We start from the raw sequence: 162,535 nt of genomic DNA, 5'->3' as shown, positions 1-162,535 counted from the left end.
CCATGACAGCGCAAGGCTTGTCATGAGCAACTGGAAAACCGCAACCGGCATCATGTAAAGAGGGCCGCTGCGTCATCTTTATGGCCGATGTACCTTGCGGATTCAACCCGTCGATGCAACACTCCCGCTGCTCACGCAGCTTCGATTGTGTTGCATCGACGGGTTGAATCCGCAGCGATGAAGAGACATTCAAGCTTGTCACTCAAATGAGTGCTCGCTGCCAGCTTTCGGTGAAGGTCGCTGTGTTGCTGCCGCACGCCTGCTCCAGCGACACCTGGCGCGGAATTGTCGGAAGTATCAGCGCGGACGCTGCGAATCCGATTGCCCCGACGCTGCCGAATGTCGTCCATGTTTCGAGCGATGTTCCGTTCAAGATGAGCCAACTACCAGTGTAGTAACCAGCGGTGCCACCCAGTGCCCCTGCGGCACTCAGCATCCCGAAGAACGTTCCCTGGCTTCCGTCGATAGCCAACGATGCTGTCATGGTTTCCAGTGCCGGGAGCATGATTGTTTCGATGACCGTATATCCGGCGATAAATAAAAGGAACCAGCCTAGCGTATCGCGCCCGTGAAGCAATGAAGGGCGGCGTCGCCTGAGGCGATGCTTTCCGAGTGATTGGTCATACTCGGCCCCTCGTCTGGCGGGCAGCGCTTAATCAGTTTGAATGTCCGCTTCGCGGAGAGCCGAGCGTCCCCGGTGGGTCGACTGCGTATGGCAGCAGGTCGGTTCCACTCGTTCAAACCGTGACCCAGGACCAGGCAGGCACGCGGTCACGGCGATCAATTGTTGTGATGGGACACGCTGGATGTCCTGCTCGGGCTGTCGGTAGCGCCGCGACGGTCGGCTGCGCCCTGTCGGCATAAATCCATCAACTACGCGGGCTATGGCAGCTGTGATCGATCGCGCACACAGACTGGATAAAGTCGTTCCCCTTGTTCTGTCGGGCCCGCCCGCGTGTCGCGCAGATCGCTGCAAGCTTTGGCACGGCCTATGCATCGATGGACGCACGTGTTGCAACGCCCATTCGACACGAAACCTCACATTGATCAGGAGCACGCCATGAACACACTCGCGATCACCGACCTTCCCGTCGCCGTCGAACTCGATCATCACGACATGGCCGCCGTGCATGGTGGCATGATGAAACTGCCGGGCCAGCACAATACCGGCAACTTGCTGATGTCGCCCGATGGCGAGCCCGTTTCCGTCTATGTTGACGGCCTGCTGATCAACTCCGTGACGAGCGGCTATGCACCGCGCTAGTTGGGACGCAGCTTCACACGCGCGACGGGTAGTATTGTCAAGTTGCTCGTCCGCCCCGACCCATCGCACCCGGCGCGCGTCGACCATCTGGCCGGGCGCGAGCGGTTGTCCGCGGGTTCCCTGCCGAGTACGCGCTTAGCCAGATCCCGCACAGCACCCTGCATGGCGATGCCGGTAGTGGTATTCACGAATGTGAGTCCCAGCGTGGAGTCGACAGTCGTGCCTTTTCGTTCAATGGGTTCCCAGCCATGAACTAGCCGCCGGCCTGCCGACCCCGGTGGTCGAGTAGAACCTCCAGGAACCCCGACCGACCCGGAACCCTGTCCAGGACACGCGTGCGTGAACGCCTGAGCTCGCAGAGAATCAGCGACCCGCTGACCCAAGGAGATGTCCATGATCACCGCCATCGTCCTCTATGACCTGCCGCCGGACGTAGGCCTCGAGAAGTGCCGCGCCCACTTCATGAAGATCGCCCCGGATTTCCTCAAGATTCCGGGCTTTCTGCGCAAACAGTTCATCTGTTCCGCCGACGGCAAGGTCGCAGGCGGCGTCTATATGTGGGAAAGCCAGGAGGCGGCCGAGCGCTTCTATTCCGGGGAATGGCTCGCCGGAATCCGCGCTCGCTACGGCACGGAGCCGAAAATCAGCTATTTCGAGACCGTCGCGCTGACCGACAAGGCGAGCGGCCAGGCGGGCGGGCTCGGCTGATCGGCAGCGGGAACGAGCCGCGCGGAGAGCAACCGGACTTCCGTTTGTTTTGGCACTGCGCCTTCCAGTGCGGCCAACAGGTGCGCCCCGCACGTCGCGAGCGGTGTAACAACGCCTGCGACACACGCCGAGCGCAGATGTCACAAACCGGCCAGCAGGCGTCGTTCGCCAACTGCGGCGCCGGGCGATCGACTGTCCGGTGGACATCAAAAAGCCGCTGGTCAGGTTGCGAAATCGCACTTCCGAAGAACAGGCGATCCGTCACCTACCCATTGCGCCTTGTACCCTCCAGGAACCCTTCGCTGCAGCCCAGTAGTTCATTTGCTAGACTTGACCCAAAAGCAGATCTGTTTCGGCTCGGTTTGACCCTGATGGCTGCGGCTGAGTTGCGAATCAACGCGGCTTGAATTGACGGCATCAACTTCCGCACATTCGACACCAATTTGACCTGAGAGAGAAGGCCGTCACGGCCACCGTTCTGCTCGCCTGGAAGACGACTCCGACCTGATCGCCAAAACTACGAAGTCGCGCCTGCGGATGAAGCGGCACTTCCACATTCCGTTAAGCAACGAAGACTCAGTGTAAGCAGTTCACGAATTCGTTAGCCACGAATTCGCGGTGAAGCGGTGGTTGACCGACTCGATTACGTTGACGTTTTTTCTGTTCATGGACCTGGCGCCTGAACGTTATCCGGAGGCACTCCATGCAGGAAGAAGGAATACGTGAAGCCCTGAATGCGCACTGGCAGGCGTCGGCGGCCGGCGATCTCGACACAGAACACGATATTTACGATGACGATGCCATCTGTGACTATCCCCAATCAGGTGAGCGAATCGTCGGGCGAATTAATTTGCAGACACTGCGGAGTCATCATCCAGGTAAGCCATCAGGTTTCGATGTCAGGCGAATTCAAGGGGAAGGTAATCTCTGGATAACGGAATACACCATCACCTATCAGGGGCGGGTGGCTTACACGGTAAGCATTATGGAGTTCCGCAACGGCAAGGTCGTTCACGAGACCCAGTATTTTTCGGATCCCTTTGAAGCACCAGGTTGGCGGAGTCGATGGGTTCAGAAGATCGCGTGACGTCGCGTTGCGGCGAGATAAGCATGTCGGTCATGCTGTGGCACACCGGTTGAATCCGCCGTCGACTCCGGACCCACAGGAACAAGTCGAGTCGCTTCTTACTGAGCAATCAACCGGGCGATGTGCCCGTCCCTGTGTGGGCGTTTCAGCCAAGTAGAAATCGTGCCCCGGTTGCGCTGCGCGATGACGGGACGCTCATAAACGGCTCAGCAACTCCGCCTTCCTGGCGGCGAACTCCTCGTCGCTGAGCATCCCCTTCGCGTGCAGTTGGGCGAGCTTCTCTATGGTGGCGAACACGTCCGCCTCGCGGGCGACCGACTGAGTGCGGACGGGCTCCTCCTGCACCGGCGACGACGCCGGCTGCGGAACCCCGCCGACCGAGACAACCGGCAGGCTGGCGACAGCAACCAAGCCGTGCTGGCTCGCCAATGTGAGGGACGCACCGCGGGACTGCTGCTGTGAGAAGCCGCTGATCTGGTGATCGAGCGTATCGTAAATCGTCACCTTGCCGTTCACTTCGATCGCCAGGCGCCGGGGCTGTGCGAAGTAGGCATAGCGGACGTCATTCTGCGCACCGGTGCCATCGCAGCAGCGAATTTCGAAGTATTCGCGAGCCACTAGATCGCGCCTGCGGACAGGGAGAAAGAGCTTCGCATCGCCTTCCAACGTCGACTCGCGGAGCGCGAGATTCTGGCGCAATATAAGGGTGCGGCAACCGTCGACGAAGACGGAGGCAGGCGTGGCAAACTCCACTAGGGTCGAGCTGTTTTGTCGATTATTCCTTGGTCTCTTTGTGGGCTTTTTTTGCATAACAGCCGCCCTTTTCGTGCGTTACATGTCGGCAAACCAGCTGCCGCAAGTAACCGTCGTGCAGTTGAAAAGCGCATCACAAGCCTTGTCGGGAAGCGCCCCGGCAGTCCCATTCTCATCCGCTTCCCAATACCGACCGACAAAGCCTTCGCTAGATACTGAGGAAAAGACACTCATTGCGTCGTCGGCCTCCACTATCGTCACGTTCATCGTGGCTGCGGTGACTAACTTCCTGAGCTGGCGGAAGGACAAGGCGAAGGCGACCAAAGAAATGCGGGACGCGTCCCGCTAGTTCCTCGAACTGGAGAGGTTGCGACTCGACCCGCGCGCGGTCAGCCGTGCGACCTGGTACGCATGCCGCCCACGCCGACCTTGCCACGCCCGACACGGCCGGTTTTGCTATGCGCCGAACTGCCAGGGCGCAGCTTCTTCCTGGAGACGGCCGTGAACGTCACATGATCTGCAGGGTAGTAAGTCGCCCTGTGCACCGCTGCGTGATAGGCCGGATGGACCGGGTTGAGGGCGAGCTTGACAGTTTTCACGCCGTAAAATTTTCCACTGCCCTTGTTGACGTCCCCCAGCGGAACCGACAGCGATTTGCCACACGGCGCAGGGGCGTTCCCGGACCCGATCTGGTCGAACCAGGCGTCCGCGCGCACGACCGCATACTTGACGCCGTTGACGGTGACATATGTCGCCTTCTCGCCGAGCTCGTAGTTGGGATCCTTGACTTCGATTGCCATCGATGGACACCTCCTCGGACGATACCGACACTCATAGTTTAGTGCCAGCGCCGCGATCGACGCCGTTCACCAATGTCGGTTCATCAAGGCGAGCCACGGGGTATGGCGTGGCGCCCACCGACGGCCGCACAAAACATCGCCGTTGAGCGTCTCACTTGTGCGGAGCAGGCCTGTGCGGTCACCGACGCGAGTTGAACAGCCGTATAAGGTCCTCGCGTAGCTCGGAGATGTCCAGTACATGCTGTGCGCGCGTCACGGCCACGTAAAGCAGGCGCATCTCGTCCTCGTCCAGCATCAGGCGCCCGTCAACAGTCTTGAAGCGAAAATCGTTGGCTACTTTCACCGGTTTCCATTGCAGCCCCTTGGCCGCTGCCTATCCTTCTTTAGAAGGCCGAGGTGGCGGCATTGAATCGCGGATAACGTAGGAAGAATCTGCGCCCGATGCAGGCTCCCACGCGCCGCATCCTGCGGCGCCTGTTGCGGTGACGGCTTGCCACTGGCCGGCATCGTCGTGAGTCAAGTGGAGGTCCCCAATGAAATTCATCGTGCAGTGGAAAGGGCTACCGACGGCACAGCAATCGGCGATCGAACGTTTCATGAAGACGGGTGGCGCGCTGCCGCCCGATGGGATCACGATGCTCGGCCGTTGGCACGCGATCGGCGAGTTGAGCGGGTGTGCGATCATCGAGGCAGACAGCACGGCCCCCATGGCGGCGTGGGTGCTGCAGTTTGGCGATATCTTTACGTTCACCATTTCGCCCGCTGTCACCGACGAGGAACTCGGGGCGGCGTTGGCGGCGTTTCAGGCGGGAAAGTAAGGCTGGCGGAACAGGGGCGTTCAGAATACCGATGCGCTTCTGTTTTAATGTTCCAGGCCCGCCGCCGCGAGGCATGATGGCTTTTCGGTGGAGACGAATATTCGACACGCCCTTGCGTGTGCGACATACCATGTCAGTCCGATCCGAAAGCACCTCGAAATACTCACAAACTCCTTATACCTCGATGATTCAGCTTTGCCGACTCCGGCATGGATTTGTACCGAATCACCCTAGCCACCCGCTACCGCAGTCGACAGGCCGAGGCGAGCCAGAACACGCGCATAATCCTCAGGCGTGTCCATATCGATCGTGAACCGATCGTGCGCGGCTTCATGAACAAACACCTCATCGGGATGCCCGGCAATCAGTTTCCGGCACCCAGGATTGACGTGTCCGCTGATAACCTCGGTCGCATAGCTTGCGGAAAAAGCCACCGGATTGCCGCGTTGCCCGTTGAAAAACGGAATCAGGATCGATCCGCGCGGCATCGCGGCGAACGCGTCGATCAATTCGCGGTAGTCTGCTGCATCGAGCAGCACCTGATCCGCGAGGCACACCATCACCACATTGCAGGGCGCACCGAGTGCGGCCACGCCGGCCGCGACCGACGTCATCTGCCCTTCTTCGTAGCGAGGATTGCTCTGGAACGTGACTCGCAAGCCATCCAGCGCCTCCATCACGGCACGTCCCTTAAAGCCCGTCACGACCACAATCTCCTCCGGGCCCGCCTCGGCAATCGCGCTCACCGTACACCTGACAGCCGGCTGCCCGTCGATCGGCAACAGCAACTTATGCTGACCCTGCATCCGGGACGACAGACCGGCAGCTAGCACGACTGCCGAGAATGTCGGCGCATGCCGTGGCTCGATCACTTTCCACGCGTCGCTCATGTCTTCTCCTTGTGCTCCGTGCCGCGCGCTATCGCGAGATATTTTTCGGGTTCGCGTTCGAATTCGATCTTGCAGCCGTCGCAGCAGAAGTAGATGCGCTGCCCGCCACGGTCGATCACATGTTTAGCCGAGGCGATATCGATCGACATTCCGCACACCGGGTTGAGATAGCGTGCCGGCGATAATTCGACCGACGCCATCGATTCGCACGGCGGCAAGACCGGCACCACTTCGGCTCCCGTGAGAAGCGACGCGGGCCCATCGGCCGCCGCCAGCTCGAGTTCGCGTCGCAGTGTCACCAGCCCCGCGACGGCGCCCAACGCAATCTCCTGCGGCGTGTGTGCGTGGATAGCGGGGCCTGCGGGCGCATGCAATGCCGCAAGGCGCGCGGGCGCAATCCCGCGCGCCAGCATCACCTCGCGCAACGCGTCCGCCTTGCGCCGGCTGGCGACCAGCAACACGGCCGCCGCGCCGCTGCGCAACGCCGCTTCTAGCGCGTCCTCGTCGCTGTCGCCCTGGGTCGCCACCAGAATCAGTTGCGGCGCAACCGTGTCGAAAGCCTCGGCGTCGAAGCCCTGGATCACCCGCTGTAAGCCAAGCGCGGCCAACGGGGCAGTCACGCTGGCCGCCGCGCAAACGCGCAACCCGACTCGCTGCGCCAGCACGCAGGCTTCCAGCGCGGTGGGCGTCGAACCCAGCACGAGCACCGATGGCGCGGGCACCGTCGGCTGGATGAAGAGCTCCATCGCGCCGTTACTCGCACATGGCATCGCGTGCGCCTCGACGTCGGCCTCCGGCTTCGTCTGTTCGTTGCTGATGCGAACGCGCTTCGGCAGACCCGAGCGAATCGCCTGCTGCGCGGCCTGGATCACGATCGTTCGCGAGCAGCCGCCGCCGATCCAGCCGTGCAACGCGCCATCCCGGTCGACGAGCGCCTGCGCGCCCACCCATGCGGACGTGGGCGGCGCCGCGCGAATCACGGTCACGACCGCAAACGGCTCGGCTTGCTCAATCAGCCGCTGCTCGAGTTGCAAAAGGGTATCGTCGTTCATTGCAGGGCGGACAACACTTGAGGCAGCACGCGCTCGAGACTCGCCAGATCGCGTGCGCCGGCCAGCAGATCGATATACGGCATCGCAGCCTGCATGCCGACGCTTGCCGGCGTGAAATCGGCGCGGGTCGCGAGCGGATTCAGCCAGACGAGACATCGGCAGCGGCCCCGGATCTTCGCGAGCGCCTGCTGCAGGCGCCCGGGTTCGCCGGCGTCGTAGCCGTCGCTGACGACCACGACGGCCGTGCGCGAATGAAGCAGCCGCGTCGCATGCTGCTGATTGAATTCGTCGAGACTGTCACCGATACGGGTGCCACCTGCCCACCCCGCCGACAGCAGTTGCAGGCGCTCCTGTGAGCGCCACGGATCGGGATCGCGCAACGCCTGTTCGACGCCCACCAGTCGCGTATGAAAGATGAAGCAATGCACGTCGGAAACCCGCGCGCTCAACACACGCGCGAGCCGCAGATAGAAAAAGCTATACAGGCTCATCGAGCGGCTCACGTCCAGCAGCAGCACGATGCGCGGACGCAGCCGGCGCTTCTGCCGCCATGCCAGATCGAGCGGCTGGCCGCCGCTCGACACGCTGCGCCGGATCGTCCACGCCATGTCGATGACACGGCCGGCGTTCGCACGGCGTTCACGGCGTACCTGAATACCCCGCAGGCGCCGGGCGAAACGGCGGATCGCCTCGTCGATCGAAGCGAGGTCGTCGGGCTGGTTGAGGTGACGGAAGTCCGCATGGGCGAGCGAGGCTTCGCGGGATGCCCCGTGTTCGGCGGCATGACCATTCGCCAACGCCGGTTCGCCATCGCCTGCGACCAGCGACAGCGGCATGCCCTCGCTGGCGTCACGTTGTCCACCCGCGTTGTTCCGCTCGATACGGCCCGCGCCGCCGGCACGCGTTTCGACCAGTTTGCGGCGATTCGGCCTCAGGAACCAGGCGTCGAACAGCGCGTCGAAGCGCCGCCATTCTTCCGCGCGCGAACACAACAATGCACGCAGGCTCCAGCGCAACAGCTCGCTGTCCAGTTGGCCCATGCGCTGCGCGACCTCCATCGAGGCGGCCACGTCGGCGCTGGTCACGCGAAAATCGTTCGCACGCAGCCATTCGGCAAAGCCGGTATAGCGGGCGGTCAAGATCGCTTCGAGGCTCGGTGGAGACGCGCGATCAGCGGCGCAACGAATACCGGTCAACATGCGGCCACCAGTTTTTCGACGACGGGCCGGGTCAAACCAGCCTGATCTTCACGCGTCTTGACGAGCGCCGATAGCGAATCCATGATCTGCTCGACGCCGTCCGTATCGATCGCGCTCACGCCCAGACGCAGTAGCGCAGCGACCCAGTCAAGCGTCTCGGCCAGACCGGGCTTCTTCTGCAGGTCCATCTGCCGCACCGACTGCACGAATTCGACAATCTGCCATGCCAGTTTCTCCGGCACGTCGGGCACCTGGGTGCGCACGATCAGCAACTCCTTCTCGAAGCCCGGATAGTCGACGTACTGATACAGACACCGGCGGCGCAACGCATCGGAAATCTCGCGGGTGCCGTTGGAGGTCAGAATCACAAAAGGCCGCTCGATGGCGCGTATCACGCCCAGTTCCGGAATCGACAGCTGAAAGTCGGAGAGCAGTTCCAGCAGATAGGCTTCGAACGCCTCGTCGGTACGGTCGATTTCGTCGATCAGCAAAACCGGCGCCGGCGTGGTCGTGATCGCTTCGAGCAATGGCCGCTTGAGCAGATAGCGCTCGGAGAAAATATCCTGTTCCTTGTCGGGAATAGACCGCTCGTCCTGCTCCAGCAATTTGATCGCCAGCAGCTGGTGCTGATAATTCCATTCATACAGCGCGGAATGCGCATCGAGACCTTCGTAGCATTGCAGCCGGATCAGACGCGTATCCAGCAGCCGCGCAAGCGCCTTGGCGACTTCCGTCTTGCCGACTCCAGCCTCGCCTTCCAGCAGCAGCGGGCGCCGCATCTCCATCGTCAGCAGCAACGTGGCAGCGAAGTTGCGTTCGGCGATGAAACCATGACGCTCCAGCTGCTGCTGCAGGCTAACGACGTCGTTCATGCGATCGGTCGCCATGGATGCCTCGACGCTCAGGCCGTCTTGCGGGAAAAAATGCCCCGCAGCCAGTCGCGCAACACGGCCCACGCCAACGCCAGACCATTCAGTTCGGAATGCGGCGCGGCGCTCGCAGGCGCTGTCGCGGAACCGGACGACGGCGCAGCCGTCTGCTGCGCCTGCAGGCGCGCCGCGAAGTTAGCCACAAACTGCTTGAGCATCTGGTCCGCGACCGGCCCCATCAACCGTCCGCCGAGCGCAGCCGCCTTGCCGCTCATCGTCGCCTCGCTCCTGCCGGTCAGCTCGCATGTCTCGCCGGTTGCCTGCACTGCGGCGACAAGATCCATCGATGCCGCCGAGCTACCCGTCAGATCCGTGCCCTTGCCGACCAGATGCAGGCTGCGCGCCGCGGCATCGAGATTCACCACCTCGATATCGCCCTTGAACGACATCGTCGCCGGCCCGAGCCGCACGGTAATCGTCCCCTTGTAATGCGTCGCGTCGATGCGTTCGGTGATCTTCGCACCCGGCATGCATCCGGCCACCGTCTCGATGTCCTGCAGAAGCTGCCACGCACTATCCGCCGTGGCAGCGAGGGGAAACACCTTTTCAAGTACGACTTTCATCGAATCACCCCTGGCGTATGCGGCTTGATGAGCCCGAGCTGTGTTCAACGACACACCGCTATGGCCTCGTCAATCCAAGCGCGCGGCATTGCTGCCACACGCGATACGCGTTATGCGGCATGTTCATGTGCGTCACGCCCAGATGCGCGAACGCATCGACCATAGCCGACGTGAAACATGGAATCGAGCCGACGTGCGGCGATTCCGCCACGCCCTTCGCGCCGATCGGATGATGCGGCGACGGCGTCACTGTGAAATCGGTCTCCCAATGAGGTGTTTCCGCCGAGGTCGGCACGAAGTAATCGAGCAGCGTCGCGCCCAGCAGATTGCCGGCTTCGTCGTAGGGCATTTCCTGCCCCATCGCCACAGCGAAGCCTTCCGTCAGGCCGCCGTGGATCTGCCCTTCGATGATCATCGGATTGATCCGCGTGCCGCAATCGTCAAGCGCATAAAAGCGGCGCACGCGCGTTTCGCCGGTATAGCGATTCACTTCGAGCACGCAGACGTAGGCGCCGAACGGGAAGGTGAAGTTGGGCGGATCGTAGTAGTCGACCGCTTCCAGCCCCATCTCCATGCCTTCGGGCACGTTGTTGTACGCGGCCCAGGCAACTTCCTTGATGGTTTTGAACTGCTCGGGGGAGCCCTTCAGCACGAAACGGTCGAGATCGAACTCAACGTCGTTGGGGCTGGCCTCGAGCAGATGAGCGGCGATCTGCCGGGCCTTCTCGCGAATCTTGCGCGACGCGCGCGCGACCGCCGCGCCCGCCACCGGCGTGGAACGCGAGCCATAGGTGCCGAGTCCGTACGGCGCCGTGGACGTGTCGCCCTCTTCGACCGTTATCTTCGAAGCAGGAATACCCGCCTCCGAAGCGATGATCTGCGCGTACGTGGTCTGGTGCCCCTGCCCCTGTGTGATCGTGCCCATCCGGGCGACCGCCGAACCGTCCGGATGCACGCGGATCTCGCACGAATCGAACATGCCGATGCCCAGGATGTCGCACATCTTCGACGGCCCTGCGCCGACAATTTCCGTGAAATTCACCACGCCAATGCCCATCAGCCACTCGGCGTCCGGGTCCGCTCGCCGCGCGGCCTGTTCGGCGCGCAGCGCCGGATAATCGACCGCGGCAAGCACCTTCTTCAAGGCGGGCTCGTAATCGCCCGAATCGTATTCGAGGCCTAGCGGGGTCGTGTACGGAAACTGATCCTTGCGGATGAAATTGCGCAGGCGGATTTCGGCCTTGTCGATGTCGAGCTTTTGCGCCAGCACGTCGACCATCCGCTCGATCAGATAAACCGCTTCCGTCACCCTGAACGAGCAACGATACGCGACTCCGCCGGGAAACTTGTTGGTGTACACGCCGTCGACCGATACGAACGCATTCGGTATCGCATAGGAGCCGGTGCAGACGTGGAACATGCCCGCGGGCCATCGGGTCGGATCGGCGCACGCATCGAACGCGCCGTGATCGGCGGTCACGTGCACGCGTAGCGCCTTGATGCGGCCATCGCGATCCGCCGCCAGTTCGCCCGTCATGTGATAGTCGCGTGCAAAGGCCGTGGAGCTCAGATTCTCCGCACGCGATTCGATCCACTTGACGGGTCGCCCCAGTACGATCGAAGCAACAATCGCCGTGACATAGCCGGGATAGACACCGACCTTGTTGCCGAAGCCGCCACCGATGTCCGGCGAAATGATGCGGATTTTCGACTCAGGAATCGCCGACAGCAAACCAACCACCGTACGCACGACATGCGGCGCCTGCGACGTGATATAGACCGTCAGATCGCCACGCGCCTTGTCGAACGACGCGACGCAGCCGCAGGTCTCGAGCGGACACGGATGCACACGCGGATACAGAATGTCCTGCACGACCGTGACGTCGGCGTTGTCGAAGACGCGATCGGTCTTGTCCTTGTCGCCGATGTTCCACGTAAAGATGTGATTGGGATGTTTGCGCGCACCGTGCGCGCCTGCCTGTTTGTCGCGAATGTCTTCGCGGATCACGGGCGCATCCGGTGCCAGCGCCGCGATCGGATCGATCACCGCCGGTAGCTCCTCGTACTCGACTTCCACGAGTTCCGCGGCGTCGGCGGCCACATAGCGGTCGTCGGCGACGACGAACGCGACCTCCTGATTCTGGAAGCAGACCTTTTCATCGGCGAGCACCGCCTGCACGTCGCCGGCGAGCGTCGGCATCCAGTGCAGCTTGAGCGGTTTCAGATCATCGGCGGTCAGCACCGCGTGCACGCCAGGATGCGCAAGCGCGCGCGATTTGTCGATCTTCTTCACGCGGGCGTGCGCATAGGGGCTGCGCACCATCACGCCGAACAGCATGCCCGGCATCTTGATGTCGTCAACGTAGGTGCCCTTGCCCTGGATGAAGCGCGGGTCTTCGCGGCGTTTGCGCGAGCACCCCATGCCCTCCAGCGCGGCGAGACGATCGAGACTGGTGTCGAGATTTCCCATCACGTTTCTCCGGTCGTCAGTGCGCATCCGCTGCCATCAGCGGATGCGACGTTTCCACGGCTTCACCGCGCAGCTTGCGCGCCGCGTATTGCACCGCCTTCACGATGTTCTGGTAACCGGTACATCGACACAGATTGCCCGCCATCCAGTAGCGGATTTCCTCCTCGTCCGGATCCGGATTTTCCTGCAGCAGACGCCAGGCACGCATCAGCATGCCGGGCGTACAGAAGCCGCATTGCAAGCCATGCTCCTGCATGAAACCCTCCTGCAGCGCATGCAGTTCACCTCCTTGCGCGAGCCCTTCGACGGTCATGACTTCCACGCCTTCGGCCTGTACCGTCAACATCGTGCAGGACTTGACCGACATGCCGTCGAAATCGACCGTGCACGCGCCGCAGTGGGACGTCTCGCAGCCGATATGAGGCCCGGTGTGCAGGCACTTTTCGCGCAGCGTATGAATCAGCAGCTCGCGCGGCTCGACCACCACATCCGTTTCCTTGCCGTTCAGCATGAACGACACCATGATCTTCTTGCTCATGTCGTGTTCTCCGGGAATCCGCCTTCAGTGTGCTGCCCGCGAATACGCGGTCATCAACGCCCGTCGTGTCATTTCGCCCGCCATCGCCGTCTTGTATTCCACGTCACCGCGCAGATCGGCCACCGGATCGCATACCGTCATCGCAAGACGCGCGGCTTCGGTAATCGCCGCCTCATCGAACGGCTTGCCGCGTAGCGATTGCTCGGCGTCGGTTGCGCGCACAGCGGTTTGCGCGACGTTCGTCAACGCAATGCGGACGTCGCCGACGGTCCCGCCGCTCATGCGCAACGTCACGGCCGCAGCAGCCGTCGCGAAGTCGCCGGTTTTGCGCTTCAGTTTCGCGTAGCAGGCGCCGGTGCCCGCTTCCGGCATCGGAATGCGAATCTCGGTCATGATCTCGCCGGGTTCGAGGCGCGTCATATAGGTGTCGAGAAAGAAGCCGTCAGCCGGCACAACGCGTTCGCCGTGATCGCTCAACAGGACAAACGTGGCGTCGAGCGCGATCATCAGCGCGGGATGATCGTTACCCGGATCGCCATGCGAGATGTCGCCACCTAAAGTGCCGCGGTAGCGCACCTGCGGATCCGAAATCTGCTGGGCGCCCTCGACAATCAGCGGACACCGGATTTGCAGCAACACCGACCGGATCAGTTCGTTCTCGGTTGTCATGGCTCCGATGCGGATCTCGTTGCCGACCTCACGGATGCCCTTGAGCTCCGTCAGCTTGCCCAGATCGATCAGATGGTCCGGTGCGGCAAAACGCAGCTTCATCATCGGCAACAGACTGTGGCCGCCGGCCAGGAGCTTCGCCGTATCGCCATGTTGATTGAGCAATGCGATGGCTTCGGGCAAGGTGCGGGGAACGTGATATTCGAATGGACGGGGGATCACATGGGCCTCCTTCATTGTCATCCGACCGCGAGCGGGAACGTCATCGGTTTGTGGTTCAGCATTTCACAATGCAACGCAGCAATTCAATGCGATTTCCCGAACGGTGGCGCACGAGCGCAAACTAGCGGAAAACGGACATGAAAGTGGTACGGCGTCGAATAACCTGTTGATGGAGAACCCGCCGGCTGTCGCTGGAATGAGGACATTTCACGACGCAGCGCAGCATTCTCAGGTTTGTTCCCGAACGGCGGGTTTGCGCGCGTGAACCGCCCGAAAGCTTGCGCGAAATCTGGAAACGACATACAACGGAGACAAATCGCCTGAGAGCGTGGACCGCCCATCAGAGCAGGAGACCCGGCATGAAACCGCTTGAGCACGCCACGCCGTTGGCGGCGGCACCCCTTCGTCATGAGACGTTCCAGCACAAGCTGGAGCAGTTCAATCCGGGGATGGTCTGGCTCGACGCACAAGGTCGTGTGACCGCGTTCAACGACGTCGCCCTGCAGATACTCGGGCCAGCTGGCGAACAGTCGCTTGGCGTCACGCAGGACAAACTGTTCGGCATCGACGTCGTGCAGTTACACCCGGAAAAGAGCCGCGACAAGCTGCGCTTTCTGCTGCAATCGCGGGATGTCGATGGCTGCCCGGTCAAGTCGCCGCCACCGGTTGCGATGATGATTAACATTCCCGACCGGATCCTGATGATCAAGGTCTCCAAAATGTCCGGGACCAACGGTGTTTGCGGAACCTGCATGATCTTCTACGATGTGACTGACCTCACCACCGAGCCCTCCGGAAAACAATCGGGCGGGCATGTCGCGCAACCGCGCCGCCTCTTCAAGATTCCGGTTTACCGGAAGAACCGCGTGATCCTGATCGACCTCAAGGACATCGTGCGCTTCCAGGGCGACGGTCACTACACGACGATCGTCACGAAGGACGACCGCTACCTGTCCAATCTTTCACTAGCCGACCTCGAATTGCGGCTCGATAACAGTACCTATCTGCGGGTGCATCGCAGCCATATCGTGAGCCTTCCTTACGCGGTCGAACTGATCAAGTCGGACGAGAGCGTCAATCTTGTGATGGACGACGCGGAGCAGACCCAGGTGCCGGTCAGCCGGTCGAGAACCGCGCAGCTGAAGGAATTGCTTGGGGTGGTTTAAGGTCACCGGAGCCCGTGTTCAGGTGACTGTCCCCGGCTCCGGCCCTGGGGATGGAACGCGCTAGTTACCTTATATTCATCAGTCATCGTATAACCAGATCTCGCAAACCGGGACTCACGTTTCGCCATCTACGCCTCCAAACCCACGGCGGATATCGCACTTCTCCCCACCTGTTTTCGCCAGCGTAATTCAGGCGGTGTGACGCGAACCGCCCGCCATACGGCCTTCCCGCGACCTACGGGTAACTACCCGGTGTACATCCTGCATCTCAAATAGATAGACTCTCGCAGTCATAGGACAACATACAAAGCCGAAAGGCCAACTTTCTTTCAGCTTTCGTCCACCAGCGTTGAGATCGCTGAATGGCCGGGGATCACGCCATCTCAGCGCCACGCGTTCCACGCCCGGCGGCCGACAGCATGATCCAGAAAACGACGGCGGAAACATTCTAAAGCCGGGATACGGGCCCAAACCGTATCGCAGCATTCGCAGTCGATTGATGGTTTATTTTCAAAGGAAATGTCGCGATGAAAAACAATTTTGCCCTTTCCCGTGTCTCGATGATTGTTGCAGCGTCGGTGCTCGCGTTGAGCACCGGAGCAGCACAGGCGCGCGTCTTCCGCGTGGCCGATGTGCATAGCGACACCTATCCGACCAACATGGCCGTGAAGTTCATGGGCGAACAGATCGCCAAGGCAACGGACGGCAAGGACTCGGTGAAGGTCTTCGGCAACAGCTCGCTCGGTTCGGAAAACGACACGATCGATCAGGTTCGCATCGGCGCGCTCGACATGACCCGCGCCAACGGTGCGGCGTTCAACGAGATCGTTCCCGAGTCGATGATTCCCTCGCTGCCGTTCCTGTTCCGCGACGTCGATCATTTCCGCAAGGTGATGTACGGCCCGGAAGGACAGAAGATCCTCGACGCCTTCAAGGCGAAGGGCATGATCGCGCTGACCTTCTATGAAAGCGGCGCCCGTTCGATCTACACCAAGAAAGCCATCCACTCGCCTGCCGACATGAAGGGCCTCAAGGTGCGCGTTCAGCCGTCCGATCTGATGGTCGACGAAATCCGCGCGATGGGCGGAACGCCGACGCCGATGCCGTTCGCTGAGGTTTATACGGGGTTGAAGACGGGTCTGGTCGATGCGGCCGAAAACAACCTCCCGTCGTACGACGAGACCAAGCACTTCGAAGTCGCGCCGGTATATTCCGAAACCCAGCATGCGATGACGCCGGAAGTGCTGGTGTTCTCCAAGAAGGTGTGGGACACGCTGACGCCGCAGGAGCAGGACATCATCAAGAAGGCTGCGGCTGACTCGGTGCCCTACTACCAGAAGCTGTGGACGGCGCGCGAAAACGACGCTGCCAAAACGGTCACCAAGGGCGGCGCGACGATCGTTGCGTCGACGCAGATCGATCGCGCTGCTTTCGTCAAGGCGATGCAACCGGTCTGGACCAAGTATGAGAGAACGCCGCAGATGAAGCAGATCGTCGACGAAATCCAGGCGGTCAAATAAGTGTTGCGAAGCTGGTGATGGCGGAAAGCCTGCATGGAAATCTGCAGGCTTTCCGCCCTGGGCATTTTCCCCGCGAACCGGCATCGGCAGGCGGGGACGCTTGAGTGAGCAGGATAAGTCCGCTGTATGGAAGGATGGGATAGATGACCTTCATGAAACGCCCGAATGATTTTCTTTTCCGTGTGCTGGTTGTCGTGGCGTCGATCAGCCTCGCCGCCTTGACCGTGCTGGTTTTTTACAGCGTGGTGATGCGCTATGTCTTTAACGACGCACCCGATTACGTCGAGCCGATTGCGCTTTTGCTGGTGATCGTTATCGCGATGTTTGGAGCCGCCCTCAAGGTCCGCGAGAGTGGGCATATCGGGCTTGATTCGCTGGTCAAGAAATTGTCGCCTAAAGGTCAGGTAGCGGCCGAGGCGTTCCAGCATCTTTGCCTGATTGCCTTGTCCGTTGCGATTTTCTTCGGCTGCCTGCAAATGGCGGAGACGACGATGGAAGACCGGATTCCGATCCTGGGCCTGCCGGAAGCGATCCGTTACTTCATTCCGGTCGCTGCCAGCGCCTGCATCATTCTTTTTTCGATCGAACACCTCGTCAAGCTGTTCGCACCGAAGCACAAATAGAGCAATCATGGAACTTGCCATCCTCTTTGTTAGTTTCGTCGTATTCCTCGTCTTCGGGGTTCCTGTTTCGTTCGCGCTGGGACTGTCGTGTGTCCTGACCTATCTGTATGAAGGCCTGCCGGCGGCGACGGCCATGCAGTCGATGATCTCGGGAATGAACGCGTTTTCTTTCCTCGCGATCCCGTTCTTCATCTTCTCCGGCGAGTTGATGCTGCACGGCGGTATCGCCGACCGCATCCTGCGTTTCGCCCAGGCCGCGGTGGGTCACTTCCGCGGTGGGCTGGGGATGGCCAACGTCGTTGCGTGTACGTTGTTCGGTGGTGTGTCCGGTTCGCCCACTGCCGATACTTCGGCAATGGGCGGCGTCGTCATTCCCCTGATGAAGCGGGAAGGTTATAGCGCGGCGTATGCGGTCAACGTCACCACCCATTCGTCGCTGGCCGGTGCGCTGATGCCGACGTCCACGAACATGATCATCTATGCGTTCGCCGCACAGGGGCTCACGGGGACGTTGAACGGACAACATCTGAGCGGCGTCTCGATTGGCGATCTGCTGTTTTCCGGCCTGCTGCCGGTGCTGTGGGTGATGGGTTTTGTGCTGATCGCCGCCTACTGGCAAGCGGTTCGCTTCGGTTTCCCGCGCCGCCCTGACGGCTCGACCGAACTGCAGAAGTTCCCCGGCTGGTTCGCGGTAGGCAGAACGTTCCTCGGCGCAGTGCCCGGCCTGATGGTGATCGCGATCATCCTCTTCTGCGTGGCGAAAGGCATTGCGACGGCGACGGAGGCAGCGGCAATCGCGGTTGCCTATTCGCTGGTGCTGACCCTTCTCGTGTATCGCACGATGACGATGAAGAAGCTCTTCGTGGCGCTTTCCCGGGCGACCAAGACCACGGGGGTGGTGCTGCTCCTGATCGCTGTTTCGAATATGCTTCGGTACCAGATGGCTTATCTGGAGATTCCCGATGCAATCGAGCATCTGCTTGAAAATGCGACGGCCTACCCATGGTTGATGCTGCTTTACATCAACATCATCCAGGTCTTCCTCGGCACCTTCGTCGATATGGCCGCCCACATCCTGATCACCACGCCACTGTTCCTGCCGATGGCAATGCACAGCGGCGTGGGCCCGGTGCAGTTCGGCATCATGATTCTGCTCAACTGCGCATTGGGCCTGGTTCACCCGCCGATCGGTTCCGTTCAGTTCATCGGTTGCGCGATCGGTAATGTTTCAATCGGCGAAACGACGAAAATCGCCTGGCCTTATTACCTGGCCATCTTCAGCGCGATCAACATCGTCACCTACATGCCGTTCTTTTCGACGTGGTTGCCGAGCCTGATCAACGGGCATCCAGTTTATTGACCTTTGACGTCGGCCTTAAAGCAGACAGCCCCGCGCATGCGGGGCTGTTTCGTTTGGCGCGGAGGCTGGACCAGTTCCTCAACCCGACGCATTAAGCCTGCGCCACAGCGTGGTCTTGCTGATGCCGAGCGATTCACAGACCGCGTCGCGATCGCCGTTGCACGCTTCGAGTGCCGCGCGGATCTCATCGGCCTCGACACGTCGGCTGCGCTGTCGCAACGTTAACGCCGCGACGGAGCGCTCGTTGTCGTCGAATACTTCCGGCGCGATCGAGCGTAGTACGTCAGGCGTCAATGCACTCCCGGCACCCCCGGCACCGTCAGCGCCCTCGCGCTCCGCGTGCCCTCCCACATCGGCCAGTTCGACCGCAATGCGCTCGATGACGTTCTGCAATTCCCGCACGTTGCCCGGCCACGCGTGACGACGTAGTGGCTCGCTCACATCAAGTAGCAGTTGCGCCGCCTGCCCCGCATCATGAATGCGCGCGGCAAGACGCGGCTCGCGGCGCGCCGCCTGATACAGCAATCCGGCCGCAAGCGGCAGGATGTCCGGTTGCCGCTCACGCAGCGGCGGCAGCGCGATATTGAGGATGTTGAGCCGGTAGTACAGGTCAGCGCGAAACTCACCGGTCTCCACCGCCGCTGTCAACGCCCGATGCGTCGCCGCGATAACCCGTACGTCGATGCGGATCGGTTCGGTCGAGCCAAGCCGCACCACTTCACGCTCCTGCAGCACGCGCAAAAGCCGGCTTTGCAGCGGGAGCGGCATCTCGCCGATTTCATCGAGGAACAACGTGCCGCGATGCGCTGCCTCGATGAGTCCGGCTTTACCGCCGCGCCGCGCACCCGTGAATGCGCCTTCTTCGTAGCCGAACAGTTCGCTCTCCAGCAACGCTTCGGGAAACGCGCCGCAATTGATCGCGACGAACGGAAAGTCTCGCCGGGCGCCCAGTTGATGAACGCCCTGCGCGACCATCTCCTTGCCCGTGCCGCTCTCGCCGCGTATCAGCACGGTGGCGTCCGATGTCGCATAGCGACGCGCGAGTTGCCGCACCCGCTCGATCGCCGGGCATGCGCCTACCAGATCGTCGATCCGGTATCGGGCGGCAAACTGCTGCGTGCGCAGCCGCGAGCGCAGCGTACGATCCAGCCGCTCGACCGCACGGGACTCCTGGAACGTCAGAACGGATCCGGTGCCGTCGCTCGAACCGATCAACGGCCCGCGATGTACGACATAACCGACGCCCCGGACGGTTTCGAGCGTTTCGCCGTCGCCATCCGGAATCGCGCGCGCGATATCGGGTGCAAGTTCGGCCAGCGGTCGCCCCACTGCGCGCGACGCATCAATACCCAGCACCTGGGCAAGACGCTGATTGATCGCCTCCACCCGGCCTCGCGCATCGAGCGCAACGACACCATCGCGCAGATGTTGCAGCACGTTGTCGAGTCGCTGGCGGCGCAGCATTTCATTCGAAGTGGCCTTCGCGACTTCGAGCGCCGTATCGAACGCCACCCGCACCGACGCGCGCGAATACAGAAACACGGTGCTCATGCCCGCGCGTGTCGCGAGATCAGTGACAAGGCCCGGTCCCACGACCGTGCCGACGCCGCGGTCGCGCAGATCAAGCACGCAGGTTTCGGCGTCCTGCGCTGACTGATATGACGCGAACACCACGTCGATTCCGTAAGCGGCAACGAAGTGGCGCACTTCCGCAGGCGTTTCGCCGTGCGTGACGAGTGCCACCTGCGAGGCATCGCGACGCGCCCGTGCGAGCGCATGCATCACGTCGAAACCAGTCGGGCTGACGAGCACGACCGGCACCTGGATCCGCGCCTTGAGATAGGTGCCGTTAGACCCGGCCGCGACGACGATATCCGGGCGATCGACGCCAGCCGCGTCGATCTCATGGACGGCGTCCTCGTAGCCCCGCGAGATGAGTCGCAGGTCGGCGCGGTCGTCGTACTCGCCCGCGATGTCGCGGAACAGGTCGCGCAGGCGGCTGATGCCGATTGCCCAGATCTGCGGGCGGCGGAGGGATTCGGAAGGACGATTCGTGGGGGGCATTCAGCTGGGCTCAGGACGTAGACATCGAAGGCGAAGTTATTATGAACCCATGGTTTCAATCATGAAATAGCGAATTTCACTTATGAAACAAACCCGTCTGGTCGCGCACTCGTGTTTCTTAATGAAATCATGGAGTTAAGTGGGTGCCATGCGCCTGGCCCAGTCTTTGCACTAGTGAGGACCTCTTATCCGGAGGAAACGTGACTTCAGCACAACGATACCCCGCGAGCGCAGGCGCGCGATTCCGCGCGGCAGTCGCCGAAACCCAGCCACTGCAGGTAGTCGGCGCGATCACCGCCTACGCCGCCAAAATGGCTGAAGCGGTCGGTTTCAAGGCGGTTTATCTGTCGGGCGGCGGCGTCGCCGCCAATTCGCTCGGCATTCCCGATCTTGGCATCAGCACAATGGATGACGTCCTGACCGACGCCCGCCGCATCACCGACGCGACGAATCTGCCGCTTCTCGTCGATATCGACACGGGCTGGGGCGGCGCATTCAACATCGCGCGCACGGTACGCTCGTTCATCAAGGCTGGCGTTGCGGCCGTGCACCTTGAAGACCAGGTGGGTCAGAAGCGGTGTGGACACCGCCCCGGCAAGGAAGTCGTGCCGACCGAAGAAATGGTCGACCGCGTGAAAGCGGCCGTCGACGCCCGCACCGACGATCAATTCGTGATCATGGCGCGCACCGACGCCGCGGCCGCAGAAGGCATCGATGCCGCGATCGAGCGCGCAGTCGCTTATGTCGAAGCCGGTGCGGACATGATCTTCCCCGAAGCGATGAAGTCGCTGGACGACTACCGCCGCTTCAGGGCAGCGGTGAAGGTGCCGATTCTCGCGAACCTGACCGAATTCGGTTCAACGCCGTTCTTCACCACGACCGAACTGCGCGACGCCAACGTCGATATCGCGCTCTACTGCTGCGGCGCATATCGCGCGATGAATGCAGCCGCGCTCAATTTCTATCAAACGGTGATGCGCGACGGCACGCAGAAAGCGGCGGTGGGAACGATGCAATCGCGCGCCGATCTCTATGACTATCTCGGCTACCACGCGTACGAAGACAAACTCGACGCGCTGTTCGCCGCACAGAAATAATCAGGACCTGGAGGAAGACACCATGAGCGAAGCAGACAACAGCACGCCGAACGCGGGCGCATTCAAACCCAAGAAGTCCGTCGCACTGTCGGGCGTGACGGCCGGCAACACGGCGTTGTGCACGGTCGGCAAGACCGGCAACGACCTGCACTATCGCGGCTACGACATTCTCGACATCGCGACGACCTGCGAGTTCGAAGAGATCGCCTACCTGCTCGTGCACGAAAAACTGCCGACACAGGCTGAACTCACGGCTTACAAGACGAAGCTGAAAGCGCTGCGCGGTCTGCCCGCCAACCTGAAGGCCGCGCTGGAATGGATTCCCGCGTCCGCGCATCCGATGGACGTGATGCGCACGGGCGTGTCGGTGCTGAGCACCGTGCTGCCCGAGAAAGACGACCACAACCTGCCCGGCGCGCGCGATATCGCCGACCGCCTGATGGCGTCGTTAGGCTCGATGCTGCTGTACTGGTACCACTACTCGCACAACGGCAAACGCATCGAGGTCGAAACCGACGACGATTCGATTGGCGGCCACTTCCTGCATCTGCTGCACGGCGTCGAGCCGTCGAAGTCGTGGGTCGACGCGATGCATATATCGCTGAACCTATATGCGGAGCACGAATTCAACGCATCGACGTTTACCGGCCGCGTGATCGCAGGCACAGGCTCGGACATCTACTCGGCGATCACCGGCGCCATCGGTGCGTTGCGCGGCCCGAAGCACGGCGGCGCCAACGAAGCCGCGTTCGAGATCCAGTCGCGTTACCACACGCCCGATGAAGCCGAAGCCGATATCCGCCGCCGCGTCGAGAACAAGGAAGTTGTGATCGGCTTCGGTCACCCGGTCTACACGATTTCCGATCCGCGCAATAAGGTGATCAAGGAAGTCGCGAAGAGCCTCTCGAAAGACGCGTCGAATACGAAGATGTTCGATATCGCCGAGCGGCTTGAATCAGTCATGTGGGACGCGAAGAAGATGTTCCCGAATCTCGACTGGTTCAGCGCGGTGTCGTATCACATGATGGGCGTGCCGACGGCCATGTTCACGCCGCTCTTCGTGATCTCGCGCACTTCCGGCTGGGCGGCGCACATCATCGAGCAGCGCATCGACAACAAGATCATCCGCCCGAGCGCAAACTACACCGGGCCGGACGACCTGCCGTTCGTGCCGCTGGCGAAGCGCGTCTAAACGCCGATGTTAAAGTTCTCGTTGATATCATTGCCGCTTCAAACACAGAAACGGCACTGAGCGCGCCCTCGAAATGGCGCACAACGGCTTGATCGACGGGCCCCGGCGTGAACCTCTCGATGCACTCTCCCGCCCCGGCCCGCAGCAAGCGGATAGGGCCAGCGCGGGACGAACACCGGGCCAGCGCCGGGCCGGAAAACGCAAGGTTCGCGCCGATCCAGAAGCACTGATCCGGAAATGGGGGCAACTGACCGTGACGCCCGGCCATGCCCCCTCACCATTACTGTCTTTGTCCCCAAAGTCATGAATACTGCAAACCGAAAACCGCTGCCCGGCACCCAGCTGGATTTCTTTGACACGCGTGCCGCGGTCGAGGCGATCCAGCCGGGCGCTTACGACAAGCTCCCGTACACGTCGCGCGTGCTGGCCGAGAACCTCGTGCGCCGTTGCGACCCGGCCTTTCTGACCGCTTCGCTTGTGCAGATCATCGAACGCAGGCGTGAGCTGGACTTTCCCTGGTTCCCGGCGCGCGTGGTGTGTCATGACATTCTTGGCCAGACCGCTCTCGTCGACCTCGCCGGCCTGCGCGACGCGATCGCCGCCCAGGGCGGCGATCCGGCCATGGTCAACCCGGTCGTGCCGACGCAACTGGTCGTGGACCACTCACTGGCCGTCGAGTGCGGCGGCTTCGATCCCGACGCGTTCGCGAAGAACCGCGCGATCGAAGACCGGCGCAACGAAGACCGCTTCGATTTCATCAACTGGACAAAAAAGGCGTTCAGCAACGTCGACGTCATTCCGCCGGGCAACGGCATCCTGCACCAGATCAACCTCGAACGCATGAGCCCGGTGGTGCAGGTGAAAGACGGCGTCGCTTTCCCGGACACCCTGGTCGGCACCGACTCACACACCCCAATGGTGGACGCGCTGGGCGTGCTTGCGATCGGTGTGGGAGGACTCGAGGCCGAAAGCGTGATGCTCGGCCGGGCCTCTTATATGCGCCTGCCTGACATCGTCGGCGTCGAGCTCACGGGCAAACCGGGCCCGGGCATTACCGCCACGGATGTGGTGCTGTCCCTGACCGAGTTCCTGCGTAAGGAAAAAGTCGTCGGCGCCTACCTCGAGTTCTACGGGGAAGGGACGGCCAGACTGACCCTCGGCGATCGCGCCACCATCGCGAACATGGCGCCGGAATTCGGCGCCACCGCCGCGATGTTCTATATCGACGGGCAGACCATCAAGTACCTCACGCTCACCGGCCGTGACAACGAACTGGTCAAGCTGGTGGAACGCTACGCGAAGGAAACCGGCCTCTGGGCGGACAGCCTGAAACACGCCGAATATGAGCGCGTCCTCAGGTTCGACCTGTCCACCGTGGTGCGCACGCTGGCGGGTCCGTCCAACCCGCACCGCCGTCTGCCGGTGTCCGAACTGGCCGCGCGCGGCATCAGCGGCAAGGTCGAGAACGAACCCGGCCTGATGCCGGACGGCGCCGTGATCATCGCTGCCATCACCAGTTGCACCAACACCAACAATCCGCGCAACATGATTGCCGCCGGGCTCCTCGCCCGCAACGCCAACCAGCGTGGCCTTACCCGCAAGCCGTGGGCAAAGACCTCACTGGCGCCGGGCTCAAGGGCCGTGACGCTGTATCTGGAAGAAGCCGGTCTCCTGGCGGACCTGGAGCAGCTGGGTTTTGGCGTCGTGGCCTATGCCTGCACGTCCTGCAACGGCATGTCCGGTGCGCTGGATCCCGTGATCCAGAAAGAAATCGTGGACCGCGATCTCTATGCAACCGCTGTGCTGTCCGGTAACCGGAACTTCGACGGCCGTATCCACCCGTACGCGAGGCAGGCGTTCCTCGCGTCGCCGCCGCTGGTGGTCGCTTACGCGATTGCCGGCACGATCCGTTTCGACATCGAGAAGGACGTGCTGGGTACGGACGCCGATGGCAAGCCGATCACCCTGAAGGATATCTGGCCTTCCGATGAAGAGATCGACGCGGTTGTCGCCGCCAGCGTGAAGCCAGAGCAGTTCCGCAAGGTGTACGAGCCGATGTTCGCGGTGGCTGCCGACACCGGCGAAAAAGCCGACCCGCTGTACGACTGGCGCGCGCAGAGCACCTACATCCGCCGTCCGCCTTACTGGGAAGGCGCGCTGGCTGGCGAGCGCACACTCAAGGGCATGCGCCCCCTCGCTGTGCTGGGTGACAACATCACGACCGACCACCTGTCGCCCTCCAACGCGATCCTCGCAGATAGCGCTGCCGGCGAGTACCTCACGAAGATGGGCCTGCCGGAAGAGGACTTCAATTCCTACGCGACCCATCGCGGTGATCACCTGACCGCCCAGCGCGCGACCTTCGCCAATCCCACCCTGAAGAACGAGATGGTGCTGGAAAACGGCAACGTGAAGGCGGGCTCGCTCGCCCGCATCGAGCCGGAGGGCAAGGTGACGCGCATGTGGGAAGTCATCGAAACCTACATGGCGCGCAAGCAGCCGCTGATCGTGATCGCCGGCGCCGACTACGGCCAGGGTTCGTCGCGCGACTGGGCCGCCAAGGGTGTGCGTCTCGCCGGTGCGGAGGCGATCGTTGCTGAAGGCTTCGAGCGCATTCACCGCACCAACCTCGTCGGCATGGGGGTGTTGCCGCTGGAGTTCAAGCCGGGCGTGAACCGCTTGACGCTTGGTATCGACGGCACCGAGACCTTCGATGTGACCGGCGAGCGCAAGCCTCGGGCAGACCTCACGCTCGTCATCCATCGCAGGAGCGGCGAACGCGTGGAAGTGCCCGTGACCTGCCGCCTCGACACCGCTGAAGAAGTGTCGATCTACGAGGCGGGCGGCGTGCTGCAGCGATTTGCGCAGGACTTTCTCGAGTCGTCGAAGGCTGCCTGAACAGGCGATGCGGGAACGCGTTAGTACAGTCAAGTACATTGTGTTCGGGCGGTATGGCGACGTATCGACGTACCGCCCCAGTCTCACCAGGACAGGATTTTCATGACCCACGTACCCCAGATCAGGATTCCCGCTACCTACATGCGTGGCGGGACGAGCAAAGGCGTGTTCTTCCGCCTGCAGGATTTGCCCGAAGCCGCGCAGGCGCCGGGAGCCGCGCGCGACGCGCTGCTGATGCGTGTCATTGGCAGCCCGGACCCTTACGGCAAACAGATCGACGGCATGGGCGGCGCGACCTCGAGCACCAGCAAGACGGTCATCATCGCGAAGAGCAGCAAACCCGATCACGACGTCGACTATCTGTTCGGGCAGGTGTCCATCGACAAGGCGTTCGTCGACTGGAGCGGCAACTGCGGCAATCTTTCCGCCGCCGTCGGGCCCTTTGCCATCAGTGCCGGACTGGTCGACGCGAGCCGTATTCCGCAAGACGGCGTCGCTATCGTGCGCATCTGGCAGGCCAATATCGGCAAGACCATCATCGCGCGTGTGCCCATCACCCATGGCGCCGTGCAGGAAACCGGCGACTTCGAACTCGACGGCGTGACGTTCCCCGCCGCGGAAGTGCAGCTCGAATTCATGGATCCGGCGGCGGAAGAGGAAGGCGCCGGCGGCGCGATGTTCCCCACCGGCAATCTGGTCGACGATCTCGAGGTTCCCGGTGTCGGCACGTTGAAGGCCACGATGATCACTGCCGGCATCCCGACAATCTTCGTGGACGCGAAGGCAATCGGCTACACAGGCACCGAGCTGCAGGACGCCATCAACAGCGATGCGAACGCGCTGGCGATGTTCGAGACCATACGGGCGCACGGTGCGGTGCGCATGGGACTCATCACGCACATTGACGAGATCTCGACCCGGCAGCACACACCGAAAGTCGCCTTTGTCGCGAGTCCAGCCGATTATGTTGCCTCCAGCGGCAAGCGGGTTGCCGCCGGCGACGTCGACCTGCTCGTGCGTGCCATGTCGATGGGTAAGCTGCATCACGCGATGATGGGCACGGCCGCCGTGGCCATTGGCGCTGCCGCAGCGATACCAGGCACACTCGTGAATCTGGCCGCCGGCGGCGGTGTACGCGAAGCAGTGCGCTTCGGTCATCCGTCGGGCACCCTGCGGGTCGGGGCGCAAGCGGGTCAGGTGAACGGCGCCTGGACCGTAACGAAAGCCATCATGAGCCGCAGCGCCCGTGTGCTGATGGAAGGATGGGTACGTGTGCCCGGCGATACGGTTTCTACCAGCCGAATTTGAGTTCGGCGCCTACATAGTCGGCGTTTCGGGCACCCAGCTCGCGCAACGACTGTCCAACCTGGAAATGCACGGCTTCCAGCGCCGCGGCGAGATTCGCGGTGACTGCCCAGTCGGCGCGAAGCTGCGTATAGAAGCCGGTCCAGGCGCTGCCGCGTCCCGCGGTGCCCGGCACGACCGCGGATCCTTGCTGGTAAACGGCGTCTGCGGTGGTCTCGCGCCATTGCAGACCGACGCCGGCCAGCAGCGTCAGCTTGCTGTTCGGCTTGACGATGAGCGTCGGCTTGACGTGGACCAGGTTCGTGTAGCCGGTATAGCCGGCCAGCGCGAAGTAGTAGCCATTCGGGAATAACGGATTGAACGTGCCGATGCGGCCATCTCCCGGATGGCTGTCCCCCGACGCGGCATCCACCTGGATGCCGACCCGCGGCGTCCATGGCACTGTCGCCAGCGTGTAACCGGCGAGCGACCCCACTGCCCACGCGCCGATCGTCTTGCTGCCGACATGTCCGGACTGATACATCGCTTCGACGTCCCAGTCGAGATGGTTGACGTTGCCGGAATAGCGGGCATCGAATACGTCGCGGTGTTCGTCGCCGGTCGCGTCGAGAAAGCGCGCGTTGCTGCGGTTGTAGCGGGAGTAATACGCGGACAGATCGCCCGGGCCGACGCCTTTGCGCTCCACGCGCACGCCGCTGAAAGTCAGATCGCGATTGGAAACATCATCGAAATCCGTGTTGTCGCGATACTGCACCGGCTGCGTCGCATAAGCGATCCATCGCCACGGACCGGTTTCATAGTCGGCCCAGATCGCGTCAAACGCCTGACGCACGTTCGGGCCGTCACGAACCGAGATGAAGCGCTGCAAGTCGAACGCCATTTCCTGCCGCCCGACGCGGAACTTGACGGTGCCGGGACCTAGCGGCTCGGTGATGGCGACGAACGCCTGCCGCAGATCCAGCGGGTTCTTGTCGACTGGCGTGACCAGGTCTTTGCCGTACGGGCGCGCGTCCTCGAATTGCGTGAAGATCTGCACGTGGGGGCCAAGGCGGACATCTGCGTGGACTTCCAGCCGTTGCAACAGATACGTGTCGTCGTGCGCCGTACCGAGTCCGAACAGCGGCGCGTCGTTCACTTCCAGCCGCTCGCGCAACACCATGCCCAGCGAGATATACGCGTCGGGATTGCCGAACAGCGGAATGTACTTCAGCGAATCGAAAGGCTGTTTCGGCACACACGGATTGGCCAGCGCCGACCAGTTTTCCTGCCAGCGGTTGAACATGACCACGGGCCGCGCACACGACGCACTCGCGGCGGCCGACGTCGCGGCACTGCCCGTCGTGGACGTATCGTCAGCGCCGCCGAGCGCGGTATCGGCCGCCGAGACCGGCAGCGCGACCGCCAGCCCCGTGCCGATCAGCAGGGTACGGGCGGCGCGCAGCGCAGAACAACGCCGCACGCGCACGCAAGCCTTCAGCAGCGTCACAGCGCGCTCTTTACCGGCCATCGTGCACTTCAGCAATGTACCCGCCTGGGAATTCGAGCATGGCTGTCTTGCCTGATCCGCTGCTGTACAGCGGATAGAGCACCTTCGCGCCGGCGGCCTGCGCGCGCTCGAGCGTCTGCGCGACATCGTCGACCCCGTAGCCAGTCGTCTCACGCCCGAACGGGAACGGCAGCTTGCCATCGGTGACGAATACCACCATGCGCCCGAAGCCCGAGTTGATCCGGATCTCGCGGATCGTCTCGCCCGGCCGGCCGATCACGCCGGCGTCCGCGCGCGAGTTGTCCGACACCACCTTGCCGTGCGAGAAGTGCAGCCAGCGGCGAACGAAGTTGTTCGCTTCGTCACGCGAGACGTACACGCGGTTATCCGGCACGCTGTGCAACGGTGCATAGCTGGGCGCCTTCGTGTGCCAGTAAAGTTGCATCGTCAGGCCGCCCGGCCATTGAATGACCGCGTCCTTGCCGATCGGATCATCGAATGTGTCGACAAGTACATCGGCGCCCGCCGCGCGTGCCGCCTTCACCGCCTGATCGATATTGGTGACCAGGTAGCCGGTTCGCTCATTACCGAATGGATACGGAACCGGCGTTTCGAAGCCGAACACGGAGAGCATGCCGACCGGCGTCTGCACATACTGCGACGCGGTCTTGCTCGGCGTGGGCGTCACCGTAAAAACCGCGCGCGGGGAGGCCTTGCCGCCGAACGTCGCGAGAAAGCTGTTGACGAACGCGTCGAGATCGGCCGAAGCGACATACACGTGCGCGGTGTCGTACTGCGCGCCTACTGATACGTCGGGATGCTTCGCGGCGAGCGCGGTTTTGCCGTCCGGCACCTCCGGCGGTCCAGCGTCGGCGAATGCGGATGAAACAGGCGTCAATCCAATCAGTATCGCAGCGGAAAGAAGCGCGAGTTGACGGAACCGATGAAGCGACTTGAACATTTTTTTACCCAGTAGCGTTAGCAATATTTGAAAAGGCGCCTCTGATCGAGGGGCGAAAGACACGCACCGGCGATATCAACCGCCATCCTTCGTCGCGCCTGGCACCATCGGCTTTTGCGCTGCAGCGCCCGTCACCTGCTCCGCGACCTGAACCGTCTGCGTCTGCGCGAAAAGCTGCGCCTTGACAACCGGAATGGCGTGCTCGCCCAGCACCATGCCCAGCAGACCCGCCAACGCAATCAGCGGAGGCGCCGGCGACTGCACCTTGAGTAGCCAGTAGAGAAGTCCGACAGCGAAGCCGACTCCCAGCGAAATGATGTAGCCCATACTGATCGTCCTTTCTATAACGACACGTCAATTCGGCCAGTCCGATCCCAGCACCAGCCCGCAGAAATTCAACCGCCGGTAATCCGGATCCCACCGGTCCAGCACGTCGGCGTTCACCGACGCGAACGTCGTCTCCGGACGATGCTCCATGCCACGCGCGTAGACTTCGATGATCTTCTTCTTGAAGCCGGATTCGCGAGGCCAGGCCTGCACGATTTCATCGCGCTCCTGCGCGGTAAATTCGTTGTAGCGAGCGCCCCGAACATCCATCTGCACGCCGGCACTGAGCAGCGCGACAACTGGAGACATGTGTTCAGGAATGCCCGGCGTCGTGTGCAACGCGATCGCCTCCCATACTTCCTGGATCGCACCGTCAGCGACTACGTGCTGCCGCAGAAAATCACGCGCGGCGTTGGCGCCGTCCACCTCGAACCGGTACGCCGAACGCTGGTACTTCACGTTCAGTCCGACGTTGTGAAACATCGCGCCGACATAAAGCAGCTCGGCGTCGAACCTCAGGTGCTCGCGGTATCCGGTCAGCGCACCGAACAGAAATGCTCTCAGCGCATGATGAAACATCAACTCGGACTCCGTGCCGCGGATCAGATCGGTTGCCGCCTGGGCCATCACACCGTCGGGAATGTCCACTCCCGCAATGCTTTTCGTCATGTCGACTCCTCCAGTTCAGCGCGGCGGACACGCCTTGCGCCATGCCTCAGGCAGCACCGTCCGATCGGGCATCTATCAGAACGCGAAACAGCTACATCCCAATGCACCCCAGAATCCGTTCGAATCGCTGACAGGCACGTTCTTGCGCCATGCCCAGCCGTGCGCATGGGCATGCACGCCGCACAGATTCACGCAGCCCTCCACGCATGCGACCGCGGTCGGTTTGTAACGGCTATAACCACCAAATTCGGCGACTGGTGACCACGACGGGCTGACCGGCAGATCAGGCGGGGCAAGCGGCGCGAATTCGTCGTCGGCGTAGACGACCTTGCCGCCCACCACCGTCATCGCCGAAGTCAGGAACTTGATGCGGCTCTCGTCGACCGTAAAGTAGTCTTCGCTCAGTACCGCGAAATCCGCGAACTGGCCGGGAACGAGCGCCCCTTTGCGTTCTTCCTCATTCGAGAACCATGCGCTGCCCACTGTGTAGCGGCGCAACGCTTCCATCCGGTCCAGCCTGTTCACGCTCGAATACATCGTGGTGCCGCCGACCGTCTTGCCCGACACCATCCAGTACAGTGAAATGAACGGATTGAAACTGGCGACGCGCGTGGCGTCCGTTCCCGCGCCGACGGGCAGTCCCGCATCCAGCATGCGACGGACAGGCGGTGTGTGCTGCACGGCCTCTTCGCCATATTGCTGAATGAAGTACTCGCCCTGATAGGCCATCCGATGCTGGATCGCGATGCCGCCGCCGAGTGCACGCACCCGGTCGATATTCTTCTGCGTGATGGTCTCGCAGTGGTCGAAGAACCAGCGCAGTCCGTTGAACGGGATCTGGGCGTTCACGCGTTCGAATACATTCAGGAAGCGCTCGATCGATTCGTTGTACGTGGCGTGAAGACGGAACGGCCAGCGGTTCGCTACCAGCAGTTTGACCACGGCTTCCAGTTCATCTTCGAGCGTGTCCGGCAAATCCGGGCGCGGCTCAAGAAAGTCTTCGAAATCCGCAGCCGAGAACACCAGCATTTCACCGGCGCCGTTGACGCGCAGGAAATCGTCGCCTTCGCCTGGCTTCGTCATCTTTACCCACTTCGCGAAATCTTCGATTTCCTTTTTCGCGTTCTGCGTGAACAGGTTGTACGCGATACGCACGGTCAGTTCGTTGTGCTTCGCCATGTCCATGATGACCGCATAGTCATCCGGATAGGCCTGATAGCCGCCACCTGCGTCAATCGCGCTCGTCACGCCGAGCCGGTTCAGCTCGCGCATGAAATGCCGCGTGGAATTGCGCTGATCGTCCGGCGCGAGCTTCGGACCTTTCGCCAGCGTCGCGTACAACAGCCCGGCGTTCGGCCGCGCGATGAGCATGCCCGTAGGGTTGCCGCGCCTGTCGCGCTGGATCTCACCGCCCGGGGGATTCGGCGTGTCTTTCGTGTAACCGACCGCCCGCAGCGCCGCTGCGTTCAATAGCGCGCTGTCGTACAGGTGCAGAATGAACACCGGCGTGTCCGGGGCAATCGCATTGATCTCTTCGAGCGTGGGTCCGCGGCGCTCGGCGAACTGGAATTCGTTCCAGCCGCCCACCACGCGGACCCATTGCGGCGCCGGCGTGCGGGCCACCTGCTTCTTCAGCATGTCGAGTGCGTCCGACAGCGAGGGCACGCCGTCCCAGCGCAACTCCATGTTGAAGTTCAACCCGCCTCGAATGATGTGCAGGTGGGAATCGTTGAGACCGGGAATGACGGTGCGGCCTTTGAGGTCGACGTGGCGCGTGTTGTCGTTCGCGTGACGCATCACGGCATCGCGAGACCCCGAAGCGATAATGCGGCCGTTCGCGACGGCGAGCGCATCGGCAAAAGAGCGCTTGTCGTCCTGGGTGGCGATCTTGCCATTGAAGAAAACAACTTCAGCCGGCGTCGGCGCGGAAGTATTGGAAGTCATGGCGATCCTCATAGGGAGCGCTCCGCTTTTCACGCGCGGAGCTATTCATGGGAAGCGGGCGCTCGTCGCGACTGTTTACTTCTTTGCAGGCACCGGTGCCAGAACTTCGTGTGTCCCCGCCGCGCGCTGGGGAGCCTTGTGCACCATGGTGTAGGCATAGTCCACGCCCATCCCGTACGCCCCGGAATGCTCTTTGGCAATCGCCATGACTTCGTTGTAAGTCTCTTTGTGCGCCCAATCGCGCTGCCATTCGAGCAGCACCTGTTGCCAGGTCATCGGAACCACGCCGGCCTGAATCATTCGCTGCATTGCATAGTCATGCGCGTCCTTCGAAGTGCCACCCGACGCGTCGGCGACCATATAGATTTCGTAGTCACCTTCGGCCATGGCGCATAGCGCGAACGTGTTGTTGCAAACCTCGGTCCACAGACCTGACACCACCACCTTTTTTCGGCCGTTTGCAGCAAGCGAGTCACGAACCTTCTGGTCGTCCCACGAATTCATGGACGAGCGTTCGAGCACCTTGTGCTCCGGAAATACGTCCAGCAATTCGGGGTACGTATAGCCCGAAAAACTTTCGGATTCCACTGTCGTAATAGTGGTAGGAATGTTAAACACTCGCGCTGCCTTCGCGAGGCCTACCACGTTGTTCTTGAGCACCTGACGGTCGATGGACTGGACCCCAAAAGCCATTTGCGGCTGTTGGTCGATGAAGATGATCTGCGAGTTTGCAGGCGTAAGGACTTCAAGTTTCGGATTTGCCATGGCTTTGTACTTCCTAAAGGTTTGGTGAACATGGGAGAACAGGCCGCACTCGCTTGAAGTGCGAGAAAAACTGAAGCCCAGTCTATCCACGGCCCCTCGCCGAGTCCTTGGCAAAGTCCTTAATAATTCTTAAAAAAACATGTTCGAGAAAGACGGCGACGACTCATCCAAAGTCAAAGAGACCTGCCGTGAAAGAAGCACTTGAAGTAGCAGCGCATCGCGCGGCACTTTTGAAAACACCGACCCGTCTGTCTGAAGATGCGACCCGCGACATTGCCGCCGCGTTGACGATCGGCCGCCCACAGCGCATGACCGAATCAGTCCATTCAGGGAACTGGCCGGCGTGCTGTCCGAATTAATAACGTTTCAGGGTGGTTTCAGGAAATCCCGTGACGTCGGCGATACGCTGACCAGCACCGTCATGCACCTGCAGGACGCTGAATCATCTGAAAAGGAAACAGAACGTCCTTTCGCCTCTGCTCAACGGCCGGTGCGTGAATGACTAGCAAATCCAGGTTGCTGGCGGTGAGCGGCGTGGTCATCGTGGCCGCGCTGAGGATCCACGCGGCGTCGCTGGCGAAGTCAACCCGCCGCATCTCGCGTAAGGATTTTCTGACCCGAAGTTCAGCATTGACCTGACTTTATTTCTTCATGTCCTGACAGCACCGCGAAAACTGGCCGCATAGGATGAAGACACAGCAATCGTCCTGTTCCGCGTGTCGTCATGGTCCCCTATCTGTCTGAACGAGAAAATGCGGTCGAGCATATCAACGCGATGTGTTTGCGCCTGTTCGATCTGTGGTGCGAAAGCAGAAGCGTCATGCCGCTCGCGTATCTGTTGCGAGGCTGGCCGCTGATGAACAGCGATCCCGAGGCCATCCGGCGCCTCGGCAACGCGTTACGCGATCTCAGACGACACCATCTCCACCATTTGAACGGCGCGTCATTTCATCAACTCTGCGAGTTGTCGGATTGCGTCGAGGATCTGCTTGCGCTGTCTTCCATGGCAACCTGGGCGACCGGCAGCGGGCGACGGGCAGCGTGTAGCACAGACGAGGGCACCGAACCCGCGTAACGCAACTGGCGCATGGAACAGACGTTGGCAGCAGGAGGCTGGAATGGGTACGACCGATATGCTCAATCTCGTGCGGGACTTCAATCTCGCGTATCTCTTGCTCGTCCAGAATCTGTTGCGTGAAGACAGGATAGCGGGCGCGACACGCTTCTGCGTGTCGCCTCAAATAGCCGAAATCCTGATTGCGTTATCGGACGCGCAGATTGCGAGGCTGGCCGCCACGCCGCATGTGCTCTGCCATTTTCACTTTCACGTTCAGCCCGTGCTGGCCGCCCTGTCGGATGTGCGACGCCCTGCCGAAGCAACCTCAGCGACTGGGCCGTCCGTCAGCGAAGCGCGTTGTCCCTTGTAAGCGAATCATCCGGCGACGGGGAGAACACCGTGCATATCACCGAAATCAATGACGACGAATGGCTGCTGCTGGCGCCTGTCCTGTCAGATGCCGTCATCGCTCATGGGCGGCGCGGCCGCCCACGCGCGCAGGTTCGCCTCGTAGCGAATGCCGTGCTGTGGATACTGACGACCGGCGAGCCCTGGTCCAGGTTGCCGGGGATCTATCCGTCGGTGCCGACGTGCAGGTCGCGCTTCGAAGCGTGGCGTTCGACCGGCGCCCTCGCGGAAATGCACAGGCTTCTTTCGACCACCGGACGCACGTTCGTTTGCGGCCCCGACGGTTTGCTGGAACACCGCAATGTCCCGCCACAACGCATTGGCGGCCGACCTCGGGACGAAGGCCTGCGCCAGGTGTTCTGGAAAAGCCAGGCGTCGTGGCAGGCGCCGCATGACACGCCGCAGCGACCCCATACGCCGGATACGTTCATTGAAATTGTCCGGCAGCTTCCGGATTCTTCGCGTGCCGTGCCTGACCGTCTCGAATCCCGCGCCCCGATGAACGCCCCACAATCCGTTCATCCGCCTGCCTCACCGTGCAGGGGCCTCGCGTGGGAAGGCAAACGCGAATCCGATCCGCGCGGCTACATCATCTACATTTCCGCCGACCGGGTGGCGAGCGCCCGGTTCCGCGGATGGGCCGAGATCGTGCGGGACGCACAGCGGGTCGCACGCTCGGGTCTTATCGGCCCCAGCTTCACGAGCCGCGAGGCTGCACAGCAGCACGCGCTGGAATGGGCGCGGCGATGGATCGACAAGGAAAGCACTGTCGACAGAAGCGACTTCGATGCTGCAAACAGCGACCTGTGGGAACGAAACGTCCGGTCCGGATGAGCGACGCATCGCGGGCATCTCCGGACAGATTCCGCCCGCGACTGCACGCAAACGGTCCAGGCAATCGGTCCAGCACAACGTCAGCTCATCCAGTACTCGTCTGGAATGCTGCGGTCCGCTTCGGAGAGATAGGGGTTGTCGAGCTGAAAGGTCTTCCGGGACGCGGGCTTCGTGCGTACCAGCCCGTCCTGAATGTAGGGATGGGTGTTGAACAGTCTCATGTAGGATCCGTCGCGATACGCTGCGACGAGCCCCCCCTCGATCGTACCTGCCAGTGCTTCGTGGCCCGTCGCGACATAGAAAATGAAATCGGATCGATACTTCAGCAGCAGCCGGTTCTCGACCACGAGGTCGGGCTCCCGGTGTCGGCGCCCCTCGAGTTCGGCAAACGCTTCGACAACGCCTCGCGGAAAATAGTCGACCCGACCACTCTGGGTCATCTCGAACATCGTCTCGTAAGTCGAAGTCTGAACATTCAGACCTGCTGCTTTCAGGATATCGGTATCGATCCACCCGAGCCCCTGACCACCCGTGAACGCCTGCAGATCGGAAAAGCGCTCAATCCTGTCGAAATCCGTTTGCCGGTCCTTTCGTATGACGAACACGCGGTAGCCAATCAGCCCGCGATGTATCGGAATCCGGACCACGTTCAAGCCGCGCTCGGCTCGCGCCTCCATGCTCGTCCAGTGCAGATTGATCGTATTGTTGCCGCGCGCCAGTTCGGCCAGCGCGCGGCCTCGCTCCATGACAATCTCGGCCTGCTGCACCGAATAGGAGGCATTCGCCGCTTTCATCGCCAGATCGAGGACAGCGAGCGCATACGCAGCATGCACATCGCCGCCAACGCGAATGCGCGGGTAGACGATATCGAAGTGTCCTGCCGGGGCGGCGTGCGCGCAGAGCGTGACGCCTGCCGCACCCAGCGCAGCCAGCACAAAGCGCCTGCGATGCATAGACGGATGACTTCTCGACACGGGAACGATGCGCCCGGATCGGCGCACGTCCGCACAGGCTTCCACCTGGTCAGTCTTTCATCGTGCCACGCGCTACGCATGCTGGCAAACCGTACTATCCCGCTGGCACAGCGGGCGCTACGTTGCCCGTCGGCAGGTCAATGCACTGCACCAAACATTGCGTTGACGCCGTCTTCAGGCGTCAGTCCTACGTTGAAATAGCCTTCGAGCCTCACCGCGGTCGCGTGATCGAGTATGAAAGGAGGCCTGATGAAGCCGATCGCGAACGCGTGGTCGTACCACGCACTCATCCACGCACGCAATTCTGTCTCGTGCTTCGAGACTCTCCCAGCGTTGTCCGCGGTCATCATGATCTCCCCTGGACGGAATCGTCATGTCACGCAACGAGCGGTTCGAAGCTCATCCTGCACACGTTGCCCGCTGGCGGAAACACGTGCCAGGTACCATCGTCGTGCCGGAAGAAAAACAGCACGAGCGGACCGGCGGGTCGTCTGATTTCGACGCATACGCGGCAGGTCAGACCGTCCCGCGAACCATGCAGCGAGAGCACGCGGACTGGCAGCGCGCCTGCCGTCGCCCGCAGTTTTTCGCGCAGCCCGCGTAGTGAGCTTTTCGTCGTAACCACGTCTGCCCCCTCGTACTCCTCGTTCCCATAGGGCCATCGTGGGGTAACGCCGGGGATTTTTCAGTCGGCAGCGGCGGATTGTGGATTCGGGAAACGCTGGTTCACGCTTAAGGATTTCCCTAAAGGCCTCGTCATTCGGCCACCAGACCGTGCCTGATCGCATATCGGATCAGTTCCGCATTGTTACTGAGGCCGAGTTTCTGCATGAGACGCATCTTATGGGTGCTGATCGTCTTGGCGCTGAGCGAACATGAATCGGCAATGTCGTTGATGCTCTTGCCGGCCGCCAGCATCCGCAATACCTGGAATTCGCGGTCGGACAGAACCTCGTGCGGCGGCGCGTCGCCGGAATGGGTCTCGAAGACCATCGCATCGACCAGCTTCGGATCGATGAAGCGCCCTCCGCCGGCCAGCTTGCGGATCGCGGCGAGCAGAACGTCCGGATCGCTGTCCTTCGTCACATAGCCCATCGCGCCGGCTCGCAGCGCGCGCGAGACGACCTGCGCCTCGTTGTGGATGCTCAGCACCAGCACGGGCAGGCGGGGCTGCTCGGCACGCACGCGGCGGATCAGATCGACCCCGCTGATCCCGGGCATCGTCATGTCCAGCAGCATGAGATCGAACTGTCCTGTGCGCAGCCGGTCGAGCACTTCCGAGCCCTGCGCCGCCTCGGCCGCGACGACGATGTCGGTTGTCGTCGCGATGATCTGTTTCAGGCCGCCGCGCACAATCGCGTGATCGTCAGCTATCAGGATGTTGATCATTTTTTTCGGCCCCGCCTGCAAGCGGAATGTGAATGGAAATGGCGGTGCCCATGCCAGGCGCACTGTCGATCGTCATCGCCCCACCGATCAGGCGGGCGCGTTCCTGCATGCCGAGCAGGCCATACGAATAGCCTGTGTGCGCCATCGCCGGATCAAAACCGCGGCCGTCGTCGCTCACGTGAAGGTCGATCGTCGCCGCGGTGCTGGTCAGCGTCACGTCGACCCGCGTCGCATCGGCATGACGCCCAACATTGGTCAGCGAGGCCTGAACGATGCGGAATACAGCTGTGGCATAGGCATCTGGCAGAACCGGCTCGCCTCCATTGATGTGCAACTGGCACGGAATGCTGTTGCGCCGGCCAAAGTCCTCGACCAGCCACTCCAGCGCCGAAACGACCCCAAAGTTCAGCGCCGCCGGCCGGAGATGGTTCGCGACATTGCGGACCATCCAGATCGTTTTCTCGACGAGTTCGCGCATGTCGTCCGTCTTCCGTTTCGCGTCGGGGTCGCCGCCAAGGCGCATCTTCAGCAGCGAAACGTCCATCTTCAAGGCCGTCAGCAACTGGCCGAGCTCGTCGTGAATTTCCATCGCGATGCGCTTGCGCTCCTCTTCGCGAATCGCCTCCATGTACGCAGACAATTCGCGCAACTGCTCGCGGGATTCGAACAGCTCCTGCTCGATACGCTTGCGCGCCGTGATGTCGTTCAGGCCGACGTAGATCGCGGGGGCGTCGCCGTAAGTCGCCACGCGCGCGGTGGCCATGGCCCAGAACGGCGTGCCGTCCGCCCGCCGCATGTGGACTTCGCTGTTGTTGAAGCTCCCCTCCCTGCACAGATGAGACACTAACCGGTCGCGGTCATTGGCATCCACATAGAAATCGACGATGTTGGTCAGCGTAGCCTCGCGCGCATCGAGCCCGAACAGTTCGCGCAGCGGTCCGTTCGCATACAGGATAATGCCTTCGGGCATCGACGTGATGCATAGCGGGATGGGGCTCGTCTCGACGATGGTGCGAAAGCGCGCTTCGCTCGACTGCAGTTTCGCTTCGGCCCGGCGTCGCTCGTCGACCTGTGCGGAGAGCCTCGCGTTCGACTCCGCAAGCTGCTTCGTGCGCTGATCGACCCGCTGTTCGAGTTCGTCACGCGCGCGCGACAATGCAGCCTCGGCCTGCTGGCGTTCCGCGACTTCGCTCAGCAGCTGGCGGTTCTGCGCGACGAGCTGCCGGTGCATTCCGCGCAGCGCCAGATGGGTCTCGATCCGGGCCATCATTTCGTTGACCCGCACCGGCTTGGTCACGTAATCGACGCCGCCGGCCGAAAAACCCTCGATCATGTCTTCGCTGCCCGTCAACGAGGTCATGAAAATCACCGCGATATCACGCGTGCGCTGATCCGCCTTGAGCCGCCTGCATGTCTCGAAGCCATCGATTCCGGGCATCTTCACGTCGAGCAGGATGAGATCGGGCTGGGAGAACAGCGCGCGTTCGAGCGCCTCCGCGCCATCGAGCGCAACGAGTACCCGAAAGCCGCGGTCCATCAGGCTATCGACGACCACACCGAAATTCGCCGGCGTGTCGTCGGCGATGAGGATGGTCGGCCGTTCACCGGTATTTGCGATCGGGTCGCTCATGGTCCTGGCTCGCAACTCAAATATCGTTCAACCAGCTGGAGGATCGCTTTCGACTGGTAGTCGCGGGCGAGCGCGCAGAGCTGCGCCATGAACGGACGATAGCGCGAATCACGCGCCGCCATGCGCTCGGCCCACACGATGATTTCGTGCATGTCGCCAAGGCGGGCGAGGCGATGGAGTTCGTCCATCTGCTGCTGCGGAACAGCCAGTGAGGCCAGGGCGGACATGTCAGCGCGCATGGACGGCGGCGGCGACGCATAGACCCACTGCAGTCCGAGCAGCGTGGCGATCTGCGTCAGCATTGCCTCGAAGTCGACCGGCTTGGAGAAGAATGCGTTCACGCCAGCGGCAACGCTCATCGCCTTGTCGGTTCCTGAAGGGCTGGCGGACATCGCAATGATCGGAACGTGCGCAAAGTCCGGCAGTTGACGCAGGTTGCGCGTCAGATCGAGCCCGTTCATTTCGGGCATCACAATGTCGGTGAGAATCAGATCCGGTCGCTCGCGCTGCGCCTTCTCAAGCCCTTCGCGGCCGTTTTCTGCTTCGACGGTGTCGAAGCCGAGACGGCCCAGCAGATCCACCGCGAGCGCGCGGTTTACCTCGACGTCGTCGACGATCAACACCTTTCTGCGCGCTCCCTCGTAGCCCGTCGCCGCATGCGGCAGCGGCGCAGAGGCTATCGCTGTGTGCGGCACCGGCCAAACGCTCGCTGCCGCCAGTTCGAACCAGAACGCGCTGCCCTGCCCGATATGACTTTCGACGTCGATCTCGCCCCCCATCGCGCGCACGAACTCGCGGCTGATGGCAAGCCCGAGGCCGGCGCCACCGGCACGCCGCTCGGGCAGGCCCAGCTGTTCGAACGGCTCGAAGATCGTCTCCAGCTGATCGGGACCGATACCAATGCCCGTGTCGCGCACTTCGAAGCGGACCCGGTTCGACGGAGACTTCGAGATACGCAGGCTGACGCAGCCGAAATCGGTGAACTTCACGGCGTTTGCAAGCAGGTTGAGCAACACCTGCCGCAACCGCCGCTCATCGGCACGCACGCCGGTGGGCGCGTCCTGCGTGATTTCGCAGGTGAAGTCGAGGTGCTTCTGCTCCGCCTTGACACCGATAATTTCCCGAATCACATCGACGAGCCCCGCGAGCGGCACATCGCAGATCTCGACACGCAGCTTGCCCGCCTCGATCCTCGCGAAATCGAGCGTGTCTTCGATCAAGGTCAGCAGATGTTCGCCACTGCGGCGGATGACCGCTACACGTTCGCGTTGCAGCTCGTTCAGCGTAGCGTCGCGACCCAGGATCTGCGCATAGCCAAGAATGCCGTTCAGCGGCGTGCGTAGTTCATGACTCATGTTCGCGAGGAATTCGCTCTTGGCCCGGTTTGCGGCTTCGGCCAGATCGCGCGCTTCGCGCTCGGCCGCTGCGTCCCGTTCGTCGAGATAGGCACAATGCAGCCGCGCGCCCATCGCATTGAATGCGGTCACCACACAGTCGAGTTCGTCCGGCTCACGCGGCTGGCGTCGCTGGAGCCTGAACGGCCGGGGCGCCTCACGGAAATCGTAGCGTCCAACCATGCGCGCGATGGCGGCCACATGACGCATCACGAGGCGCGACAGGATGTGGATGGTAAAAAGCGAGACGAGAAAGGTGTTGACGGCCTGAGTCACCAGAATGACCACGGCGGTTCGCATCGACTCGTGGTAAAGATCGGCGAGCGTCGCCTCGACGTAGAGCGTGCCAATCTCCCGGTCCTTGCCCTGCACACGGTACACGAGCGGAAACTCGCGGGCGATGACCGGACCTGCGAAGCGCTGACCGGCGCTCAGGTAGGCGGATTCACCGGCCTTCCCCCTCTCGCGGATTTCCGCGAAACGTATGTCGGCAAGACGCAGGATGCCGTTCAGTTCCAGTTGTAGTTGCGCGTTATCGAGCCGCCAGAGCGCTTCTGCGAGACTGTCGCGATTGCTGCGGTCAACGTCCGCGAGGCGATTTTCAATCTGCTCCACGCCCAGGTGGTAGTGGCGGTAAAGCTGTGACCCGGTCAGCAGCAGCGTGACCGCGCAGCTGAAGAGCAGCACCGTCGCGAGAAGCCGCAACACGACGCTACTCCGAAAGCGGCTGAACGAACTCCACCATGCGTCGAACATGTTGTTTGCCATACATCCCCGCGAGTGCTCCGGCTCTTGTTTCGTCTATTCTGCACTCGTTGCCGAAGCGGGGGGCATGCACGCCGCCCGCCGCACTGGCAGAGTGGCCGTTTGGCGATTATCACTCCGGCCAGTCAGCGCCCTTCAGGTTCCTCGCGGCGACAGCAGTGCTCGCGCCGGACGCGTGTGCCCCATTGATCTGAGGAATTTTCTCACCCGCGCCGACGGGGTCCCGGGATCGTGAGCGAGGCGGCTATTCGTACGCGGCCTTATGCAAACGTATCCCGGGATAGAGCAGAATCTCATCGATGCACAAAGTCAGTTCGCAGAATATCGGCCAGGTGCTGCCGCCCAGCGCGCCGGGATGCGCCCTGCTCAGTTCGCGCAACCCGTCCGCCAGCCGCCGCACGGACGCGGGTCCGCCATTCGGCAACGGCCAGCAGTGCAACAGGTAACCGAGCGGTATGACGCTTCTGCTTTCGCACCACGTGTCGAACAGGCGCCGACACGCGCTGTTGATCTGTTCGACCGTATCTTCGTACTGTGCTGGATGAGCGGTCATAACGGGCCCGCCGAAAAAGATGATCCGATAGCCCATCCTAGGCAGGCCGACAGCGCCACACAGTAAGGAAGCCCGGAAAATGCGCCGCCGGTCTGCTGAATTTGCCGTCAGGAAATTCTGAATGCCGATGTTTGCCCGTGGGAGAGCGGGAAACCAGGCAAAAGGATCGTCCTAGCCTGAACCGGCTTCCCGATGCGACAGTACACAGCAAGCACTTCAGCAAAAGCACATCCGGCAAGGAGCGCAGCGTGTCCGACTCGTACCCGCATCACCCCATCACCTACCGCCCCTTCGAAACCCGCGACGTCGCAGCGGCGTACCGTCTGTCGACGGAAGTCCGCTGGCCACATCGCGCGGAAGACTGGGACTTCGTATCGAACATCGGGGAGGGCTTTGTCGCCGAGGACGCGAGCGGCGTGCTGGGCACGGCCCTTTGCTGGAAGTACGGCAGTGAGACCGCGTCGCTGGGGATGGTGATCGTCTCCCCGGCGCAGCAGAGCCGCGGGATCGGCCGCAAGCTGATGGAGTTATTGCTCGAAGCGCTCGGCCGGCGCGTGACGCTGCTGCACGCGACGCCTGCCGGCCAGCCGCTCTATGAGAAGCTCGGCTTCGAGAAAATCGGCACGCTGCATCAGCATCAAAGTGCAGCGTTTCAGGCACCCGCAATTGACCTTCCGCCGAACGAAACGCTGCGTCCGGTCACGCCAGACGACACGCCGCGTCTGGCGGAACTGGCCTCGCGTGCGGGTGGCCTCGACCGCAGCGCAGTGTTGCCCGCGTTGCTCGAGATCGCCGAAGGCGTCGCACTCGAACGCGACGGCGCGCTGGTCGGCTTTGCGCTGTTTCGCCCCTTCGGACGCGGCCATGCCATCGGCCCCGTGGTCGCGCTCGACACGCCCGAAAGCGCAGCAGCCCGTGCCAAAGCGCTGATCAGCTACTGGCTCGCGAAAAATACCGGCGCGTTCACTCGCATCGACATGCCAGACGGTGGCGGCCTCTCATCGTGGCTCGAGGAAATCGGCCTGCCGCGCGTCGACACGGTGGTCAAAATGGTCCGCAACGGCGTGCTCACCGCCGATCCACAAACACGCGAGTTCGGCATCATCAACCAGGCTCTCGGCTAGGCGGCACCATGAGTTTCCTCTACAAGGCAGACCCCGCCCGCGGCGAACAATGGGCGCGACTCTTCGCGCAGAAGGCGCCGGACATTCCGTTTCGCCTCTGGCCCGATGTCGGCGACGCGGCATCGGTCCGCTATCTCGCCGCGTGGCAGCCGCCAGAAAACCCCCATGCCGCGCTGCCGAATCTCGAAGTCGTGTTCTCGGTGGGCGCGGGCATCGACCAGTTCGATCTGTCCGGCGTGCCCGCTCACGTGCCGGTGGTGCGGATGATCGAGCCGGGTATTGTCGAGGGGATGGTCGAGTATGTGACGCAGGCTGTCCTCACGATCCACCGCGATCTGTTCGACTACGCCGCGCAGCAGAGCGCGTGCGTCTGGCGCGAACTGCCCGTGCGGCCGGCCGCGACGCGGCGCATCGGTGTACTCGGGCTCGGTGTGCTGGGCACCGCCGTGCTCGAACGGCTGCGCCTGTTCGGTTTCGCGTGTGCCGGCTGGAGCCGCTCGCCGCATACGCTCGACGGGATCGAATGTTACGCGGGCGCCGATACGCTCGACGCGTTTCTGGCGCGCACCGATATCCTCATCTGCCTGTTGCCGCTCACGCCTGCGACGCGCGGCCTGCTCAACAAGGCGACTTTCGATGCGCTACCGGCAGGCGCCTCGCTGATCAATGTGGGACGCGGGCCGCATCTGAATCAGGACGATCTGCTCGATGCACTTGCAGGCGGCCGCCTGCGCAACGCGATACTCGACGTCACCGATCCCGAACCGCTGCCGGCCGCGCATCCGCTCTGGACGCATCCGCGTGTGCGCATCACGCCGCACATCGCGAGTGCGACGCGCCCCGACACGGCGGTCGATGTCGTGCTCGACAACATTCGCCGCTATCGCGCAGGTCTGCCGATGATCGGACAGATCGATCGCAGGCAAGGTTATTGACGGCGCACGCATCGCCCGGCCGCCCGCAATTTTCCGCATGTTAAGATCAAACGCCACCCTCGATAAGCCGGACCGAACCCGCGACGATGAGCACCGACTGCAAGCTTGACCGCATTGATCTGCGGATATTGTCCCAGCTGCAAAAGAAAGGCCGTATCACCAACGTCGAGCTCGCCGACGCGGTCGGCCTATCGCCCAGCCCGTGCCTGATTCGCGTGAAGCGGCTGGAGAAAGCAGGCTACATCCTCGGATACGGCGCCCAGATCCAGCTCGAAAAGCTGGGTGATGTGCAGGTGGTGTTTACTGAAGTCACGCTCGCCGACCATCGGCGCGAGGACTTCATCAAGTTCGTCGCAGCGGTCAAGGACGTCGACGAGATTGTCGAGTGCCACCTCGCGAGTGGCGGCTACGACTATCTGCTGAAGTTCGTCACGCGGGGCGTCAGCCACTATCAGAGCATCGTCGAAGGCCTGCTCGATCGCAACATCGGCATCGAGAAATACTTCAGCTACGTGATCATCAAGTCGCCGTTCGTGAAAGCGCACTACCCGCTCGAGTCGCTGTTCTCGCAGAACCATCAGTGAGCAGTCGCGGCGCACGCAGTTAGCGCCCCGCCGTTACTGCTGCGCGTCGCCTGCCGTGAGGTCGGGCCACCGCGCGAATTCCTCCGCGAGAAAGTCCACGCAGACCCGCACTTTCGCCGACGACGCAACCCGCGCCGGATAAACCGCCCACACGTTCGCGGGCTGTGTGGCGTCGGGCAGCACCTGGACCAGCGCGCCGCTTTCCAGGAGCGGCCGCACGTCCCACAACGAACGCAAGACGATGCCTCGCCCCGCCAGCGCCCATTGGACCGCCACTTCGCCATGATTGGTCGAGAGCGGACCGCGAACCTTGATCGACACGGTCTCGCCGCGCACCGTCAAACGCCACACACCGAAAGGATGATCGCGCTCCTTGATCACGAGGCACGCGTGCGCCGGGAGGTCGGCAAGCTGGCGCGGCGTGCCGTGCTGCGCAAGGTAAGCAGGCGACGCGCAGAGCACCCGATGATTCTCCGCGAGCCGCCGGGCAATGAGTTGCGACGCGATGTCGTCGCCGATGCGGATGTCGAGATCGAAGCCCTCACCCGCCACATCGACGATCCGGTCGAACAGGTCGAGCCGCACGCCGAGTTGCGGATAGCGCGCGCTGAACCGCGCGAGCGCAGGCGCCACCACGTGCCGGCCGAAACCGAAACTGCTCGAAATGCGCAGCGTGCCGCGCGGCACGCGCCGCGTCGTTGAGACGTCCTCGACGAGCTGATCCATATCGTCAAGGATTTTTTCAGCCCACATGTACACACGCTCGCCGGCTTCGGTGACCGCCACGCGGCGCGTCGAGCGATGAAAGAGGCGCGTGCCCAGATCGGCTTCGAGCAGGTTGACGCGCTTGCTCACATACGCCGCGGACACCTCCAGCGCCTCCGCGGCCGCGCTGAAGCTCAATTTGCGCGCGACGGTGCAGAATACTCTCAGATCATCAAGGTTGGGCGTTTTGTTCACGATCCGTGCAGATTGACTTAACTGAAACGCCCATTCTAAATCGAAGCAGCACGAATAAACTGTGCACCTGTTCCCGTTGAACGACCCCGACAGGAGGCCTCGCATGACCCGCAAAACGTATCGCATCGCCGTGATTCCCGGCGACGGCATTGGCAAGGAGGTAATGCCCGAAGGGCTGCGCGCGCTCGACGCCGTCAGCAAACGCTTCGACATTCCGCTCGAATACCGGCATATCGAGTGGGCGAGCTGCGATTACCATGCCGCCCACGGCCAGATGATGCCGGACGACTGGAAGGCGCAACTGCAGGATTGCGATGCGATCCTGTTCGGCGCGGTCGGCTGGCCGCAGACCGTGCCCGACCATATTTCGCTCTGGGGCTCGCTCTTGAAATTCCGCCGCGAGTTCGACCAGTACATCAATCTGCGCCCGGCCCGGCTGTTCGAGGGCGTGCCGTCGCCGCTCGCGAACCGCAAGGCCGGCGACATCGATTTCATGATCGTGCGCGAAAACACCGAGGGCGAATACTCGTCGGTGGGCGGCACGATGTTCGAAGGCACCGACCGCGAATTCGTGATGCAGCAATCGATCTTCACGCGCAAGGGTTCCGAGCGGGTGCTGAAGTTCGCATTCGATCTCGCGCGGCGCCGCGAGAAGAAGGTCACCGTCGCGACGAAGAGCAACGGCATCTCGATCAGCATGCCCTGGTGGGACGCGCGCGCGGCCGAAGTCGCCGCGCAGTATCCGGATATCACGTGGGACAAACAGCATATCGACATCCTGTGCGCGCGTTTCGTACTCAATCCGGACCGCTTCGATGTGGTGGTCGCGACGAACCTGTTCGGCGACATTCTTTCGGATCTCGGCCCCGCGTGCACGGGCACGATCGGCATTGCGCCGTCGGGCAACCTGAATCCCGAGGGTGCGTTTCCGTCGCTGTTCGAGCCGGTGCACGGTTCGGCGCCCGATATCGCGGGCAAAGGCATCGCCAATCCGATCGCGATGGTCTGGTCGGCGGCGATGATGCTCGACTTTCTCGGCAAGGGCCAAGGCAAGGAGCGCGAAGCGCACGACGCGATGCTCGCGGCAATCGAAGCGGTATTGAAGGAAGGCCCGCATACGGGCGATCTGGGCGGCAAGGCGAACACGGCGGACGTCGGCAAGGCCATCGCCGGGCGTCTCGCGTAACCGGCCTATCTTTCTTCAAACGGGCACCATGAAAGTTCAACAGATCAAACAAGGCATCGCATTGCAGGGACTCGAAGACTGGGGCACGGCCGGTCTTCCGGGCACACCGGAGATCAAGGTATCAGGCGTGCAAAAGGTGATACGGGGCAGCGAATCAATTGACACGGGCGTGTTCGAATGCACGCCCGGCACGTATCGTCGCTCGGTCAAACAGGCAGAAGTCATGCACTTCCTGAGCGGGCGCGGACGCTTCACACCCGATGGCGAAGACGCCGTCCACTTCACAGGCGGCGACACGCTGTTCTTCGAGGCTCACACGGAAGGCTTGTGGGAAGTCGAAGAAACAATGCGCAAGGTCTACGTGATCTTTTAGGCCAACTTTCGAAAGAGCAATCAGGTCACACTCGAATTGACTGCCGGCGAGAACGTCAGACATAACACCATGTCATGACCACTCAAACAATTCCGGCGTTGCTCCGCCTGAATTGACTCACTATATTTTGTATCAACCCCGCGCTGTTTTGCTTCGGCGGCAAGCTGAAGGTGCAACAGCATGACCTGGAAGATGTCTTCCGTTCAACCGTGTCGAGGAAAGCCGTGATCAAAATGCCGAGGTTGGGTTCGATTGCCATAACGCTCGCGGCGAGCTTCGCCAGCGTGGCGCCGGCTCTCGCAGCAGGAAAAATCACTTTCGTCTCGCAAGGCGGCACGTATCAGGAAGCGCAGACCAAGGCAATCCTCGATCCCGCCGCAAAGGAACTCGGCATCGCCGTCAATCAGGACAGCATTCCTGATGCATGGCCGCAGATCAAGGCGCAAGGGGCAACGGGCAAACCGATCTGGGACGTCGTGGATACGCCTACGTCGAACTGTCTGCGCGGCGGCCGCGAAGGTCTGCTCGAAAAGCTCGACTTCACGAAGATTCCGAATGCAGCATCGATGCCGGAAAAATATCGCACGCCTTATTCGGTTGCCTATGAGTTCTATTCGACTGTGATTGGCTACAACAAGAAGACGTTGAAGAAAGTACCGCAAAGCTGGGCCGACTTCTGGAACGTGAAGGCGTTCCCCGGCACCCGCGCGCTGCGCAACGATCCGCAGACTGTGCTCGAAGCCGCGCTGCTCGCCGACGGCGTGGCGCGCGACAAGCTCTATCCGCTCGACGTCGATCGCGCGTTCAAGAAGCTACAGCAGATCAAGCCGGACATTACCGTGTGGTGGACGTCGGGCGGCCAGTCGGCGCAGTTGCTGCACGACGGCGAAGTGGACATGACGATGATCTGGAACGGCCGCGCGAGCGCCGTACGCAAGGACGATCCCGATGTCGACTTCACGTTCAACGACGGCATTCTGCAAAACACGCAGCTTTGTGTGCTGAAGAATGCGCCGAATCTTCCCGACGCGATCAAGTTCGTCAACGCAGCGGTGTCGCCTGAGTTGCAGGCCAATCTGCCGCTTTATATCGACTACGGTCCGGGCAATCCCGCCGCGTTCAAGACCGGCAAGATCACGCCGAAGCGTGCGAGCGAATTGCCGAGCTCGCCGGAAAATGCCGCGAAACAGGCGCTGATGTCCGAAGACTGGTGGGCATCCGACGCCGGCATTCAGGCCAAAGCACGCTGGCTGAAGTTCATGCAGTGACCATGCAGTAACGTCGCGCGTCTCTCGCAGCGCCCGCACGAACTCCGTTCTTCGCGGGCGCTTTCGTTTCGCACGCGAGGACTCGATGCATTCATGGCGTTCAAACGCACGTGTAAACGAAACGCCTTCGCCTACGCCTTCGCTTATCCAACGTGATCGACTATCTGATTCTCGGCGGCGGATCAGCCGGCTGCGTGCTCGCAGCGCGTCTGTCCGAAGATGCCGGCAAGACGGTGTGCCTCGTCGAGGCGGGCCGCGACATTTCGCAACGCACGATGCCTGCGGCGATTCGCAGCCGCTATCCGGGCCGCGCGTACCTCGACACGACGAACATCTGGCAGCAACTCAAGGCGCGCATGAGCGCGCCTGCAGCGACGCGTCGCTATGAACAGGCGCGGCTTCTCGGCGGCGGCTCGGCGATCAACGCGCTGATGGCCAATCGCGGCGCGCCCGCCGATTACGACGAGTGGGAACAACTCGGCGCGCATGGCTGGAACTGGCAAGCGTGTCTGCCGTACTTTCGCAAGCTCGAAACGGATTGCGATTTCGACGGCGAATTGCACGGCAAAAGCGGGCCGCTGCGCATTCAGCGCACCGCGTGGGCGCATATTTCGCCGTTCGTGCGCGCGGTGCTCGATACGCTCGACAAGCGCGGCCATGCGCGACACGTGGATCAAAATGGTCCGTGGGAAGACGGTACGTTCGTCGGCGCGATTGGCGTGAGCGCGGCCGGCGAACGCATTCCCACTTCCGTCTGCTATCTCGACGATAACGTGCGCGCCCGGGCCAATCTGACGATCCGCACTGACTGCATGGTCGAACGCATTCTGTTCGAAGGCAAGCGCGCGGTTGGCGCACGCATGATCGATCGCGACGGCCAGCACGTTGAACTGCGCGCTGAACATGTGATCGCGTGCGCGGGCGCGATTCATAGCCCCGCGTTGCTGCTAAGAAGCGGCATCGGCCCCGCCGACGATCTCACCGCGCTCGGCATCGAAGTCCGCGCGCGTCGTGAAGGCGTGGGCCGCAATCTGATGGAACATCCGTCGATTGCCGTGTCTGCGTTTCTGCCGCGCAGCGCACGCGCGCTGTTTCCCGACGAGCATCACGAACAGGCCATCGTGCGCTTTTCTTCGGGCTTGCCCGGCACCGCCAGCGGCGATATGCACGGCGCGATCCTGTCGCGTTCCGGCTGGCATTCGGTCGGATATCGGCTCGGAACGATCTTCTTCTGGATCAACAAGTCGTACTCGCGCGGACGGCTGAAACTGAAGTCGACCAGCGCATTCGATGAACCCGACGTCGATTTTGACATGCTGTCCGACGCGCGCGATCTGGAGCGCCTGAAGCTCGCGCTGCGCTTCGGCGCCGACACGCTCGCGGATGCGTCGATGGCCTCGTATCGCGACGCAGTCTTTTCATCGAGCTATTCGCCGCGCGTCGCCGCCATCGCCGTGCCCGGCGCACGGAACGCGTTGCAGCGCGGCGCGTTGAGTGCATTGCTCGACATCGCCGGTCCGTTGCGCGGCTGGCTGATCCGGCGCGTCGTCACAGAAGGCGTGTCGTTGCAGCAACTGCTAGGCGACGATCACGCGCTGACGCAATTCGTCACGCGCTCGGTGGGCGGCACGTGGCATCCGTCGGGCACCTGCAAGATGGGCGCGGCCGACGATCCGCTCGCCGTGACCGATGCGCGCGGCGCGGTCTACGGGGTCGAACGGTTGCACGTCTGCGACGCGTCGCTGATGCCGTCCATTCCGTGCGCGAACACCAATATACCGACGATCATGCTCGCGGAGCGGATCGCCGATCTGTTGCGCGCCGAAGCGCGTCAGTCGCCGTAGCCGACGATGCCCTTCACTTCGAGAAACGCTTCGAGCCCCCATTCGCCATATTCGCGGCCATTGCCCGACTGCTTGTAGCCGCCAAACGGCGCGCCCGCGTCCCACGACGGATAGTTCACGTATACACTGCCCGCGCGCAACTGGAACGCGACACGTCGTGCCCGCGCGGCATCGGCAGATTGCACGTAGGCGGCGAGGCCGAACGGCGTGTCGTTGGCGATGGCGATGGCGTCTGCTTCGTCGCGATACGGCATGATCGCGAGCACCGGTCCGAAGATTTCTTCGCGGGCGATACTCATCGAAGGCTTCACGTTCGCGAATACAGTCGGCTGCACGTAATAGCCGCGCGTCAAACCTTCGGGCCGACCGGTGCCGCCCGCCACGACTTGCGCGCCTTCGTCGATGCCGACCGCGATCAGCCGCTGCACACGCTCGAACTGGATTTCGCTGACGACAGGGCCCATCGTCGTGCGCGCATCGTCGGCGGAACCGACACGCTGCGCCTGCGCCGCGCGCCGCGCGATTTCGACCGCTTCGTCATGACGCGACGCGGGCACGAGCATACGCGTCGGCGCATTGCACGACTGGCCGCTATTGCCGAAACACGAATTGACGCCCGCCGTGACGGCGGTCTCGAAGTCCACGTCGTCGAGCAGAATGTTCGCCGACTTGCCGCCCAGTTCCTGATGCACGCGCTTCACGGTCGGCGCGGCGAGCGTCGCGATCTCGATGCCCGCGCGCGTCGAACCGGTGAACGACACCATGTCCACATCGGGATGACGGCACAGCGCCGCGCCGACGGTCGGCCCGTCGCCGTTCACGAGATTGAACACGCCTCGCGGCACGCCCGCGGCGTCGAGAATCTCGGCGAACAGCACGGCGTTGAGCGGCGACACTTCGCTCGGCTTGAGCACCATCGTGCAACCCGCTGCGATGGCGGGCGCGACCTTGCACACGATCTGGTTGATCGGCCAGTTCCACGGCGTGATGAGCGCGACGACGCCGACCGCTTCGTGATTGATCAGCGTCGTGCCTTTCTTGCGCTGCCACGCGAACGTCTCGCAGGTGCGCAGCAGTTCTTCCAGATGCCGCTTGCCGAGCCCGGCCTGCCACGCGTGCGACAGCGCTTTCGGCGCGCCGATCTCGCGTGAGATCGTCGCGGCCATCTCGTCGTAGCGTTCGAGATACACAGCGAGAATGCGGCGAATCAATGCGAGACGTTCGGCGGGCGTGGTCTGCGAGAACGTGACGAACGCGCGCTTTGCAGCCGCGACCGCGCGGTTGACGTCCTGCTCGTTGCCGAGCGCGATTTCCGCGAAGGCTTCTTCCGTGCACGGATCGATCACGGGCAGACGCGCGTCGCCGGACGGCTCGACCCACGCGCCGTCGATATAAAACTTCAATGCATGGTTCATGCGGTTTTCCGTTCGAATGGAATCAGGCGCGCGCCATCGACGAACGCCGGCTCACGACGACGATCATCACCAGACACAGCGTGAGCGCCGTCAGCATCGTGCTGATGGCGGCGATGGTCGGATCGATTTCGTCGCGCAACGTGACGAACATGCGCCGTGTCAGCGTCTGATTCGATCCGCCCGAAATGAAGAGCGCGACAACCGTTTCATCCAGCGCCTGAATGAACACGAACACCGCGCCCGAGATGACGCTCGCCTTGATCTGCGGCAGCGTCACGGTCAGGAAACTGCGGAAGCGGTTCATGCCGAGACTGCGCGCGACCATCTCCTGCGAGCGATCGAACGTGCGCAGATCCGCGCCGACCGAAATCAGCACGTAGGGCAAACCGAGCATCGTATCCGCGACGATCAGCCCGCCGAGCGTGTTCACATAACCCGCCTGCGAATACACGAAGAACACGCCCACCGCGACGATGATGATCGGCACCATCAACGGCAGCATCAGCAAGGTCCGCAGATAACGCATGATCCAGTGCGTGCCGTGCTGCAACGCGTAAGCGGCGGCGATGCCGAGCGGCGTCGCGATGATTGCGGCGCTGACCGACGCGATCAGCGTCGTGCGGGCGGCGTCGATCCACGCGGGGTTATCGAAGAACGCGTGATACCAGCGCAGCGAATACGCGGGCGGCGGGAACGTCATGAAACGCGTATCGGAGAACGACAGCGGCACGACAATCAGAATCGGCAGCATCAGAAAGACGAGGATCAGCACGACCCCCGCGCCAAGAACGATTCTTCCAAATGAGATCCTGTTCATTTCGCGCCCAGCGTCTTTTCAAGTGGAATCACGCGGCTCGCGGCGTAGAAGATCGCGAACACGCAGATCAGCAGCACGACGCTCACTGCACTCGCCGCGCCCCAGCTGTTATAGATCTCAACGTTGCGGCTCACGACCATCGACACCATGATCGACTTGCCGCCGCCCATCAACTCGGGCGTGATGTAAAAGCCGAGGCACAGAATGAAGACGAGCGTGACGCCCGCGACGACGCCGCTCATCGACAGTGGCAAAAACACGCGCCAGAACACATGCAGCGGCGAGCCGCCAAGACTCGCGCCCGCTTGCGACAGGTTCGACGGAATCTTCTGCATCGCCGAATAGAGCGGCAGTACCATGAACGGCAGCAGGATATGCACCATCGCGATGATCGTGCCGAACTGGTTATAGGCGAGCTGTACGGGATGATCGATCAGCCCGCTCGCCATCAGCGCCTTGTTGACGAGCCCCGTGCGTTGCAGCAACACGAGCCACGCGTAAGTTCGCACGAGCACGCTCGTCCAGAACGGCAGAATCACCATGCCGAGAATCAGCGCGCTCAGCTTCGGCGGCAGCGACGTCGCGAAATACGCAACCGGATAGCCGAGCAGCAGCGTGATCGCCGTCACGACGAAGCTCAGTTTGAACGTCAGCAGAAACGTGTCGAGATACGTGCCGGTGAACATGCGCTGGTAGTTCGCGAGCGTGAAGCCGCCGTCGTGCCAGATCGACTGCCACGACAGCCACGCAAGGGGCACCACCAGCAACACGACGATCACGAACAGCGCCGGCGCGAGCAACAGCAGCATCGCGCGATCTTCGCGCTGCTGATGACGCACCGACGGATCGATTGTGGAAGCCGGCATCAACGCGTGTCCTTCGAGAATCCGTTTGGCTGTCGTCATCATGCACCTACGGCGTCGAGAAACTGATACCACGCAGCGACGAGCCGAACGCCCGGCGCGCGCAACGAATGAAACGGCACCGGCCGCAAGCCCTGCTGCGCGAGCAGCGCAAGCTCAGGCGTCTCGCCGAGCGCAAGCGCGGCGGCATGCTGGCCGAGCAGGCTCGCCATCGCGATACCTGCACCGTTATACCCTAGACAAAAGGTCGTCGTGTCGTCACTGCGCCCGACATGCGGCAACGCATTGAAAGTCATGCCGACATAACCCGACCAGCGATACTCGACACGCACGCTCGCCAGATCGGGAAAGAGCGCGACCATTGCGCGTTGCAACGCATCGAAGCCGGTGTCCTCGCCTTCCTTGCCGAACGCATCGCGGCCGCCAAATAACATGCGTCCGTCGACCTTGCGAAACCACTTCATCATGCGGCGCGTTTCCGTATAGCTGCGCCGCTGCGGCATCAGTTTCGCATCGAGTTCCGGCGACAGCCGCCCGGTCGCGATCATCGCGCTGCGAAACGGCACGAGTTCGCGCTGATACGGCGCGGTCGCGGAAGTCAGCCCGGAATACGCATTCGTCGCGACGATCACCTGCTTCGCGCGCACCGTGCCGCCAGGCGTGCGCAGCGTGACGCCCGGGCCGGTCCGCGCGCGCGTCATCTCGACGATCGGCGTCGATTCGTAGATCGGCACATGCCGCGCCGTGAGTCCGCGTGCAAGGCCGCGCACATATTCGAGCGGCAAGATCGTGCCCGCGTCCGCGCTCAACACGCCGCCGACAAATCCTGTCGATCCCGTCTCGTGCGTCACTTCTTCACGCGATTGCACCGTCATCGACGTGTCGCCGAGCGCCGTGCGCACCCAGTCGGCTTCAGCGCGAATCGCGGCGAACGCGTGCCCGGTATGCGCGCAGCGCAGGCTGCCCGTATGCTCGAACTGCGCGCGCTCCAGCTTGAATTCGTCGATGAGCGATTCGACCACGCGCACGCCATCATGCGCGAGACGATGCATGCGCCGCGCGGTGTCGAGACCATGCATGCGTTCGATCGTCGGAAACGACAGCCTGAACTTCGACGACACCACGCCGCCGTTGCGGCCGCTTGCGCCCCAACCCACCGGGTTCGCGTCGAACACCGCGCAATCGACGCCGCGCTTTTGCAACGCATACGCCGCCGCCAGCCCTGAATAACCCGCGCCGATCACCGCCACGTCGACGATCAGATCGCGATTGAGCGGCGTGCCCGTGCTGACGGGCGCGTGTGTCACGGGCGCTCTGGCGGCCATCGCCCGCCAGAGCGAATCGGGTTGCGGGCGCAACGGTGTGGTCGGGGCGAGCATGATCAGGCCGCGCGTGCTTCGGCTTCGACGGCGTCCGCAAGCGCGGCGAGCGTCGCGAATTTGAACGTCGGCGCGGTTACCGCTTCGGGCACCGGCGTCGCGCCGAAACCCTTCAGACCCTGGCGGCGCTCGATCCAGCACGTTGCATAACCGAGCTTCGTCGCGATGCCGATGTCGTGATACTGGCTTTGCGCCGTATGCAGAATCTCACCGAACTTGAAGCCGAACGCCGCCTGACGACCACGGTTGTAGGCGAAGAATTGCGGATCGGGTTTCGCGACGCCGGTTTCATCGCAACAGACGGTATCGTCGAACGGATCGCCGAGCGTATGCGCATACGCCGACAACGCAACGCGGTCCGCATTCGTCATCGCCACCAGCCGATAGTGCTTGCGCAGGCGCTTGAGCGCCGCCACCGAGTCTTCGAACGCGGGCCATTCGAGCACGTCGCGCTGAAATGCAGCGGCCGATTGCGCGTCGTCGGGCAAACCCAGTTCTTTTGCGAGCGACAGATATACGTTCGCCATTTCATGGCTCGAACGGCCCGGCCAGGCCGCGCGGCCGCGCATGTACGGTTCGAAAATCTGTTCGTCGGTCAGGTCTTTCGCCGCCGCGCCGCCCAGGCGTCGCACCGACGCGAGCACGCCCTTTTCGAAGTTGATCAGCGTGCCGACGACATCGAACGTCAGGACCTTGAAATCGGTGAGCTTCATTGCTTCATCCTTTGCAGTTGCGTGAAATCCGAAAGCGGAATTGCCCGTACGCGGGCGGCGAGTGAAATCAGGCGGGCACAACGATGGTGTCGAGCGGATCGAGCGCGACCGTCATCTGCGCGCCCGGTTCGGGGATGCGCTTGCGCGCTTCGTAATTGCCAGGTTGTCTCAAGCTGATGGCCGTCCCGTCGGCAAGCGTCGCGAACACGCGCAGGCTTTCGCCCTGGTACAGCACTTCAGTGACGCGGCACGACAGGCGATTCGCGTTCGCGTGCGCATCGTTGCCGTCGATCACGAGCTTTTCGGTCTGCACGGCGAGCAGCAACCTGTCGCCGCGCGGCAGCGGATGCGCAGTGCGCAGCACGGTTTCGCCGAGCCTGACGGCATCGTCTCCCGCGCGGCTCACACCGAGCAGCGTCGCTTCGCCGATAAAGCTCGCGACAAACGCATCGCACGGCCGGTCATACAGACGCTCCGGCGTATCGATCTGCACGAGCTTGCCGTTCTTCAGCACCGCGACGCGGTCGCTCATCGTGAGCGCCTCGCGTTGATCGTGCGTGACATAGACAATCGTCGCGCCCAGCTTGCGATGCAGGCGGCGCAGTTCGATCTGCATGGTTTCGCGCAGCTGCTTGTCGAGCGCGGAGAGCGGCTCGTCCATCAAAATGAGTTGCGGCTCGAACACCATTGCGCGCGCAAGCGCGACACGCTGGCGCTGACCACCCGAAAGCTGGCTGATGCCGCGCCCTTCGTAGCCGCTCAATTCGACCATCGCAAGTGCATCGGCGACTTTTTTCGCCCAGCCCGCTTTCGGCTCGCGCCGCGCGCGCAGCGCAAAGGCGACGTTCTCGCCAACCGTCATATGCGGAAAGAGCGCGTAGTTCTGAAACACGATGCCGATGTTGCGCTTGTGCGGCGGCGCAAATGTAATGTCGCGTTCGCCGACCCAGACCGTGCCCGAACTCGGCTGAACGAAGCCGCCGAGAATGCCGAGCAGCGTCGTCTTGCCTGAACCCGACGGTCCCAGCAACGACACGAATTCGCCCGGCGCGATATCGAGTGAGACGTCGTCCAGCGCGACCACCGGACCGTAGCGCTTCACTGCCGACCGGATGGAAACCCCCGTTTTCGCTCGTGCATCCATGACGTCTGTCTCGCTAGAAAGCCTGCATTGAAGAAAATATAAGTCGCGATGTTTTTGGCGGCAATTCCCAAATTGTTGGATCGGGCATAACATCAGGTCATGCCAAACCTTCGCAAGAAACTGCCCAGCGCCAACGCGCTGTTCGTGTTCGAGGCAGCCGCGCGCTGCGGCAACTTCACGCGCGCCGCACAGGAACTGTATGTCAGCCAGCCCGCTGTGAGCCGCATGCTCGCGCGCATGGAGGACCATATCGGCGTGCGGTTGTTCGAGCGCGTGCGCGGCGGCATCGAACTGACCGAAAACGGCAAGATCCTGTATCGGAAGATTTCGGAAGGCTTTAGCGGCATCGAAAGTGCGATCCGCGAAATCGAGGCACGCTCGACGGGCGTGGAATCGGTCACGCTGTCGGTGTCGACGGGCTTTACGACGCATTGGCTGATGCCGCGCATGAGCCGTTTGAATCAGGCGTTTCCGTCCATCGATCTGCGTTTTCAGCTGATTTCCGGGCGCATTGGCGGGCCGCTCGTCGACGTCGATCTGGGCATGCGTTTTCTGCGCGAAGACGAGATCGACGAGAACAGCGTGTTCGTGATGCCGGAAACGCTATTGCCGGTGTGCAATCAGCGTTATCACGAGATGTCGCAAACCGATGCGCATCGCGAACACGGCGACACGGTGATCGTGATGGACGACGAAGAGCGCGGCTGGCACGACCGCTTCGCGGCGTTTGCCGGACACGGGCGGCACGTCGCCGGCATGCTGAGCTTCAACGATTACGCGATCGTCGTGCAGGCTGCGCTGCTCGGTCAGGGCATCGCGCTTGGCTGGCTCAACGTGGTGTCGCACTGGCTGGCGCAAGCCGCACTGATGCCCGCCGAGGCCGAATTGATCACGACGAGCCGCCGCTGCTGTCTCGTATGGCCCGTGAGCCGGCCGGCGCGGCCGATCGTCACCGAAGTCTGCGACTGGCTGATCGAAGAAATGCGCAACGATATGCGCATCGTCGATCGCACGTATCCAGACCTTGGTTTGCGCGCGGCGCTGAAGCAGTCAGGTCTCGTGCTTGGTTGAACCTTACGCGGCCTTGATTGCGCGCGCGCTTTGCAGGAAAGAACTCGGCGTCATGCCGCAAAAGCGCTTGAAGTGCCGCGCCAGATGACTCTGGTCGAAAAAGCCCACTTCCGCCGCCACCACCGATCCAGGCATGCCCGCGAGCAACAGCGTCTGCGCGCGCCGCACGCGCACGCCGCACAGATACTTGTACGGCGACAACCCAAACTGCTGCCGGAACACAGTCGCAAAACGCGACACGCTCAACGCCGACATGTCCGCAAGTTGCGCAAGACTCACGGCCTGATCGAAGTGCGACTCGATGAAAGCAAGCGCGTTGTCGAGAGGCGCGGGCGCGCGGGGCATCGATTGATTGAAGGTGTTCATGAAGAAATCTCGATTGTTGGCGCGACGGTGTGTGCGTGCGGCGCGCTCAGGAATCGTCTGATGGAAAAGGCGTCGAGCGGAATCGGCGTGTGGCCGGCGTCGATCAGTTCGGCCAGCGTCTCGCCGACACCCGGCCCGATCTGAAAACCCGAACCGCAGAAACCGAACGCATAGAACAGGCCGTCGATCTTCGCGCTGGGTCCGATCACCGGTTCGCCATCGGGCAGATAACTTTCGACACCACTCCATACGCGAATCACGTTGAGCGCGGAGATCGCCGGCACCAGACGCCGGAACTGTGCGATCTGCCCGATCGTATTTTCCGGCAGGACGGATGCGCGGCATGTCGCAGCATCGGCGGGACCGGGTGGGCCGCCGCCGAGGATGATGTTGCCGCGCGGAATCTGCCGGAAGTACACGCTCTCTGCCTTGAGCGACGTATACACGCCCATCGACGCACGGAACACATACGGTACGGGTTCCGTCACGGCCATCTGGGGTCCGCGCGCGACGAGTGGCGCCGGCTCGCCGAACTGCTCGCTGAGCCGGGTTGCCCACGCGCCCGCGCAGATCACCAGTTGAGGCGCGCGATAGACGTCACCGGTCGAACTCTCGACCCGGAACTCGCCGCCCTCTTTTTCGACACGCACGATCTCGGTGTTCTCGACGATCTGCGCGCCGAGCCGCGCCGCCGCGCGGGCGAATACCGGTGCTGCGAGCCGCGGATTGGCGTGCCCGTCGAGCGGCGAGATCGAAGCGGCCAGCACTTCACGGCCCAGAAACGGAAACCGTTCGAACATGGCCGCGCCATGCAGCACTTCGAGGTCGAGACCGTAGGCGCGTGCGTCCGCGGCGTAGCGATCGAAGTATTCGGCGTCGTGCGCGTGATAGCAGACACGCGTGTGGCCCGACGCGAGAAATTCGACATCTTCGCCGAGCAGTTCCCGCGCGCGACGCCAGGTAGCCAGCGCGCGATTCGCGATCGCGAGTTGCGGCAACGCACGACCCTGGCGGCGAATCCCGCCGAAATTCACGCCGCTTGCCTGCTGTCCGGTCAAACCGCGTTCGAGCAGCACCACCGAACGGTTGCGCCGCCGCAAAAAAAACGCGGTCGACGTCCCCATGATGCCGCCGCCGATGACGATCACGTCGGCTTGCTGACTCATTCGCTGAACTCCCGTGCTTCGTTCGATTCATCCCGCCCATGCTGCGCATGGTGCGTACGTTGCTTACGTTGACTATCGCAATCCGGGACTTCATTCGACGCGTCGAGCGCCATCGGCAGCGGCTTCACCGGCGCCTGGCCACGCAGCCGCCCAACCGATGACAGCGGCACACGCGCTTCAGCCGCGATCACTTCGGCCGCGGCATGGGCGCAGAAGCGCCCCTGGCAGCGGCCCATGCCGACGCGCGAAAATGCCTTCGCGCGATTCGCTTCCTGTGCGCCGGTTTCGCGGACGACGCCGCGCAACTCGCCAGCCGTCACTGCTTCGCAGCGGCACACGATGGTGTTATCGGGCAGGCTCGCAGCGAAACGCGCGGGCCATGGAAACGCCGCGCGCAAGCCCGCCGCGAAACGGCTGAAACGCGCGAGCCGGATACGGACCCGGTCGGCGCCCTGCACGGCGATGCCGAGATCGTCCAGCGCCGCGAGTGCGGCAAGGCGCCCCGACAGTTCCGCCGCATCGGCGCCGCGTACGCGTGCGCCGTCACCGGCGAGGTACACGCCCGCCACGCTCGAACGGCCATCGGTATCGACCTCGGGTAGCCACTGCTGGCTCGCGTCGTCGAAACGGAACGCGCAGCCCGCAAGATCCGCCAGTTGCGTTTCAGGACGCAGGTGATAGCCGAGACCCACGGCATCACAATCGAATGACAACCGCTCGCCGTTGGCCAACGCCACCTGCACGCCGGTCACGCCATGCTCCGCGGAACCGGCGATCAAAACCGGCGTCACGCCACGATGCACCGGCACGCGCGCCCGTCGCAGCACACCGAGGAGCGCCATGCCTTTGCGCACGGCAGCGGGTATCGCGAGCAGTTGCGGCAACGCGCGGAACCGGTCGAGCGAACGGGACGTGTCGAGCACCGCGGACACCGTCGCGCCCGCCTTCACATATTGCGCGGCGACCAGATACAGCAGCGGCCCCGTACCCATGAACACGGTCCGTGCACCGATCGCGCAGCCTTGCGACTTCAACGCGACCTGCGCACCGCCGAGGCTGTACGTGCCTGCCAGATGCCAGCCGGGCACCGGCATCAAGCGGTCGGTCGCGCCGCTGCAGACGATCAGCGCATCGAACCCGAGTTGCCGGTAACGCGTGCCACTGACCACATGCACGGTCTTCGGCCCGATGTTCCAGACCAGCGTCTCGGGCAGATAGTCGATCTGGCCGCTCTCGCGCAGTGCATCGAAATCGCGATGCAGTGAAGCGGCCCGGTCCGCCTCCGTCCCATATAACGTCTTGTACGAACGTGAAAACCCTTCCGGTTGCCGCCGATAGATCTGTCCGCCGTCGCGCCGGCCCTCGTCGATCACGACCGGCCGCAGTCCCGCTTCGACGAGCGCCGCAGCCGCCCGGACACCCGCCGGCCCCGTGCCGATCACAATCACCCGCGCGGCCATACGCCCTCCGTGCGATCGTTCAGACGCGTGAGCACCGACATGCCCGGCGCCGCGGGCGTCGTGCAGGCGCGCAGGCGTTCGCCGTCCGCGGTCCAGACCCAGCAGTCCTGGCATGCGCCCATCAGACAGAATCCCGCACGGCGTGCATCTCCAAACTCGGAATCGCGTAAGGCGTCCTGTGCGGTCAGCAGCGCGACCATCAAGGTGTCGCCTTCGGCGGCCTGCGTCGTCACGCCGTCGACTGTGATGGAAAACTGCTTGCGTCCCGTTTCCGCGACGCGTACAAAACGGGCTTTCATGCGTGCACCGCCTCGATCGTCTGGATGCGGGCCAGTTCCGCCTCCGAATGATGGCAAAGAATTTCCGCGCCGCTCGACAGCTTCTTCATGGACGGCGCCGTCACGTTGCATTTCCCGTCGATGCGCACCGGACAGCGCGCGCGGAAGCCGCACAGATCGCCGGCCTGGTTCGCCTGCGTGGTCGATGCGGCCATGGGCGGCAATGCAGTACTCGCTACGGCACGGCGCGAATCGAGCCAGCCCGGCCGCAATGCCGGCACCGAATCGACCAGTAATCCCGTGTAAGGGTGATACGGCGGCGCAGTGAGCACGTCGCGTTGCCCCGCTTCGACGCGCTGCCCGGCGTACAACACCATGACTTCGTCGCAGATCGCCCGCACCGTCGAGATGTCGTGGCTGATGAACATGTACGACACGCCGAGTTCGCGGCGCAGTTCGACGAGCAGATCGAGAATCGCTGCGCCGACCACCGTATCGAGCGCCGACGTGACTTCGTCGCAGAGGATCAGCGCGGGATCGGCGGCGAGTGCGCGCGCGAGATTCACGCGCTGCTTCTGGCCGCCCGACAGTCCGCCCGGTTGCCGCTTCGCTATCGATGCCGGCAACTTCACGAGGTCGAGCAGTTCGAGCATCCGCTTCTGCGCCGCGGCGCCCTTCAGGCCGTGATAAAACTTCATCGGCCGCGCGAGGATGTCGGCGATCGTGCTGCTCGGGTTCAACGCCGTATCGGCGTTCTGGAACACGATCTGGATGCGGCGATACTGGTCGAGCGTGCGTTGTGACAGCTTCGCGGGCAACGGTTTGCCGTCGAGCAATACTTCGCCGTGCGCGCGGTCAACCAGACCGGCCACCACGCGCGCCAACGTCGTCTTGCCCGAACCGGATTCGCCGATCACGCCGAGCGCACTGCCGCGCGCGATCCGCAGGCTGATGTCGTCGAGCACGCGCACCGCCGGCACACCCTTCGCGTCGACGCGCCCGTAGCCGGCGCTCAGCCGGTGAATTTCGAGCACGGGTGGTGCGTTGTCCTGCGCCGCACCGAGCGTCAATCCGGATTCCGGACGACGGGTTGCCGCAAGCAACTGACGGGTGTAATCGTTGACAGGCGCGTCGAGCACCTGCAACGTCGAACCGTTCTCGCGCACCGTGCCGCCGTTCAGGACGACGATGCGGTCCGCCATCTGCGCGACGACGGCAAGATCGTGCGACACATACACCGCCGTCGTGCCGAGTTCACGCACGACGCTTTTGAAGGCCGCCAGCACTTCGATCTGCGTCGTCACATCGAGCGCAGTGGTCGGCTCGTCGAACACGACCACGGCGGGATCGGTGATCAACGCCATCGCCGCCATCAAACGTTGCAACTGGCCGCCCGACACCTGGTGCGGATACCGGTCGCCGATCGTCTCCGGCGAAGGCAGCGCCAGCGAACGAAACAGCCCGATCGCCTTGTCACGCGCTGCAGCCGGTGTCATCAGGCGGTGCAGCAGCGCGGGCTCGGTCACCTGATCGATGATCGTGCGCGCCGGATTGAAGCCGGCGGACGCGCTCTGCGCGACATAGGCAACGGTGCGCGCACGCAACGCCCGGCGGCCCTTTTCGTCGAGCGCCAGCACGTCGACGTTGCCGATCCGCACCGAGCCGCCCGCGATCGAGCAGCCCGCGCGCGCATAGCCGAGCAGCGCCAGCGCGATCGTCGTCTTGCCGGAACCCGATTCACCGATCAGCGCCAGCACCTCGCCCTGCTTCACGGTGAAACTGACGCCTTTCACGATTTCGGTCAGCGAGTCCGGCACGGCGCCCGCGACCACGCGCAGGCCCTTCACTTCGACCATGTTCATTTTCCGGCTCCCTGGCCACGGCCGCTGTGGCGCCGCACGCTGTCGATCAACAGATTCACGCCGACGGTCAGCGTCGCGATCGCGACAGCCGGCATCAGCACGGCCGGTGCGCCCTCGGCGAGCCCGCCGATGTTCTCGCGCACGAGCGAGCCCCAGTCGGCGTCCGGCGGCTGCACGCCGAGACCGAGAAAACTCAGCCCGCTCAGCAGCAGCACGATGAATACGAACCGCAGGCCGAAATCGGCGAGCATCGGATGGATCATGTTCGGCAGGACTTCGACGCGCGCGATATAAAACAGCCCTTCTCCGCGCGCCTTCGCGACCTGCACGTATTCGAGCGCCATCAGGTTCACCGCGAGCGAGCGCGAGATGCGGAACGCGCCGGGGATATAGGCGAGCGCCGCGACCAGCGTCAGCATCGTGATCGATGAGCCGAACGCCGCGATCACGACCAGCGCGAGCACCTTGCTCGGAATCGAGATCAACGCGTCGAACAGGCGGCTCAGCACTTCATCGACCCAGCGCGCCGACACCGCGGCAAGCAGGCCGAAAAACGTGCCGATGCAGCTTGCCAGCACCGCCGCCGCAAGCGCGAGGCCGACCGTATAACGCGTGCCGTAAAGAATGCGGCTCAGCATGTCGCGGCCGAGAAAGTCGGTGCCGAGCGGATACGCCGCGCTGCAATGGCCGAAAATCTCCGTCGATGTCAGCGCGCCGCCGTTGTACGGCGCAACCAGCGGCCCGATGAATGCGACTGCGAGCCAGAACACAACAATGACGAAACCGATCAGACCGAGCAGCGAAAAACGTCGCACGAAGCGGCGCAGTGCGCCGGTGCTCGCAACCGGAGCGGCCGATGTTTCCGGCAGCGGATCACGTGATGACGGCTCAACGCGATCGTCCGGTTCGCCGTTCTCGGATACCGAATAGAGAACGGTCGTGGCATGGGAAGTGGCGGGTCGGTTCATCGTTGACGCAGCCTCGGGTTGGATACGATCTGACACAGGTCGGCGATCAGCACGAGCGCGAGATACGCCACGCAGAACACCATCACGCAGCCCTGCACGAGCGGCATATCGCGATTCGTGACGGCATCGACCATCAGGCTCGCAAGACCGGGATAGTTGAAGATCGATTCGACGATCACCACGCCGCCGAACAGATACGACAGGCTCAGCGCCACCGCATTGGCGATCGGCCCGATCGTATTGGGCAGCACGTGGCGCAGCACGACGCGCATCGGCGATGCGCCCTTCAGCACGGCCATCTCCACATACGAAGCGTTGAGCTGATCGAGGACGGCGGCACGCGTCATCCGTGCCATCTGTGCGACGATCACGCAGCACAGTGTCATCACCGGCATCGCGTAGATGCGCACCAGGGCGCCGAACGACGAAACCTCGGACAGATACGAGAGCGCAGGCAGCCAGCGCAGCTTCACCGCAAAAATCAGCACGGCGACGGTCGCGATCAGGAATTCGGGCACGGCGACCGTCGACAGCGTCAGTACGTTGAGCGCGCGGTCGAGCAGCGAGCCGCGGAACATCGCGGAGGCGATGCCGATCACGAGCGCAACCGGCACCGACACCAGCGCGGTGAGCCCCGCCAGCACCAGCGAATTTGGCAGACGCGTGGCGATCAGCTGGCTCACGGGCAGATTATTCGATAGCGACTGGCCGAAGTTTCCGCTCAGCATGTGCACGAGCCACTGGAAGTAGCGCTGCAACGCAGGCTGATCGAGGCCGAACTGATGACGCAGCGCCTCGACGGCTTCGGGTGTGGCGGCCTGGCCGAGCGCCTGTTGAGCCGCATCGCCAGGAAGCAGGCCGGTGATCGCGAACACCGCGGCCGACACCAGCAACAGCGTGAGCAGCCCGAGCCCGAGGCGCGCGGCGATGAGTCGTTGCGCGTGTGCTTTCATCGTGTATCGCCTCCTTCGAGTGAAACCGTGCGCCGCAGCCGCAGCGGCGCACGTTTGCAGCAAACAGCAGGACGGCCGGAGCCGGGCCGCTTCAAGCGTCAAGCCTCAAGCCTCAAGCCAGACGTTCTCGGCGAATGCAAAACCCATCAGGCCGGCAAGCGGAATCGAGCCGAGGCCCTGCAGCTTCGACGTATGCGCGTCGAGCGAGCTCTGGAACAACGGGATGCCAATGCCGCCGGTGTCGTGCACGAGCACCTGCATGTCGCCGTAGATCTGCTTGCGCTTCGCGTCGTCCGGTTCGCCGCGGGCAGCGACCAGCATCTGGTCGAACTTCGCGCTCTTCCAGTTCGCTTCGTTCCACGGCGCGTCCGACTTGAAGAACTGCGTGAACAGCACGTCGGCGCTCGGGCGTGCGTTCACCGAACCGAAGCCGAGCGGATGCTTCATCCAGTGGTTCGACCAGTAGCCGTCAGCGGGCACGCGCGTGACCTGCAGGTTGAGGCCGGCTTGCGGCGCGACCTGTTGCAGCAGCATCGCCATCTCGACCGACCCTTCGGCCGCGGGCGACGCAACGATCTGCACCGGCGCATTGCCGAGCTTTGCCTTCTGGAAGTAGAACTTCGCTTTCGACGGATCGAACGTGCGTTGCGGCAGGCCGGCCATGTAGTACTTGTTGGTCGGGTCGATCGGCTGATCGTTGCCGATCGCGCCGTAACCGCGGAACACCGCGCGGCGGATCTGTTCGCGATCGAACAGGTACGTCATGCCACGCCGGAAGTCCTCAGTGCCGGTGATGCCGCCTTCGTCGCGCATGATCAGGTCGGTGTACTGGCCGGTCTTCGTTTCGAGCACCGTGAAGCCGCTGGTGCCCTTGATGCGGTCCGTCGAACGCGGGCTCACGGCGTTGATCAGCTGCACGTCGCCGGAGAGCAGCGCATTCACGCGCGCGGATTCGTCGCCGATGCCGATCAGCTCGATCTCGTCGAGGTGCGGCATGCCCGGCTTCCAGTACTTCTCGTTCTTCACGCCGACCGTGCGCACGCCCGGCGAGAATTCCCTGACCTTGAACGGGCCGGTGCCGACTGCCGTTGTGAAGTCCTTCGTGCCGTCCTTGATGATCAGGAAGTGCGACGTCGCGAGAATCACCGGCAGGTCGGCGTTCGCGCCTTCCAGCGTGATCGTTACTTCGTTCGGGCCGGTGGCCTTCACATCCTTGATCTGGTCGGCGAGGGTCTTCGCCTTCGATGCAGTCGCCGGGTCCTTGTGGCGCATGATCGAGTAGACCACGTCGGCGGGGGCGAGCGACTTGCCGTCATGGAACTGCACGCCACTGCGCAGCTTGACGACCCACACGGTCGCGTCTTTCGTATCCAGCGATTCGGCCAGCGCCATCTTCGCGCCAAGGTGCGAGTCGAGTTCGGTCAGGCCGTTATAGAACATGTTGGCGCGTACGTAGTCAGTGCCGAGTGCGCCCTTGGCCGGATCGAGCGTATCCGACGCGGACGACGACTGCGTCGCCACGCGGATCTTGCCGCCCTGCTTCGGCTTGGCTTGCGCGAATGCCGCGCCGCTCTTCGCCAGCAGGCCCGCGCCCGTCAGCGACATCAGGCCGCCGGCGGCCATCGCGCGCAGTACTTCGCGTCGTGATGCGCCGCGCCGGGTCAGCTCTTCCAGCCGGATGCCGGCTTGCGTCAGTGCGTCAGGCGATTTGTCGTGGTTCATCGAAAGTACTCCGCGTGAGGTGGTTCGTGGTGTCCCGTAGCCTGTCGCTGTCGGGCAGGGGTCAATAAAAAACGTCTTTGATCTGGTAATACGCGCCGACGAGCGGCAGAAACCACGGCTTGCCCGTGTGCCCGGGAATCGCCGGCCAGTCGAAATCGCGCCACGGATTCGCCGCTGCGTTGCCGCCGATCACATCGGCCATCACCTGGCCCATGTGCGTCGACATCTGCGTGCCGTGGCCGCTGTAGCCCATCGAGTAATACACGCCGTCGTGCTGGCCGGCGCGCGGCAGACGGTCGGCGGTGATGTCGACGAGACCGCCCCAGCAATAGTCGATACGCGCGTGGGCGAGCTCCGGGAACACCCGCGCGAGTCCGGCTTGCAGGATGCGTCCGCTCTTCGCATCCGAAGGCTGCTCGGATGCGGTGAATCGCGCGCGGCCGCCGAACAGCAGGCGCGAATCCGGCGTCATGCGGAAGTAGTTGTGCATCAGGCGGCTCGTCGTGTACGAACGGCGCTTCGGCAGAAGTTGCGCGAGCAGCGCGGGCGGCAACGGCTCGGTCACGACGATGAACGAGCCGATGGGCGCCATACGCCGCCGATACCAGCCGAACGGTCCGTGCCGCGAAGGGCCGGTGGCGATCAGCACCTGGCTTGCGCGCACTTCGCCACGCGCCGACACGATCCGGTATGCACCGCCTTCCTTCTGGATCGCGCTGACCTCGGCGTGTTCAAAAAGCCGCGCGCCGTTGCGGACCGCTGCGTTGGCGAGACCGGCGGCGAACTTGCCCATATGCATCTGTCCGCCGTGCTTTTGCAGCAGCCCGCCGAAAAAGCTGTCCGATGCGACTTCGTTGCGAATCCTTTCCCTGCCGATGACTTCGACATCCGGATCGACTTCACGCCGGATCAGCTCAGCGGTTTTTTCCAGATGATCGAGGTGATGCGGTTTTGCGGCGAGTTTCAGCTTGCCCGTCGCCAGGTAGTCGCAGTCGATGCGTTCTTCGCGAATCAACCGCTCAACCGTATCGACTGCCGCCGCATACGCGAGGTAACACTGCTGCGCGCGCTCGACGCCGAGTTGCGCGCGCAGCGCCGCGTAGTCCTGCGCGACACCGGTGTTGCACTGGCCGCCGTTGCGGCCCGATGCGCCACCGCCCAGGCGCCCCGCGTCGAGCACCGCGACCGACGCGCCACGCTTGCCGAGCGCAAGCGCCGCCGACAGCCCGGTGAAGCCGCCGCCGATCACGGCGACGTCGACCCGCGCATCGGGCGGTCCCTCGGCTGCCGCCATGCCGGCGGGCGCCGTGTCGAGCCAGTACGAATCGAGCTTCATCGGATGTCCCTGTGCGATGCAGACGATGTGGGCGTGGGCGCTTACAGGCCCAGCAGCGTGGCGAGACCGCCGATGTCGTCGACTTCGTAGTACTGGTAGTACGGTGTCGACGGTTCGTGGCCGCGCTTGACGAAAGCCTTGTGCCTGACGCCCATGTCGTGCGCGGTCATCAGGTCGTAACGCAGGCTCGACGACACGTGCAGCACGTCTTCCGGGTTGCAGTCGAGCTGGTCGAACATGTATTCGAAGCCCTGCATGCGCGGTTTGTACGACTGCGCCTGCTGTGCGGTGAAGACCTTGTAAAACGGCGCGCCGAGCTTGTCGACGTTGCTCTGGATCTGGTCGTTCGATGCGTTCGACAGGATCACCAGTTTGTACTTCTTCGCGAGGCGCGACAGACCTTCCGGCACGTCGGGGTGCGGGCCCCAGGTCGGCACTGCCGTGTAGAACTTTTCGGCTTCCGCTTCATTGAACGCGATGTTCATGCGCTGGCAGGCCCGGCGCACCGAATTGACGACCACGTCGCGGTACGGTTTCCAGGCGCCGAGCACCTCGTCGCGACGATAGCCGGCGAAGAACGTGACGAATTTCTCCAGCTGTTCGCCTTGCAGGCGGTCGGCGAACAGTTCGCGCGCCATGTCCGCCATACGAAATTTCGTCAATGTGCCGTAGCAGTCGAACGTGATGTACTTCGGCTCGAAATCGATCATGGTGTCAGTCCTTTCGTGTAAGTGAGCCCGTCCGGAGCTCAGGGGCGAAATACAGGAAAGCGCATTCCTGTGGAAAATTTAATCAGTGCAAAAAAGCGGGGGTGTCGCTAAATCCTGCTGGCTCACAACATATTCGACGCGTTTTGAGGGGCCCTCACAGCACACTCTGCGGTGTCGCGGGCGCCGCCCCCGCCGCGCCGTTTCACATCGGGTCAAACCCGCATGTCGATCAGCACGCTCTTGAAGCGCAGATTGGCTTCGTAAGCCTGCCGACCGAGATCCTTGCCGATCCCCGAACGCTTGTAGCCGCCCGTCGGGATCATGAAATCGCTGGTGCGGCCGTAACGGTTGACCCACACCGTGCCCGCCTCGATGCCTCGCACGAAGCGCAGCGCGCGGCCGAGATCGGCCGTATGAACACCAGCGGCGAGCCCGTAGTCCGGGTGGCGCGCCAGTTCGAGCGCTTCGTCTTCGGTGTCGAAGGTTTGCAGCGTCAGAACCGGGCCGAAGATTTCCGCCCGCACCGCCTCCGATTCGGGCGTGACGCCGGTGAGCATGGTCGGCGCATAGAACGCGCCGGGCGTCGCACCGTCCACGCGAGAACCGCCGCAGCAGAGCCTCGCGCCGCTCGCGACGGTGCGTTGCACGATCGCGTCGATACGGGCCGCCTGCGGGTCCGAAATGATCGGCGGCAATGTCGTGCCAGACGCCCATGTCGGCCCGGCGCGCAGCCCGGCGAACACCTGCTGGATGCGCCCGGCGAGCTCGTCGGCGATCGAACGTTCGACCAGCAGCCGCGAACCGGCCACGCACACCTGCCCCGCATTGCCGGTAATCGCGCCGGCAATGCGCGCGGCGACGTCGGCCAGACGCGGTGCATCGGCGAACACGATCTGCGGGCTCTTGCCGCCCAGTTCGAGCGTGACCGGTTTGGTGCCGGTCTCTGCGCACGCCGCCATGATCGCGGCGCCGGTGCTGGTCGAGCCGGTAAAGGTCACCTTGCCGATCCGCGGATGACGCACCAGCGCATCGCCCGTGGTGCGGCCGTCGCCCTGTACGACGTTGAAGATGCCCGGCGGCACGCCCGCCGCGACCGCCAGCTCAGCGAGCCGCAACACCGAAAACGGCGTCATCTCCGATGGCTTCAGCACGACCGCGTTGCCGGCCGCGAGCGCCGGCGCGATCTTCCACGACGCCATCACCAGCGGAAAATTCCACGGCGCAATCGCGCCGATCACGCCGATCGGCTCGGCGATCGTCATGCCGAGATGATCGTGATCGGTCGCGACCACGTCACCGCCGATCTTGTCGGCGAACTCCGCGTAGAAGCGGATGCCTTCGGCGGTAAACGGTACGTCCCAGGCCGCGGCGTCGCGAACCGGCCGGGTCGAGCCAAGTGCTTCGAGCGGCGCGAGCGTGGCGACATCGGCGGCGACCAGGTCGGCGAACTGGCGCAGAATGCGCGCGCGTTCGCGCGGCGCCATGTGCGCCCAGCCGCTTGTGCGAAACGCCTGCCACGCATTGTCGACAGCACGGTCGACCAGCGCCGCATCGGCGCGCGGCACGGAGGCATAGATCACGCCGTCGGACGGACGCGCAACGTCGATCCGTCCAGCGCCTTCGTCGACATATTCGCCGCCGATGAAGTGGCCTTGACGTACCACGACCTGGGCGGGATCGAAGCTGTCCATGTACTGTCCTCGTCAGAATGGGTTCGGGGTGGGTAAATCGTATGCCCGGCCCTCTGGCACATGTCGTCGACAAAAACAGCGAATCAGCAGATCGCACGCGTTGTAGCCGCCCCCACAGCATTTTCTGCGTCGGGGCGTCCGACGCCCGTGCAGTGCGGGCCTGCACGGCCGGGAACAGCCAGATCGTCCTAGTCAAGTTCGCGCGACGATGCCAAAGTGCGGGTGTAAGGCTTCAGTCAAGGAGGTCGGCGTGTCCGGCGAGCAACAGAATTCCCCGATTACTTACAGGCCCTTCACTGCCGACGACCTCGTCGCGGCGCACGCGCTCTCCCGCGCCGCGAAATGGCGGCATCGCCCCGACGACTGGCGTTTCGTCGCTGCAACCGGCCAGGGGTTCGTCGCGGAACAGGCCGGCGTGGTGATCGCCACGACGCTGCGCTGGATGTATGGAGACGGCGGCGCGGCGCTCGGGATGCTGATCGTGGCGCCAGAACATCAGGGGCGCGGCATCGGGCACAAGCTGATCGAACTGCAGTTGAAGGAGACCGGCGATCGCACGACGGTGATGCAGGCGTCGCCGCTCGGCCGACCGATCTGCGAGCAGCTCGGTTTTACGGCCGCCGGCACGCTCGATCAGCATCAGGGCGCGGCGTTCCAGCCGCCGCTGGTTTCGTTGCCGCCGGGCGAACGGCTGCGGCCGATCGGCTCGAACGACACCCCACGCCTCGTTGAACTGGCGACGCGCGCAAGCGGGCTCGACCGCAGCGCGATCCTGCCTGCGGTGCTCGAAGCCGCCGACGGTATCGCGCTCGATCGCGATGGCGAAATGCTGGGTTTCGCGCTGTTTCGCCGCTTTGGCGACGGGCACGTGATCGGGCCGGTGATCGCCCCCGACGCGCCGGACTGCAGCCGTGCGAAGGCGCTGATCAGTCATTGGCTCGCGCTGAATGCGGGCATGTTCGTGCGGATCGATACGCCGGAAGACAGCGGGTTGTCAGCGTGGCTCGAAGAAATGGGCCTGCCGCTCGTCGATACGATCACGACGATGGTGCGCAATGGGCCGCTGCGGGTCGATCCGGACGTGCGGCAGTTCGCGGTGACGAGTCAGGCGGTGTACTGAATCACAGAGACGCCACTTCGCAGGTGCCGTCGGCCCGTGGTGACGGGCGCGCAGCAGAATATGCTGCGCGCGCAGGGCAATTCGCGGTGAATGCGCTTTTCAGCGATTAATTTGGCGACACGGGCACACGGCGTGACTCATTAGTATGGAACGGTCAACAGCCTTTCCAGAACGGGAATTCCACCATGCCGACTCATTCGCCGACCCAGTCCCTCATCGAAGCCGATCGCAAGCATCTGATTCACCCCGTCGTCAGCTACCGCGCCCATGAAGCGCGCGGCGTTACCATCCTCGAATCGGCGCGCGGCGCCTTTCTGCGCGACAAGGCGGGCAACGAAGTGCTCGACGCGTTCTCCGGCCTCTGGTGCGTGAATGTCGGGTACGGTCAGGACAGCATCGTGCGCGCGGCAACCGAACAGATGACGCGCCTGCCCTACGCCACCGGCTACTTTCACTTTGGCTCCGAACCGGCGATCGAACTTGCGGCGAAGCTCGTCGAACTGGCGCCTGCGTCGTTGCAACATGTGTATTTCACGTTGGGCGGATCGGACGCAGTCGACTCCGCGTTGCGTTTCATCACCCACTATTTCAACGCAACCGGCCGGCCGTCGAAGAAGCACATCATCGCGCTCGAACGCGGCTATCACGGTTCGTCGTCGGTGGGCTCGGGGCTCACTGCGCTGCCCGCATTTCATCGCAACTTCGATGTGCCGCTCGCGACGCAGCACCACATCCCGTCGCCGTATGCATATCGCAACGATTACACCGACGATCAGGCGCTGATCGCCGCATCGGTCGCCGCGCTCGAAGCGAAGGTCGCCGCGCTTGGCGCCGACAACGTCGCCGCCTTTTTCTGCGAGCCGGTTCAGGGCTCGGGCGGTGTGATCGTGCCGCCGGCTGGCTGGCTGAAAGCGATGCGCGACGCGTGCCGCAAGCTCGACATCCTGTTCGTCGCAGATGAGGTCATTACCGGTTTCGGCCGTACGGGTCCCCTCTTCGCCTGCCAGGCGCAGGCCGAACAAGTCGAACCGGATCTGATGACGGTCGCAAAAGGATTGACCGCGGGTTATGCGCCGATGGGCGCGGTGCTGATGTCCGATGCGATCTATCAGGGCATCGCGGACGGCGCCGACGCGTCGGCAGTGATCGGCCATGGGCATACGTATTCGGCGCACCCGGTCAGCGCGGCGATCGGACTCGAAGTGATGCGGCTCTATCACGAAGGCGGGTTGCTGGCGAACGGCATCGCGCAGGCGCCGCGCTTCGCGCAAGGCCTCGACGCGTTGCTCGCACATCCGCTCGTCGGCGAATCGCGTCATCGTGGCCTGCTCGGTGCACTCGAGCTGGTGTCGGACAAGGACAGCAAGCGCGGCTTCGACGCTTCGCTGAAACTGTCGGAGCGTATCGCTACAGCGGCATACAACCATCGCCTCGTGTTCCGTGCGTTCAACGACAATATCCTCGGCTTTGCGCCAGCGCTCTGCTATACAGCAGCCGAATTCGACATGCTGTTCGAACGCCTGACGAAGACACTCGACGACGTGCTCGATCAGGCGGATGTGCGCGCCGCGTTGGGCCGCCCGCGCGTGGCGAAACACGCAGCCGCCGCGTGACTGCCGTGCTAACCGTGACCACAAAGGAGTGTCAATGAGCAGCCGACTGCAACTGGACCAATTGATCCGCGCGGACAATTTCATCGACGGCGCCTGGCAGCCGGCGGCGAGCGGCCAGCGCTTCGCCGTCACCGATCCGGCGACGGGACGAACGATCACGCAGGTCGCCGACAGCGGTCCGGCCGATGCGCGTGCCGCCACCGATGCCGCCGCACGTGCGTTTCCGGCGTGGCGTGACGCGCTGCCGGGCGAACGCGCCGCGGTGCTGCGCCGCTGGCACGCGGCCATCGTCGAACATGCCGATGCGCTCGGCCAGCTGATCTCGCTCGAACAGGGCAAGCCGTTCGCCGAAGGGCGCGGCGAGGTGATGTACGGCGCGTCGTATGTCGCGTGGTTTGCCGACGAGGCAACGCGTATCTACGGCGACATCATTCCGCAGCAGCAGCGCGGCAAACGGATGTCGGCGGTGAAGGAACCCATCGGCATCGTCGCGGCGATCACGCCGTGGAATTTTCCGCTCGCCATGATCGCCCGCAAGATCGCACCCGCGCTTGCCGCGGGTTGCACGGTCGTGGCCAAGCCTGCCGAAGACACCCCGCTCACCGCGCTTGCACTGGCGCTGCTCGCGCACGAAGCCGGTGTGCCGCCTGGCGTGCTCAATGTGATCTCCGCCTCGCGCGAGAACACGGTGCCCGCCGTTGCCGAGTGGCTCGCCGACAGCCGTGTGCGCAAGATCACCTTCACCGGCTCGACGCCCGTCGGCAAACATCTGGCGCGCGAATCGGCGGGCACGTTGAAGAAGCTGTCGCTGGAACTCGGCGGAAATGCGCCGTTCATCGTGTTCGACGATGCGGATATCGATGCGGCCGTCACGGGTCTGCTGGCCGCGAAATTCCGCAATGGCGGGCAGACCTGCGTGTGCCCGAACCGCGTGTATGTGCAGTCGGGCATCTACACCAGGTTCGCTGACAGGCTCGCGACGCAAGTCGCCGCGCTGAAGGTGGGGCCGGCCACCGATCCCGCATCGCAGATCGGACCGATGATCAACGCACGGGCAATCGACAAGATCGCGCGTCACGTCGACGATGCGGTGAATCAGGGCGCACGGGTGCTCGCGGGTGGCCGGCGCCTCACCGAACTCGGCCCGAATTACTACGCGCCGACCGTGCTCGCCGACGCGACGTCGTCCATGCAGTTGAGCTGCGAAGAAACCTTCGGTCCGGTCGTGCCGCTGTTCCGTTTCGATAGCGAAGACGACGCGATTCGTGCGGCCAACGACACGCCATTCGGTCTCGCGTCGTATTTCTACAGCCTGGACGTGCGGCGTATCGACCGCGTCGCGCGGCAGCTCGAAGCGGGCATTGTCGGCATCAACGAAGGCGCGCTCGCCAGCGAAGCCGCGCCGTTCGGTGGCGTGAAGGAATCGGGTTACGGCCGCGAAGGATCGAAGTATGGTCTCGACGATTACCTGTCGATCAAATATCTCTGCCAGGGCGGTCTGCAATGAACGATAAAGCCTATCCCGTCGAAGTCGCGTTTCCTGACATAGCCGTACATGAGGATAGCGACTCCGGCATCGCGTATCTGCATACGTTCGATTCCGGTGTGGCCGGACCGCACGTCATGATCAATGCGCTGACGCATGGCAACGAGGTATGCGGCGCGATCGTCGTCGACGCGCTGTTGCGCGCGAAGTTGCGGCCGCGGCGTGGACGGCTGACGTTGTCGTTCGCAAACGTCGCGGCGTACCGCAACTTCGACGCTGCGCGGCCCGACGCCGCGCGTTTCGTCGACCAGGATTTCAACCGCGTGTGGACGGGCAATGTGCTCGACGATCTGTCGCGTACGTCGTGCGAGCTTGCGCGCGCCCGTGAGATGCGGCCCGTGATCGACACGGTCGATCTGCTGCTCGATCTGCATTCGATGCACGAGAAAAGCAGGCCGCTGATTGTGGCGGGGCCGCTGGCGAAGGGCGTCGAACTTTCAGCTCGCCTCGGCACGCCCGCAACCGTGATTCGCGACGAAGGGCATCCCGAAGGACGACGAATGCGCGATTACGCAGGCTTCGGCGACGCAGAGAGTCCAAAGAACGCGCTGCTGATCGAGTGTGGACAGCATTGGGAAGCGAGTGCGGTGGACGTCGCGCGCGACGTCACAGCACGATTCCTGCTGTTGTCAGGCGTGATCGATCGCGGCGATCTGCCGGCGGACTGGATCGCGCCGCTGCCCGTCGAAATGCTGGTCGTGCAGGTGACGGAGCCGGTCGTCGCGCGCAGCACCGAATTCTGCTTCGCTGGACCTTACACGGGACTCGAGGTGTTTGCGGAAGCGGGCAGCGTGATCGGCTGGTCGGACGGCGAGGCGGTACGTACGCCCTACCCGGATTGCATGCTGGTGATGCCTTCGTTACGACAGTTGCGTCCGGGCGTCACGGTGGTGCGGCTCGGGCGGATCGAGCGGCGGATCGGGATTGCAGCGGCGCAACAACACTAGAAACCAGACTTCGGGTGGGGAGATGAAAGTCCAATAGATCAAACAAGGCATTGCACTCGAAGCCTGTTGCGCCCGTGTGAACCAGGTTCAACGAATGTATCGATACTGAAGGGTAGCTCACCTAGACTTAACGACTAGCTACAGACGTGGGCGTTCGTAGCAAGCAAGGTTAAGCCCAGGAGGTAATTCGTCATGAAGTCGCTAATGTTTGCAGTCTTCGCCGCTTCAGTCCTCGCCGCTCCGGTTGTATCGTTCGCTCAGTCGGACGCGCCCGTAACCCGTGCGCAAGTGCGCACCGAACTCAAACAACTCGAAGAGGCCAGCTATAACCCGGCCAGGGGAGAAGACCCTAATTATCCGGCCGACATCCAGGCTGCAGAAACGCGCGCTGCAGCGCAAAACGGCGCGCCTGCTTATGGCGGGATAGTCAGCGGGACATCGGCCTCTGGTGCTCCGGCAATCAGCCACCCCGCTTCTGCCGACGAAATGAACAAGCTCTACTTCGGCGGTCAATGAACAGCCAGGTTTTCCACGGGTCGCCGGGCGGCCGCAGAGTACTACGCTCTGCCGGCCGCAGCCCAACTGAAATCCGATTGCACGGTGCCGTCGAGCGGTGAGGCAAGGAGCGGTCGCAACCGGTTGATGCCGGATGCGACCGCGCTCGATGCGACCGCACTGTTTGCCGGCAAGATCAAAAATGCACGACGCCAGGCGGGAGTGAGGATTGCATCCAGCCTGGCGGACACGTGCTGCCCGACTCGACGAACGTCGACTTTCTGGCCAGCGCCTTCCCACCGCTAATACATGTTCAGACCTGTTCCCCGCCTGCGACGAACCTGACGTGGCTGCTGGAAAAACTTGTCCACAAGCAGGCCGATGACCTTCCCGGAGCCGCTATCGCTTCGGCGCAGCTCGCGCAGTTGATGTTTGTCCACCTCCTGCGCACTTCCATTTCATACGGTCTGCATCCCACGCCTATCCCCGGGATGCTTTCGACTTGATAAGGAAATTGAAAGAGGGTATAAATGCGAACCATTCTCAAATGCGAATACGTCGCATTTGAGAATGAGCAATTCGTACTTACCCTCTCCTATATCGACTGCGGAAGAATCCATGAAATATGCTGTGCCGAGCCGACGTCCCCGTCGCATCGGGCGTCTAAAAAAGTTCGAGCTTCCCCGCGCGTTTGGTACAGCAACGGTGCTCGTGACGGCAGCCTGGCCAGTAGTGAGTTACGCCGCTGCGGACGTTGCCGCTGATCCGGTTCCTGCTTCTGCGGCGTCTTCCGCCAGGTTTTCGCCGCAGGACGCGGGCCATACGCCCGAAGGGGACGTTGCCGACGGCGGCACGCTCAAAGCCGTGGCGGTCACCGGCACGAATCTGCAGCGCGCGAGCACCTATGCGCCGAAGACAGTCGAAACCGGACAGTACCGCGGCCTCGATGCGCTGGACGTCCCCGCAACCGTGAACGTCGTGACCAGCGATGTCTTGAAGGCTCAAGCTGCAACGGGCCTTTATGACGCGTTACGCAACGTTGCGGGAGTCGTACGTCAGCAATTGAACGGCATCGCTTACGACAACCTCTCCATCCGCGGCATCCCCCTTGATAACCGTACCAGCTATTACCTCGACGGCGTGCTGCCGATCGACAACAACATCTGGATGCCGATGGAGGACAAGGATCGCGTCGAGGTGTTGAAGGGCGCGTCCGCGCTCTACTACGGTTTTGCGGTCCCGGCGGGCATTGTCAACATGGTCACGAAGCGCGCCGGCAGTACGCCGGTGACGAGCGCATCCGTTCTGGTGGATTCAAACGGCTCCGTGGGCGTGCATGCCGATCTCGCGCGCCGCTTCGGCGCGGATAATCAGTTCGGCATACGCGTGAACGCGATGGATGAGCATCTCGAGACCCCAATCACGGGTGACCGCGGCTATCGGAAGTTCGAGAGCGTCGCGCTGGACTGGCGAGCAACCAGTCGCCTGTCGTTCAAATACGACCTCGAGCACATCGACCAGCGCGTTGTAGAGCAGGCGGGTATCACGCCGCTGGCGGCGGTAAAGGGCGTGATTACGCTGCCCAGATTACCTGATGCATCCACCCTGCTCGTCCCTAACGACAAGAAAACAAACGCGACAGCCACGAGCCAGCTGTTTCGCGCCGACTATCTGATCTCCGATAACTGGAGCGCGAATGTGTCGGTGGGTCAATCCATCACGCAGCGCGATCGCTGGCTCTGGATCATGCAAAAGTACAACGTGAACACCGGCGCCGGGACCTTGCAGGGAAGCAAGCAGAACGGCCAGTTCTACGAGAGCAAAATCGTTCGCGCGGAGATGAATGGCGATTTCCACACGGGCAGTATCCATCACGATGTCACGTTTGACATGTCTCAGACCTGGCAGTTCCAGCCCGATTTCACAACTTACTACTACACCGCGGCACAAAACCTGTACGCGCCCGTCAGCATCGCAAAGCTCACCGCCGCGGGCTCAAAAGCCTTCTACGCGCAGCACATCAGCAACGGCGGCGCCTATGTGTTCGATCGCATTGACTTGACGCCGCAGTTGCAATTCACCCCTGGCCTGCGCTACGCCGATTACCACGCGACACAGGCCAACACACCGACACAGGATGTGAACCGCACGTCGCCATCCGCGAGTCTGGTCTACAAGCTGACACCGCAGACCAGCGTGTATGCGAGCTATATCGAAGGGCTCGAATCGGCCGGGAGTGCCCCGGCCACTGCATCGAACGCGTACCAGGTGTTGCCGGCCGCCGTTAGCAAACAGGAAGAGATAGGCGTGCGACATCGCTTCAGCAACGATTCCCTTGCTTCGATTGCCTTGTTCCAGATTCGCCAGCCCGCTGCGAGTACCGACGCGAATAACATCTATGCGCTGAACGGCACCGGTCGTTATCGCGGACTGGAGTTTTCGTACCAGGGCGACATTACCGGCGACCTTTCGATTGTGACCACAGGCATGTGGCTGAATGCCCGGCTTGTCGACAGTACGGATGCGACCACACTCGGAAAGCGTCCCGAAAACACGCCTCGCTATACGGGCAGCATTTTCCTGAATTACCGCATACCGCACGTCACAGGTCTCTCGCTCAATGGCGGGGCCTATTTCGTCGGATCGCGCCCGATCAACGATGCAAATCAGGCAACTATCCCCGGCTACACACTGTTCTCGGCAGGTGCCCGCTATGCGACGCAAATCTTCGGAAAAGGTGCGACGTTTCAGCTAAACGTCGAGAACGCATTCAACAAACACTACTGGGCGTCGGCGGGATCGAGCCAGTTGGGCATCGGACTGGAACGCACGGTCTCGCTCACATCGACCTTCGATTTCTAACCAGCCCTTATCTGAACGCGGCTTCTTAAAGGAAGAGCATGTTGACGTCCATCTTTTCGGTGTATCGGCTATCCCGGGTTACGCGGTTAATGGCCGCCAGCCTCCTGAAGTTCGCATCGCTTCGGCGCCGCGAGACGTTTGCCACGATTGCCGTCGCCGTGGTGGCCATCGTCGAACTGAGTAGCAGCGCTATGGCTTATGGGGCGCCTCCTGGCGTCGGAACCCGGCAGATCACCGATCATAAAAAAGTGCTGTATGTGACCCGGCTCGCACACCGTGACCGGGAAGCAGACGACAAGGTCCGCGCTCATCTCGAGGAGCGTGGGATGATCGTCACCATGGTCGACCAGAGCAGCCCGGTCAGCGTCGCGCAAGGCGAAGATCTGGTGATCATTTCTTCGGTCGTCAGCGCGCGAGACATGGTGGGAACGGCGTTTCGAGACGTGCCCGTGCCGTTGTTGACATGGGAGTCAGACCTGTTTGATTCGCTGCGATTTACGGGGCAAAAGAAGGGCGAGGATTTCGGCACGCTGGAGAAGGAACACTATATCAACGTGGTCAACGCGCCGAGTCCGCTGGCAGGCGGGATCCCTGCGGGCAAGCGGTGGGTATATCCACGCGACGATGAAATGGGCTGGGGTAAGCCGGCTCCCGGTGCGACCGTCATCGCCACTGTTCCGGGCGAGCCGACCGAGGCGGTGATGTTCGCCTACGAGAAGGGCGCTACGATGGACTACGATTTCATCGCGCCGGCGCGTCGGGTCGCTGTGTTCCTCGGCAACCGGTCCTTTGAAAAGCTGAGTGCCGACGGCGCAACACTGTTCGATGCGGCGCTCGATTGGGCTGTGGGTTCCAGGTGACGTTCGATATCCATCGTTCATGGATTTCGGGCGAGCGCCTCAAGGCTTCCAGGCGCTTCCCCCTCACGGCGTTAGCGTGAATTGCCCCGAGTACTCTTCCTGACGCTCCCGACGCGAGGCGCATCTTTACCCGCCAGGACGCCGCCGTTCATCTGCTCCATCCACGACAACGCGTCGACGTACGACAGGAACTGCTGGAGATAGCCTGGCGACAGCTCGCGCATCAGCGAGAGCGACCGATGCACGAGGCTACTCGAATTGAGCGGACCGGCATTCCCGGGCACCTGCTCCAGCGACTGTCGGAACTGTCTCTCGTTCCTGACCTTCGACGAGAGCGCTCTGAAGTAATCGAGCGCCTCCAGTTCTGGCCAGGCGGGAGACCGGGATGCGACGTCACCCGCAGCGGGCTCGTCTCCACCAGCGGGCGCATGGCTGGCGATGTAATCGATCAGTCCGGCAAGCGCTCCGCGAGCGGGCCCGGCGGGTGATGCCGCGCTGCCGGCGTCGGCAGCCCGCGATGCGGCGCGCTCGAGACCGCTGGCATACGCCGCGAGCAGTGTGGACAGCCTGTCGTCCAGGATACGTCGCGCGTCGCCGCTGTGGCGCGCCGCGCGCCGATCCAGCGCCTCGATGAAACGAAAGCGGACAGGATCCAGGCGATCGGCGCCGCGCTCGCGCCATGCGTCGAGCGTCGCCCGGGCCTTGCCTGTCACACCAGCGCCGCTACTCACGGGGCTTCGCCGCTGCGGTCGAGGGCCTCGGGATCGGCGCCAGTTCCACTCGCCGGTTCCTGGCCCGTCCCGCGTCGTCGGCATTCGAGCTCACGGGCTGCTGGGAGCCAAACGCGGCCGCAAATACCGAGGAGGAAGGAATGCCTTCATCGATCAACGCACGGGTCACCGTCAGCGCGCGCTGGGCCGACAGCTCCCAGTTGTCGGCAAAGCGACGGTTAGCCTCCCGCACCTGCCGGTCATCGGTAAAGCCGCTCACCATCAGGATCTCGTCCCGGGTCTGGAGGTAAGCGGACAGCGGCCCAGCCAGGCTCTTCAATACTTCCCGGCCTTCGGGCTGCAACTGATCGGAGTTCAGCGCGAACAACACACTGCCGCTGATGCCGATGCGCCCGTTGACCAGCGTCACCCGGCCCGCCGCCAGCGGCCCTGCCAGCGCCTGCTCCAGGCTCTTGCGGCGCTGCGTTTCCATCTGACGCTGCCTGACCTCCTGTTCCAGCCTGGTCGAGAGCTCCAGTTGCACGCCGATGACGCCCACCAGGATCAGCACGAAGGCGCCCAGCAGCACCGACATCAGGTCGCCGAAGACGGGCCATATCGGCGCCGTCGTCTCCACGCCGCCGTCGATTTCGTCGCTCATGCCACTTCAGCTCCGGCGGACGCCCGCTGACCGGCGAGCTGTTGCAGGTCTTCGACGATCTGCTTCTGCGACATCATGCTCAGGTCGATGACTTCCCTCGCCTGCGCGACATAATAGGCAAGCTGTTCGTCGCTCCGCGCGAGGGACTTGTCCAGCGCGGCTTCGATCCGCTGCAGGTGGACCACCAGCCTGTCGTTCGACTCGCCGAACAGCTGGACAGCCACCCCGAATGCTTCACCCAGGCTCGCCACCTCGACGGCGCTGCCGGTGACCTGTGCGGCAACGGCGGAGAGCTTCCCGGTCTCAAGCTCGACCTTGTCGGTGAACTGGGTGCCGACACGATCCAGCAGTTCTGCCGACGTGGCGACTAGCGCGTCGACGGCTGACCGCTGTTCGGTGGAGGTATGGTTCACGGCATCGAGCAGGGTTTCCAGCGTTTCCAGCAGGCGGCTGCGCTCCTCCAGCATCGCGGTGTCGCGGGCCATGCTGTCGGAGAGCTTCTGGCGCAGTTCGGCGACGACTTCGGCCGCGGCCCTGGGGGCTTCCGACGCGGCCTGCACGAGGCGGGAGATCTCGGCGATCGTGTCGCTGGCGTGTGCCTGCGTCTGGGCCGATATATCGTGCGCGGTCTGTGCCAGCGTGTCACAGATCGCCTGTTGCCGGCTCGCGGTGCGCGCGCCCGCCTGCTCCCACTCGCGGCTTAACGTAGCGGCCATCGAACCGAGCGTCTCGGTCCAGGCCGCCAGCCGTTGCTGGTCCCGCGATGCCAGGTCCGCCTGCCAGTCCGCATGCGACTGGCCCACGGTGCGTAGCAGCGACGCCGAGTGCTGCTCGAAGGTCGCTGCGGCAACCGTCAGGGCCTGCTCGTTGTGGCCCGCCAGCTTCTCGCTGACGCGTTCTTGCCGCGACAGCGCCTCGCTCCACGCTTCCGACACGCTACCCGCCATGGCGTCGAGGCGCGTGGAGACGCCTTCCAGCAGACCGGCCGAGCGTTGTTCGAAGGTTTCAGTGAATCGATCCAGCGACGTGCGCAGGTGCTGCGCAAGCGCCTCGCTCGAGCGCTGGTGCCCCGCCAGTGCCTGGTTCCAGATGTCCGCCACGTTAGTGGTCGTCGCCTCGAAACCGGTCGACAGCCCGGCCAGCTGCCGCTCTACGGCGTGCGTGACGGTGTCGTGCAACGAAGCCGTCTCGCGCGCGAGACCCGCCATCGTCGCCTCCATGACCGGCTGTAGCGCCGCGCCGGCGGTGCGGGCGCTTTCGGCGACGCTCTCCTTCAACGACTGCTCCACGGACGAAGCCAGGCGCGTATAGGCGGCCTCGGCCTTGCCGTGGAAGGCATCCTGGCTGGCGATCTGCCGCTCGTTCAAGGCGAAGCTCTGTTGCTCGATGGTCGCCATCATCGCCTGCAACCGGTCGACCAGGGTGGGCATCACTTCGGCCTGCCGCTGCAAAAGCTTGAAGGTTTCCTCGCGCTGATGGGTCTGCGAATAGACGCGCAATGTCGTCGCGATCTTCACGTCGAGCATCTGCGCCGCCTGGAGCCGCTCGCGCCGGCACAACGCGGAGAGGAGCCCCAGCATGGCGGATGTGGCCACGCCCGCGATCGAGGTGCCGAACGCAAACCCCAGTCCCTTGACCGGTGCGGCCAGCGAAGCGCGGATAGCCTGCAGGTCCGTCGCGCTTTCCAGCGCCATCCCGGTGCCCCTCAGGGTCGCCACCATGCCGAGAAGCGTACCCAGCATGCCCAGCAACACCAGCAAGCCGACCAGATACGGCGTTAGCGCCGGGCCGGCCAGGGCCACGCGCTCACCCTCGATGCGCAGGCGCACTGCATTGCGCAGGCTGGGATGCAATGGGTCGAGCCAGGCACCCAGGCTGGGCGGTGGTCCGGAGAGGCCCGTGACAGCGCGCGCCAGGCTGGAAGTGGCCTGGCTGTAGCGTTGCAGTTCGAGCGCGCCCCCCAGGTAGAAGGCGCCAACCAGCATCGTGACGGCCAGCGCCAGTGGATTCGAGCCGACGTAGCCGGCGCCGGTCCAGCACACAGCGGCCAGACCTGCCAGAAAAACAACAAGAGCAAGAAGATATCTGGACATAGTGTCCCAGTTAGCGGGTGCGAAGGGCCGCAAGCAACCCATCGACCGGTTGAAAACGAACATCCAGTTCGGCGAGCAACACGCTCTGCATATCCTTGCGGAACACGTCCAGCCATGCGCCGGGCGTGGCCGCCCCGGTGTCCCCCGAGGCCTGGGCGGCGGTCAGCGTATCCTGCCCGGCCTCGCGCAAACGCGCGAAATGCCCTGCGAGCAACACGGGCACGGCGGCCAGCAGACTCCGCTCGCGCTCGCTCAGCGCCCGCTCCATGACGGCATCCACCGCCGCGAGCCGGGCCATGCCGGGCGTCCCGGCGGCCAGCATTCCCCGCAGGCGGCCGCGCAGGTTGCCGATGGCCGTCTCCATCGTCTGCTGCATGGAGAGATAGCGCTGACGAAAAACCGCGTAATCGACCGCTGCGTCCACGGGGGCGCCCTGGGGCCCCGCTTGCGCAGGCCCGCGCCGCCTGCCGGCGGCGAACGCACTATCGCCGGCGATGGCATTCGCCAACGCGGTGCGCACGCGGGCGCACTCGTTCTCTTCAGCGTGGCCGTTGGCTCGCGCGCCGGAGGCTTCGGCAGGCGGATTGCCCTTCAGCGCCGTGGACAGCGCGACGGCATCGGTCCAGTCGAGCCATTGGCTCAGCCGGTGCGAGAGCGATTGGCTGGAGTCGGAAACATCGATGTCCGTCAAGCGAGCAAGTAAGCGAATGAGCGCCGGACTGCTGAAACCTGTGCGCTGTGAGGCTTGCACCATTCCACCAGATTCAAAAAAGTCAGCAGTTTACACGCCGACGGGGTGGGGGCCGCCGTCTCTTGATTAACAGGGCGGGCGAGCGCGGCATTTCAGCGGGGCCGACATGCCACTCGCGATGGGGCGCAGCGGGCGTTAGAACGGCCGTCCGGGTACCGGTGGCGATCGCCCTCGGGTGGCCACCCCGGGACTTTCGCAGCGAGCACATTGCACGCGGTCCACCCTCTCGGCGCGCACTTTACTGATAACGGAGGCCAGGCGCACAATCTGTGCGGATCTCGCGGTTCGCAGTCTTTTCCAGCCTTCCGGATTGTCCGCGCCGACGCGGAATCCGGTAACAGGCTCACCAGGGTCGCAATGTGCGCCCACCCATTCGGAACGCCCCCATGAGCGATAAGTCTTCAGGCAGAGTTGAAGAACTGATGACAGGCGGCAGCCGTCACCATCAGATTTTTCCAAGGCTGGATGAAAGGCAGTTTGCGCTATTGGAGAGATACGGCGAACGACGCAAACTGAAAACGGGCGACGTGCTGTTCTCCGAAGGCGATCGGCACATTCCCATGTTCGCCATCGTCTCCGGGACAATCGAGGCGACGAGAGGCTTCGGAGACAGTCTCCATATTCTGGGCTCGCACGGTCCCGGCAGCTTCACCGGCGAGGTCGGAACCCTTGCCGGCCGCGCCGCGGTGGCAACCGCACGCGCCACCTGTGATTGCGAAGTTATCGTTATCGACGAGGAATCGCTACGCGCGCTCGTCATTGCAGAAGCGGAGTTGAGTGAAACGATCATGCGCGCGTTTATCCTGCGACGCGTCGCGTTCATTCAGGATCAGAACGGGGGTGTTCTGGTCATTGGCAGTTCGGCTTCTGCGGCCACGCTCCGTTTGCGGCATTTTCTGAGCCGCAACGCCCAGCCTTCGGCCTACTTCGATATCGAGGAGCATGAGGAAGCAAAGGCGCTCCTTGAGCGTTATGGCGCGACGGACGCGGACATACCGGTGCTCATCACATTGCAAGGCATCGCGCTAAAGCGTCCGACCAACCGGGCCGTGGCTGATGCGATTGGCCTGAGCCCCGACAGGTTGAATGGCGAGCGGTTCGATGTGGTCGTGGTCGGCGCGGGACCGGGAGGTCTTGCGGCCGCAGTCTATGCGGCATCCGAAGGACTGAGGGTGGCGGTTCTCGACACCAAGGCCCCAGGCGGCCAGGCGGGTACCAGCTCGAAGATTGAAAATTACTTCGGATTCCCAACAGGTATCTCGGGACAGGCGCTTGCTGGACGCGGCCTGTCTCAATGCCGTAAATTCGGCGCGGAGGTCGGCGTACCCATCGAAGTACTCGGCATCGAATGCCACGACGCGCCGCCCTTTCACATCGTTCTTGATTACGATGAGCACGTGTATGCCCGCGCTGTCGTCATCGCTACCGGCGCTCGCTATCGAAAACCGTCGCTGACCCGCCTTGAGCATTTTGAGGGACGCGGAGTCTATTACAGCGCAACGTTTATGGAAGCCGCGTTTTGCGCCAACGAAGAGCTGATTATCGTCGGCGGAGGAAATTCAGCCGGCCAGGCAGCGGTTTTCCTCGCGGGACTTGCGCGTCACGTCCACATCGTGATTCGCGGCGACGGACTCAACGCGAGCATGTCGAACTATTTGATCAGGCGGATTGACGCGGCTGCGAACATCACCGTTCATCGACGGACGCAGATCGTCGAGTTGAACGGCGAAGCACAACTTGAATCTGTCAAATGGGACCGGCAAGGGCATATTGAATCAAAGCCGGTCCGGCACGTCTTCCTGTTTCTTGGTGCACAGCCCAATACCGGCTGGCTCGGCGATTGCGTTGCGCTGGACAAGAACGGCTTTGTGCTCACTGGCCCCGATGCAATCACCGGGTGGCCGTCCGACCGCCCTCCTCATTATCTGGAGACGAGCCGGCCCGGCATCTTCGCAGTGGGTGACGTTCGCAGTGGCTCGGTGAAGCGGGTTGCCGCCGCGGTCGGAGAAGGCGCTGCCGCCATTCAGTCTCTTCATCAATATCTGGCTCTGTATGAGTGACGTCTGACTGCGTCGGGACCACTTATGTCGCTCGGTTTTCTGATAAACGCTGCTTGAGGCATCAATAGTAAAGTAGCGCGAGCGAAAGGACCCGACATGAACCATTCAACACAATCCAGCCTCGACCGCCCGATCTGGGCGGCCCTGACAGGCAGACAGGCGCATCTCCGGCAAGGTGACCTGCTTGCCCGTCGCTACCACCCCGACGTAGCTCCGTTTGCAGCTGTCGCGTGTGACACCCCGGCGGCCTACCAGACGCTCCATCAGCTCCTGCTTCCTCACGAGCAGGTGGCATTGCTGTCTTTCGATCCAGTCGATCCAGTCGATGCTCTACGAGCAGAGCCGATGGGCATGATCCATCAGATGGTGGCCACTCGCCACGAAGCCAGAGGCACGGATGATCTGGAAGTCATCCCCCTGGGTAGCGTCGATGCGAAAGACATGCTCGATCTGGTCCAAAAGACCAAACCGGGTCCTTTCGGCAAGCGAACGCACGAGATGGGCAACTACATTGGAGTTCGCGACCGGGGGCGTCTCATTGCGATGGCAGGCGAACGCATGCATCTCGACGGGTTCGTCGAGATAAGCGCGGTTTGCGTGGATGACGCGTGGCGCGGCAGGGGCCTGGCTGGGCGGCTCGTGAAGGTGTTGTGCCGGGACATCGAGCAACGTGGGGAGACTCCATTCCTGCACGTACTCGGCGACAACCATTCCGCGATCGGGTTGTATGAACGTCTTGGATTCGAGTTGCGGAGGAGGTTCATCCTTACGCGGATCAGGCATGCTGATCCGGGTGCGGCGTGATGCGATGTTCCTGTTCGCGCTATCGATTGTGCCGGCGCGAAGCAACGGTTCAGTCGCGGAGTACCAGCAAACTGGTGCTCCGCGAACGAACTCATCAACCACCGCGATACATCGGATCGATGCTATCAGCCGGGGCACGCCGGCCGGATTGCGACTTGACCGATTCCGCGCCGCCGACGCCACTGTGGTTCCCGTCAACCGCGCTGCCCTGGCCTTCTGACGCGGCCTTCGTTTGAGCGGCTTGACCACGTTGCGATGCTGGCGCATCGACGTCGGTGCGAGAGACGGAAGTCTGGCCGTAACCGCCCGCGAAGGCGGGAGCCGCCAGCGATACGGCGCTTGCGACTAACAAGGTAGCGATAGATTTCGCTTTCATGATGACTCCAATAAGCTTGTTGAACATTCGAATGCACCCGGATCAGGTCCATCGCGGCGCGCCATGGTTAACGTTGATGGGACGACGCGCAGGACCGTGCCGCGCTAACAAAGAGGCTCAAACGAACAACACGCTTCCCGGAATCTGAGCAATGCTGCTGACGCCGTGGCGCTAGCACCAAACCGGTCGCCGTTGCGCCCACGGCTACAAATGCACGGGTTGTGCCAACCCTGATTCGCACACCCTCTGAGCGGCCCTAACCACCTGAAAATAAACAACATCGATTTCGACCACGAGGCTTTTACAGCCAGATTGAGAAGCGACGATGTCTGGCGGTAGACAACGCTTTTTGAACCGCTGTGTGCGCTCACCCAACAGAACAAAGTCTGCGCGCTCAAGCGCGACGGACGTTCTCGAGATCGCGAGCAATACCCTCACCAGCCCAGATCGACGTTGTGGTCATTCTTCGGACAATTCCATTTTTTAGCGTTCGGAAATCCGATTGGAACGCGTAGCGTTCGGGCCGCCGCCTCGATTGTTGTCAAACTCAAAACTGTGAATTCGTCGCTGCTCCGTTGATGTCTACCGCGGAGTGCCTAGAATCACTTTCGTAGACAAACCGTTCGTACGCGTCATCGTTCGAACTGAATCGCATGATTCTGCGATGTGGAGCATCAGATGGACATCCTGGACCTGGCTCGAAAATCGGGAATAACGGTTGTTCTTGACGCAAAGATTGGACGTCAGGAATACCGCACTGTGCATGGTTCCGTTGAAGCGCTGGAGCGCTTTGCGAAGCTTGTTGCTGCGTCTTTGCATGACGAGCTGGCAGAGCAGGATTGATGCGTGTCGACAGCAACCGCATAAAGGAGCAGCAATGAATTACGACTCATCGAATTCCAGAAACCGCCGCCCGGGTGACAGGCATGGCGAACGTTCGCCCTCTGAAGAGGGCTCACGGGTGGTCAGCAGGACGCGCGAAACGACGAGGAACTGGGCGTGGGCGCACAGCAACGAATCATATGACTGGATGGACTCGCATAGTCCGTTTACCGCGCAAGACCCGTTTCATTGAAAGGGTGAAAATGTCGCGACGGTCGGCTCGATCGAAGCTGTACCGACGACTGCAAGTAGCCTGTCTCAGGCGCCGGCGATCCACCACCCGTGCGTTCACCGCGCGCCGGCCAGAAAGCCATGAATCTGCGCCACCACGGCCGCGCCTTCGCCCACTGCCGACGCGACACGCTTGGTCGATCCTGAACGAACGTCGCCGATCGCGAAGACACCCTTGACGCTCGTCTGCAACGGCATCGAATGCGTGACAGCTTCGAGAACGTCGGTGCCTGTCAATACGAACCCTTTGCTGTCGAGCGACACGCCGCATGTCTTGAGCCAGCCAGTATTCGGATCCGCGCCAATGAAGACGAACAGGTGATGTGTCGTCATGCTTCCTTCAATGCCACCGGCACCGCGGTAGTACACGCGCTCGAGACGCGCATCCCCCTCGAGCGCGGTCAGTTCGATGCGTGTATGAAGCGTCACGTTCGGCAGCGATGCGACACGTTCAGTCAGGTAGTGCGACATGCTGTGCTCGAGGCTCGCGCCTCGAATGAACATGTGTACATGCTCGGCGTGTGATGCCAGAAACACCACTGCCTGCCCTGCCGAATTGCCGCCACCGACCAGCACCACCGGCTCCTTGCGGCACAGCCTCGCCTCGATCGGCGTAGCCCAGTAATAGACGCCGCAGCGCTCGAAGCGCGCGAGGTCCTCGACGGCCGGTCGCCGATACTCTGCGCCACTGGCGATGACCACCGTGCGCGCGGTGATGCGGTGGCCATCGGCAAGCTCCACGACAGGCGGTTGCCTGTCGCAATACAACGCCTTGACCTCGCACGGGATGCCGATGTGTGCACCGAACTTCTGCGCCTGGATGAACGCACGGCCCGCGAGAGCTTGACCCGTGATGCCGGTGGGGAAGCCCAGATAGTTCTCGATGCGCGCACTCGTACCGGCCTGGCCACCGGGTGCGCGACAGTCGAGCGTCGCGACCGACATTCCCTCGGATGCCGCGTAGACGGCCGCCGCAAGTCCCGCGGGGCCTGCGCCGACGATCACCACATCGTAGATGTGCGTCGGATCGAACTCGGGAATCAGTCCGAGGCAAGACGCAAGCTGCCCCGCATCGGGGTTTCGCAGCACGGTGCCGTCCGGACAAACGACGAGCGGGAAGTCGTCGGGCTGCGGCGTCAGGCGTTCGAGTAGCGCGACGGCTTCGGCGTCCTGCTCCGCATCGAGCGTCATGTTCGGAAAAGCGTTGCGGCGCAGGAAATTCTGCAACGCGAGGAGTTGTGCGTCACTGGAGGAGCCGACCAGAACGACCCCTTGTCCGCGCTCGATCACGAGGACACGCCTCAAAATCAGTGCGCGCATGATCTTTTCGCCAAGATCGGCTTCGCTGATCATCATGGCGCTGAGTTCGTTGGGCCGCACCAACACCGCTTCGACATCTTCGACGACATGCGCGTCTACAACTGCGGGCTTGTTCGAGAGCTGGGTGACATCCGAGGTGAACTCGCCGCGCTGCGTATAGGTGTGAATGATCCGTTCGTGGCCGAGGCCATCACGGGCGATTATCCGGATTTTGCCCGACAGCAGGACGAACATTCCCGGGCAGAGGCTTCCCGCACGATAGAGCAATGTGCCTTTGGCGTAGCGGGACAGGCTGCCGAAGCGACGCACCCTGTCGACCTCAGCCTCCGTGAGGACCGGAAACATCTGCTGGTAACGCGGATGGTCGCGCACGCTCGGGTCTTCGACGACCGCGCCGTCGTCGATACGACTCGCATCGCCTGCCGGCTGATGGGCGGGTGTATCGTCGCCCGGTGTTGACTCGTTGCTCATCTCGGACTCTCCTCCAGCGGCTGGTCGAAGCCGCCACCGCCTGGTCGACTGTCGCCCGCTGCCGGAAGCCGAAGGCTCCGTAACGTCAAATCAAAATGGAATGGCTGCTGAATATTTCCGCTCGCGTTTCTTCGGCGGTCACCGGTGCGCAAGGGAATGACCGGGTACATGGCCGCCCGTGCGATTGCAATGAAGAGAGTAGTCGAGTTGCCGCGGGGCAGCCAGGGATTGTTGCATCGGACGGGTTACGCAGACCACTCAAGAGACCTTTCGAACGCGCCGATTGTCGTCCAGAATATTTTGATGAATAGCGAGCATCATCCTCACAGCCTCATGTTTGTGCAGGTATTGACAATCGAAGACATTGTCCCCGTACGACTGTCAAACGCTGGTAACCGCGACGCTTACCGACATCAGAGGTCGCATGATCGACGATTCGCTTACGGTCCGTAACGCGCGGTTGAGCGCCCGCCAGCGCTGGACGATTTTTGTTGCGAGCACAGGCGGCGCGCTCGAGGTATTCGATTTCGCCGTCTACGGATTTTTCGCACAGAGCATCGGCCGCGAATTCTTCCCGGCACGAACGGGCCTACCTGCAGAGACACTGGCGTTCGCGGTCCTGGCTGTCGGCTCCATGTCGAGGCTCGTGGGCGGCATCTTCCTCGGCCGGCTGGGTGACAAGTACGGCCGGCGCATTGTGTTCACCTCGTCGGCAATGGTCGCTGCTGTGTCGACCTTGCTCATCGGAATACTTCCTTCATACGAATCACTGGGCATGACCGCGCCAACGCTCCTGGTTCTGCTACGACTCACACAGGGATTGTGCCTGGGCGGTGAATTGCCGGGAGCGGTCATCTATGCCGTTGAAACAGCGCACGCGAAACCCGAGGTCTTATGCGGCATGGTGCCAAGAGAGAGGGCGACGGCGCACGTCGCCACGAGTCGAAGTGTTTTCATGTTGACTGACTCCAGCAAAGTAATGCGGACACGGTCAACAGACGGTTGGCCGCAATGGCGGTTTCGAACGACTTCGCGCGCGGCGTCGCGTTCTTGGCGCTCGCCCCATGTTGCGATCGGACCGCTGAAATCACTATCGACGCAATATGAAGAAATCGTTAACTTGCACGGACCCGCGCACACGCGCGGCGGTAGATGCAACCGAGGCACGCCATCAGCAACTGCTTGCAACGCATTCAAAGGAACGCTGAGCAGCTGTGAATCCAGTCGTGTTCTGCTGTCGGGCCGCGACCGTCGGTTAAACCAGCGCGCACAACGCGGGCAGGCGCTGGGCCAGTACACCTGCAGAGTCATCCCGTTTTCAACGGTCGTGAATCGACGAATTGCGCGCTCCCCGGCAGGGCATTGATACTCGTCGTTCCTTGCAACGTAGACGAAGTCCCGCTTGGTAAAGAGAACTGCTGCAGATCTTCTTGCTCGCGACGTTCTGCATCCTCGTCGGCGATATGGATGCTGGTCAGTACTGGGGCAACCGTAGCTATGCAGCCCAGTGCGACAGAAGCAGAAATAAGCGTCAGCCGCTTGATCATCTCGCAGGTCCCGTCGTGAATGACCGCAAGGGAGGCTTCGCGCCACAAGTGCGGCACGCTCGGAGTCGAACGTATGGAATTACGATGCCAGCATGAAGAATAGTATCTGGAGCTATTTTTCAATGCGTTTGATTTGTGCGCCCTATATCCGCTCCTGGGCGAATGCGAACAGCCGATCTCGCAGGGAGGCAGTGGCTGCGCGAGACCGCCAGATTGGGCGTCGCCACTGATGGGTCGAAGTCGGCGTGGCCAGTTGTCTTCGGCCTCGCCCACTCCGTTTCTGACTACGGCGGATTACATGCCGCCAAACGGTTTCTTCACCGTCAGCTTGTTGGCCACCGACGTCACTCCGGGAACGCCCCTGGCGATCGCCTCGACCTTGCCGACATGGGCAGCTTCCGTGACCGTGCCATTCAGTGTCACCGCGCCGTCTTTCGCAATGACACTGATGTCTCCGGCGCTGATTTCCTTGTCCTGCCCGATGGCAGCGTAAATCTTCCGGCGCAGGGCGCGATCCGCTTTCCTTCCCGTGGGTGCCGCTGCGCCCGATCCCGCTATCGCGGACGCACCTTGCGCACTGGGCGGGGTACTGGCTGCTTCACCGGCCTGGCACCACGTGGTCATGGACATTGGAACCAACAATGTGGCGACAGCCAGCCCAAGTACCTTGATTGTTTTCATGGATTGCTCCGCTTGATGAGGGTGACGGAATCAGAAGTTATGGCGCAGGCCGATCATGGCCGCAGTGGTGGAGACGCCCGGCGCAACCGGTGCCCCATAGATGATCGTCTGGTTCATCGTCCCCTTGTTGTCGACGTAGCCGACTTGCGCGTACACCTTGGTCCGTTGGGACAGGTTATATTCCGCACCCACTGCGATTTCGCTCGAGTGATTCGCTGAATGATTCCGGTCCTTCAGGTAGTAGTAGCCGGACGTGATCTTGAAGTGCGGATTGAACTGGTAGCCGAGGCCACCCGACACCATTTCGAAGTCAACGGTGTTGCTCTTCGCCGGGTTCTTGCCGATGCCATACGAGGCGGACATAGAAAACCCGCTGATCGTGTACATCGCACCGAAATAGTAGAAGCGATTGTTGCTCTGGCCTGTCGCAGGCGCAGCCGGCGCCGCCGGATAGGTCAGCGGGAACGGATTGGTGTCATGTCCGTTGTAGTACACAGCGGACAGGTTCAGTCCGTAATTCGAATACTTGAGCACAGCCGATTCACGCGTGCCGCCCTGGAACTGTCCCGCGACGCCACCCGGCGCGTACTCAAGCGCAAGCGATGCACCATAGAATTTCGGCGAATTGTAGACCAGCGCGTTGCTGTCATAGAGGGCGCCGATTGGGGCGTTCGTGCTGGTGCCGGGCCAGCCGGCCGCCTGATTGATGCCGAGCCACGCAGTCAGGATACTGCCGAAATACTGTGCGCCGCGTACGTCGGTTTCCGCCATCGCGTAGATCATCGGGATGATCTGCCGGCCGGCGTCGAACGTGCCAAACGGCCCGGATGCCCCGATCGTCGAGAACTGGTTGAAGATTGCGGTTGTGCCCGGCGTATCGGACAGCCCGAACTTGCCGTTCGTGGTGTTGAACGTGCCTTGCAGCTTGAAGGTGATCTTGTAGCCACCGCCAATATCTTCGCTTCCCTTCAGGCCCCAGTAGCTGGCATAGATGCCGCCGTCCTTGAGTTGATAGACATGCCCCAGGTTATGCGCGGTCGGCAGGAACGTTGCGGTCGAGGTGCTCTGATACAGGAATCCACTGTCGAGTACGCCATAGAGCGTGACCGACGACTGGGCATGGGCTGCGCTGGCAAAAACTATCAGCACTGCCAGGCTGCTTGATTTCAATTTCATTGTGTCTCCTCCTGGTTTGGGGCGCGCCGGGTGGACCCGGCGGCTTATTGTTTGTTGCTCGAATGAAACTGTGTTGCTGCCACGTCGGTGTCTCAGGCCGACAGGTAGTAATCGCCGAACTGATCGCGTAACTGGTTCTTGAGTACCTTGCCGGTTGCGCCGAGCGGAACCGAGTCGACGAACACCACGGCGTCGGGCTTCCACCACTTCGCAACCCGGGCGTCGAAGAACGTGAGCAGTTCGGCCGCGTCGAGCGCGCTACCACCCTTCTTCACGATCAGCAGCAGCGGCCGCTCGTCCCACTTCGGATGCCGCGCGGCGATGCATACCGCCGTCGTGACTTCGGGGTGCAGGTACGCGACGTTTTCGATGTCGGTCGAGCTGATCCATTCGCCGCCGGACTTGATGACGTCCTTGCTGCGATCCGTAATCTGCATGAAGCCGTCTGGATCGATCCTGGCCACGTCGCCGGTTGGGAACCAGCCGTCGCGCAACGGCGGCGTGTCGTCGCTGCCGAAATATTCCCGCGTGACCCAATGACCGCGCACGAGAAGGTCGCCAGTTGTGGTGCCGTCCCACGGCAACGCCTCGCCTTCCAGGTCGACGATTTTCATGTCCATGCCGAATACCGGGCGCCCCTGCTTCGCCTGAAGCGCATAGCGCTCTTCCAGGGGCAGAGACACCTGATGCGCCTTGAAACTGCAGACGGTACCGACCGGGCTCAGTTCCGTCATGCCCCATGCGTGCACGACGTCGACGCCATGGCGCTCCTGGAACGCCGTCGTCATCGCTGTCGGGCACGGAGCGCCGCCGATAATCGTGCGCGTCATCGACGAAAACGAACCCGTGATCGCGTCGACATGCGCGAGCAGTCCTTGCCAGACTGTCGGCACGCCCGCCGACAGCGTGACCTGTTCGTCCTCGATCAGTTCATGGAGCGACTTGCCGTCCAGCGCCGGCCCCGGAAACACCAGCTTCGCACCCACCATGCAGGCGATATACGGCAGTCCCCACGCGTTCACATGGAACATCGGCACGACCGGGAGGATCACATCGCGCGCCGAACAGTTCAGCGAATCCGGCAGCGCTGCCGCGTAGGTGTGCAGCAGGGTCGAGCGGTGGCTGTATAGCACCCCCTTCGGGTTGCCGGTCGTCCCGGACGTGTAGCACAGCGATGACGCGCTGTTTTCGTCCAGCAGCGGCCAGTCGAATGCGTCGCTTTGACCGTCGACGAGATCCTCGTAGCACAGCAGCGTCGCCGACAGGCTATGGTCTCGCGGCATGTGCGCGCGATCGCTCATTGCAACGAAGACCTTCGGGCTCTTGACCCGTGGCGCGACGCTCTCGATCAGCGGCAGAAACGTCAGGTCAAAGAACACGACGCGATCTTCCGCATGTTCGATGATGTACGCGAGCTGGTCGACGTGGAGCCGGGGGTTGAGCGTATGCAACACGGACCCGGACCCCGACACCGCGAAGTACAGCTCCATGTGCCGGTAGCCATTCCACGCCAGCGTCCCAACCCGCTCGCCCGGCTTGATGCCGAGGCTTGCCAGGGCGTTTGCCACGCGGCGCGCGCGTTGCGCAAGGTCCCGGTACCGATAACGGTGAATGTCACCTTCGACCCGTCGCGACACGATTTCCTGTTCGCCGTGATGGCGTTCAGCATGCGTGAGCAGCGAAGCGACCAGTAGCGGTTGTTGCATCATCAAACCTTGCATCCTTGTTCCCCTGAATGGCTGTATGTTCCCGCGCGGCCTGGATCACGGTGCCGCACTGCGCACTGGTGCATGCGCGGGACGTGTGGTCGGATCCTCAAGACTCACGACCACCTTGCCGTCGATGGCCCGAACCGGGAAAGTTGTCAGGCTTAACCCGCCTGCGCCTGGCATGCAGCCAGTGCGCAAGTCGAAACGCAGACCGTGCGCCGGACAACGCAGCATGCACCCCTCGAGCTGACCGCTTGCGACCGAGGCCCCGTTGTGGGGACACGAGTCGTCGATTGCGTGGATCGTACCGGCGATGTTGAACAGGACAATGCTGCGGCCATCGATGAAGGCCAGTTTTCGTTGGCCGGGCGCGAGTTCATCGACCGCGCCAACCCGTATCTGACGTGACATTCCCTGCTCCTTTAATGCGGGACACGGTCGTGTCCAGATTGCGCTTGCCGATCAGGCGCCACGGACAGATGAATCGAAGAAGGCATCGATCACCAGGAAGGGCCGCTCGCCCGCGTCCCAATCTGCCCGCGCGGCCCAATTCTGATCAGACAAGTTCGTGGATCAGTGTCTCCGCCATCGGCCATTCACCAAACCCTGCAGCGGGATTCAGGTGACCGACTTCGCCGAGGTCGACAAGACGGCTGCCCCAGTGTTTCGCCATCGCCGCTACACGCTCGAGCTGCGCGAGCGGATCGTTGCGACTCGCGCCGACGATGCTCGGGAACGGCAGCGGCTTTCGTGGAACCGGATGCCAGCCGTTCCGAGCCAGCGCATCAATGGCCGGGTAGCCCGCCGGCAGCGGCGTCTCGAGGTCGGCAGGAGCGGCGAGCAGCGCACCGTGAATCTTGCGGCTGTGCTGCTCCGCCCAGTGCACCGTAATCATCACGCCCGCACTGTGCGCGACCAGGATCACCGGACCATCGATTTTCGCGAGGGCAGCATCGAGCGCCGCAACGCGCGCAGCACAACTGCGTTTGTCGTGCTCGAGCGGTGGCACCGAGGCCGCCTTGGGCAACTTTCTCTCCAGCAGAGTTTGCCAGTGCTCCGCCACGTGGTCGCGCAAACCCGGCACCATCAGAATGGTCGGTGTCGTATCGAGGGTCATTAAGTGGTCTCCGGCCCGATCAGTACGGCTTGTCGCCGATAATTCCGGCGCGCTCCATCTTGCGATGACACGGCGGGTAGTCCATCACTGCATAGTGCTGCGTGCTGCGGTTGTCCCAGATCGCTATGCTGTTGGGTTTCCAGCGCCAGCGGACCTGGTACTCGGGGATGCAGGCCTGGCTGATGAGATAGCGCAGCAGGTCACCCGCGCCCGGATTGGCGTCCTGCCCGAAGCGCACGCGCGCCGGTGTGTGGTAATTGGTGAAATGGGTGGTGAAGGCGCTCACGAACAACACCTTCTCACCGGTCTCTGGATGCGTGCGCACGACCGGATGCTCAGCGTCCGGGAATTGCGCTTTAAGAGCGAGACGGTTTTCGATCGGCATCGCGGCTCCGAAGCTCGCCTCGATGCTGTGGCGGGCGCGCAGGTCCGCGATCTGGGTCTTGATGTGGTCCGGCAGGTTCTCGTAGGCGAGGACCATGTTTGCCCACATTGTGTCGCCGCCGACTGGCGGGCACTCCACGCAGCGCAGGACAGCGCCGAACTGCGGCGCCTCGCGCCAGGTGGCATCCGCGTGCCAGGCGTTTTCATACCGGTCGTTGGGCTGATCCGGGTTCTTGTAGATGCGCACGAGGCCCGGATACTCCGGATCGCTGCCGGCGACGGGATGGTCTTCCAGTGCGCCAAAACGGCGAGCGAATGCGACGTGCTCGGCGCGCGAAATGTCCTGGTCGCGCAGGAACAGCACCTTGTGCTCAAGCAGCGCTGCCCGGATCCCGGCAAACAGGCTGTCATCGTGGATGGCATCGGCGAGATTCACCCCGACCAGTTCGGCACCGATGGCACACGTCAATTGTTCGACTCGCATGACCTGCTCCTCAGATAACGAAGACCGACGAGCCGGTCGTCTTGCGCGTTTCGAGGTCGCGGTGGGCCTGCGTCGCGTCCTCCAGTGCGTAACGCTGGTTGAGTTCGATCTTGACGCGGCCTGCGGCGACATGCCCGAAGAGTTCGCCGGCAAGTTCGTTTTTCTCGACGGGGTCGGCAATGTAGTCCGCCAGCGCGGGCCGCGTCAGGTAGAGCGAGCCCTTCATCGCCAGCATCTGCGGATTGAACGGCGGGATCGCTCCGGACGCCGTGCCGACGCAGACCATCAGGCCACGGCGCCTGAGCGAATCAAGCGACGCCTCGAAGGTATCCTTGCCGACGCTGTCGAACACGACGTCCACGCCCATGCCATTGGTCAGTTCGCGCACACGCTTCGCGACATCCTCCCGGCTGTAGTAGATGATGTGATCGCAGCCATGCGCGCGGGCCACCTCGCCCTTGGCCTCGTTCGATACCGTGCCGATCACGGTGAGACCCAGCAGCTTCGCCCATTGCGACACGATCAGACCGACACCGCCGGCGGCGGCATGCAGCAGGATGGTGTCGCCCGCCCTGAAGTCATGAATGCGGCGCATCAGGTACGACGAGGTCAGGCCTCGCATCGTCATGCCGGCAGCTGTTTCGCAGGAGATCGCATCAGGCAGCTTGATGAGCGGCGCGGCCGGGATCAGGCGTTCTGTACTGTAAGCGCCAAGCGTGTTGAGAAAGCCGGTGTAGGTCACGCGATCGCCGACCGCAACGTTGGTCACGTCGGGGCCGATGGCCTCGACCACACCTGCAGCCTCGACACCCATGCCCGCAGGCAGCGGCACGGGGTACAGGCCGGTGCGGAAGTAGGTGTCGGCGAAATTCAGGCCCACTGCCTCATGGCGCAAGCGAACCTGTGCGGGGCCGGGGTCGCCCACTTCAACGTTTTCATAGAGCAACACTTCGGGACCGCCGGTTTCATGGAAGCGCACTGCTTTCGCCATGTCAAATCTCCTGTTCATTACTCAAACTGCGAATTTGTTTCGCCTGTGATGGGCTGCCCAATTTGCTCTCGGGCGCACTTGCCAGGTCTAAAGCTCGCGGGTGACCGTCGGGTCAGCTCCCGGCCTGCTCACGCAGGGCACTCAAGCGATCGAGGTCGACGCCATAGTTCCGCTTGCCGATGAAGAAGGCGATTGCCGCGACGAGGGGTGCAAACGGCACGAGTTGCAACGCGCCGAGCAGCCCGATCCGGTCGGCCACGATGCCCGTCAGGACGGCAGCGGGTGCCAACCCCAGCAGGTTGTTCGCCAACGTCAGCGTGGCAAACGCCGATGCATGGATCGATGGTGGGGTGAGGTTCGCCACCATCGCACCCGAGGGGCCGGTCGCGCCGGCGCAGAAGAACATGCCGGCGCCGATCACGGCGAGCTGTGCCGGACCCGCCGGCATGCGGAAACCGATCGTGAGCAGCACGAAGCAGATCAGGCAGAAGGCGACAGCAGTGCTCCACTTCCTTTCCCGCGCATGCTTGCTGAGCCGGTCGGCCAGATTTCCGCACACCACCATGCCAAAAGCGGTGGCCAGCACGAACACGGCCGCGCCCATGGCCGCGTTGCCGGCAGACATGCCGTAGTAGCGGTTCAGGAAGCTGGGCATCCACGCCCACACAGCGGCCGGAACCAGCAGATGGATGCCGCTGCCGACGTAGGCACACACGACCGACTTTGTCGAAAAGAGTCCTTGAATCAACGTGCGCAAGCTCATGCACACACCGGCGCCCTGCGTCTGACGGCTCACGTTTGCCGGCTGCAGCGGCGCGATTCGCTTTTCGGTGATGGCAAACCGGTAGAAAACGACCAGCATGATTCCAAGCGCCGCCATTGCGCCGAACGCCGCGCGCCAGCCGAAGCGAGCCGCGACGGCACCGCCTAGCGCCATGCCCAGCACTGAACCAAACGCCCCGCCAGCCATGAACGCGGCGGTGAGCGTAGCGCGCAGCCGTGCCGGAAAGATGCTGAGGACGACTGCGATGCCGACGCTGCCATAGGCGGCTTCACCGATACCGACCAAGGCACGCGCGAGTAGCATCTCGCCATAGTTCGTCGCGAGCGCGCAGCCGAGCGTCGCGAGACTCCACATCGCCGCCATCAGGACAATGCTTTTCACGCGGCCCCAGCGGTCGGCGAGTACCGACAGCGGAAAGGTGAGCACGCCGACCATCAGCGCGACTACGCTGCTGAGCGAACCGAGCCGGGTGTCGGAAAGGTTCCATGCCGCCTTGAGCATCGGAAACACCGCATTCAACACCTGCCGCGACATGTAGTCGGATAGCAGCAACCCCACCGTCAGGACAAACACCACCCACGCATACGCGTGCACGCCTTTTTGCGTCGTCGAAACATCGGCCGTCATGGGCTCGGCATGCGTGAACATGAGTTGTCTCCTTCGTGTCCAGCTCGTTGGCGACCGCCTTTGCCCCGCAGGACAAAGGCAGCCTTTATGGATACTGCAAAACTCTCCCCGGCTTGCCGGCGAGCCCTACCTTTGAAGCCCGACGTCCGCGAAACGTCAGCCGCGCTTCAATCCCTTACGCCGCGCGCAGCGGCAGATTCTTCACACCGGCCTTGCGATTCGGCGCCATGCCGTTGGCCGTGAGTGTCTCGTCGACCGTCTTGTACTGCACACCAATCTTGTAGATCTCGCGCGCCTCCTTGCCGCTCGCGATTTCACGGCCCAGTTCGTGCGCCACGCGCACACACTGCTCGATCTGCTGCACCGAAGTCATCCGGTTGCCGTGCTGGTCGATGATCGTGTCCTCGATGCCGCAGCGCGGATGCAGGCCCATGGCCATCGCCATCATGTTGAACGGCAGGACGTTCTTCAGCAGCGACTCGGCCGTGACCGTGCCACCGTCCGGCGCACGGTGGACGAAGTTGAAGAAGTTGTGCGGGTTCGGACCGTCGAAGCCGCCGCCGATGCCGATCCACGTCAGGTTCAGCGGCCCCTTGTAGACGCCCTTGCGCACCAGGCGGTCGAGCGTTTCGAGCGCATGGATACCCGTAAGCTGGAAGTGCGGCTGGATGCCCGAGGCCTGCAGGCGGCGCAGATGCTCCTCAACCCAGGCCGGACCCGCGGGCACCGTCATTTCGCTGTAGGCGGCCATAAGCCCAGGATTGGACAGCGACGTGCCTTCCAGGTACTCCGGATAGAGCAACTCCATGATGTTCATCTGCGTGGTATTGATCGCGACCGTCACCTGATCGGGCTTCGGGTCGAGATCGGCTAGCATGTGACGCGTGTCGTCGGACAGCCACTTCGCGGCCTGGCCGTCGTCTTCCGGTGCAAACGAGATCGAGCCACCCACCTGGATGATCATGTCCGGCACGGCCGCACGCACACCCGCGATCAGTTCATTGAACTTCGACAGGCGCTTGGAGCCCTTGCCATCCAGTTCGCGCACATGCAGGTGCAGCACGGTCGCGCCGGCCTCGTAGCAGTCGACGGCCTTCTGGATCTGCTCCTCCATCGTTACCGGAATGTCTTCCGGAAAGTCCTCGGGCATCCATTCCGGGCCATACGGAGCGGTCGTGATGACAACCTTGTCCTGGTTCTCAGGGTGCAGCGAATCGTCGAGGAATTGCATCGTGTTCTCCAATATGAGTACGGTATTCCGACGCTCGCGACACGGCTGGCCGCATGAAGACTGGTCGGAACATGATGAACCGGTGAGATCCCACGATACGGCAATGCTGCGCTACACTTTTGTGATTGGGCGCCATTCTTTTAGCATTTCATGCCACTACGCGTTAACACCGGTGCGTGCGGTAGACATTCCAATACCAGACGCAGGGAGGCCGCCTGCGAGACGTATGCGGAGACAAAGCGATGGAAACGATGTTGCGCTCGGTAGCCATGAGCGGCTATTTCGATGTGACGCGGCGGGTCGGACTGAACCCGGTCGAGCTTGCACAGCAGGTCGGGATCGATACCGCGGCGCTTGCGAATCCGGACGATCGCGTTCCGGCAACCGCCGCGTGCCGGCTGCTGGAACTTACGGCCGAAAGGGCGTCGTGCCCGACTTTCGCGCTACAGATGGCCGAGACCCGGCAGAAGTTCGGTACCGGTGTGGTCAATGTCCTGCTCGCACATAAACGCACGCTGCGCGAGGTATTACTGGCCGCAGCCGAATACCGGCATCTACTGAACGAAGCCCTGGCTGTGCACATCGAGGACGCGGGTGGAACGGTCACCATCCGGGAAGAACTGGTCGTGGAACCGGGCACCCCGACGAATCAGGCGATCGAACTCGCGGTCGGCGTGCTCGCGCGCCACTCCAGCGCCCTGCTCGGCGATCACTGGAAACCGCGCTCGGTCCATTTCACTCATCAAGGACCGCAGGACTTGACGTTTCATCGACGGTTCTTCGGCTGTCCGTTGGAGTTCCGCAGTGATTTCAATGGCTTCGTGTGTGCGGCCGCCGATCTCGACTACCCGAATCCCGCTGCTGACCCGGAACTGGTGCGATATGCCGAGAGCCTCGCTGATTCACTCAATGTGACGGGTGCCGATTCGACCGCGCTGGAAGTGCGCAAGGCGATCTACCTGCTGCTGCCCCTCGAGCAGGCCACCGTCGAACTGGTTGCCCGCCATTTGCGTCTGAGCGTTCGCACCATGCAGCGCCAGCTTGAACTGACGCATACCAGCTTCTCGCGTCTGGTCGAGGAAGTCAGGTGCGAACTTGCCGTACGCTATATGAGCAACCCGCGCTATCCGATCGGGCGGGTTTCCGCACTGCTAGGCTATTCACAGCAGGCTTCCTTCACGAACTGGTTTAACGCACGCTTCGGCGTCACGCCGCGTGACTGGCGCAACAGCCGTTTGAAATGATGGCTCTGCGCATTGGGCCTTCGAAGGATTCGGTCGCACGCTTGCTCGAACAGCTGGGAATCCAGCTGCAGGTCGCTCGCTGATGACCATCGAACCGTCGACCGGTCGGTCGTGAGAGCGTCGTCGCCAGGCGTGAGCTGGAGGCGATGCAACAGGCGCCGCAGCCGTGTCCGTACGACGTCTTCGCAGGTTTCCGGCCACAACATGGCTGCGACGACGTCGCGCCCGACTGAGCCCTGCGCTTCGGCAAGGTAGATCAGCAGGGCGAGACCCTTGCGCAAGGTCAGCGGGCACAGCCGGCCGTCCCGACAGATCTCCGGAAATCCAGGCGTGCGCACGCTGAACAGAGCCATCGTGATGCACCCTCAATGACGGCGTCCAGGGGACGCTCAGGGGACGAGCCGATGCTACCATGCACTGCAGATGATCGTCGCCGGACTCACCGCGACAGATTGAGCTGGAGGATTGCCATGAAGAACCTGGGCGAGCATGCGATCGTGATCGGCGCCAGCATGGGTGGGCTGTTGGCTGCTCGCGCACTATCGGACTTCTATACCACTGTCACCGTGCTCGAGCGCGATACGTTTCCGTCAGCCGACACGCCGCGCAAGGGCGTCCCGCAGGGTCGCCACACCCATGGGCTTCTTGCGCGCGGCAGCGCGGTACTCGAGCAATTCTTCCCAGGATATAACAACGAGGTTGTCGCGCAAAGCGGCGGGTTGCTTGGCGATGTCGCCAACGATGTGACCTGGATAGGTCGCAACGTTACGCTTGCTAATGGCAGGAGCGACCTGATCGGCCTGCTTGCCAGTCGTCCCGTGCTCGAAGGCCATCTGCGCCGACGGCTCCTGGCGTTGCCGAACGTGCGCGCCATAGAGAATTGCGCTGTGCGAGGTCTTATCAGTGATCCCGCCAGCAAGAGCGTGACCGGTGTGCGCGCGCGGATCGAGGACAAGCCGGAAGAGACCGTCAGCGCGGACCTTGTCGTCGATGCGACTGGCCGCGGCTCATCGAGTGCGGCGTGGCTCGAAGCGCTCGGCTACCAACCTCCCGCCGACGAAAAGGTCGAGATCGGCATTGGCTACATGACCCGTACCTATCGACGTCGGCCGACTGATCTTGGCGGTAAGCTCGGCATAGTTATCGCCGGTAGTGCGCCGACCTGGCGGAACGGCGCCATGCTCGCGCAGGAGCGCGACAGCTGGATCATCAGTGCCGGCGGTTTTCTTGGCGACGACGCACCCGACAACGATCAAGGCTTTCTCGCGTATCTGGCGACCCTGCCGACCATGGCGATTCACGACTTTGTGGCAAGCGCGGAGCCGCTAACCGCTTACAGGCGCTACCGTTACGTCTCCAACCTGCGCCGGCGGTACGAGAAGCTCGCCCGCTTCCCCGAGAACTACCTGGTTTTCGGCGACGCCATCTGCAGCTTCAACCCGGTGTACGGGCAAGGCATGACGGTCGCGGCGCAGGAGGCGCTCACGCTGCAACAGTGCCTGCGCGCGGGCTCGAACGATCTTGCGCGGCGATTCTTCAGGGCGGTTTCCAGGATCGTCGACATTCCGTGGGACATCGCGGTTGGCAACGACCTCCGCCATCCGCAAGTCAAGTGCGCCCGCCCGCCGATGCTGCGTTTCATCAACTGGTACATCGGCAAGCTTCATCTTGCAGCGACGCGCGACAGCACGCTGGCGACTGCATTCCTTAAGGTTGTGAACCTGATGATTCCTCCACCGGCGCTGCTCAACCCTGCGATCGTCTGGCGGGTCTGGCGGGGCAACCGGAGGTCTGTGCTAGCGGCTTCCTCGCCTGCAATCGGGCGAGCCGCCTGACAACGAGAGTATTGAACTGGCGTAGCCTGGGAAAGCTCCGGTCTCAATGAAGTGCGCGCGGCTGTCACCAATATTGTGAGAGACGGACAACGCGCTGCTCAGATCATCGGCAGGATCCGCACACAATTCGAGAAGGGCGCCCTGAATCGAGAGGTCTTTGGTGTAAGCGAGATTATTCGAGAAACCGTCGGCCTCCTGCGCAGCGAGGCAGTGCGATACAACATATCGGACGGAACTGGCAGCCGATCTTCCTCAGATCGTCGGAGATCGCGTGCAATTGCAGCAGGTCGCGATGAATCTGATCGTCAACAGCATCGAAGCGATGAAGGACGTTGATGGAATACGAGAGATGGTCATCAAGTCGCAGCGGGCTGAAAACGAGCAGATTCATGTTTCAGTCAGTGATACCGGCATAGGGGTTCCGCCGCAGTTCGCGGAACAGATTTTCGATCCGTTCTTTACAACTAAACCCCACGGCACAGGCATGGGGCTTCGCATCAGCCGTTCAATCGTTGAGTCGCATGGCGGGCGCTTGTGGGTCGCCGGCGCCCCTGGGCGCGGTGCAACTTTTCAGTTCACCCGGCCCGCTACGGTTGCGGACCGTGGTTAATTAATCAAGCACGGATGTCCGGACCAGGCGACGTCGTCCCAGTGACTGCCTGGCCCCTCTGCCGAACGAGCGCGCCGGAATGCCTGACGACCTCACTGTCCCGAACCTCCCCAACAACGAACTCGACGAATGCCGCGACGCGCGGCGGCAGGTGTTTCCTTGCAGCGTAATAAATACAGATGTCGCTACGCTTTGCACTAAATTTCGCCAGCACCCACTTCAACCTGCCTGCGGCAATCAGCGCAGCCGCATGATGTACGCCTAACAGTGCAATCCCGCACCCGGCCACCGCGAGTTCCGTCAACGCCTCGGTATCGGTCACGACGAGCCGGGCGTGAGGCTGGAATACCACCTCCCTGTTTCTCGACCGCAATTTCCATGTCTCAATTCTTCCCGAAGTCGGGGACCGGAACAAAATGAGTTCGTGGCGCTCCAGTTCCTCGACGGAAAGCGGTTCGCCGCGCTGCTCCAGGTAAGCGGGTGCCGCGCAAAGAATGAGCGTTAACGGCGCGAGGGTGCGCGCGACCACGCTGGAATCCGTATCGTGCAGTTGTCCGATCGCGCAGTCATATCCTTCCGAGATCAGGTCCACATGGCGATTCTCAAAACGCAGATCGAGCGTGACCTGCGGGAAGCGCTCTCGAAACCTGTTCAATACCGGTAGTAGCGCGACGCGGCTGAATGCGATCGGCAACGATACCTTGACGAGCCCGCTGACCCGGGTTTCAACAGAAGACAAGGCCGCGATTGCGTCTTCGATCTGCTGCGCCGGCTGGAGCACCATCGCGTACAGGCGGCGCCCCTCCTCCGTGACCGCCAGGTGGCGGGTGGTGCGCTGGAAGAGCCGGCAGCCCAGCAACGCCTCGAGCATGCCAATCTGTTTGCTTACCGCGCCAGGTGTCACGCCCAGCTGACGGCCTGCCGCGGAAAAGTTCGTCGACTCGACCGTCGCTGCGAACGTTTTCAAGGCCCTGAACAGATCGATCGAACTGCCTCCGTCAGTTTTCATTTTGCACCGCCGCTCACAACTGTTTAGACGTTTCATAGCATAGACCAGCATCGTCGCCGCGCCGAGAATGAGCTTCACCATGCAACCGTCAGGCGTTCGAAATGGTGGACTCGCGTCCGGAATTCAAACCCGGAATCTGGGCCGGGCGCTGCGCCTCGCGGACCGCATCAACGCCGGCACAGTGTGGATCTACACGTGGCACAAGTACCATCCGAACGGACCATTTGGCGGATGCAAGATGTCCGGCTATGGACGCGAGCAAGCCGCCGAGGCGCTTGAGAGCTACACGCAGTACAAGTCCATCTGGGCGAACATCGCCTGAGATCTGCCGTATCTGAAGGAGACGCGATCGTGAAAATCGGAATCATTGGTGCAGGCAACGTGGGAACCGGTCTGACGAAGCATCTCGTACCCGCCGGTCATTCAGTGATGCTGAGCTTCAGTCTCGACATGGAAAAGCTGGGAATGACCGCGGCCGCGCTCGGCGCAAGCGTTGGCACGGTAGATGAAGCGGTGCGGTTCGCGGAGGTGGTGGTGCTGGCCACGCCCTGGACCGCCGCCTCTGACGCCCTCAGGCAGGTTGGCGACGCATCGCAGAAAAAAATCTTATGGGATTGCACCAATGCGCTGAAGCCCGACATGAGCGGCTTGCTCGTAGGGACCAACACCTCCGGCGCGGAAGAGATCGCCAGACTCGCACCGTGGGCAACGGTAGTCAAGGCGATCCCGCCGTTTGCAGAAATGCTGCATTCGCCCAGCATGCTGATTGGCGGCAAACGCGCGGGCGTGTTCGTCTGCGGTGATGACAGCGAAGCGCGGGCTGCGGTCGCGAAGCTGGTGAGCGACATCCAGGCCGAGCCGGTCGATGCCGGACCGCTTGTTCTTGCCCGCTACGTGGAACCCGCGGCCATGCTGCTGGTGCAACTGGCTTACACACGCGGGTTTGGCACCCGGGTCGGGCTGTCGTTGATGCGGGAAACAACCGGGAACCCAACGCATGAGAGAGACTCTTGAGAACCGGAGTAGCGATGTTCACAACCTCTCGCGGAGGACGAAATGAAAGTAGGCATATTGGGATCAGGAGATGTTGGCCGGGCGCTGGGCGCGGGCTTCCTCAAGCATGGCCATGACACGATGCTGGGCACGCGGGATCCGCGAAAGAAAGAGGTACAGGACTGGGTTCGTCAAAACACCGGAGCCAAAGCGGGAACGTTCGACGAAGCCGCGCGGTTCGGCGAAATCGTCGTGCTGGCCGTGCTCGGCCGGATTGCCGCAAGCGTAATCGAGCTTGCGAGACCGGAGAATCTCGCCGGCAAGACGGTCATCGACGCGACCAACCCGCTTGCCGACGAGCCGCCGGTCAATGGGGTTCTGCAATATACGACGGGACCGAATGAGTCACTCGGCGAGTGGATTCAGGCGAAGATTCCTCAAGCCCATGTGGTGAAGGCCTTCAACAGTGTCGGAAATGCGCTGATGGTCAATCCTCACTTTGAGCAAGGCACCCCGACCATGTTCCTGTGCGGCAACGACGACGGTGCGAAGGACCAGGTAGGCGGGATCATCCGGCAGTTCGGGTGGGAACCCTACGATTGCGGGAGCATCGCATCGGCTCGATCGATCGAGCCGCTGTGCATGCTGTGGTGCCTCCCGGGATTCCTCAGGGGCGACTGGCACCACGCGTTCAGGATGCTGACTCACTGAGGAACGAGCGATGCAACCACTTCGAGTTCCGTTGAAAAGTGATCCGGGGTTGACGCTGGAGGGAGAGACTACATGACGAGTTGCACACTCGCGGCAAATGAAACGCCTGCAAAGTGCGTCCCCATCGTCATTTGGGTCGTTCACGTCGCGTTGTCCCTATTGCTTCTGGCATGCGCAAACCCACCGATCCAGGCGAACAGGTCTGTAACGCTATCAACAGACAAATTGGGTCCGAGCGCGATTCAAAGCATCGCCACTCACTCGCTGGACGACACCGGGGCATCAGGCTTCCAGTTGCTTCCCGTCGCATCAAACGCCTATGCGACGCGTATCGAGCTGGTGACGCAAGCACAGCGCAGTCTGGATGTTCAATACTATCTGGTGGGCAATGACGATGTCGGACACGGCTTCCTGCGAGCCCTGAGAGACGCCGCCATGCGCGGGGTGCGAGTGCGCCTCCTTGTCGACGACCTTTACACAACTGGAGAGGACCCGATCCTTTCCTTATTGAGCAAACACCCCAACGTCGAGGTACGGCTGTTTAACCCGTTCACTGCAGGACGGAGTTCGACGCTCTCCCGGTTCCTGCTTGAATTGAACCGTGTGTCAGAACTCGACCACCGGATGCACAACAAGATGTTCGTGGCCGACGGCGCCGTGGCCATACTCGGCGGCCGGAACATGGCCGACGAATACTTCATGCGTCGTCAGGACGGCAACTTTGTAGACCTGGACGTTCTTGCTGTGGGTTCGATAGTTGGACAAGTGGAAACGACTTTTGACACTTACTGGAATAGCGCAATTGTGTATCCACTCTCCGTCGTGGTCGACGCGGCTGCAGTACCCGACAACCCATTCGATGCATTTGAACAGCTCACCTCCAACGTAACGCCTGCGCCGATAGACAATGTTCCGGAACCTATGTTGCGGTACGCCCGGACAGTACAGCAACTGAGAAGCGGCAAGCTGGAACTCACAAAAGCCAATGCTGAGCTTTTCGCCGACCCCGTTGACAAGGGAACAAGAACTGGCGATCCGGGCATGACGACGGTTCGTGACCACTTTCAGGCTACCGTTGGCAAGGCAACTCACGATGTCACATTGATTTCCCCTTACTTCATTCCAGGTAAGGCCGGCGTCGAGCGAATGAAAGCGGCCAGGTCACGGGGCGTCGAAATAACGGTACTTACAAATTCACTCGCATCGAACGACGTCACGCTTGCGCATCTCGGATACTCGCGCTACCGCGAGGACATGGCTCGAATCGGGGTAAGACTTTTTGAGTTGAGCCCCAAGCTGGCTCACGACCGGAACCTGCTGGGACGATTCAGCACTTCCCTCGGCAAGCTCCACGGAAAGGTGGCGTTAATCGACAAACGCTACCTCTTCGTTGGCTCCATGAATCTTGACGACCGGTCGGAGTACAAGAACACAGAAGTAGCGATTCTGATAGACAGCCCGGACCTCTGCGCGCAAATCAACTCGTTTCTCGACTTCGACAGCGCCTATCGAGTTGTTCTTTCGCCTGACGGAAACTTGCAGTGGCGCGCCTGGAATGGCGACACATTCGACCACGATCCCGAGACAAGTGTGTTGAAACGGTTTGAAATCCGGGCGCTTCGTCCATTTGTGCCGGATAGTGAATTGTAATCGCATCAGTTACATAACAATCTCAACCAGAGCCGCTACAGTAGTGTCTGGATAGACTGAGCGCTATCGAGCGTTTTGGCAGTTCCCGTGTATGGCCGAAAGCGTCTGTTGCCATGTGCTGCCGTCCTGTGCGGACTGGCCATCGTCAATTAAAGGTCTCGGCAGCGTAAGATGCCTTTTTCCGTCGCGATCTTGACCGTGCTGCTTGCGTCGTCGTCGATCTGCACGTCGTCGAAGTTCTTTACTTACGCAATCCTGCGCGCGCCTCACCCGTGAACCCGTGAGGAGGTCCCTCTGGATCGACGACGGATGGAAACGGATTGGTGGTTTTTGGTTGGGCGCGACCGCGCCGCAATGGCAGAACGGCGTTGGTGTTCCCTATGAAGCTGCGAGCACCCATTCTTGCTCACGGCATCCGTTCAATCCATAATCAATTGACCAAATATCCTATTGAATCGTACATATTTTCCATGGACCCGCTTTCCGACGTGTTCTCCCTGCTGAAGGTCAAAAGCGTGCTTTCGGCGCGCTTGATCAGGGCAGAGACAGAGTCAGTTCGGCCTGGAGCGGCAGCGATGGCGGACAGCATCGCGAATATTGTGCTGGTGAACATCCTGCGGGCTCATCTTGCCGCCAGCCCGAGGTCAGCGGGCTGGCCAGGCGCGTTGTCGGTTCCAAGGATCGGCTCCGCGCCAGGGATGGTGCACGAAGAAATCGCACGTCGCTGGAAGGTGGAGGAACTGGCGTCGAAGGTCGGCATGTCACGCACCGCGTTCATCGAGCGCTTCAAAGATCTCGTGGGGTTGCCTCCAGTGGAATATCTGATCCGCTGGCGCATGACGATCGCGAGGGACGCCTTGAAGACGGGCAACGACAATCTCTCGAGCATCGCCGCCGCCGTCGGCTACGCGTCCGAAACCACTTTTGTTCGACTTTCAAAAAGATGTTTGGTCAGAGCCCCAGCCGGTATCGATCGGAAGCACGAAGCAAGGTTTGAATGCCACGGGCCGGTTTTCCGCGCCGATAGCCACCGCACTGCTGGATGGACCTGGCAGGCATCGGTCTTTGCAATCAACGAATAGTCAGCCCTCGTTCTCGCTAACTGGTTACTGGGTACCCCTTGAGCAGGCGCATGACGGCCTTGACGTCAACAGCCAGGGCCTGGCTCGCTGGCTGCAAGATACGCCCTGCTCGCCAGTTGTCAGCCGCCTTTGCCGGTCCCTGGCTCCCCTTGTGGTACGAGGCTGGCTGTCGCGCTATCGCCTACACTGGAATCACGCGTGAACAGCGCCGTCCGTAACTACGAATTGCGCGTCGGTTATCAGAACGGGTCACTCCCGACTCTCGCACGGATCGCCGGGCACGAACTCCCGGCAGACCCGGCCATCTCTTTCGAGGAAGACATCATGGCTACCGCATGGAGAATGAAAGGGGACTATCTCAAGAACTGCAACTGCATTCCCACCTGTCCATGCGACACAGTCGGTGTGCCCTATCCCAACAAGGGGTGCGAAGGGGTAGCGGCCATGCGGATCACCGAGGGGTCCTTCGGAGGCATCCGTCTGGATGGCCTGGTGTGGGTGGCCACCTACCACTGGCCCGGCGCGCTGCACGAGGGCAACGGTACGATGCAGCCGCTTATCGATGAACGTGCCACCGCGGAACAGCGCGACGCGCTGCTGCAAATCCTCAGCGGCCAGCACGGCGGCACCTTCTTCGAGATCCTGGCGTCGATCGTCACCACCTTCCTCGATCCGCAGTTTGTTCCCATCACGTTTGAGTTTGACCAGCGAAACCGCAAGGCTCACGTGCTCGTCCAGGGCATTGTGGAAACTGAGTCGGCACCACTCGTCGTGCCCGCCACCGGCGAAGAACAACGGGTCGTGGTACAGCTTCCGAACGGTTTCGAATACAGGGAGATGGAGGTTGCCCGGACCGTCACGCTAATCGGGACCGGTGCGATCAAGTTCAACCACACGGGTACGCACAGCTCGCTGGCTCAGGTCGAGCACACGCCGACCGGACTGGCCGCCTGATCTCGAACCTGTCCTTTGGGGCGTGGCTGTGGCGAGTAACAAGCCGTCTGAAACCGGGCCGACCACCGAGCGTCGAATCATTCTCGCCGGGCTCTTTGGCATGTGCGCGCTAGCGTGGTTGTACGTGCTGTATATGGGCTGGGGTATGGAGCACATGGACGCGGGCGCGGACATGGCGATCATGCCTGGGATGGCGGCATGGAACGGCGTCGACGTGTTCCTTGTATTCGCGATGTGGGCCGTCATGATGGTCGCCATGATGTTGCCTTCCGCCACGCCCATGATCCTGGTGTTTGCAGCGGTCAACCAGCGTCGGCGCGCGCAATCAGAACCTCACGTCCACCCCGCTGCGTTCGTGGCCGGGTACATCGCCATCTGGACGGCCTTCAGCGGAATTGCCGCCCTTGCCCAATGGGGTCTTCTCGAAGCACGGCTTGTCTCGCCGATGATGGCGAGCACGAGTCCCGCTCTGGGAGGAGGACTTCTCATCTGTGCGGGCGCGTATCAGTTCACGCCCTTGAAACATGCCTGCCTCTCCAGGTGCCGTTCGCCACTCTCGTTCATCATGACCGAGTGGCGAGCCGGCGTTGGTGGCGCATTTATCATGGGCCTGCGTCATGGGCTCTATTGCACGGGCTGCTGCTGGCTGCTGATGGCGCTGCTTTTCGTCGTTGGCGTGATGAACCTGCTCTGGATCGCCGCGCTGGCGGCGGTGATTCTGCTGGAGAAAACGCTGCCGAATGTACGCTGGTTATCTATCGCAATCGGTCTTTTGCTGATCGGGTGGGGGATCGGCGTGCTGCGGCAGGCTTTCTGAGACTGTCAGTCGGACCAGCGGGGACCAGCCAGACATAGATAGGGCTTCAACGCTTGCGCTACCTCCACAGTTGCTCCTGTCGCTTCCGGATCCTGACATCGTCCGCCGCCCTTTAAAGGACGGTCCGCAACGTTCTCAAGGGAACTCATGGTGCGCCGGCACCTTCATTTACGGAGCGGGGCTTTCTGCGGATGACCGCTTGAATCACGGCTTGCAGCTCACCACAAGCTTTCTGGTCATGACGTTGCCAGACTCCGTATATGTCTTCTTCTCCTGACGGTCGACGACGTCGTATCCGCCTGGGCAAGCTGTCACGGCAGCCTTGTCGCAGGTCTTCCACGTAAGCAGAATGCCGTTACAGGAGATGGCGGCTCCTTCGCGTCCGTTCGCTGTCCGCGTGTGGTTGACGCTTGCTCCGCAACCGGCCAGGACAACCACGAGAAGAATTGCGATGCTTCGCATGACATTCCCTTCGATATGGGTCAGTTGCCAGATTAGACCATGACGATGCATTCCAGCGATTCCCAAAGCGGCCGGTCCCTGGCGAAATGCAGCATTCCGAGCAGGTGCCGACTACTCACATGCGGCGCGCTTGCTGAACCATCGCGTCCGCGAAGTCGGCGCCAACGACATCGGCGCCTCGACGCGCCGCCGCCCGCGAGATAGCCGGGCCCTGCCGCGACGTCAAGAAACTGGACGCCCGCACGGACCTCGAGCGCATCGAGCAGTGCACATTGGACTACGCGGTCAATTCGCCAAAATACGAATGATATGTCTGTGCGGCTGTTTCCCAGTGTTGTGATCCACCCGACAGGACGCGCCGGTCTGGTGGGCATCGCCAGTCACCTGGTCCGTTTCGGGGCTCGTCGCACACGTCACTCAGGCGATTTATCCCTGCGCTTACGGCCAGTCAGGTTCGAATGGCAAACCGCGTCGAAGGTCGGCATAGCCTGTGCTTAGAGCCTCTGCGTGCGTGACATGTCCACGTCAACACCCATTTCCTCAGGTAGGAGAGAACCGCAATGAAACGTTCAGATCGACGAGCCGGATTGATCACGGCTACCTTGGCAGCCTTGACGCTCGGAACGTATGGCCATGCCACTTTCGCCGCCACCGACGGCGAGCTCTCTTACGAAACAAGGATCGAGACCACGATGTCGCGCAATGCGACGACGCCCTGCGAAGAACAGGCGAGCAGCGCGAAATCCCAGCTTACCCTGCTCGTCCAGCCTCCGGCCGGCAACACGCTGCGGCTCACTTATCTTCCAGCTGCCGGATGGAAGCTCGATACCCCCGATGCAACACCCAGGGCAAACCAGGCCCGGGTCACGCCCGTAGGGTCACCACGACATGAAGAGAACCGCGGCATAAGCGAGCCAATGACCGTATTCATTGACGGTCCAACCGGCTACACCTACCTCTGGATTCAGGACCAGGGCTGGAAGTTTGCCGGCCGCATCACGGACCGGATTCAATGAGCGTCGCGCGAGATTCGGGCTGCGCCTGTGAAGCGCCGGCACTAGCAGAGGCGCCATATCGTATGCGATGTCGTCCGCTTCGGATGGTGCCCCGCTCTGGAAGAAAGCCGGTACCTGCGTACCTTGCGCTTGTCGCTGCCGTCATATTGGTTGTTGTTCAGCCCGCCCGGGCGGACGCCGTCGGGGACGCGGCGCCCCCGCTCACCGACCCCGGCATCATCAGCGCCTGGCGGACGCTGCGCGCCGCCGACTGCGCCCGTTGCCACGGCAAGGATTACGAAGGGTTGGCAGCCCCCTCCATCGTCGACTACGCGCGAACCCAGAGCTGCGAGACATTTGCCCGAATGGTCCTGGACGGAGATGGGGCCCGCGGGATGCCGGCATATCGCCTCAATCCGTCGATTGCTGATCACCTCGACGACATCCGCCGATACTTTATGGGCCGGGCCGATCGGACTATCCAGGCAGAGTCGCGCCCTTAGCGATAGCGCTAACGAGTAATACGCCTGCGCACACGCCTGGCCCGATGTTGTGTGACTCAAAGGTATTGGAGTCGTCTCATGTCAGCGCGAAAGCGGTCGGCCACAAATTGCTGCTCAGCGGCTGAAACTGGCCCGCATGTCGCCTTCAGCCAATTGCCAGAACTTCCATGTCGAGCATGGATCGCCGTCCGTATCAGGCATTCTTGTAGACCGGCTTGCGAGTTCAAGGAATGCCGCCATCCCTTCCTTCTGTTCCTCCAGCACGACGGCGGCACCGAAGTGAAGTCGAGCGGATCGAAAGAGCAACCTGTATGTCGCATCATCTGATTACCCCTATTACTTGCCATCGCGCATCGGCATGAGCCGGCCGAAAAACACTGTGGCCAGAACGGCGAGCGCGAAGGCAAGCGTGCTGGGACGCAGCGGTTCGCCGAGTAGTGGCGCAGAAAAAATCAATGCGAGAAATGGCTGCAGTAACTGGATTTGACTGACGCGCAACGTCCCTCCCTAGGCCAAGCCACGGTAACCATGGGCGAATTTCAGGCCGGCGAGATTGCCGTCATCGACCGGCCTGCATCGTGAGAATCAACGACTGGATAAATGGAGTGGTCCCGATATCTGGTCAAGCACCAGAAACTTCAGCCAGCTCGCGGTGGCCCGCCGCTGTGCGCGCCATTGAACTGGGACAGCACACGTTTCATCGCGACGTCGGACTCGTGCATCGCGCAAGCGGGAGTCTGAGCGAACCGGCCCGGTTGCTCACCAGGCTTATCGTCAGTATGGCGGGGCAACCCGCTGAAGAAGAAGATCGAGCTTTCGAAGCTTGAACAGCTGATTCGCGATCATTCCGCCAAAGTACTCCGACAGGTTGATCGGATAGGGATGACCTTGATCTGCAGCGATCGTATTGTTGTAGTTGTCGATTGCATCCTGTGACGGGTGGTGACCATCGCGGGCGAGCACGGGGCATCATTGACGTCACCGCCTGACCCGACAGGCCTGCCCGTCGCGTGCGAACGCGCGCGACGGGCGAGCGCTCCGGTGCCGTCAGTGCTGCGTCGCGTCGTTCAGATAGACGCCCGCCGACAGCCCGGCCTTCACCTGCCGCGTGAACTCGTCGGTGGACACTTCCTCCGCGCCGGCCTCGATCGCGTCGTACGCCTGGCGCACGACGTCGGCCGGCGTCGCCTTCGGCACTTCCAGCCCGCGCGTCAGATCCGTATCGATAAAGCCGGCATGCAGCCCGACGACCTGCGTGCGTTGCTCGCGCAGCGATTGGCGCAGGCCGTTGGTCAGCGCCCACGCGGCCGACTTCGACACGCCGTAGCCCGACAGGATCGGCCGGTTCACCCAGCTCGCGACGGACAGCACGTTCAGGATCGCGCCGCCGCCGTTGCCGGCGAGGCTCCCCGCGAACGCCTGCGACATCGCCAGCATCCCGAACACGTTGGTTTCGAAGTGATCGCGCAACGCGTCGAGCGCGCCGTCGTCCGTCAGGCTGCCGAGCCGCGCGATGCCCGCGTTGTTGATCAGCAGCGTGACGTCGCGCGCCGCGTCGGCGGCCGCGGCCACGGCCGTCGGATCGGTCACGTCGAGCTTCACGGGCACCACGCCCGGCAGCGTCACGCTAGCCGGATCGCGCGCGCCCGCATAAACCTTCCGCGCCCCTCTTTCGAGCGCCTGTTTCGCGAACTCGAGGCCAAGCCCGCGGTTCGCGCCCGTCACGAAAACGACAGCACCTTCAATCTTCATAATCCTTCCTTTCGCATGATGAATCGCATGCGCGCCGGCTCGCCGCGCGCGTGAGATCCGGTGGAAACAAGGCTGCAATTGCGTACCGAACCGTTGCGTCGCCGAACGGCCGGCCACATCCGCCGCCCGCCGGCGCCAAGACCACGGCGGACTGCCATCCGTGCCGCGCCGGCGTTACTTCGCGTTGTGCGCGAAATCGGCTACACTTGATGTCAATGTCGATCACCATTGTCTTTGCAGTGCATTCTGTCAGCGCGACTCAGACGTGTCAATGGTGATCGCCATTGTGTTTTCCAATCGACGCGATCATCAGAATCAGGGAGGAATCGATGGGCGTCTCAAGACAGCAGGCCGCCGAGAACCGGAACGCGATCGTCGCGGCCGCCGAGCGGCTGTTCCGGGTGCGCGGCGTCGACGCCGTGGGGCTGACGGAGCTGATGAAGGAAGCCGGCTTCACGCAGGGCGGCTTCTACAACCACTTCAAGTCGAAGGACGCGCTGATCTCCGCGGTGATGGAAAAGGCGATGCAGGACCGCGCGGATTCGCCGAACGCCGGCAGCGTGGCGAAGCAGGCGGCGCTCTACCTGTCGGCCGCGCACCGCGACAACGTCGAGGCCGGGTGCGCGCTGTCCGGCTTCGCGGGCGACGCGCCCCGGATGGCCGACGCGGCGCGCGCGTGCTATGCGCGCGGTCTCGCCACGTATCTCGACCGGCTGGGAAGCATGATCGCCACGAAAGGCGCGACGGCGGAACAAACGCGTCGCGACGCGATCGCGGTGTTCAGTCAGATGGTCGGGACGCTCGTGCTGTCGCGCGCGATCGCCGGCGCCGATCCAGCCTTCGCCGACGAAATCCTCGACGCGGGGCGGCGCACGCTCGTCGACGCGCTCGACGACCCGGCCACGCAGGCGTAGCGGCCCGCCCGGACGCGACGCGCGCTACTCCACCACGCGCGCCGCATGCCACGCGTCGAAGCGCGTGCGCCACGATTCGAACGGCTCCTTGAGCGGATGGCGCGAATCGTCGACCAGGTTCTGTTCACAGCTCACCTGCGCCCCGAATGCACAAGCAAGCGACGCAAAGGCAAGGTAGTTGCCCACGAGCTTGTCGTAACGAGTGGCGACACGACGAAAATGTTCGATGCGATTGAAGAAGCGTTCGACGATGTTCCAAGTTCGGTACAGCACTCGACTATATCGACGCCTGGTTGTTCGATTCGAGCGCGGCGGGATGATCACCTGAGCCTGGCCCGGATGGACCCGGCCGTGAAGCAGCTGGCCTTTGCGCGATATCCATGGGGTTGTCACGCACCTTTACGAAGGGTCACGAACAGCCGCGTTATGGCATGCTTCTCCATGACGCATTCTTTGCGTGGCGCAAGGACGATGCACATACCTGGACAGACGGCTAAGCGAGCAGTCAGGGGGCAGTTGTCCAGATTGCTCCGTCCCGAAGGCGTCGACCGGGGCGCCTCGGTCCTGCTTGTTGCCCGCGGTCTGCGCGGAACCTGCGATGGTTTTATTGCGGTGCTGCTGCCCGGCTATCTGCTGGCGCTCGGCTTTGGGCAACTGGCTGTCGGGCTCATCAGCACGACCACGTTGTTCGGGTCGGCCATCGCGACGGTCCTGGTGGGTCTCGTAGGCAATCGCTTTGCACAAAGGGGCCTGTTGCTCTTCGCGGGGGCGCTAATGACGGCTACAGGTCTTGCTTTCGCAGGCCTGTCTTCGCTGTGGCCGCTACTCGTCGTCGCGTTCATCGGCACGCTGAACCCGAGTTCCGGCGATGTCAGCCTGTTTCTACCGCTCGAGCATGCAAGGCTCGCCGACTCCGCAACGGGTGACGCACGAACCGCCCTGTTTGCGCGGTATAGCCTCGTCGGCGGGCTGTCCGCCGCAGTCGGCGCCCTCGCGGCCGGCCTGCCCGATTCGATCAGCGCCCACTCAGGTGCTTCGCCACTCACGGCGATACGCGTAATGTTCATCGTCTACGCGACGGCAGGATTCGTTATCTTGCTCCTTTACCGGCGTCTGCCGGCACGCGAGTCCAGGAACGACACGCCGCGTGTACCGCTTGGACCCTCACGCGGAATCGTCATCCGCCTTGCGCTGCTCTTTAGCGTTGACGCCTTCGCGGGCGGACTTCTCGTCAACTCGCTGCTGACCCTGTGGCTGATCCAGCGGTTCGGACTTTCGCTCGGCGCAGCCGGCCAGTTCTTTTTCTGGGCCGGGCTGCTCAGCGCCGGCTCTCAACTGGCCGCGGCTCCGTTATCGCGCCGGATCGGCCTGCTCAACACGATGGTGTTCACGCATATCCCCTCGAGCGTATGCCTGATTGCCGCAGCGTTTTCGCCTTCCCTCACGCTGACCCTCGCGCTGCTCCTCGCACGCAGTGCTCTTTCACAGATGGACGTGCCCACGCGCAGCGCCTACGTGATGTCGGTCGTCACGCCCGGGGAACGTCCTGCGGCGGCGAGCTTTACCGCGGTTCCGCGAAGCCTCGCTGCAGCGCTCGCGCCCACCCTTTCAGGGATATTGCTGGGCCTTGGGTGGCTCGGTGCTCCGCTAGTCGCGTGCGGTGTGCTGAAGATTGCATACGATCTTTCGCTACTCGCCGCATTTCGTCACGTCAGGCCCGACGGAGATTCGTCATGAAAGATCGTGTCGACTCGAACCGTCGCTGCGCTGCGATGTTGCTCGTCATTCTGTTGATGGTCGAAATCGCGGTACTGGTCATCCATTACAGCGCGACCGCTGCTGGCACTCCACTCACGGTCGAACTACCGCTGACGCACGTCGCCGACATCCCGCTGCCTGGTCGCGCCACCCGGCTCGATTACGAAAGCTACGACCCTGACCGGCATCTGCTGTTCATCGCACATCTGGGCGACAGCGAAGTCATCGTCTTCGACACGCAAAACTCACGTGTTGTCGCCCGCATTGGCAACATCGCCGCCGTTCATGGCGTCCTGGTGGTACCTGAACAGTCGCGGGTGTACGCGTCCGCGACCGGCACCAACGAAGTCGTTGCTATCGACGAGGCCACCCTGAAAATCACCGCACGCATGCAGGGTGGCATTTATCCGGACGGGATGGCATATGCACCTGACACCCGGAAACTCTATGTATCGGACGAAACGGGCGGGACTGAAACCGTGATCGATACTCAATCCAATCGCCGCACCAACGTGATCCCGTTGGGCGGCGAAGTCGGCAACACCCAGTACGACGCTGCGTCGCATCATATCTTCGTCAATGTCCAGTCACGACGACAACTCGTCGAAATCGATCCATCAACCGACGCAATCGTCGCCCGGATTGATCTGCCAGGCGCAAGAGGCAACCACGGTCTATATATCGTTCCGCGACTACACCTTGCGTTTGTCGCGTGCGAAGGCAACGATAGACTGCTGACGCTGAGCCTGCTCACCAGGGAGGTCGTCCAGTCATTTGACGTTGGCGGTGATCCCGATGTGCTTGCATTCGATCCAGGTCCGGGCACGCTTTATGTCGCTGGCGAAGCAGGCATCGTGTCGATGTTTTCCGTGGGCCCCGCAACGGTGTCGAAAATCGGTGAAGGTCGCATCGGGCCCAACGCACATGTGGTTGGTGTCGATCCATCAACGCATCGCGCCTATTTCCCGCTGAAGAACGTCGACGGACGTCCGGTGCTGCGCGTCATGGCGCCCCAGTGAGTTTTGCCGTCTGTGTGAAACGATGACGGACATAGGAGGTTGGACATGCAAGCGCTCTTAATGCTTGCTGCCAGCGCGACATGGTGGATCGCAATGGGACTCGACTGTCCGTTCCTGGCCCGATCTCGGTCCCACGATGAACTTCCGTAGACGACCCCGGAGCAGACTGTCGAGATGCAGTGACTTCAATAGCTCTTTTTGTTAAGCGTTGTTCGACGCCTGCCCTTGTCTGCCGCCGCGTGAGCACGCGATAGGCCTGTTGGTGAGCCCGCTTTTCACGGCGACTGCGTCGAATTCGGCTAGCGACACACTGCGTCCGCCGGATGACCTGGTCGAATCGCACATTCCTGGCTCTATCGACCAGGCCGTGTGCTGGGTATCGTAAGCGTCGTTCCTCGTGGAGACGCACATGCCCGCCTCGCTTCGCTTCGTTCACCTCGACACGCCCGATTCGCTGCTGCCCGCATTCGACGTCATGCGTCAGTTGCGCCCGCATCTGATGGACGCGCACTCGTTCGCCGCGCAGGTGGCGAGGCAGCACGCCGAAGGCTATCGCCTGCTCGCTGCGTCCGACGCGGGCAGCGTCGTCGGCCTCGCCGGTTATCGCATGCTGACCAATCTGCTGTATGGCCGCTTCGTCTATGTCGACGATCTGGTTGTCGATGGCAGGCTGCAGCGTGGCGGCATCGGTGCGCAACTGCTCGACGCCGTACGGCAGATCGCGCGCGAAGCCGGCTGCGCGCAATTCGTGCTCGACACGGGCCTGCACATGCCGCTTGCGCAACGCTTCTATTTCCGCAATGGGCTGCTCGCCCGAGGCATGCACTTCGTCGAACCACTCGCCCCTCTTTCCCATCCTGCGGAGGTCACGTCATGAAAATTCTGCTGATCAACGCCAGCCCGCACGGCGAGGCGAGCCACGGCTACCGTTTCGCCGACGAGATCGTCGGCATGCTGCGCGAGCACGCGGCACCCGCTGCATCGGCCATCAAAGTGATCGAACGCGACCTGGCAGCCGCGCCGCTGCCGCCGGTCGCCCGCGACTATGCGCGCGCCATCACGTCGCGCATGCCGGATAAGGCGCAGTTCGATGTCTCCGAGCAACTGATCGGTGAAATCGAAACGACGGATGCGCTCATTATTAACACGCCGATGCACAACTTCACGGTGCCGGCAGCGCTCAAGCTGTGGATCGATTACACGCTGCGCATCCATCGCACGTTCGCCGCGACACCGGAAGGCAAGGTTGGACGGATGCGCGACCGCCCGACCATCGTGATCGTCGGTTCGGGCGGTGTCCATAGTGGCGAACGCGCGCGGCAGCCGGATTTCCTGACGCCGTATCTGCGCTATGCACTCGGCTCGATCGGCATCCACAGCGTACAGTTTCTTCTGCTGCAGGGGCTTGTAATGGGCGAAGCGACGGTAGCCGAGGCGCTCGATGCGGCGCGCGTCCAGCTTACCGGCGATGCGGTGTTCGCCTCGCTCGCCGCACAGGCGGCCGGCAGCGCAAGCATGGCGGCGGGTACGACTGCGCAGCGCGCATAAAGTACGCCGGACGGGATGCGTTCCGAAAGCGCTCTTGTCGCATCGTGCGAAGGCGTGCCGCGCTGCGCTTATTCGGGATCTGGACACATGCCTCGCGCGTCAGCCTTCCAGACACGCGCGCAACGTTCGCGCGAGACGGCCTGCCTCACCCGCATCGGCGATGTTCGCGAAGCCCATCACGAGGCCGCGCAGCGTGCGCCGCGCGTGGCCATTCGCGTACCAGATCGAAAGCGGCAGCACCGCGAGCCCCGCCTCGCGGGCGCGCGCGGCGACGGCGACGTCGTCGACCGGGCCATCGGGGCCTTCGGCGAACTGCACCGCGAACTGAATTCCACCTGGCGGCAAATCGACAATCAGCCGTTCGCCAAACGCCTGCTCTAACGCGTGCACGATCAGCACGCGCCGCTCGCCGTACAACGCACGCATCCGCTTCAGATGCCGCGCAAAATGCCCCTGCCCAATGAAATCCGCCACGGCCGCCTGCAATAGCGTCGGCGATCCTGCGTTCATGCTGCGCGCCACCCTCCCGACGCGCTCGACGGCTCGCTCTGGCACCACCACATACGCGAGCCGTAAACCGGGAAACATCACCTTGCTGAACGTGCCGCAATAGATCACGCGATCGCGCCGGTCGAGGCTTTTTAATGCCGGCAATGGCCGGCCCAGATAACGGAACTCGCTGTCGTAGTCGTCCTCGATGATCCAGCGGGACGCTTTCCCTGCCCAGTCCAGCAGCGCCATGCGTCTTGCGAGCGACAGCGTGTGCCCGAGCGGGCTCTGATGCGACGGCGTGACCACTGCGAAGCGCGCCTGCGCATCCAGCAGTGTGCCGCGCTCGACGTCGATCCCTTCGCCATCCACCGGCACCGGCACGAGCTGCACGCTGGTCTCGGCCAGAAAATCACGCGCGAGCAGATAGCCGGGATCCTCGAACCACACGCGATCGTTCGGGCGGGCGAGACTGCGTAACACGAGTTCGAGCGTCGCACGGTAGCCGCCGGTAACGAACACCTGTTCCGGCAGGCAGGTCACGCCGCGCGACAGCCCGAGATAGGTGGCGATATGTTCGCGCAGCGGCCAGTAGCCGGCCGGATCCGGGTACGCGAGCATCGCGCGTTCGCCGCTGCGCGCGCGCTGCGCAACGAGCCGGTTCCATACCTTGCCCGGAAATGCGTCGAGCGCGGGCAGCCCGGGTTGTAACGGCCGCGGCTCGCCGCTCATGCTGACGGTGAGGGCCAGCTGGCGCGGCGCCGCTTGACCATCGCGCGATTCATCTGACGTCTGCGGCGTGCCCGCGCCTTCAGTGCTTTGCCTGCCGCGCGCGTCCTGAACGCCTTGCGCACGCGACGAGCGCATCACCGATGCCGGCAGCGACGGCGATACGAACGTGCCCGCCGCGCCGCGCATCTGCAGGTAGCCCTCGTCGACGAGGATCGTGTAGGCGAGCTCGACCGTGCCGCGCGCCGTGTTCAGCTGCGTGGCGAGGCCGCGCAGCGCGGGCACGCGGTCGCCGGGACGCAGATGCCCCGCGGCGATCGCGGTCCTGAAACGCTCGCAGATCTGCAGATAGATCGGCAACTGCTGCTGCCGATCGATTTCGATGGTCAATGCGGGAATCGGTACGGTCATGAGGGTCTCGCGGGCAAGGGGAGCGGCAAACGGCATGGACTAGTCGGATCGACAATTCCTGGCACTTTTCGATAGCGCATGATTCTTCCACAATGGCCCCACGCGATGCGACGGCGGCGAACACTTTCACGCGATATGACACTTGCCGGGCGCCCCGCGCGTTCATTTACTCTCATCTGGAGAATCTGCCATGAAAATCGTCGTAATCGGTGGGTCCGGCCTGATCGGATCGCGTCTCGTCACGCTGCTTGGCGAGGCGGGCCATGAGGCGCTCGCCGCGTCGCCGCGTACCGGCGTGAACAGCGTTACGGGCGAAGGCCTGAGCAACGCGTTCGTGGGCGCGGACGTCGTAGTGGATGTGACGAACGCGCCGTCATGGGAGCCGCAGGCGGTACTCGACTTCTTCCGCGCCTCGGCGCGCAACCTCGGCACGGCCGAAGTGGCCGCAGGGGTGCGCCATCACGTCGCGCTATCAATCGTCGGCTGCGACCGCACGCCGGAGAACGCGTATTTCGCTGCCAAGGTCGCGCAGGAAGAGGTGATCGAAGCGGCGGGCGTGCCGTACACGATCGTGCGCGCGACCCAGTTCATGGAGTTCATCGGCGGTATTGCGGATTTCGGCACGGAAGGCGGCACGGTGCGCATCGGCGACGGCCTGTTTCAACCGATCGCCGCGGACGACGTCGCGGCGAGCCTCGCGCAGATCGCGCTCGCCGCGCCGCTGAACGGCACGGTCGAGATCGCCGGCCCAGACCGCGCGCCCTTCGCGGAGATCGTCACGCGTTATCTGAAATCGGTAGGCGACGCGCGTCCGGTGGTGACGGATCGCGATGCGCTGTACTACGGCGGCCGTGTCGAGGAACAATCGCTTGTGCCGCTCGGCGACGCGCGGATCGGCCGCGTCAGTCTCGACCAGTGGCTGGCGCAGGCTAAGAAGGGTTGATTGCAGGTTGATGCGAAACCTGAATCAACGTGTCTACATTTGCCTTGATCGGAGCCGTCGGCCAGATCGGCGTTGAAGTCGAACAAAAATTTTCTGGGTAAAACATGAGCACGTCACCAAAGGTTGTCGTCGTTACGGGCGCATCGCAAGGCATTGGCGCGGAAGTCGTCAAGGCGTTTCGCAAGCTCGACTACCGCATTGTTGCGACCGCACGTTCGATCAAGCCGTCCGACGACCCGAACATCCTTACGGTAGCGGGTGATATCGGCGATTCGGCGACTGCCCAGCGTGTCATTTCCGAAGGCGTTGCAAAGTTTGGCCGGATCGATACGCTGGTGAACAACGCCGGCATTTACATCGGGAAGCCTTTCACCCAACACACCGCCGAAGACTTCGCCGCTGTGGTCAACGTGAATGTCGCCGGTTTCTATTACGTGACGCAACTCGCCATCGCCGAGATGGAAAAGCAGTCGAGCGGCCACGTGGTTAGCGTGACCTCCAGCACTGTTGACGCTGCAATCAGCGGCGTGTATTCGGTACTGGCAGCCCTGACGAAGGGGGGGCTGAACGCCGCCACGAAGTCGCTGGCGATTGAGTACGCGAGGAAAGGTATTCGCGTGAATGCCGTCGCGCCGGGGATCATCAAGACGCCGATGCACGCGCCGGAAACCCATGAAGCCCTGGGCGCCTTCCATCCGCTCGGGCGCATGGGCGAGATGAGCGATATCGCCGACGCGATTCTGTTCCTTGATTCCGCACCGTTCATCACGGGAGAAATCCTGCACGTCGACGGCGGCCAGAGCGCCGGTCACTAAGAGACGCTAACAAAATGCCTGTTACAGTTGCCCGCTGGCAGATAATGCAGCGGGCAATTTTCAAAACCAAAGGCGGGGCTGGCATCTCGCTCACTTTTCTGCCCGCAGGACGGATTGCATTCGACGTCAAACCGCCACAGCATTGAAGCGCTCAGGCGTGCCTGAATGATGGCCTCCTCATGGGTTCACGGGTGAGGAGCGTGCAGGATTGCGTGAGTAACGACCGATCTCGGTCCCACGATGAACTTCCGTAGACGCCCCCAAGCCGCCGGTCGATAGCTATCCGAAAATCCGCGCCCATGCGGCTCGAAGGCGTCGGGCGCGGCCTTCGAAGAGATACGAGCCAGCCAGCGCCAGTAAGCCCGAGATCACTCCCGTCACGAAGGCCTCAGTAAAGGGGATGCCGTAGTGGTTCACGTGCGAGTAGGCGTCGCCTAACATTGTCAGGAAGCCGACGACCAGCGCATTGCCATATCGGTTCGAGTAGAGCTTCGCCGCCGGTGTAAACGTCAAAAGAACGGCCAGAATTCCGGTGACCAGACCTGTCTGTAATGCAATCGTCCAGTGGACAAGACTCATGACATTGCCCCAGCTGCCCGGCATGCAGGTCATGCACGCGCTCGTCGGCTGCCAGAAGCGCTGGATAAACAGACTGACGCGGCGCTTCCAATCGCTTGACATCATGTATTTCCCCATGGATGCCCCTGTCAGGGTTCCGACGCAACTATACGTTTCCTTGGAGCTGTGTTCCAGGCCTCTTGTTCCGCCCGTCGGTTGAAGCGAGGTTTCCGCCCTCTGAATGCGGCGGAACTGCTGTTCTCGACCTATGCTTGCTGCCGATCGCGAGGTTGAACATTCCGAGATCGCGGACCTGCGCCGGAAGCTGCAGACGGATGCGAACGGCCTAAATCTCCTTGAGCTTCAACAGGGGCTCCTGCCCGGTCAGCCTGCCCTTCTTCCAGAGCACTCGCTTTCCGGCATCGACTTTTTGGGCTTCCATGCCAATCTACTTTCAACGAAGGGAGACACAGTCCGCACCCTGGCGGATGGTCGCTGTTCGGACCCAACTCGGTCGCTCACCGACAATATCTGAAGGACCGCTTTGCGGCAGATTTGCGAGAGCGGCGTCCGGGTCGCAGCGCTTCAGCCGAGCATGGCTAAAGCAGCCGTCAGAACGGCACGTTTGAATTCCTTGGCGCGCTGCGGTAAGGAAGAGAACGGACTCAGCACATGGCTATAGGCGACAGTTTTGCTGATGCCATTGGCGAGCATCGTGAACATGATGTCGGGATCCTGCCGCGAAATCTCACCTGCGTTGATCGCATCGATGAGCAACGGCACGAACACGTCATGAAACGGCCGCACCACCCGCTCGATCAGCAGGTTAAGGCGCTCTCCAGTTTCGGTTGCGGCAGTCGAAAAAAACATGCCAACGTCTGGCGTCAAAAACACCTGGTCGATCAGTATCGACACGGCGCCCTCGACGCGCGCTCGCGGTCCTGCACCTGAAATCTCCCGTAAGGCGGCGATCTTCGCGACCATGGGAGCCGCTTCGTCGGCGATCTGGTCCACCACGGCGATCCACAGCGCTTCTTTCGAGCCGTAGTGATGCGCGACCAGCGCGGGGTCGACACCCGACGCCCTGGCGATTTCGCGCACGCTCGTCGCCTCATATCCGCTCCTCGCGAACGCCCCGCGGGCGCTGCGAAGCAATGCGTCGGCGCCACCCGCGTCGCTGCACGCTGGACGTCCGCGCGACCGACGCGGCGTGGTAGTCGTCGTGGCGCATTGGGCTCGATCGTTAGGGTGTTTCATCGGCGACGGTAGATCGTGTTCAAGGAAAGCTCAGAATTTTAACGGGTGCCGCACCGCGAATAGCGGCGGCACCGGTTTGACATGAACCCATCGAAACCGTAGTATCGCATTAATTCATCACTCGTAGAATATTTGACAATGCACCAGACCACCCGGATCGTCATCGTCGGCGGCGGTATCGCTGGACTTCTGCTCGCGACCAGGCTGGGCAACACGCTTGGCCGCAGCGGCCGCGCTCAGGTCACGTTGATCGACAAAAGCGCAACCCATATCTGGAAGCCCATGCTGCACACGATCGCGGCAGGCACTCGCGATGTCCAGCAACAGCAGGTCATCTATCTCGCCCACGCCCGCGACCACGGCTTCAACTATCAGCCAGGCGAAATGGAAGGCCTGGACCGCAATGCGCGCGTCGTGAAGCTGGCTGAACTGCGTTCGCCTTCGGGTGAGGTCGTGATCGGCCCACGCACGGTCGAATACGATGTGCTGATTCTCGCGTTAGGCAGTCGCGCCAACGACTTCGGCACGCCAGGCGTACTCGATCATTGCCATTTCATCGACAGCCAGGCGCAGGCCGAAGTCTTCAACGAAGCATTGCGCATCCGCATATTCCAGAGCGTTGTGACAAATAGCCCGTTGCGCGTGTCGATCGTCGGCGCTGGCGCGACCGGCGTCGAACTGGCGGCGGAATTGAGCCGACTGCTCGAAGTGGCCGCGAGCTACGGCGACCCCGGCATCCGCTCACGCCTGAACCTCACGCTTTATGAAAGCGCACCGCGCGTACTGGCGGCGTTTCCACCGGCGGTGTCGGAGTCCAGTGAGGCACAGTTACGGCATATCGGTTTCACGGTGCGAACGGGCACGCGAGTGACCGCCGCCGAACCCGATGGACTCCGGTTGGGCGACGGCAGCCAGCAGCCGGCGGATTTGATGGTATGGGCGGCGGGCGTCAAGGCCCCTGATTTTCTGAGCAAACTGGATGGGATCGAGAGCAATCGTTCCAATCAGATCACCGTCAGGCCAACCTTGCAGGCGCAGGACGACGACACACTATTCGCCCTCGGCGATTGCTCGACGTTGACGCTCGCCGGAAATGAACGTCCTCTCGCACCCACGGCGCAAGTCGCCACGCAACAGGCACAACATCTCGCAAAGCACTTGCCGGCCTGGCTCGGCGGCCGCTCATTGCCCGACTTTGCATTTCACGACTTCGGCGCGCTGGTATCGCTGAGCGACTACAACGCTTTTGGGACGCTCGGGCAGTTCGGGTTCTTCCGTGGCGGGTTTATCAAGGGCCGATTCGCGCAGCTCAGTCACGCCATGCTCTACCGGCAACATCAGCAGGCTTTGCACGGTTTCGGCAAGGCCATGACGCTGTGGACCGCCGAGCGGATCAACGGCCTCGTGCAGCCGAAGATACGGCTGAGCTGAACGCCACCTCACTTTTGACGGGAGTACCCATGGATCAATACGTGACGGCCGACATTGCATGGCAGCGCACTGTCGGCCAACTCGATGCGGGATGCGCGCATCAATTGACGGCTCGAGTCAGGCATATAGTCGATTCGCACGGATCGCGCAGTCTGCCGGTCAAGAATGGCGACGTTGTGATCGCGCTGCTCGATCAACCCAGTCCACGAACGGCCACCGTATCGTGGAGCGACCCCCGAGGTTGCAAGTACGGCGAACAGGTTTGGCGCCTTGCTACAGCCAAACGATCGGGTATATGCGCCTTGAGCGGACAAGGCATCGCCGCGGGCGATGCGATCTACCGCCCCACAAAGGTCGAGCCGCCTCCCGCCAATGCGGCTGCCATGATGCTTGCAACAGTAGTCGAGCTCGCCTTTACCGATCCATGTTGTTAGTTTTGGCAGGCGTGTTTCGGTGTTGATTCTGCCTAAATCGGCACGGCGCGACAGCGCAGTCGCTGCGGGCAGTGCCGATCAGTTGACTTGTATCTTCGAGCTACAGACAGGACGTCGCCGAAGCGCGCGAAACCACGCAGACCTTGATAAGAGTAGAAGCGCGTGCAAAAGAACTTCGGCCGCTACGCCTGTCGACGCACCCTTGCTCGTGGAAGATCAGAGATGGCGTGCCACTCGCCCTTCTCATGTCCAGTCGTTTTTTTACCTGCGCGGCTTTCCCCGGGAGCACAGTGGCCAAGCCGTTCTCAGATTCGTGGCAGCGCGCATCGGTGGCGAGGACTTCGTCCTGCTGCTAGAGCACAAGCTTCGTCTGGCGTAGCCAGCGGGAACGACGGCGTTGCGCCCGTCGTGCGTCAATCACGCGTAGCACGCGAGAAACATATCGGCGGCGGATTCTGCGACGTCTTTCTGTTCGTCCTTGCTGAGGGGCGGTTGCCCCATCGTCACCTGTGGCCAGAACGCGAACGCCTTCACGAGACCCTGCAACTGCTGCGCCGCGAACGTCGGATCCGGCGTCCTGAGGCGGCCATCCGCGGCGGCTGCACGTATCCAGACCGTCAGGTCTTCTTCGCGCTCGCCCATACGCGCCACCATGTCGCGCGCGCGTTCAGGCGAATGGATGCCCGCCGCGATCGCGACACGTGCGAGCGACAGGAATGCCTCGTCATTCAGCAGGCTCAGCTTTCGTGACAGCAGTTGGAGCAACTGCGCGCGCAAGGGCTGGTCGGCGCGATAGGCGGGCGCCTCTGCCGCGTGACTCGCATTCCACAACTGCTGCAGGATCGCAGCGAATAGCGCTTCCTTGCCTGGGAAGTGGTTGTAGACCGTACGCTTTGACACGCCCGCGCGGGCTGTAATGCGATCCATGCTGGTCGCCTCGAAGCCGGCGGCGCGAAATTCCTCGATAGCCGCGGCGATGATGGCCGCGCGCTTGCGATCGGTCAGGCGCTGATGGGTGGCGTTGTCGTCCATCGTTAAATTTTACACTGGACGGTTTACTTTTCTCGAAAATAAATTACACTGACTAGTCTACTTTCTGTAGCTGGACGCCTGATATGACATCGATTACCGGCTTCATCCAACGTGCCCTGGGCCTGACCGCCGCGCGACGCGGGCGTGAATTGTCCCGCTCCTCGGCGCAGCATGACGGCGAGCGCTTTCGCAACGTCAAGGCGCGTCCGGCCGAAGGCATCGGAAAGACGTTGGGCATCGCGTGGAATGTGCTGTTCAGAAAGCCGGACGGGACTGTTCCGGCAGGCACCCTGCCCGTCGACGCGCTGACGCGCGAACAGCTCGACGCCGCGCCCGACCGCAGCCTGTACCGTCTTGGGCATTCGACCATGCTGCTCAAGCTGCGCGGTCAGTTCTGGCTGACCGACCCGGTATTCGCCGAACGTGCATCGCCGTTCCGGCGGTTCGGTCCCCGGCGCTTTCATGCACCGCCCATCGCGCTCGAAGATTTGCCGCCGCTACGCGGCGTGATTCTGTCGCATGACCATTACGACCATCTGGACCGTGAGACCGTGCTGGCGCTCGCCGCCACGACGAGCGTGTTCCTGACGCCGCTGGGTGTCGGCGACCGGCTGATCGAGTGGGGTATCGATGCGTCGAAAGTACGCCAGTTCGACTGGTGGCAGGGTGTCGACATCGACGGCCTCGCGTTCACGGCGACACCCGCCCAGCATTTCTCCGGGCGCAGCATTTTCGACGGCAACAGCACGTTGTGGGCCTCATGGGTCATTGTCGACAGCGATCTGCGCGTGTTCTTCAGCGGCGACACGGGTTACTTCGACGGTTTCAGGACCATCGGCGAGCGGCTTGGCCCGTTCGACGTCACGCTGATCGAAACGGGCGCGTACGACGCTCAATGGCCCTACGTACACATGCAGCCGGACGACACCGTACAGGCGCACGTGGACCTGCGCGGACGCTGGCTCGTGCCGGTTCACAACGGCACGTTCGATCTGGCGATGCATCGCTGGCAGGAGCCGTTCGAGCGTGTGATGGGGCTCGCCGCTGCGCGCGGCATTGCCCTCTCGACGCCCCGCATGGGCGAGCGGCTGGAACTGGCCGCCCCGCACCGCGGAGAGCGGTGGTGGCGCGAGGTCGTCGAAACCGTGGACGCGACCAGGACGCCACGCCGATGGCTCTCCTGTCGCAATGCTGGCCACGCGGACCTTTAGGACCCGCCACGTGCCTAAGCCACCTGCGACGCACTCATCCGAATGTCGAACGGCAGCAGCAGACTCAAGCCGGCTATCCGCTAACCTCCACGGGCGGTAGAAGATGGGGATCAGCGACGTTGCGATAAATTTTCTATCATGAACCTGTGAGTTGTAAAAACGTTGCCATCCGCGCGGCCGACAGGCAGGACCACCGGACCGGCTTCCGGACGCGGTGTTGGGATGCTTTTCATCTGACCCTCTGCGTCTCGCGACGGGCATGGCCGCCCAGTGTTTAGCCGGCACATCGATCTCCCGCTCCCGCGCCACGCGGTTCGTGACAGGTTCGCCTCAACGCGGCGCCGGGACCCATCCCGCGCTGCAAGGTTCGCAAGGCTCAGGCAACCCGTTCAGGTACCTCCCGTTTGCGGAGGTCTGGCACAAGGACTGCTGAAATCGGAAAGGACGGTTGAAATCGGAGTATCCAGGCGCGTGCTTTCACAGCAGCCTCCCCGGTCGGGTTCGCCTGACAGGCGTACGTAAGTTGCCGCCCCAAACGGCGATCCCGACAAGTGCAGCTCCTCATCGAACAGGAGCCTCGCACGAAATACCCCGGGTGTCTGCGACGGAGCCCGTGGGCCGTCCGCCATGCACGGCAAGGGAGTCGAGATGTCTCACGAACTCTACATCCAGGCACTTAGCGCGATGTTCCTGTTCTGGAATGGGGCGCGCATCCTCACGTACCTTCCGACGATCGGCAAACTCCTCGCGAGGGAAGCGGACGTGCGCAGCCACAGTCTGCTGAGCTGGGGAAGCTGGACTTTCAGCAATGGCACGTTCGCGCTCATGCTTCTCGAAATGAGCCGGGGGATCCCAAATGGGATGTTCTGGATGAATCTGACCAATACGCTGATGTGCGTCATCGTTTCTCTCATCATCCTTTTCAGGCGGTTCCCGCGGCTGCAAGCAAGTGCGAGCAAAGTCTATCGAAAGATCAGACGAAATGAGTCGAGGCCTGGCGCCGAATCCGGACAGCCGGAGTTGCTGCATCTGGGTGCAGGTAGCCTGGCTGTGGGCGCCAGTCTTGCAGCTGATCCGGTACCGGCCGCACCGCCTGCGTGGTTCGGCCGCCCTGCGCTTTGGGTTGCGCCGGTAAGCGCATTGGCCCTCGGGGTCGTGGCTACCGCCACGTATGCTGTCTGGTCCAACCATGATCAGCCCGCCTACCTCGAAGCGAAGGCGAGCACACCGCAGGTGCCTGGGATAACCGAACCGGCATCGTCGACGCAACAAGTCTCCTTGTCTGGTCAGGTCACGCCATCGACCGCACCTCCTGCTCGCGCAACCGCAATCGCCCGTGCCGAACTCGCCCCGCCTGTGCCTTCCGGGTCGTTCGAGCGCCGCGCGGCACCTTCCAGGGATTCTGCTGCACCGCGGCCGGCTACAGGACGACCTGGCAAAGCGAGCAACGTCGCAACCCAGAATCGCGGGAATTGGGCGTCGCGCTTTGTGGCGAGCGTGCGGCAGGCGTTCGGCATCACCCAATCGACATCGCCAAAGCGACCGACGTCTTCGTCCGGTCATGGCGCGCCATCATCGTCAGCTTCCGCTCGTGGAACTGCGGCTGCCCGTGCTGAGATCGCCCGGCATGCGTCTTCCGCTCCGTTCGATCACGGCGCTGCACCTTCCCGGGATTTTGCTGCACCGCAGCTGGCTACGGGGCGGCCTGGTCGTGCGGGTGATTTCACCACGCAGGATCGCCGCCGTTCGGCGCGGCACGTTCCTGTGCAAGAAGCGCCGCCAACCGTCGTCTTCGAATCGGCTCCGGTCGTGTACCAGGGGCCTCCAGCCGTGTATCCGGAGCCTCCGGTCGTGTACGCGCGATGACCGGTTGCGGGCGGCGACTACAGGGACCGCACGCACTGGCATGACAACGGCTGGCACAAGAACTAGAAACATCATCAGCACGAGGAGGACAACGATTAAGGTCCACGTGCGCGCAGCACGATCCGGCCCGAACGCCGGGTTACAACAGTTCCGACATCGAGGCCGCCTGGCTTCCGGGAGCGGGCGAACGCAACGCCTGACGGCGCTTCACCAGCTCCATCAACGATCTGCACATGGCCCTCGAACTCCGCGGCCTTCGCTGTGGCAAATGATTACGGCGCCGAAAACGCCCGCCGCAGTCAGCACACCCTGAATTGCCCCATGTTCCAGCGCGAGTTCAGCAGGAAGTAAAACGCGTAGTCGGCGTCGCACGCGTGAACAAATGGGGATGCCGACACGTGACATAATTCGCTCGCTGTTTTGCAAACGCAAAAATTGCTTTCTCGCCCCCAGAACAAGGAGATTCAAATGAGCAAAGGATATTGGGTGACCGCATACCGCGAGATCAGGGACCCGTCGAAGCTGGCAGCGTACGCACAACTGGCAGCCCCCGCTGTGGCAGCCGCCGGCGGCAAATTCATCGTGCGCGGTTTAGCCGACGAGGTTCGTGAGCACGGCTTGAAGGAGCGGACTGTCGTGATTGAGTTTCCGACCTACGAGCAGGCGGTTGCCGCATACGAAAGCGATGCATACAAGAAAGCGCTTGGGGCCTTGGGCGACGCCGTCGAGCGCGATCTGCGAATCGTTCGCGGCGCCGAATGACGCGCAAGACGCGACGGCTGCGACCGGCGTGAGGTGGCGCCTCATGGTCGCGTCGCGGGGATTCGAGCGCGACAAGGCGCGCAGACGAGAGTCTGAAAGTGAGGGCCTGCCGAAAGCAATGAATGAAGCGAACAGTGCCCAGCGCTAAACCGGCGAAAAGACCACGGCTCCGCTATCCTCGATTTGCGTGAAGCTGCGAACAAACTGGTACGTCTGTTCGCCGATTGCTATTCGGTTTGCGCCGGCATTTGTTATCGTAAGTATCTCGTCGGCCATGCCTGCCGAAATCGTTCCCCGGCGAGTCAAATCGTCCTGAGTGCCCGCCGGGTCGCCGACATAAACAGCGCAGACGTCCGTACTGTGGCGCAGCATCACGACGCACGCTCCTGCGTCGAGCGAGAGTTCGAGATACTCGGCCAGAGTCAGCAGCGACTCCGATATGTGTCCCTGCGGACTATGGGCCGAACCAATATCTGTCGCCATCCTGTGGACCCTCCGTAAAACCTGCATTGCCTGAACAGGACGCTCGCCCCCGCAGCCATAGCTTCACTATAACCGTCGACGGACAAATCCGGAACGAGAAGACATCAGTATTGTTCGGGGCTTCAGTTGCTTAACCGGCGCCAGGCGCTCAAATGGCGTACAAAGCCCTGCTTGTCACCAAGTTTGTCGCGAAGAATGGCAAGGTTGTGATGCGCATCGGCGTAGGACGGATTGAGCTCAAGACATTGCTCGTAGCTCTGCGCAGCGTCATCCAACCGACCGAGCCCGTCGAGCGCGACAGCCCGGTTGAAATGCAATACCGCGTCATCAGGAAAATGCGACAACGCTTCGTCGAAGACGCGAAGCGAGTCTTCGCATCGCGCTTCGTCTTCGCACAGCAGCGCACCCAGGTCGACGTAGGCAGCGTAAAACGGCTCGGGCGCGAGCTCCAACGCCTTCCTGTACGCCTCCTCGGCACCTTTGACATCAGATTCCCTCAACTGCTCGCCGAGGTCGTACCATTCCCCTGCTTGAAGCGCTGCTTCCTTCTGCCCTGGCATCGTGTCGAGGAACACGACATCTCCCCTGATGTCGGCGACTTCAATATCAAGCAAAAACTGTCCAGTGTTTGCGTCCCATTGAGACGGTCCAGTCCTGACTGCAATCGTGTCGCCCACAGCCGTGACGCGGATGCCCGAGAGAGGCAGTTCATCCGGCAATTCAGCCTTCAGTCTCAAAAGAGCGTTGACTATCTTTCGCGGAGGTATCTTCGCCATACGCAACTGCAATGCAGTACGCAGCAGAACGACATCCTGGAACGTGAACTGTAGCCGGTTGCGTGGCCCGCGCGACGGCGTAACAAAGCCGGCGGCAACCAGGCTGGAAACCACACGCCGGGAAACGCCCAGCATCGACTGCAACCGGGTTAGCGAAATGTCGTACGCGGTGTGTCGTCGCGTCACTTCCGGGCCCGCACCTTTGCTGGAACTTCGGCCGGTGTCTTCGGAGAGCGGGCCGCGGGCTTTCGCACCTTGGGCACAGCGGCAATTTCCGTATCGGGCGCAGCACTCTTGCGCCTGGGCGCAGAAGTGGTTTTGGCCTTTGCACCTCCCCTACCAAGACTGGCGCGCAATGCTTCCATCAGATCGATGACCTCGCCACTCGAAACCGCCTCTTCCGGCTCCGTCGAGATGATTTCCTTGCCCTCAATCTTTCTGTCGATGGCCGCAAGAATGCGCTCCTTCTCTTCGTCCTCGTAGGCCGCCGGGTCGTAGTTGTCTTCCATACCCTGCTCGATGATTTGAAGCGCCAGCTTAAGTTCAGCAGCCGACACCGGAACGTGTTCGATGCTCAAATCCGTGAGCGATCGAACCTCATTCGCATAGAGCAACTGCTGGAAAACAAGCCCGTTATCGTTCGGCCGCACCTGGACGATCCGGGTCTTGCCCTTGAAAGACCATTTGGCAAGCGCGCAACGGCCGCTTTCAGCCAGCGCCTGTTGCAGCAGACTGTACGGCTTGCCGCCCCGTTTGTCGGGCGCGATGAAATACGCCTTGTCGTAATAGACCGGGTCGACCGCTTTCTCTGGTATGAAAGCCAGTATCTCGACGACATGACTGGCGCTTTCCTCCAGCGCCTTGAGCTCGTCACCGGTAAATACGACGAATTTGTCTTTCTCGAACTCGTAGCCTTTCTTCATCGAAGCGCGTTCGATGACAGCCCCTGTCGACTCGGAGACATACTGCTGCTTCACGCGGGAGCCGTCAGGCGCCAGCAGGTTAAACCGGACGTCGGAGGCGCTCTCGGTCGCGGAGTAGAGCCTGACGGGAATGGAGACAAGACCGAAGGACAGGGATAAGGAGGCAATTGAGCGCGCCGGCATGAGCTTCTCCTCTCGAGCCGGCGCGAGCGCCAGCTCGTAACGGCCGGCTCCCCGGAGCCCGCCAGGTGTCGATGCAACCCAGAATGGGCCGAACGATAGCGGAAGCTTATCATCCCGCTGCATCGAAGTCCCGGCTGTGCGGGAACACCGTAGCATTCAGTGCGCGGTGTCCTCGTTTCCCTGGACGCCGCCGGGGAACGGCTGACCGTCTGCGTCAACGATGGCAGCGAGCCTGGGAGGCAGCTTGTGACAGTGCCGGGCATCTCAATGCGTCGTCCCATCCGTGGCAATATGCAACTGTCAGCACCTTGTTCGAGCGGCGCTTGTGCCTCTAACGCACCAGGAAGTCTGTTCATGGACGACGACGCACATGCCTTTAACGGGCTCCGCCCCCGATTGCAGAAGATTGCCTATCGAATGCTGGGGTCTGTTGCCGAAGCCGAAGATATCGTGCAGGACGTCTGGCTGCGTTGGCACGCGGCGGCCCGCGAAGGCATCGACAACGCGGAAGCGTGGCTCGTCGCGGTCACGACGCGGATGTCCATCGACCGTCTGCGCGCGGCGAAGATTCAACGCGAACACTACACGGGCATGTGGTTGCCCGAACCCCAGATAACCGACTCGCCGGCTACGCCCGAGGAATTCACGGAGCGCGCCGACGACGTCTCCGTCGCTTTTCTGATGCTGCTCGAGCGGCTGACGCCGGAAGCACGGGCGGCGTTCCTGCTGCGCGAGGTCTTCGACGCGGACTATGGCGAAGTCGCTGAAGCGATTGGCAAGACGGAGGCGGCGTGCCGTCAACTGGTAAGCCGTGCGAAAGCGCAACTACGCGACGAACGCCCGCGTTACGAAGTGCCGCGCGAGACGCATCTTCGACTGCTGCAGACCTTCGCGCAGGCGCTGCAGCGCGGCGACTTCCATGCGATCAATGCATTGCTGGCCGAAGACGCGATGCTGATTGGCGACGGCGGCGGCAAAGTCCCGAGCTTCTCACAACCGATGGTGGGCGGCCAGCGCATCGCACAACTGTTCTACGCGTCGTCGCGACGTTACGGCAGCGAACTCGGCGTCAAGCTCGTGGTGCTGAACGGTCAGTGGGCGCTGCTGCGCTTTATCGAAGGCAAGCTCGAATCGGCGCAATCGTTCGAAACTGACGGCGAGCGCATCGTCCGCATCCACATGCAGCGCAACCCCGACAAGCTGGCGCGCATCGCAGCGGCATGCGCCAACGGTTGAACACTGATATCTCTCCGGCGCGCACGCGCGGCGCATGTCGTGGATTGGTGCCGCGCGGGCAACACCGTGAGCCCGTTCGCATGTCTACCGCGACACGCCCCGTCCGTCTACGATGACTTGTTGCGGCTCTTGCCGCTAACGGCACTCGATAAACACGGGTGTTCACTCATCGTCGCCAGGAGAAATCATGACGCAGCGTATCAACTATTTTCAGCAATCACCGGCACTGGTCAAGAAGTTCGTCGAGCTCAGCGAGCTGCTGAAGGACAGCGCAATCGAAGAATCGATCCGTGACCTCGTCTCGATCCGGGCGTCGCAGATCAATGGCTGTGGATTTTGCCTGGACATGCACGTGAAGGAAGCGCGCATCCACGGCGAGCGGGAACTGCGCATCCATCATCTCGCGACGTGGCGCGAGTCGACGCTCTTCGCACCGCGCGAACGCGCCGCGCTTGCCTGGGCGGAAGTGCTGACGAAGCTTCCCGAACACGGCGTACCCGACGATATCTACGAACGCGTACGTACCCAGTTCTCAGAAAAGGAACTGTCGGACCTGACGTTCGAAGTGATGGCCATCAACGGATGGAACCGTGCGAACGTCGCGTTCAAGACGGTGCCGGGCTCGTCCGACAAGGCATTCGGTCTGGACAAGGCGAACCTTTCCTGAGCGGACGGCTTCTAAAGAGCGGCAAGGAAGTCACGCTGACGCCCGGACAGACCTTCTATGAAGGTCCGAACGATATTCACACGGTCGGACGCAACGCGAGCCAGACCCAGCCGGCAAAGTTCATCGTGCTGCTGCTGAAGGACAAGGGCGCGCCCGTTCTCGTGCCGGAGAAGTAAGGCCGTCAGCACGTCCACACATCCGCCGCAAAAAAATCGGTGGACGATGTCACAAATGGAAGCGCTCGTACGTCTAGTCGCGTATGGACTCCACGACTTGCACTTCCATGTCAGATTACACATCACGCCCATCCGTCTGCGGCGCCGACGATCCGTTCGCCAGCAGCTTTGCAACCAGTTACGCAGGCGTCGTTTCTTTTCTGGCCGTTGCCAACGAAGGCAGCTTTGCCCGCGCGGGCGATCGCCTCGGCATCGGCCGTTCCGCGGTTAGCCGCAACGTGCAGAAGCTCGAGGCCCAGCTCGACGCGCGCCTCTTTCTGCGCACGACACGCAGCACTTCGCTGACGCGCGAGGGCGAACTCTTCTACGAAAACTGCCAGCCGGGCGTGGAGCGAATCGTCCAGGCGCTGGAAGACATGCGCGAGCTGCGCAACGGGCCACCGCGCGGCCATCTGCGCATCGGCTCGACGCCCGGCTTCGGCCGCAAGATTGTCGCGCCGCTGCTGCGGGGCTTTCACGCGCAATATCCCGAGATCGCACTGGAGTTGCTGCTGAGCGACCGTCCCGCAGACTTCACCGTCGATCGCATCGACGTATCGTTTCGCGATGGACGCATGGAAGGCAGCGGGATCGTCGCGCGGCAACTGATTCCGATGCAGATGATTGTCTGCGCATCGCCTGCCTATGCACGGGCTCATGGTTTGCCGCGCCATGTCGACGAACTGGGCGATCATCGCTGCATCAATTTCCAGACGCCGTCGGGCCGCGTCAGGGAGTGGGAGTTCAAGGTCCACGGTCTTGTACAGCGGCGCCAGCCCGTCGCGCTGCACACGTTCAACGACGCGGATCTGATCCTGCAGGCGGTACTTGACGGGCTGGGTATCGCGCAGTTGCCGGCCTATCAGGTTTGCGATCTGCTTGGCGGCGGGCAGTTGATCAGTAGTCTCGCGCAGCACGCGCCCGACGACGGCGGTCACTACCTCTGCTATCTCAGCCGCAAGCATCTTCCTGCCCGAATCCGTGTGTTCGTCGATTACATGACTGAACACACCAGAGCGCTCGACTTGCAGTGTCTGACGACCATGACGATGTTATCGACAGTCGATTGACGATACCCAGATCGACGATGCCTTGATTGATGCTCCCGATGCAACACGGTGGGTCCCTCGGCGACTCTACCGCGAGTCGAAGTGCATGCCTATGATGCTTCCTGTACGGACGCCGTGCGAATCGCGGCGAGTCCGGCAAAGCGCCGGCAGTCCCACACGTAGTGATGTGATGTAAGCCGGATGCGACAAACTGGCCGCGGTTTGACAGCCGCGCACAAGCTCTTGGAGAAAGATCATGAAGATCGTTGTGATCGGTGGCACGGGACTCATCGGCAGTAAAGTCGTCAAGGACCTGCGCGCACGCGGTCATGCCGTCGTTGCGGCCTCGCCCGCGTCGGGCGTCAACACGATGACGGGCGAAGGTCTGAACGAAGCGCTGGCGGGCGCAAACGTCGTGGTCGATCTGGCCAACTCACCTTCGTTCGAAGATGCCGCTGTGCTCGAGTTCTTCGAGACATCGGGCCGGAATCTGTTTGCTGCGGAGATTGCCGCGGGCGTAGCGCATCACGTCGCGCTGTCCGTCGTCGGTACCGACCGCCTCGCACAAAGCGGCTATTTCCGCGGCAAGATCGCCCAGGAAAAGCTGATCCGCGAATCGGGTGTGCCGTACACGATCGTCCATTCGACCCAGTTCTTCGAGTTTCTCGGCGGCATTGTTCAATCGGGTAGCGACGGCCAGACCATACGGCTGTCACCTGCGCTTTTCCAGCCGATTGCATCGGACGATGTGGCGGCCGCCGTCGCGGACTTTGCAGTCGGCGAACCGCTCAACGGCGTCGTGGAGATCGCTGGTCCGGAACGCGTGCGGCTTGCCGAAATGGTGCAGCGTTTCCTCTCGGCGAGTCACGATTCGCGCAAGGCCGTCGAAGATGCAACCGCACGTTACTTCGGTGCAGAGTTGCAGGACGACACGCTCGTCCCAGGCGCCAACCCACGTCTCGGCACCGTGAACTTCGACGCGTGGTTTGCCGAGGCACAGGCCGCGAAATAAGCGGCAGCCACAGACGACGCGCGCCATGACCACCTTGCGTCCACCGCCGCTGACGCTGCTCGACAGGTATCACGGGCAAGACACCCAGACGCTGTATTCGACTACTGTCACCGTGACGGGCGGCCACGCGGGTCACGGGCGCGCGTCGTGCATCGCGCGTTCCGACGACGGCCAGCTCGCAGTCGATCTGCGATTGCCGAAGGCGCTGGGCGGGCCTGATGGCGGCACCAATCCGGAGCAACTGTTCGCCGCGGGTTACGCGGCCTGCTTCCACGGTGCGCTGAGTCTGCTTGCGGCACGTTCGGGCATTCCGGTTCCAGGCGCTTCGGTCGAAGTCACGGTCGATTTCGGCCGCGACCCGATCGATGGCCTGTTCATGCTGACGGCGTACACCCGCATCCGTCTGCCCGGTGTCGAGCGCGCCGTCGCCGAGGAACTGGTCCGCAACACCGAACGCTTTTGCCCTTACACCAAGATGGCACGGCAGGGGATCGTGAACGTGGTTGCGCTCGTGCCGCCGGACAACGCCGGCGAAGCGTAACGCCGTCTGTCTGCGTCCATCGAAGGAGCTTGAACATGAGCAGAACCGACCCCTGGTTTCAGATCGTCAACTGGTTGCGCGGATGTACTCCCGATACAACGCGCCTGACTCGCAGGCCAGCGCTTCATGCATCGCGAAACTTCCGCAATCCGAAGCCGTGCGCGATGGCCAATGCTTCGTCCATCAGCCACATCGAGTGGCAGACGGCACGCACGATCCTCATTTCGTGGAGCGATTCGACGCTCGGCCGGTATCAGGATCAGACGTGGCGGGCCGGCTTCGCGCGCACCTCGGGCGTTTGCGGGCTGACGGGTGTTCCGGTGCGTCGGGGCGACGCCGTTTTCCGGCCGCTCATACGTGCAGCCATCAAGCCGACGAATGCCTTCGACATGATTCTCGCGGAAACGTTGTTGCAGGAAGAGCAGAGCGTTGCGCGATAAAACCCTGGACGCCGCCAGCCTCAAGCGGTGGCCATCTGCGCCGATGGCCACACGTCGGTCAACGCTCCCGGACCCCAGTCACCTGGCCGAAACACCCTTCCAGTGATGCGTGAGGCCCTCGCCCAGAAAGTGTCCGGCTCTGCCGGGGGTCGTCATGCGCTCGCCGGCGACAGCTCGGGCGCGACCCAGTTCTGCCTGCTGGGTTCCCCGGCGGACGGCTTGTCGGTTTCACGCAGCCTGAACACTGCCACCGCATCGTCGAGCGCGCGCGCCTGATCTTCCAGCGACGCCGCCGCAGCTGCAGCTTGCTCAACCAGCGCAGCGTTCTGTTGCGTCGCGTTGTCCATCTGCGTCATCGCACGATTGATCTGATCAATGCTGAGCGACTGTCCTTCGGAAGCCACGCTAATTTCGCTGACGATGCCGGTGACGTTGCGGGCCGCTGTGACGATTTCGGCCATTGTCTTGCCGGCGCGAGCCGCCAGTTCGGCACCGTTGCGCACCTTCGCAACCGAATCGCCGATCAGCTCCCTGATCTCTTTCGCCGCAGCGGCCGAACGTTGCGCGAGCGCGCGCACTTCGCCCGCGACCACCGCGAATCCGCGTCCCTCCTCGCCTGCACGTGCTGCTTCGACAGCCGCATTCAAAGCGAGTATGTTGGTCTGGAACGCAATGCCCTCGATCGCGCCGATGATATCGACGATCTGGTTTGAACTCGACGACATGTCCGCGATCACGTCGACAACCTCGCCGACGACGTCGCCGCCGCGTGCCGCGATCTCCGACGCGTTTTCCGCAAGCGCACTGGCCTGCCGCGCGTTATCGGCATTTTGCCGGACCGTCGCCGTCAACTCATCCATGCTCGATACGGTTTCCTCCAGCGTCGCCGCCTGGTGCTCGGTGCGCGTCGACAGGTCGGCATTGCCGCTCGCGATCTCGCGCACGCCGTGCGTGATTGCCGCCGTTCCCTGACGCACCTGACTCACGGCAGCAACGAGCCCCACCTGCATACGGGCGAGTGCCGCCATCAACCGTCCCATCTCGTTGACGCGCAGCGTTTTGATTTCACTTGCCAGATCACCCGCGGCAATGCGCTCGAAATGACGGATCGCGGCATCGATAGGCCGCACGATCGAATTCGTCAACGCGAATCGCGCGACGAGGCCGAGGACCATCGCGGCAGACCCGATCGCGCCGAAGAGCCAGAGCAGCATATAAAAATGCTGTTGTGCGGACGCAAAGCGTGCTTTTTGCTGCCCGGCCTGAAAATCCTCGAGCGCGAGCGCGGCGCTCCCGTAGTCACTGAACAATGTGTCGGGCGCCTGCCGCTGCGTTGTCCGGAACAACATGAAATCGTTCTGGTCGAGCGCCGTGATTTCAGGGGCAAGCGCCTGTTTCATCAATTGCTCGCGCTTCGTGCGCAGCGTGTCAGTCAGCTTCCGCTCAACCTCATTCGCCGGCGGCTGCGCGGCATAGGCCGCCAGCTCACGATCGCTGGCCGTCTGCTCGGCATGCACTCGCGCGAGTACCGCGTCGGTTGGCTTTCCCTGCGTGACGAGCGTTTCGTACGCGCCGAGATCCACCCGCACCTGCAGAAGCGCTTCGCTGCTGGCGGTAAGGTGCCGCAGCGCGGCCGTCTCTTCGCTGTACATCTTGTCGAGCGCCGTGTTGGCCGTTTTCAGACCCGCGATCGATGTTGCGATCACGAGCATCAGCGCTGCCGTGTAGCCGGCGATCGTGATCGTCAGAGCTGCCCGGATAGTGGTATTTCTGAACATGGCTGTCTTCCTCGACCCGCTGAGCAGAAAAAAAGCGGCCGACGGACAGGTCCGCGGCCGCAAGCAGGAGAACATCGTTAGACGGAACCGCTGCGAGGCTCCGATTCCGGATCAGAAGCGCGTGCGCACGCCCGTCGTCAGTTCGAGCTGATTGTTCGAGCCGAACGTGCTTCCGACTGTATAGCCGCCATGCAGCTTCATGTAATCGCCGGCCAGATACACTTCAGTGCGCTTGGACACATGATAGAAGATCGAACCGTACAGCGTTTCCTTGAAGCCATTGTGGAGTCCTGACGCCGGATCGAAAGCGCCGATGTTCGCGTTCGGGATATTGCCGTCGGCGTTGTATGCGGCGTTATGCACGCGCATCTGCTGATAGCCGAGTTCGTAGTCGAGCGGACCTTTCGGAGCCAGCTTGAACGACACCGTCCATGCGTTGTCCTGACGCTGGCCGAGCGAACCCTGATTGCCCAGGTAACGGAAGTAACCCGCATTGGCGCGCACAATACCGAAGTTGTAGTTGCCACCCACCGACCACGTCTGGTTCGTAAAGCCAACGCGATTGACGTGATTATAGAAACCCGACACGTCGAACGCGCCACCGTTGTACCCAAGCGCTGCCTGGTAGTTAGAGTTGGAGCTGAACGTCGTTGTGTTGCCGAATGCGTAGCCTGCGCTCGCAAAGATGCCATTGCTGAACAGCTTCTTCCATGCGAGGCCGTTGGTATAACGGGTGCCGGTGGCGCTGGCCGCGTAGAAAATCATCTGCTTGAAGTTGTTGGAGTTCGTCCAGCCGCCCTCCTCCGTCGTCAGCCTGGCGCTGCCGTAGGCATCGCCGTAGATCGTCGATGCGTCGCGTGCAATGGTGTTCTGGAACCCTGCCGTGATCTTGCCGAACGTGTCATTTTCGATACCGACCCATGCGTCACGATCAAAGATCTGACCCGGATCTTCCATCTGGCCGTTGGCGACTACGAATTCACTCTCCAGCCGGAAAATGATCTTCGAGCCTCCGCCGATGTCTTCCGCGCCCTTCAAGCCCCAGCGGCTGCCGCTGAACCACGGTTCGCCGTCGTTGCCCATGCCGATGACATGATTGCCGTTCGCGTCCGCGTGCGTCCGATAGGTAGGAACGCTCAGGTCCATCAGGCCATAAAGCTGGACGCTCGACTGTGCGTGCGCGCCGGTCGCCGCGAAAGCGCCTGCCGTGACGGCCAAAGCCAGATACTTTTTCTTCAAGATCGTCTCCTCAATTTACTACGTCAAAATTTTCGTTCTCGTCGTCTGCCGCGACTGCCGCCAGATTTCCAGACGACGCCCCCTCGGCCGATGAACGCAATCCTAGTTACCTCAATCCTTCAAGCACCTTTCCCGTATCTTTTGCACAACTACGTGTATTCACTGATGTACGTCACAAAATCGGCGTTCGCTATGGGGCATCGTTGCTGCGCAGGATGTAACCGGACCACGCAACGTCGTGATCTGCGCGCTCGAGATGCAAAGATGCTTGCGAAAACGGGGGAAAAATGGATGTCGATGGCGCCTGCGCCCGGTTCGTCGTCGACGAGCGCAAGGCCTCGGGTGGCGGTATCCTCCCCCGCCAGGTGAAGTTCAGAATGCCGCGGGTCTCCACTTCAGCAAGCGCTTTTCCAGCGCGGTGAGCAGATAGTCCGCGGTGAGCGCGACCACCGCCAGCACGATCATTGCTGCGAACACACCACTCGCATTAAATGCACCTTGCGCTGTCGAGATCAGCAGGCCGATGCCCTGCTTCGAACCGAGGAACTCGCCAACCACCGCACCGACAAGCGCAAATCCGAAGCTCACGTGCAAACTCGCGAGAATCCACGACAGCGCCGATGGAATCACCACCGAAGTAGTCAACTGACGCCTGGAGGCACCGAGGATCTGCGCATTCGCAATCATGTAGCGGTCGGCTTCACGCACGCCCTGGAAGGCATTGCCGAATACCACAAAGAACACCATCACGACCGCCAGCGCGACCTTCGAAGCCATGCCGAGGCCAAGCGCGATCACGAACACCGAGCCGAGCACGACGCGCGGGATGGAATTCGCGATCTGGATATAGAGACTGAACACATCGGACAACAGCTTGTTGCGGCCAAGCGCTACGCCGCACACGATGCCGCCGATCGACCCGATCAGGAAACCGAGGAAAGTTTCTTCAAGGGTGACCCAAACCTGCTGTAGCAGCGGGCCTTGAGAGGTACCGTTCACGAACCAGTCGACGATCTGCGCGAAGATCGCCGACGGCATCGAGAAGAAAAATGGATCGATCCATTTCAGCCGCCCGCCCGTTTCCCATCCACCCAGCACGACTACCAGCACCAGTACCCGCAGGCCGATGACCAGTGCATGTCGCTGGCGCAGCCGGCGCTGGGCGAGCTTTTCAACATTCGCCAGCGACGCGCCGTCGAAGCCCGCCTGCAGCGCGTATTCAGGGGTTGCCATCAGTGTTTTCCAGTGTCAGGTTGTGTCAGGCGATCTGCACTTCTTCGCGCAGGTCATGCCAGATATCGCGCGAAATTTCGATGAAGCGCGGCTCGTAGCGGATCTCCGATGTAATACGCGGACGTGGCAGATCGATCTCGTACACCTTCTTCAGCGTGGCGGGCCGTGCAGTCAACACGAACACTCGATCGGCCAGCGCGATCGCCTCCTCGAGATCGTGCGTGACGAACACCACCGATCCTGCATTGCCCGACCACAACTGCAGCAATTCGTCCTGCATCAGCGTGCGGGTCTGCATGTCGAGCGCGGAGAACGGCTCGTCCATCAGCAGGATTTCCGGCTTGTTGATGAAGGTCTGCGCGAGCGCGACGCGCTTTCGCATCCCGCCCGATAGCTGATGCGGATAGTGCCTGCCAAACTTCTCGAGCCCGACGCGACGCAGCCATTCATTGGCTTCGTCGTGCGCGGCCGATTTCGAACGGCCGCGATACAGCGGCCCGGCTGCGACGTTATCGAGCACCGAACGCCACGGAAACACGGCATCGGCCTGAAACACAAAGCCGATGCGCGGATCGATGCCGTCCACCGGCGCGCCCATCACGCGCACCTCGCCGGTGGTCGGCTTGAGGAGCCCGGTAATCATGCTGAGCGTGGTGGATTTGCCGCAGCCGGTCGGCCCGACCACCGCCACGAACTCGCCTTTCGCGACCGACATGCTGAAATCGCGCAATGCGACCGTCGCCTTGCCGTCCGGAGAAATAAAGCGACATGAGACCGACTGGAACTCGATCACCGGGGCGTCGCTGGAAACAGCGTGGTTCATCGGGAACGTCCATGGTAGTGGCCGGTGCCGCGAAGGCGGCACCGGAAGCGCAACGAAATCAGGCTGCAACAGATAGACAACCGCAGCCGGCAGGCGCCGATTTATTTCGAACTGACGAACTCGTTGGTGTAGGTTTTTGCCAGTTCGATATGCTTGCCTTTGACCGACGGATTGAAAGCCGACAGCACCTTCAGCACCATCTCCGGACCGTCCGCAGGCATCTTTCCGTCCGCCGTGAACATCGGCAGCGACGCTTTCAGCGCGCTCACATAAAGCGGCTTGTCTTTCTGATAGTCGTCAGGCATCTTCGCTGCAATTTCTTCCGCGCTATGCGTGTGGATAAACTGCATCGTGCGAACGAACGCGTGCGCAAGCTTTGCTGCTTCAGCCTTGTGAGAATCGGCCCATGCCGCCTGGACATAGAGGCTCGAGGCCGGGTAGGTGCCGCCCAGTGCCGCCTTCGTGCCTTCCACCGAGCGCATGTCGACGAGCACCTTCGCGTCGCCGGACTTTTGCAGTGCCGAGACGGTCGGCTCGGTCGTCATGCCGGCGTCGATGCGACCTTGCTTAATCGCCGCGATAAAGCTGGCGTCAGCGCCCACCGGCAGCATTGTGTATTCCGTCGACTGGATGCCGTGCTGTCCGGCAAGGTATTGCGTAAGGAAGCTTGTCGAGGAACCGAGGCCAGTGACACCGAGCGTCTTGCCCTTGACGTCGGCCATCGATTTGACCGTTTCGGCCGCTTTGGTCGACACCATTTCGACCTCGCCCGGCACCTGGCCAAACACGACGATCGCCTTGACGTCCTTGCCTTTGGTTTGCAGATCGATCGTATGGTCGTAGAAACCGACGACAGCCTGAACGGCGCCGGCCAGCAGTTCGTTTTCAGCGTCGACGCCGGCCGGCTGCGACAGCAGTTCGACGTCGAGCCCTTCATCCTTGAAATAGCCGAGCTGTTCGGTCAGGCGCGCCGGCAAATAAATCAGCTTCGTGATGCCGCCGACCATGATCGTAATCTTCCCGCCGTCGGCTGCCGTCGCGTTCTGCGACGCAAGGCCGAACAGCAAACTGGAAGCAATGGCGACATGGCGCAGCGTGCGAAAGCTAGGGGTCATCGATAGTCTCCGTTATTGTCTGGCGCGGCGGAATGCCGCCTGTCTGCATCGATGGGGCGATTCTAGGGGAGCGAATCCTTCTTTCGCCTTTCACGGCGATACAAGTTCCATGCGGGATTTCCATGAGAGACAAGCGCGCCGCCGGGCATGAGCCCGGCCCGTGCTGAACCAACGGTTCACCTCGCGTCCTTGACGCAATGTGCGAAGCTCGCGCCGAACCTGCCTACAACAACGGATGCATCAGGGCGTTTCTCCCTCCTGCGGCTTTTCGTCAAGATTGCTTTTGAACTCGGCCTTCCTGTGTGAACCGTCGCAGAATGGCTTGTTCTGCGAGTGGCCACATCGACATAGCCAGACCTCATCCTTATCCACCTCGATATTTTTTCCGCCCTGGGTGGTAATCTTGAAGTCACCCTTGATGTAGTACGGGCCGTCGTTCCGGGGGGTGATAATTGCAGTTGCCATTTGCGCCTCCGATGATTGTGAATCGCGCGGACCCGCCCATGTACGGGTCACTCGATGCCGCAACCCGGATACAGGTCCTGTTTCAGTCTATATCTGATACCGCGCCAGGGCGCGGCGCGCATCGCGGCATCGCACAAAAACCAGTCTGAAGTTCGCCACGGATGGTGTGAGGACATCATGATCTGGCTCGCCGATGCGGTGCTCGTGATGCACGCGCTGCTCGCGCTTTTTATCGTGGGCGGACTCGCGGCGATCTGGGTTGGCTCGAGCCTCGATTGGGAATGGGTACGCCATCGGCTGTTCCGGCTCGCTCATCTGTTCGCGATCGGCCTGGTGTCGACCTTGTCGCTGCTGGGTGTAGCCTGCCCCCTGACCGTGCTGGAAGACTGGCTGCGCAACAGCTCGGTTGGGCCGCAAGGTTTCATCCAGCGCTGGGTGAGCCGCCTGCTCTATTACGATGTGCCGGTCTGGGTGTTTACGCTCTCTTATGTGATGTTCGCTCTGGTGGTGCTGCTGACCTGGCGCAGGGTGCCGCCCCGAAAACGCACGTAACCCAAAGGCGGTTTGCCGGGCGATCTACGGCGCTTCCGTTGTGTCGAGAAGACGGGCTGCTTCACGCCTCGCCTGCTCGGCCTCACGCGGTCGCTGGATCTGGCTGAGGAGCGAACTCAGATTGCCGAGTGTCCGCGCTTCATCCTGACGGTAGGCCACAGGACTATCTCGCGACAGGGTCCGGTAAAGGTCCAGTGCGTGCCGGTAGGCGTCTTCCGCCTCGTGTGGGTGCCCGCTGTGACTGAAAAGGACACCCAGATTGTTCAGCGTCCGTGCTTCGTCCGGCTGGTAGGCAGTGACGTTTTCCCGCGCGAGCGCCCGATAGATCTGCAACGCGTCCTGATAAGCCTGCTGTGCCTCCTTCGGCCGTTGCGTGGCACGATAGAGCGCGCCAAGATTGGTGAGCGTGCGTGCCACGTCGGGCCGATAGAGTGCTGGACTCTCCCGGGCAAGCTGCTGCCGGATCGTGAGCGCTTCCTTATAGGCGTGCTCTGCTTCGTGGCGTTGCTGCGTCGCGCTATAGAGGTTCCCGAGGTTGTTGAGCGTACGCGCGAGCGCCGGGCGCCAGGCCGCGGGATTGCCTCGCACGAGAGCCCGCTGGATGTCCAGCGCCTCGCGATACGCCTGCTCCGCATCGCTCATGCGTTGTGTGGCGCCGTACAGGATGCCGAGATCGTTGAGCGTCGTCGCGATATCGGGCTTGTAGGTCGCGGGGGCACGCGAGGCCAATGCACGATCGATATCCAGCGCTTCGCGGTAGGCATCCGCCGCCTCCTTCAGGCGCTGTGTGTCGCGATACAGGGCGCCGAGGTTGTCGAAGGTTTCTGCCACAGCGGGCCCGTAGGCCACCGGGTTCTGTTGCGCCAGTAGCCAATAGATATCCAGCGCCCGCAGCCAGGCGACCTCCGCCTCTTTCGGCCTTTGCATCCCGACGTAGAGGTTGCCAAGCTTGTCGAGCGTGCTCGCAATCTGGGGTTGCCACGCTGCGGGCTTCTCCTGCGCAAGCACCTGATAGCGCGACAGCAGCGCGCGGTAAACCGGTTCCGCACGTTCAAACTCGCGTTGCTCTTGCAAAGTGTCGGAAAATGCAGTCGCAGTGTCGGTGTCTTCCGGTTGCAACGCGTAGGCCTTTTCCAGATACGGCAGTGCATCCTGCGGCGTAAAGCGCAGCAACCCGATTTCGCCAGCCTCATAACAACGCGCCGCGAACACCTGCGCGGCCTCCTGTTTTTCGGCAAGCAGCCTCGTCAGTAGCTGCGATGCACCATCCAGATCGAAGCGCTCGAGCGCTTCGTATATCTGCAGTTCAAGAGGATCGGAACTCCGTGCGATCGAAGCTCTGCGCAGCAGATCCTCATAACGTGCGGCCCATTTCCGGGCTTCGGCTACCACGTCTGCGTCAGGCCGCGCCGTGATTTGCCCGGCAAGGCGCTCGATTAGCGGTTCGATGTTGGCGAACGCGGCATCGGTCCTGCGCCCGATGCGGCCCGATTGCGCCTGTACGGCACCCAGTATTACGTTGGCGGCTCTCGCGAGCGAGACCATCTGGGCACTGGAGAGTCTGGCGCCCTTCACCGCGCGGTTCAACCCAGTGGTCATGCGGTTGAGGGTTCGGACGGGGATCCCGCAATCGGCCTGTACCTTGAGGCCGTCTTTGACATCGACCTCGGACAACGCCGGAGAACACGAACTCGCCGCATCCGCAGCCAGGCATCCTCCGGACAACACGGCCATCACCACGCCAGACAGAATCTTGCGCGCACTCATTGCCCTGCGCGGGTCTGCAGCCAGATCAGGCCCGCACCTGGATGCGATTGACGACGCCCTCGATAGCATCCAGACACCAGGCGTCCTGTTCCGCCTGCCGTCTTTCAGCTTCGGTCGGCACCCAGCCTGCTAGCGTGATCCTGTGGTTTTCCACATTGATGGTGATCTGCTCGGCGCGCACACGCTGATCGGTTTCGAGCACCAGGTGTAAGGCCTCGGAAATTTCATCGTCGCCGTCCGCTTCGGCGGGCACCAGCTCCAGCAGGTTCACCACGTCGCGGCAGCCGCCGACCCACCAGGCCGTCACACTCGCGAGGCGCCTGTGAGACAGGCTGATCACCTGCCCCGTCAACGTCACCACACCGTCCTCGACCGTCACTTCGACGACGCCGCTGCCGTCGTTGCCCGCCTGGTCCATGGTGCCGCGCAGCACTTCGAGCTGGCCCTTGACGCGCGCACAGATCACGCAGTTGCGGAAATCCACCGCCTGCGCCAGCCGTTCACAGATACGTGTGCGGAGCTCGCCATCGGCGACCGGCGGGTTGACGGTGACACGCAACTGGTCGACCAGACGCTTTCCTTCGCTGTGTATCTGGGTCAACTGGAGAAGGCGTTTCTTGGAGGCGATATCCGGCACCTCGCCTGCCACGGTCAAGGCATCGCCGTCGAAACTCATATGAATGGGATGATTTGGGAGCTTCAGGTGTGATTCGTGTTCGAAGGCTGCCAGCACCTGCTTCAAGACCGTATCGCTGCGTTGCATGATCTGCCTCGCGCATAGGTTGGGTGACGCAGCGCCATTTATGCCGCACTGCGCAAGCCTTGCCGCATCAGGCGGGCGCCAGTCAAGCGGGTGAACCGTGCATGCGACGGGCGAAGTGTGCCCGCTCGGCCCGGTCCATCAGATCCAGGAATTGATCCGTACCCATGTGAATCAGCGCTTCATGATCGCCGGCCTCGAAATAGACGTCCGGCTGCCGGGCGAGGCTCTCATCAAGATAAGTTCGCATGCCATAGGCCGTACATACCGGCGGAAGCGCTCCCGCGTCGCAATCCTTGAACAGTTCCCGCAGATCGACCTCTTTGGCTAGCAGGAGGCGGCGTCCGGTCTTTGCCCAAAGCTCGGACAGGCGCACGGCGTAGGTCGATGGCAGCACAGCCGCCACATAGCCGTACTCGTCTTCAAGAAGCACTGTCTTGGCGAGGCGGTCGCCGGGAATATGCGCTGCCGCCGCGGTTTCGATGCTTGAATGGCTGTGCGGATGATGCACGATTTCGTACTGGGAGCCCTTGCTGAGCAGGCAGTCCTGGAGAGTGGCAGACATTGACATGACGCACCTCCTCTGGAAGGAAGGAAACGGGAGATTATTGCGCAAGATTCCTTAAGGATAGTTCGCTTTCGCTCGCGTGTGAAAAACATGCTGACGGCAGCGCTGTGACTGCGCGAGCGTGACAGCGAGTGGGACGATTACCCGGTATGGCACGCAGGTCCGTTTTCGCGAATAATGGCCCCACATCCACTACTGGACGAGGGCGGCCATGCGTTACAGCCCCGACGCCATCCGTACCATCGCCCTGGTCGGGCATGCCAGATGCGGCAAGACATCACTTGTCGAAGCGCTGCTGTACCAGGGCGGCGCGTTACACGCGCCCGGCAGCGTGGAGCGCGGCACCACGGTCTGCGATTTCGACCCGCTCGAGCGCAAATATCACCACTCGCTGAACTCCGCCGTCGTCCACCTGCATCACCGGGAGACACGCATCTATCTGCTGGATACGCCCGGCTATCCGGACTTTTCCGGGCTGTCGATCAGTGTCCTGCCTGCCGTGGAGACTGCCGCCATCGTCATCAATGCACAGACCGGCATCGAACTGACCACCCGGCGCATGATGGCGTGGGCGGAGGAACGCAAGCTCTGCAGAATGATCATCGTGAACGGTATCGATGGCGAGAAGGTCGACCTTCCGGCGCTTCTGACGCAAATCCAGGAGACCTTCGGCATGGGATGCCTGCCGATCAACCTGCCGGCGCAGAGCGGCCGCCAGGTGGTGGATTGCTTTTTCAACCCTGCGGGGGAGGCCGATTTCCTGTCTGTTGCTGCTGCGCACAATGCGCTGGTCGATCAAGTGATCGAGATCGACCCCGCCCTGATGGAACTTTACCTGGAGCAAGGCGAGGCCATCAACCCGGAACAGTTGCACGAGCCCTTCGAGCGGGCGCTGCGCGAAGGTCATCTGGTGCCGATCTGCTTCACGTCGGCGGCCAACGGCGCCGGCATCGCGGAATTGCTCGATGTGTTCGCCCGGCTTCTGCCGAATCCCATGGAAGGCAACCCGCCGCTCTTCTACCGCGATGCGGGCGGCCGCCAGGAAGTCGTGCGCGCCGAACCGGTCGCCGACAAGCATGTACTGGCCCACGCCTTCAAGATCGTCATGGACCCTTACATCGGCAAGATGGCCGTGTTTCGCATCCATCAGGGCACGATCAGGCGCGATAGCCAGCTCTATATCGGTGACGGGCGCCAGCCATTCAGGGTCGCCCATCTGATGATGCTGCAGGGCAAAGAGCACGTGGACGTCCAGCAAGCCGGTCCAGGCGATATCTGCGCCACGGCCAAGGTCGACGAGATCGGCTTCGATGCCGTGCTGCATGACGCCCCCGAGGACGGCGACATCCACCTGACCCCGCTCGACTTCCCCACGCCCATCTATGGGCTGGCGATCGAGCCTGCGCGCCGGGGCAACGAGCAGCGCCTCTGGGAGATTCTGCAAAAGCTGAGTGCGGAAGACCCGTGCCTGCGCATCGAACACCCGGTCGGGACCAACGAGACGGTGGTGCGAGGCCTGGGCGAGTTGCACCTGCGCCTCATGCTGGAGCGACTATCCGAGCAGTACAAGCTCGAGGTCGCGACGCGGCCACCGAAGATCGCCTATCGGGAAACCATCGGCGCCAAAGCCGAGGGGCATTGTCGTCACAAGAAGCAAACCGGCGGCGCCGGGCAATTCGGCGAAGTGATGCTACGCGTGGAGCCATTGCCGCGAGGCACGGGTTTCGAGTTCGTCGACGCCGTCAAGGGCGGCGCCATCCCCGGTCAGTTCATGCCCGCCGTGGAAAAAGGCATCCTGCAGGTCATCGACAGCGGGCCGCTTGCCGGTTTCCCGATGCAGGACGTGCGAGTCACCGTCTTCGACGGCAAGAGCCATTCAGTCGACTCCAAGGAAGTGGCATTCGTCTCCGCCGGGCGCAAGGCCTTCATCGATGCGGTGCTGAAAGCCCAACCCATCCTGCTCGAACCCATCGTGGACATCGAGGTGATGACGCCGGAAGCCGTGATGGGTGACGTTATCGGCGATCTGTCCGCGAAGCGCGGGCAGGTCCATGGCACACGTACGGCCGCCGGCAACGCTGTGGTCGTTGCGGGGCAAGTGCCCTTGTCCGAACTCAACGACTATCAGTCGCGTCTGAACGCCATCGCTGGCGGGCACGGCAACTACAACATCCAGCTCAGCCACTACGATCCAGTGCCCCCCGCCCAGCAGGAGCGGATGGCGTCGCAGCACAAAAAACAGGGCGACGGCGCGGCGCCATGAGTGGCATGCCGGTCGCGTCAACGCCTTCTCGCCTTCGAACCCGGCAAGCGACGACTCCGGCAGGCAATCGAGAAAGTGCGAATTCCGGACGGCGGGGAGAGGATCACCCTTTCCCTGGAGCAATCGTGAATCCGGCGGGTCGTAGCGGCGTTCGCATCTGCGACGGCGCCTCCCGGAAGAGTCGGGCAGATTCGCCAGGTGGCTGCAGGCCACAGTAATTTTTCCGTCACCTTCCAGCAATATGGCGATGTGAGGATGATGGCTCGTACCCGCCCGCGCGGCTCGAGAATTGTAGCCGGATGTGCTGCAGTCCGACACCGCCCGGGTGGGTACGATACTCACGCAGGGCTTGCGCAAGGCGCGGCGTATCGGACTTTTTCCGTGCCTTGCGCACTTCGCGTATAGGCGGCGTCCCTTCGCTGGCTTCAGCATTTCGCGAAACGCTTACCGCTTTCTGAAGATGCTCGTCCGTGTGGTGGCACGCAATCCTGGCCACAAGTTGGCGCGAACGTCACTCAAGTGTCATACCCCCTGCCTACGCTGAGTCCAGCGCTCTCGCATTGACCGCCGCGTCATCGATCGTTTCGACAAGCTGTTTGCCAGAATCTTTCCCCCCGTGATTGCCAATCGATCCAGGAGAATCCGCACATGGAAACGCTGAAGCCCCGGTATGTTACGTCGGCCAGGATACTGGCGGTCATTGTGAGCGCTGGACTGCTGGCGTCCATTCCCGCCAGAGCCGATGGAGACCTGCCCACCCGGACGCCTGTTAAACACGTTGTTGTGATCTTTCAGGAGAACGTTTCCTTCGATCACTACTTCGGCACCTATCCTTATGCACATCCAAACAAGGATGGCTCGCGCTTCTTCGAAAAGGCGCGGGACGACACCCCGAGGGCCAACACGCTGTTGAGCGCAGGTTTGCTTGCTCACAACCCCAATGGGGCGAATCCGTTTCGCATTGACCGCAGCGTGCCGGTGACCTGCGATCAGGATCACGGCTACGCGGACGAGCAGTACGCATTTCACAGCGGGCTCATGGATCGTTTCCTCGCGCACAGCTGCAAAGACGCAAACATCGGGGCAAACAGCACGCTCGGTTACTACGACGGCAACACGGTGACTGCGCTGTGGAACTACGCCCAGCACTACGCCATGAGCGACAACTCGTTCGGAACGAGCTTCGGTCCGTCAACCCCTGGCCTCCTGAATCTCGTCGCAGGCACGACCTGGATGGGAACAGTCACCAATGGCATGTCGGCGAGCGGCAATATAGCCAACGGGTCCACGAGTGGAGCAGTCATCGGCGATCCGGATCCGGCAGGCGATGTCTGCTCAAATCCCAAGCGAGCTCAGATCGTCATGTCTGGCGAGAACATTGGCGACCGCCTGAACGCATCAGGCATCACCTGGGGCGCGTTCATGGGCGGCTTTGACAACTGCACGCTTGCCCATAACAACGTATCGGGCAGTAGCGCCGGCGCCGACTACATACCGCACCACGCATTCTTTCAGTATTGGAAGAGCACGCAGAACGCGGGCCACCTGCCGCCGGGGTCCGATGCAGCGATCGGCAAGACTGACCAGGCAAACCATCAGTACGACCTGAGCCGGTTTCACACTGCGCTCGCGAATCACAACCTGCCGGCGGTGAGCTTCCTGAAAGCGCGGGCATTCCAGGACGGGCACGCCGGATATTCCGATCCACTGGACGAGCAAACCTTTATCGTGAGCGTCGTCAACGACGTCATGCGCTCACCGGAGTGGCGCGAGACTGTGATCGTGATTGCTTACGACGATTCCGACGGCTGGTACGACCACGTGATGGGGCCGGTGGTTTACCAGTCCAGCACGGTTGACGATCAACTGCTGGCCCCGGGAAGCTGTGGTCAGCCACAGCAGAGCGACCCTGCGGGCGGCGCACAGAATGGCCGCTGCGGCTACGGCCCGCGGCTGCCGTTGCTGGTGATCTCTCCGTGGGCGAAGACCAACTACATCGACCATCAGGTGACCGACCAGTCCTCCATCATTCGCTTCATCGAGGACAACTGGGGCGTGCCGCGCATCGGCAATGGCTCTGCCGATGCGGTTGCAGGGTCGCTGAATGGATTCCTCGATCTTGACGGTGGTCCACGTGCAGGCCGACTGCTTCTCGATGAGCGCACGGGCCTCATTGCCGCATTCGATCGTTGACCGGCGCTTTGTCGGAGGGCGACGCGCGAAATTACAGACCATCAACCGACAGGTCCGGATGCGACCCGTCGATGATCGACCGCCCTTCGGCAAACCCCGCTTGCTCCGCGGCCTCTGCATCGGGCAGGTCAGGTATCGCGTGAGAGAAATTCACCCTGCTAGGCGAATAGCGAATATCGGCGCTGGGGCGACAAACGTATCCGACATACCCGAACCGGATGTCTGGTGGGTGCGGCGCATACTCCGGAACAACCAGGACCCGGATAGTGAAACCTTTGTGCTCTTCAAATCGCTCGTTCCCTTCGGCCATATCAGTCTCCACCGGGATTCTCGATGAATCATGGCGCGCGGCCTAAGCCGGGTTCTCGTCGCACCACTTGATCGCCCAGCGCCTCGCCGCCTCAATAGCATCCGCGTCGGAGCGATAGTCGCCGAGGTCGCCCGAATACTTCACCTCGACGGCCTCGCCGCCCACCGAGGCGCGCCGGTAGATCTTCGCGCGGGCATAGTAGTGGCCGCCTTCATCAAGCGGCGACGCGTTGATGTGGAACTGCTGGTAGTCGAAATGCATGGCTGTCTCCAAACGATTGCTCTATTCGTCGTCGCGTTGGACAAGCTGGAGATTCCCGTTCGCGTCCCGGCCGAGGCTCACGACCTTATTTCTGTAGTCACATGCTGGACAGAGGAAGAAAAATCCTTGCTCATCGACTTCCGCCTCAACCTGATCCAAGGTGAATCCCGCATTGCAGTTTCGACAGGTCCACATCGTGGCCTCCGTCGGTATCCTGGAGGAATCCTGGCATGCACGCCCGATGAAACGGCGGACCCGAGTCAGCGAGACACACGCGAGAAAAAGCTATAGCTTCATGTTCTTTTACTTTTGGGTACTTTCGCTTGAGTACTCGCAGGGGCATTCTTCTTCAACTTGATCTGATTGTAGTCAACAGCGGCACGGACGAGATTTTTTAGAGCAAGCTCATTAAGCTTATCACCCTCGAAAAAATCGATCGCTCGTCTCGCGTTGCCTTCGAGGCCCGCGTTGAACAGCTTGTCAGGATCTGGCAGGCTCGCCCCGTGGGCAAAGGTAAGCTTCACCTTGTTCTTGTGGGCGTTGGCGACCGCGATCATTCCGTCGTGAGACCACACCGGGCTTCCCATCCACTTCCATTCCTCGATTATCTCCCGGTCGGCCGCAAGGATGCTTTTGCGGATGCTGGCAAACGTTTTGCCACGCCAGTCTGTGAGTGCTGCGATCAGCTGGTCAATACGTTCCGATGGATTCATTGGATCCTTATGCCTCGAATTCTGGTCCGCTTCATGCGACCACATAGTAATGTAGCGACCACCTTACTATATGAGACGCAAGCAGCAAGATTAAGTGGATTTTGGCGATTTATATCCTAGACTGATAACTTCAATCTTACAGTCAGCGTTCATCGCGCACCATTCGCTCGCCTTCCTGAATACATCACCACGCCAGTCCCGCACCACCTGTTAATGATCCTTCTAACAATCAATCAGAAGGAGTGCGTATGTCATGGTTTACAGCGACATTGCGTAGTTACCCGGAAATAGCCATCTTTCTCTCACTGGGAGTCGGATACTGGGTCGGCGGCAAGAGTTATCGCGGCTTCAGCCTCGGGGCGGTGACGGCAACCCTCCTTGCAGCCATTGCGATTGGTCAGTTGGGCATCGTCATTTCCTCAAACGTCAAGTCTGTGTTCTTCCTCATGTTCCTGTTCGCCGTTGGATATGGCGTCGGGCCACAGTTCGTACGTGGGATTGCGAAGGACGGTTTGCCACAAGCGATCTTTTCGGTCGTTCAATGTGTACTGTGTCTGGCGGCGCCCTATGTTGCGGCAAAAATCGCGGGATATGACGTCGGCTCAGCGGCAGGACTCTTTGCGGGATCCCAGACCATCTCTGCGTCAATGGGCCTTGCCACGGACGCCATCAATCGCGTGGGCCTGCCTGCCGACGAGACAAAGCGTCTGCTGGACGCAATGCCAACCGCCTATGCCGTGACCTACATATTCGGCACTATCGGATCCGCGTTGATCCTTGCGACGCTCGGCCCCAAACTGCTTGGCATCGACCTGGTTGCGGCATGCAAGGAATACGAGTCAAGGTTCGGCGGAGAGAAGGAGCTGGGTGGCGCAGGTCAGGCGTGGCACCAGTACGCGTTACGTGCCTATCGGATCGCGGACCAGGGTGCCGTCGTTGGCATGACCGTGGCGCAAGCGGAAGCGACGTCACCCGAGGGGATGCGGCTGTACGTTGAGCGCATCAGGCGCGGCGGCGTCGTGCAGGAGGCAAAGATCGACGATGTGCTGCAGCCGGGGGACGTGGTTGCCGTCATCGGGCGCCGTGAGCAACTCGTCCAGGTACTGGGATCGCGGGGCGCCGAGGTTGACGATCCCGAACTGCTTGCGGTGCCTGCCGAAGGCGTCGACGTCTACGTGACGAACAAGGAAGTAGAAGGCAAGACACTCAGGGAACTTGGGACGCTGCCGGCCGCGCGCGGGGTATTCCTTCGCAAGATCAAACGCGGCGCGACCGAAACGCCAATCCCGGTGTTGCCTAACACCCAGTTGCATCGTGGCGATACCGTGACGCTCGTGGGGCGCACGCAGGACACCACTGCAGCAGCAAAGACACTCGGTGTGCTCGACCGGCCGACAAATGCCGCGGACATCGCCTTCGTCGGCTTTGCCATTACGCTTGGGGCATTGATCGGTGCGGTCGTGATCAAGGTGGGCGCTGTTCCGATCACGTTGTCGACGGCGGGCGGTGCACTGATCGCGGGTATCGTGTTCGGCTGGCTGCGGGCGATTCATCCGACCTTCGGGCGCATTCCTGAGCCGACTATCTGGTTCATGAACTCCGTCGGCCTGAACGTCTTCATCGCGGTAGTGGGCGTAACGGCTGGCCCTGGCTTCGTTCGAGGCCTTCAGCAATTGGGCATCAGCCTGTTTCTCTGGGGCATCTTCGCGACGGCCGTACCGCTGATCCTCGGGATGTTCATCGCGAAGTACGTCTTCAAATTTCATCCGGCGCTGCTACTCGGCATCTGCGCCGGGGCGAGAACGACGACAGCCGCACTGGGCATGATCTGCGACGCTGCAAAGAGTCAGGTACCGGGACTGGGTTACACCGTCACCTACGCGGTCGGCAATACATTGCTGACGATCTGGGGGATGGTCATCATCATGTTGTTGACCTGACTCCCCGATTCAGCTTCTTTACTTTGCCCGCACCTGGCGCTCAATGAGAGCGACTAAACGTCGAACGCTATAGCGAATCTTCCGGCAAAAACTCGATAAGAACAAAGTCCTTTGACAGGACTCTTGTTCCACTTATCCATGGATAGGAGAAGGTAATGGCCACACCAGTCGAGAAAATTACGCCTTACGACGAGTTTAACTTCGAAATTCCCGAACACGAGTTCCCGAGGTCCGGCATGTCCGCGCGGGCTGCCGCGGCACTTGTGTCTAGCGACGAATGGACCGATGCCAACCCGATGCTGAACATGTCGTCGTTCGTGACGACTTATGCCGAGCCTGAAGCAATCGCAACGGGGGCTCGCAATATGTACAAGAACTACATCGACCATGACATGTATCCGCAAACCTTCGCGATGGAAACACGCATGGTGAGATGGCTGCATCAGCTGTGGAATGGTCCTGAAGGTGTCGAGCCGTATGGCACCGCGACGATCGGTTCATCCGAGGCCTGCATGCTGGCTGGTCTGGCACACAAGTGGAACTGGCGTCAGGCGCGCGAAAAAGCAGGCAAGGACGCGACGCGCCCGAACATGGTCACGGGCGGCAACGTGCAGATCGTGTGGAAGAAGTTTCTGCGCTACTTCGATGTCGAACCGCGCATCGTACCGCTCAAGCCCGGTAACTATCGGTTGACCGCGGAGCACCTCGACAAGTACGTCGACGAGAATACGATTGCAGTCGTTGCGATCGCGGGTCAGACCTTCACTGGCGAGGACGACGACATTCAGGAGATTCACGACTGGCTGGACGCCTACGAAAAGAAGACGGGCATCTCGATTCCGATGCATATCGACGGCGCCTCGGGCGGTTTTGTGAATCCGTTCCTCTACCCCGACTACAAGTGGGATTTCCGCCTGCCTCGCGTACAGTCGATCAATGCGTCAGGCCACAAGTTCGGATTGACGCCACCGGGCCTCGGCTGGGTCGTGTTCCGCGAACGGAAGGTATTCAACGAAGACCTGATCTTCTACGTGAACTATCTTGGCGGCGAAATGCCCACGGCGACCCTGAATTTCAGCCGCAATGCCGCACCGATTGCCGTTCAGTTCTACCAGTTCCTGCGTCTCGGGTTTGACGGCTACAAGCGCGTGATGACTCACACTCTGAACAACGCGATTGCACTGCGCGATCTTCTGGTAAACAGCGGCTTTTTCACGATCATGAACGAGACTCAGCGCATTCCGGTCGTGGCAGTCACGCTCGACTCGAAGGTCAAGAATTTCAACGAGTTCGACGTTTCGAACAAGGTGCGTGAGAAGGGCTGGGTGCTGTCGGCCTATTCGATGCCGGCGAATGCGCAGGAAGTGAAGAGCCTGCGGGTAGTGGTCCGTCCGCACATCAATCACAATGCCGCAATGCTGCTCGGGAAAGACATCGTCAACGCATGCAAATTCCTGGAGCAGCACGGCGGTAACGCGACACCACCTGAACTCCATGGGCACGCGGAAGAGAAGACGACGCCAGCGAAGTGTTGACGAAGCCTGAAGCGCCTTTCTCCACGAGGCATTTCACCAACTGGAGCAGGGACGCTATGAGGTCGACGGGCCATACTTCAAGCGTTATGCCGTCCTCCCACCTCCTGACTGGAGAAGTGCCGCCATGAAGCTATTTACCATTGCTATCCTGGCGGTCGTGCTCGCCGGATGCGCCGCGAACCAGGGCATGTCGAACAATGCGCCGTTGTCGCGCACGGAAAGCTGTAAGGTCACGTCAGAGCAAGAGATTGCGGCGTTGTTTGATCGATGGAATCAGTCGCTGCAAACCGGTGATCCGCACAAGGTGGTCGCCAACTATGCGGAGCGGTCAATTCTTCTTCCAACGGTATCCAACAAGCCGCGCTTGACGGTCGCTGACAAAGAGGATTACTTCCATCACTTTCTACAAGATCGTCCGTCCGGAAAGATTGATTTCCGCTACGTGGAACTGGGGTGCAATTCTGCCGTGGACGCTGGGCTTTACACATTCACCTTCGCAAGAACTGGAGCGGTTGTTAAGGCCCGTTACACCTACACCTATCACTGGGATGGGGCGCAATGGCTAATTACAAGTCATCACTCATCGGTCATGCCGGAGAAGCAGTAACAGGGGTATAAGCTCGTCGGCTCCCTTCACTGTAAGCCCGCCTTCGATTGGCGAAGACCCTCATCCAAACCGGACACAATAAACAGGCGGCAAATGCGCTGAAATCAATTGCCAGCTCTCGCCGCCGTCGTCGGACGTCCATAGCGAGCCGGTAGTCGACCCCATCGCGAGGCGCATGCCGGAGTCATCTACAGCGAGGCCGTGCCGATACACGAGGTCATACGCCGGTACAGGCGGCAAGCCATTCGAGAAACGGTCGAACGTGCGGCCGCCGTCGCGTGTGCGCGTGACGACAAACCGGCCATCCACCCGTCGGCGGTCTGCCAGACGCCGCCGCACGATACGCCGATTGTCACATGCCGGCTGTCGCGCGGATCAACCATCACGGAATGGATGCCCGGCGCGTCGTAGCCGCCTCCGAACCATTCGGGGCGCTCCGGGCGATCCCACAGCGCACGGTTGAGCACCCATGTGTCGCCGCCATCGCCGGAACGGAAGAGCCCGCCGGGAATCGTGCCGGCCCACAAGACGCCCGGCTCGTCCGGGCCACCGGTTTCGAGCGACCAGATTTGTTGAAGCGTCCAGGCAGGGGGTGGCGGGCTGAGCGTGGCAGCGCTCGCATTGTCCGCGCTCGTGTCAGCGCCGGTGTCTGCATTCGCGTTTACGCCGTCACCGGCACGCGTCTCGTCGGCAGGCTGCGGCGGGTAGACGGGAACCGCGCACTCTTCCCAATCCGCCATGCCCGCGCACCGGCGATGCAGCTTCACGCCGAAGTGGCCAAGAGTGAGCGCCGCATACAGCGATCCGTCGCGCGAATCAGGCAGCACCATGCTCACCGGCTCGCCGGCGAAATGCAACTCACCGAACGCCCAGCCGCCCGCGCCATTGGCTTTCAGAACGAACAGACCCTTGCGGGTCGCGACAAGCAAGCGATCGCTCATGTCGAGTGTCTCCTGTGTCGACCAGAGTTAGCGCTTTAGCGCTTATTCTGGTCCCATGCAAAGCTCGACCAGAGTTGGCGCTTCAGCGCTTATGTCGACCGGAGTTAGTGCTTCAGCACTTACTCCGGTCCCATGCTTCGCACTCCGGTCCCATGCTTCGCACTCCGGTCCCATGCTTCGCACTCTGGTCCCATGCAAAGCTCGAGTACGGATGGCCCCTTACCCGCCCGACAGCGCCTGTACGACGTAAACCCGGCTTTGTTCGCCGAGCGCATCGGACAGATGTTGCCGGTCGCGCACCCGCCGCCCGTCGACAAACACTGCGAGATGCCGCCGCAGCGAGCCCTGATCGTCAAGAATGTAGCCGCGTAGTCGAGGTTGCGCGGCGAAGACGGCCTCGAGCGCTTCGCCCAGCGTGCGCGCGTCGATCTCGCGCTCGGGCGTTGCGATATGTCGCTGAATCGAAGCAGCGAAGAAGATATGCGCCATGGCGGAGTAGCGTCGCGGGGATGGCAGTGTCCGTTGGTTCTGTAGTTTAGGCGATTCGCCGGCTGCTTCGGGGCATCGCCATTCACCAGACGATAAGCGGCATGATTCACCGCCCTTCACGTATCGACATCTAGTGTCTTGAGTTAAAAATTCATTGAATGATGCCGATCACGTACTAAAGTGTTCTGTGTAGCACTTGATACGCGGAGGCAACGATGAGTGGACGGCCCAAAGGGGAGCTCGTGCTGAGCGAATCGGAGCGCGAAGACCTGCAAGCGCTGACGATGCGACGCAAGACCGCGCAGGCCCTGGCATTGCGGGCGCGCATCGTGTTGGCCTGTGCCGATGGCATGGACAACAAGACAGTTGCGGCGAAACAGCGGGTCACGCAGCAAACGGTTTCGAAGTGGCGGGCGCGGTTCGTGATCCATCGTCTGGACGGACTGCTCGATGCACCACGGCCCGGCGCACCGAGGACGATTGATGACGCGCGCGTCGATGGGGTCATCGCGAAGACGCTCGAGTCCGTGCCTGTCGGAGCGACTCACTGGAGCACGCGCACGATGGCTCGCGAAATGAAACTGTCGCAGACGGCGGTCA

At 62.2% G+C, this 162,535-nt stretch carries 155 protein-coding genes and 6 pseudogenes; 74 read left to right on the top strand and 87 right to left on the bottom strand.

The features are described from left to right. A partial coding sequence (locus P3T21_RS25125; RefSeq protein WP_429258663.1) for a hypothetical protein occupies window positions 1–193 on the bottom strand: 193 nt, incomplete at its 3' end. A 9-nt stretch (window positions 194–202) separates the two neighbouring features. Further along, window positions 203–505, bottom strand: a complete 303-nt coding sequence (locus tag P3T21_RS25120; RefSeq protein WP_429258662.1) for a hypothetical protein — start codon at window positions 503–505, stop codon at window positions 203–205. Window positions 506–1,060: 555 nt separating this feature from the next. On the opposite strand from P3T21_RS25120, the gene P3T21_RS25115 reads away from it, so the two are divergent. From P3T21_RS25115 to P3T21_RS25105, 3 genes are all read left to right on the top strand, one after another. Continuing rightward, window positions 1,061–1,264: a hypothetical protein gene (locus P3T21_RS25115; protein WP_429258661.1), complete on the top strand. Its 204-nt coding sequence runs from the start codon at window positions 1,061–1,063 to the stop codon at window positions 1,262–1,264. Between the two features lie 393 nt (window positions 1,265–1,657). Continuing rightward, on the top strand, window positions 1,658–1,972 hold the full coding sequence (locus P3T21_RS25110) for a YdhR family protein (protein ID WP_429258660.1): 315 nt from the start codon (window positions 1,658–1,660) through the stop codon (window positions 1,970–1,972). 703 nt (window positions 1,973–2,675) lie between these two features. Continuing rightward, entirely contained in the window at window positions 2,676–3,059 is a 384-nt protein-coding gene (locus tag P3T21_RS25105) for a nuclear transport factor 2 family protein (protein ID WP_429258659.1), read from the top strand. 195 nt (window positions 3,060–3,254) lie between these two features. Here P3T21_RS25105 and P3T21_RS25100 read toward each other — a convergent pair whose 3' ends face one another. Continuing rightward, on the bottom strand, window positions 3,255–3,677 hold the full coding sequence (locus P3T21_RS25100; RefSeq protein WP_429258658.1) for an SHOCT domain-containing protein: 423 nt from the start codon (window positions 3,675–3,677) through the stop codon (window positions 3,255–3,257). A 121-nt stretch (window positions 3,678–3,798) separates the two neighbouring features. Between P3T21_RS25100 and P3T21_RS25095 the strand changes: the two genes are divergently transcribed. Further along, complete coding sequence (locus P3T21_RS25095; RefSeq protein WP_429258657.1) at window positions 3,799–4,161, top strand: hypothetical protein; 363 nt, start codon at window positions 3,799–3,801, stop codon at window positions 4,159–4,161. Window positions 4,162–4,201: 40 nt separating this feature from the next. Here the strand turns inward: P3T21_RS25095 and P3T21_RS25090 are convergent, their stop codons facing one another. Together P3T21_RS25090 and P3T21_RS25085 are read right to left on the bottom strand one after the other, a co-directional pair. Then, window positions 4,202–4,612, bottom strand: coding sequence for a hypothetical protein (locus P3T21_RS25090; RefSeq protein WP_429258656.1), 411 nt, complete (start codon window positions 4,610–4,612; stop codon window positions 4,202–4,204). A 178-nt stretch (window positions 4,613–4,790) separates the two neighbouring features. Beyond that, a complete protein-coding gene (locus P3T21_RS25085; RefSeq protein ID WP_429258655.1) occupies window positions 4,791–4,955 on the bottom strand; it encodes a hypothetical protein in 165 nt (54 codons plus the stop codon). 190 nt (window positions 4,956–5,145) lie between these two features. Between P3T21_RS25085 and P3T21_RS25080 the strand changes: the two genes are divergently transcribed. Beyond that, window positions 5,146–5,430 carry a DUF3303 domain-containing protein gene (locus P3T21_RS25080; RefSeq protein WP_429258654.1) on the top strand — a complete coding sequence of 95 codons (285 nt, stop codon included), beginning with the start codon at window positions 5,146–5,148 and terminating at the stop codon, window positions 5,428–5,430. A gap of 230 nt (window positions 5,431–5,660) precedes the next feature. On the opposite strand, the gene P3T21_RS25075 is transcribed toward P3T21_RS25080, so the two are convergent. The 8 genes from P3T21_RS25075 to P3T21_RS25040 are packed head-to-tail and all read right to left on the bottom strand — an operon-like array spanning window position 5,661 to window position 13,962. Beyond that, window positions 5,661–6,320 (bottom strand): nucleotidyltransferase family protein, encoded by a 660-nt coding sequence (locus tag P3T21_RS25075; protein WP_429258653.1) that lies wholly within the window; start codon window positions 6,318–6,320, stop codon window positions 5,661–5,663. Continuing rightward, window positions 6,317–7,372, bottom strand: a complete 1,056-nt coding sequence (locus P3T21_RS25070; RefSeq protein WP_429258652.1) for an XdhC family protein — start codon at window positions 7,370–7,372, stop codon at window positions 6,317–6,319. The genes P3T21_RS25075 and P3T21_RS25070 overlap by 4 nt, the downstream gene beginning before the upstream one ends. Continuing rightward, window positions 7,369–8,571: a vWA domain-containing protein gene (locus P3T21_RS25065; protein ID WP_429258651.1), complete on the bottom strand. Its 1,203-nt coding sequence runs from the start codon at window positions 8,569–8,571 to the stop codon at window positions 7,369–7,371. The genes P3T21_RS25070 and P3T21_RS25065 overlap by 4 nt, the downstream gene beginning before the upstream one ends. Then, the gene (locus P3T21_RS25060) at window positions 8,565–9,458 is read right to left on the bottom strand and encodes an AAA family ATPase (protein WP_429258650.1); all 894 of its coding nucleotides are present in this window, start codon (window positions 9,456–9,458) and stop codon (window positions 8,565–8,567) included. The genes P3T21_RS25065 and P3T21_RS25060 overlap by 7 nt, the downstream gene beginning before the upstream one ends. Before the next feature lie 14 nt (window positions 9,459–9,472). Continuing rightward, window positions 9,473–10,063 carry an SRPBCC family protein gene (locus tag P3T21_RS25055; protein WP_429258649.1) on the bottom strand — a complete coding sequence of 197 codons (591 nt, stop codon included), beginning with the start codon at window positions 10,061–10,063 and terminating at the stop codon, window positions 9,473–9,475. 58 nt (window positions 10,064–10,121) lie between these two features. Continuing rightward, on the bottom strand, window positions 10,122–12,533 hold the full coding sequence (locus P3T21_RS25050; RefSeq protein WP_429258648.1) for an aerobic carbon-monoxide dehydrogenase large subunit: 2,412 nt from the start codon (window positions 12,531–12,533) through the stop codon (window positions 10,122–10,124). A gap of 16 nt (window positions 12,534–12,549) precedes the next feature. Continuing rightward, window positions 12,550–13,071, bottom strand: coding sequence for a (2Fe-2S)-binding protein (locus tag P3T21_RS25045; protein WP_429258647.1), 522 nt, complete (start codon window positions 13,069–13,071; stop codon window positions 12,550–12,552). Between the two features lie 24 nt (window positions 13,072–13,095). Further along, complete coding sequence (locus P3T21_RS25040; protein ID WP_429258646.1) at window positions 13,096–13,962, bottom strand: FAD binding domain-containing protein; 867 nt, start codon at window positions 13,960–13,962, stop codon at window positions 13,096–13,098. Window positions 13,963–14,321: 359 nt separating this feature from the next. Between P3T21_RS25040 and P3T21_RS25035 the strand changes: the two genes are divergently transcribed. The 4 genes from P3T21_RS25035 (at window position 14,322) to P3T21_RS25020 (ending at window position 18,631) form a co-directional block, all read left to right on the top strand. Further along, window positions 14,322–15,128 (top strand): LytTR family transcriptional regulator DNA-binding domain-containing protein, encoded by an 807-nt coding sequence (locus P3T21_RS25035; protein WP_429258645.1) that lies wholly within the window; start codon window positions 14,322–14,324, stop codon window positions 15,126–15,128. 527 nt (window positions 15,129–15,655) lie between these two features. Further along, window positions 15,656–16,648, top strand: a complete 993-nt coding sequence (locus P3T21_RS25030) for a TRAP transporter substrate-binding protein (protein ID WP_429258644.1) — start codon at window positions 15,656–15,658, stop codon at window positions 16,646–16,648. A gap of 143 nt (window positions 16,649–16,791) precedes the next feature. After that, on the top strand, window positions 16,792–17,271 hold the full coding sequence (locus P3T21_RS25025; protein ID WP_429258643.1) for a TRAP transporter small permease: 480 nt from the start codon (window positions 16,792–16,794) through the stop codon (window positions 17,269–17,271). A 7-nt stretch (window positions 17,272–17,278) separates the two neighbouring features. Beyond that, the gene (locus tag P3T21_RS25020) at window positions 17,279–18,631 is read left to right on the top strand and encodes a TRAP transporter large permease (RefSeq protein WP_429258642.1); all 1,353 of its coding nucleotides are present in this window, start codon (window positions 17,279–17,281) and stop codon (window positions 18,629–18,631) included. A 78-nt stretch (window positions 18,632–18,709) separates the two neighbouring features. Here P3T21_RS25020 and prpR read toward each other — a convergent pair whose 3' ends face one another. Then, complete coding sequence (gene prpR, locus P3T21_RS25015; RefSeq protein WP_429258641.1) at window positions 18,710–20,695, bottom strand: propionate catabolism operon regulatory protein PrpR; 1,986 nt, start codon at window positions 20,693–20,695, stop codon at window positions 18,710–18,712. Window positions 20,696–20,895: 200 nt separating this feature from the next. Here prpR and prpB point away from each other — a divergent pair, with 200 nt between their 5' ends. The 4 genes from prpB (at window position 20,896) to prpF (ending at window position 27,190) form a co-directional block, all read left to right on the top strand. Next, complete coding sequence (prpB, locus tag P3T21_RS25010; protein WP_429258640.1) at window positions 20,896–21,792, top strand: methylisocitrate lyase; 897 nt, start codon at window positions 20,896–20,898, stop codon at window positions 21,790–21,792. A gap of 22 nt (window positions 21,793–21,814) precedes the next feature. Continuing rightward, entirely contained in the window at window positions 21,815–22,984 is a 1,170-nt protein-coding gene (gene prpC / locus P3T21_RS25005; protein WP_429258639.1) for a bifunctional 2-methylcitrate synthase/citrate synthase, read from the top strand. A 303-nt stretch (window positions 22,985–23,287) separates the two neighbouring features. After that, a complete protein-coding gene (gene acnD / locus P3T21_RS25000) occupies window positions 23,288–25,882 on the top strand; it encodes a Fe/S-dependent 2-methylisocitrate dehydratase AcnD (protein ID WP_429258667.1) in 2,595 nt (864 codons plus the stop codon). 102 nt (window positions 25,883–25,984) lie between these two features. Then, window positions 25,985–27,190 carry a 2-methylaconitate cis-trans isomerase PrpF gene (prpF, locus tag P3T21_RS24995; protein WP_429258638.1) on the top strand — a complete coding sequence of 402 codons (1,206 nt, stop codon included), beginning with the start codon at window positions 25,985–25,987 and terminating at the stop codon, window positions 27,188–27,190. On the opposite strand, the gene P3T21_RS24990 is transcribed toward prpF, so the two are convergent. From P3T21_RS24990 to P3T21_RS24965, 6 genes are all read right to left on the bottom strand, one after another. Next, window positions 27,174–28,694, bottom strand: coding sequence for an alginate export family protein (locus P3T21_RS24990; RefSeq protein WP_429258637.1), 1,521 nt, complete (start codon window positions 28,692–28,694; stop codon window positions 27,174–27,176). The genes prpF and P3T21_RS24990 overlap by 17 nt on opposite strands. Continuing rightward, window positions 28,684–29,634 carry a glyoxalase gene (locus P3T21_RS24985; protein ID WP_429258636.1) on the bottom strand — a complete coding sequence of 317 codons (951 nt, stop codon included), beginning with the start codon at window positions 29,632–29,634 and terminating at the stop codon, window positions 28,684–28,686. The genes P3T21_RS24990 and P3T21_RS24985 overlap by 11 nt, the downstream gene beginning before the upstream one ends. Window positions 29,635–29,709: 75 nt before the next feature. Beyond that, the gene (locus tag P3T21_RS24980) at window positions 29,710–29,961 is read right to left on the bottom strand and encodes a DUF1427 family protein (protein ID WP_429258635.1); all 252 of its coding nucleotides are present in this window, start codon (window positions 29,959–29,961) and stop codon (window positions 29,710–29,712) included. Window positions 29,962–29,988: 27 nt separating this feature from the next. Further along, entirely contained in the window at window positions 29,989–30,630 is a 642-nt protein-coding gene (locus P3T21_RS24975; RefSeq protein ID WP_429258634.1) for a phosphohydrolase, read from the bottom strand. Between the two features lie 75 nt (window positions 30,631–30,705). Further along, on the bottom strand, window positions 30,706–32,574 hold the full coding sequence (locus tag P3T21_RS24970) for an amidohydrolase (RefSeq protein ID WP_429258633.1): 1,869 nt from the start codon (window positions 32,572–32,574) through the stop codon (window positions 30,706–30,708). Window positions 32,575–32,649: 75 nt separating this feature from the next. After that, a complete protein-coding gene (locus P3T21_RS24965; RefSeq protein WP_429258632.1) occupies window positions 32,650–33,339 on the bottom strand; it encodes a hydrolase in 690 nt (229 codons plus the stop codon). A gap of 498 nt (window positions 33,340–33,837) precedes the next feature. On the opposite strand from P3T21_RS24965, the gene P3T21_RS24960 reads away from it, so the two are divergent. The 4 genes from P3T21_RS24960 (at window position 33,838) to P3T21_RS24945 (ending at window position 35,638) form a co-directional block, all read left to right on the top strand. Further along, window positions 33,838–33,978: a hypothetical protein gene (locus tag P3T21_RS24960; RefSeq protein WP_429258631.1), complete on the top strand. Its 141-nt coding sequence runs from the start codon at window positions 33,838–33,840 to the stop codon at window positions 33,976–33,978. A gap of 181 nt (window positions 33,979–34,159) precedes the next feature. Beyond that, window positions 34,160–34,414 (top strand): hypothetical protein, encoded by a 255-nt coding sequence (locus P3T21_RS24955; protein ID WP_429258630.1) that lies wholly within the window; start codon window positions 34,160–34,162, stop codon window positions 34,412–34,414. Window positions 34,415–34,457: 43 nt separating this feature from the next. Next, window positions 34,458–34,766 carry a flagellar transcriptional regulator FlhD gene (locus P3T21_RS24950; protein WP_429258629.1) on the top strand — a complete coding sequence of 103 codons (309 nt, stop codon included), beginning with the start codon at window positions 34,458–34,460 and terminating at the stop codon, window positions 34,764–34,766. Between the two features lie 29 nt (window positions 34,767–34,795). Then, complete coding sequence (locus P3T21_RS24945) at window positions 34,796–35,638, top strand: transposase (RefSeq protein WP_429258628.1); 843 nt, start codon at window positions 34,796–34,798, stop codon at window positions 35,636–35,638. A gap of 80 nt (window positions 35,639–35,718) precedes the next feature. Here P3T21_RS24945 and P3T21_RS24940 read toward each other — a convergent pair whose 3' ends face one another. From P3T21_RS24940 to P3T21_RS24910, 7 genes are all read right to left on the bottom strand, one after another. Continuing rightward, on the bottom strand, window positions 35,719–36,591 hold the full coding sequence (locus P3T21_RS24940) for a hypothetical protein (RefSeq protein ID WP_429258627.1): 873 nt from the start codon (window positions 36,589–36,591) through the stop codon (window positions 35,719–35,721). A 158-nt stretch (window positions 36,592–36,749) separates the two neighbouring features. Continuing rightward, complete coding sequence (locus P3T21_RS24935; RefSeq protein WP_429258626.1) at window positions 36,750–36,959, bottom strand: hypothetical protein; 210 nt, start codon at window positions 36,957–36,959, stop codon at window positions 36,750–36,752. A 29-nt stretch (window positions 36,960–36,988) separates the two neighbouring features. Continuing rightward, entirely contained in the window at window positions 36,989–37,237 is a 249-nt protein-coding gene (locus P3T21_RS24930; protein ID WP_429258625.1) for a hypothetical protein, read from the bottom strand. A gap of 131 nt (window positions 37,238–37,368) precedes the next feature. After that, on the bottom strand, window positions 37,369–38,001 hold the full coding sequence (locus P3T21_RS24925) for a response regulator (RefSeq protein ID WP_429258624.1): 633 nt from the start codon (window positions 37,999–38,001) through the stop codon (window positions 37,369–37,371). After that, on the bottom strand, window positions 37,979–39,631 hold the full coding sequence (locus P3T21_RS24920; protein WP_429258623.1) for a response regulator: 1,653 nt from the start codon (window positions 39,629–39,631) through the stop codon (window positions 37,979–37,981). The genes P3T21_RS24925 and P3T21_RS24920 overlap by 23 nt, the downstream gene beginning before the upstream one ends. Further along, window positions 39,628–41,793 (bottom strand): ATP-binding protein, encoded by a 2,166-nt coding sequence (locus tag P3T21_RS24915; protein ID WP_429258622.1) that lies wholly within the window; start codon window positions 41,791–41,793, stop codon window positions 39,628–39,630. Before P3T21_RS24915 ends, P3T21_RS24920 begins: the two co-directional genes overlap by 4 nt. Before the next feature lie 241 nt (window positions 41,794–42,034). Then, window positions 42,035–42,343, bottom strand: a complete 309-nt coding sequence (locus P3T21_RS24910) for a hypothetical protein (protein ID WP_429258621.1) — start codon at window positions 42,341–42,343, stop codon at window positions 42,035–42,037. Window positions 42,344–42,591: 248 nt separating this feature from the next. Between P3T21_RS24910 and P3T21_RS24905 the strand changes: the two genes are divergently transcribed. The 3 genes from P3T21_RS24905 (at window position 42,592) to P3T21_RS24895 (ending at window position 44,986) form a co-directional block, all read left to right on the top strand. Next, a complete protein-coding gene (locus tag P3T21_RS24905) occupies window positions 42,592–43,467 on the top strand; it encodes a GNAT family N-acetyltransferase (protein ID WP_429258620.1) in 876 nt (291 codons plus the stop codon). A gap of 8 nt (window positions 43,468–43,475) precedes the next feature. Further along, window positions 43,476–44,402, top strand: coding sequence for a 2-hydroxyacid dehydrogenase (locus P3T21_RS24900; protein ID WP_429258619.1), 927 nt, complete (start codon window positions 43,476–43,478; stop codon window positions 44,400–44,402). A gap of 86 nt (window positions 44,403–44,488) precedes the next feature. Beyond that, window positions 44,489–44,986, top strand: coding sequence for an Lrp/AsnC family transcriptional regulator (locus P3T21_RS24895; protein WP_429258618.1), 498 nt, complete (start codon window positions 44,489–44,491; stop codon window positions 44,984–44,986). Between the two features lie 33 nt (window positions 44,987–45,019). Here the strand turns inward: P3T21_RS24895 and P3T21_RS24890 are convergent, their stop codons facing one another. Next, entirely contained in the window at window positions 45,020–45,946 is a 927-nt protein-coding gene (locus P3T21_RS24890) for a LysR substrate-binding domain-containing protein (protein WP_429258617.1), read from the bottom strand. 103 nt (window positions 45,947–46,049) lie between these two features. Between P3T21_RS24890 and P3T21_RS24885 the strand changes: the two genes are divergently transcribed. The 4 genes from P3T21_RS24885 (at window position 46,050) to P3T21_RS24870 (ending at window position 50,617) form a co-directional block, all read left to right on the top strand. Next, entirely contained in the window at window positions 46,050–47,132 is a 1,083-nt protein-coding gene (locus P3T21_RS24885; RefSeq protein ID WP_429258616.1) for a tartrate dehydrogenase, read from the top strand. Between the two features lie 28 nt (window positions 47,133–47,160). Then, window positions 47,161–47,505, top strand: a complete 345-nt coding sequence (locus P3T21_RS24880) for a cupin domain-containing protein (RefSeq protein ID WP_429258615.1) — start codon at window positions 47,161–47,163, stop codon at window positions 47,503–47,505. A 233-nt stretch (window positions 47,506–47,738) separates the two neighbouring features. Continuing rightward, window positions 47,739–48,773: an ABC transporter substrate-binding protein gene (locus P3T21_RS24875; protein ID WP_429258666.1), complete on the top strand. Its 1,035-nt coding sequence runs from the start codon at window positions 47,739–47,741 to the stop codon at window positions 48,771–48,773. Window positions 48,774–48,925: 152 nt separating this feature from the next. Beyond that, entirely contained in the window at window positions 48,926–50,617 is a 1,692-nt protein-coding gene (locus P3T21_RS24870; RefSeq protein WP_429258614.1) for a GMC family oxidoreductase, read from the top strand. Here P3T21_RS24870 and P3T21_RS24865 read toward each other — a convergent pair. The 6 genes from P3T21_RS24865 to P3T21_RS24840 form a co-directional block, all read right to left on the bottom strand. Further along, window positions 50,605–52,032 (bottom strand): aldehyde dehydrogenase family protein, encoded by a 1,428-nt coding sequence (locus tag P3T21_RS24865; protein ID WP_429258613.1) that lies wholly within the window; start codon window positions 52,030–52,032, stop codon window positions 50,605–50,607. The genes P3T21_RS24870 and P3T21_RS24865 overlap by 13 nt on opposite strands. 22 nt (window positions 52,033–52,054) lie before the next feature. Then, window positions 52,055–52,849 (bottom strand): ABC transporter permease, encoded by a 795-nt coding sequence (locus tag P3T21_RS24860; protein WP_429258612.1) that lies wholly within the window; start codon window positions 52,847–52,849, stop codon window positions 52,055–52,057. Continuing rightward, entirely contained in the window at window positions 52,846–53,757 is a 912-nt protein-coding gene (locus P3T21_RS24855; RefSeq protein WP_429258611.1) for an ABC transporter permease, read from the bottom strand. The genes P3T21_RS24860 and P3T21_RS24855 overlap by 4 nt, the downstream gene beginning before the upstream one ends. Then, window positions 53,754–55,091, bottom strand: coding sequence for an NAD(P)/FAD-dependent oxidoreductase (locus P3T21_RS24850; protein WP_429258610.1), 1,338 nt, complete (start codon window positions 55,089–55,091; stop codon window positions 53,754–53,756). The genes P3T21_RS24855 and P3T21_RS24850 overlap by 4 nt, the downstream gene beginning before the upstream one ends. 2 nt (window positions 55,092–55,093) lie before the next feature. Further along, entirely contained in the window at window positions 55,094–55,804 is a 711-nt protein-coding gene (locus P3T21_RS24845) for an HAD-IA family hydrolase (RefSeq protein WP_429258609.1), read from the bottom strand. Between the two features lie 67 nt (window positions 55,805–55,871). Beyond that, on the bottom strand, window positions 55,872–56,948 hold the full coding sequence (locus P3T21_RS24840; RefSeq protein ID WP_429258608.1) for an ABC transporter ATP-binding protein: 1,077 nt from the start codon (window positions 56,946–56,948) through the stop codon (window positions 55,872–55,874). 99 nt (window positions 56,949–57,047) lie between these two features. Between P3T21_RS24840 and P3T21_RS24835 the strand changes: the two genes are divergently transcribed. Continuing rightward, window positions 57,048–58,019 (top strand): LysR family transcriptional regulator, encoded by a 972-nt coding sequence (locus tag P3T21_RS24835; RefSeq protein ID WP_429258607.1) that lies wholly within the window; start codon window positions 57,048–57,050, stop codon window positions 58,017–58,019. A 3-nt stretch (window positions 58,020–58,022) separates the two neighbouring features. Here P3T21_RS24835 and P3T21_RS24830 read toward each other — a convergent pair whose 3' ends face one another. The 11 genes from P3T21_RS24830 to P3T21_RS24780 all read right to left on the bottom strand — a co-directional run bounded on the left by P3T21_RS24830 (window position 58,023) and on the right by P3T21_RS24780 (window position 70,531). Beyond that, a complete protein-coding gene (locus P3T21_RS24830; RefSeq protein WP_429258606.1) occupies window positions 58,023–58,385 on the bottom strand; it encodes a helix-turn-helix domain-containing protein in 363 nt (120 codons plus the stop codon). Then, window positions 58,382–59,551 carry an NAD(P)/FAD-dependent oxidoreductase gene (locus P3T21_RS24825; protein ID WP_429258605.1) on the bottom strand — a complete coding sequence of 390 codons (1,170 nt, stop codon included), beginning with the start codon at window positions 59,549–59,551 and terminating at the stop codon, window positions 58,382–58,384. Before P3T21_RS24825 ends, P3T21_RS24830 begins: the two co-directional genes overlap by 4 nt. Next, entirely contained in the window at window positions 59,548–61,011 is a 1,464-nt protein-coding gene (locus P3T21_RS24820) for an FAD-dependent oxidoreductase (protein ID WP_429258604.1), read from the bottom strand. The genes P3T21_RS24825 and P3T21_RS24820 overlap by 4 nt, the downstream gene beginning before the upstream one ends. After that, the gene (locus tag P3T21_RS24815) at window positions 60,996–61,310 is read right to left on the bottom strand and encodes a (2Fe-2S)-binding protein (RefSeq protein WP_429258603.1); all 315 of its coding nucleotides are present in this window, start codon (window positions 61,308–61,310) and stop codon (window positions 60,996–60,998) included. The genes P3T21_RS24820 and P3T21_RS24815 overlap by 16 nt, the downstream gene beginning before the upstream one ends. Next, window positions 61,307–63,151 (bottom strand): ABC transporter ATP-binding protein, encoded by a 1,845-nt coding sequence (locus P3T21_RS24810; RefSeq protein ID WP_429258602.1) that lies wholly within the window; start codon window positions 63,149–63,151, stop codon window positions 61,307–61,309. The genes P3T21_RS24815 and P3T21_RS24810 overlap by 4 nt, the downstream gene beginning before the upstream one ends. Continuing rightward, window positions 63,148–64,119, bottom strand: a complete 972-nt coding sequence (locus P3T21_RS24805; RefSeq protein ID WP_429258601.1) for an ABC transporter permease — start codon at window positions 64,117–64,119, stop codon at window positions 63,148–63,150. Before P3T21_RS24805 ends, P3T21_RS24810 begins: the two co-directional genes overlap by 4 nt. After that, the gene (locus tag P3T21_RS24800; RefSeq protein WP_429258600.1) at window positions 64,116–65,072 is read right to left on the bottom strand and encodes an ABC transporter permease; all 957 of its coding nucleotides are present in this window, start codon (window positions 65,070–65,072) and stop codon (window positions 64,116–64,118) included. Before P3T21_RS24800 ends, P3T21_RS24805 begins: the two co-directional genes overlap by 4 nt. Window positions 65,073–65,177: 105 nt before the next feature. Beyond that, on the bottom strand, window positions 65,178–66,794 hold the full coding sequence (locus P3T21_RS24795) for an ABC transporter substrate-binding protein (RefSeq protein WP_429258599.1): 1,617 nt from the start codon (window positions 66,792–66,794) through the stop codon (window positions 65,178–65,180). Window positions 66,795–66,855: 61 nt separating this feature from the next. Further along, the gene (locus P3T21_RS24790) at window positions 66,856–68,130 is read right to left on the bottom strand and encodes an NAD(P)/FAD-dependent oxidoreductase (protein ID WP_429258598.1); all 1,275 of its coding nucleotides are present in this window, start codon (window positions 68,128–68,130) and stop codon (window positions 66,856–66,858) included. 41 nt (window positions 68,131–68,171) lie between these two features. Beyond that, window positions 68,172–68,840, bottom strand: coding sequence for a haloacid dehalogenase type II (locus P3T21_RS24785; protein WP_429258597.1), 669 nt, complete (start codon window positions 68,838–68,840; stop codon window positions 68,172–68,174). Between the two features lie 212 nt (window positions 68,841–69,052). After that, the gene (locus P3T21_RS24780) at window positions 69,053–70,531 is read right to left on the bottom strand and encodes an aldehyde dehydrogenase family protein (protein WP_429258596.1); all 1,479 of its coding nucleotides are present in this window, start codon (window positions 70,529–70,531) and stop codon (window positions 69,053–69,055) included. Window positions 70,532–70,781: 250 nt separating this feature from the next. Between P3T21_RS24780 and P3T21_RS24775 the strand changes: the two genes are divergently transcribed. From P3T21_RS24775 to P3T21_RS24740, 8 genes and pseudogenes are all read left to right on the top strand, one after another. Then, entirely contained in the window at window positions 70,782–71,651 is an 870-nt protein-coding gene (locus tag P3T21_RS24775) for a GNAT family N-acetyltransferase (protein WP_429258595.1), read from the top strand. 185 nt (window positions 71,652–71,836) lie between these two features. Beyond that, window positions 71,837–73,264 carry an aspartate aminotransferase family protein gene (locus tag P3T21_RS24770; RefSeq protein WP_429258594.1) on the top strand — a complete coding sequence of 476 codons (1,428 nt, stop codon included), beginning with the start codon at window positions 71,837–71,839 and terminating at the stop codon, window positions 73,262–73,264. A 34-nt stretch (window positions 73,265–73,298) separates the two neighbouring features. Beyond that, entirely contained in the window at window positions 73,299–74,771 is a 1,473-nt protein-coding gene (locus P3T21_RS24765; protein ID WP_429258593.1) for an NAD-dependent succinate-semialdehyde dehydrogenase, read from the top strand. Next, window positions 74,768–75,757: a M14 family metallopeptidase gene (locus P3T21_RS24760; protein WP_429258592.1), complete on the top strand. Its 990-nt coding sequence runs from the start codon at window positions 74,768–74,770 to the stop codon at window positions 75,755–75,757. The genes P3T21_RS24765 and P3T21_RS24760 overlap by 4 nt, the downstream gene beginning before the upstream one ends. A 192-nt stretch (window positions 75,758–75,949) precedes the next feature. Next, window positions 75,950–76,273: a DUF4148 domain-containing protein gene (locus P3T21_RS24755; protein WP_429258591.1), complete on the top strand. Its 324-nt coding sequence runs from the start codon at window positions 75,950–75,952 to the stop codon at window positions 76,271–76,273. Window positions 76,274–76,464: 191 nt separating this feature from the next. Next, window positions 76,465–76,758 (top strand): annotated as a pseudogene (locus tag P3T21_RS24750) (cupin domain-containing protein); the annotation flags it as partial. A gap of 112 nt (window positions 76,759–76,870) precedes the next feature. Then, on the top strand, window positions 76,871–79,114 hold the full coding sequence (locus tag P3T21_RS24745; protein WP_429258590.1) for a TonB-dependent siderophore receptor: 2,244 nt from the start codon (window positions 76,871–76,873) through the stop codon (window positions 79,112–79,114). Between the two features lie 89 nt (window positions 79,115–79,203). Further along, a complete protein-coding gene (locus tag P3T21_RS24740) occupies window positions 79,204–79,974 on the top strand; it encodes a hypothetical protein (RefSeq protein WP_429258589.1) in 771 nt (256 codons plus the stop codon). Between the two features lie 71 nt (window positions 79,975–80,045). Here P3T21_RS24740 and P3T21_RS24735 read toward each other — a convergent pair whose 3' ends face one another. Genes P3T21_RS24735 through P3T21_RS24720 form a run of 4 tightly spaced genes read right to left on the bottom strand, consistent with a single transcriptional unit; the run spans window position 80,046 to window position 84,192 of the window. Next, window positions 80,046–80,705, bottom strand: a complete 660-nt coding sequence (locus P3T21_RS24735) for a DUF2894 domain-containing protein (RefSeq protein WP_429258588.1) — start codon at window positions 80,703–80,705, stop codon at window positions 80,046–80,048. Further along, window positions 80,698–81,345, bottom strand: coding sequence for an OmpA family protein (locus P3T21_RS24730; protein ID WP_429258587.1), 648 nt, complete (start codon window positions 81,343–81,345; stop codon window positions 80,698–80,700). Before P3T21_RS24730 ends, P3T21_RS24735 begins: the two co-directional genes overlap by 8 nt. After that, on the bottom strand, window positions 81,342–83,438 hold the full coding sequence (locus tag P3T21_RS24725) for a DUF802 domain-containing protein (RefSeq protein ID WP_429258586.1): 2,097 nt from the start codon (window positions 83,436–83,438) through the stop codon (window positions 81,342–81,344). Before P3T21_RS24725 ends, P3T21_RS24730 begins: the two co-directional genes overlap by 4 nt. Before the next feature lie 10 nt (window positions 83,439–83,448). Continuing rightward, a complete protein-coding gene (locus tag P3T21_RS24720; RefSeq protein ID WP_429258585.1) occupies window positions 83,449–84,192 on the bottom strand; it encodes a DUF3348 domain-containing protein in 744 nt (247 codons plus the stop codon). Window positions 84,193–84,575: 383 nt separating this feature from the next. On the opposite strand from P3T21_RS24720, the gene P3T21_RS24715 reads away from it, so the two are divergent. Together P3T21_RS24715 and P3T21_RS24710 are read left to right on the top strand one after the other, a co-directional pair. Beyond that, window positions 84,576–86,249, top strand: a complete 1,674-nt coding sequence (locus P3T21_RS24715) for an FAD-dependent oxidoreductase (RefSeq protein WP_429258665.1) — start codon at window positions 84,576–84,578, stop codon at window positions 86,247–86,249. A gap of 96 nt (window positions 86,250–86,345) precedes the next feature. Further along, window positions 86,346–87,053 carry a GNAT family N-acetyltransferase gene (locus P3T21_RS24710; protein WP_429258584.1) on the top strand — a complete coding sequence of 236 codons (708 nt, stop codon included), beginning with the start codon at window positions 86,346–86,348 and terminating at the stop codon, window positions 87,051–87,053. A 94-nt stretch (window positions 87,054–87,147) separates the two neighbouring features. Here P3T21_RS24710 and P3T21_RS24705 read toward each other — a convergent pair whose 3' ends face one another. Beyond that, window positions 87,148–87,429 carry a hypothetical protein gene (locus tag P3T21_RS24705; protein WP_429258583.1) on the bottom strand — a complete coding sequence of 94 codons (282 nt, stop codon included), beginning with the start codon at window positions 87,427–87,429 and terminating at the stop codon, window positions 87,148–87,150. Between the two features lie 678 nt (window positions 87,430–88,107). On the opposite strand from P3T21_RS24705, the gene P3T21_RS24700 reads away from it, so the two are divergent. Continuing rightward, entirely contained in the window at window positions 88,108–88,272 is a 165-nt protein-coding gene (locus P3T21_RS24700; protein ID WP_429258582.1) for a hypothetical protein, read from the top strand. A gap of 327 nt (window positions 88,273–88,599) precedes the next feature. Here the strand turns inward: P3T21_RS24700 and P3T21_RS24695 are convergent, their stop codons facing one another. After that, a complete protein-coding gene (locus P3T21_RS24695) occupies window positions 88,600–90,333 on the bottom strand; it encodes an FAD-dependent oxidoreductase (protein ID WP_429258581.1) in 1,734 nt (577 codons plus the stop codon). A gap of 424 nt (window positions 90,334–90,757) precedes the next feature. Between P3T21_RS24695 and P3T21_RS24690 the strand changes: the two are divergent. Continuing rightward, window positions 90,758–91,204 (top strand): annotated as a pseudogene (locus P3T21_RS24690) (MFS transporter); the annotation flags it as partial. A gap of 398 nt (window positions 91,205–91,602) precedes the next feature. Here the strand turns inward: P3T21_RS24690 and P3T21_RS24685 are convergent. From P3T21_RS24685 to P3T21_RS24640, 10 genes and pseudogenes are all read right to left on the bottom strand, one after another. Further along, window positions 91,603–91,746: pseudogene (locus P3T21_RS24685) on the bottom strand (IS5/IS1182 family transposase); the annotation flags it as partial. Window positions 91,747–92,174: 428 nt separating this feature from the next. After that, window positions 92,175–92,561: a BON domain-containing protein gene (locus tag P3T21_RS24680; protein WP_429258580.1), complete on the bottom strand. Its 387-nt coding sequence runs from the start codon at window positions 92,559–92,561 to the stop codon at window positions 92,175–92,177. 30 nt (window positions 92,562–92,591) lie between these two features. Then, on the bottom strand, window positions 92,592–93,737 hold the full coding sequence (locus P3T21_RS24675) for a porin (protein ID WP_429258579.1): 1,146 nt from the start codon (window positions 93,735–93,737) through the stop codon (window positions 92,592–92,594). Window positions 93,738–93,829: 92 nt separating this feature from the next. Beyond that, window positions 93,830–95,458, bottom strand: coding sequence for a 3-(methylthio)propionyl-CoA ligase (locus P3T21_RS24670; RefSeq protein ID WP_429258578.1), 1,629 nt, complete (start codon window positions 95,456–95,458; stop codon window positions 93,830–93,832). Between the two features lie 42 nt (window positions 95,459–95,500). Next, window positions 95,501–95,857: a Rieske (2Fe-2S) protein gene (locus tag P3T21_RS24665; RefSeq protein WP_429258577.1), complete on the bottom strand. Its 357-nt coding sequence runs from the start codon at window positions 95,855–95,857 to the stop codon at window positions 95,501–95,503. Window positions 95,858–96,002: 145 nt separating this feature from the next. Continuing rightward, window positions 96,003–96,563, bottom strand: coding sequence for an RBBP9/YdeN family alpha/beta hydrolase (locus P3T21_RS24660; RefSeq protein WP_429258576.1), 561 nt, complete (start codon window positions 96,561–96,563; stop codon window positions 96,003–96,005). A gap of 19 nt (window positions 96,564–96,582) precedes the next feature. After that, entirely contained in the window at window positions 96,583–97,431 is an 849-nt protein-coding gene (locus tag P3T21_RS24655; protein ID WP_429258575.1) for a TauD/TfdA dioxygenase family protein, read from the bottom strand. A gap of 10 nt (window positions 97,432–97,441) precedes the next feature. Beyond that, window positions 97,442–98,422 carry a quinone oxidoreductase family protein gene (locus P3T21_RS24650; RefSeq protein WP_429258574.1) on the bottom strand — a complete coding sequence of 327 codons (981 nt, stop codon included), beginning with the start codon at window positions 98,420–98,422 and terminating at the stop codon, window positions 97,442–97,444. Between the two features lie 112 nt (window positions 98,423–98,534). Next, window positions 98,535–99,854, bottom strand: a complete 1,320-nt coding sequence (locus tag P3T21_RS24645) for an MFS transporter (RefSeq protein ID WP_429258573.1) — start codon at window positions 99,852–99,854, stop codon at window positions 98,535–98,537. Between the two features lie 154 nt (window positions 99,855–100,008). Next, window positions 100,009–101,064, bottom strand: a complete 1,056-nt coding sequence (locus P3T21_RS24640; protein WP_429258572.1) for a 3-keto-5-aminohexanoate cleavage protein — start codon at window positions 101,062–101,064, stop codon at window positions 100,009–100,011. A gap of 242 nt (window positions 101,065–101,306) precedes the next feature. Here P3T21_RS24640 and P3T21_RS24635 point away from each other — a divergent pair, with 242 nt between their 5' ends. The 3 genes from P3T21_RS24635 to P3T21_RS24625 all read left to right on the top strand — a co-directional run bounded on the left by P3T21_RS24635 (window position 101,307) and on the right by P3T21_RS24625 (window position 104,753). Continuing rightward, the gene (locus P3T21_RS24635) at window positions 101,307–102,308 is read left to right on the top strand and encodes an AraC family transcriptional regulator (protein WP_429258571.1); all 1,002 of its coding nucleotides are present in this window, start codon (window positions 101,307–101,309) and stop codon (window positions 102,306–102,308) included. Between the two features lie 470 nt (window positions 102,309–102,778). Then, on the top strand, window positions 102,779–104,143 hold the full coding sequence (locus P3T21_RS24630) for an FAD-dependent oxidoreductase (RefSeq protein WP_429258570.1): 1,365 nt from the start codon (window positions 102,779–102,781) through the stop codon (window positions 104,141–104,143). Between the two features lie 292 nt (window positions 104,144–104,435). Continuing rightward, window positions 104,436–104,753: a sensor histidine kinase gene (locus P3T21_RS24625; protein WP_429258569.1), complete on the top strand. Its 318-nt coding sequence runs from the start codon at window positions 104,436–104,438 to the stop codon at window positions 104,751–104,753. A gap of 4 nt (window positions 104,754–104,757) precedes the next feature. On the opposite strand, the gene P3T21_RS24620 is transcribed toward P3T21_RS24625, so the two are convergent. Continuing rightward, entirely contained in the window at window positions 104,758–105,843 is a 1,086-nt protein-coding gene (locus P3T21_RS24620; protein WP_429258568.1) for a LysR substrate-binding domain-containing protein, read from the bottom strand. Between P3T21_RS24620 and P3T21_RS24615 the strand changes: the two genes are divergently transcribed. From P3T21_RS24615 to P3T21_RS24580, 8 genes are all read left to right on the top strand, one after another. Continuing rightward, window positions 105,842–106,084 carry an aldehyde dehydrogenase family protein gene (locus tag P3T21_RS24615; RefSeq protein ID WP_429258567.1) on the top strand — a complete coding sequence of 81 codons (243 nt, stop codon included), beginning with the start codon at window positions 105,842–105,844 and terminating at the stop codon, window positions 106,082–106,084. The genes P3T21_RS24620 and P3T21_RS24615 overlap by 2 nt on opposite strands. Window positions 106,085–106,113: 29 nt before the next feature. Further along, on the top strand, window positions 106,114–106,776 hold the full coding sequence (locus tag P3T21_RS24610; RefSeq protein ID WP_429258566.1) for an NADPH-dependent F420 reductase: 663 nt from the start codon (window positions 106,114–106,116) through the stop codon (window positions 106,774–106,776). 42 nt (window positions 106,777–106,818) lie between these two features. Further along, the gene (locus tag P3T21_RS24605; protein ID WP_429258565.1) at window positions 106,819–107,466 is read left to right on the top strand and encodes an NADPH-dependent F420 reductase; all 648 of its coding nucleotides are present in this window, start codon (window positions 106,819–106,821) and stop codon (window positions 107,464–107,466) included. 72 nt (window positions 107,467–107,538) lie between these two features. Next, a complete protein-coding gene (locus tag P3T21_RS24600; protein WP_429258564.1) occupies window positions 107,539–109,116 on the top strand; it encodes a phospholipase D-like domain-containing protein in 1,578 nt (525 codons plus the stop codon). 380 nt (window positions 109,117–109,496) lie between these two features. Beyond that, entirely contained in the window at window positions 109,497–110,198 is a 702-nt protein-coding gene (locus P3T21_RS24595; RefSeq protein ID WP_429258563.1) for an AraC family transcriptional regulator, read from the top strand. Window positions 110,199–110,396: 198 nt separating this feature from the next. After that, window positions 110,397–111,152: a DUF1326 domain-containing protein gene (locus P3T21_RS24590; protein WP_429258562.1), complete on the top strand. Its 756-nt coding sequence runs from the start codon at window positions 110,397–110,399 to the stop codon at window positions 111,150–111,152. Between the two features lie 28 nt (window positions 111,153–111,180). Beyond that, window positions 111,181–111,969: a DUF2182 domain-containing protein gene (locus tag P3T21_RS24585; RefSeq protein WP_429258561.1), complete on the top strand. Its 789-nt coding sequence runs from the start codon at window positions 111,181–111,183 to the stop codon at window positions 111,967–111,969. 1,022 nt (window positions 111,970–112,991) lie between these two features. Then, a complete protein-coding gene (locus P3T21_RS24580) occupies window positions 112,992–113,447 on the top strand; it encodes a hypothetical protein (protein ID WP_429258560.1) in 456 nt (151 codons plus the stop codon). 818 nt (window positions 113,448–114,265) lie between these two features. Here P3T21_RS24580 and P3T21_RS24575 read toward each other — a convergent pair. The 3 genes from P3T21_RS24575 to P3T21_RS24565 form a co-directional block, all read right to left on the bottom strand. Then, window positions 114,266–114,427, bottom strand: a complete 162-nt coding sequence (locus P3T21_RS24575; protein WP_429258559.1) for a hypothetical protein — start codon at window positions 114,425–114,427, stop codon at window positions 114,266–114,268. Window positions 114,428–114,703: 276 nt separating this feature from the next. After that, window positions 114,704–114,892, bottom strand: a complete 189-nt coding sequence (locus tag P3T21_RS24570) for a hypothetical protein (protein WP_429258558.1) — start codon at window positions 114,890–114,892, stop codon at window positions 114,704–114,706. A gap of 84 nt (window positions 114,893–114,976) precedes the next feature. Continuing rightward, complete coding sequence (locus P3T21_RS24565) at window positions 114,977–115,681, bottom strand: SDR family oxidoreductase (protein WP_429258557.1); 705 nt, start codon at window positions 115,679–115,681, stop codon at window positions 114,977–114,979. A gap of 329 nt (window positions 115,682–116,010) precedes the next feature. Between P3T21_RS24565 and P3T21_RS24560 the strand changes: the two genes are divergently transcribed. Continuing rightward, complete coding sequence (locus tag P3T21_RS24560) at window positions 116,011–116,595, top strand: TetR/AcrR family transcriptional regulator (protein WP_429258556.1); 585 nt, start codon at window positions 116,011–116,013, stop codon at window positions 116,593–116,595. A 129-nt stretch (window positions 116,596–116,724) separates the two neighbouring features. Here P3T21_RS24560 and P3T21_RS24555 read toward each other — a convergent pair. Then, a pseudogene (locus P3T21_RS24555) lies at window positions 116,725–116,925 on the bottom strand (IS5/IS1182 family transposase); the annotation flags it as partial. A 111-nt stretch (window positions 116,926–117,036) separates the two neighbouring features. Here P3T21_RS24555 and P3T21_RS24550 point away from each other — a divergent pair. From P3T21_RS24550 to P3T21_RS24535, 4 genes are all read left to right on the top strand, one after another. Further along, a complete protein-coding gene (locus tag P3T21_RS24550) occupies window positions 117,037–118,332 on the top strand; it encodes an MFS transporter (protein WP_429258555.1) in 1,296 nt (431 codons plus the stop codon). After that, on the top strand, window positions 118,329–119,372 hold the full coding sequence (locus P3T21_RS24545) for a hypothetical protein (RefSeq protein ID WP_429258554.1): 1,044 nt from the start codon (window positions 118,329–118,331) through the stop codon (window positions 119,370–119,372). Before P3T21_RS24550 ends, P3T21_RS24545 begins: the two co-directional genes overlap by 4 nt. Before the next feature lie 409 nt (window positions 119,373–119,781). Further along, complete coding sequence (locus P3T21_RS24540; protein ID WP_429258553.1) at window positions 119,782–120,249, top strand: GNAT family N-acetyltransferase; 468 nt, start codon at window positions 119,782–119,784, stop codon at window positions 120,247–120,249. Continuing rightward, window positions 120,246–120,920: an FMN-dependent NADH-azoreductase gene (locus P3T21_RS24535; RefSeq protein WP_429258552.1), complete on the top strand. Its 675-nt coding sequence runs from the start codon at window positions 120,246–120,248 to the stop codon at window positions 120,918–120,920. Before P3T21_RS24540 ends, P3T21_RS24535 begins: the two co-directional genes overlap by 4 nt. A 99-nt stretch (window positions 120,921–121,019) precedes the next feature. Here P3T21_RS24535 and P3T21_RS24530 read toward each other — a convergent pair whose 3' ends face one another. Further along, window positions 121,020–122,549: a PLP-dependent aminotransferase family protein gene (locus P3T21_RS24530; protein ID WP_429258551.1), complete on the bottom strand. Its 1,530-nt coding sequence runs from the start codon at window positions 122,547–122,549 to the stop codon at window positions 121,020–121,022. Between the two features lie 190 nt (window positions 122,550–122,739). Between P3T21_RS24530 and P3T21_RS24525 the strand changes: the two genes are divergently transcribed. Together P3T21_RS24525 and P3T21_RS24520 are read left to right on the top strand one after the other, a co-directional pair. Next, the gene (locus P3T21_RS24525; RefSeq protein WP_429258550.1) at window positions 122,740–123,492 is read left to right on the top strand and encodes an SDR family oxidoreductase; all 753 of its coding nucleotides are present in this window, start codon (window positions 122,740–122,742) and stop codon (window positions 123,490–123,492) included. 104 nt (window positions 123,493–123,596) lie between these two features. Next, window positions 123,597–124,307: an SDR family NAD(P)-dependent oxidoreductase gene (locus P3T21_RS24520; protein ID WP_429258549.1), complete on the top strand. Its 711-nt coding sequence runs from the start codon at window positions 123,597–123,599 to the stop codon at window positions 124,305–124,307. A 279-nt stretch (window positions 124,308–124,586) separates the two neighbouring features. On the opposite strand, the gene P3T21_RS24515 is transcribed toward P3T21_RS24520, so the two are convergent. Then, the gene (locus tag P3T21_RS24515; RefSeq protein WP_429258664.1) at window positions 124,587–124,988 is read right to left on the bottom strand and encodes a hypothetical protein; all 402 of its coding nucleotides are present in this window, start codon (window positions 124,986–124,988) and stop codon (window positions 124,587–124,589) included. A 145-nt stretch (window positions 124,989–125,133) separates the two neighbouring features. On the opposite strand from P3T21_RS24515, the gene P3T21_RS24510 reads away from it, so the two are divergent. Further along, complete coding sequence (locus P3T21_RS24510; RefSeq protein ID WP_429258548.1) at window positions 125,134–125,400, top strand: hypothetical protein; 267 nt, start codon at window positions 125,134–125,136, stop codon at window positions 125,398–125,400. Between the two features lie 50 nt (window positions 125,401–125,450). Here P3T21_RS24510 and P3T21_RS24505 read toward each other — a convergent pair whose 3' ends face one another. Then, window positions 125,451–126,122 (bottom strand): TetR/AcrR family transcriptional regulator, encoded by a 672-nt coding sequence (locus P3T21_RS24505; RefSeq protein WP_429258547.1) that lies wholly within the window; start codon window positions 126,120–126,122, stop codon window positions 125,451–125,453. 138 nt (window positions 126,123–126,260) lie between these two features. Between P3T21_RS24505 and P3T21_RS24500 the strand changes: the two genes are divergently transcribed. Both P3T21_RS24500 and P3T21_RS24495 read left to right on the top strand, forming a co-directional pair. Then, a complete protein-coding gene (locus P3T21_RS24500; protein ID WP_429258546.1) occupies window positions 126,261–127,553 on the top strand; it encodes an NAD(P)/FAD-dependent oxidoreductase in 1,293 nt (430 codons plus the stop codon). A 29-nt stretch (window positions 127,554–127,582) separates the two neighbouring features. Continuing rightward, a complete protein-coding gene (locus P3T21_RS24495) occupies window positions 127,583–127,987 on the top strand; it encodes a DUF3331 domain-containing protein (protein WP_429258545.1) in 405 nt (134 codons plus the stop codon). Between the two features lie 417 nt (window positions 127,988–128,404). Here P3T21_RS24495 and P3T21_RS24490 read toward each other — a convergent pair whose 3' ends face one another. After that, window positions 128,405–129,019 carry a TetR/AcrR family transcriptional regulator gene (locus P3T21_RS24490; RefSeq protein ID WP_429258544.1) on the bottom strand — a complete coding sequence of 205 codons (615 nt, stop codon included), beginning with the start codon at window positions 129,017–129,019 and terminating at the stop codon, window positions 128,405–128,407. Window positions 129,020–129,102: 83 nt separating this feature from the next. Here P3T21_RS24490 and P3T21_RS24485 point away from each other — a divergent pair, with 83 nt between their 5' ends. Further along, window positions 129,103–130,230, top strand: a complete 1,128-nt coding sequence (locus P3T21_RS24485) for an MBL fold metallo-hydrolase (protein ID WP_429258543.1) — start codon at window positions 129,103–129,105, stop codon at window positions 130,228–130,230. Window positions 130,231–132,564: 2,334 nt separating this feature from the next. Then, window positions 132,565–132,858 carry a DUF1330 domain-containing protein gene (locus P3T21_RS24480; protein ID WP_429258542.1) on the top strand — a complete coding sequence of 98 codons (294 nt, stop codon included), beginning with the start codon at window positions 132,565–132,567 and terminating at the stop codon, window positions 132,856–132,858. Window positions 132,859–133,002: 144 nt separating this feature from the next. Here the strand turns inward: P3T21_RS24480 and P3T21_RS24475 are convergent, their stop codons facing one another. The 3 genes from P3T21_RS24475 to P3T21_RS24465 form a co-directional block, all read right to left on the bottom strand. Next, complete coding sequence (locus P3T21_RS24475; protein ID WP_429258541.1) at window positions 133,003–133,341, bottom strand: hypothetical protein; 339 nt, start codon at window positions 133,339–133,341, stop codon at window positions 133,003–133,005. Window positions 133,342–133,463: 122 nt separating this feature from the next. Next, window positions 133,464–134,252 (bottom strand): tetratricopeptide repeat protein, encoded by a 789-nt coding sequence (locus P3T21_RS24470; protein WP_429258540.1) that lies wholly within the window; start codon window positions 134,250–134,252, stop codon window positions 133,464–133,466. 47 nt (window positions 134,253–134,299) lie between these two features. Beyond that, window positions 134,300–135,223: a Ku protein gene (locus tag P3T21_RS24465; protein ID WP_429258539.1), complete on the bottom strand. Its 924-nt coding sequence runs from the start codon at window positions 135,221–135,223 to the stop codon at window positions 134,300–134,302. A 354-nt stretch (window positions 135,224–135,577) separates the two neighbouring features. Between P3T21_RS24465 and P3T21_RS24460 the strand changes: the two genes are divergently transcribed. The 7 genes and pseudogenes from P3T21_RS24460 (at window position 135,578) to P3T21_RS24430 (ending at window position 140,383) form a co-directional block, all read left to right on the top strand. After that, window positions 135,578–136,459 carry an RNA polymerase sigma-70 factor gene (locus P3T21_RS24460; protein WP_429258538.1) on the top strand — a complete coding sequence of 294 codons (882 nt, stop codon included), beginning with the start codon at window positions 135,578–135,580 and terminating at the stop codon, window positions 136,457–136,459. Window positions 136,460–136,646: 187 nt separating this feature from the next. Continuing rightward, window positions 136,647–137,126 (top strand): carboxymuconolactone decarboxylase family protein, encoded by a 480-nt coding sequence (locus P3T21_RS24455; RefSeq protein WP_429258537.1) that lies wholly within the window; start codon window positions 136,647–136,649, stop codon window positions 137,124–137,126. Window positions 137,127–137,137: 11 nt separating this feature from the next. After that, window positions 137,138–137,302, top strand: a pseudogene (locus P3T21_RS24450) (cupin domain-containing protein); the annotation flags it as partial. 107 nt (window positions 137,303–137,409) lie between these two features. After that, window positions 137,410–138,411 carry a LysR substrate-binding domain-containing protein gene (locus P3T21_RS24445; protein ID WP_429258536.1) on the top strand — a complete coding sequence of 334 codons (1,002 nt, stop codon included), beginning with the start codon at window positions 137,410–137,412 and terminating at the stop codon, window positions 138,409–138,411. A 235-nt stretch (window positions 138,412–138,646) separates the two neighbouring features. Beyond that, complete coding sequence (locus P3T21_RS24440) at window positions 138,647–139,402, top strand: SDR family oxidoreductase (RefSeq protein WP_429258535.1); 756 nt, start codon at window positions 138,647–138,649, stop codon at window positions 139,400–139,402. Window positions 139,403–139,427: 25 nt separating this feature from the next. Then, complete coding sequence (locus P3T21_RS24435; RefSeq protein ID WP_429258534.1) at window positions 139,428–139,943, top strand: Ohr family peroxiredoxin; 516 nt, start codon at window positions 139,428–139,430, stop codon at window positions 139,941–139,943. Window positions 139,944–139,978: 35 nt separating this feature from the next. Beyond that, the gene (locus tag P3T21_RS24430; protein WP_429258533.1) at window positions 139,979–140,383 is read left to right on the top strand and encodes a DUF3331 domain-containing protein; all 405 of its coding nucleotides are present in this window, start codon (window positions 139,979–139,981) and stop codon (window positions 140,381–140,383) included. 152 nt (window positions 140,384–140,535) lie between these two features. Here the strand turns inward: P3T21_RS24430 and P3T21_RS24425 are convergent, their stop codons facing one another. The 6 genes from P3T21_RS24425 to P3T21_RS24400 all read right to left on the bottom strand — a co-directional run bounded on the left by P3T21_RS24425 (window position 140,536) and on the right by P3T21_RS24400 (window position 147,036). After that, window positions 140,536–142,161, bottom strand: a complete 1,626-nt coding sequence (locus P3T21_RS24425; protein WP_429258532.1) for a methyl-accepting chemotaxis protein — start codon at window positions 142,159–142,161, stop codon at window positions 140,536–140,538. Between the two features lie 111 nt (window positions 142,162–142,272). Then, on the bottom strand, window positions 142,273–143,400 hold the full coding sequence (locus tag P3T21_RS24420; protein WP_429258531.1) for a porin: 1,128 nt from the start codon (window positions 143,398–143,400) through the stop codon (window positions 142,273–142,275). A gap of 372 nt (window positions 143,401–143,772) precedes the next feature. After that, the gene (locus P3T21_RS24415) at window positions 143,773–144,633 is read right to left on the bottom strand and encodes an ABC transporter permease (RefSeq protein ID WP_429258530.1); all 861 of its coding nucleotides are present in this window, start codon (window positions 144,631–144,633) and stop codon (window positions 143,773–143,775) included. Between the two features lie 25 nt (window positions 144,634–144,658). Beyond that, window positions 144,659–145,456, bottom strand: a complete 798-nt coding sequence (locus P3T21_RS24410; protein WP_429258529.1) for an ABC transporter ATP-binding protein — start codon at window positions 145,454–145,456, stop codon at window positions 144,659–144,661. A 101-nt stretch (window positions 145,457–145,557) separates the two neighbouring features. After that, window positions 145,558–146,571: an ABC transporter substrate-binding protein gene (locus tag P3T21_RS24405; RefSeq protein ID WP_429258528.1), complete on the bottom strand. Its 1,014-nt coding sequence runs from the start codon at window positions 146,569–146,571 to the stop codon at window positions 145,558–145,560. A 240-nt stretch (window positions 146,572–146,811) separates the two neighbouring features. Beyond that, window positions 146,812–147,036: a CDGSH iron-sulfur domain-containing protein gene (locus tag P3T21_RS24400; RefSeq protein ID WP_429258527.1), complete on the bottom strand. Its 225-nt coding sequence runs from the start codon at window positions 147,034–147,036 to the stop codon at window positions 146,812–146,814. A 177-nt stretch (window positions 147,037–147,213) separates the two neighbouring features. Between P3T21_RS24400 and P3T21_RS24395 the strand changes: the two genes are divergently transcribed. Beyond that, complete coding sequence (locus tag P3T21_RS24395; protein WP_429258526.1) at window positions 147,214–147,588, top strand: DUF2784 domain-containing protein; 375 nt, start codon at window positions 147,214–147,216, stop codon at window positions 147,586–147,588. Window positions 147,589–147,612: 24 nt separating this feature from the next. On the opposite strand, the gene P3T21_RS24390 is transcribed toward P3T21_RS24395, so the two are convergent. The 3 genes from P3T21_RS24390 to P3T21_RS24380 form a co-directional block, all read right to left on the bottom strand. Further along, window positions 147,613–149,355 (bottom strand): tetratricopeptide repeat protein, encoded by a 1,743-nt coding sequence (locus P3T21_RS24390; RefSeq protein ID WP_429258525.1) that lies wholly within the window; start codon window positions 149,353–149,355, stop codon window positions 147,613–147,615. A 25-nt stretch (window positions 149,356–149,380) separates the two neighbouring features. Beyond that, complete coding sequence (locus tag P3T21_RS24385) at window positions 149,381–150,118, bottom strand: BON domain-containing protein (RefSeq protein WP_429258524.1); 738 nt, start codon at window positions 150,116–150,118, stop codon at window positions 149,381–149,383. Between the two features lie 82 nt (window positions 150,119–150,200). After that, window positions 150,201–150,686, bottom strand: a complete 486-nt coding sequence (locus P3T21_RS24380) for an aminoacyl-tRNA deacylase (protein WP_429258523.1) — start codon at window positions 150,684–150,686, stop codon at window positions 150,201–150,203. A 208-nt stretch (window positions 150,687–150,894) separates the two neighbouring features. On the opposite strand from P3T21_RS24380, the gene fusA reads away from it, so the two are divergent. Both fusA and P3T21_RS24370 read left to right on the top strand, forming a co-directional pair. After that, window positions 150,895–152,946: an elongation factor G gene (fusA, locus tag P3T21_RS24375; RefSeq protein ID WP_429258522.1), complete on the top strand. Its 2,052-nt coding sequence runs from the start codon at window positions 150,895–150,897 to the stop codon at window positions 152,944–152,946. A gap of 648 nt (window positions 152,947–153,594) precedes the next feature. After that, window positions 153,595–155,139 carry a phospholipase C gene (locus P3T21_RS24370; RefSeq protein ID WP_429258521.1) on the top strand — a complete coding sequence of 515 codons (1,545 nt, stop codon included), beginning with the start codon at window positions 153,595–153,597 and terminating at the stop codon, window positions 155,137–155,139. 31 nt (window positions 155,140–155,170) lie between these two features. Here P3T21_RS24370 and P3T21_RS24365 read toward each other — a convergent pair whose 3' ends face one another. The 3 genes from P3T21_RS24365 to P3T21_RS24355 form a co-directional block, all read right to left on the bottom strand. Beyond that, window positions 155,171–155,449, bottom strand: a complete 279-nt coding sequence (locus P3T21_RS24365) for a hypothetical protein (protein WP_429258520.1) — start codon at window positions 155,447–155,449, stop codon at window positions 155,171–155,173. Between the two features lie 42 nt (window positions 155,450–155,491). Further along, window positions 155,492–155,710, bottom strand: coding sequence for a hypothetical protein (locus tag P3T21_RS24360; protein WP_429258519.1), 219 nt, complete (start codon window positions 155,708–155,710; stop codon window positions 155,492–155,494). Between the two features lie 293 nt (window positions 155,711–156,003). Continuing rightward, window positions 156,004–156,423 carry a DUF1801 domain-containing protein gene (locus tag P3T21_RS24355; RefSeq protein ID WP_429258518.1) on the bottom strand — a complete coding sequence of 140 codons (420 nt, stop codon included), beginning with the start codon at window positions 156,421–156,423 and terminating at the stop codon, window positions 156,004–156,006. 248 nt (window positions 156,424–156,671) lie between these two features. On the opposite strand from P3T21_RS24355, the gene aspT reads away from it, so the two are divergent. From aspT to P3T21_RS24340, 3 genes are all read left to right on the top strand, one after another. After that, window positions 156,672–158,363 (top strand): aspartate-alanine antiporter, encoded by a 1,692-nt coding sequence (aspT, locus tag P3T21_RS24350; RefSeq protein ID WP_429258517.1) that lies wholly within the window; start codon window positions 156,672–156,674, stop codon window positions 158,361–158,363. A 155-nt stretch (window positions 158,364–158,518) separates the two neighbouring features. Next, the gene (locus P3T21_RS24345; RefSeq protein ID WP_429258516.1) at window positions 158,519–159,898 is read left to right on the top strand and encodes a glutamate decarboxylase; all 1,380 of its coding nucleotides are present in this window, start codon (window positions 158,519–158,521) and stop codon (window positions 159,896–159,898) included. 124 nt (window positions 159,899–160,022) lie between these two features. Then, window positions 160,023–160,505 (top strand): DUF4440 domain-containing protein, encoded by a 483-nt coding sequence (locus P3T21_RS24340; protein ID WP_429258515.1) that lies wholly within the window; start codon window positions 160,023–160,025, stop codon window positions 160,503–160,505. 60 nt (window positions 160,506–160,565) lie between these two features. On the opposite strand, the pseudogene P3T21_RS24335 reads toward P3T21_RS24340, so the two are convergent. Both P3T21_RS24335 and P3T21_RS24330 read right to left on the bottom strand, forming a co-directional pair. Then, window positions 160,566–161,446 (bottom strand): annotated as a pseudogene (locus tag P3T21_RS24335) (WD40/YVTN/BNR-like repeat-containing protein). Between the two features lie 219 nt (window positions 161,447–161,665). Next, window positions 161,666–161,935, bottom strand: a complete 270-nt coding sequence (locus P3T21_RS24330) for a MoaD/ThiS family protein (protein ID WP_429258514.1) — start codon at window positions 161,933–161,935, stop codon at window positions 161,666–161,668. 215 nt (window positions 161,936–162,150) lie between these two features. Here P3T21_RS24330 and P3T21_RS24325 point away from each other — a divergent pair. Beyond that, on the top strand, window positions 162,151–162,535 hold a 385-nt coding region (locus tag P3T21_RS24325; RefSeq protein ID WP_429258513.1), incomplete at its 3' end, for a helix-turn-helix domain-containing protein.

This window comes from Paraburkholderia sp. GAS334 (assembly GCF_050436625.1).
GTDB lineage: Bacteria > Pseudomonadota > Gammaproteobacteria > Burkholderiales > Burkholderiaceae > Paraburkholderia.
Note: the sequence above shows the minus strand (reverse complement) of the source record. Positions and strands in the feature narration are given on the sequence as shown.

Bases quoted from the DNA above. Each gene is read 5' to 3' on its own strand.
- P3T21_RS25120 (WP_429258662.1), bottom strand. From the start codon at position 505: ATGCTCCCGGCACTGGAAACCATGACAGCATCGTTGGCTATCGACGGA.
- P3T21_RS25115 (WP_429258661.1), top strand. From the start codon at position 1,061: ATGAACACACTCGCGATCACCGACCTTCCCGTCGCCGTCGAACTCGAT.
- P3T21_RS25110 (WP_429258660.1), top strand. From the start codon at position 1,658: ATGATCACCGCCATCGTCCTCTATGACCTGCCGCCGGACGTAGGCCTC.
- P3T21_RS25105 (WP_429258659.1), top strand. From the start codon at position 2,676: ATGCAGGAAGAAGGAATACGTGAAGCCCTGAATGCGCACTGGCAGGCG.
- P3T21_RS25090 (WP_429258656.1), bottom strand. From the start codon at position 4,612: ATGGCAATCGAAGTCAAGGATCCCAACTACGAGCTCGGCGAGAAGGCG.
- P3T21_RS25080 (WP_429258654.1), top strand. From the start codon at position 5,146: ATGAAATTCATCGTGCAGTGGAAAGGGCTACCGACGGCACAGCAATCG.
- P3T21_RS25075 (WP_429258653.1), bottom strand. From the start codon at position 6,320: ATGAGCGACGCGTGGAAAGTGATCGAGCCACGGCATGCGCCGACATTC.
- P3T21_RS25070 (WP_429258652.1), bottom strand. From the start codon at position 7,372: ATGAACGACGATACCCTTTTGCAACTCGAGCAGCGGCTGATTGAGCAA.
- P3T21_RS25065 (WP_429258651.1), bottom strand. From the start codon at position 8,571: ATGTTGACCGGTATTCGTTGCGCCGCTGATCGCGCGTCTCCACCGAGC.
- P3T21_RS25060 (WP_429258650.1), bottom strand. From the start codon at position 9,458: ATGGCGACCGATCGCATGAACGACGTCGTTAGCCTGCAGCAGCAGCTG.
- P3T21_RS25055 (WP_429258649.1), bottom strand. From the start codon at position 10,063: ATGAAAGTCGTACTTGAAAAGGTGTTTCCCCTCGCTGCCACGGCGGAT.
- P3T21_RS25050 (WP_429258648.1), bottom strand. From the start codon at position 12,533: ATGGGAAATCTCGACACCAGTCTCGATCGTCTCGCCGCGCTGGAGGGC.
- P3T21_RS25045 (WP_429258647.1), bottom strand. From the start codon at position 13,071: ATGAGCAAGAAGATCATGGTGTCGTTCATGCTGAACGGCAAGGAAACG.
- P3T21_RS25035 (WP_429258645.1), top strand. From the start codon at position 14,322: ATGAAACCGCTTGAGCACGCCACGCCGTTGGCGGCGGCACCCCTTCGT.
- P3T21_RS25030 (WP_429258644.1), top strand. From the start codon at position 15,656: ATGAAAAACAATTTTGCCCTTTCCCGTGTCTCGATGATTGTTGCAGCG.
- P3T21_RS25025 (WP_429258643.1), top strand. From the start codon at position 16,792: ATGACCTTCATGAAACGCCCGAATGATTTTCTTTTCCGTGTGCTGGTT.
- P3T21_RS25020 (WP_429258642.1), top strand. From the start codon at position 17,279: ATGGAACTTGCCATCCTCTTTGTTAGTTTCGTCGTATTCCTCGTCTTC.
- prpR (WP_429258641.1), bottom strand. From the start codon at position 20,695: ATGCCCCCCACGAATCGTCCTTCCGAATCCCTCCGCCGCCCGCAGATC.
- prpC (WP_429258639.1), top strand. From the start codon at position 21,815: ATGAGCGAAGCAGACAACAGCACGCCGAACGCGGGCGCATTCAAACCC.
- acnD (WP_429258667.1), top strand. From the start codon at position 23,288: ATGAATACTGCAAACCGAAAACCGCTGCCCGGCACCCAGCTGGATTTC.
- prpF (WP_429258638.1), top strand. From the start codon at position 25,985: ATGACCCACGTACCCCAGATCAGGATTCCCGCTACCTACATGCGTGGC.
- P3T21_RS24990 (WP_429258637.1), bottom strand. From the start codon at position 28,694: ATGGCCGGTAAAGAGCGCGCTGTGACGCTGCTGAAGGCTTGCGTGCGC.
- P3T21_RS24985 (WP_429258636.1), bottom strand. From the start codon at position 29,634: ATGTTCAAGTCGCTTCATCGGTTCCGTCAACTCGCGCTTCTTTCCGCT.
- P3T21_RS24980 (WP_429258635.1), bottom strand. From the start codon at position 29,961: ATGGGCTACATCATTTCGCTGGGAGTCGGCTTCGCTGTCGGACTTCTC.
- P3T21_RS24975 (WP_429258634.1), bottom strand. From the start codon at position 30,630: ATGACGAAAAGCATTGCGGGAGTGGACATTCCCGACGGTGTGATGGCC.
- P3T21_RS24970 (WP_429258633.1), bottom strand. From the start codon at position 32,574: ATGACTTCCAATACTTCCGCGCCGACGCCGGCTGAAGTTGTTTTCTTC.
- P3T21_RS24965 (WP_429258632.1), bottom strand. From the start codon at position 33,339: ATGGCAAATCCGAAACTTGAAGTCCTTACGCCTGCAAACTCGCAGATC.
- P3T21_RS24960 (WP_429258631.1), top strand. From the start codon at position 33,838: ATGACTAGCAAATCCAGGTTGCTGGCGGTGAGCGGCGTGGTCATCGTG.
- P3T21_RS24955 (WP_429258630.1), top strand. From the start codon at position 34,160: ATGCCGCTCGCGTATCTGTTGCGAGGCTGGCCGCTGATGAACAGCGAT.
- P3T21_RS24950 (WP_429258629.1), top strand. From the start codon at position 34,458: ATGGGTACGACCGATATGCTCAATCTCGTGCGGGACTTCAATCTCGCG.
- P3T21_RS24940 (WP_429258627.1), bottom strand. From the start codon at position 36,591: ATGCATCGCAGGCGCTTTGTGCTGGCTGCGCTGGGTGCGGCAGGCGTC.
- P3T21_RS24935 (WP_429258626.1), bottom strand. From the start codon at position 36,959: ATGACCGCGGACAACGCTGGGAGAGTCTCGAAGCACGAGACAGAATTG.
- P3T21_RS24925 (WP_429258624.1), bottom strand. From the start codon at position 38,001: ATGATCAACATCCTGATAGCTGACGATCACGCGATTGTGCGCGGCGGC.
- P3T21_RS24920 (WP_429258623.1), bottom strand. From the start codon at position 39,631: ATGAGCGACCCGATCGCAAATACCGGTGAACGGCCGACCATCCTCATC.
- P3T21_RS24915 (WP_429258622.1), bottom strand. From the start codon at position 41,793: ATGGCAAACAACATGTTCGACGCATGGTGGAGTTCGTTCAGCCGCTTT.
- P3T21_RS24910 (WP_429258621.1), bottom strand. From the start codon at position 42,343: ATGACCGCTCATCCAGCACAGTACGAAGATACGGTCGAACAGATCAAC.
- P3T21_RS24900 (WP_429258619.1), top strand. From the start codon at position 43,476: ATGAGTTTCCTCTACAAGGCAGACCCCGCCCGCGGCGAACAATGGGCG.
- P3T21_RS24895 (WP_429258618.1), top strand. From the start codon at position 44,489: ATGAGCACCGACTGCAAGCTTGACCGCATTGATCTGCGGATATTGTCC.
- P3T21_RS24885 (WP_429258616.1), top strand. From the start codon at position 46,050: ATGACCCGCAAAACGTATCGCATCGCCGTGATTCCCGGCGACGGCATT.
- P3T21_RS24880 (WP_429258615.1), top strand. From the start codon at position 47,161: ATGAAAGTTCAACAGATCAAACAAGGCATCGCATTGCAGGGACTCGAA.
- P3T21_RS24875 (WP_429258666.1), top strand. From the start codon at position 47,739: ATGCCGAGGTTGGGTTCGATTGCCATAACGCTCGCGGCGAGCTTCGCC.
- P3T21_RS24865 (WP_429258613.1), bottom strand. From the start codon at position 52,032: ATGAACCATGCATTGAAGTTTTATATCGACGGCGCGTGGGTCGAGCCG.
- P3T21_RS24860 (WP_429258612.1), bottom strand. From the start codon at position 52,849: ATGAACAGGATCTCATTTGGAAGAATCGTTCTTGGCGCGGGGGTCGTG.
- P3T21_RS24855 (WP_429258611.1), bottom strand. From the start codon at position 53,757: ATGATGACGACAGCCAAACGGATTCTCGAAGGACACGCGTTGATGCCG.
- P3T21_RS24850 (WP_429258610.1), bottom strand. From the start codon at position 55,091: ATGCTCGCCCCGACCACACCGTTGCGCCCGCAACCCGATTCGCTCTGG.
- P3T21_RS24845 (WP_429258609.1), bottom strand. From the start codon at position 55,804: ATGAAGCTCACCGATTTCAAGGTCCTGACGTTCGATGTCGTCGGCACG.
- P3T21_RS24840 (WP_429258608.1), bottom strand. From the start codon at position 56,948: ATGGATGCACGAGCGAAAACGGGGGTTTCCATCCGGTCGGCAGTGAAG.
- P3T21_RS24835 (WP_429258607.1), top strand. From the start codon at position 57,048: ATGCCAAACCTTCGCAAGAAACTGCCCAGCGCCAACGCGCTGTTCGTG.
- P3T21_RS24830 (WP_429258606.1), bottom strand. From the start codon at position 58,385: ATGAACACCTTCAATCAATCGATGCCCCGCGCGCCCGCGCCTCTCGAC.
- P3T21_RS24825 (WP_429258605.1), bottom strand. From the start codon at position 59,551: ATGAGTCAGCAAGCCGACGTGATCGTCATCGGCGGCGGCATCATGGGG.
- P3T21_RS24820 (WP_429258604.1), bottom strand. From the start codon at position 61,011: ATGGCCGCGCGGGTGATTGTGATCGGCACGGGGCCGGCGGGTGTCCGG.
- P3T21_RS24815 (WP_429258603.1), bottom strand. From the start codon at position 61,310: ATGAAAGCCCGTTTTGTACGCGTCGCGGAAACGGGACGCAAGCAGTTT.
- P3T21_RS24810 (WP_429258602.1), bottom strand. From the start codon at position 63,151: ATGAACATGGTCGAAGTGAAGGGCCTGCGCGTGGTCGCGGGCGCCGTG.
- P3T21_RS24805 (WP_429258601.1), bottom strand. From the start codon at position 64,119: ATGAACCGACCCGCCACTTCCCATGCCACGACCGTTCTCTATTCGGTA.
- P3T21_RS24800 (WP_429258600.1), bottom strand. From the start codon at position 65,072: ATGAAAGCACACGCGCAACGACTCATCGCCGCGCGCCTCGGGCTCGGG.
- P3T21_RS24795 (WP_429258599.1), bottom strand. From the start codon at position 66,794: ATGAACCACGACAAATCGCCTGACGCACTGACGCAAGCCGGCATCCGG.
- P3T21_RS24790 (WP_429258598.1), bottom strand. From the start codon at position 68,130: ATGAAGCTCGATTCGTACTGGCTCGACACGGCGCCCGCCGGCATGGCG.
- P3T21_RS24785 (WP_429258597.1), bottom strand. From the start codon at position 68,840: ATGATCGATTTCGAGCCGAAGTACATCACGTTCGACTGCTACGGCACA.
- P3T21_RS24780 (WP_429258596.1), bottom strand. From the start codon at position 70,531: ATGGACAGCTTCGATCCCGCCCAGGTCGTGGTACGTCAAGGCCACTTC.
- P3T21_RS24770 (WP_429258594.1), top strand. From the start codon at position 71,837: ATGCCGACTCATTCGCCGACCCAGTCCCTCATCGAAGCCGATCGCAAG.
- P3T21_RS24765 (WP_429258593.1), top strand. From the start codon at position 73,299: ATGAGCAGCCGACTGCAACTGGACCAATTGATCCGCGCGGACAATTTC.
- P3T21_RS24760 (WP_429258592.1), top strand. From the start codon at position 74,768: ATGAACGATAAAGCCTATCCCGTCGAAGTCGCGTTTCCTGACATAGCC.
- P3T21_RS24755 (WP_429258591.1), top strand. From the start codon at position 75,950: ATGAAGTCGCTAATGTTTGCAGTCTTCGCCGCTTCAGTCCTCGCCGCT.
- P3T21_RS24745 (WP_429258590.1), top strand. From the start codon at position 76,871: ATGAAATATGCTGTGCCGAGCCGACGTCCCCGTCGCATCGGGCGTCTA.
- P3T21_RS24740 (WP_429258589.1), top strand. From the start codon at position 79,204: ATGGCCGCCAGCCTCCTGAAGTTCGCATCGCTTCGGCGCCGCGAGACG.
- P3T21_RS24730 (WP_429258587.1), bottom strand. From the start codon at position 81,345: ATGAGCGACGAAATCGACGGCGGCGTGGAGACGACGGCGCCGATATGG.
- P3T21_RS24725 (WP_429258586.1), bottom strand. From the start codon at position 83,438: ATGTCCAGATATCTTCTTGCTCTTGTTGTTTTTCTGGCAGGTCTGGCC.
- P3T21_RS24720 (WP_429258585.1), bottom strand. From the start codon at position 84,192: ATGGTGCAAGCCTCACAGCGCACAGGTTTCAGCAGTCCGGCGCTCATT.
- P3T21_RS24715 (WP_429258665.1), top strand. From the start codon at position 84,576: ATGAGCGATAAGTCTTCAGGCAGAGTTGAAGAACTGATGACAGGCGGC.
- P3T21_RS24710 (WP_429258584.1), top strand. From the start codon at position 86,346: ATGAACCATTCAACACAATCCAGCCTCGACCGCCCGATCTGGGCGGCC.
- P3T21_RS24705 (WP_429258583.1), bottom strand. From the start codon at position 87,429: ATGAAAGCGAAATCTATCGCTACCTTGTTAGTCGCAAGCGCCGTATCG.
- P3T21_RS24700 (WP_429258582.1), top strand. From the start codon at position 88,108: ATGGACATCCTGGACCTGGCTCGAAAATCGGGAATAACGGTTGTTCTT.
- P3T21_RS24695 (WP_429258581.1), bottom strand. From the start codon at position 90,333: ATGAGCAACGAGTCAACACCGGGCGACGATACACCCGCCCATCAGCCG.
- P3T21_RS24680 (WP_429258580.1), bottom strand. From the start codon at position 92,561: ATGAAAACAATCAAGGTACTTGGGCTGGCTGTCGCCACATTGTTGGTT.
- P3T21_RS24675 (WP_429258579.1), bottom strand. From the start codon at position 93,737: ATGAAATTGAAATCAAGCAGCCTGGCAGTGCTGATAGTTTTTGCCAGC.
- P3T21_RS24670 (WP_429258578.1), bottom strand. From the start codon at position 95,458: ATGCAAGGTTTGATGATGCAACAACCGCTACTGGTCGCTTCGCTGCTC.
- P3T21_RS24665 (WP_429258577.1), bottom strand. From the start codon at position 95,857: ATGTCACGTCAGATACGGGTTGGCGCGGTCGATGAACTCGCGCCCGGC.
- P3T21_RS24660 (WP_429258576.1), bottom strand. From the start codon at position 96,563: ATGACCCTCGATACGACACCGACCATTCTGATGGTGCCGGGTTTGCGC.
- P3T21_RS24655 (WP_429258575.1), bottom strand. From the start codon at position 97,431: ATGCGAGTCGAACAATTGACGTGTGCCATCGGTGCCGAACTGGTCGGG.
- P3T21_RS24650 (WP_429258574.1), bottom strand. From the start codon at position 98,422: ATGGCGAAAGCAGTGCGCTTCCATGAAACCGGCGGTCCCGAAGTGTTG.
- P3T21_RS24645 (WP_429258573.1), bottom strand. From the start codon at position 99,854: ATGTTCACGCATGCCGAGCCCATGACGGCCGATGTTTCGACGACGCAA.
- P3T21_RS24640 (WP_429258572.1), bottom strand. From the start codon at position 101,064: ATGCAATTCCTCGACGATTCGCTGCACCCTGAGAACCAGGACAAGGTT.
- P3T21_RS24635 (WP_429258571.1), top strand. From the start codon at position 101,307: ATGGAAACGATGTTGCGCTCGGTAGCCATGAGCGGCTATTTCGATGTG.
- P3T21_RS24630 (WP_429258570.1), top strand. From the start codon at position 102,779: ATGAAGAACCTGGGCGAGCATGCGATCGTGATCGGCGCCAGCATGGGT.
- P3T21_RS24625 (WP_429258569.1), top strand. From the start codon at position 104,436: ATGAATCTGATCGTCAACAGCATCGAAGCGATGAAGGACGTTGATGGA.
- P3T21_RS24615 (WP_429258567.1), top strand. From the start codon at position 105,842: ATGCAACCGTCAGGCGTTCGAAATGGTGGACTCGCGTCCGGAATTCAA.
- P3T21_RS24620 (WP_429258568.1), bottom strand. From the start codon at position 105,843: ATGGTGAAGCTCATTCTCGGCGCGGCGACGATGCTGGTCTATGCTATG.
- P3T21_RS24605 (WP_429258565.1), top strand. From the start codon at position 106,819: ATGAAAGTAGGCATATTGGGATCAGGAGATGTTGGCCGGGCGCTGGGC.
- P3T21_RS24600 (WP_429258564.1), top strand. From the start codon at position 107,539: ATGACGAGTTGCACACTCGCGGCAAATGAAACGCCTGCAAAGTGCGTC.
- P3T21_RS24595 (WP_429258563.1), top strand. From the start codon at position 109,497: ATGAAGCTGCGAGCACCCATTCTTGCTCACGGCATCCGTTCAATCCAT.
- P3T21_RS24580 (WP_429258560.1), top strand. From the start codon at position 112,992: ATGAAACGTTCAGATCGACGAGCCGGATTGATCACGGCTACCTTGGCA.
- P3T21_RS24565 (WP_429258557.1), bottom strand. From the start codon at position 115,681: ATGAAGATTGAAGGTGCTGTCGTTTTCGTGACGGGCGCGAACCGCGGG.
- P3T21_RS24560 (WP_429258556.1), top strand. From the start codon at position 116,011: ATGGGCGTCTCAAGACAGCAGGCCGCCGAGAACCGGAACGCGATCGTC.
- P3T21_RS24550 (WP_429258555.1), top strand. From the start codon at position 117,037: ATGACGCATTCTTTGCGTGGCGCAAGGACGATGCACATACCTGGACAG.
- P3T21_RS24545 (WP_429258554.1), top strand. From the start codon at position 118,329: ATGAAAGATCGTGTCGACTCGAACCGTCGCTGCGCTGCGATGTTGCTC.
- P3T21_RS24540 (WP_429258553.1), top strand. From the start codon at position 119,782: ATGCCCGCCTCGCTTCGCTTCGTTCACCTCGACACGCCCGATTCGCTG.
- P3T21_RS24535 (WP_429258552.1), top strand. From the start codon at position 120,246: ATGAAAATTCTGCTGATCAACGCCAGCCCGCACGGCGAGGCGAGCCAC.
- P3T21_RS24530 (WP_429258551.1), bottom strand. From the start codon at position 122,549: ATGACCGTACCGATTCCCGCATTGACCATCGAAATCGATCGGCAGCAG.
- P3T21_RS24525 (WP_429258550.1), top strand. From the start codon at position 122,740: ATGAAAATCGTCGTAATCGGTGGGTCCGGCCTGATCGGATCGCGTCTC.
- P3T21_RS24520 (WP_429258549.1), top strand. From the start codon at position 123,597: ATGAGCACGTCACCAAAGGTTGTCGTCGTTACGGGCGCATCGCAAGGC.
- P3T21_RS24515 (WP_429258664.1), bottom strand. From the start codon at position 124,988: ATGTCAAGCGATTGGAAGCGCCGCGTCAGTCTGTTTATCCAGCGCTTC.
- P3T21_RS24510 (WP_429258548.1), top strand. From the start codon at position 125,134: ATGCTTGCTGCCGATCGCGAGGTTGAACATTCCGAGATCGCGGACCTG.
- P3T21_RS24505 (WP_429258547.1), bottom strand. From the start codon at position 126,122: ATGAAACACCCTAACGATCGAGCCCAATGCGCCACGACGACTACCACG.
- P3T21_RS24500 (WP_429258546.1), top strand. From the start codon at position 126,261: ATGCACCAGACCACCCGGATCGTCATCGTCGGCGGCGGTATCGCTGGA.
- P3T21_RS24495 (WP_429258545.1), top strand. From the start codon at position 127,583: ATGGATCAATACGTGACGGCCGACATTGCATGGCAGCGCACTGTCGGC.
- P3T21_RS24490 (WP_429258544.1), bottom strand. From the start codon at position 129,019: ATGGACGACAACGCCACCCATCAGCGCCTGACCGATCGCAAGCGCGCG.
- P3T21_RS24485 (WP_429258543.1), top strand. From the start codon at position 129,103: ATGACATCGATTACCGGCTTCATCCAACGTGCCCTGGGCCTGACCGCC.
- P3T21_RS24480 (WP_429258542.1), top strand. From the start codon at position 132,565: ATGAGCAAAGGATATTGGGTGACCGCATACCGCGAGATCAGGGACCCG.
- P3T21_RS24475 (WP_429258541.1), bottom strand. From the start codon at position 133,341: ATGGCGACAGATATTGGTTCGGCCCATAGTCCGCAGGGACACATATCG.
- P3T21_RS24470 (WP_429258540.1), bottom strand. From the start codon at position 134,252: ATGCTGGGCGTTTCCCGGCGTGTGGTTTCCAGCCTGGTTGCCGCCGGC.
- P3T21_RS24465 (WP_429258539.1), bottom strand. From the start codon at position 135,223: ATGCCGGCGCGCTCAATTGCCTCCTTATCCCTGTCCTTCGGTCTTGTC.
- P3T21_RS24460 (WP_429258538.1), top strand. From the start codon at position 135,578: ATGGACGACGACGCACATGCCTTTAACGGGCTCCGCCCCCGATTGCAG.
- P3T21_RS24455 (WP_429258537.1), top strand. From the start codon at position 136,647: ATGACGCAGCGTATCAACTATTTTCAGCAATCACCGGCACTGGTCAAG.
- P3T21_RS24445 (WP_429258536.1), top strand. From the start codon at position 137,410: ATGTCAGATTACACATCACGCCCATCCGTCTGCGGCGCCGACGATCCG.
- P3T21_RS24440 (WP_429258535.1), top strand. From the start codon at position 138,647: ATGAAGATCGTTGTGATCGGTGGCACGGGACTCATCGGCAGTAAAGTC.
- P3T21_RS24435 (WP_429258534.1), top strand. From the start codon at position 139,428: ATGACCACCTTGCGTCCACCGCCGCTGACGCTGCTCGACAGGTATCAC.
- P3T21_RS24430 (WP_429258533.1), top strand. From the start codon at position 139,979: ATGAGCAGAACCGACCCCTGGTTTCAGATCGTCAACTGGTTGCGCGGA.
- P3T21_RS24425 (WP_429258532.1), bottom strand. From the start codon at position 142,161: ATGTTCAGAAATACCACTATCCGGGCAGCTCTGACGATCACGATCGCC.
- P3T21_RS24415 (WP_429258530.1), bottom strand. From the start codon at position 144,633: ATGGCAACCCCTGAATACGCGCTGCAGGCGGGCTTCGACGGCGCGTCG.
- P3T21_RS24410 (WP_429258529.1), bottom strand. From the start codon at position 145,456: ATGAACCACGCTGTTTCCAGCGACGCCCCGGTGATCGAGTTCCAGTCG.
- P3T21_RS24405 (WP_429258528.1), bottom strand. From the start codon at position 146,571: ATGACCCCTAGCTTTCGCACGCTGCGCCATGTCGCCATTGCTTCCAGT.
- P3T21_RS24400 (WP_429258527.1), bottom strand. From the start codon at position 147,036: ATGGCAACTGCAATTATCACCCCCCGGAACGACGGCCCGTACTACATC.
- P3T21_RS24395 (WP_429258526.1), top strand. From the start codon at position 147,214: ATGATCTGGCTCGCCGATGCGGTGCTCGTGATGCACGCGCTGCTCGCG.
- P3T21_RS24390 (WP_429258525.1), bottom strand. From the start codon at position 149,355: ATGAGTGCGCGCAAGATTCTGTCTGGCGTGGTGATGGCCGTGTTGTCC.
- P3T21_RS24385 (WP_429258524.1), bottom strand. From the start codon at position 150,118: ATGCAACGCAGCGATACGGTCTTGAAGCAGGTGCTGGCAGCCTTCGAA.
- P3T21_RS24380 (WP_429258523.1), bottom strand. From the start codon at position 150,686: ATGTCAATGTCTGCCACTCTCCAGGACTGCCTGCTCAGCAAGGGCTCC.
- fusA (WP_429258522.1), top strand. From the start codon at position 150,895: ATGCGTTACAGCCCCGACGCCATCCGTACCATCGCCCTGGTCGGGCAT.
- P3T21_RS24370 (WP_429258521.1), top strand. From the start codon at position 153,595: ATGGAAACGCTGAAGCCCCGGTATGTTACGTCGGCCAGGATACTGGCG.
- P3T21_RS24365 (WP_429258520.1), bottom strand. From the start codon at position 155,449: ATGGCCGAAGGGAACGAGCGATTTGAAGAGCACAAAGGTTTCACTATC.
- P3T21_RS24360 (WP_429258519.1), bottom strand. From the start codon at position 155,710: ATGCATTTCGACTACCAGCAGTTCCACATCAACGCGTCGCCGCTTGAT.
- P3T21_RS24355 (WP_429258518.1), bottom strand. From the start codon at position 156,423: ATGAATCCATCGGAACGTATTGACCAGCTGATCGCAGCACTCACAGAC.
- aspT (WP_429258517.1), top strand. From the start codon at position 156,672: ATGTCATGGTTTACAGCGACATTGCGTAGTTACCCGGAAATAGCCATC.
- P3T21_RS24345 (WP_429258516.1), top strand. From the start codon at position 158,519: ATGGCCACACCAGTCGAGAAAATTACGCCTTACGACGAGTTTAACTTC.
- P3T21_RS24340 (WP_429258515.1), top strand. From the start codon at position 160,023: ATGAAGCTATTTACCATTGCTATCCTGGCGGTCGTGCTCGCCGGATGC.
- P3T21_RS24330 (WP_429258514.1), bottom strand. From the start codon at position 161,935: ATGGCGCATATCTTCTTCGCTGCTTCGATTCAGCGACATATCGCAACG.